The sequence below is a fragment of the Solimonas flava DSM 18980 genome (assembly GCF_000426685.1).
GTDB lineage: Bacteria > Pseudomonadota > Gammaproteobacteria > Nevskiales > Nevskiaceae > Solimonas > Solimonas flava.
In genome coordinates, this window is record NZ_AUFV01000011.1 from 1 (window position 1) to 167,762 (window position 167,762).

The 167,762-nt window shown below is 68.9% G+C and carries 160 protein-coding genes and 1 rRNA gene; 62 read left to right on the forward strand and 99 right to left on the reverse strand.

The genetic code is table 11. The features are described 5' to 3' along the window. Nucleotides 1-186: ribosomal RNA gene (locus tag K343_RS0112515) — 16S ribosomal RNA — on the reverse strand; the annotation flags it as partial. Between the two features lie 553 nt (nt 187-739). Then, nucleotides 740-1,945: a tyrosine--tRNA ligase gene (tyrS, locus tag K343_RS0112520; protein ID WP_028008374.1), complete on the reverse strand. Its 1,206-nt coding sequence runs from the start codon at nt 1,943-1,945 to the stop codon at nt 740-742. Between the two features lie 275 nt (nt 1,946-2,220). Between tyrS and K343_RS21965 the strand changes: the two genes are divergently transcribed. Next, complete coding sequence (locus K343_RS21965; protein WP_245585196.1) at nt 2,221-3,525, forward strand: OapA family protein; 1,305 nt, start codon at nt 2,221-2,223, stop codon at nt 3,523-3,525. A gap of 21 nt (nt 3,526-3,546) precedes the next feature. Further along, entirely contained in the window at nt 3,547-4,659 is a 1,113-nt protein-coding gene (locus K343_RS0112530; RefSeq protein WP_028008375.1) for an anhydro-N-acetylmuramic acid kinase, read from the forward strand. A 39-nt stretch (nt 4,660-4,698) separates the two neighbouring features. Here the strand turns inward: K343_RS0112530 and erpA are convergent, their stop codons facing one another. From erpA to argC, 4 genes are read right to left on the reverse strand one after another with little or no spacing between them, the layout of a single operon-like run. Then, entirely contained in the window at nt 4,699-5,058 is a 360-nt protein-coding gene (erpA, locus tag K343_RS0112535; RefSeq protein ID WP_028008376.1) for an iron-sulfur cluster insertion protein ErpA, read from the reverse strand. A 17-nt stretch (nt 5,059-5,075) separates the two neighbouring features. Then, a complete protein-coding gene (locus tag K343_RS21970; protein ID WP_028008377.1) occupies nt 5,076-5,546 on the reverse strand; it encodes a bactofilin family protein in 471 nt (156 codons plus the stop codon). Further along, nucleotides 5,530-6,300 (reverse strand): DUF6776 family protein, encoded by a 771-nt coding sequence (locus K343_RS0112545; protein WP_028008378.1) that lies wholly within the window; start codon nt 6,298-6,300, stop codon nt 5,530-5,532. Before K343_RS0112545 ends, K343_RS21970 begins: the two co-directional genes overlap by 17 nt. A gap of 16 nt (nt 6,301-6,316) precedes the next feature. Continuing rightward, complete coding sequence (argC, locus tag K343_RS0112550; protein ID WP_028008379.1) at nt 6,317-7,348, reverse strand: N-acetyl-gamma-glutamyl-phosphate reductase; 1,032 nt, start codon at nt 7,346-7,348, stop codon at nt 6,317-6,319. A 76-nt stretch (nt 7,349-7,424) separates the two neighbouring features. Between argC and hemJ the strand changes: the two genes are divergently transcribed. Then, nucleotides 7,425-7,847: a protoporphyrinogen oxidase HemJ gene (hemJ, locus tag K343_RS0112555; protein WP_028008380.1), complete on the forward strand. Its 423-nt coding sequence runs from the start codon at nt 7,425-7,427 to the stop codon at nt 7,845-7,847. Nucleotides 7,848-7,912: 65 nt separating this feature from the next. Here the strand turns inward: hemJ and bfr are convergent, their stop codons facing one another. The 3 genes from bfr to K343_RS0112570 form a co-directional block, all read right to left on the reverse strand. Further along, entirely contained in the window at nt 7,913-8,398 is a 486-nt protein-coding gene (gene bfr, locus K343_RS0112560; RefSeq protein ID WP_028008381.1) for a bacterioferritin, read from the reverse strand. 115 nt (nt 8,399-8,513) lie between these two features. Then, nucleotides 8,514-8,738, reverse strand: a complete 225-nt coding sequence (locus K343_RS0112565) for a (2Fe-2S)-binding protein (protein WP_028008382.1) — start codon at nt 8,736-8,738, stop codon at nt 8,514-8,516. Between the two features lie 82 nt (nt 8,739-8,820). Then, a complete protein-coding gene (locus tag K343_RS0112570) occupies nt 8,821-9,444 on the reverse strand; it encodes an RNA pyrophosphohydrolase (protein ID WP_436278818.1) in 624 nt (207 codons plus the stop codon). Between K343_RS0112570 and K343_RS0112575 the strand changes: the two genes are divergently transcribed. Continuing rightward, complete coding sequence (locus K343_RS0112575; protein WP_028008384.1) at nt 9,443-10,099, forward strand: histidinol-phosphatase; 657 nt, start codon at nt 9,443-9,445, stop codon at nt 10,097-10,099. The two genes, K343_RS0112570 and K343_RS0112575, sit on opposite strands and share 2 nt — an antisense overlap. Nucleotides 10,100-10,111: 12 nt before the next feature. Here K343_RS0112575 and K343_RS0112580 read toward each other — a convergent pair whose 3' ends face one another. After that, nucleotides 10,112-10,909, reverse strand: coding sequence for an inositol monophosphatase family protein (locus K343_RS0112580; RefSeq protein ID WP_028008385.1), 798 nt, complete (start codon nt 10,907-10,909; stop codon nt 10,112-10,114). A 123-nt stretch (nt 10,910-11,032) separates the two neighbouring features. Here K343_RS0112580 and K343_RS0112585 point away from each other — a divergent pair, with 123 nt between their 5' ends. Next, nucleotides 11,033-11,578, forward strand: a complete 546-nt coding sequence (locus tag K343_RS0112585; RefSeq protein WP_028008386.1) for a cob(I)yrinic acid a,c-diamide adenosyltransferase — start codon at nt 11,033-11,035, stop codon at nt 11,576-11,578. Here the strand turns inward: K343_RS0112585 and K343_RS0112590 are convergent. The 3 genes from K343_RS0112590 to ampD are packed head-to-tail and all read right to left on the reverse strand — an operon-like array spanning nt 11,559 to nt 13,860. Next, complete coding sequence (locus tag K343_RS0112590; RefSeq protein WP_028008387.1) at nt 11,559-12,389, reverse strand: helical backbone metal receptor; 831 nt, start codon at nt 12,387-12,389, stop codon at nt 11,559-11,561. The genes K343_RS0112585 and K343_RS0112590 overlap by 20 nt on opposite strands. Then, on the reverse strand, nt 12,389-13,252 hold the full coding sequence (ampE, locus tag K343_RS0112595; RefSeq protein WP_028008388.1) for a regulatory signaling modulator protein AmpE: 864 nt from the start codon (nt 13,250-13,252) through the stop codon (nt 12,389-12,391). The genes K343_RS0112590 and ampE overlap by 1 nt, the downstream gene beginning before the upstream one ends. Nucleotides 13,253-13,260: 8 nt before the next feature. Further along, nucleotides 13,261-13,860 (reverse strand): 1,6-anhydro-N-acetylmuramyl-L-alanine amidase AmpD, encoded by a 600-nt coding sequence (ampD, locus tag K343_RS0112600; protein WP_051278336.1) that lies wholly within the window; start codon nt 13,858-13,860, stop codon nt 13,261-13,263. Between the two features lie 29 nt (nt 13,861-13,889). Here ampD and K343_RS0112605 point away from each other — a divergent pair, with 29 nt between their 5' ends. Further along, nucleotides 13,890-16,658, forward strand: a complete 2,769-nt coding sequence (locus tag K343_RS0112605) for a M16 family metallopeptidase (protein WP_028008390.1) — start codon at nt 13,890-13,892, stop codon at nt 16,656-16,658. Nucleotides 16,659-16,739: 81 nt separating this feature from the next. Here K343_RS0112605 and K343_RS0112610 read toward each other — a convergent pair whose 3' ends face one another. Next, nucleotides 16,740-17,033 (reverse strand): hypothetical protein, encoded by a 294-nt coding sequence (locus tag K343_RS0112610; protein ID WP_028008391.1) that lies wholly within the window; start codon nt 17,031-17,033, stop codon nt 16,740-16,742. A gap of 113 nt (nt 17,034-17,146) precedes the next feature. Between K343_RS0112610 and K343_RS0112615 the strand changes: the two genes are divergently transcribed. From K343_RS0112615 to K343_RS0112625, 3 genes are all read left to right on the forward strand, one after another. Then, complete coding sequence (locus K343_RS0112615) at nt 17,147-17,455, forward strand: putative signal transducing protein (protein ID WP_028008392.1); 309 nt, start codon at nt 17,147-17,149, stop codon at nt 17,453-17,455. 15 nt (nt 17,456-17,470) lie between these two features. Continuing rightward, a complete protein-coding gene (locus K343_RS0112620; protein ID WP_028008393.1) occupies nt 17,471-17,926 on the forward strand; it encodes a tRNA (cytidine(34)-2'-O)-methyltransferase in 456 nt (151 codons plus the stop codon). A 107-nt stretch (nt 17,927-18,033) separates the two neighbouring features. After that, nucleotides 18,034-19,047 carry a hypothetical protein gene (locus K343_RS0112625; protein WP_028008394.1) on the forward strand — a complete coding sequence of 338 codons (1,014 nt, stop codon included), beginning with the start codon at nt 18,034-18,036 and terminating at the stop codon, nt 19,045-19,047. Nucleotides 19,048-19,151: 104 nt separating this feature from the next. Here K343_RS0112625 and K343_RS0112630 read toward each other — a convergent pair whose 3' ends face one another. The 4 genes from K343_RS0112630 to K343_RS0112645 all read right to left on the reverse strand — a co-directional run bounded on the left by K343_RS0112630 (nt 19,152) and on the right by K343_RS0112645 (nt 21,548). After that, a complete protein-coding gene (locus K343_RS0112630) occupies nt 19,152-20,180 on the reverse strand; it encodes an NAD(P)H-dependent glycerol-3-phosphate dehydrogenase (protein WP_028008395.1) in 1,029 nt (342 codons plus the stop codon). 128 nt (nt 20,181-20,308) lie between these two features. Next, a complete protein-coding gene (gene secB / locus K343_RS0112635; RefSeq protein ID WP_028008396.1) occupies nt 20,309-20,839 on the reverse strand; it encodes a protein-export chaperone SecB in 531 nt (176 codons plus the stop codon). An 18-nt stretch (nt 20,840-20,857) separates the two neighbouring features. After that, nucleotides 20,858-21,097, reverse strand: a complete 240-nt coding sequence (gene grxC, locus K343_RS0112640; protein ID WP_043112727.1) for a glutaredoxin 3 — start codon at nt 21,095-21,097, stop codon at nt 20,858-20,860. 25 nt (nt 21,098-21,122) lie between these two features. Next, nucleotides 21,123-21,548, reverse strand: coding sequence for a rhodanese-like domain-containing protein (locus K343_RS0112645; protein ID WP_028008398.1), 426 nt, complete (start codon nt 21,546-21,548; stop codon nt 21,123-21,125). A 59-nt stretch (nt 21,549-21,607) separates the two neighbouring features. Between K343_RS0112645 and K343_RS23460 the strand changes: the two genes are divergently transcribed. From K343_RS23460 to K343_RS21980, 3 genes are all read left to right on the forward strand, one after another. Further along, a complete protein-coding gene (locus tag K343_RS23460) occupies nt 21,608-22,765 on the forward strand; it encodes a murein hydrolase activator EnvC family protein (protein ID WP_028008399.1) in 1,158 nt (385 codons plus the stop codon). A 112-nt stretch (nt 22,766-22,877) separates the two neighbouring features. Further along, complete coding sequence (locus K343_RS0112655; RefSeq protein WP_028008400.1) at nt 22,878-24,221, forward strand: S41 family peptidase; 1,344 nt, start codon at nt 22,878-22,880, stop codon at nt 24,219-24,221. A gap of 9 nt (nt 24,222-24,230) precedes the next feature. After that, nucleotides 24,231-25,046: a divergent polysaccharide deacetylase family protein gene (locus K343_RS21980; RefSeq protein WP_051278338.1), complete on the forward strand. Its 816-nt coding sequence runs from the start codon at nt 24,231-24,233 to the stop codon at nt 25,044-25,046. Here the strand turns inward: K343_RS21980 and ubiB are convergent. The 3 genes from ubiB to ubiE are packed head-to-tail and all read right to left on the reverse strand — an operon-like array spanning nt 25,014 to nt 27,993. Next, nucleotides 25,014-26,606, reverse strand: coding sequence for a ubiquinone biosynthesis regulatory protein kinase UbiB (gene ubiB, locus K343_RS0112665; protein WP_028008401.1), 1,593 nt, complete (start codon nt 26,604-26,606; stop codon nt 25,014-25,016). The two genes, K343_RS21980 and ubiB, sit on opposite strands and share 33 nt — an antisense overlap. Continuing rightward, entirely contained in the window at nt 26,603-27,223 is a 621-nt protein-coding gene (locus K343_RS0112670; RefSeq protein WP_028008402.1) for a ubiquinone biosynthesis accessory factor UbiJ, read from the reverse strand. The genes ubiB and K343_RS0112670 overlap by 4 nt, the downstream gene beginning before the upstream one ends. Next, nucleotides 27,220-27,993 (reverse strand): bifunctional demethylmenaquinone methyltransferase/2-methoxy-6-polyprenyl-1,4-benzoquinol methylase UbiE, encoded by a 774-nt coding sequence (ubiE, locus tag K343_RS0112675; protein ID WP_028008403.1) that lies wholly within the window; start codon nt 27,991-27,993, stop codon nt 27,220-27,222. The genes K343_RS0112670 and ubiE overlap by 4 nt, the downstream gene beginning before the upstream one ends. Nucleotides 27,994-28,172: 179 nt before the next feature. On the opposite strand from ubiE, the gene K343_RS0112680 reads away from it, so the two are divergent. After that, on the forward strand, nt 28,173-30,641 hold the full coding sequence (locus K343_RS0112680) for a PAS domain-containing protein (RefSeq protein ID WP_028008404.1): 2,469 nt from the start codon (nt 28,173-28,175) through the stop codon (nt 30,639-30,641). Nucleotides 30,642-30,659: 18 nt separating this feature from the next. Here K343_RS0112680 and K343_RS0112685 read toward each other — a convergent pair whose 3' ends face one another. From K343_RS0112685 to dapF, 7 genes are all read right to left on the reverse strand, one after another. Beyond that, entirely contained in the window at nt 30,660-31,070 is a 411-nt protein-coding gene (locus K343_RS0112685; protein ID WP_028008405.1) for a gamma-butyrobetaine hydroxylase family protein, read from the reverse strand. A 5-nt stretch (nt 31,071-31,075) separates the two neighbouring features. Then, complete coding sequence (gene hslU, locus K343_RS0112690) at nt 31,076-32,404, reverse strand: ATP-dependent protease ATPase subunit HslU (protein ID WP_043112699.1); 1,329 nt, start codon at nt 32,402-32,404, stop codon at nt 31,076-31,078. Between the two features lie 64 nt (nt 32,405-32,468). Continuing rightward, nucleotides 32,469-33,011, reverse strand: a complete 543-nt coding sequence (gene hslV / locus K343_RS0112695) for an ATP-dependent protease subunit HslV (protein ID WP_028008407.1) — start codon at nt 33,009-33,011, stop codon at nt 32,469-32,471. A gap of 158 nt (nt 33,012-33,169) precedes the next feature. Further along, nucleotides 33,170-33,493 carry a hypothetical protein gene (locus K343_RS0112700; RefSeq protein ID WP_028008408.1) on the reverse strand — a complete coding sequence of 108 codons (324 nt, stop codon included), beginning with the start codon at nt 33,491-33,493 and terminating at the stop codon, nt 33,170-33,172. A gap of 270 nt (nt 33,494-33,763) precedes the next feature. Next, the gene (locus K343_RS0112705; protein WP_028008409.1) at nt 33,764-34,708 is read right to left on the reverse strand and encodes a tyrosine recombinase XerC; all 945 of its coding nucleotides are present in this window, start codon (nt 34,706-34,708) and stop codon (nt 33,764-33,766) included. Beyond that, nucleotides 34,705-35,406 (reverse strand): DUF484 family protein, encoded by a 702-nt coding sequence (locus K343_RS0112710; protein ID WP_028008410.1) that lies wholly within the window; start codon nt 35,404-35,406, stop codon nt 34,705-34,707. The genes K343_RS0112705 and K343_RS0112710 overlap by 4 nt, the downstream gene beginning before the upstream one ends. Then, a complete protein-coding gene (dapF, locus tag K343_RS0112715; RefSeq protein ID WP_028008411.1) occupies nt 35,394-36,233 on the reverse strand; it encodes a diaminopimelate epimerase in 840 nt (279 codons plus the stop codon). The genes K343_RS0112710 and dapF overlap by 13 nt, the downstream gene beginning before the upstream one ends. 145 nt (nt 36,234-36,378) lie before the next feature. Here dapF and K343_RS21985 point away from each other — a divergent pair, with 145 nt between their 5' ends. Further along, entirely contained in the window at nt 36,379-36,771 is a 393-nt protein-coding gene (locus tag K343_RS21985) for a VOC family protein (protein WP_043112701.1), read from the forward strand. Nucleotides 36,772-36,865: 94 nt separating this feature from the next. Next, nucleotides 36,866-37,879, forward strand: a complete 1,014-nt coding sequence (locus K343_RS0112725; RefSeq protein WP_028008412.1) for a ParM/StbA family protein — start codon at nt 36,866-36,868, stop codon at nt 37,877-37,879. A 33-nt stretch (nt 37,880-37,912) separates the two neighbouring features. On the opposite strand, the gene K343_RS21990 is transcribed toward K343_RS0112725, so the two are convergent. Further along, nucleotides 37,913-39,325 (reverse strand): WS/DGAT/MGAT family O-acyltransferase, encoded by a 1,413-nt coding sequence (locus K343_RS21990; protein ID WP_043112702.1) that lies wholly within the window; start codon nt 39,323-39,325, stop codon nt 37,913-37,915. 205 nt (nt 39,326-39,530) lie between these two features. On the opposite strand from K343_RS21990, the gene K343_RS0112735 reads away from it, so the two are divergent. Both K343_RS0112735 and K343_RS21995 read left to right on the forward strand, forming a co-directional pair. Continuing rightward, a complete protein-coding gene (locus tag K343_RS0112735; protein ID WP_028008413.1) occupies nt 39,531-40,985 on the forward strand; it encodes an aldehyde dehydrogenase family protein in 1,455 nt (484 codons plus the stop codon). Between the two features lie 172 nt (nt 40,986-41,157). Further along, entirely contained in the window at nt 41,158-42,204 is a 1,047-nt protein-coding gene (locus K343_RS21995; protein ID WP_051278340.1) for a helix-turn-helix domain-containing protein, read from the forward strand. A gap of 76 nt (nt 42,205-42,280) precedes the next feature. On the opposite strand, the gene K343_RS25205 is transcribed toward K343_RS21995, so the two are convergent. Further along, nucleotides 42,281-42,403: a hypothetical protein gene (locus K343_RS25205; RefSeq protein ID WP_281169398.1), complete on the reverse strand. Its 123-nt coding sequence runs from the start codon at nt 42,401-42,403 to the stop codon at nt 42,281-42,283. 146 nt (nt 42,404-42,549) lie between these two features. On the opposite strand from K343_RS25205, the gene K343_RS0112750 reads away from it, so the two are divergent. From K343_RS0112750 to K343_RS0112770, 5 genes are all read left to right on the forward strand, one after another. Next, complete coding sequence (locus tag K343_RS0112750; protein ID WP_043112704.1) at nt 42,550-44,991, forward strand: penicillin acylase family protein; 2,442 nt, start codon at nt 42,550-42,552, stop codon at nt 44,989-44,991. Between the two features lie 114 nt (nt 44,992-45,105). Further along, a complete protein-coding gene (locus K343_RS0112755) occupies nt 45,106-45,906 on the forward strand; it encodes an endonuclease/exonuclease/phosphatase family protein (protein WP_028008415.1) in 801 nt (266 codons plus the stop codon). Continuing rightward, nucleotides 45,903-47,372, forward strand: coding sequence for a phospholipase D-like domain-containing protein (locus tag K343_RS0112760; RefSeq protein ID WP_084615873.1), 1,470 nt, complete (start codon nt 45,903-45,905; stop codon nt 47,370-47,372). Before K343_RS0112755 ends, K343_RS0112760 begins: the two co-directional genes overlap by 4 nt. Before the next feature lie 86 nt (nt 47,373-47,458). Then, nucleotides 47,459-48,442 carry a bile acid:sodium symporter family protein gene (locus K343_RS0112765; protein WP_028008417.1) on the forward strand — a complete coding sequence of 328 codons (984 nt, stop codon included), beginning with the start codon at nt 47,459-47,461 and terminating at the stop codon, nt 48,440-48,442. Between the two features lie 73 nt (nt 48,443-48,515). Further along, the gene (locus tag K343_RS0112770) at nt 48,516-48,767 is read left to right on the forward strand and encodes a hypothetical protein (protein WP_028008418.1); all 252 of its coding nucleotides are present in this window, start codon (nt 48,516-48,518) and stop codon (nt 48,765-48,767) included. Nucleotides 48,768-48,791: 24 nt separating this feature from the next. Here K343_RS0112770 and K343_RS0112775 read toward each other — a convergent pair whose 3' ends face one another. Next, a complete protein-coding gene (locus K343_RS0112775) occupies nt 48,792-49,796 on the reverse strand; it encodes a YhdH/YhfP family quinone oxidoreductase (RefSeq protein WP_028008419.1) in 1,005 nt (334 codons plus the stop codon). Nucleotides 49,797-49,899: 103 nt separating this feature from the next. Between K343_RS0112775 and pdxH the strand changes: the two genes are divergently transcribed. Continuing rightward, nucleotides 49,900-50,520 (forward strand): pyridoxamine 5'-phosphate oxidase, encoded by a 621-nt coding sequence (pdxH, locus tag K343_RS0112780; protein ID WP_020650953.1) that lies wholly within the window; start codon nt 49,900-49,902, stop codon nt 50,518-50,520. A 166-nt stretch (nt 50,521-50,686) separates the two neighbouring features. Here the strand turns inward: pdxH and K343_RS22000 are convergent, their stop codons facing one another. The 3 genes from K343_RS22000 to K343_RS0112795 form a co-directional block, all read right to left on the reverse strand. Next, on the reverse strand, nt 50,687-51,130 hold the full coding sequence (locus K343_RS22000; RefSeq protein WP_051278342.1) for a copper chaperone PCu(A)C: 444 nt from the start codon (nt 51,128-51,130) through the stop codon (nt 50,687-50,689). An 88-nt stretch (nt 51,131-51,218) separates the two neighbouring features. Next, complete coding sequence (locus tag K343_RS0112790; RefSeq protein WP_154662558.1) at nt 51,219-51,629, reverse strand: DUF2946 family protein; 411 nt, start codon at nt 51,627-51,629, stop codon at nt 51,219-51,221. Between the two features lie 95 nt (nt 51,630-51,724). After that, complete coding sequence (locus K343_RS0112795) at nt 51,725-51,937, reverse strand: cold-shock protein (protein ID WP_020650956.1); 213 nt, start codon at nt 51,935-51,937, stop codon at nt 51,725-51,727. A 267-nt stretch (nt 51,938-52,204) separates the two neighbouring features. Between K343_RS0112795 and K343_RS0112800 the strand changes: the two genes are divergently transcribed. The 3 genes from K343_RS0112800 (at nt 52,205) to K343_RS0112810 (ending at nt 55,146) form a co-directional block, all read left to right on the forward strand. Then, nucleotides 52,205-52,969 (forward strand): M48 family metallopeptidase, encoded by a 765-nt coding sequence (locus K343_RS0112800; RefSeq protein ID WP_028008421.1) that lies wholly within the window; start codon nt 52,205-52,207, stop codon nt 52,967-52,969. A 116-nt stretch (nt 52,970-53,085) separates the two neighbouring features. Then, nucleotides 53,086-53,661, forward strand: coding sequence for a hypothetical protein (locus tag K343_RS0112805; protein ID WP_028008422.1), 576 nt, complete (start codon nt 53,086-53,088; stop codon nt 53,659-53,661). A gap of 60 nt (nt 53,662-53,721) precedes the next feature. Beyond that, on the forward strand, nt 53,722-55,146 hold the full coding sequence (locus tag K343_RS0112810; RefSeq protein ID WP_028008423.1) for a DNA recombination protein RmuC: 1,425 nt from the start codon (nt 53,722-53,724) through the stop codon (nt 55,144-55,146). Between the two features lie 136 nt (nt 55,147-55,282). Here the strand turns inward: K343_RS0112810 and K343_RS0112815 are convergent, their stop codons facing one another. Then, entirely contained in the window at nt 55,283-57,094 is a 1,812-nt protein-coding gene (locus tag K343_RS0112815; protein WP_028008424.1) for a PhoX family protein, read from the reverse strand. Between the two features lie 248 nt (nt 57,095-57,342). Between K343_RS0112815 and rimO the strand changes: the two genes are divergently transcribed. Continuing rightward, nucleotides 57,343-58,683, forward strand: a complete 1,341-nt coding sequence (gene rimO / locus K343_RS22005; protein WP_043112735.1) for a 30S ribosomal protein S12 methylthiotransferase RimO — start codon at nt 57,343-57,345, stop codon at nt 58,681-58,683. Between the two features lie 12 nt (nt 58,684-58,695). Here rimO and K343_RS0112825 read toward each other — a convergent pair whose 3' ends face one another. Both K343_RS0112825 and K343_RS0112830 read right to left on the reverse strand, forming a co-directional pair. Continuing rightward, nucleotides 58,696-59,100 carry a GFA family protein gene (locus K343_RS0112825; protein ID WP_028008425.1) on the reverse strand — a complete coding sequence of 135 codons (405 nt, stop codon included), beginning with the start codon at nt 59,098-59,100 and terminating at the stop codon, nt 58,696-58,698. A 101-nt stretch (nt 59,101-59,201) separates the two neighbouring features. Further along, nucleotides 59,202-60,101 (reverse strand): AEC family transporter, encoded by a 900-nt coding sequence (locus tag K343_RS0112830; protein ID WP_028008426.1) that lies wholly within the window; start codon nt 60,099-60,101, stop codon nt 59,202-59,204. A 381-nt stretch (nt 60,102-60,482) separates the two neighbouring features. Here K343_RS0112830 and K343_RS22010 point away from each other — a divergent pair, with 381 nt between their 5' ends. Then, the gene (locus tag K343_RS22010; protein ID WP_043112736.1) at nt 60,483-61,061 is read left to right on the forward strand and encodes a type 1 glutamine amidotransferase domain-containing protein; all 579 of its coding nucleotides are present in this window, start codon (nt 60,483-60,485) and stop codon (nt 61,059-61,061) included. A gap of 13 nt (nt 61,062-61,074) precedes the next feature. Here K343_RS22010 and K343_RS0112840 read toward each other — a convergent pair whose 3' ends face one another. The 7 genes from K343_RS0112840 to K343_RS0112870 all read right to left on the reverse strand — a co-directional run bounded on the left by K343_RS0112840 (nt 61,075) and on the right by K343_RS0112870 (nt 67,553). Next, nucleotides 61,075-62,268: a LuxR family transcriptional regulator gene (locus tag K343_RS0112840; RefSeq protein WP_028008427.1), complete on the reverse strand. Its 1,194-nt coding sequence runs from the start codon at nt 62,266-62,268 to the stop codon at nt 61,075-61,077. Nucleotides 62,269-62,609: 341 nt separating this feature from the next. Further along, nucleotides 62,610-62,915 (reverse strand): cyd operon YbgE family protein, encoded by a 306-nt coding sequence (locus tag K343_RS0112845; RefSeq protein ID WP_028008428.1) that lies wholly within the window; start codon nt 62,913-62,915, stop codon nt 62,610-62,612. Then, nucleotides 62,912-63,028, reverse strand: a complete 117-nt coding sequence (gene cydX, locus K343_RS24090; protein ID WP_020650968.1) for a cytochrome bd-I oxidase subunit CydX — start codon at nt 63,026-63,028, stop codon at nt 62,912-62,914. Before cydX ends, K343_RS0112845 begins: the two co-directional genes overlap by 4 nt. 13 nt (nt 63,029-63,041) lie before the next feature. After that, nucleotides 63,042-64,178, reverse strand: coding sequence for a cytochrome d ubiquinol oxidase subunit II (gene cydB / locus K343_RS0112855; RefSeq protein ID WP_028008429.1), 1,137 nt, complete (start codon nt 64,176-64,178; stop codon nt 63,042-63,044). Nucleotides 64,179-64,188: 10 nt separating this feature from the next. Continuing rightward, on the reverse strand, nt 64,189-65,745 hold the full coding sequence (locus K343_RS0112860) for a cytochrome ubiquinol oxidase subunit I (RefSeq protein ID WP_028008430.1): 1,557 nt from the start codon (nt 65,743-65,745) through the stop codon (nt 64,189-64,191). After that, nucleotides 65,742-65,945, reverse strand: coding sequence for a cytochrome oxidase putative small subunit CydP (gene cydP, locus K343_RS24865; RefSeq protein WP_028008431.1), 204 nt, complete (start codon nt 65,943-65,945; stop codon nt 65,742-65,744). Before cydP ends, K343_RS0112860 begins: the two co-directional genes overlap by 4 nt. Before the next feature lie 261 nt (nt 65,946-66,206). Next, on the reverse strand, nt 66,207-67,553 hold the full coding sequence (locus K343_RS0112870; RefSeq protein ID WP_051278346.1) for a sigma-54 interaction domain-containing protein: 1,347 nt from the start codon (nt 67,551-67,553) through the stop codon (nt 66,207-66,209). A gap of 189 nt (nt 67,554-67,742) precedes the next feature. Here K343_RS0112870 and K343_RS0112875 point away from each other — a divergent pair, with 189 nt between their 5' ends. From K343_RS0112875 to K343_RS0112885, 3 genes are read left to right on the forward strand one after another with little or no spacing between them, the layout of a single operon-like run. Further along, nucleotides 67,743-68,627: an MBL fold metallo-hydrolase gene (locus K343_RS0112875; RefSeq protein ID WP_028008433.1), complete on the forward strand. Its 885-nt coding sequence runs from the start codon at nt 67,743-67,745 to the stop codon at nt 68,625-68,627. A gap of 25 nt (nt 68,628-68,652) precedes the next feature. Continuing rightward, a complete protein-coding gene (locus K343_RS0112880; RefSeq protein WP_028008434.1) occupies nt 68,653-70,323 on the forward strand; it encodes a bifunctional protein tyrosine phosphatase family protein/NAD(P)/FAD-dependent oxidoreductase in 1,671 nt (556 codons plus the stop codon). Then, nucleotides 70,323-71,141: a sulfite exporter TauE/SafE family protein gene (locus tag K343_RS0112885; protein ID WP_028008435.1), complete on the forward strand. Its 819-nt coding sequence runs from the start codon at nt 70,323-70,325 to the stop codon at nt 71,139-71,141. Before K343_RS0112880 ends, K343_RS0112885 begins: the two co-directional genes overlap by 1 nt. 169 nt (nt 71,142-71,310) lie before the next feature. Here the strand turns inward: K343_RS0112885 and K343_RS24545 are convergent, their stop codons facing one another. The 4 genes from K343_RS24545 to glmS form a co-directional block, all read right to left on the reverse strand. Then, a complete protein-coding gene (locus K343_RS24545; RefSeq protein ID WP_154662559.1) occupies nt 71,311-72,030 on the reverse strand; it encodes a hypothetical protein in 720 nt (239 codons plus the stop codon). A gap of 113 nt (nt 72,031-72,143) precedes the next feature. Then, nucleotides 72,144-72,629, reverse strand: a complete 486-nt coding sequence (locus K343_RS0112895; RefSeq protein ID WP_028008437.1) for a hypothetical protein — start codon at nt 72,627-72,629, stop codon at nt 72,144-72,146. Between the two features lie 507 nt (nt 72,630-73,136). Then, nucleotides 73,137-73,715 (reverse strand): hypothetical protein, encoded by a 579-nt coding sequence (locus K343_RS24550; RefSeq protein WP_154662560.1) that lies wholly within the window; start codon nt 73,713-73,715, stop codon nt 73,137-73,139. 301 nt (nt 73,716-74,016) lie between these two features. Beyond that, nucleotides 74,017-75,861, reverse strand: coding sequence for a glutamine--fructose-6-phosphate transaminase (isomerizing) (glmS, locus tag K343_RS0112900; protein ID WP_028008438.1), 1,845 nt, complete (start codon nt 75,859-75,861; stop codon nt 74,017-74,019). A 202-nt stretch (nt 75,862-76,063) separates the two neighbouring features. Here glmS and K343_RS0112905 point away from each other — a divergent pair, with 202 nt between their 5' ends. Further along, on the forward strand, nt 76,064-77,383 hold the full coding sequence (locus K343_RS0112905) for a hypothetical protein (protein WP_154662561.1): 1,320 nt from the start codon (nt 76,064-76,066) through the stop codon (nt 77,381-77,383). A gap of 61 nt (nt 77,384-77,444) precedes the next feature. On the opposite strand, the gene glmU is transcribed toward K343_RS0112905, so the two are convergent. The 19 genes from glmU to K343_RS0113005 all read right to left on the reverse strand — a co-directional run bounded on the left by glmU (nt 77,445) and on the right by K343_RS0113005 (nt 97,082). Next, nucleotides 77,445-78,830 carry a bifunctional UDP-N-acetylglucosamine diphosphorylase/glucosamine-1-phosphate N-acetyltransferase GlmU gene (glmU, locus tag K343_RS0112910; protein ID WP_028008440.1) on the reverse strand — a complete coding sequence of 462 codons (1,386 nt, stop codon included), beginning with the start codon at nt 78,828-78,830 and terminating at the stop codon, nt 77,445-77,447. A 164-nt stretch (nt 78,831-78,994) separates the two neighbouring features. Next, on the reverse strand, nt 78,995-79,417 hold the full coding sequence (locus tag K343_RS0112915) for a F0F1 ATP synthase subunit epsilon (protein WP_028008441.1): 423 nt from the start codon (nt 79,415-79,417) through the stop codon (nt 78,995-78,997). 26 nt (nt 79,418-79,443) lie between these two features. Then, nucleotides 79,444-80,841, reverse strand: a complete 1,398-nt coding sequence (gene atpD, locus K343_RS0112920) for a F0F1 ATP synthase subunit beta (RefSeq protein ID WP_028008442.1) — start codon at nt 80,839-80,841, stop codon at nt 79,444-79,446. An 82-nt stretch (nt 80,842-80,923) separates the two neighbouring features. Next, on the reverse strand, nt 80,924-81,784 hold the full coding sequence (gene atpG / locus K343_RS0112925) for a F0F1 ATP synthase subunit gamma (RefSeq protein WP_028008443.1): 861 nt from the start codon (nt 81,782-81,784) through the stop codon (nt 80,924-80,926). A 15-nt stretch (nt 81,785-81,799) separates the two neighbouring features. Then, on the reverse strand, nt 81,800-83,338 hold the full coding sequence (gene atpA, locus K343_RS0112930) for a F0F1 ATP synthase subunit alpha (protein ID WP_028008444.1): 1,539 nt from the start codon (nt 83,336-83,338) through the stop codon (nt 81,800-81,802). A gap of 42 nt (nt 83,339-83,380) precedes the next feature. Continuing rightward, nucleotides 83,381-83,917 (reverse strand): F0F1 ATP synthase subunit delta, encoded by a 537-nt coding sequence (locus K343_RS0112935; RefSeq protein WP_028008445.1) that lies wholly within the window; start codon nt 83,915-83,917, stop codon nt 83,381-83,383. A 9-nt stretch (nt 83,918-83,926) separates the two neighbouring features. Then, entirely contained in the window at nt 83,927-84,400 is a 474-nt protein-coding gene (locus K343_RS0112940) for a F0F1 ATP synthase subunit B (protein WP_028008446.1), read from the reverse strand. A gap of 38 nt (nt 84,401-84,438) precedes the next feature. Continuing rightward, nucleotides 84,439-84,705 carry a F0F1 ATP synthase subunit C gene (gene atpE / locus K343_RS0112945; RefSeq protein ID WP_020648156.1) on the reverse strand — a complete coding sequence of 89 codons (267 nt, stop codon included), beginning with the start codon at nt 84,703-84,705 and terminating at the stop codon, nt 84,439-84,441. 79 nt (nt 84,706-84,784) lie between these two features. Then, a complete protein-coding gene (gene atpB / locus K343_RS0112950; RefSeq protein ID WP_028008447.1) occupies nt 84,785-85,591 on the reverse strand; it encodes a F0F1 ATP synthase subunit A in 807 nt (268 codons plus the stop codon). Further along, nucleotides 85,584-85,940, reverse strand: coding sequence for an ATP synthase subunit I (locus K343_RS23465; RefSeq protein ID WP_051278348.1), 357 nt, complete (start codon nt 85,938-85,940; stop codon nt 85,584-85,586). The genes atpB and K343_RS23465 overlap by 8 nt, the downstream gene beginning before the upstream one ends. Nucleotides 85,941-86,079: 139 nt before the next feature. Then, complete coding sequence (locus tag K343_RS0112960) at nt 86,080-86,871, reverse strand: SDR family NAD(P)-dependent oxidoreductase (RefSeq protein WP_028008448.1); 792 nt, start codon at nt 86,869-86,871, stop codon at nt 86,080-86,082. 74 nt (nt 86,872-86,945) lie between these two features. After that, complete coding sequence (locus K343_RS0112965) at nt 86,946-87,788, reverse strand: ParB/RepB/Spo0J family partition protein (RefSeq protein ID WP_028008449.1); 843 nt, start codon at nt 87,786-87,788, stop codon at nt 86,946-86,948. A 72-nt stretch (nt 87,789-87,860) separates the two neighbouring features. Then, nucleotides 87,861-88,649 carry a ParA family protein gene (locus K343_RS0112970; protein ID WP_028008450.1) on the reverse strand — a complete coding sequence of 263 codons (789 nt, stop codon included), beginning with the start codon at nt 88,647-88,649 and terminating at the stop codon, nt 87,861-87,863. Continuing rightward, nucleotides 88,646-89,314, reverse strand: coding sequence for a 16S rRNA (guanine(527)-N(7))-methyltransferase RsmG (rsmG, locus tag K343_RS0112975; protein ID WP_028008451.1), 669 nt, complete (start codon nt 89,312-89,314; stop codon nt 88,646-88,648). Before rsmG ends, K343_RS0112970 begins: the two co-directional genes overlap by 4 nt. Before the next feature lie 137 nt (nt 89,315-89,451). Next, nucleotides 89,452-90,972: a helicase HerA-like domain-containing protein gene (locus K343_RS0112980; protein ID WP_028008452.1), complete on the reverse strand. Its 1,521-nt coding sequence runs from the start codon at nt 90,970-90,972 to the stop codon at nt 89,452-89,454. A gap of 261 nt (nt 90,973-91,233) precedes the next feature. Further along, nucleotides 91,234-93,720 (reverse strand): acyl-CoA dehydrogenase, encoded by a 2,487-nt coding sequence (locus K343_RS0112990; protein WP_028008454.1) that lies wholly within the window; start codon nt 93,718-93,720, stop codon nt 91,234-91,236. 42 nt (nt 93,721-93,762) lie between these two features. Next, nucleotides 93,763-94,380 (reverse strand): TetR/AcrR family transcriptional regulator, encoded by a 618-nt coding sequence (locus tag K343_RS0112995; RefSeq protein WP_028008455.1) that lies wholly within the window; start codon nt 94,378-94,380, stop codon nt 93,763-93,765. Between the two features lie 75 nt (nt 94,381-94,455). Then, the gene (locus tag K343_RS0113000) at nt 94,456-94,845 is read right to left on the reverse strand and encodes an RT0821/Lpp0805 family surface protein (RefSeq protein WP_028008456.1); all 390 of its coding nucleotides are present in this window, start codon (nt 94,843-94,845) and stop codon (nt 94,456-94,458) included. A 68-nt stretch (nt 94,846-94,913) separates the two neighbouring features. Then, on the reverse strand, nt 94,914-97,082 hold the full coding sequence (locus K343_RS0113005) for a prolyl oligopeptidase family serine peptidase (protein WP_028008457.1): 2,169 nt from the start codon (nt 97,080-97,082) through the stop codon (nt 94,914-94,916). Nucleotides 97,083-97,365: 283 nt separating this feature from the next. On the opposite strand from K343_RS0113005, the gene K343_RS23470 reads away from it, so the two are divergent. After that, nucleotides 97,366-98,505 (forward strand): OmpA family protein, encoded by a 1,140-nt coding sequence (locus K343_RS23470; RefSeq protein ID WP_051278350.1) that lies wholly within the window; start codon nt 97,366-97,368, stop codon nt 98,503-98,505. A gap of 86 nt (nt 98,506-98,591) precedes the next feature. Here the strand turns inward: K343_RS23470 and K343_RS0113015 are convergent, their stop codons facing one another. Continuing rightward, nucleotides 98,592-100,367 (reverse strand): patatin-like phospholipase family protein, encoded by a 1,776-nt coding sequence (locus K343_RS0113015; RefSeq protein WP_028008458.1) that lies wholly within the window; start codon nt 100,365-100,367, stop codon nt 98,592-98,594. Nucleotides 100,368-100,721: 354 nt separating this feature from the next. Here K343_RS0113015 and K343_RS23475 point away from each other — a divergent pair, with 354 nt between their 5' ends. After that, nucleotides 100,722-102,536, forward strand: a complete 1,815-nt coding sequence (locus K343_RS23475; protein ID WP_051278352.1) for a translocation/assembly module TamB domain-containing protein — start codon at nt 100,722-100,724, stop codon at nt 102,534-102,536. Between the two features lie 65 nt (nt 102,537-102,601). Continuing rightward, nucleotides 102,602-103,225, forward strand: a complete 624-nt coding sequence (locus K343_RS0113025) for a YdbL family probable chaperone protein (RefSeq protein ID WP_028008459.1) — start codon at nt 102,602-102,604, stop codon at nt 103,223-103,225. A 63-nt stretch (nt 103,226-103,288) separates the two neighbouring features. Here K343_RS0113025 and K343_RS0113030 read toward each other — a convergent pair whose 3' ends face one another. From K343_RS0113030 to K343_RS0113040, 3 genes are all read right to left on the reverse strand, one after another. Further along, nucleotides 103,289-105,235 carry a M2 family metallopeptidase gene (locus tag K343_RS0113030; RefSeq protein ID WP_028008460.1) on the reverse strand — a complete coding sequence of 649 codons (1,947 nt, stop codon included), beginning with the start codon at nt 105,233-105,235 and terminating at the stop codon, nt 103,289-103,291. Between the two features lie 13 nt (nt 105,236-105,248). Next, nucleotides 105,249-106,757: a peptide MFS transporter gene (locus K343_RS0113035; protein WP_028008461.1), complete on the reverse strand. Its 1,509-nt coding sequence runs from the start codon at nt 106,755-106,757 to the stop codon at nt 105,249-105,251. A gap of 104 nt (nt 106,758-106,861) precedes the next feature. Then, nucleotides 106,862-107,374, reverse strand: coding sequence for a DUF4112 domain-containing protein (locus tag K343_RS0113040; RefSeq protein ID WP_084615876.1), 513 nt, complete (start codon nt 107,372-107,374; stop codon nt 106,862-106,864). A 110-nt stretch (nt 107,375-107,484) separates the two neighbouring features. Here K343_RS0113040 and plsB point away from each other — a divergent pair, with 110 nt between their 5' ends. Continuing rightward, nucleotides 107,485-110,082 carry a glycerol-3-phosphate 1-O-acyltransferase PlsB gene (gene plsB, locus K343_RS0113045; protein WP_028008463.1) on the forward strand — a complete coding sequence of 866 codons (2,598 nt, stop codon included), beginning with the start codon at nt 107,485-107,487 and terminating at the stop codon, nt 110,080-110,082. 49 nt (nt 110,083-110,131) lie between these two features. Continuing rightward, entirely contained in the window at nt 110,132-110,875 is a 744-nt protein-coding gene (gene bamJ, locus K343_RS0113050) for a BamJ family beta-barrel-assembly machinery protein (RefSeq protein WP_028008464.1), read from the forward strand. Between the two features lie 233 nt (nt 110,876-111,108). Here the strand turns inward: bamJ and K343_RS0113055 are convergent, their stop codons facing one another. Then, nucleotides 111,109-111,573 carry a GNAT family N-acetyltransferase gene (locus tag K343_RS0113055; protein ID WP_028008465.1) on the reverse strand — a complete coding sequence of 155 codons (465 nt, stop codon included), beginning with the start codon at nt 111,571-111,573 and terminating at the stop codon, nt 111,109-111,111. Then, nucleotides 111,570-113,039 (reverse strand): RimK family ATP-grasp domain-containing protein, encoded by a 1,470-nt coding sequence (locus K343_RS0113060; protein ID WP_028008466.1) that lies wholly within the window; start codon nt 113,037-113,039, stop codon nt 111,570-111,572. The genes K343_RS0113055 and K343_RS0113060 overlap by 4 nt, the downstream gene beginning before the upstream one ends. 170 nt (nt 113,040-113,209) lie before the next feature. Here K343_RS0113060 and K343_RS0113065 point away from each other — a divergent pair, with 170 nt between their 5' ends. Beyond that, on the forward strand, nt 113,210-114,238 hold the full coding sequence (locus K343_RS0113065) for an SPOR domain-containing protein (RefSeq protein WP_028008467.1): 1,029 nt from the start codon (nt 113,210-113,212) through the stop codon (nt 114,236-114,238). A gap of 7 nt (nt 114,239-114,245) precedes the next feature. Here the strand turns inward: K343_RS0113065 and K343_RS0113070 are convergent, their stop codons facing one another. Further along, complete coding sequence (locus tag K343_RS0113070) at nt 114,246-115,310, reverse strand: NADH:flavin oxidoreductase/NADH oxidase (RefSeq protein WP_028008468.1); 1,065 nt, start codon at nt 115,308-115,310, stop codon at nt 114,246-114,248. Nucleotides 115,311-115,505: 195 nt separating this feature from the next. Between K343_RS0113070 and gltP the strand changes: the two genes are divergently transcribed. Beyond that, a complete protein-coding gene (gene gltP / locus K343_RS0113075; RefSeq protein ID WP_028008469.1) occupies nt 115,506-116,795 on the forward strand; it encodes a glutamate/aspartate:proton symporter GltP in 1,290 nt (429 codons plus the stop codon). A 117-nt stretch (nt 116,796-116,912) separates the two neighbouring features. Here gltP and K343_RS0113080 read toward each other — a convergent pair whose 3' ends face one another. Further along, a complete protein-coding gene (locus tag K343_RS0113080) occupies nt 116,913-117,527 on the reverse strand; it encodes a LysE/ArgO family amino acid transporter (RefSeq protein WP_154662563.1) in 615 nt (204 codons plus the stop codon). Between the two features lie 73 nt (nt 117,528-117,600). Next, on the reverse strand, nt 117,601-119,436 hold the full coding sequence (gene typA / locus K343_RS0113085) for a translational GTPase TypA (protein WP_028008471.1): 1,836 nt from the start codon (nt 119,434-119,436) through the stop codon (nt 117,601-117,603). 205 nt (nt 119,437-119,641) lie between these two features. Between typA and K343_RS0113090 the strand changes: the two genes are divergently transcribed. The 5 genes from K343_RS0113090 (at nt 119,642) to K343_RS22030 (ending at nt 123,889) form a co-directional block, all read left to right on the forward strand. Then, nucleotides 119,642-121,645, forward strand: a complete 2,004-nt coding sequence (locus tag K343_RS0113090) for an APC family permease (protein ID WP_028008472.1) — start codon at nt 119,642-119,644, stop codon at nt 121,643-121,645. Between the two features lie 133 nt (nt 121,646-121,778). Continuing rightward, nucleotides 121,779-122,270: a hypothetical protein gene (locus K343_RS0113095; protein WP_028008473.1), complete on the forward strand. Its 492-nt coding sequence runs from the start codon at nt 121,779-121,781 to the stop codon at nt 122,268-122,270. An 82-nt stretch (nt 122,271-122,352) separates the two neighbouring features. Then, nucleotides 122,353-123,225 carry a pirin family protein gene (locus K343_RS0113100; RefSeq protein ID WP_028008474.1) on the forward strand — a complete coding sequence of 291 codons (873 nt, stop codon included), beginning with the start codon at nt 122,353-122,355 and terminating at the stop codon, nt 123,223-123,225. A gap of 42 nt (nt 123,226-123,267) precedes the next feature. Further along, a complete protein-coding gene (locus K343_RS0113105) occupies nt 123,268-123,594 on the forward strand; it encodes a heavy metal-binding domain-containing protein (RefSeq protein WP_028008475.1) in 327 nt (108 codons plus the stop codon). A 1-nt stretch (nt 123,595) separates the two neighbouring features. Then, the gene (locus K343_RS22030; protein WP_043112711.1) at nt 123,596-123,889 is read left to right on the forward strand and encodes a hypothetical protein; all 294 of its coding nucleotides are present in this window, start codon (nt 123,596-123,598) and stop codon (nt 123,887-123,889) included. Between the two features lie 19 nt (nt 123,890-123,908). Here the strand turns inward: K343_RS22030 and purT are convergent, their stop codons facing one another. Next, nucleotides 123,909-125,099 (reverse strand): formate-dependent phosphoribosylglycinamide formyltransferase, encoded by a 1,191-nt coding sequence (purT, locus tag K343_RS0113115; protein ID WP_028008477.1) that lies wholly within the window; start codon nt 125,097-125,099, stop codon nt 123,909-123,911. Between the two features lie 137 nt (nt 125,100-125,236). Here purT and pyk point away from each other — a divergent pair, with 137 nt between their 5' ends. The 3 genes from pyk (at nt 125,237) to K343_RS0113130 (ending at nt 128,865) form a co-directional block, all read left to right on the forward strand. Next, nucleotides 125,237-126,673, forward strand: a complete 1,437-nt coding sequence (gene pyk, locus K343_RS0113120) for a pyruvate kinase (protein ID WP_028008478.1) — start codon at nt 125,237-125,239, stop codon at nt 126,671-126,673. 58 nt (nt 126,674-126,731) lie between these two features. After that, entirely contained in the window at nt 126,732-127,424 is a 693-nt protein-coding gene (locus tag K343_RS0113125; RefSeq protein ID WP_028008479.1) for a glycerophosphodiester phosphodiesterase, read from the forward strand. Between the two features lie 139 nt (nt 127,425-127,563). Then, a complete protein-coding gene (locus tag K343_RS0113130; protein WP_084615879.1) occupies nt 127,564-128,865 on the forward strand; it encodes an OmpA family protein in 1,302 nt (433 codons plus the stop codon). 78 nt (nt 128,866-128,943) lie between these two features. On the opposite strand, the gene K343_RS22035 is transcribed toward K343_RS0113130, so the two are convergent. The 5 genes from K343_RS22035 to K343_RS0113155 are packed head-to-tail and all read right to left on the reverse strand — an operon-like array spanning nt 128,944 to nt 135,685. Beyond that, nucleotides 128,944-129,378, reverse strand: a complete 435-nt coding sequence (locus K343_RS22035) for a protein tyrosine phosphatase family protein (RefSeq protein WP_051278354.1) — start codon at nt 129,376-129,378, stop codon at nt 128,944-128,946. A 44-nt stretch (nt 129,379-129,422) separates the two neighbouring features. Beyond that, a complete protein-coding gene (locus K343_RS22040; RefSeq protein WP_051278360.1) occupies nt 129,423-129,863 on the reverse strand; it encodes a MarR family winged helix-turn-helix transcriptional regulator in 441 nt (146 codons plus the stop codon). A 59-nt stretch (nt 129,864-129,922) separates the two neighbouring features. Next, on the reverse strand, nt 129,923-131,371 hold the full coding sequence (locus K343_RS0113145; protein ID WP_028008481.1) for an efflux transporter outer membrane subunit: 1,449 nt from the start codon (nt 131,369-131,371) through the stop codon (nt 129,923-129,925). Between the two features lies 1 nt (nt 131,372). Then, nucleotides 131,373-134,528 (reverse strand): efflux RND transporter permease subunit, encoded by a 3,156-nt coding sequence (locus K343_RS0113150; RefSeq protein WP_028008482.1) that lies wholly within the window; start codon nt 134,526-134,528, stop codon nt 131,373-131,375. After that, entirely contained in the window at nt 134,528-135,685 is a 1,158-nt protein-coding gene (locus K343_RS0113155; RefSeq protein ID WP_028008483.1) for an efflux RND transporter periplasmic adaptor subunit, read from the reverse strand. The genes K343_RS0113150 and K343_RS0113155 overlap by 1 nt, the downstream gene beginning before the upstream one ends. A gap of 229 nt (nt 135,686-135,914) precedes the next feature. Here K343_RS0113155 and K343_RS22045 point away from each other — a divergent pair, with 229 nt between their 5' ends. Further along, on the forward strand, nt 135,915-136,541 hold the full coding sequence (locus K343_RS22045; RefSeq protein ID WP_043112714.1) for a TetR/AcrR family transcriptional regulator: 627 nt from the start codon (nt 135,915-135,917) through the stop codon (nt 136,539-136,541). Between the two features lie 2 nt (nt 136,542-136,543). Here K343_RS22045 and K343_RS0113165 read toward each other — a convergent pair whose 3' ends face one another. The 3 genes from K343_RS0113165 to K343_RS0113175 all read right to left on the reverse strand — a co-directional run bounded on the left by K343_RS0113165 (nt 136,544) and on the right by K343_RS0113175 (nt 138,395). After that, nucleotides 136,544-137,041 (reverse strand): hypothetical protein, encoded by a 498-nt coding sequence (locus K343_RS0113165; RefSeq protein ID WP_028008484.1) that lies wholly within the window; start codon nt 137,039-137,041, stop codon nt 136,544-136,546. Between the two features lie 13 nt (nt 137,042-137,054). Next, nucleotides 137,055-137,549 carry a nuclear transport factor 2 family protein gene (locus K343_RS0113170; protein WP_028008485.1) on the reverse strand — a complete coding sequence of 165 codons (495 nt, stop codon included), beginning with the start codon at nt 137,547-137,549 and terminating at the stop codon, nt 137,055-137,057. A gap of 84 nt (nt 137,550-137,633) precedes the next feature. Continuing rightward, nucleotides 137,634-138,395, reverse strand: coding sequence for an SDR family NAD(P)-dependent oxidoreductase (locus K343_RS0113175; protein WP_028008486.1), 762 nt, complete (start codon nt 138,393-138,395; stop codon nt 137,634-137,636). Nucleotides 138,396-138,499: 104 nt separating this feature from the next. Here K343_RS0113175 and K343_RS23480 point away from each other — a divergent pair, with 104 nt between their 5' ends. Beyond that, nucleotides 138,500-139,423: an energy transducer TonB gene (locus tag K343_RS23480; protein WP_084615881.1), complete on the forward strand. Its 924-nt coding sequence runs from the start codon at nt 138,500-138,502 to the stop codon at nt 139,421-139,423. Between the two features lie 81 nt (nt 139,424-139,504). Here K343_RS23480 and K343_RS0113185 read toward each other — a convergent pair whose 3' ends face one another. From K343_RS0113185 to K343_RS0113195, 3 genes are all read right to left on the reverse strand, one after another. Then, nucleotides 139,505-140,062 (reverse strand): GNAT family N-acetyltransferase, encoded by a 558-nt coding sequence (locus K343_RS0113185; protein ID WP_028008488.1) that lies wholly within the window; start codon nt 140,060-140,062, stop codon nt 139,505-139,507. After that, the gene (locus tag K343_RS0113190; protein ID WP_028008489.1) at nt 140,059-141,720 is read right to left on the reverse strand and encodes a SulP family inorganic anion transporter; all 1,662 of its coding nucleotides are present in this window, start codon (nt 141,718-141,720) and stop codon (nt 140,059-140,061) included. The genes K343_RS0113185 and K343_RS0113190 overlap by 4 nt, the downstream gene beginning before the upstream one ends. Nucleotides 141,721-141,793: 73 nt before the next feature. Further along, on the reverse strand, nt 141,794-143,023 hold the full coding sequence (locus K343_RS0113195; protein ID WP_043112715.1) for an oxygenase MpaB family protein: 1,230 nt from the start codon (nt 143,021-143,023) through the stop codon (nt 141,794-141,796). A 51-nt stretch (nt 143,024-143,074) separates the two neighbouring features. On the opposite strand from K343_RS0113195, the gene K343_RS23485 reads away from it, so the two are divergent. Continuing rightward, entirely contained in the window at nt 143,075-143,779 is a 705-nt protein-coding gene (locus tag K343_RS23485) for a TetR/AcrR family transcriptional regulator (protein ID WP_161628893.1), read from the forward strand. Between the two features lie 96 nt (nt 143,780-143,875). Here the strand turns inward: K343_RS23485 and K343_RS0113205 are convergent, their stop codons facing one another. The 4 genes from K343_RS0113205 to K343_RS0113220 all read right to left on the reverse strand — a co-directional run bounded on the left by K343_RS0113205 (nt 143,876) and on the right by K343_RS0113220 (nt 147,331). Continuing rightward, nucleotides 143,876-144,328: a nuclear transport factor 2 family protein gene (locus K343_RS0113205; protein ID WP_028008492.1), complete on the reverse strand. Its 453-nt coding sequence runs from the start codon at nt 144,326-144,328 to the stop codon at nt 143,876-143,878. Nucleotides 144,329-144,332: 4 nt separating this feature from the next. After that, nucleotides 144,333-145,262 carry an NAD-dependent epimerase/dehydratase family protein gene (locus K343_RS0113210; protein WP_028008493.1) on the reverse strand — a complete coding sequence of 310 codons (930 nt, stop codon included), beginning with the start codon at nt 145,260-145,262 and terminating at the stop codon, nt 144,333-144,335. Nucleotides 145,263-145,273: 11 nt separating this feature from the next. Next, complete coding sequence (locus K343_RS0113215; protein ID WP_028008494.1) at nt 145,274-146,764, reverse strand: FAD-dependent oxidoreductase; 1,491 nt, start codon at nt 146,762-146,764, stop codon at nt 145,274-145,276. Nucleotides 146,765-146,887: 123 nt separating this feature from the next. Beyond that, nucleotides 146,888-147,331: a nuclear transport factor 2 family protein gene (locus K343_RS0113220; protein WP_028008495.1), complete on the reverse strand. Its 444-nt coding sequence runs from the start codon at nt 147,329-147,331 to the stop codon at nt 146,888-146,890. A gap of 101 nt (nt 147,332-147,432) precedes the next feature. Here K343_RS0113220 and K343_RS0113225 point away from each other — a divergent pair, with 101 nt between their 5' ends. Next, entirely contained in the window at nt 147,433-148,077 is a 645-nt protein-coding gene (locus tag K343_RS0113225; protein ID WP_028008496.1) for a MarC family protein, read from the forward strand. 13 nt (nt 148,078-148,090) lie between these two features. On the opposite strand, the gene K343_RS0113230 is transcribed toward K343_RS0113225, so the two are convergent. The 5 genes from K343_RS0113230 to K343_RS0113250 form a co-directional block, all read right to left on the reverse strand. After that, the gene (locus K343_RS0113230) at nt 148,091-148,858 is read right to left on the reverse strand and encodes an SDR family NAD(P)-dependent oxidoreductase (RefSeq protein ID WP_043112718.1); all 768 of its coding nucleotides are present in this window, start codon (nt 148,856-148,858) and stop codon (nt 148,091-148,093) included. Nucleotides 148,859-148,944: 86 nt separating this feature from the next. Further along, on the reverse strand, nt 148,945-149,715 hold the full coding sequence (locus K343_RS0113235; protein ID WP_028008498.1) for an SDR family oxidoreductase: 771 nt from the start codon (nt 149,713-149,715) through the stop codon (nt 148,945-148,947). Between the two features lie 100 nt (nt 149,716-149,815). Further along, a complete protein-coding gene (locus tag K343_RS0113240; RefSeq protein ID WP_028008499.1) occupies nt 149,816-151,294 on the reverse strand; it encodes a cellulase family glycosylhydrolase in 1,479 nt (492 codons plus the stop codon). Continuing rightward, a complete protein-coding gene (locus K343_RS23490) occupies nt 151,294-152,943 on the reverse strand; it encodes a hypothetical protein (protein ID WP_154662565.1) in 1,650 nt (549 codons plus the stop codon). Before K343_RS23490 ends, K343_RS0113240 begins: the two co-directional genes overlap by 1 nt. Before the next feature lie 14 nt (nt 152,944-152,957). Next, nucleotides 152,958-153,596 carry a hypothetical protein gene (locus K343_RS0113250; protein ID WP_028008500.1) on the reverse strand — a complete coding sequence of 213 codons (639 nt, stop codon included), beginning with the start codon at nt 153,594-153,596 and terminating at the stop codon, nt 152,958-152,960. Nucleotides 153,597-153,658: 62 nt separating this feature from the next. Here K343_RS0113250 and K343_RS22065 point away from each other — a divergent pair, with 62 nt between their 5' ends. The 8 genes from K343_RS22065 to K343_RS22070 all read left to right on the forward strand — a co-directional run bounded on the left by K343_RS22065 (nt 153,659) and on the right by K343_RS22070 (nt 161,024). Further along, nucleotides 153,659-154,720 (forward strand): AraC family transcriptional regulator, encoded by a 1,062-nt coding sequence (locus tag K343_RS22065; protein ID WP_051278364.1) that lies wholly within the window; start codon nt 153,659-153,661, stop codon nt 154,718-154,720. Nucleotides 154,721-154,828: 108 nt separating this feature from the next. Continuing rightward, on the forward strand, nt 154,829-155,680 hold the full coding sequence (locus K343_RS0113260; RefSeq protein WP_028008501.1) for an alpha/beta fold hydrolase: 852 nt from the start codon (nt 154,829-154,831) through the stop codon (nt 155,678-155,680). A 4-nt stretch (nt 155,681-155,684) separates the two neighbouring features. After that, nucleotides 155,685-156,482 (forward strand): fumarylacetoacetate hydrolase family protein, encoded by a 798-nt coding sequence (locus tag K343_RS0113265; protein ID WP_043112719.1) that lies wholly within the window; start codon nt 155,685-155,687, stop codon nt 156,480-156,482. Between the two features lie 5 nt (nt 156,483-156,487). Then, nucleotides 156,488-157,399, forward strand: coding sequence for an acetaldehyde dehydrogenase (acetylating) (locus tag K343_RS0113270; RefSeq protein WP_028008503.1), 912 nt, complete (start codon nt 156,488-156,490; stop codon nt 157,397-157,399). A 10-nt stretch (nt 157,400-157,409) separates the two neighbouring features. Continuing rightward, nucleotides 157,410-157,745 carry a hypothetical protein gene (locus tag K343_RS0113275; protein ID WP_028008504.1) on the forward strand — a complete coding sequence of 112 codons (336 nt, stop codon included), beginning with the start codon at nt 157,410-157,412 and terminating at the stop codon, nt 157,743-157,745. Nucleotides 157,746-157,854: 109 nt separating this feature from the next. Continuing rightward, nucleotides 157,855-158,901, forward strand: coding sequence for a 4-hydroxy-2-oxovalerate aldolase (gene dmpG / locus K343_RS0113280; protein ID WP_028008505.1), 1,047 nt, complete (start codon nt 157,855-157,857; stop codon nt 158,899-158,901). Nucleotides 158,902-158,906: 5 nt separating this feature from the next. After that, nucleotides 158,907-159,842 carry an oxidoreductase gene (locus K343_RS0113285; RefSeq protein WP_028008506.1) on the forward strand — a complete coding sequence of 312 codons (936 nt, stop codon included), beginning with the start codon at nt 158,907-158,909 and terminating at the stop codon, nt 159,840-159,842. Nucleotides 159,843-159,959: 117 nt separating this feature from the next. Beyond that, a complete protein-coding gene (locus K343_RS22070) occupies nt 159,960-161,024 on the forward strand; it encodes a serine hydrolase domain-containing protein (RefSeq protein ID WP_028008507.1) in 1,065 nt (354 codons plus the stop codon). Nucleotides 161,025-161,064: 40 nt separating this feature from the next. On the opposite strand, the gene K343_RS0113295 is transcribed toward K343_RS22070, so the two are convergent. Together K343_RS0113295 and K343_RS0113300 are read right to left on the reverse strand one after the other, a co-directional pair. After that, nucleotides 161,065-163,644 carry a neutral/alkaline non-lysosomal ceramidase N-terminal domain-containing protein gene (locus K343_RS0113295; RefSeq protein WP_028008508.1) on the reverse strand — a complete coding sequence of 860 codons (2,580 nt, stop codon included), beginning with the start codon at nt 163,642-163,644 and terminating at the stop codon, nt 161,065-161,067. Nucleotides 163,645-164,044: 400 nt separating this feature from the next. Then, a complete protein-coding gene (locus tag K343_RS0113300) occupies nt 164,045-165,076 on the reverse strand; it encodes an aldo/keto reductase (protein WP_028008509.1) in 1,032 nt (343 codons plus the stop codon). Nucleotides 165,077-165,557: 481 nt separating this feature from the next. On the opposite strand from K343_RS0113300, the gene K343_RS0113315 reads away from it, so the two are divergent. The 3 genes from K343_RS0113315 to K343_RS24095 all read left to right on the forward strand — a co-directional run. Further along, entirely contained in the window at nt 165,558-166,214 is a 657-nt protein-coding gene (locus K343_RS0113315; RefSeq protein ID WP_028008510.1) for an alpha/beta hydrolase, read from the forward strand. Between the two features lie 100 nt (nt 166,215-166,314). Next, a complete protein-coding gene (locus K343_RS0113320) occupies nt 166,315-167,223 on the forward strand; it encodes a pseudouridine synthase (RefSeq protein ID WP_028008511.1) in 909 nt (302 codons plus the stop codon). A gap of 282 nt (nt 167,224-167,505) precedes the next feature. After that, on the forward strand, nt 167,506-167,762 hold a 257-nt coding region (locus tag K343_RS24095; protein ID WP_154662567.1), incomplete at its 3' end, for a transposase.

Here is a 167,762-nt window from a genome sequence, read left to right on the forward strand (position 1 = left end):
AGCTTTGGTCTTGCGACATCATGCGGTATTACTCCAAGTTTCCCTGGGCTATCCCCCGCTCTGAGGCAGATTCCTATGTGTTCCTCACCCGTCCGCCGCTAACAGTATTGCTACTGCCCGCGCGACTTGCATGTGTTAGGCATGCCGCCAGCGTTCAATCTGAGCCAGGATCAAACTCTCCACTTTAAAGTGTAAAGCTTAGATCCAAATTACGCCTCGACGTGGCTAAACGTCTTCAGCGTCGAAGAGTCATCTTCGTAACTCAATTAACTTGGCTACGTTGATACTCTCATGTCACGTGGCTTCGCCACGCTCATGGGAGCACCCACACAAATCACTTGCTTGTTCTTAAAGATCTGGCCAACCCGGCGTCTCGTTACTGCGTCGCCGGTCAGCGGGGAGGCGAATAATAGGGTTTTTGGGGCGGCGCGCAACGACTTTTTGCGAGAGTTCATTCAATTAGATGATTTAAAACGTTTTTTTGTTTGCAGCGAAATCCACGCCGGAGTGAAATGCGCTGGAATCGTGCATTTTTTACGCAAATCATGGCTATTCTGTGACCACCCTGGGCGCAGCCGCCTGCTCAAGCCTCATCTGCAGCCCCGCCTGCACTCCATCACTCGCGACGCGCCTTCATGCCGACGGCATAGCATCAAGGCCATGAATGCACAAAGGGCGGGCCACAGGCCCGCCCTTTGTCAATTGCGACTTCCGCGCCCAGCCGGCGCAGTTCCCACCCTTAGGTTTCCGCCACCAGCTCAGCGCGCGCATAGCGGCGCGATCCCACCTGCAGAAGATACTGCTGCCCGGGGGCCAGCATGATCCCGCGATCCTCGATGCGCTGCTGATCGACGCGTACGGCACGCTGATCGACCATGCGATTGCCCTCCGCATTGCTGGATACCAGGCCAGCCTCTTTGAGCACGCGCGCGATTGGCATGCCCGCCACGGGCACGGCGATCCGGATCTGCGGAATGTCTTCTGGCAACGCCCCCTGAGAGAACTGGGCAATGAACGCCGCCTTGGCGGCGGCGCCCGCTTCGCCGCCATGGAACCGGGAGACGAGCTCGACTCCCAGCTCCATCTTGACGTCACGCGGATTAGCGCCGTCGGCCACACTGATCCGCAGCCGCTGAATCTCAGCCAACGGGCGAAACGACAGCAGCTCGTAATAGCGCCACATCAGCGCGTCAGACACCGACATGAGCTTGCCGAACATTTCGCCGGGCGCGTCGTTGACCCCGATATAGTTGCCGAGGCTCTTCGACATCTTCTGAACGCCGTCCAGCCCCTCGAGGATCGGCACCGTCATGATGCACTGGGGGCGCTGGCCCGCCTGAGCCTGCAGGTGCCGCCCCATGAGCAGATTGAACTTCTGATCGGTGCCGCCGAGTTCCACATCGGCTTTCAGCGCGACCGAATCGTAGCCCTGCAGCAGCGGATACAGGAACTCGTGGACCGCGATGGGCTGATTGCCGGCATAGCGCTTGGCGAAATCGTCGCGCTCCAGCATGCGGGCGACCGTGTACTGGGCCGCCAAGCGAATCATGCCCTCGGCGCCAAGCTTGTCCAACCAGCGAGAGTTGAACTCGATCGTGGTCCTTGCCGGGTCAAGGATCTTGAAGACCTGCTCCTTATACGTCTGAGCGTTCTCCTCGACCTGCTCCCGAGTCAGCGGCTTGCGCGTTTCGTTCTTCCCGGTGGGGTCGCCGATCATGCCGGTGAAGTCGCCAATCAGGAACACCGCTTCGTGCCCCTCCTCCTGAAAGGCACGCAATTTGTTAAGCAAAAGCGTATGGCCGAGGTGCAGATCCTTTGCGGTTGGATCGAAGCCCGCCTTGATTCGCAGGCGCCGACCTTCCTGCCGCGCCTTTTCGAGTCGGGCGCGGAATTCCTCGGCCGGAATGATTTCGTCCGTGCCGCGTTCGAGTTCAGTAAAGTCCATGTCGTTTGAGCAGCGAGGGAACCAGGCGTGTTTGAGGTCATCCAACCCAGGCGTTTGGCTTGCAATGCCACGGAAACTGTGTTTCCTTACGGCCTCAAGCAGTAACCAGAACAAGCACGACGATATAGAAGCATTTCCAATGCCGGACCGTGCGGGACAGCGCGGCCTGATATCGTTTTCAGGTTGAGAAGATGAAGATCGATTATAGCCCAGCCGAGCTGGCACCCCGCCGTTCGGCCCGTCGCTCCGTATGGCTTGCGACGGCATGCATCGGCGTGCTGTCCGCTGTTGCGATGCGCGAGGGTATCGCCACGCGCCATAGCGCGCTGCAGGACGCTGCCGGCGACGAAGTCGCGGCCGCCTTCACGCCTACCGCCGAGAATGCCTTCGACGGCGCCATCCAGTCGGCCACCGCGGACGCGCTGCAGGCGCCGGCGGCGAGCGAGTGGACGACCATCGTCGTGCGCCGCGGCCAGACGTTGTCGGACATCTTCGCCAAGGAGGGGCTCGGCCTTTCCGAAGCGGTGGCGATCGTCGGCCTCGGCGGCGACGCGGCACGCCTGAAGAACTTGAAGACCGGCGACAAACTGAGCCTGCGCAAGACGGACGATGACCAGCTCGACGAGCTGAACTATGAGTTCGACGAAACACATACGCTGCAGGTCCGTCGCAGCGACAGTGGCTATGATGCGCTGACCATCGAAGCGGAGATCGAGCATCGCCCGGCGCAGCTCACCGGCGTCATCACCAGCTCGCTGTTCGCCGCCGCGCAAAAAGCGGGCCTCTCGAACCGTCTCGTGATGGAGATCGCCGACATTTTCGGCTACGACATCGACTTCGCTCTCGACCTGCGCGACGGCGATCGTTTCTCAGTGGTCTACGACCAGCTTTACAAGGACGGCAAGAAGCTGCGCGACGGCGACATCGTCGCGGCCGAATTCGTCAATCGTGGCCAGGCTTACCGCGCCATGCGATATGTCGACGCCGACGGCAACGCCACCTATTACACGCCGGAAGGCGAATCGTTTCGCAAGGCTTTCATCCGTACGCCGGTCGACTTCATTCGCATCAGTTCCGGTTTCACGACCGGCCGCCTGCATCCGATCCTGAACGTCATCCGCGCCCACAAGGGCGTCGACTACGCCGCCGCAATCGGGACCCCGGTCAAGGCCACCGGCGACGGCATCGTCGACTTCGTCGGCGTCAAGAGCGGCTACGGCAACGTCGTCACCATCCGCCACGGCGCCAAGTACACGACCCTGTATGGACATCTGTCGCGCTTCCGCGCCGGCCTCAAGGTCGGCCAGCGGGTCCGCCAGGGCCAGCTGATTGCGTACGTCGGCATGACGGGCCTGGCGACCGGTCCGCATCTGCACTACGAATTCCGCGTCAACGGCGTCCACCAGAACCCGCTCACGGTCGCTCTGCCGCGCGCCAATCCGCTGCCGAAGAGCGTCGTGGCGCACTGGCGGATGGAGAACGCCACCGCGCTCGCGCAACTGGAGGCGCTCTCGAGCACGCGCACGGCCCAGCTCGACACGCCAGCCGCCTTGGTCCCGCCGCCCGCACTGCACAATTGAAGCGCCGGAGCGCGTCCCGTCATGGGGATATGCATCGGGCTGATATCGGGCACGAGCCTCGATGCCGTTGATGCGGCTGCCTGCGAATTCGCCGATGACGCCACCTGGCGGCGCCTGATCGCAACCCGGGCGCACCCTTATCCGGGCGCCCTGCGTGCAGAGCTGCTCGCGCTGCAGCGGCACCCCGACACGCCGATCACGCTGCGCGACCTCGCCCGCCTCGACGCTGCGATCGGTGATTGCTTCGCTGAAGCCGCCGCGACACTGATGCGCGATCTGGGGCTCAACGGCGCAGAGGTCGTCGCGATCGGTTCGCACGGGCAAACCGTCTTCCACGATCCGCTGTCGCTGCACACGACGACGCAACTCGGCGATCCGAACCGCATCGCCGCCCGGACGGGCGTACGCACCGTCGCAGACCTGCGCCGCGCCGACATGGCACATGGCGGGCACGGCGCTCCGCTGATGCCCGCCTTCCACCACGCGCTGTTTGCGGACGAGCGCACTCAAGTCGTCGCCAACATCGGCGGCATCGCCAACATCACGGTGCTGCCGGGCGCCGGCAGCGGCCACGTTTTCGGCTTCGACACGGGCCCCGGGAATGCGCTGCTCGACGATTGGGCGCAGCACCATCTCGGCTCGCCTTACGATCGCGACGGCGCCTGGGCCGCGAGCGGCACGCTCGACCCCGCCTTACTGCAGCGCGGTCTCGCCGACCCGTACTTCGGCTGGCCGGCACCGAAAAGCACGGGTCGCGATTACTTCAACCTCGACTGGCTGAATGCCCGCGACGCCGATCTCGCCGCCCGCGCCACGGCCGACGTGCAGCGAACGCTGCTCGAACTGACGGTGGAAAGCCTGGCCAGCGCCATCGAAACGCACGCGCCTTCGGCCGCGGGCCTGCTGGTCTGCGGAGGCGGAGCCCGCAATCGCTTCCTGATGGAGCGCCTGACGGCGCGCCTGCCGCGGCTGCAGGTGAGCGACACCGGCGCCCACGGACTGGATCCGGACTGGGTCGAGGCTGCCGGCTTCGCCTGGCTGGCGCAGCGCACCGTGCTCGGGCTCAGCGGCAATCTGCCCGCCGTCACCGGCGCGGCACGGCCGGTCGTGCTGGGCGGAATCTATCCCGCCTGAAAGCAGGCGCCGGCGAGCGCGGCGCCCGGGGGGCGGAGTTCAAACGGAGAACGAATTCCCGCAACCACAGGTGGTAGACGCGTTCGGATTGCGAATCACAAACTGGGCGCCTTCCACGCTCTCCTTGTAGTCGATCTCGGCCCCGACGAGGTATTGCACGCTCATCGGATCAACGAGCAGGGTCACCCCGTTGCGGACCACGACAGTGTCGTCGTCCTCGCGGTTCTTCTCGAACTTGAACCCGTACTGAAAACCGGAGCAGCCACCGCCGGTGACGAACACCCGCAGCATCTGCGCCGGGTCATCTTCCTCATTCAGCAGCTCGCGGACCTTGTCCGCGGCGGCGGCCGTGAAAACGACCGACGCTTCGTCGGCGATTGCTTCTGCTGCTTCTGCCATGACCGATACCGCCCGCTTTACGCGTTGTTGACCAAGCCCTTGAATCGGCGCGCCTCGCTGAGCTCGTCGACCGTCGCGTCCTGCCCTTCGCCGGTGACGGCGATGTCCAGCTTCTGGGTCGTCTCGTGCACGAGCTGGCCGTTGACCTGGGCGCCGCCTTCCATCTCGATGATCTTGTAGTACACGTTGCCGGTCACGCGCGCCTTGGCGGCCAGCGTGATCTTCTCGGACGCGTAGACATCGCCGCTCACCGAGCCGTTCAGCATGATATTGGGGACACGAACGTCGCCTTCAATGGCACCGCTTTCACTGACGGACAAGGCCGATGCCTTGTCACCGCCGGACAGCACCTTGCCCTTGACCTTGCCATCGATGTGCAGACCGCCGCTGAAGCGGATGTCGCCGAGGATCTCGGTCTGACGGCCGATCAGGGTATCCACACCGGTGGCCGTCGTCGCGCCCTTGGCGCCGCTATTCCCGAACTTCATGAAGATCCTCCCCGTTGTCCATCACGCGCTGCCAGTCAAAGCCTTCCTCGGTTTGCGGCGCGCCGTCGCTGGACGGAACCAGGGTCACCAGCATCCGACTCGGCACGAAGCCGGCCGGCAACTGAAACTCGCCACTGAACTCTTCGAAGTACTTCAGTGAAAATAGCAGATTTTGCGCCAGCTCCGGCGCAAGATCGTTCAGCAGCAGCTTGCGCTCGACACCGCTGGCGCGGCCGGCGATCGACAGCTGGATTCGACCGCCGATCCGCTTTTCATGCCGGACCGACTGGATCAGCGTCAGAAAGAAGCGGTAGCGGCCCGGGCGCCCGGAGACTTCGCTCAGCTTCAGCTCCTGCACGCGCACACCGGCGCGCGCCTGATCGGGCGCCGCGATGCCGCGGTAGAACGCCACCTGCTCGCGCAGTTCGGAGGCTTCCGCCTGCAGATCGGTCAGCGACTTGCGCACAGCATCGCAGGCCTGCGAATCGATTTCCGTGGACCGCTGCGCGTACACCACCTGCTGCTGCAGCTGCGCGATCTCGGTGCGCGCCGCGCGCAGATCGCGCGTCAGCTGGCGACGCTCGGCACGCAACTGCTCCGCCTCGGTCTGCGTCCGCTCGAAATCGCTGACGGTGGTCGCACGCGCATAGCTATACAGGGCCCAGGCACATAGCGCGAGGGCGCCGGTACAGCCAGCGATCAAGGCCGGCCGCAGCCACGGCCGATGTCGGCGGATGATGATCTTGTGCTGCACGTCGGCGCGCCCGCGTTCAGGGCGTCAGCGGCGGCGCCTGCAAACCCAAGCGTTCGTCGAGCCCGAACATCAGATTGAAGTTCTGCACGGCCTGCCCGGATGCGCCCTTGACCAGATTGTCGATCACCGACAGCACGATCACCGTTCTACGGTCCGGCGCCAGATGCACGGCAACGCGGCAGGTATTCGCCCCGCGCACGCCGCGCGTTTCAGGGTGATCCCCGGCCGGCGCCACGTCGACGAAGGGCTCGCCTGCGTAGCGGTCCTCATAGAGCCGCTGCAGGTCGAGATCGTGCCGCTTGAGGCGCGCATACAGCGTGGCGTGAATGCCGCGCACCAGCGGCAGCAGATGCGGCACGAAATTCAGACCGACCGGATGCCGGGCGATGTCGGCCACGCCCTGCAGGATTTCCGGCAGGTGGCGGTGCCCCGGCACGCCATAGGCCTTGAACGAATCCGAGGCCTCGCAGAACAGCGAGCCGATCTTGGCTTCGCGACCGGCACCGCTGACGCCGGACTTGCAGTCGGCGATCACCCCGTCGAGTTCGATGGCGCCGGCCTCGAGCAGCGGCAGCAGACCGAGCTGCACGGACGTCGGATAGCAGCCGGGGTTGGCGACGACGCGTGCCTTGCGGATCGCTTCGCGATGCACTTCCGGCAAACCATAGACCGCCTCGGCCAACAGGTCCGGCGCCGTGTGCTCGAGCTTGTACCAGTCCTTGAACACGGCCGGATCACGCAGACGAAAGTCCGCCGACAGATCGATGACACGCACCCCGCGCGCGACCAGATCGGGCGCCATCTGCATCGCCGTGCCGTGCGGCGTGGCGAAGAAGACGGCGTCGCAGTTCGCCAGCGCGGCCGGATCGGGCGCGGTGAACACCAGATCGCAGTGGCCGCGCAGGTGCGGGAACAGGGCGTCGGCGCGCTGCCCGTCCTCCTTGCGCGAGGTCAGCATGACGACCTCGGCCTGCGGGTGCTGCGCGAACAGGCGCAACAGCTCGGCTCCGGTGTAACCCGTGCCGCCGACGATACCGACCTTGATCATGGACGTTTGCCCTGAAATCACTGGGGCCGGCGATAATAGACGATCAGACCCGCCCACATCGTTTCAGGATCGCGCCATGTACCTGTGGCTCAAAGCCTTTCATATCTTTTTCGTGGTGGCCTGGTTTGCCGGCCTGTTCTACCTGCCGCGGCTGTTCGTCTATCACGTCGACGCCCGCGAACCCGGCACCCATGAACGGTTCTGCGTCATGGAGCGCCGCCTCTACGTGATGACCACGATCGGCATGATCGGCACCTGGCTGCTCGGCATCGCCCTGCTGCTGAACGGCCCCGAGATCTACCTCAAGGCGGGTTGGCTGCACGCCAAGCTCACGCTCGTGCTGGCGTTGTCGGGCTACCACGGCTGGCTGAAGACGCAGCTGCGCGCGTTCGCCCAGCAGCGCAGCACGCGCTCCGCCAAGTTCTACCGGGCGATGAACGAGGTGCCGACGATCCTGCTGCTCGCGGTCCTCATCCTGGTCGTCGTCAAACCGTTCTGAATCTCCGGCTCGGAAATGCGAAAAGCCCCGCGTTTGCGGGGCTTTTCGGGTCCGGATCACGACGCTCAGGACGAAGAGCCGACTTCGCCAACACCGAGCTGCAAGTAATTCTGCAGGCCGATCTTGTCGATCAGCCCCAGCTGCTCCTCGATCCAGTCGATGTGCTCTTCCTCGCTGGTCTGGATCGCCACGAACAGCTCGCGCGTCACGTAGTCGCCGACCTTCTCGCAATAGGCGATCGCATCCTTGTAGAGCGGATGCGCCTCGCGCTCGCGCTTCAAGTCGCACTCCAGCAGTTCCTTGACGTCTTCGCCGATGTATAGCTTGCCGAGGTCCTGAAGGTTCGGCAGCCCCTCGAGAAACAGGATGCGCGCGACGAGCTTGTCGGCATGCTTCATCTCGTCGATCGATTCGTCGTACTCGTGCTTCTCGAGCCGCTTGAAGCCCCAGTTGCCCAGCATGCGCGCATGCAGGAAGTATTGATTGATCGCAGTCAGCTCGTTCTTGAGGCCGAGATTGAGATATTCGATGACCTTGGGGTCGCCGCGCATGGCCAAAGCTCCGTCCTGATGTTTTGGCGGCCAGTATAGGGACGCGCGATGCAGGCGTGCGAAACGCCGAAACGAGCAAGAAGGTTTTCGATTCGCGCTGGGCGCGAATCCCGTTTCAGGCGCCGAGCAGTGCCGGGCCCAGAGCGGACAGCGGAATAGCCGTCTGCTGCTGCTCACGCAGCGTCTCGCCGAGCAACTCGCGCGCCTGCGGCACGCACTTGCCGCAACAGGTACCGACACCATGCGCCCGCGCCAGCTCGCGCAGGCTGGTCACACCGTCCTGGCGGACGGCGCGCCGGATCGCGCGATCGGAGACGGCCTTGCAGACGCAGATGTACATGGCCGCATCGTGCTGCAAATGAGAATCCGTGTCAACTGCTTCGGAATCTCGTTTCGCAACAAGATCCTGACCCGCGCCGCACTCAGCCCAAGACTTCGTCGCCACTCGCCAATCGCGCAGGTCCGCGGAGCAGCGGAGCCAGCTCGCGCAGCGCGCAGTGGTAGACCTCTCTTTTGAATTCAACGACTTCGTCTAGCGGCAGCCAGTAATCGACCCAGCGCCAGCCGTCGAATTCAGGCTTGTGGCTGGTGTCGAGGCGTACGGCGGCATCGGTGGCCGTGAGGCGCAGCGCGAACCATTTCTGCTTCTGGCCGATGCAGACCCGCCCGCGCGAACGGCGCAGATACCGGCTCGGCAGCCGGTAGCGCAACCAGCCCGACGTGACACCGAGGATCTGGACGTCGGCGCGCGTCAGGCCCAGCTCTTCGCCGAGTTCGCGGAACAGGGCCTGTTCGGGACGCTCGCCACGCTGAATCCCGCCCTGCGGAAACTGCCAGGCGTCCTGACCGATGCGCTTGGCCCACAAAAGCTTGCCCTCGGCATTGCACAGGACAATGCCGACATTCGGCCTAAATCCATCTGCATCAATCACTTGAGGGTGCCAACGGCAATGTTTGAAGGGATTGTTCCACAAGCTGCGATCAGCCAGCAACGCATGGCTGCTATCCTGCGCGGCCCTTTTCACACCCTGCCCGGATCGCAGCATGCGCCGCCTCGCCGTCTTCGACCTCGACCACACCCTGCTCGCCAATGACAGCGACCACCTCTGGGGACGCTGGATGATCGAGCACGGCGTCGTCGACGCCGAGCAGTACGCGCGCGAGAACGAGCGCTTCTACGGGCTCTACAGCGCCGGCACGCTCGACATCCACGAATACGCCGCCTTCAGCCTGCGCCCGCTGGTCGAGCAACCGCTGGAGCGCATGCTGGCGCTGCGCGAGCGCTTCGTCGCCGAATGGATCGTGCCGGCGGTCGCGCCGGGCACGCCGGCGCTGCTCGAAAAGCACCGCGCGCAGGGCGACGAGCTGCTGATCACGACCGCGACCAGCCGCTTCATCACCGAACCGATCGCAGCGCTGCTCGGCGTGACGAACCTGATCGCGACCGACCCCGAGATCCACGACGGCCGCTACACCGGCCGGATCGCCGGCATTCCCAACTTCCAGGGCGGCAAGGTCCAGCGACTGCGCGACTGGCTCGCCGGGCAGGCCGAGCCGTACGCGCACCTGACCGCCTACAGCGATTCGCGCAACGACATCCCGCTGCTCGAGGAAGCGCAGGCGGCGGTCGCGGTCGATCCGGACGCGGTACTGCGCGCGACGGCGCAAAGCCGCGGCTGGGCGATCATCAGCCTGCGCTGAGGCCGGCGGCGCTTACAGCGCGAGGCCGGCGAAGGCCTCGTGCACATGCCCGTTGCTGGCCAGCACGGTGCGCGTCTCCAGGCTCAGCGGACGCCCGTTCAGATCAGTGAAGCGGCCGCCGGCTTCTTCGACGATCACCGACAGCGCGGCGATGTCGAGGATGTTGACGTCGGACTCGACCACCGCATCGAGCTTGCCGCCGGCCAGATAGTGGTAGTGCACGAAGTCGCCGTAGCCGCGGATGCGATGCAGCTGCGGAATCAGGCGTCCCAGCTCCGCCCATTGCGGCGCACGCGCCAGCGTCGCCAGATTGCCGGTCGACAGCGTTGCTTGGCTGAGCCGGTCGACGGACGAGACCTGCAGGCGCTCGAAATCGGCGAGCGGCGTTTCCAGCAGGCCGCGCCAGGCGCCGGCACCGCGCTCGGCCCAGACCAGCTCGCCGAGGCCCTCGTTCCAGCACGGCGCGCACGACAGGCCGAACTCGATGCTCGATCCGCGCATCAGCGCGATCTGCACCGAGAAGATCGGATAGCCGCGCACGAAGGCCTTGGTGCCGTCGATCGGATCGACCAGCCACAGCGACTCCGCGTCGGCCATCTCACGGCCGGTTTCCTCGCCGTAGAAGCCGTAATCCGGGAAATGCTCGCGCAGCACGGCCTTGATCGCACGCTCGGCGGCGACGTCGACCTCGGTGACCGGGCTGGCGTCGGCCTTGTACTCGACGCGAAAATTGCCGCGATAAGCCTTGCGGATGATCTCGGTGGCGGCACGCGCGGCTTGCAGCGCGGCGGCGAGGTGCGGACTGGCCATGGAGTTCTGACTCGTTGCGGGGGTGCGCATGATAGCGGCGCGCGGCGGCGCTGGCGCATTCGCAGCTTGCGCTCGGCACCGGTCTTGGGCTGTAGTCGGCGCCCCGTCAGAGGAAGCACGCGCATGGGCAACCGCCTCAGCAAGATCGTCACCCGCACCGGCGACGCCGGCACCACCGGACTGGCCAGCGGCGATCGCATCGCCAAGACGCATCACCGCATCGCGGCGATGGGCGAGCTCGACGAGCTCAACTCGCACTTCGGCGTGCTGCTCGCCCACGATGCGCTGCCGGACGTCTTCCGCGAACCGCTCGGTCTGGTTCAGCACCGCCTGTTCGACATCGGCGGCGAACTCGCGCTGCCCGGCCACATCGCGATCCGCGAGGAGCACGTCGCGCAGCTCGAAGAATGGACCGAGCGCTTCAACGCCGAACTGCCGCCGCTCAAGGATTTCGTGCTGCCGGGCGGCAACCCGGTCGCCGCCCAGGCGCACCTGACGCGCGCCGTTGCCCGTCGCGCCGAGCGCAGTCTGTGGATCGTGCACGCCGAGGCCGCGCTCAACGCCGCGTCGCTGCGCTACCTCAACCGCCTGTCCGATCTCATGTTCGTGATCGGTCGCCTGCTGGCCCGCGCCAACGGCGGCAGCGAGATCATCTGGCGTCACGCCTGACGCGATCGAGCCCCGTGCAGAGCTGGGCGATGCCGTCGAGCACGCGCGGCGACTGCCGCGTCAGCGCATGGGCGTCGACCACCACGCGGCGCGCCGGATCGGCGGCGCGCGCCGGCGCCAGGCGGCGCCAGTAGGCGTCGACGCCGCGCAGGTCCTCGTCGTCGGCGACGACCACGGCATCCGGATCAGCCGCCAGCACCGCCTCGTCGCTGACCACGGCCGAGATCGTCGGCAGCGCGGCGAACACATTGTCGCCGCCGCACAGCGACAGCGCCGCGCTGATCGGACTGCGGCCGTTGATCGTGTATACCGGCCCCGATTCGAGCTGGTAGAAGACGCGCAGCCGCGAGCGGCCGCGATAGCGCTCGCGCAGCGCCGCGAGCCGCCGCGCGTAATCGCCGGCTGCCGCGCGGCCGACATCGGCGTGGCCGAGGCGGCGCCCGAGCGCGGCCAGCTCGGTTCCGATCGCGTCGAGATCGCCGATCGACACGGTCTCGACGCGCAAGCCGACGCCGCGCAGGCGCTCAACGGTCGCCGCCGGCGTGCCGCTGCCCCAGGCCAGCACCAGGCTCGGACGCAGCGCGAGCACGGCTTCGACGTTGACGGCGAAAGCGCTGCCGACCTGCGGCAGGCGCGCGGCGGCCGGCGGCGCGTCGGTGTAGGCGACGACGCCGACCAGGTCATCGCAGGCGCCGACCGCGCAGACCAGTTCGGCCAGGTGCGGCGCCAGCGCGACGATGCGCTCGGACGCCGTCGCGCCGTTCGCGATCAGGCCGAGCAGCAGGCCGGCCAGCACCCGCGCCGCGCGCATCAGAACATGCTGCCGGTCGCGAAGATCGCGAAGAATGCCAGCAGGATCAGCAGCGCGCGCCACTGCATGCGCAGCACTTCGCGCAGCGCCGTGCCGAGGTTGAGCGGCTCGGCGCCGCCGTCGGCGGTTTCCGTGCGCAGCGAAGCCACCGCGATCTCGGCGAGCAGCGCCCAGGTATGCGAGCGCCAGCCGTGCAGCGGCTGGCGCATCAGGCGGCGCCAGGCCGCCAGTGCGTCGTCGAGGCTGCCGGCCAGACCGTAGAGCAGCGTGGTGATGCGCACCGGAATCCAGGCCAGCAGGTTGTGCAGCCAGTCGGCCGTGACTTCCGCCATCGAGCCCGGCGCGGTCTCGCGCAGCAGGCGCGGCAGGCGGCTGGCGACGCGATAGGCGACGGCGCCGGCCGGCCCGAACACGAAGAACCACAGCAGCACGCCGAACAGCTTCTCGTGCGACTGGATGAACAGCGTGCCCATCAGCGAGCGATGATTGTCGTCGGGCTGCGGACCGCGCTGCAGATTGCGCGCGATCTGCTGCACGCGCGCGCTGTCGCCGGCCGCGCGCGCCGCCAGCAGATCGTGTACGTCCTCGGCCAGATCGCGCGGACCGAGACACAGCAGCAGCACCGCAGCGGCGACGCACAGCGCCAGGATCGGACTCCAGATCTGCGCGTAGGCCCACCACACGAGCGCGACCGGCGCGGCGACGACGGCCAGCGGCAGCAGCGGCGATGCCCACAGCACCGCCGGCAGCACGCGATGCAGGCCGCGCATCAGCCACAGAAAGATCACCGGCCGCCCCCAGCCCGGGATGCGGCCGAGCACGCGTTCGAGGCCCAGCGCGATGAGGATGCCGATGAGGGTCATGGAGGCCGTCAGTGTGCCGGAGCGCCGAGCGCCGCGCGATAGCGTGCCCAGTCGAAATGAGGACCGGGGTCGGTTTTTCGTCCCGGGGCGATGTCGGAATGCCCGGCGATGCGCGCCGCGCTGAGCCGCGGATAGGCGCCGAGCAAGGCCTTCGTCACCGCAGCCAGCTTCGCGTACTGCCTGGCGGTGAACGGCCGCTCGTCGCTGCCTTCGAGCTCGATGCCGATCGAGAAATCATTGCAGCGCTCGCGTCCCTCGTAGCGCGACACCCCGGCATGCCAGGCGCGCGCGTCGAACGGCACGTACTGGGTGACACGGCCGTCGCGGGCGATCAGCAGATGCGAGGACACGCGCAGCGCGTGGATGCCGGCGAAGTACGGATGCGCGTCCGGATCGAGACGGTTGGTGAACAGCTGATCGATGTACGGGCCGCCGAAGCGGCCCGGCGGCAGCGAGATGTTGTGGATAACCAGCAGCGAGATGTCGTCCGCGTCCGGTCGCGCGTCGTGGTTCGGCGACGGACAGGCGCGCGCGCCTGCCAGCCAGCCGCCGGCAATCGCCGGCCGCCGCGCGGAACCTTTGCGCCTGATTTGCGTCTGTTCGATCATCCACCTTCACCTTCGATTCCGGGACGCTCATGAAACGTCTGGTCCTGGCCGCCGCCCTGACGGCCGCCTCGTTCACCGCTGCCGCCAAGCCCGCATCCGACGCGGCCGCCGCCTTCCCCGATGTCCGCATCGCCTACGAGCGGCATATTCTGCCGAACGGCCTGACGCTCATCATCCACGAGGATCACAAGGCGCCGGTGGTCGCGGTCAACGTCTGGTATCACGTCGGCAGCAAGGACGAGCGGCCCGGTCGCACCGGCTTCGCGCATCTGTTCGAGCACCTGATGTTCAACGGCTCGGAGCACTACAACGACGAGTTCTTCCGTGCGCTGGAGCCGGCCGGCGCGACCAAGATGAACGGCACGACCTGGCTCGACCGCACGAACTACTTCGAGAACGTGCCGGTCTCGGCGCTCGACCGCACGCTGTGGCTCGAATCCGACCGCATGGGCCATCTGCTCGGCGCGATCGATCAGGCCCGCCTCGACGAGCAGCGCGGCGTCGTGCTCAACGAGAAGCGCCAGGGCGAGAACGAGCCCTACGGCAAGGTCGACGATTTCATCGCCCAGGCCACCTATCCGGCCGGCCACCCGTACTCGTGGACGACGATCGGTTCGGAAGCGGATCTCAACGCCGCCTCGCTCGCCGACGTCAAGGCCTGGTTCCAGGAGCACTATGGCGCCGCCAACGCGACGCTGGTGATCGCCGGCGACGTGCAGCCGGCGGAGGTGCTGAAGAAGGTCCAGACCTACTTCGGCGATATTCCGTCGGGCCCGCCGCTGAAGCACCAGGGCCCGTGGATCGCCAAGATGCAGGGCGAGAAGCGCGCGACGCTGCAGGACCGCGTCCCGCAGGCGCGTCTCTACCAGGTCTGGAACATTCCCGGCTTCTGCGATCCGGACGCCAATCTGCTGTCGCTCGCCGCCTCGGTGCTGGGCGACGGCAAGAACAGCCGGCTCTACAAGCGACTCGTCTACCAGGATCAGATCGCGACCAAGGTCAGCGTCGGCATCGGCCCGTTCGAGATCGGCTCGCAGCTGACGATCGACGCGATGGTCAAGGCCGGCGGCGATCCGGCCGCCGTCGAGCGCGCGATCGACGAGGAAGTGCAGCGCTTCCTGCGCGAAGGCCCGAGCGCCGAGGAGCTCGCACGCGTCAAGACCGCGGTGTTCGCCTCGGCGCTGCGCGGCCTGGAGCGCATCGACGGCTTCGGCGGCAAATCCGCGCAGCTCGCGCAGTACCAGGTCTATTGCGGCACGCCCGAGCGCTACACCGAGGAACTGCAGGAAGTGCGCCGTGCCACGCCGCAGCAGGTCCGTACCGCGGCGCAGCGCTGGCTGTCCGACGGCGTCTTCAAGCTCGACGTCGAGCCGTTCCCCGAATACGCCACCGCGGCACAGGGTGCTGACCGCAGCCAGCTGCCGGCGCTCGGCGAGCCGCCGGCGCTCCAGTTGCCGCCGCTGCAGCGCGCGACGCTGTCGAACGGGCTCAGGATCGTGCTCGCCGAGCGCCACGCAGCGCCGGTCGTGCAGCTGAGCCTGCTCACCGACGCCGGCTATGCAGCCGACGCCGGCATCGCGCCGGGCACCGCCAAGCTGACGCTCGACATGCTCGACGAAGGTGCCGGCCGCTACGACGCGCTGCAGCTCGCCGCGGCCGCCGACGCGCTCGGCGCGCTGATCGGCACCGGCTCGACGCTCGACACCTCGTACGTCCGCCTCAATGCGCTCAAGGCCAAGCTGCAGCCGAGTCTGGCCCTGTACGCCGACGTCGTGCTGCGCCCGAACTTCCCCGACCGGGAACTCGCGCGGCTCAAGAAACTGCAGATCGCCGCGATCCAGCAGGAAAAGGCGCAGGCCTTCGGCATCGCGCGGCGCCTCTATACGCAGCTGCTGTACGGCGCCGACCACGCCTACGCCAACCCGAGCTCCGGGACCGGCAGCGAAGCCAGTGTCGCGGCGCTGCAGGTCGACGACCTGCGCGCGTTCTATCGGCGCTGGCTGCGCCCCGACAACGCCACGCTGCTGATCGTCGGCGACACCACGCTGGCGGAAATCCAGCCGCTGCTCGAGCAGCAGTTCGGCAGCTGGAAAGCGCCGGCCGCGCCGCTGCCGCAGAAGAATCTGGCGACGGTCGCCCTGCCGGAGCAGCCGCGCTTCGTGCTGGTCAACAAGACCGGCGCCGAGCAGACCCTGCTGATGGCGGCCGAACTGGCGCCGCCGAAGGCCGACCCGGACGATCTGGCGATGCAGCTGGCCAGCACCGCGCTCGGCGGCAACTTCGTCTCGCGCCTCAACATGAACCTGCGCGAGGACAAGCACTGGAGCTACGGTGCATTCAGCGTCATCGGCGGCGCCAAGGCGCAGCGGCCGTTCTTCGCGTACGCGCCGGTGCAGACCGACAAGACCGTCGAGTCGATCCAGGAAATGCAGCGCGAGCTCGCCGCCGCGATCGACCGCCGACCGCTGACGCAGCAGGAAGTCGATTTCGCGCGCAACAGCGTGGTGCTGGCGCTGCCAGGCGACAACGAAACCGCCGCCGAACTGGCCGGCTCGTACTCGACGATCCTCACCTACGGCCTGCCCGACGACTACTGGAACGCCATCGTCGGCAAGCTCGACGCGCTGACGCCCGATGCGGTCAACGCCGCCGCGCGCCGGCTGGTGCGGCCGCAGTCGCTGACCTGGATCGTGGTCGGCGACCTGTCGAAGATCGAGGCGCCGGTGCGCCAGCTCGCTGCCGGCATGGGCGTGCGCGACGTGCGCGTCCTGGACGCCGACGGGCGGGCCCTGCGCTGAGCGCTCGCGGATGCAAAAAGCCGGCGCATGCGCCGGCTTTTTCATGCATCGCCTCTTCGCCGCCTGCGCGGCGCGACGCGCCTATTCCATGTCGCCGAGCGGGCGGCTGAAGGTGAAGCGCGCGGGCTCGACGACCAGGCGACGGGCCGGCTCGGACGGCGGTTCGCCCTGCACCAGCGACAGCGGCAGCTGCACGACGAACAACCCGGCGCCGAGCACCGTGGCGACGAGTCCGAGCGGTCGCACCAGGATGAGATCGGCCGCCATCGCAGCGGCGGACGGCGTGGCGTCGACTTCGTCGCTGACCTGCGCCTGGGCGCTGCCGATGCCGAGCGCCAGCAGCGCGGCGAACGCGAGTGTGTGGATGCGCGACATGAAACCCCCCTGCGGATGAACGAGCGCGAGGCGGCAGCGTAGGCGTGCCCCTTGACCCTGTCAACGAAGCATGCGCGCCCCTTTCGCGCCACTGCGACGCATACAATCGACGCATGCATACGGTCTATGCCGCCGCCGATCCGCTCGAAGCCGAAATCCTGCGCGGCTATCTCGCCGAGCACGGCATTGCCGCCGAGGTCTTCGGCGCCGGCCTTTGGGGTGCGCGCGGCGAGCTGCCGGCCGACGCCTGGCCGCGCCTGGTGATCGCGGACGGCGCACAGGTCGAGGCAGCGCGCGAGCTGCTGCGGCGCTACGAACATCGCCGCCATGCCGCCGCCACCTGGGTCTGCGTCTGCGGCGAGCGTGCGCCGGTGCATTTCGAAATCTGCTGGGCCTGCGGCGCCGAACGGCCGGCGCACTGAGGAACTGAGATCGGCATGATCGAGGTCGCGCTGTACCAGCCGGAAATTCCGCCGAACACCGGCAACATCATCCGCCTGTGCGCCAACACCGGCGCGCGCCTGCACCTGATTCATCCGCTCGGCTTCCGGCTCGACGAGGCTTCGCTGCGCCGCGCCGGCCTCGACTATCACGCGCTGGCGCAGATCGACCAGCACGATTCGCTCGACGCCCTGCGCGCAGCGCGGCCGGACGCGCGCTGGCTGGCGTTCTCGACGCGCTCGGCACAGCGCTATGACCGCTGCATCTACCGCGACGGCGACATCCTGCTGTTCGGCCCGGAGACGCGCGGCCTCCCCGACGCGGTGCTCGCCGCGCTGCCCGAAGAACAGCGCCTGCGCTTGCCGATGCGGCCGGGCAACCGCAGCCTGAACCTGTCGAATGCCGTCGCGGTCGCCGTCTACGAGGCCTGGCGACAGGCCGACTTCCGCTGAGAGCGGCATCCGCCGAATACCGAAGCGTGAGCTGACGCACGGATGGCAACGGCACCACCCACGCACAGTGGCACGTGCAGAAATCCCGCAAGCCCGGAGGAAATATCATGAAAACCCATTCCCATCGTCCGCTGCGCAGTCTCGGTACCCCTGCCCTGTTCGCGGCCGCGAGCGTCGCGCTCGCCGCCTGCGGCGGCGGGGGCGATCACTCGGAGCGCAGCGTTTCGCTGTCAAGCAAAGATGACGTGCTGCGCGAGCTTGGCAACCTGTCGGCCTTCGTCGACTTCAGCGGCATCAGCACCGACTCCATGACGGCAGCCGCCAGCGCGGCGAGCACACCCAAGGCCCGCTTCGTCGGCTCCGCGCTCAAGACCCTCCGGCTCGCCTCTGCCAATCCGGGCCTGAGCGCCAAGGCCGTCACCGTGCACGACTGCGACAGCGGCAGCTACAGCGAGGAAACGCTGACCGGTACCTACACCTTCGCGTTGTTCGACAGCACGCCGCGCACGGTGTCGATCTACCGCGAAGACAACAACCATTGCGTCTATGACTACGAAGACGGCTATCGCAGGATCTACGACGGCCACTACGAAAGCGGCGGCTACACGCCGGACACCGGCGACCACTATTCGTACCTGCGCTTCGGCACCGGCAGCAGCGTCTATCGCTACCGCGAGGAGTGGAGCGGCGATTCCGACTACCCGAGCACCGAGGAACTGCAGGGTCTGCTCGAGCGGCGCGCCGGCGACAGCGATGCGGAGGTGCGCGCCGACGACTTCCGTGATCACTACACGGAGCCGGGCTACAGCGCCGACATCATCCTCGGCGACGGCGAACTGATGAAGTTCCTCACCGCCGACACCGGCTTGCGCGCCGACGGCAGCATCTACTACAGCACCAGCGCCTGCCGCGGCGGCACGCTGCGCTACACGACGACGACGCCGATCTCAGTACCGCAGGATGGAACCGCGCAGGGCGTGCTGAAGATGGAATCGGGCAACGAATCGGCGACGATCACGCTCAATGCCGACGGCAGCGCGACGGTGCAGTTCGCCGGCGGCAGCAGCCTGACGCTGAGCTCGGATGAAGTGCTGGCTGCGCTCGACGAGAGCCCCTGCTGAAGCGACGGCCCCGGGACCGGCGCGCGCCGGTCCCGGGGCCTGTCCTGCGTGCCGGCCGCATCGCCAACCGCTCGGGGCCGCGACGGGCGTCGGGGCGACAGGTCCTAGCCGGCGCCCGGCGCCTTGCGCTCCGGCGCCGCCTCGGCCTTGGCCGGCCGCGTCGCCAGCGCACGAACCGCCTCGACCACCGACAACCGGCCTTCGAGCACGCCGCAGACGGCGGCGGTGATCGGCATGTCGACACCGTAGCGCTGCGCCAGGCGCAGGACCTCGGGCGCCGCCTTGACGCCCTCGACCACCTGGCGGATGTCGGCGATCGCTTCCTTGACGCTCTTGCCCTGCGCCAGCAGCAGACCCATGCGGCGATTGCGCGACTGGTTGTCGGTGCAGGTCAGCACCAGATCGCCCATGCCGGCGAGGCCCATCAGCGTTTCCGCCTTGGCGCCCATCGCCGTGGCCAGGCGCATGATCTCGGCGAGACCGCGCGTGATCAGCGCCGCGCGCGTATTGGCGCCCAGCCCCATGCCGTCGGCGATGCCGACGCCGATCGCCATCACGTTCTTCACCGCGCCGCCGACCTCGACCCCGATCAGATCCTCGGTCCAGTAGGCGCGGAAGCCGTCGCCGTGCAGGCGCCGTGCGAAGGCCTCCGCGAACGATTGCTCGTGCGAGGCGATCGTCACCGCGGTCGGCAGGCCGATGCCGACTTCCTTGGCGAAAGTGGGACCGGACAGCACGGCAAACGGCCGGCTGCGGCCGTAGATCGATTCGATGACCTCGTGCACCAGCTGGCCGCTGTGCGGCTCCAGGCCCTTGCAGGCGGCAACCAGCCCCTGACCGTCGCGCAGCAGCGGTTCGATGCGCTCGAGCGTCGCGCGCAGCACGTGCGAGGGCGTCGCGATCAGCAGCTCGTCGGCCTCGGCGACCGCAGCATCGAGATCGGCGTGCGCGCGCAGCTTGGCGGGGAACGGGCAGCCCGGCAGGTACTGCACGTTCTCCCGCGCCTGCTGCATCGCCGCCAGGCGCTCGGGATCGCGGCCCCAGAGCACGGTCGGCGCGCCACGGCGCGCCAGCTGGATCGCCAGCGCGGTGCCGAACGAACCGGCCCCGAGCACCGCCGTGACCGGATTCATCGGCACGCCTCCGGCTGCGGCGCCGGGCGCGGCATCGCCGGTCGAAGCGCTCGCGCGGCGTCGATCATCGGGTGTGGAAAGCGCAAACGGACGGCGATGAAGTGGCCTTCATCGCCGTCCCGGCGGCTTCAGTTGACGCTGTTGGCCGGCGCCGGCGCCGGCGTGGCGGCCTGCGCGCGGGCGCGCTGCAGGTGCTCCAGGTAAAGCGCATCGAAGTTGATCGGCTGCAGCAGCAGCTGCGGGAAGCCGGCGCGCTGGACCAGATCGGCGATCGTCTCGCGGGCGAACGGGAACAGCAGGTTCGGGCAGTAGGCGGCGGCCACGGCGGCCTTCTCTTCCGGCTGCGTGAAGCCGCGCACCGTGAAAATGCCGGCCTGCTGCGCTTCGACCAGGAAGGCGACTTCCTCACCGAGCTTCGCCGTGACGGTCACGGCGAGCACCACCTGCAGCGCATCGCCTTCGAGCGGCTTGGCCTCGGTGTTCACCTGCACGTCGAGCTGCGGCTGCCACTGCTTGGTGAAGACCTGCGGCGCCATCGGCACTTCGAGCGAAGCGTCCTTGACGTAGATCTTCTGCAGGAGCACCTGGCGCTGCGCGCCGGCGGCGTTGGGATCAATGGCGCCTGGCGCCGGCACATCGGGAGTCGCGGTATCGGTCATGGTTCGGTAATCGGAATATCAGTCGTGCAACAGGGCGTCGAGCTTGCCGGCGCGTTCCAGCGCGTGCAAGTCGTCACTTCCCCCCACGTGCGTGTCGCCAATGAAGATCTGCGGCACGGTGCGGCGTCCGGTGATGCGCATCATCTCCTCGCGCCGGCTGGCGTCCTCGTCGACGCGCACTTCCTCGATGGTCGCGCCCTTGGCCTGCAGGAGGCGCTTGGCCATCACGCAGAACGGGCAGACCCTCGTGCTGTACATCACCACCTTCTTCACGGCGAACCCTCTATTTGGTCGTCAGCGGCAGATTCGCCATCGACCAGGCGTTGATGCCGCCACGCAAAGGATAGACCTCGGCGAAGCCGTTCTTGCGCAGCTTCTCGACGGCGGTGCTGCTGCTGACGCCGAGCGCGCAATAGACCAGCACAGGTCGTGCCTTGTCCTTGGCGAGCTGACCGAGATACTCGTCGAACTTGCCGAGCGGCGCATGGAAGGCGTTGAGCAGATGGCCGCGCTTGAACTCCGCCAGCGGGCGCACGTCAACGATCAGCGGGTCGCGATCGTTGATCAGGCGCACCGCTTCGGCCGGCGACATGCGCTTGCCGCCGGTCAGATTGCCATGCACTTCGTTGGCGATCAGCAAGGCCAGCACCACGCCGAGCGCGACGAACAGCCAGACGTGGGCTTGGAAGAACTCGAAGAACTGGGCCATCGGATGACAAACCTGCGCGGTATCAGCAAATCGTGGGGACAACCGGCTAGCATTATCGCATGTTCCGCCGTTCCGCCCTGTCCGCCCTGCTGCTGGCGGCCCTGCTCCTGCCTGCCGCCGGGCGGGCGGGTGACGACCGTCTGAGCCAGAACCAGAAGGCGCTCGACGCGGTCCGCGAGCGCATCGGCGCGCTGCAGAAAAAGGTCGAGGCCGACCAGACCGAGCGCGACGCGCTGGCGCGCGACATGCAGAAGATCGAGCGCAGGATCGCCGCGGCGGCCCAGCAGATGCGCGCGCTGCGCACGCGCATCGACGAGCAGCAGCGCAAGATCCGCCAGACGCAGGCCGACCAGCAGGAAGCGCAGCGCGCGCTCGACGCGCGCCGCGACGAGCTTGCCCGGCAGCTGCGCGCCGCCTACGTCCTGGGCCGCCAGGGCGAGACGCAGCTGCTGCTGAACCTCGACGACGTGCAGACGGTCGGCCGCATGCTGACCTACTACGACTACCTGCAGCGCGCGCAGCTGACGGCGATGGCGACGATCCGCGCCCGCGCCGACGAGCTCGAACAGCTCGCCGACCGGCTGCAGCAGGAACAGGCCCAGCTCGAGCAGCTGCGCACCGACCAGGAGACGGCGCTCGCCGAGCTCAAGGCGACGCGCGCCGAGCGCGCCGACATGCTGGCGCAGCTCAAGTCGCGGCTGTCGAACGAAGAGGACAACCTCGCCCAGCTCAAGGAAGACGAGCGCAGCATCCGCAACCTGATCGAGTCGCTGAAGAAGACGCTGGCCGACCTGCCGCCGGACATCTCGCCGAGCGACAAGCCGTTCACCGCACAGAAGGGCAAGCTGCCGTGGCCGGCGCGCGGCGCGCTGCTCGCCCGCTACGGCGAGAACAAGGCCGGCGGCCGGCTGAGCTGGAACGGCCACTGGATCGCGGCCGCCGAAGGCAGCCCGGTGCGCGCCGTGGCGCGCGGCCGCGCCGTCTACGTCGGCTGGATGCACCGCTATGGCCTGATCGTGCTGCTCGAGCACGAGGCCGGCTACTTCACCCTGTACGGACACTGTCAGAGCGCGAACGTGCAGGTCGGCGATATGGTGCGGGCCGGCCAGACCATCGCCGGCGCCGGCAGCACCGGCGGCTACGACCAGTCCGGCGTGTACTTCGAGATCCGCAAGGGCGCCGAGGCGATCAATCCGCAGGCCTGGCTGGCGCGATGAACGGCCGTACCGGCCGGCATGACCGGGAACTGTCGCTTTGATGCGTAGTCAGACAGTTGCTATCGTGCCCCCGATGTCTCCCATTTCCGATCCGCGTTCGAACCGTAAATCCATGCCCCGCTTCTACCGTGTTCCGCTGGCGCTGGCCGCCGGCGTCCTCATCGGCGCCTCCGTGACGCTCACCCAGGGCGTGCTCGCCGACAAGGCCGCCAAGCCGACCGCCGACGCACTCGGCTTCAAGGATCTGCAGACCTTCGTCGAGATCCTCAACCGCGTGAAGGCCGACTACGTCGAGCCGGTCGACGACAAGACGCTGATCGAGAACGCCGTGCGTGGCATGATGGCCGGCCTCGACCCGCACTCGGCCTATCTCGACAAGGACGAGTACCAGGACATGAACGTGGTCACCACCGGCAAGTTCGGTGGTCTGGGCATCGAAGTGCAGATGCAGAACGGCTTCGTGCGCGTGGTCTCGCCGATCGACGACACGCCCGCCGCCAAGGCCGGCATCCAGCCCGGCGACCTGATCGTCAAGATCGACGACACCCCGGTGAAGGGCCTGTCGCTGTCCGACGCCGTCAGCAAGATGCGCGGCGAACCGGGCACCAAGGTCCAGCTCACGGTCGTGCGCGAAGGCGAGTCGGCGCCGAAGATCTTCGATCTCAAGCGCGAGACGATCTCGGTCGCCAGCGTGCGCAGCCGCATGCTCGACGGCGACCTCGCCTACCTGCGCATTTCCAGCTTCACGACCGAGACCAGCGCCTCGCTGGAGAAGGAATTCGCCAAGCTGAAGAAGGACGCCAAGAGCCCGATCAAGGGGCTCGTGCTCGACCTGCGCAACAACCCGGGCGGCGTGCTCGACGCCGCGGTCAAGGTCAGCGACGCGTTCATGACGCAGGGCCCGATCGTCACAATCAAGGGCCGCGAACCCGGCGCGCAGCGCGAGTTCGACGCCACCGCGGGCGACCTGCTCGGCGGCGCGCCGATCGTGGTGATGATCAACGGCGGCTCGGCTTCGGCCTCGGAGATCGTCGCCGGCGCGCTGCAGGATTCGCACCGCGCCGTGATCGTCGGCAGCCGCTCGTTCGGCAAGGGCTCGGTGCAGACCATCCTGCCGCTGTCGAACGAAGGCGCGATCAAGCTGACGACGGCGCGCTATTACACGCCGTCGGGCCGCTCGATCCAGGCCGAGGGCATCGAGCCCGACGTCGCGATCCGGCCGCTGAAGATCGCCAAGAGCGACAAGGACGACGGCGCCGATTTCGATCCGATCACCGAGGCCAGCCTCAAGGGCAGCCTGGAGAACAAGGACGACAAGATCTCGCAGGACGAGCGCGCCAAGCTCGAAGCCGAACGCGCGCAGAAGGCCAAGGACGCGCAGGCGCTCGCCGAGAGCGATTACGGTCTGTACGAAGCGACCAACATCCTGCGCAGCCTCTCGCTCGTGCGGCGCTGACGCGCCGCCATGCGCAGTCGGGGAGGACTGCTCGCGGCGATCGGCCTGTTGCTGAGCCTGCCGGCGGCCGCCGCGCCGCCGGCGATCAGTATCGTCATCGACGATCTCGGCGACCGCCGCATCGAGAGCGAGCAGGCCGTCGAGTTGCCCGGCGCCATCGCCTGCGCGTTCCTGCCGGACGCGCCGTACACGCGGCGCCTCGCCGAGCAGGCGCACCGCGCCGGCAAGGAAGTGTTGCTGCATCTGCCGCTGCAGCCGCTGAACGGCAGCGCGCACCCGCTGGCGCTTGTGACGAATGCGCCGGCGCCGGAACGCGAAGCGGCGCTCGTGCACATGCTGGCGTCGGTGCCGCACCTGTCCGGGGTCAACAACCACCAGGGCAGCCTGGCCACCGCCAGCCGGCCGGCGATGCACTGGCTGATGCGCGAGCTGGCAGCGCGCGGCGTCGGCTACTTCATCGACAGCTACACCAGCGCCCGGAGCGTCGCCTACCCGATCGCGCGCGCCTACGGCCTGCCGGCCACTCGTCGACGGGTGTTCCTCGACAACGACATGGCGCCGGCCGCGGTCGCGGCCTCGTTCGACGAGTTGCTGCGTCAGGCCCGTCTTCACGGTTCGGCGCTGGCGATCGGCCATCCGCACGCCGCGACGCTGGCCCTGCTGCGCGAGCGTCTGGCGACGCTCGCCGCGCAAGGCGTCGTGCTGGTGCCGCCGTCGGAACTGATCGCCCGCTACGAACCGCGTCCGCGACTGCAGCCGACGCAGCTGCGGATCAGCCCCTGGGGCGGCGCCTTAGCGCCGCAGGGCGCGCCAGCCGAGTACTAGCGCCGCGGCGGCCGACAGCGCGCCGAGCCAGGGATGCGGCGTGGCGCCGGCCGCCGCGTACAGCGCCGCCGCCGCGAAGCCGAGCGCCGCGAGCATCTGCACGGTGCGCCGGTTGGCGGCGCGGATTTCCTCGCGCAGCGCCTCAAGCTCGCGCCGGCTGGTGCCGAAGCCCTCGCCGCGGCGCATCTGGCGCAGCGCGTGCTGGGCGATCTCCGGCAGCGACTCGGCCAGCGACGGCCCCTGTGCACGCATCTTCTCGAGCGTCGCGACCGGGCCGAGCCGCGCACGCATCCAGTCCTCCATGATCGGCTTGGCGGTCTTCCACAGATCCAGCTCGGGGTTGAGCTGGCGGCCGAGCCCCTCGATCTGCAGCAAGGTCTTCTGCAGCAGCACGAGCTGCGGCTGCACCTGGTAGTTGAAACGCCGCGCGACCTGGAACAGGCGCAGCAGGAAGAAGCCGAACGAGATGTCCTTCAGCGGCCGCTGGAAGATCGGCTCGCAGATCGTGCGGATCGCACCCTCGAAATCCTCGAGCCGCGTGCCTTTCGGAATCCATTCGGACTCCAGATGCAGCTCGGCGACGCGCCGGTAGTCGCGGTTGAAGAACGCGTAGAAGTTCTCGGCGAGATAGCGCTGGTCGGACGCCGTCAGCGTGCCGACGATGCCGAAGTCGACGGCGAGATAACTCGGCCGCTGCGGATCGGACACATCGACGAAGATGTTGCCCGGGTGCATGTCGGCGTGAAAGAAGTTGTAGACGAAGGTCTGCTTGAAGAAGATCTCGACGCCGCGCTCCGACAGCACCTTGAAGTCGACCCCCAGCTCGCGCAGCTTGTCGAGCTCGCGGATCGACACGCCGTAGATGCGCTCCATCACCAGCACGCGCGTGCGCGTGCAGTCCCAGAACACCAGCGGGTGGTAGATCAGGTTCGAGCCGAGCCAGTTGCGGCGCAGCTGCGCACAGTTGGCGCCTTCGCGCATCAGGTCGAGCTCGTCGAGCAGCACCTTCTCGTATTCGGCGACGACCTCGCGCGGCCGCAGGCGGCGCAGATCCGGCGAGAAACGCTCGGCCAGCCCGGCCAGCGTGTGCAGCAGCTCGATGTCGCTGCGCATCACCGCCTCGATGCCCGGACGCAGCACCTTGACGACGACATCGAAAGTCTCCGCCCCGCCGTCGAGTCTGAGCTTGGCGGCATGAACCTGCGCGATCGAAGCCGAGGCCATCGGCACTTCGTCGAACTCGGCGAATACCGCGTCGACCGGCTTGCCGAGCTCGGCCTCGATGATGGCGCGCGCCTCGGCGCCCGGAAACGGCGGGACGCGGTCCTGCAGCCTGGCGAGTTCGGCGGCGATATCGGCGGGCACGATGTCCGGCCGCGTCGACAGCGCCTGACCGAACTTGATGAAGACCGGACCGAGCTCCTCGAGCGCCAGGCGCAGGCGCTCGCCGCGCGGCCGCGGATCGCGGCCCGGCTTGCCGCCGGCGAATTCGCGCAGGCCGTAGCGGGACGCCACGCGCCGGATCTGCCAGACGCGCCGCAGGCGGCTGAACGAGATCATGCGTCGTGTTCCGCGGCGGTTTCGAGGCGACGCAAGCGCGCGTCGAGACGGTCGACGCCGTCGCGCAGCGACTCGACGGACTCCATCCAGTCGGCGACGTCGCTGGCGCGTGCCAGATCGCGGCTTTCCTCGCGCAGGTACTCGGCCGTATCGAGCGCCAGCGTGTCGACGCTGCGCCGCCCCCAGCCGAACAGGTTCTGCAGCCCCTGGTTCAGGCGGTGCGCGGCCGCGTCGCCGACGAAACGGGCCGCGAACTCTTCCGGATCGAAGCCGACGCGCGCCAGCATGCGGTTGAAGCGGCGCAGCAGTTCGACGTCGCCATCAACGGCGAGCCCCTGCGGAATGCCGCCGTCCTGGCGGCGCACGGTCCAGGCCAGGCGCAGCAGCGTCGGCAGGCTGCCGTGCACGCTGACGTCCGGCGTCAGCGTGCCGGCGTCGAGCACGCGCACGCCGCCGGCGTGGAACTCGATCAGGAACGTCCAGGCCGGCGCCTCGACGATGAGCGCGATGCTGCGCCCCTTGAGGGACTCGCATTCGGCGAGGACCTCGGGCTCCAGCGCGAGATAGCGGTTCAGTGCGACTTCGAGCGCCGCGGCGAGCAGGCCCGGCGCACTCATTCGAGGCGGAAGCCGCGATGCACGGCGACGATGCCGCCGGACAGGTTGTAGACCTGCACGCGCGCCAGGCCGGCGTTCTCCATCATGCCCTTGAGCGTCTGCTGGTCCGGGTGCATGCGGATCGACTCGGCGAGATAGCGATAGGAGGCCTCGTCGCGGGCGACGACGCGCCCCATCAGCGGCAGCAGCTTGAACGAATACTGGTCGTAGGCCTTGCCGAGCAGCGGGTTCAGCGGCTTGGAGAACTCCATCACCAGCAGGCGACCACCCGGTTTCAGGCAGCGCGTCATCGAGCGCAGCGCCGCGTCCTTGTCGGTGACGTTGCGCAGGCCGAAGCCGATCGTGATGCAGTCGAACGTACCCTCGGCGAACGGCAGCGCTTCGGCATTGGCCTGCACCGCGGGAACATTGACCAGCCCGTGGTCGACCAAGCGCTTGCGCCCCTCGCCGAGCATCGCGGCATTGATGTCGGACAGGATGACGAGTCCCCTGGGCCCGGCCGCGCGCGCGAACTCGCGCGCCAGATCGCCGGTGCCGCCCGCAACATCGAGCACCTTCTCGCCCGGCCGCACGCCGGCGAGGTCGATCGCAAAGCGCTTCCAGACCCGATGAATGCCCAGCGACATCAGGTCGTTCATCAGGTCATACTTGTGCGCCACCGAGGTGAACACGCCGGCCACGCGTCCGCGCTTCTCGGCAACGGGCACCTGTTCATAACCGAAGTGCGTCGTGTCGGACGCGGACTCGTTCTTTGAAGATTCGCTGGCCATGGCGGGAAGCGGAGTGGGGACGTCATTGTAGCGGCATGGTCGCGGCAAGCGAGGCATGCCCGGCGCGGCCGCTGGCCGGCGCCGGTGCCGACGCCGGTCAGCGGCAAGCCGCCGCCCATCGCCGCGGCCCGACGCCCGATGGCGGATCGCATTAACGTGCCGGCCTCGGGAGCCACCATTTGAAATCCAGTCCTACGATCCGTGTCGAATCGACGCCGGCGGCTTCGCCGTGGAGCGAGGCGCTGGACACGCACGGCCAGGGACTCTGGGACTGGGACATTCCCGGCAACCGCGTCTGGTCCTCGCCCGAATACCGCGCCACGCTCGGCGCCGAGCCCGACGCCAACGGCTTCACCGGCTTCGAAGACTGGGCGGCGCGCCTGCACCCCGACGACAGCAACGCGGTGCGCAACGCGCTCGACGCCCATTTGCGCGGCGAATCACCGGCCTTCTTCAGCGAGCACCGCCTGCGCTGCGCCGACGGCAGCTATCGCTGGGTCGCGGCGCGCGGCCGCATCATTGCCCGCGACGAGACGGGCCGCCCGCTGCGCATGCTCGGCACGCAGCTCGACATCCATCACCACAAGCTCGCCGAGCTGGCGCTGCAGGAAAGCGCGTCGCTGTTCCGGCGCATATTCGACGACGCGCCGATCGGCCTGGCACTGCTGTCGCTGCAGGGGCGCTGGCTCGATACCAACCGCGCGCTGTGCGATCTGCTCGGTTACGACGAGCAGGAGCTGCTGCAGCGCCGCTTCCTCGACCTCACGCACCCCGACGACGTCGACGCCGACCGCACGCTGATGCAGGCCCTGCTGACCGGGCAGCAGGCGCGCGTGCGCCGGCACAAGCGCTACCTGGCCAAGGACGGCTCGCCGATTCCGGTGCAGGTCGACGTCTCGATCGTGCGCGATGCCGACGACAATCCGCAGTACTTCATCTCGCAGGTGCAGGACGTCCGCGAGCGCTGCCGTTTCGAGGATGCGCTCTACGACGAGAAGGAGCTGGCGCAGGTCACGCTCGCCTCGATCGCCGATGGCGTGCTGCGCACCGGCTGCGACGGTCGCATCAGCTTCTGCAATGCCGCGGCGGCGCAGCTGCTGGGCGTCGAGCGGCCTTCCGATGTCCTCGGCCGGCTGTTCGCCGATGCGGTCGCCCTGTACGCGGACTGCGGCACGCGCCTCAACGGCCCGGACGACCCCGGCGCCGAATGGCCGCCACTGGCGCAGCTGCATAGCGCGCGCGGCGACGTCGTCCCGGTGGAAATCTCGCTGGCCCCGATCACCGGCCGCAGCGGCTCGCGGATCGGCAGTGTCTGCGTGCTGCACGACCTCTCGCACACGCGACGCCTGTCCGAGCAGCTGATCTACCAGGCCAGCCACGACGCCCTGACCGATCTGCCGAACCGCCGCGAGTTCGAAGCCGAGCTCGAACACTGGCTCAGCACCGCACGTCTCGGCGCCGATCGGCACACGCTGCTCTATCTCGACCTGGACCACTTCAAGCTGATCAACGAGAACGCCGGCCACAGCGTCGGCGACCGCCTGGTGCGCGATCTCGCGCGGCGCCTGCGCGAAGCGCTGCCGGCCCAGGCCGTGCTGGCGCGCACCGGCGGCGACGAGTTCGCGGTACTGCTGCCGCATTCGACGCCGGCGCAGGCCTGCTTGCTCGGCGAGTCGCTGCTGCTGTCGATCGACACCTTGCGCTTCGAGCACGAAGGACTCGCCTACCAGATCGCGGCCAGCATCGGCATCAGCGCGATCGACGCGAACTCGCGCGACGCCAACAGCGTGCTCGCCGCCGCCGACACCGCCTGCTACATCGCCAAGCGCAACGGCGGGCACCGCGTGCAGCTCTACCATCCGGGCGACGACGCCGTACGCCAGGCCTTTCTCGACATCGACTGGGCCTCGCGCATCCAGCAGGCGCTCGAAAGCGGCCAGGTCGAACTGCATGCGCAGCGCATCATCTCGCTGGACGGCAGCGCGCTGCCGAACTACGAGGTGCTGATCCGCGTCCGCGACGAGCACGGCCAGCTGCAGGCACCGAGCGCCTTCCTGACTGCCGCCGAACGCTACGGCCTGTCGGGCCGCGTCGACCGCTGGGTCGTCGAGCAGACCTTGCGCCGCCTCGCCGCGCACCTGCGCGAGGCCGGCAGCCTGCCGTTCGGCTCGCTGTCGCTGAACCTCACCGGACACAGCGTGTCCGACGTCGCCTTCGCGGATTTCCTGTTCGACGCCCTGGCCCGCCACGGCGTGCCGCCGCAGGCCCTGCGCTTCGAAATCACCGAAGGCACGGCGCTGCGCAGCTTCGCCGTCGCGCGCCGGCTGGTCTCGCGCCTGCGCGAAATGGGCTGCCGCGTGATGCTCGACGACTTCGGCAGCGGCTTCACCTCGTTCGATTACCTGCGGCAGATGATGGTCGACGGCCTCAAGATCGATCAGGCTTACACCCAGGGCCTCGGCAACGACCGCCTCAACCAGACCATCGTTTCGTCGATCTGCCGGATCAGCGAAGTCCTGCAACTGGAAGTGGTGGCCGAAGGCGTCGAGACCGAATCGACGCTGGCCGCGCTGCGTGAACTCGGCGTCGCAATCGTCCAGGGGCATCTGTTCCACATCGCCGAACCGCTCGACGGCCTGCTGCGCTGAGCCCTGCGGCCCCGCTTTCTAGCGCTTCGGCGGCGTGTAGCGCCCGACCAGGGCCGCCAGCTTGACGACGTCACGGTCGCGCGACATGCCGACTTCATCGAGCCGCTGCAGATAGCGCGCCCAGTTCTGCTCGTAATCGCGCGCCAGTTCGTCGAGCACGTCCCAGGAATACAGGCCGCTGTCGTGGCCATCGTCGAAGACCAGGCGCACCGCGTAGCTGCCGACCGGCTCGATGCGCGCAATGTTCACCTCGCGCTTGCCGCCGAGCAGCATCGGCTCGGGCAGGCCGTGGCCGCGCAGCTCGGCGCTCGGCGAGAACACGCGCAGGTACTCGCACGGCAGCTCGGCCCGGCGGCCGTCCGGCCAGCCGAGCTCGAGCGCGCGCGCCTTGCGATGCAGCCGGATCAGCGTCGGAGCGGCGACCCGCATGGCGATCAGAGGATGTAGCGGCTGAGGTCTTCGTCGGCGGCCAGCTTGCCGAGCTTGTCGTCGACGAACGCCGCGTCGATCGTCAGCTGCGTGCCGGCCTTGTCGGGCGCCTCGAACGCGATGTCTTCCATCAGCCGCTCCATCACCGTGTGCAGGCGGCGGGCACCGATGTTCTCGGTCGTCTCGTTCACCTGCCAGGCGATCTCGGCGATGCGCCGCAGGCCATCGGCGGTGAACTGCACGTCGACGCCCTCGGTCTGCAGCAGCGCCCTGTACTGCTCGGTCAGCGCGTAGTTCGGCTCGGTCAGGATACGCAGGAAATCCTCCGACTTCAGCGCATCGAGCTCGACGCGGATCGGCAGGCGGCCCTGCAGCTCCGGCACCAGATCCGAAGGCTTGGCGAGATGGAACGCGCCGGAGGCGATGAACAGCATATGGTCGGTCTTCACGGTGCCGTACTTGGTCGTGACCGTGCAGCCCTCGATCAGCGGCAGCAGGTCGCGCTGCACGCCCTCGCGCGAGACGTCGGCGCCGCCGGCGTACTCGCCGCGCTTGCAGATCTTGTCGATCTCGTCGATGAAGACGATGCCGTTCTCCTCGGCGTTGCGGATCGCCTCGGCCTTGGTCGCCTCTTCGTCGACCAGCTTGGCGGCTTCCTCGTCGATCAGCTGCCTGAAGGCGTCCTTGATCTTGAGCTTGCGCGGCTTGCCCGGCGCCTGGCCGAGATTGGCGAACATGCTCTGCAGCTGCTGCGTCATCTCCTCCATGCCGGGCGGGCCCATCAACTGCACGTTGGCGGTGGGCGCGGCGAGCTTGAGTTCGATCTCCTTGTCGTCGAGCTTGCCCTCGCGCAGCTGCTTGCGGAACACCTGGCGCGCCGCCGAGCTCTCGGTCTGCCGCTGCGTGCTGGCTTCGCCGAAGTCCTTCGGCGGCGGCAGCAGAACATCGAGGATGCGCTCTTCGGCGGCCGACTCGGCGCGATCGCGCATCTTCTTCATCGCCTGCTCGCGCGTCATCTTGACCGCCGAATCGACGAGGTCGCGGACGATGGTGTCGACGTCCTTGCCGACGTAGCCGACTTCGGTGAACTTGGTCGCCTCGACCTTGACGAACGGCGCATTGGCCAGCTTCGCGAGGCGGCGCGCGATCTCGGTCTTGCCGACGCCGGTCGGACCGATCATCAGGATGTTCTTCGGGTGGATCTCGGCGCGCATCGGCCCGCTGATCTGGGCCCGGCGCCAGCGATTGCGCAGCGCGATCGCGACCGAGCGCTTGGCCTTGGCCTGGCCGACGATGTGGCGATCGAGTTCCTGCACGATCTCGCGCGGCGTCATCAGGATCTGGCTGGGAGTGGAAGTGGCGTCATTCATGCTCGTTCTCGGGGCCTCTGCGCTGCGTTCAGGCGTCCAGCGTTTCGATCGTCAGGTTGTGGTTCGTGTAAATGCAGATGTCGGCGGCGATGTGCAGGCTCTTCTCGACGATGTCGCGTGCCGACAGTTCAGTGCTGTCGACCAGCGCGCGCGCCGCGGCGGTCGCGAAGCTGCCGCCCGAACCGATCGCCATCACGCCGTGCGCTTCCGGCTCCATGACGTCGCCGTTGCCGGAAATCATCAGCGTCGCCTCCCGGTCGGCGACGATCAGCAGCGCCTCGAGCCGGCGCAGATAACGGTCGGTCCGCCAGTCCTTGGCCATCTCGACCGCAGCGCGCACCAGCTGGCCGGCATGCTTCTCGAGCTTGCCTTCGAAGCGCTCGAACAAGGTGAAAGCGTCGGCCGTGCCGCCGGCGAAACCGGCCAGCACGCGGCCGTTGTAGAGGCGGCGAACCTTGCGGGCATTGCCCTTGACGCAGGTATTGCCCATCGACACCTGGCCGTCGCCGCCGAGCGCGATCTGGCCGTTGCGGCGCACGCTCAGGATCGTCGTGCCATCAAACTGTTGCATGGAGGAGTCCGGGGATTGGAGGTCCTGCGATGGTGGGGGCGCCGTCTTCCCCTTTCAAGGCGAAGGCCCCGCCAGCGCCGCCGTCCCCGGTCGGCGCAAATAAAGAAAGGGCGCCTTGCGGCGCCCTTTCCCGGCTCTTCAGATGAAGAGCGCGAAGCTTACTTGGCTTCGGTCGGCGCAGCTTCGGCCGGAGCGGCGGCCGGCTCGCACTTGGCCTTCGGCTCGGCGGCGCAGTCGCAGACGGCCGTTTCGCCGGCGGCGCACTGGATCGTCGCCGTCACGCCGTTGCCGCAATCCTGCGTGCACGACTGGGCGGCAGCGGCAGCGTCGGCGGCCTGCTGTTCGGCAGCCGGAGCGGCTTCCGGAGCCGGAGCGGCCTGCTCGGCGGCCGGCGCTTCAGCCGGAGCTTCTTCCTTCTTGCCACAGGCGGCGAGGGCAAGGGCGGCGGCGAGGCCCATCGCGATGAGAACGTTACGCGTCATGATTCAACTCCCGGGGTATACGTCAAAGATGGAATCGTCTTATCGGAGTCCTTCGACAAAGCTCCGATAAGGGCCGGCATGATACCGCCTTTTTGCAACTGCACAAGCGCGTTCAGAACGCGTTCAAAGCACATTCAGCCGCGATTCAGACACAGCGCAAGCGTGACGCGGGAACTCGCGACGGCATTTGAAATGTTGATTTCATTCGTCACGAAATCAAAGTCAAATAATTTCATGCCTCTAAAATGAAATTATCCGGCAATTTTCCGGTCACGGATCGCGCCGGCGCCGCGCGCGCGGGTGCGCGTCGTCGTAGACCTTCGCCAGATGTTTCCAGTCGAGATGGGTGTAGATCTGCGTCGTCGACAGGTGTGCGTGCCCCAGCATCTCCTGCACCGCCCGCAAGTCGCCGCTGTTTTCAAGCATGTGCGTCGCAAACGAATGACGCAGGCGATGCGGATGCAGGTGCACGCCCAAGCCGTTGCGGCGCGCCCAATCACGCAAAATGCGGGCGATCGCGGCACGCGACAGGCGGCTGCCGCGAGACGAGACGAACAGCGCCGGCTCGCCGATGCCCGCCTGGGCGGCCCGGCAAGCCAGCCAGGCGTCGAGCGCGGCCCGCGCCTTGCCGCCAAGCAGCACGATCCGCTGCTTGCGCCCCTTGCCGGTCACCGTCAGCTCCTGCTGACGGGCGTCGAGCGCGACGACGTCGAGCGCGTGCAGCTCGGCCAGACGCATGCCGGTCGAGTAGAACAGTTCGACCAGCGCGCGTGCCAGGATCGCCGCGGCGTCGCCCGTCGTGTCGCGATCGAGCGTCGCCGACAGGGTCTCGGCGTCGATCACGGCCGGCAGCTTGCGCTGCAGCTTCGGCGCGCGCACCTGCGTGGCCGGGTTCGCCGACAGGCGCTGCTCGCGCACCAGGAAGCGGAACCAGCCGCGCAGGCTCGACAGATAGCGGTGCAGGCTCGCCGGCTCGCGGCCGGCGCGGCGCTGCGCGCCGAGGAAGTCGCGGACCCGGTGCACGTCGATCTGTTCGGGCGCCGCGACGCGGGCCAGGCCGCAGTAACGGCCGAACTGGCGCAGATCGCGCTCGGCGGCGGCGACGGTATGCGCCGAGTAGCGCTTTTCGTCGCGCAGGTAGCGCAGGTAGTCGTCGACCAGCGGCGCGAAGAAGGCCGGCGCCTCGCTTTCCGCCGCCGCCGGCGCCGCCTTCACGTCCGCGCGCGCACCGCGGCGGCCACCAGATCGGCGGTCAGCTCGAGGAACAGCTTGCCCTGACGCGGCGCGAAACGTTCCGCCTCGCGCGAGCCGAGCGCGACGAAACCGAGGCTCTTTTCCTTTTCCAGCGGCACGATCGCCGCCGAGCGGATCGCGGTCGCCTTCGGGAACAGCAGCTGCGCCCGTTCGGCGTCGATCGGCCCGCATTCGATCAGGCGGGTCCGGAAGAAGTCGTCGAGCGCGCGCGCGAGGCGACCATCGGGCTCGATCGGCACGATGCCCTCGATGTCATGGCGCTTGTAATGCGCCGCGCCGATGCCGATCAGCGTGGCGTCGATATCGAAGTCCTCGCGCATGCACTTGGCGAGCCCGGCGGCGACGCCGGCCAGCGTCGGCGCCCGGATCAGCGTGCGCGCGAGGCGGTGCACATTGTCCTGGCGGCGCTCGTTGTCGCGGGCGGCTTCGAGCAGGCGTTCGAGGCGGTCCTCCAGGCGCTGATTCTTGGCGCGCAGCAACTCAACCTGCTTCTCGATCAACGACACCGCCGAACCGCTGCGATGCTTGAGCTCGATGCTTTCGAGCAGGTCCGGATGGCGCGCCAGGAAATCGGGGTGCGCCTTCAGATACGCGACGATCTCGCGCTCGTTGAGCTTCGGCGCCGCCGCTTCCTTGGCTTGCGTGTTCAATTCGGCCATTCGATGTCCCCCTCGAAGACGGTTTCCGCCGGCCCTGTCATCAGGACCGGCTCGCCTTCGCCTCCCCACTCGATCGTAAGCTGGCCGCCGCGCACCTGCACATCGACGCAGGCATCGAGCAGGCCCCACAGGCGCCCGACCGCCACCGCCGCGCAGGCGCCGCTGCCGCAGGCCAGCGTCTCGCCGGCACCGCGCTCGTAGACGCGCAGGCGCACGTAGCCACGGTCGACGATCTGCAAGAAGCCGACGTTGACGCTTTGCGGAAACGCCGGATGCCGCTGCAGGCGCGTGCCGAGATCGGCGACCGGTGCATGGTCGACGTCGGCAACCGTCAGCACCGCATGCGGATTGCCCATGCTCACCGCGCCGATCTCGACCACGTCGCCACCATCGAGCGCCAGCGTGTAGCGCTCGGCGCGGGCCGCAGCCGCGAACGGGATGTCGCGCGGCTCGAAGCGCGGCACGCCCATGTTGACGCGGTACTGGTTGCCGTCGACGTGGCGCAGTTCGAGGACGCTGGTCTGCGTCCGCACGCGGATCGCGTCCTTGCGCGACAGGCCGCGCTCGCGCACGAAACGTGCGAGCGCCCGCGAGCCGTTGCCGCACTGGCCGACCTCGCTGCCGTCGGCGTTGAAGATGCGGTAATTGAAATCGACGTCGGCCGTCGACGGCGGCTCGACGACCAGAACCTGATCGCAGCCGACGCCGAAGCGGCGATCGGTGAGTCGCTGCAGCAAGGCCGGCGTCGGCCGGAACGGCTCGCGGGTGGCATCGACGACGACGAAGTCGTTGCCCGCGCCTTCCATTTTGGTGAAGTGCAGCTTCATCCGTATATTGTATCGGCATCGGCCGCGTCCGAGGCGGACCAGGGAGATCGATGGACCACACCGCACCGAACGGCCTGCCGCCGGGTCGCCGCCGCGCGCCGCCGCCGGGCGGTCGCGTGTGGCGATGCGGCCGGGAATCCGCACCGTGAGGAACGTCTACGCGATCGTCACCACCCCGGAGATCCGCGCCTGCTGCGACTTCTACCGGCGCGCGCTCGACGCGCGCATCGTGTTCCGCGCCGACTGGTACGCCCACATCAGCTTCCGCGGCTGGGAACTGGGCTTTCTCAAGCCGCATCAGGACGCCCCGCTGCCGGTGTTCCAGCACACGACGACGACGCGCGGTCTGTGCATCGCGCTCGAGACCGAGAACGTGCAGGCCGACTACGAGCAGCTGCTCGCGCGTGGCCTGGCACCGCTCGGCCCGATGCGCGAGTTCGCAAACGGCGAGCGCTCGTTTGCGCTGATCGACCCGGCCGGCACCGTCCTCAACTTCGTCGAGCACCGTCCGCACGCCGCCGACGGCCCGTCCGCCTGAGGCTCCCGCCGCGGCGGGCCGGGCTTTGTCTTTTCAAAATCCGCGTGTTAGAAACGCCGCGGATCAGTTCGCCACAGGGCATGGGGAGTCGTTCGTGAAGGTTCTCGGCGCAGACATCGGCTTCGGCTATACCAAGGCAACGGACGGCCGCCAGTTCCAGGTCTTCAAGTCGGTGGTCGGCGAAGCCGCCGAAGTGCAGTTCGGCGAAAGCCTGCTGCCGGGCGTGCCGCAGTACCCGCGCCACGTCATCCTCGGCGGCCAGGGCTACTTCGTCGGCGAGCTGGCCGAAACCCAGTCGCGCGGCCGCGGCTTCACGCTCGACCAGAGCCAGTTCCTCGCGCAGTACGCCAAGATCCTGGCGCTGACCGCGCTCGCCCCGTTCGTCGACAGCGGCGATCCGGTGCGGCTCGTCACCGGCCTGCCGATCAGCTTCTTCCGCAAGCATCGCGACGCGCTAACCGCGCTGCTGCAGAGCCGCCATACGATCACCGTGGTCAAGCCGGGCGGCGCCGACCGCGAGGAGAAGATCGTCTACATCGAGCGCGTGCGCGTCGTGCCGCAGCCGTTCGGCTCGATGTTCGACCTGATGCTCAACGACATCGGCAAGCCGGCCAGCCAGCGTTTCGTCTCCGAGAAGATCGGCATCATCGACATCGGCTTTCGCACCGCGGACTACACGATCAGCGACAAGACCCGCTATTCCGAGCGCGGCTCGCAGAGCTCGGACGCCGGCATCTCCTCGGCCTACCAGGCGATCGCCAACGTGCTGCACGAGAAGAGCGGCGTCAGCGTCGAGCTGTACCGGCTCTACGACGGCATCAGCAAGGGCACGATCAAGATCAAGGGCAAGAGCTACGACCTCACCGCGATCGTCAAAGCCGCGTTCCAGCAGCTCGCCACGCGCATCGCCCAGGAAGTGAACCGCCTGTGGGCCGACGACTGGGACATCGACGCCATCGTCATCACCGGCGGCGGCGGCGCGACGCTGGCGCCGTACCTGCAGCCGCTGCTCGAAGGCGAGGTGCTGCCGATGCCGCCCGAACAGGACGCACGCCTCAACAACGTGCACGGCTACTGGAAGTACGGCATGCACCTCTGGGGCGGCTGATCGCGGCGGCGGATCGCGCCGATCCGCCCGCCGTTACGCCGTTTCCGCCGCGCGTGGCGCCTCGGCCGCGATGCCCACCGCTGCTTCGAGCTCGTCGAGCGCTTCGCCGGCGTAGACCGACAGGCGCTGCATGCTCGGCAGCGTATCGCGACAGCCGGTGAAGCCGACGTTGAACTGGCCGGCATAGCTGACCGCGGTGATGTTCAGCGCCTGCCCGTGCGCCAGCAGCGATACCGGGTACATCTGCTCCATGCGCGCGCCGTTGAAGTACAGCGGCCGGTCAGGCCCCGGCACGTTCGACACCGTCAGATTGAACATCGGACGCAGGTGGCCGCCGAGACCGGACAGCAGCTGCGCCATGAACGGCGCCATGAACAGCGCCGTGTAATTGTCGATGTCGGCCTTGTGCAGCTGCTGCAGATGCTCCTTGGCACGCTGCGCGGACTCGTGGATCGCGCGCACGCGCTCGAGCGGATCGGCGATGTGCGTGTTGAGGTTGGCGATGATGAAGCTGATCGCGTTGCCGGCGCCCTGGTCGTCGGCCGGCCGCACCGAGACCGGCACGCCGGCGGTCAGCGGCTTGTCCGGCAATGCGCCGATCTCGCCAAGGTAGCGCCGCATCGAAGCGGCGCAGACCTCGAGGAACACGTCGTTGACGGTGACCCCGGCGGCCTTGGCGATGCGGCGCACGCGCTCCAGCGAGTAGTGCTGCGTGGCGAAGCGGCGCTGGCCGGAGATCTTGCCGTTGAAGGCCGAGCGCGGTCCGCTGAACGGCAGCGCCCAGTCCTTGTCCTCGTGGCGGACCGCCTCGCGCAGCAGCTCGCCGAACGCGCGCGTCACGCCGGGCACGGTGCGCAGCTGCGTGCGCACCCCGTCGACCACGGCCTGCAGCGGCGTCTCGGCCGCCGGCCGCGCGGCGCCGCGGCTGCCGGCGCCGACCGACCACGGCGGACGCAGATCGCGCGCGTCCGGATCGGGCGAGAGCATGCGCGCCAGCATGCGCATGCCGCCGATGCCGTCGACCAGCGAGTGATGCATCTTCATGTACAACGCGAAGCGGCGGTTCTCGAGCCCCTCGATCAGATGGCACTCCCACAGCGGGCGGCCGAAATCCATCGGGTTGGAATGCAGGCGCGAGATCAGCACGCCGAGCTCACGCTCGCCGCCGGGCTGCGGCAGCGCCGAATGGCGGAAGTGATATTCGAGGTCGATCTGCCGGTCTTCTTCCCAGGCCGGCAGCAGAAAGCGCAGGCCCGGCGCGACCAGGCGCAGATTGAACGGGTAGGCGAACTCGCGCGCCGCGCGGAAGCGTTCGACCTGCTTCTTGAGGAATTGCGGACCGGCCTTGGCCGGCAGCGAGAAGATCGCCAGGCAGCCGACCTGCATCGGCGTCGCGCGCGTGTCGACATACAGCCACGCGGCGTCGAGCGGCTTCAAGGGCTTCATGGAACTCCTCCGTTTCTCGTTATGCGCGCAGTTTAGGCGGCCGGTGGCGGCGCGCCCAGCGTCACGGCGAGATCGCCGCTGGCGGCAAGGCCAATTGGCGCGCGCGGTCATGCCGCGGCAGGCACGAACGCCTATACTCCGGCGATAAACGGGCGTTCAATTCCGCCCGGCCAGCTTTTCACATCGGGACCTCTGGAGTGCAGTCATGAACACGGTCGTTTCCTACCTGCCCAACGCCGCCGGCGCCGCCGCCGATCCGGGCAGCGCCATCCGCCATGCCTTCGATGCCCAGTGGGCGACCGCGCTGCGCCTGCGCAGCTCGACGGCCAGGGAACGCATCGCCAAGATCCAGCGCCTGCTCGACGCCGTGCTGGCGCATCGCGAAGCGTTCTACGAGGCCGGCTACAAGGACTTCAAGAAGCCGCCCGCCGAGGTCGACCTCACGGAAGTGCTGCCGGTCGTCGCCGAGGCCAAGCACGCCATGCGCGCGCTCAAGGGCTGGATGAAGCCGATGCGGGTGTGGCCGTCGCGCATGACGCTCGGCACCAAGAGCTGGATCCAGTACGAACCGAAGGGCCGCTGCCTGATCGTCTCGCCGTGGAACTACCCGGTGAACCTGACGTTCGGTCCGCTGGTGTCGGCGATCGCCGCCGGCAACACGGCGATCCTCAAGCCTTCGGAAATGACGCCGAACCTGTCGGGCCTGATGGCGAAGATCGTCCGCGAAATCTTCCCGGCCGACGAAGTAGCCGTGTTCGAGGGCGACGTCGCCGTGTCGACGGCGCTGCTCGCGCTGCCGTTCGATCACATCTTCTTCACCGGCTCGCCGGCGATCGGCAAGGTGGTGATGGCCGCCGCCGCCCGGCACCTGACCTCGGTCACGCTCGAACTCGGCGGCAAATCGCCGACCATCGTCGACGAGTCGGCCGATCTCAAGTCGGCGGCTCGCACGAGCATGTGGGGCAAGTACACCAACAACGGCCAGACCTGCATCGCGCCCGACCACATCTACGTGCACGAAGCGGTCAAGGACAAGTTCGTCGCCGAATGCGTCGCCGTGCTCAAGGCCAGCTACGGCGACACCGCCAGCGCGCAGATGCAGAGCGGCAGCCTCGCGCGCGTCGTCAACCAGCGCCACACGCAGCGCATCGCCGGCCTGCTCAACGACGCCCGCGAGCGCGGCGCGCGCGTGCTGTTCGGCGGCGAGGTCAACGAAGGCGAGTGCTTCGTCCAGCCGACCCTGATCGACAGCATCCCGGCCGACGCCAAGATCCAGAGCGAGGAAATCTTCGGACCGCTGCTGCCGGTGATCGGCTACCGCGAGCTCGACGAAGTGATCGCCGAAATCAACGCCCAGCCCAAGCCGCTGGCGCTCTACATCTGGAGCAAGCGCGAGGCGAACATCGAGCGCGTGCTCAAGAACACCACGGCCGGCGGCACCTGCATCAACCACGTCGTCATGCAGTACGCGCAGGGCAACCTGCCGTTCGGCGGCGTCAACAACTCCGGCATCGGCTCGGCGCACGGCATCTTCGGCTTCAAGGCTTTCTCGCACGAGCGCGCCGTGGTGCGCACGCGCTTCAACCTGGCGACGATGCTGTATCCGCCGTACGGCGAGAAGACGCGCAAGCTGCTGAGCCTGATGATCAAGACGCAGTAGGCTCGGCCCGCAGGCCGACGCGCAGTCCCGAAAGGCCGGCAGGTTGCCGGCCTTTTTCGTGCCGTGCGTCCGCCGGTCGGGCCGCGTCCGCCGCCGGGAGCACGCCGTGCGGCGGCCGACGACGGAGGGTCTAGCATGGCCCGCGCACCTTCCGCCGCCGGAGCTTTGCCGCATGGGCGCCCCCGCACCCCTGCCCGTCCTGCGCTTCTCGACCGAGGGCCTGCGCGAACGCGAGGCCTTCGACGCCTGGCACGACGCGGCCGCCGTCATCTTCGACACCGATCGCGAAACACCCCGGCGCGGCTTCGCGGCCGCCATCACCGCCTACCACGCCGGCGAGTTCGTCATCAGCGATACCCGCTTCGGCGCGCAGCGTTTCGAGCGCCCGCTGCGCAAGCTGCGCGCCGACGGCCTCGATCACTTCCTGATCCAGCTCTACCGCCGCGGCGGCTATGCCGGCCGCAGCGGCGACGACACGCTGCAGGTCCGCCCCGGCGAGCTCAGCGTCCTCGACCTGTCGCGCCCGATCAGCACGCGGGCATCGAGCGCCGAAACGGTCTCGCTGGTCATCCCGCGCCGCCTGCTCGAGGGCTGCGTCGACGTCGATACGCTGCACGGCAGCGTGCTGTCCGGCGCACGCGCGGATCTGCTCGGCGACTATCTCACGGCGTTGCTGCGGCGGATGCCGGAACTGGCCTGCGAGGACGTGGCCAGCGTGGTCCGCGCCACCGGCGAACTGCTCGCGGCACTGCTGGCGCCTTCGGCCGACAACGTGGCGCGCGCCCGCGATCCGCTGCGCGCGCTCACGCTCGAACGGGCACGGCGCCACATCGAACAGCATTTGTGCTCGCCGCAGCTGGGAGCCGACACGCTCTGCGCGGCGCTCGGCATCTCGCGCGCCACCCTGTACCGGCTGTTCGATGCCAGCGGCGGCGTGCAGGCCTACATCCGCAAGCGGCGCCTGCAGCGCGTGCGCGACGCCCTGCTCGACCCGCGGGAACAGCGCCATATCGCGACGCTCGCCTACGCGCATGGCTTCGCCAGCGAGGCGCACTTCTGCCGTGCGTTCCGCCGGCTGTTCGGACTGGCACCGGGCGAGCTGCGTCAGGCGCGGCACAAGACCCCGGACCCGCGCCGGCATGACGCGCAGGCGCCGGACGACGGCGTCCGCCTGCAAGGCTGGGTCCACAGCCTCGCCGAGCCGGCGCCGCCCCGCTGAAGGCCGGCGCCGAGCGCCCGAAAAAAAGGGGCCGTCCCGACCCCCTTCCCTACGTCCCCACCGCCCCCCGGCGGCGTCACGCCAGCCGGTGCCAGACCCAGACGCTGAGCGCGAGCAGGCCGCAGCCCCAGCCGCACCAGGCGAGCACGCCGCCCCAGTGCACACCGCCGGCCGCAGAGTCGTTGTCGCGCAGGGTCATCGGATCACCGCACAGGAATGTCCCGACACTGTAGGCGCCGCCGACCGCGCCCGGTTGGCCACGCGTCTCAGCCGTCTTGACCGCTCGTCTCAGGCGGCCCGGCGCTATAGTCGGCCCATAAGACGGATAACGATGGAGGGGACATCATGACTGCGATCCCGACGCTGCGGCGTTCGTTCGCCTGCCTGCCGCTGTGCGCGGCGCTCCTGCTCGGCGCCTGCGGCGGTGGCGGCGGCGGCGGCGGCGGCGGCGGTGACGGTGACGGCACCGCAAAAGCCTACGACGCGACGATCACGCGCACCTCGATGGGCATTCCGCATATCCGCGCCAAGGATTTCGCCAGCCTCGGCTACGGCTACGGCTACGCGTTCGCCGAGGACAATCTCTGCGTGCTGCTCGACGATCTGGTGACGATCCGCGGCGAGCGCTCGCGCTACTTCGGCCCGGACGGCAGCTATACGATCCCGGCCGTGCCGGTCACCGCCAGCAACGTCGACAGCGACTTCTTCTGGAAGCTGATGGCGACCGACGCCGTCGTCGCCAATCTGCGCAACACGGCGCGCACCGAGATTCGCGACATGACGCGCGGCTACGTCGCCGGCTTCAACCGCTACATCGGCGAGCTGAAAGGCGGACAGCACCCGGGCCGGCACCAGGCCTGCGCCACCGCCGGCTATCTGGCGCCGATCAGCGAGGACGATCTCTACCGGCGCTACTTCCGCCTCTCGATCATCGCCTCCTCGTCGGTCTTCACCAACGAGATCGCGCAGGCCACGCCGCCGCTGCTGTCGACCGGCGCGAGCGCCGCGGCGGCCCCGGATCCGCAGCAGCTGAAGACCCTGCTCGAACGCGAGCCGAATGCGCTGAAGGCGTTCACGCACGACAAGGCCTTCGGCAGCAATATGTACGGCCTCGGCCCGCAGGCGACGCAGGACGGCCAGAGCCTGCTGTTCGGCAACCCGCACTTCCCGTGGAGCGGCACCGAGCGCCTGTACCTGGTGCATCTGACGATCCCCGGCCAGTTCGACATCATGGGCTCCTCGCTGTACGGCGTGCCGGCCGTGCTGATCGGTTTCAACGACCATCTCGCCTGGAGCCACACGGTCTCCACCGCCTACCGCTTCACGCTCTATCAGCTGCCGGTCAATCCGCTGAACCCCAAGCAGTACTTCTATGAGGGCCAGCTGGTCGACATGACCCCGGTGCCGCTGACGATCGACGTCAGGCAGGCCGACGGCAGCGTCGCGCCGCAGAGCCGCACGCTGTACCGCACGCAGTACGGCCCGGTGCTGGAGATGAAGGTCGCCGGCATTCCGGTGCTCGGCTGGGACAACACGCGCGTCTACACGCTGCGCGACGCCAACGCCGAGAACGATCGCCTGATGAACCAGTTCTTCGCCTGGGACACGGCCGCCAGCCTCGACGAGTTCAAGGCCAAACACGCCGAGGTGCTCGGCGTGCCGTGGGTCAACACGGTCGCCACCGGCCCCGGTCAGGCGGCGTATTACGGCGATCTCAGCGTCGTCCCGAACGTGCCGGACAGCCTCGTCGCCAGCTGCAAGGCGCCGCTGCTGTCGCCGGTCATCGACAGCGTCGCGCCGGGCCTGCCGCTGCTGCAGGGCAACCGCGCCGACTGCCAGTGGCTCAACGACGACGATGCACCGGCGCCGGGCATCTTCGGCGCCCAGCATCTGCCGAAGCTCGAGCGCCAGGACTGGGTCGCCAACATGAACGACAGCTACTGGCTCACCAACCCGGCCGCGCCGCTGACCGGCTACGCGCGCATCATCGGCGACGAGGACAGCGCGCGCACGCTGCGCACGCGGCTCGGCATCCGGCAGATCCAGCGCCGCCTCGACGGCAGCGACGGCCGCGGCGCGCCCAAATTCACGATGCAGAACCTGCAGGACGTCGTGCTGTCGGCGGATCTGTACAGCGCCGAACTGGCGCTCGAGGACGTCAAGCGCGATCTGTGCCCGCGCGCCGGCATCTACGACACCAGCGGCGCCTGCGCCGCACTGGCGCGCTGGAACGGCAAAGCAAGCGCCGACGCGATCGGCGCGCCGCTGTGGATCGAGTTCTGGGATCGCGTCGCCGGCAGCAGCGGCATCTGGAAGAACGCCTACTCGTCGGCCGATCCGGTCGGCACGCCGAACGGCCTGGACACCGCGAAGAGCGCCGTGCGCAAGGCCCTGCATGACGCGCAGAGCGCGGTGCAGGATGCCGGACTCGACTTCAACGGCCGCTTCGACACCCAGCAGTTTTCGGCGGTGCACGCCGCCCCGCTGCGCATCCCGGTGTTCGGCGCCAGCGGCAGCGTCGGGGCGTTCACCGTCGCCGACCACGATGCGCTGACCGCCGCGGGCTATCCGGTCAACTTCGGCAACAGCTACATCCAGACGGTGACCTGGACCGCGCAGGGCGTGCACGCCGAGGGCTTCGTCACCTATTCGGAATCGACCGATCCGGCCAACCCGCACTACGCCGATTTCACGCAGCGCTACGCGCAGAAGCAGTGGCTGCGCTTCCCGTTCAGCGACGCCGACATCGCCGCCGACCGGCAATCAGTGCAGCAGATCAGCGAATGATCGGTAATGGCGCCGGGCCGCACGGCCCGGCGCCATCGCCGCCGCGGGATCGGTGCGGCCGGCGCTTGGCTTGGCACGGCGCGGCCGCATAATGGCGGCGGAGACCTGTTACCCATGACGATTCCCGAACCGGCGGCCGACGACCCGAGCCAGCGTCCGGCGGCGACTGCCGCCGACCGCCTGCGTGTGCTGACGCTGAACATCCAGGTCGGCATGCAGACCGCGCATTACGGCCATTACGTGACCGGCGCCTGGCGTCACGTGCTGCCGTCGCGCGGCGTCCGCGACAACCTCGACCGCATCGCCGAGCTGGCCTCGCACTTCGACCTCGTCGCGCTGCAGGAAGCCGACGCCGGCAGCCTGCGCACCGCGCAGCTCAATCAGGTCGAATACCTCGCCGCCAAGGCCGGCCTGCAGCACTGGCAGCTCGCGGTCAACCGCAACCTGCGCCCGTTCGCGCAGCACTGTCTGGGCTTCCTGTCTCGTCATCCGCTGCTCGACATCGAGCATCACGCGCTGCCGGGCCGCGTGCCTGGCCGCGGCGCGCTCGCGGCGACGCTGGCGCAGCCCGGCTACGACCCGCTGCGCGTGGTCGTCGCGCATCTGGCGCTGAGCCGCGCGTCGCGTCAGGTCCAGCTCGACTATCTCGCCCAGCTCGTGCCGCAGAAGCGGGAGCTGCTGCTGCTCGGCGACCTCAACTGCGAAACCAACGAGCTGCTGCAGCACTCGCCGCTGCGCGACATCGGCCTGCAGCCGGTCAGCGGCGCCCCCACCTTCCCGAGCTGGAAACCGCAGCGCCGGCTCGATCACGTACTGGCGACGCCGGGTCTGCGCGTCGCCCACAGCCACGTCGTGCCGACGCCGCTGTCGGACCATCTCGCCGTCGCCGTCGAACTGCACCTGCCGCCGGCATGAAGGCGCAGCTCGCGACGCTGCAGGATTTCGTCGTGGGCGTCGACTGGGCGGCGGTGCTGCTGCCGCTGTGGCTCACGGTCGCGGTCGGCACCGCCGGGCACGCCCTGCTGAGCAAACGCGACGCGCGCGCCGCCTGGGGCTGGATCGCCGTCTGCTGGCTGTTTCCGTTCGCCGGGCCGCTGCTCTACTTCTTCTTCGGCATCAACCGCATCCGCACGCACGCGCGGCGCTTCAGCGTCGATCGCAGCGGCCGCATGATCGGCTCGGCGCACGCCAGCGACGCACGCCGCGCCGCCGAGGCGACCGGAGTCGTGCCCGGCTGGCTCGACGAAGTCGCGCGGACCGCCGACGTGCTGACGCGGCGACCGCTGCTCGGCGACAACCAGGTCGAGCCGCTGCACGACGGCGAGCAGGCGTTCCCGCGCATGCTCGCGGCGATCGAAGCGGCGCGCGAGACGGTCTGGCTGGCCAGCTACATCTTCGACAACGACGCCGTCGGCCGCTCGTTCGTCGCCGCGCTGGCGGCGGCCCGGCGCCGCGGCGTGCAGGTGCGCGTGCTGATCGACGACGTCGGCGAGCGCTACTCGCTGCGCCGCATCGGCACCGCGCTGCGCGCCGCCGGCCTCGACTTCGCGCGCTTCAATCCGCTGCGGCTGCTGCCGCCATCGCTGCACCTGAACCTGCGCAATCACCGCAAGCTGCTGCTCATCGACCACGAAACCGGCTTCACCGGCGGCATGAACCTCAGCGCCCGGCACCTGACTGCCGATCCCGGCAACCGCCGTCGCGTCGCCGACCTGCATTTCGCGCTGCGCGGGCCGATCGTGCAGCAGATGAGCGAGGTGTTCGCCGAGGACTGGGCGTTCGCCACGCGCGAGCGCCTGACGCTGCCGCCGGCACCGCCGTGCGAGGCCGGCGGTGCCATCGCCCGCGTCATCACCGACGGCCCCAACGAAGACCTCGACCAGCTCAATCTGGTGCTGCAGGCCACGCTCGCCGCGGCGCGGCGCGAGGTCCTGATCATGACGCCGTACTTCCTGCCGTCGCCCGAGCTGATCGCGGCCCTGCAGGGCGCCGCGCTGCGCGGCGTGCGCACCGTCGTGCTGCTGCCGGCGCACAACAACCTGCCGTACGTCGACTGGGCGATGCGCCACCAGCTCGGCCAGCTGCTCGAACGCGGCGTGCGCGTGCGCTTCCAGCCCGGGCCGTTCTGTCACAGCAAGCTGGTGGTGGTCGACCACGCCTACACGCTGATCGGCAGCGCCAACTGGGATCCGCGCAGCCTGCTGCTGAATTTCGAGCTCAACGTCGAGCTCTACGATCCGGCGCTGGCACGGCAGATGGCGGCGCACTTCCTCGAACGCTGGCAGCTCAGCGAAGAACTGCTGCTGCGCGACGCGCAGCATCCGCCGTTCGCGCAGCGTGTGCGCAACGCGCTGTGCTGGCTGTTTTCGCCCTATCTATAGAAGCGCCGGTGCGGACGGCGGCACGCGGACGCCGACTACAATACGCGCCGCCTTCTGCCCGCATTCCCGTCCGCCGCCGACTCCGCATGCGCATCCCCTTCCTCGACGGTTTTCTTGCCTCGATGCTCGGCGCGATCGCGATCGCGCTGCTCGCGCCGCAGCTCGGCGTCAGCGGCGGCGTGCTGCATCTGGAACGGCTGACGATGGTCGGCGTGGCGATCGTCTTCCTGCTCAGCGGTGCCGGCCTGTCGCCGGCCAAGCTCAAGGCCGGCGCCGCCAACTGGCGCCTGCACCTGTTCGTGCAGCTGTTCACCTTCGCCGTGTTTCCGCTGCTCGGGCTCGCCGTCGTCGGCCTCGCCGGCCGCTGGCTGCCGCAGGAGCTGGCGCTCGGCTTCTTCTACCTCTGCGCGTTGCCGTCGACGGTGTCCTCGTCGATCGCGATGACGGCGCTGGCGCGCGGCAACATCGCCGCCGCGGTCTTCAACGCCACGCTGTCGAGCCTGATCGGCATGGTGCTGACACCGCTCTACATCAGCCTGTGGCTGCAGGCCGCGAGCCACGGCGTGCCGCTCGCCGACCAGCTGATCAAGATCGGCGAACAGCTGCTGCTGCCATTCGTCGTCGGCCAGATCCTGCGGCCGCTGATCGGCGACTGGGTCGCCGCGCACAAGCACGTGACCGGCAAGATCGACCGCGGCGTGATCGTGCTGATCGTCTTCAACTCGTTCTGCGACGCCACCGCGGCCGGCGTGTGGACGCGCTACGGCGTCGCGCCGCTGCTGGCGACCGCGCTGCTGACCGGCGGGCTGCTGGGCTTCGTGCTGTGGCTGACGCATCTGGTCGCCACACGCTTCCGCTTCACGGTCGAGGACGAGATCGCGGCGGTGTTCTGCGGCTCCAAGAAAAGCCTCGCCGCCGGCGCGCCGATGGCGGCGCTGATCTTCGGCGCCTCGTCCGGCGGCGCGCTGGGCCTGATCATGCTGCCGATCATGGTCTACCACCAGCTGCAGCTGATCGTCTGCTCGGTGATCGCGCGCCGTTACGCGCAGCGGCCGGAAACGGCACCCTGAGGCGCGGATCGCCTTGAATCGCGCGCGCAGCGGCGGGACCATGCTGCCGTGAGGGTCCGGCAGGGAGCAACGCATGAACGGCCACGTCCGCGCGATCAGCGCGGATCGCGAGATCCTCGCCATCGAAACCGAGCTGCACGGATACACCGTCGTGCGCCTGCAGACGGCGGCCGACGTGCAGGTCGGCGACGAACTCGCCTGGCACAGCGAGCTGGCCACCGGCGAACAGGTTTACGACAACCTGAGCACGCGCAGCCCGCTGACGGTCAGCGTCGTCGGCCATCTGCTGCACCGCGCCAGCGCGCAGCAGCTCCTACGCCCGTGAACGCCGCCGTCGACGCGAGGCCCGCTATTCGGCGCCGGAGACGCGCACCAGCGTGCGGCCGGTGACGGTACCGGCGATCAGGTCCTCGCAGGCCGCCGGCAGCTCCTGCAGCGTGATCTCGCGCGTCACCAGACGCTCGAGCACGCGCGGCTTCCATGCGCCCGAGAGCTTGGCCCAGATGTCCTCGCGCCAGGCGCGCGGGCATTCGACGGAATGGATGCCGAGCAGCGAGACGCCGCGCAGGATGAACGGCATCACCGTGGTGTGCAGCTCGTGCGACTGCGCGAGACCGATGCTGGCGATGTTGCCCCAGGGCTTCACGGTGCGCGTCAGCATCGCCAGCGTCTCGCCGCCGAGGTTGTCGACGGCGCCGCCCCAGCGCGCCGATTCGAGCGGCTTGTTGCCGACGTCCAGCGACTGGCGCGCGATCACCTCGTCGGCGCCGAGCGCGCGGAGATAGTCGTCGGCCTTGCCGGCCTTGCCGGTGATCGCGTGCACGGTGAAGCCGGCGCGCTTGAACAGGTCGACGGCGATCGAGCCGACGCCGCCGGTCGGACCGGTGATGGCGATCGGGCCCATCGCCGGCGCCTGATGGTTCTCCAACATGCGGCGCAACGCGAACGCGGCGGTGAAGCCGGCAGTGCCGATCGCCATCGTCTCGCGCAGCGTCAGGCCGTCCGGCTTGCGGATGATCGAATCGGCGGCGACGCGCGCAAACTCGGCGTAGCCGCCGTCGTACACCTCGCCGATGTTGCAGCCGGTGACCAGCACCGCGTCGCCCGGCCGGTAGCGCGCGTCCGTGCTCGTTTCGACGTGGCCGGCCAGGTCGATGCCCGGCACCTTCGGATACGACTTGAGGATGCGGCCCTTGCCGGTGACGGCGAGCGCGTCCTTGTAGTTGATGCCGGTCCAGGCGACGCGCACCACGACCTCGCCGGCCGACAGCGCGTCGACGCCGATCCGCTCGAAGCGGGCCTCGGTACGGTTCTTCTCGGGGGCATGCACGCGCAGCGCGGTGAACTCGCTCATCGTCGTCTCCTCGGACGTTTCATTGATCTGCGCCATTTTCCGCGGGCGCCGAAAGCGGGACAATGCCGGGCATTCTGCCAGAGCGCCCGCCACGGTCATCGCCATGCCGCAATACACGCAAAACCCGCCGCTCGACATCGCCCATCTCGACGTCGATCCGCTCACGCAGCTGCAGCGCTGGCTCGACGACGCCGCCGCCGCGCCGATGATCGAACCGACGGCGATGACGCTGGCGACGGTCGACGCGCACGGCCGGCCGTCGGCGCGCGTGGTGCTGTTCAAGGGCTTCCACGACGACGGCCTGACCTTCTACAGCAACTACGAAAGCCGCAAGGGCCGCGAGCTCGCCGCCAATCCGAACGTCGCGCTGGTGTTCTGGTGGGACCGGCTCGAACGCTCGGTGCGCGTCGAAGGCCGCGTCAGCAGGCTGTCGCGCGCGATGTCCGAGCGCTACTTCCACCTGCGGCCGCGCGCCTCGCAGATCGGCGCCGTGACCTCGCGGCAGAGCGCCGTGGTGCGCTCGCGCGAGGAGCTCGACCGCCGCTTCGACGCCAAGGCCGCCGAACTCGGCGAGCAGGAAGTACCGCTGCCGGACTTCTGGGGCGGCTACCACGTGGCGCCGGAAGCGATCGAGTTCTGGCAGGGCCGCCATGGCCGTCTGCACGATCGCCTGCGCTACCGCCGCGAAGGCGACGGCTGGATCGTCGAACGCCTGGAACCCTGAACGCGCAGCCCTGCGCACGGCCGGCGGCGTGCGGCCGGGAACCGCGGCGAGTCATCTCCGGCTGCCCGCACCCCGTCGCGACACGAGGCATCGCAGCCGGCTCCCGCCGCCGGAACCCGGCACGCGGCCGCGTCGGCGAGTCGTCCGCCGCCGCAGCCGCAGACTCTCAGGGCGCGCTGTCGCGGACCGGGAAATCGACTGACAGGCGCGTGCCGTCATCGAGCACGAACTGCAGGCGCTGCGACTGCCCGGCCGCGAGCGGCTGCTTGAGCCCCATCAGCATCAGGTGCAGGCCGCCGGGCGCCAGCGACACGCTGCCGTGCGCCGGCAGATCGAGGCCGTCGACCTCGCGCATGCGCATCATGCCGCCCTCGTGGCTCATCGAATGGATCGCCGCGCTGGCGGCGAGCGCCGGCTCGACGCTGACGCTGACCACGCGCCGCGGCACATCGCCGTCGTTGCGGAAAGTCGCGTAGCCGCCGGCGACGCTGGCGCCCGGCGGCGTCGCGCGCAGCCACGGCGAGATCACGGACACGGGGCCGGCGGCGAGCGCCGGAACGGAACCGCAGAGCGCGGCCAGCACAGCCGCGAAACGAATGAAAGTGCGCATCGGAAAACTCCTGGAGTCGCCGCACGGGCGGCATGAGAGCGGCCCTCGCTCGAGGGCGGATTGCGCGCGCAACGCGCGCGCTCGGACTTCAGGCGCGGCGCGGCGGTCCGCGCGGCGGCGGCCGGCGCAGCCGCACGGCCCGCGACGCCGCCACGGCGGTCACGCGCGCGACCGGCGACGCCGCGCGCGCCGCCGGCACGTGCTGCCGATCCGGCGACGGCAAGGCCGCGGCGTGCAGGGCGGCGCAGAGCGGGCAGGCCGACAGCAGATGCGCGGTCGCGGTGCCGGTCTCGCCATGCTGCCGCGGGTTCGCCGCGAGCTGCTGCCGCAGCGCCGCGCGCCGCGCCGGCGCGACCTCGCCGCAGAACGCGGCCAGCAGCGGATCGGCGCCGCGGCGCAGCTGCGCCTGCAGGTGCACGCTCGGCAGCAGCAGCTGGCCGAGCAGCGCGGCGAGGCTGAGCATCAGGAACAGCGAGCGATGGCACGCGGCACGGATCACGGCGGCATTCTGCCAGCGCCCCGGCGGCGACGCGAAGGCGGATGCGAAAAACCCCGCGCGCGGCGGGGTTTCGTTCGTCATCGGGAGGCAACGGGTCAGGGCAGGATCGTCACCTTCTCGGCTTGCAGGCCCTTCTGGCCTTGCGCGACCTCGAACTCGACCTTCTGGCCTTCCGCGAGCGTGCGGAAGCCCTGGGCCTGGATCTGCCGGAAATGCACGAAGACATCTTCCTTGCCGGGGCGCTGGATGAAGCCGAACCCCTTGGCGCTATCGAACCACTTCACCGTCCCTGTTTCGCGAGTAGCCATCTGTTCAACCTTTCCTTATCTCTTCGGCTGCCAGGCAGCCGCGCTGATGAACGACGAAGGGTGAGCTTCGCCTGCCGCGGGCAGGATGATGGCCTCTGCAAAAAGCTCGGCGTTCGCACGGCGTCTCCACAAAGGTAACGACCTGCGCCCGGCCCTACTCTAGCGCAACCGCCTGCCGCGACAAGCGAGCCCGCGCACACTGCGGCTGTACCCGGGGCGCGACGCATCGCTATGATTCCCGGCCCAGCCGCTGCAGGGAGCGCTGCAATGAAATCCTGGCACTACGCCACCGTCCTCGTCGCCATCCTCGTCGTCGCCTGCGCGACCTCGCCGACCGGCCGCCGCCAGCTGCGCCTGGTCTCCGACTCGGAGATGGCGCAGATGGGCGCGACCGCGTTCCAGGAAATGAAGACCAAGACGCCGACCACCAAGAACGCGCGCGAGTCCTCGTACGTGCAGTGCGTGGCGCGCGCGATCACCACCGAAGTCGGCGGCACCTGGGAAATCCAGGTCTTCGACTCCAAGGAGGTCAACGCCTTCGCGCTGCCCGGCGGCAAGATCGGCGTCTACACCGGCCTGCTCAAAGTGGCGACCACGCAGGACCAGCTCGCCGCGGTGATCGGCCACGAAATCAGCCACGTGCTCGCCGGCCATTCGGCGGCGCGCGTTTCCAACCAGATGGCGGCGCAGTTCGGCACCGTGCTGCTGTCGGCCGGCACCGGCCTGTCGCCCGACCTGATCGGCACCGGCGCGCAGTACCTCGTGCTGCTGCCGTTCTCGCGCGGCGACGAATCGGAGGCCGACATCCTCGGCATGCAGCTGATGGCGCGCGCCGGCTTCGATCCGGCGCAGGCGATCACGCTGTGGCAGAACATGTCGAAGGCCGGCGGCCAGGCGCCGCCGGAATTCATGTCGACGCATCCGTCCAACGAAACGCGCATCGCCGATCTGCAGCGCAATCTGCCGAAGGACCTGCCGCTCTACCAGCAGGCCCGCGCCGCCGGCAAGAAGCCGAACTGCGGCAGCCCCTGAACGGCGCCGCCGGCCGCGCCGCAGAAACATCTGCAAACAAATCGGATACAAGCGCTTCGGCTGCCGCTGGAACAATGCGGGTCGCCGGCACCGCGCCGGCCCTTTCAGGAGCCCGCATGAAACGCCCGATCCGTCTTCGTCCGCTGCGCACCGCGCTCGCCGTCCTGGCGCTGGCCCCGCTGGCCGCGCTCGCGCAGGGCGGCCCGTCGCGCGACGACGAACATCGCCCGCAGCAGCGGCAGGAGCAGCCGCACGGCCAGGGCCAGAAGCAGGGCCAGGCCGGACACGGCGGCCCGGCAGCGACCCGTCCGGAAGCGGCGGGTCCGCAAGCGGCGCCGCAGCGTGCGGATATGCCGTCCCGCGGCGCGAGCGGGCACGACAGCCCGCGCGCCGCGCAGACCGGCCGTCATGCCGCGGGCTACGACTTCCGCGACCAGGACCGCTCGCACCTGCAGCAGCATTACCGTCGCAGCCTGCAGAGCGTCGATCGCGCGCACCGCCCGCGGTTCGAGGCCGGACACGAGATTCCGCGCGCCTATCGCGGCTATGTGACGCCGGCGCCGGCCGCGCTGCGCGCGCAGCTGCCGCCGCCGCCCGAGGGCTACGCGCTCGGCTACTGCCAGGGCTACACCGTCGTCTACGACCCGACGACCTTCGTCATCCTCTCGGTCATCGACCTGCTCAGCCGCTGATCCGGCCGGACCGGAGATCGCGACGGCGACACCGCATGGGCCGGCATAGAATGCCGGCCCATGGATATCGCCCTGTTTCTGATCGCCGCGCTGCTCGGCGCCTTCGTCGGCGGTCTGGTCGCCGCCCTGCTGCGGCGGACGCCCGATGCCGCCGCCGCGCTCAAACCCGAACTCGAACGCTTCGAACGCGCGCTGCGTGACGAAGCGGCCGCGACGCGGCGCGACGCGGCCGAGCTGACGCGCGGCCAGCGCGCCGAGCTCGGCGAGACGCTGACGCGCTTCGGTACGCTGCTGACCCAGCAGCACGAGCAGCTGCGCGGCACGCTCGCCGAGAAGCTCGACGGCTTCGCCGCCGAACTGCGCGCGCAGAACCAGCGGCTCGCCGATACCCAGCGCCAGCTCGCCGAGGACGCGCTCAAGGCGCGCGGCGAGCAGGCTCAGCAGCTCGCCCGCTTCGGCGAGCAGCAGAGCCTGGCGCTGCGCCAGCTGGTCGAGACGCAGACACAGCAGGCCGCCGCGCTGCGCGCCAGCGTCGACGACAACCTCAAGACCCTGCGCAAGGACAACGAAGAAAAGCTCGAACAGATGCGGCGCACCGTCGACGAAAAGCTGCACGAGACCCTGGAGAAGCGCCTCGGCGATTCGTTCAAGCTGGTCAGCGAGCGGCTCGAACTGGTGCACAAGGGGCTCGGCGAGATGCAGACGCTGGCCAATGGCGTCGGCGATCTCAAGCGCGTGCTGACCAACGTCAAGACGCGCGGCGGCTGGGGCGAGGTGCAGCTCGAAAGCATTCTCGAGCAGATGTTCACGATCGAGCAGTACGCCAAGAGCGTGATGACCAAGCCCGGCAGCCGCGAGGCGGTCGACTTCGCGATCCGCCTGCCCGGCCGCGGCGAGGACGAGACGCCGGTCTGGCTGCCGATCGACGCCAAGTTTCCGCGCGAGGACTACGAACGCCTGCTCGACGCGCAGGAACGCGCCGACGTCGAAGCCGCGCGGCTCGCCGGCGCGCAGCTCGAGCGCGCCGTGCGCCTGCAGGCGAAGTCGATCAGCGACAAGTACATCGGCCCGCCGCAGACCACCGACTTCGCGGTGATGTTCCTGCCGACCGAAGGGCTCTACGCCGAGGTGATCCGCCGCCCCGGCATCGTCGACGCGCTGCAGCGCGAGCACCGCGTCGTCGTCGCCGGTCCGACCACGCTGACCGCACTGCTCAACAGCCTGCAGATGGGCTTCCGCACGCTGGCGATCGAGCAGCGATCAAGCGAAGTCTGGCGCGTGCTCGGCGCGGTCAAGACCGAATTCGCCAAGTTCGGCGACGTGCTCGACAAGGTGCAGAAGAAGCTCGACGAAGCGAGCAAGCAGATCGAGCAGACCGGCGTGCGCTCGCGCGCGATCACGCGCCAGCTGCGCGAGGTCGAGGCGCTGCCGGCCGGCGAAAGCGAAAGCCTGCTGTCGCCGCCCTCCGACGAAACGGATGCCTGATCGGCCAGCTCCGGCCGCGTAGCCGTCAGGCTGAAATGCGGGCGCCGCAGCGCCCTTGCTGTGATTCTTGCGCGATGCCGTGCGCCGGACACGAAAGAGGGCGCCGCAGCGTCCTTTTTCGCGACCGCGGTCCGGCTCAGGCGCCGACCGGCTTGCCGTCCTCGCGCCGCACGACGATCGTCGACGAGCGCGCCGGCAGCTCGGCGCTCGGCCAGCTGCCGTTCGGGTGCTGGATGTTGATGAAGAAGGTCTTCAGGTCCGGCGTGTAGGCGATGCCGGTGATCTCGCAGCCCTGCGGACCGACCAGGAAGCGCTTCGACTCGCGCGTGCTCTGGTCGATCGCGTACATGGCGTTGTGGCCGAACACGTCGACATTGGTCTTGCCGGAGATGCCGGAGCTGCCCGGCACCGACATGTCGGTCTGCACCCACAGGCGGTTTTCCGGATCGACGCGGATGCCGTCCGGGCTCGAGAACGTGTCGCCGTTGATGTCGCCGACGAGGTTGCCGGTGTCGTTGGCCAGCGACGGGTCGCCGGCGAGCAGGAAGATCTCCCACGCGAAGCTCGTCGCGTCCGGTGCGTTGCCGGCTTCGTTCCACTTGATGATCGAACCGTGGCGGTTCGACACGCGCGGATTGGCGGCGTCGGTGACCTTGCGGCCGGAGTTGTTGGTCAGCGTCGCGTAGACGGTCTTGTCCGGACCGACGGCGATCCACTCCGGACGGTCCATCAGCGTCGCGCCGGCGACGCGCGCCGCGGCCTTGGTGTTGATCAGCACGTCGGCCTGCGTGGCGAAGTCGATCGTGACCGGCGTCTGCGGGCCCTGCGTGGTGTTGCCCGGATCGGTGGCGCCGACGACCAGGCCGTTCTGACCCTGCACCAGCGCGATCCAGTCGCCGCTGCCGTCGGCATTGAAGCGCGCCGCGTACAGCGTGCCCTCGTCGAGCAGGTTGGTGTTGGCGGCGCGGTCGTTCGGATTGACCTTGGCGCTCGGCACGAACTTGTAGATGCAGCCCGGGGTGCTATCGTCGCCGAGGTAGACGGCCAGCGTGTTGTCGCTGCCGAGCAGGTAGGCGGTGTTCTCGTGGTCGAAGCGGCCCAGCGCGGTGCGCTTGACCGGCAGACCGGCGAGCTCGCCGCGCGGGTCGATCTCGACGACCCAGCCGTAGCCGAGTTCCGGCTGCGCGGGATCGAAGTAGTTCTCGGTGGTTTCCTCGCAGGTCAGATACGTGCCCCACGGCGTCGCGCCGCTCGCGCAATTGTTGAGCGTGCCGACCACGGTGCCGCCGACCGCGTCCGCGGCCGGGCCGCTGACGCGGTACAGGGTATTGCCGGTATAACGCTTGTTGTACGGCGAGTTCTTCTTGACCTGCCACTTGCCGTTCGAGCCGAGCTCGACCTCGATCACCGAGACGCCGACCGCGGACAGCGCGAGGCGCTTCTGCTCGCTGGTTTCCAGCGAATCGACGCCGCTCAGCATGATGGTGTCGTCGAAGTTCTCGTGGTTGATCGCCAGCAGGCCGCCCTTGTTCGGGCTGACGCCCGGCAGCTCGAAGAAGTGCATGCCGTCGTGGTTGCCGCCGGCCTGCAGCTCGGTCTCGGCCGAGGACTGCGGCGTGCCGGCATAGGCGACGGCGCCGGCGGCGACCGCGTCGCCGGCCGAGAACAGCACGTCGACGGTGTAGCCTTCGGGCACCGTCACCGTATCGAGCGTGTTGGCGTCGACGGCCTTGAAGCCGACGTTGTAGTCGGCCGACGACGAGCCGTTGTCGTCGTCGCTGCAGCCGCTCAGGCCGGCGACGCCGAACACGGCGAGCAGCGAGGCGCCGAGGCCGCCCTTGAGCACTGTGCGGCGGCTGAGCGAGGCGCGGACGATGTCGTCGAGCATCTGCCCTTCGACGTGGATGGGGGCTTGCGGCTTGCGGTACTGATCGGTGAGGTGCGACATGGCGGGCCTGGCTCCGTCGTGCTGGGTTGGCGTGAAAAAAGCGATGCCCGCACGCTAGTCGCCGACGATGAAAAGGCCGGGACGTTTTGAAGAAAGCCGGGACGGTCGCACGACAGCCGGCCGACAGACGAGCCGCCGGACGGCGCAGCGGCAGCGCCCCGGAACCCCTAAACTACGCGCCCTTCGCCGTCCACCCGCCGCTGTCCATGGCCCGCACCGCCCCCGCCCGCCGCCGCGCCGGCGCCGCCCTGAAGCCCGCCGCTCCGAAAGTCGGCTTCGTCTCGCTCGGCTGCCCGAAGGCGCTGGTCGATTCCGAACGCATCCTCACGCAGCTGCGCGCCGAAGGCTACGAAACCACGCCGACCTACGACGCCGCCGACGTCGTCGTCGTCAACACCTGCGGCTTCATCGACGACGCCGTCGCCGAATCGCTCGACGCAATCGGCGAGGCGATGGCCGAGAACGGCAAGGTCGTCGTCACCGGCTGCCTCGGCGCCGGCCCCAAGAGCCAGATCGTCCGCGACAAGTTCCCGGACCTCTTGTCGATCAGCGGCCCGCAGGACTACGCCTCGGTGATGCACGCGGTGCACGCCGCGGTGCCGCCGGCGCACGATCCGTTCTTCGACCTGCTGCCCCCGCAGGGCATCAAGCTGACGCCGAAGCACTACGCGTACCTGAAGATCTCGGAAGGCTGCAATCACAAGTGCAGCTTCTGCATCATCCCGTCGATGCGCGGCCGCCTCGCCTCGCGGCCGGTCACCGAGGTGCTGAACGAGGCCGAGAAGCTGGTCAGGTCCGGCGTGCAGGAACTGCTCGTCATCTCGCAGGACACCTCGGCCTATGGCGCCGATCTGAAGTACGCGAGCGGCAAGTGGCGCGACAAGGAATACGAAACGCGCATGCTGGGTCTTTGCGAAGGCCTCTCGCAGCTCGGCGCCTGGGTGCGCCTGCACTACGTCTATCCGTATCCGCACGTCGACCACATCATGCCGCTGATGGCCGAGCGCAAGGTGCTGCCCTACCTCGACGTGCCGTTCCAGCACGCCTCGCCGAAAGTGCTCAAGGCGATGAAGCGCCCGGCCGCCGCCGAGGACACGCTCGAACGCATCCGCGCCTGGCGCACGATCTGCCCGGACCTGAGCATCCGCAGCACCTTCATCGTCGGCTTCCCCGGCGAGACTGAAAAGGATTTCGAGCTCTTGCTCGACTGGCTCGACGAAGCGCAGCTCGACCGCGTCGGCTGCTTCCGCTACTCGCCGGTCGACGGCGCAACGGCGAACGCCCTGCCCGGCCAGGTGCCGGACGAGGTCAAGGAAGAGCGCTACCACCGCTTCATGGAAAAGCAGCAGGCGATCAGCGCCGCGAAACTCCAGAACAAGATCGGCCAGACCATCGAAGTGCTGGTCGACGAAATCCACGACGACGCCGCGAGCGTCGGCCGCTCCTGGGCCGACGCGCCGGAAATCGACGGCAAGGTTTACATCAAGGGCCTCGGCGCGAACGGCAAACTCAAGGCGATGCCGGGCCAGCGCATCAAGGTGAAGGTCGTCGACGCCGACGATTACGATCTGTTCGCGACGCTGGCCTGAGGACGTCGCGCCTCAGAGAGGCCGCGTCTCGGCCGGCGTCTCCGACCAGCGGTTGTGGCGGCCGTCGGCGTACCGGATCGGCGCGGCGATCAGTTCCTCGGCCGTGACATCGTCGAGCGCGCCGAGCTGCACCGAGACGTAATCGCCGCCGATCTGCTCGATGTGGCCGCGCCCGAACGAGCGCACGCCGCAATGCCGGCAGAACAGGTGATGCGCGCTGTTCGTGCCGAACTGGTAGTCGCTCAGCGCGTCTTCGCCGGCCAGCAGGCGAAAGGCGTCCGGCTTGATGATCGCGCTCCAGTTGCGCGTCTTCGTGCAGATCGAGCAATTGCAGCGGCCGGTGCCGGCGCCGAGATCGATGTCGGCCTCGAAGCGGACGGCGCCGCAGTGACAGCTGCCGTGATAGGTCTTCTTCATCGCGCGCTCCTGAAGTGGGGTGCCGTCGCAGCGGCACGCACATGCTGGCGCAGCGCTGCTGCCAGCATGCCGTCAGGAGTGTCGAGGCACCAGGCGCGCGCTCAGCCGAGCGCCCAGTTCCACAAGGGCACGGTGACGAAACCGAGCAAGGTGCCGACGCCGAGCAGCGTGTTGGCGACCGGCGGATCGAGGTTGTGCTGGTCGGCGAGGATCGCGGCCGAGACCATCGGTGCCATCGCCGCCTCGAGCACGGCGATCGTCAGCGGCAGGCCGCGCATGCCGGACAGCAGACCGAGGCCGAGCACGATCGCCGGGATCAGCAGCAGCTTGTAGGCGACGCCGAGGCCGACCGCGGTGACGCGATCGCGGCCCAGATGCAGATGGAAACGCAGGCCGACGACGAACAGCGCGATCGGCGTCAGCGTCTGCGCGACGCGCGACAGCACCTCATCGATCATCTCCGGCCACTGGCCGAGGACACTGACCATCGTCGCCACGACCAGCGCGATGAACGGCGGAAAGAACGCCACGCGCCTGACGATCTGCGCGGCCTGCGGCCGCTGGCCGGCGTACAGCGAGGCGACGACGATGCCGCCGGCGGCGAGCGCGATGAAGCAGCCGCCCTGATCGGCGACGACGGCAAGCGCGAGACCCTCGCGGCCGCGCAGCGCCTCGACCAGCGGATAGCCGATGAACGAGGTATTGCCGAGGCCGGCGACCAGGATCAGCGCACCGATGCGCTCACGCGACCAGTTCAGGCGGCGACCGAGCCGGTCGAACAGCACCCAGGCGAGCCCGAACACCAGCCACTGCGACAGCACCAGATAGATCAGGTGCAGGTCGAAATGCACGCGCGGGATCAGCTCCAGGATCATCGCCGGCAGCGCCACGTTGATCAGCCACCAGTTGAGCCCGGCGGCGAGCCCGATCGGCGGGCGCGCGTAGCGCGCGACGAGGACGCCCAGCGTCAGGCAGACGATGAGCAGGACGAAGGAGGTCATGGCGCGCGATTTTACGCCATGCGCCGCGCCTTCAAGACCGGCGCGGCGCGACGAACCGCGAACTTTCGGCGCCGGATGCTGCCCAACAGGGAGACGCCCCGGCAAGGCCCTCCGGTCGAAGCCGGCGGCGTCGCCCGCGCGAGGCACCGGCGCGCCGGCCGGCCTCGCATCGGTTCCACTGATCTGCACGGAGGAACGCCGATGAACACCCGCAAGCGCAAAGCCGACGCCGACGCTGAGCTCGACCGCGAGCTCGAGAACACCTTTCCCGCCAGCGACGCGCCGGCATGGGGCGGCAGCGCCGAGGAAAGCCGCCGCCGGGCCGCGGCCGGACCGCCGCGGCGCAAGTCTTCCGGTGCGCGGGCGCTCGAAAAGGGCGGCCTGCACGGCAAGACGTTCGCGATTCTCGCCGCCGACGGCTTCGAGCAGTCGGAGCTGATGGAGCCGAAACGCGCGCTGCTGGCGGCCGGCGCGGCGGTCGAGATCGTCGCGCCGCATCTGGGCGCGCTGCGCGGCTGGCGCCGTCACGAGTGGGGCGACGAGGTGCAGGTCGATCTCGACCTGCAGGCCGCCAGCCCGTCGCGCTACGACGGCCTGGTGCTGCCGGGCGGCGTGCTGAACGCCGACACGCTGCGTACCGAGCCGCGCGCGGTCAGCTTCGTAAAGGACTTCTTCGCCAACGGCAAGCCGGTCGCGGCGATCTGCCACGCACCGTGGCTGCTGATCGAGGCCGATGCCGTCGACGGCCGCCGGCTGACGTCCTGGCCGTCGCTGAAGACCGACCTGCGCAATGCCGGCGGCGAATGGGTCGACGAGGCGGTGGTGGTCGACGGCACGCTCGTCACCAGCCGCAAGCCGGCCGACCTGCCGGCGTTCAACGAGGCGATGACCGGCCTGTTCGCGCAGCACCAGCGCCGCGCCCAGGCACGCACCGTGATCGCCGCCGGCGACGTGCCGTAGCGGGAGACCGCGCTCAGGCCAGGCCGAGCACGCTCTGGTGCAGCAGGCGCACGAGCGCCGCCTGCCGCGTGACGCCGGTCTTGCCGAACACAGCCTGCAGGTGCGTGCGCGCGGTGTTGCGGCCGATGCCGAGCTGCGCGGCGCTGTCGTCGAGCGTGTGGCCGGCGGTCAGCAGCAGGGCCAGCGTCGCCTCGGCCTGCGTGAAGCCGAACAGGCGGCGTGCGAGTTCCAGCGCCGACGCCGCGGCGCCGGCCTCCGGATCGCGCAGGAACACGGCGACCGCCGGACGCTGCCGGCTTTCGGAGAACGGCCCGGGCGGCATCGGCCGCACCAGCAGGCTCAGGCGGCCGCGGCCCGAGGGCCGCGTCACCGACATCGCCTCGGCGGGCACGCCGCCGCCGCCCGCTGTCGCGCTGTGCAGCGCGCTGCGCAGCAATTGCTGGAACTGGCGCCGCTCGGCGCCGTGCTCGAGCAGCAGCTCGCGCGCGCCGGCAGCGATGCCGTCGCGCTCATCGAGGATGCGGCGCGCTTCCGGATTGAGATCGAGCAGCGCGCCGTCCTGGTCGAGACTGACGACGCCGAGCGCCATGCGATTGACCGAGCCGGCGAACAGCGCACGCTCGCACTCCAGGGCGTCGAGCCGCGCGTGCAGGCGGATCGAGCGCTTCACGTGCGGCGCGATCATGCGCAGCAGCGCCTTGTCGGCGGCGCCGAACGGCGGCGCGTCCGGCGCGCGCGTCGCGCGCAGACGGCATTCGAGGCCGTCGCGTGAATAGAGGTCGGTGCCCATCAGGTGGCGGATGCCGAGCGGCCGCAGGTAATCCTGGAAGACGGCGCTGTTGCGCCACGGGCGGCCGACGAAATCCTCGGGCGTGACGACTTCGCCTTCCGGCAGTCCGACGAAGGGGTCGACGGCGAAGAAGTGCGTCTGATACGAGCGCTGGCTCTCCAGCGTGATCTGTCCGGTATGAACCATCACGCCGGCGTTCGCAGGCGACGGCGGCCGCATGATCAGTGTCACGTGCAGCGCACCGAGATGCTCGCGCAACATTTCCATCGCCGTCTGCAGCGGCGGCGTCTCCAGCGGCCCGTCGTAGACCGCGCTGAGCAGCCGGTCGAGGAACGCCTGCTGGGCGCTGTCGGCGACGACCGCCGACAGCGGCATCGCCGGCGCGCGCACCGGTCTGTGGGCAAGAGCTGCCGGCATTGACGTTCCTCCTCCGCGAACACCGAGCGGGCCGGTCGTCGCGGCCGTGTCGCCTCGATGGCGACAGGCCCGCGATACGCCGGCGCGTGTATCGGTCGAGGTTTATCAGCGGCGGCCGGCGGCCAGATCATCCAAAAGGATGAGAGGCGGTCGCGGCCCGGCGATCCGGCGGCGATCTTGCTGCGGGGACGATCCAGGCCCGCGAGCCGGGCCGCCCCGCATCAGGAGAAGAGAGAAGAAGAGAAGAAGAGAAGAAGAGAAGAAGAGAAGAGAACGTACGGGAAGCAGTACGCACCGCGCCGCACGCAAGGCAGATCGGCGCCGTCACGGCGCCGATGCCTTCAGCCCAGCAGACCGCGCAATGCACCGCCACCGCTGCGCAGCACCACCGCGGCGAGCGCGCCGGCGCAGGCCCAGCCGGACAGCAGCCAGCGCGGCAGCGGATGGCGCGGAATGAAGCCGACGCCGCGCGTCAGACCCGCGGCCATCGACCAGCAGGCCAGCGTCGCCGCCCAGTGATCGGCCTTGCCCTGCGCGTCGATGAGCAGGCGCGGATAGGCCGTGATGGCGAGCATCAATCCGACCCCGACCGCCAGCGCCAGCCAGGACTGGCGCGGCGGCTGATCGGGCTCGCCGGTGGCGCTCACGAATGCTCCTCGGAGCCTTCGCGGCGCGCCTCCTCGTTCTCACCCCACATGGCGTTGAGGATCGCCAGCAGGACCGCGAAACCTACACCCAGCACCCACGCGAAATACCACATCGTGCTTTTCTCCTTAGTAAGCGCTGTGTTCGTCGCGCTTGATCCGCTCGACGGTGACCTTGCCGCGCATCACGCGATAGGCCCAGCCCGTGTAGAAGATGATCAGCGGCATGAAGATCAGCGTGGCCCACAGCATGATGCCCAGCGTCAGGTGGCTGGAGACGCTGTCCCAGACCGTGAGGCTGTGATTCGGATCGGACGACGACGGCATCAGGAACGGGAACATCGACACGCCGGCGGTTCCGATGACGCCGACGATGGCGATCGACGAGGCGATGAAGGCCAGGCCGGTGCGCCCCGCACGCGTCAGCAGCATCGCCAGCACGCCACCGGCGAAAGCCAGCGCCGGCACCAGCATGGTCAGCGGCGCCTTCTGGTAGTTGGACAGCCACGCGCCGGCGTGGCGCACCACTTCCTTGGCGGCCGGATTCGGCAGCGCGTTCGGATCGATCGTCGAGGTGATCGCATAGCCGTCGAGGTGCGCGACCCAGAAGCCGGCGGCCGCGAAGCCGAGCAGCATCACCGTGCCGGCGCCGTAGACCGCGGCGCGCGCGCGTGCCGCCAGCGGCTCCTCGGTGCGGTGCGCCAGATAGATGCCGCCGTGAAAGACCAGCATCGCGCTCGACACCACGCCGCACAGCAGCGCGAACGGATTCAGCAGCTGCCAGAAGCTGCCGGTGTAGTACGGCACGAGCAGCGAGTTGAAGTGGAACGGCACACCCTGCAGCAGGTTGCCGAAGGCCACGCCGAAGATGATCGGCGGCACCGTGCCACCGACGAACAGGCCCCAGTCCCAGGTGCGGCGCCAGGTCGGATTCTGCAGCTTGCTGCGGTAGTCGAAACCGACCGGGCGGAAGAATAGCGCCCACAGCACGGCGAGCATCGCCCAGTAGAAGCCCGAGAACGCAGTGGCGTAGATCAGCGGCCAGGCGGCGAAGATCGCGCCACCGCCGGTGATGAACCACACCTGGTTGCCGTCCCAGTGCGGGCCGACCGTGTTGATGACGACGCGGCGCTCGATATCGCTGCGGCCGACGAAGGGCAGCAGCGTGCCGACACCCATGTCATGGCCGTCCATGATGGCGAAGCCGACGAGCAGGACGCCGACCAGCAGCCACCAGATCAGTTTCAGTGTTTCGTAGTCGAACATGGCAATTCCCTTAGTGCGCGATGGCGTCCGAGTCGTAACGGCCGGTGCCCAGGCTGCCCGGGCCGAGCCGCGCGAAGCGCACCATCAGGTAGACCTCGACGATGAGCAGCACCGTATAGAAGCCGATGAAGCCGGCCAGCGAGCCGTACAGGCTCCCCACCGACAGCGTCGACACCGACAGATGGGTCGGCAGCACGCCGTAGATCGTCCACGGCTGGCGGCCGTATTCGGCGACGAACCAGCCGAGTTCGCAGGCAATCCACGGCAGCGGCAGCGACCACAGCGCCCACTTCAGCAGCCAGGCCTTGTGCGCGCACTTGCCCTTGACCGTGTACCAGGCGGCGATCGCGAACAGCGCCAGCATCAGAAAGCCGATGCCGACCATCAGGCGAAAGCCCCAGAACATCGGCGTGACGCGCGGAATGGTGCTGTCGACCGCCTTGGCGATCATTTCCGGCGTGGCGCTGTCGACGTTCTCCGTGTAGCGGCGCAGCAGCAGGCCAAAGCCGAGATCGGCCTTGTGCGCGTCGAACGTGGCACGCGCATCGGCGTCGCCCCGATCGGCGCGCAGGCGCTCGAGCGCCTTGACGGCCTCGATGCCGGAGACGATGCGATGGTGATTCTTTTCCTTGATCTCGGCGATGCCCGGGATCTCCTTGCTGACCGAGCGCGTGCCGATCAGGCCCATGACCCACGGAATCTGCACCGCCCAGTCATTCTTCTGCTCGGCCTCGTTCGGCCAGGCGACGAGGTTGAATGGCGCCGGCGCCGGCTCGGTCTCCCACATCGCTTCGAGCGCCGCCATCTTGGTCTGCTGCGCCTCGCCGACCGTGTAACCGGACTCGTCGCCGAGCACGATCACCGAGCACACCGACGCCAGGCCGAACGCGGCGGCGATGCGGAAGCTGCGCTTGGCGAACTCGACGTCGCGGCCCTTGAGCAGATACCAGGCCGACACCGACAGCACGAACATCGCACCGGTGACGTAGCCGGCCGAGACCGTGTGCACGAACTTGGCCTGCGCGTCCGGGTTGAAGACCACCGCCCAGAAGTCGGTCAGCTCCATGCGCATGGTTTCGAAGTTGAACTCGGCGCCGACCGGGTTCTGCATCCAGCCGTTGGCGATCAGGATCCACAGCGCCGACAGGTTGGTGCCGACCGCCATCAGGATCGTAACGAGCAGATGCTGCGGCTTGGACAGGCGGTCCCAGCCGAAGAAGAACAGACCGATGAAGGTCGATTCGAGGAAGAAGGCCATCAGACCTTCGATCGCCAGCGGCGCGCCGAAGATGTCGCCGACGTAGTGCGAGTAGTACGCCCAGTTGGTGCCGAACTGGAACTCCAGCGTGATGCCGGTCGTCACGCCGAGCGCGAAGTTGATGCCGAACAGCTTGCCCCAGAAGCGCGTCATGTCTTTGTAGACGACCTTGCCGGTCATCACGTAGACGCTTTCCATGATGACGAGCAGCCAGACCATGCCGAGCGTGAGCGGCACGAAGAGGAAGTGGTACATCGCCGTCGCAGCGAACTGCAGGCGGGACAGATCGACGAGATGCTCACTGATCATGGGCGGATGCTCGATGGAGAAGAGGGGGCCACGACCGGCTCGCTGCCCAGCAGCGTTTCGCCGGCACGATCGCTGTCGACCGTCACACGCTGATGGTTCACGAAAAGGCTCCACAGCGCGACGATCGCGACGAGCTTGAGCACGACGATGACGATGATGTGGCGCAGCAGGCGCTTGTCATCGAGGCGTCGGTCAGGCATCGCGGCAGCCGGTGGATGGAGTGACTTCACTTGAGCTCAGCAGTTCGCGGAACGAAAACCCGTGCAAGCATGCAGCCTCGGACGGGATACCACCATGATCGAAATCAAGTCCGCGCGTCCTTGCCGGACATACGCATCGAGAACTCCGATCTTTTTTAGAACAGCGCTTTCGGCACGTCATTGCAAGTGGACAGATTGTCGCGCATCCGTCATATCCGGTCGCCGACGCGTGTCCGCACCGCCTGACGCAGGCGCTGCCGATCAGTCCGATTGCAGGCCGCGCAGCCGTCGATAGAGCGTGCGCTCGCTGATGCCCAGATGCGCAGCAAGCTCGCTGCGCGAACCCTCGAACGTCGCCAGCGCGCGCATCAGCGCGGCCCGCGAGGCTTGCCGCCCGCCGCCCGGCCGGGCCGAGGCCAGCGCGGCCGGCGCCTGCACCACGTCCGGCGGCAGGTCACGGACGCGGATCGTGCCGTCATCGGCGAACAGGCGCGCGCGCTCGAGGATGTTGCGCAGCTCGCGCACGTTGCCGGGGAACGCGTAGTCGTGCAGCACCTGCAGCGCCGCATCGTCGATGCGCAGCCGCTGGCCGCCGCCGATGCGGCGCAGCAGGCTGTCGACCAGCAGCGGGATGTCGTCGCGCCGCTCGCGCAGCGACGGCAGATGCACCGGGAACGCGCTGATGCGGTAGTACAGGTCCTGACGGAAGGTCTGCGCCTCGACCATCTCGCGCAGCGGCTTGTGCGTGGCGGCGACAAGACGGAAATCGGCGCGCAGCGTGTCGACGCCACCGACGCGGCGGAACGTGCCGGATTCGATCAGGCGCAGCAGCTTGACCTGCATCGGCAGCGGCACGTCGCCGATCTCGTCGAGGAACAGGGTGCCGCCGTGCGCGGTCTCGGCGAGGCCGATCTTGCGCTGGTTGGCGCCGGTGAACGCGCCGCGCTCGTGACCGAACAGCTCGCTCTCGAATAGCGCCTCGCTCAGGCCCGTGCAGTCGACGATCACCAGCGGTCCGCGCGCGCGCGGACTCGCCTCGTGCAGCGCGCGCGCGAACATTTCCTTGCCGGTGCCGGACTCGCCCTGCAGCAGCACCGGGATCGACGCAGGCGCCGCGCGCTGGATCGCCGCCAGCGCCGCGTTGAAGGCTTCGGAGCGGCCGACCAGGCCGCCGCCGTTCGGCTGCGCCGAGGCCGTCGTCAGGCTGGTCATGCGCTCGACATAGGCGACCACTTCGCCGCGCGAATCGAGGATCGGCCGCAGCTCGACGTCGACATGCTCGGGACCGCGCGGCGTGTGATGCACGTGCAGCACGCGATCCGGCGCACGGGTTTCGCGCGCGCGCTTCATCGGACAATGCTCGCCGGCCAGGTCGCAGGGCACGCTGTAGAGATGCGAGACGCGGAAGCATTTCTGGCCGAGCACACCCTGCGGCTCGGAGACGCCGAACTGCCGCTGATAGGCGGTATTGGCGGCGAGAATGCGGTACTCGGTGTCGAGTACGATCGACGGCGCGGCCTCGTGCTCCAGGAACGAGACGAGCGCCTGCACCGCCGGCGCATCGGGCGACGGCAGGGGGGCGGACGCGCGGCGGGGCGGCGTGCTCATGGTGACGGCAAGCCTGCCATAGACTGCCAGCTGCTGCCACAGCAGCTGCCATCTGGCGGCCGCCCGGACCGCCTCCAGCCCGACCCCATCATGAAAAAATCAATTTAAACAAGGAAAAAGGCGCTTCTTTCGACTGGCATGCGACTTGATTGTGGCAGTCATTCCCCTGATCGCGCCGGAGAACCCGCGATGGCCACCGAATCCCGCCTGCTGGTCGAGGGTCATTTCGATCCCGCGACCTCGACCGTCAGCTACATCGTCTTCGACCGCTCGACGCAGCAATGCGCGATCGTCGACAGCGTGCTCGACTACGACCCGAAATCCGGTCGCACCTCGACGCGCTCCGCCGATGCGCTGATCGCCCGCGTGCGCGAACTCGGCGGCACGGTGCAGTGGCTGCTCGAAACGCACGTGCACGCCGATCACCTCTCCGCCGCCGCCTACCTTCAGCAGCAGCTCGGCGGCCAGATCGCGATCGGCGACCAGATCCGCACCGTGCAGCAAGTGTTCGGCAAGCTGTTCAATGCCGACAGCCGCTTCGCGCGCGACGGCAGCCAGTTCGATCACCTGTTCCACGACGGCGACGCCTTCCAGATCGGCTCGCTCAGCGCCAAGACCCTGCACACGCCGGGACACACGCCGGCCTGCATGACTTACGTGGTCAGCGACGGCGACGAGACCGTGGCCTTCGTCGGCGACACGCTGTTCATGCCCGACTACGGCACCGCGCGCTGCGACTTCCCGGGTGGCGACGCGCGCACGCTGTACCGTTCGATCAACAAGGTGCTGAGCCTGCCGGCCGACACCCGGCTCTACATGTGCCACGATTACCAGCCGAACGGCCGCGAGGTGCGCTTCGTGACCACCGTCGCCGAGGAGCGCGCGCACAACATCCATGTACGCGACGGCATCAGCGAGGACGCCTTCGTGACGATGCGCACGACGCGCGACGCGACGCTGCAGATGCCGGTGCTGATCCTGCCGTCGGTACAGGTCAACATGCGCGCCGGCCATCTGCCGGAGCCGGAGGACAATGGCGTGCGCTACCTGAAGATTCCGCTCGACGCGATCTAGACCACGACAGCCGGGACTCCGACACATGCAGCTTCGCGCCCTCAGCGACACGCTCTTCGTCTCCGCCCAGATCCAGGTTGCCGACCTGCCGGCCGTCGCCGCGCAGGGCGTGCGTACGCTGATCTGCAACCGGCCGGACGGCGAAGGCGCCGATCAGCCGACGCACCAGGAACTCGCCGAGGCGGCGGCCGCCGCCGGTCTGCGCCTGCATTACCTGCCGGTGGTCTCCGGCCGCGTCGACGACGACACCGCCGTGCTCTTCGGCAAGCTGCTCGAAACGGCGGACCGGCCGATCCTCGCGTTCTGCCGCACCGGCATGCGCTCGACGACGCTGTGGGCACTGTCGCAGGCCGCGCGACAGCAACCGGTCGAGGCGCTGGTGCAGCGCGCGCACGAGGCCGGCTACGACCTCGGCGCGATCGGCGATCGTCTCAACCGCTGCGGCGCCGGCGCGGCGACGCGCACCGACGCGCGGCACACGGTCGTGATCGTCGGCGGCGGCGCCGCCGGCATCGCCACCGCTTCGAGCCTGCTCGCGCGCGACCCGAAGCTCGACATCGCCATCATCGACCCCGCCGACACGCACTACTACCAGCCCGGCTGGACCCTGGTCGGCGCCGGCGTGTTCCGGCCGGAGACGACGGCGCGCAGCATGGCGCGGCTGATCCCGCGCGGCGTGCACTGGATCAAGGCCGCGGTCGCCGGCTTCGAGCCCGAGAACAAGGTGGTGATCCTCGAAGGCTGCCGCGTCGTGCGCTACGAGATGCTGGTCGTCTGCCCGGGTCTCAAGCTCGACTGGACGGCGATTCCCGGCCTCGCCGAGAGCCTCGGCCACCACGGCGTCACCTCCAACTATCGCTACGATCTCGCGCCCTACACTTGGAAGCTGGTGCAGGAGCTGCAGCGCGGCCGCGCGCTGTTCACGCAGCCGCCGATGCCGATCAAATGCGCCGGCGCGCCGCAGAAGGCGCTGTACCTGTCCTGCGACCACTGGCGCCGGAACGGCCGCCAGGGCGCGATCAAGACCGAGTTCCTCAGCGCCGGTGCGGTGCTGTTCGGCGTCGCCGACTACGTGCCGGCGCTGATGGAATACATCCGCCGCTACGAGGTCGAACTCAGCTTCGGCCACACGCTGACGGCGGTCGACGGTCCGCGCCAGGTCGCGCGCTTCGCGCGCACGCGGCCCGACGGCAGCCAGGAAACCGTCGAGCGCGAGTTCGACATGCTGCACGCCGTGCCGCCGCAGACGGCGCCCGACTTCATCCGCAGCAGCCCGCTCGCCGATGCCGCCGGCTGGATCGACGTCGATCCGGCGACGCTGCAGCACCGTCGCTACGCCGACATCTTCGGCCTCGGCGACGCCGGCAACATGCCGAACGCCAAGACCGCCGCCGCCGCCCGCAAGCAGGCGCCGACCGTCGCGCACAACGTCATCGCCGCGCTCAAGGGCCGGCCGCTCAACGGCCGCTACGACGGCTACGGCTCCTGCCCGCTGACCGTCGAGCGCGGCAAGATCGTGCTCGCCGAGTTCGGCTACGGCGGCAAGCTCAAGCCGAGCTTCCCGGCCTGGCTGCTCGACGGCCGCAAGCCGACGCGCGCCGCCTGGCTGCTGAAGGAACGCCTCCTGCCGCCGCTGTATTGGGAGGCGATGCTCAAGGGCCGCGAGTGGCTGGCCAAGCCGGAGTTGGTCGGCTGATGCCGCAGCACCTGCTGCTGCCGCCGGCGCTCGGCGCCGTGGTCGGGCTGATCCTGGCGCTGACCGGCGCCGGTGGCGGCATTCTCGCCGTGCCGCTGTTGGTGTTCGGGCTCGGCCTGTCGATGACCACGGCGGCGCCGATCGGCCTGCTCGCCGTCGGCCTGTCGGCCGCCGTCGGTGCGGTCATGGGCCTGCGCCAGGGCATCGTCCGCTACCGCGCCGCGGCGCTGATCGCGACGATCGGCGTCGTCGTCGCGCCGCTCGGCCAGTGGCTCGCGCATCGTCTGCCGAACGCCCCGCTGGCGATCGCCTTCGCCGCCGTGCTCGCCTACGTCGCCGTGCGCATGCTGCGCCAGGCGCACATGCATCTGCGCACCGGCGTCGCGCCGGAGCCGCGCAACATGCGCCCCTGCGTCGTCGACCCGCGCGACTCGCGGCTGCACTGGACGCGCCCCTGTGCGCGCGCGCTGGCCGGCACCGGAGTGGTATCCGGCCTGCTGACCGGCCTGCTCGGCGTCGGCGGCGGCTTCGTCATCGTGCCGGCGCTGAACCGCAACACCGATCTCGACACCAAGAGCATCATCGCGACCTCGCTCGCGGTGATCGCACTGGTGTCGATCGGCAGCGTCGCCAGCGCCACCTGGTCCGGACAGATGCAATGGACGCTCGGTGCACCGTTCGCCGGCGGCGCCGTGCTCGGCCTCGTCGCCGGCCGCCTCGTCGCGCATCGCATCGCCGGCCCGCGCCTGCAACAGGCCTTCGCCGTCGTCGCGCTGATCGCTGCGGCGCTGCTCGTCTGGCGCGCCGTGCGCGGCTGATCCGAGCAATTAAAGTCGTAGACTTGCGAAGTCGATAAATCAACAAGTTAGCTTTGTCGAAGCCAGCCACAAAGTCGAGGACTCGCCCACGACGTGTAAGAGACCGATGCAATTAAAGTCGTGGACTGACAGCATTACCACCCAGCGCTTGATGTGGTGGCGGGTCACATCATTGCGAGATTGGCCTGTGGTCGATACACAGAGTGCGGGTATAGCCGCGTTCCGGATCTGCAAAATCTTCCGAATGCATGCGCACGTGCCGTCCGTCAATCACGGTATCGGCCTGCCCCCTCTCGCAAACCAACTCTTGTGACGCGGAGGGTTGGACGGCAGCAACGAGCAGCGCTTCGCAGGCTTGCACGAAACGTGCATCGGCGGCCTCGCCACGCGCACGATCATTGACATGGAGGCGCAGTGTGAGCCGCTTGACTGCTTTCTCATCACCCTCGACGTAGGACGCGAGATTGTCGGCAAGGATGCCGTCATCAAGCTTCAGCATCGTGGATCCCGCCCTCCATTCGCCGCCGACGATGGGATGGTAGTCACCGGCGCCTAAACCCAGACCAGAGAGAAATGCCGTTGCTTGGTACGGACTCCAGCCGAGTTCAGCAGGGACCGTCGGCGGGTACTTCTTCTTCCTCTGTCGCACCTTGACGTCCGTGATGATTTTGCGGATGTCCGCGCGGCTCTCTGGGCGGAACAGCCCCACATCGCGCTTCCAGCGCCGTAGGCCTTCGAGGTCGAGACGGAAGCTCAAAACCGTCTGCCACAGTGCATATCGACGCAGCGACTTGTCTCTTAGGACCCAGGCAGTGCCAGCGAGCGTTTTTTCGTAAAGCATGAGCACACTAACGACGTACAGATACGGAAGAAAAGCCAGCGACAGCACGACGGGAATGCAAAATTCGCGGAGATTCGCGAGGTTTGCGAATCCCTCGAGATCGCCCGCTGCTTCGTAGACGCTGTGGCCGACTAGCAGAAGGCCGACGATGATCGAGAGGCTCAGCGCGACCTTATGGCTGGTGCGTATTCCGGCTTTCCCTCACTGAAAATCGCGACGCCGCCGATCAAGGTTAAGAGCGGAGTGAGCAGCAATTCGACGGGAAGCGAAAAGCTGTATAGCTCGGCGACGAAGGTAATAAGCACCGTGACGTTCACCGTGTCGCGAATGGTGTTTCTGAAGTAGGTCTTTTCCTCGGTGACGCGATTGGCATCAAGTAGAGTCACGAACGCAAAGGGGACTGCCCACATCACTGTGGTTTTCAGATTGTCGAGGTGCCAGAAACCAAGCCAGATCAGCAGGCGTACGCACAGGACGATCCAGAGCGCTGCCCACAACATGACGAGCATGATATGCCTGACAAAAAAGGCCCTGACGAGATGAGCCAGGCTGCGCCGGATCTCGCCACTCTTGTCGCGGGCCAGAGTCCAGACAAAGAAGATCGTCAGCCAAATCATGGCCGCAATCTCACGATTGCTCAGTTCCATCGCAGCACAATCCGATGTAAGGTCGCGAGCCCCCTATTTCTGACTGACTCGAGCCGACAAGGATTTTTCACTGCGCAAGAGATACGCAGATCCGGCTTTAGTGGAGATGTTTCTGGTCATACCTACTCACACGCGACCTCACCGGTAATCGGCCCGTATGGAGTAAAGCAAGTGCAGGCACTCCCATTACCCTGGCCAGGCGGCGCGCGGCCTAAGCTGCAACTGCCACGCTCCGTTTCGCAAGTCGCGTTGTCGCAAAGCCCACATTCATCGTCGATCTCGTAGCGAAGCTTCTTCGCCATTACCAACGTAACAACGCGCGTGAAAGAGCAACGCGGCGCGTCGCTAACTTCGTAGTCACACTGATCCTTAATCGCATCCTTGCCAGTTCCACCTCTGGCCATTCGCTGCATTTCTTCGACGGTGCAGTCCGCCGATGCTACAAGTGGAAGGAACAGCAGTCCTATGAGCATATTGAGCGTCCCGATCTTCATCGTCGCTCCTCGTTCAGTTTATGCGACACAACGCCGCGAGCGTCGCTGAATAGGTCCTGGGGCTGCCCAATTTCTGAGGGCAGGACTCACCAGTTACAGAGATCGTGCCGTTGGGGCACATGGCGGCTAAGGCGCGGAAGGCATCGTCGCGTGCCTCGCTGCACCCTTCACGCCAAATGTCGTCCTCCGAGATATATGCAGATCGCAGCAGCGCTCCACTTCTCCCATTCGAACTTACGGGGTGTGGCTCGCGGCTCTCTCGATCGAGGAACTGCTGGAGAGTATCTCTAACGCAGCCGGTGTAGACCTGCATCACCGGTGCGAGATCTTGATTGTTCGTCACACGACTCAGGTATCCAGCCAAATTACTCTTCGCTACCTCGACCGAAGCGTTAGCTGAAGCCTCTTTCCAGCTCTTGATAGCGGCGTCCAGGTTCGCCTTGAGCGACGCCGATTGAATGCTCCCGGACCCGCAAAGAGCTTGTATCCCTTTGATCTCTTCTTCCGTAGGTAGTGCAGTAGACGCGTACGAAGAAGTAGCGACGACAAGAAGAACCCACGCGAGGCTTAACTTGCGAGTGACAATGCTCATGACAATCCCCAATCCCCGAGGAATCAATCATAGCCCGGCAAGAAAAGCCGGCAATCTAATTGCATTGTCCGCGCTCGAATCTTCCACGGTGATATGTGAATTGGAGCACATGCGCATGGGGAAATGGGAAATCGCTAAAAAGTCGGGAAAGCTCCTGACAGGGCAGAGTTGCGGCCCGCCTGCGCAAATCACGAGTGGGCTGCAGTGCGCTAACAGTCCACGAATATATTTGCGAGTCTCCAAATATATTTGCCTGTCTACGAAATTAATTGTCGGAAACAGCGGCTGAGCGCGCCCCGCGTCACTCCACGGTGACGCTCTTGGCGAGGTTGCGGGGCTGGTCGACGTCGGTGCCGCGCAGTACGGCGACGTGATACGCGAGCAGCTGCAGCGGCACGGTATAGACCAGCGGCGCCTGCAGCGCCTCGATGTGATCCGGCATGGTGATGACGTCGACGCCGTCGGCCGGCTCGATGCCGGTGTCCGGATCGGCGAACACGAACAGGCGGCCGCCGCGCGCGCGCACTTCCTGCAGGTTCGACTTCAGCTTTTCGAGCAGGGCGTTGTTCGGCGCCACGGCGACCACCGGCATGTCGTCGTCGACCAGCGCCAGCGGGCCGTGCTTGAGCTCGCCGGCAGCGTAGGCCTCGGCGTGGATGTACGAGATTTCCTTGAGCTTGAGCGCACCTTCGAGCGCGACCGGGAAGGTCGGGCCGCGGCCGAGGAACAGCGCGTGGTGCTTGTCGGCGAAGCGCTTGGCCCACTCGCGGATCTGCGGGTCGAGCTTGAGCGTGTGCTCGACCAGTTCCGGCACCTGCGCCATCTGCCGCGCGTAGACGGCGATCGTGCGACGGTCGAAACCTTTGCACTGCGCGATCGCCAGACCGAGCATGCCGAGCGCGGCAAGCTGGGTGGTGAAGGCCTTGGTCGAGGCGACGCCGATCTCGGGGCCGGCCCGCGTCATCAGCACGAGGTCGGCCTCACGCACCAGCGAGGATTCCGGCACGTTGCAGATCGCACCGGTGGCGATGTAGCCGAGCTTCTTGGCCTCGCGCAGCGCGGCCAGCGTGTCGGCGGTCTCGCCGGACTGCGAGATCGCGAGGAACAGCGTGCCGGGCAGCACGACCGGATCGCGATAGCGATATTCGCTGGCGACCTCGACGGTGCACGGAATGCGCGTGCCCTGCTCCAGGTAGTAACGCGCGACCAGCCCGGCGTGATAGCTGGTGCCGCAGGCGACGATGTGCACGCTCTGCACCTGCGGCAGGATCTGCGCGGCGCGCGGGCCGAGCGCGGCTTCGAGCACGTGGTCGCCGAGCAGGCGCTCGGACAGCGTGTCGGCGAGCGCGCGCGGCTGCTCGTGGATTTCCTTGAGCATGTAGTGCGCGAACTCGCCGCGCTCGACCGCATCGGCCGACAGCGAGGACTCGTGCACGCGCCGCTGCACGACGGCGCCGCTGCCGTCGTAGATGACGACGCGGTCGCGACGGATGTCGGCGACGTCGCCTTCTTCGAGGAACTGGAAGCGGCGCGTGACCGGCAGCAGCGCCTGCACGTCGGAGGCGACGAAGTTCTCGCCCGCGCCCGCTTCACCGAGCCCGATCACCAGCGGGCTGGCGATGCGCGCGACGCAGATGCGGTCCGGATGTAGGGCGTCGAACACGACGATCGCGTAGGCGCCTTTCAGGCGGCGCACGGCCTGCTGCACGGCCTCGGTCAGGTCAAGGCCGCCGCGCACGAACTCGTGGATCAGATGGGCGATGACCTCGGTGTCGGTCTCCGACGAGAACACATAGCCCTTCGCGCGCAGTTCGGCCTTGAGCTCGACGTAGTTCTCGATGATGCCGTTGTGAATCAGCGCGATGCGGTCGCCGGAGACGTGCGGGTGCGCGTTGGCCTCGGTCACGCCGCCGTGCGTCGCCCAGCGCGAATGGGCGACGCCGAGCGGGCCCGCGGCCGGCTGCAGGCGCAGCTTGTCTTCGAGACGGGCGACCTTGCCGACGGCGCGGCGCAGGTGCAGCCCGCCGTGGGCGTCGACGAGAGCGACGCCGGTGGAGTCGTAGCCGCGATATTCGAGGCGGCGCAGGCCCTCGATCAGGATCGCACTGACATCACGCGCCGCGATGGCGCCGACAATTCCGCACATGCGCAGGATTCCGGGAAATGGGAGGCCGGTCGGCCGGCCGAAGCGCGCATTCTACCGGCTGCGCGCCCGGCGCCGCGGACCGCCGCCCGGCCCGGGCGGGGCGGCCGGCCGCGGATTCGTCCGAACGGTGTATGGGGGCCGCGAGGCCGACGGCATACGATGTCGACGGGGAGACAGGGGCCATCGGCCCGGGAGCACGGACATGAGCGCGACGTCATCGCAAGCCGGGCATGCGTCGACTGGAGCAGGGCCGCGCGCCGCCGACACGGCGTTCCGCGCACTCGGCGTGGTCCTGCAGATCGCCGCGACGCTGGCGATCGCGCGGACGCTGTCGCTGTTCGACACCGGCCTGTTCTTCGAGGGCTTCGTCGTCACCCTGGCCGGCGCCGCTTTCATGCGCGCCAAGTTCGACGTCTACCTCGGCCGGCATATCGTCGCCGGGCTGGCGCACAGTACCGGCATCGGCGACGCCGAAGTACTGCGCGAGCTGAGCGCGCGCTTCATGAAGCGCTGCTGCCTGATCTGCGCGGTGCTGCTCGTCATCGCCGCCGACCTCGACGTGATGGCGCAGTACCTGCGCCCTTACCTGCAGACCTTCGTGCCGTTCGTGCTGGCGCTGCCGTTCGCCGGTTACGCGACGATGATCGGCGCCGCGCTGCGCGCCGCCAACCGCTATCTGATGGGCCTGATGTGCACGGCCTACGTGATGAACGGCGCGATCCTGCTGGCGGTGGCCGTCGCGCCGCCGCATCCGCCGCTCGAACTGTTCTCGTGGATCTTCCTCGCCGGCAGTCTGCTGGCGGCCGGCGTCGCGCGCGGCTTCGCGCGGCGCGTGTTCGGTGTGGCGCCGGTCGCCGCCACGCGCGACGCGGCGCGGCGTGCCGCGTGGGCGCAGATCGACCGTCAGATCGAGTCGGAAGCCGGCATCGGCTTCGCCAATGTCGCCCTGTTGTGGGCGCCGCTGGGCCTGCTCGTCGCGCTCGCGCCGCCGGACGAGATGGCGCTGTTCGCCGTCAGCACGCGCAGCGCACAGCTGATCCTGTACCTGATGCCGGTGCTCGCGCTGCTGGTCGCGCCGCGGCTCGGCCGCCTCGGCAGCCATCTCGGCGGCGCCTACGGACGCGGCGCGCTGTGGCTGGCACTGAGCGGCGTCGCGCTCGCCAGCGCCGCGATGGCGACGCTGCTGATCGTCGCCGCGCAGTGGAGCCTCGCGCAGTACGGCGCGCCGTACGCCGCCGCGCTCGGCGTGTATCTGGCGCTGATCGTCGCCGAAGCCCTGTCGGTCACGGCGCGCCCGCTGTATCGCTATCACGCCGCGCACTGGGACGCCGGCGGCGCCCGGCACGTCCTCTACGCCGCAGCGGCGGTCGCCACGCTCGTCAGCCTCGCGCTGACGCCGTGGCAGGGCGCGTTTGGTGCGGCGCTGGGCCTTGCCGCCGGACACGCCTCCGCGGTCGCGCTTGGCCTATGGTCGGCGCTGCGCCATCCGCCGCTACTGGTACGGCCGGCGCATCCCGGCTGAGTCGGCTGAGTCGGCCGCGGCCGGACCCGGCCCCAGCGGCGCTGTTGGCGTCCAGCCGCCCCTAGCCGGCGCCGCCCTTGCGCGGCCGTTTCCAGACCGCCAGCGTTTTCTGCTCGCGCGCCCGGGCGATGGTCAGGCCGCCACCAGGCACGTCGCGCGTGATCGTCGAGCCGGCGCCGATCGTCGCGCCGTCGCCGACCGCGACCGGCGCGACCAGCTGCGTGTCGGAGCCGACAAAGACGTCGTCGCCGATCGTCGTGCGGTGCTTGTTGGCGCCGTCGTAGTTGCAGGTGATGACGCCGGCGCCGATGTTGGTGCGGCTGCCGATCGTGGCATCGCCGACGTAGGCGAGATGATTGGCCTTGGTGCCGGCGCCGAGCTGCGCGTTCTTGATCTCGACGAAGTTGCCGACGTGGCTGCCGTCGGCGAGCTGCGTCGTCGGCCGCACGCGCGCGAACGGGCCGATCACGCAGTCCGCGCCGGCCGTGCACCCTTCGAGCACCGAATGCGCATGAACGCGCGTGCCGGCGCCCAGCGTCACGTCGCGCAGTACGCAGTACGGACCGATGTGCACACCCTCGCCGAGGACGACCGTGCCTTCCAGCACGCAGCCGACGTCGACATGCACATCGCGGCCGTGCGTCAGGCGGCCGCGCAGATCGAAGCGCGCCGGATCGGCAAGCGCCAGTCCGTCGGCCAGCAAAGCGCCGGCCTGCCGCGCCTGGTACAGGCGTTCGAGATGCGCCAGCTGCGCGCGGTCGTTGGCGCCCTCGACCTCGTCCGGGACCGCACTGGCGGCGGCGACTTTCAGGCCGGCCTTGACCGCCATGCCGACGATGTCGGTCAGGTAGTACTCGCCCTTGGCATTGCGGTTCTTGACGCGCGCCAGCCAGCCGCGCAGGCGCTTGGCGGGCACGCTCATCAGACCGGTGTTGACCTCGCGGATCGCGCGCTGGCGCGGCGTGGCGTCCTTGTCCTCGACGATCGCCGTGATCGCACGGCCGCGGTTGCGCAGGATGCGGCCGTAGCCGGCGGGATCGGCGAGCTCGACGGTCAGCAGCGCCAGCGTGCGGCGCCCGGCCTCGATCAAAGCGGCCAGCGTGGCGGTGCGTACCAGCGGCACATCGCCGTAGAGGATCAGAACCTGCGCGGCGTCGGGAATCTGCGGCATCGCCTGCTGCACCGCATGCGCGGTGCCGAGCTGCTCGGCCTGCGCCGCCCAGTACAGCGGCACGCCGCCGGCGTGGACCGCGGCCCAGGCGCGCACGGCCTCGCCGCCATGGCCGACGACGACATGAATGGCGGCCGGCGCCAGTTGCTGCGCGGCGTCGATGACGTGCCCGAGCATCGCGCGACCGGCGATCTCATGCAGGACTTTCGGCCGCGCGCTCTTCATGCGCGTGCCCTGGCCGGCGGCGAGGATGATGACGTGTAGCGGTGCAGGCATGGCGGCGGCGCGCGCTGGACGCGCGTAATGAATGATCGGCGGACTTTAACCGGTTCGCCTGCGACGCGGTGATCGGGCGAATCGCCCGGCGGGCGGGCTGCTGCGGGGTAATGAAAAAGGGCGCCTTGCGGCGCCCCGTTTTCAGATGCAGCGACGCCGCCGTTTCAGTGATGGCTCGGCGCGTTGAGCTTGCGCACGAACTCGAGGCGCGCCGCAGCTTCGACGATGGCGGCCTGGGCCTTGGCAATGTCGACCTGCGTCTTGGCGCCGGCCAGCTTCTCCTCGGCTTCCTGCTTGGCCTTCAGGGCGGCAGCCTCGTCGGCATCCTTGCCGTGCAGCGCCGCGTCGGCGAGCACGGTGACGAGGTAGGGCTGCACCTCGAGGATGCCGCCGCTGACGAAGAACGGCAGTTCCTGGCCATCCGGCGTCTTGACGCGCAGCGTGCCCGGCTTGAGCCGGGTCAGCAGCGGCGCATGGCGCGGCGCGATGCCGACTTCGCCCATTTCCGCGGGGGCGAACACCATCTCGGCGGCTCCCGAGTGGATGTGGCCTTCGGCGGAAACGATATCGACGTGGAGTTGTGGCATGTGCGTTCTCCCGGCCTGTCAGCCGATCAGAGCTTGCTCGCCTTCTCGACGGCTTCGTCGATCGTGCCGACCATGTAGAACGCCTGCTCCGGCAGGTGATCGAACTGGCCATCGACGATGCCGCGGAAGCCGCGGATCGTTTCCTTCAGCGACACGTACTTGCCCGGCGAGCCGGTGAAGATTTCGGCGACGTGGAACGGCTGCGAGAGGAAGCGCTGGATCTTGCGCGCGCGCGACACGACCTGCTTGTCTTCCTCGCTGAGCTCGTCCATGCCGAGGATCGCGATGATGTCCTTCAGTTCCTTGTAGCGCTGCAGCACGCCCTGCACGTCGCGGGCGGTGTTGTAGTGCTCGGCGCCGATGACGTTCGGATCGAGCTGGCGCGAGGTCGAGTCGAGCGGGTCGACCGCCGGGTAGATGCCCAGCGAGGCGATGTCACGCGACAGCACGACGGTCGAGTCGAGGTGCGCGAAGGTCGTCGCCGGCGACGGGTCGGTGAGGTCGTCGGCCGGAACATAGACGGCCTGGATCGACGTGATCGAGCCCTTCTTGGTCGAGGTGATGCGCTCCTGCAGCGCGCCCATTTCCTCGGCCAGCGTCGGCTGGTAACCGACCGCCGACGGCATACGGCCGAGCAGCGCCGACACTTCGGTACCGGCCAGCGTGTAGCGATAGATGTTATCGACGAAGAACAGGATGTCGCGGCCTTCGTCGCGGAAGTACTCGGCCATCGTCAGGCCGGTCAGCGCGACGCGCAGACGGTTGCCCGGCGGCTCGTTCATCTGGCCGTAGACCATCGCCACCTTGGACTCGCTGAGGTTCTTCTCGTTGACGACGCCCGATTCCATCATCTCGTGATAGAAGTCGTTGCCTTCACGCGTACGCTCACCGACGCCGGCGAACACCGACAGACCCGAGTGCGCCTTGGCGATGTTGTTGATGAGCTCCATCATGTTGACGGTCTTGCCGACGCCGGCGCCGCCGAACAGGCCGACCTTGCCGCCCTTGGCGAACGGGCACAGCAGGTCGATGACCTTGATGCCCGTTTCGAGCAGCTCGGTGGAGCCGGCCTGGTCTTCGTAGCTCGGCGCCGCGCGGTGGATCGACCAGTGCTGCTCGGTGTTGACCGGGCCCACTTCGTCGATCGGCTCGCCGAGCACGTTCATGATGCGGCCGAGCGTGGCCGGACCGACCGGCACCGAGATCGGCTTGCCGGTGTTGCGCACTTCGAGGCCGCGCTTCAGACCTTCCGACGAGCCGAGCGCGATCGTGCGCACGACGCCGTCGCCGAGCTGCTGCTGGACTTCCAGCGTCAGATCGGTGCCGTCGATCTTGAGGGCATCGTAAATGGCCGGGATCGCGTCGCGCGGAAATTCCACGTCGATGACCGCGCCGATGACCTGAACGATCTTGCCAGTGCTCATGCCAGTGCTCATATGTTTGACCTTCTTCCGATCCGCTTCTCGCGCGCGCCGCTAGGCCGCTGCGCCACAATTTTCCAAAACTTCAGACAGCCGCCGCGCCGCCGACGATTTCCGCCAGTTCCTTGGTGATGTTCGCCTGGCGAGCCTTGTTGTACTGCAGCTGCAGCTGGTTGATGATCTTGCCGGCATTGTCCGACGCCGCCTTCATCGCCACCATGCGCGCGGACTGTTCGGATGCCGCGTTCTCGATCACCGCCTGGTAGATCTGCGATTCCGTGTAGCGCGCCAGCACCGTATCGAGCAGTTCGACCGCATCCGGCTCGTACAGGTAGTCCCAGTGTTCGAGCAGGCCTTCGCTGTCCGACGGCTGCACCGGCAGCAACTGCACGACATCGGCGCGCTGCGTCATGGTGTTGACGAACTGGTTGGCGACCACGAACACGCGGTCGACCTGGCCGTCGCGGTAGGCGTCCGACAGCACCTTGACGATGCCCATCAGCTGTTCGAGCTGCGGACGGTCACCCAGCTGCGTGGCGCTCGCCAGCACCTTGCCGCCGACGCGACGGAAGAACGAGATCGCCTTGTTGCCGACCAGCACCAGCTCGGCCTCGATGCCCTTGGCCTGCCACTCGCGGATCGCGCGGATCGTCGCGCGGAACACGTTCATGTTCAGACCGCCGCAGAGGCCACGGTCGGTCGACACGATCAGGAACGCGACGCGCTTGACCTCGCGCTCGACCATGAACGGATGCTTGTACTCGAGGTTCGCTTGCGCCAGATGACCGAGCGTGCGCCGCAGACGCTCCGCGTACGGACGGGCGGCCGCCATGCGATCCTGCGCCTTGCGCATTTTCGACATGGCGACTTTTTCCATCGCACGCGTGATCTTCTGCGTGTTCTTGACGCTCTTGATCTTGGTGCGGATTTCCTTGGCGCCGGCCACGGCTTCGCTCCCGTCTTAGATGGCGGACTGCTTGACGTAGGTTTCCATCGCCGACTTCAGACCCGCTTCGAGCGTGTCGTTCCAGTCGCCGGTGTCGAGCTTGTCGAGCAGGTCCTTGTGGTTGCCGGCGATGAACTGGTGCAGGCCTTCTTCCCAGGCCAGGACCTTGTTCACCGGCACCTTGTCGATGTAACCCTTCTCGACCGCGTACAGCGTCGCGCCCATCCGCCCGACCGACAGCGGCTGGTACTGCTTCTGCTTCATCAGCTCGGTGACGCGCTGGCCGCGCTCGAGCTGCGCACGCGTCGCCGCGTCGAGGTCCGAAGCGAACTGCGCGAAGGCCGCCAGCTCGCGGTACTGCGCGAGCGCCAGACGCACGCCGCCGCCGAGCTTCTTGATGATCTTGGTCTGCGCCGCACCACCGACGCGCGACACCGAGATGCCGGCGTTCATGGCCGGACGGATGCCGGCGTTGAACAGGTCGGTCTCGAGGAAGATCTGGCCGTCGGTGATCGAAATGACGTTGGTCGGCACGAACGCCGACACGTCGCCGGCCTGGGTCTCGATGATCGGCAGCGCCGTCAGCGAACCCGTCTTGCCCTTGACGGCACCGTTCGTCATCTTCTCGACGTAGTCCTCGTTGACGCGCGCGGCGCGCTCCAGCAGACGCGAGTGCAGATAGAACACGTCGCCCGGGAACGCTTCGCGGCCCGGCGGGCGGCGCAGCAGCAGCGAGACCTGGCGATAGGCGACGGCCTGCTTCGACAGGTCGTCATAGATGATCAGCGCATCCTCGCCCTTGTCGCGGAAGTACTCGCCCATCGAGCAGCCGGCGTACGGCGCGATGAACTGCAGCGCGGCGGCTTCCGACGCCGAGGCGGCGACGACGATCGTGTTCGCCATCGCGCCGTACTCTTCGAGCTTGCGCACGACGTTGGCGATCGAGCTGGCCTTCTGGCCGATCGCGACGTAGACGCACTTAATGCCCGAGTCTTTCTGGTTGATGATCGTGTCGATCGCCAGCGCGGTCTTGCCGGTCTGACGGTCGCCGATGATCAGCTCGCGCTGGCCGCGGCCGACCGGCACCATCGCGTCGATCGCCTTGTAGCCGGTCTGCACCGGCTGGGTGACCGACTTGCGGGCGATGACGCCCGGGGCGATCTTTTCGATCGGGCTCATCGCGGCGGCGGCGATCGGCCCCTTGCCGTCGATCGGGCGGCCCAGCGCGTCCACCACGCGACCGAGCAGCGCCTCACCGACCGGCACTTCGAGAATGCGGCCGGTAGTTTTGACGGTATCGCCTTCCTTCAGGTGCTTGTAGTCACCGAGGATCACCGCGCCGACGGAATCGCGCTCGAGGTTGAGCGCCATGCCGAAGGTGTTGCCCGGAAATTCGAGCATTTCACCCTGCAGCGCGTCGGACAGGCCGTGCACGCGGACGATACCGTCCTGCAGGGAGACGATCTGACCCACGTTGCGGGCCTCGGAGGCCGCATCGAAGTTCTTGATGCGCGCCTTGATGAGGTCGCTGATTTCGGAAGGATTGAGTTGCATAGGAACCGATTCCTGAAAATTTTCCGCGTTAGAGCGCCAGTCTCACTGCGTCACGACGGTTTTGAGCCGCGCGAGTTCGCCTGCGTACGAGCCGTCGAGGACCATGTCGCCCGTCCGGATCACCGCGCCACCGATCAGCGCCGGATCGACCTGCCAGCTGACGGCGACGTCGCGCGCCAGCCGCTGCCTGACCGCCGCCACCAGCTTTTCCTGCTGCGCCGCGTCGATCGTCGCCGCCGAGGTGATTTCGACCTCGACGCGCTTCTCGGCCTCGTCGCGCAAGCGCTCGTACTCGGCCGCGAGCGCCGGCAGCACCGCCAGCCGGTGGTTCTCGACCAGCAGGCGGACCAGCGTCAGCGCTTGCGCCGGCAGCTTGCCGCTGAGCGCCTGCACCAGCGCCGCCGACAGATCGGCGCGCGTCAGCGACGGGTTTGCCGTCAGAGCCGCGATCTCCGGGTTGCCGAACAGCGCCGCGAGCGCCTGCAGGGATTCGCCCCAGGCCTTGTAGTCACCGCTCTCGCGCGCAAGCTCGAAAACCGCCTTCGCGTACGGATGAGCCACCGTGCTGAAGTCCGCCATCATCGTGCCTTAGATCTTCGCCGCCAGCTCGTTCAACACGTCGGCATGCGCCTTCGCGTCGATTTCGCGCTTGAGGATCTTGGCCGCGCCGGCGACCGCCAGCTCGCCGACCTGCTTGCGCAGTTCGTCACGGGCATGGGCGACTTCGCGCTGCACGTCCTCGTGCGCCTTGGCGACGATACGCTCGGCCTCGACCTGCGCCGTGCCCTTGGCCTGCTCCACGATCTGCGAAGCCTGCTTGTTGGCGTTGGCGAGAATCTCCTGCGCCTGCACGCGAGCCGCCTTCAGCGCCTCTTCGCTTTTCAGCGAGGCATCCTGCAGCGCGCGCGAGCCCTTCTCCGCCGCGGCCAGACCGTCGGCGATGCGGGAGCGACGCTCCTCGAGCGCCTTCGTGATCGGCGGCCACACGAACTTCATCGTGAACCACACGAACAGGCCGAACACGATCATCTGGCCGACGATCGACGGGATGCTTGCCTGCATGGGCTAAGCTCCGGTTGAGTGAGACGGAAAAACGACGCTTACTGCTGAACCGCGGCGAGCAGCGGGTTCGCGAACATCAGCAGCAGACCCATGGCGACGCCGATGATCGCGACGGCGTCGAGCAGGCCGGCGATGATGAACATCTTGGTCTGCAGCATGTTCGCCATTTCCGGCTGGCGGGCGGCGCCTTCGAGGAACTTGCCGCCGAGCAGGCCGAAGCCGATGGCCGTGCCGAGCGCAGCGAGGCCGAAGATGATGCCGATGGTCAGCGCCGTGTTGGCCTGGATCTGAGCGATGAGCTCCATGGTTTACTCCTAACTCCGTGATGTTGCGTGGTGGAAAACGGTAAAACTAGTGCCGCGATTCAGCCGAAAACCAGAACGTCTAGTGATGCTCGTTGGCCATGCTCAGGTACACGATGGTCAGCGTCATGAAGATGAACGCCTGCAGCGTGATGACGAGGATGTGGAAGATGGCCCAGCCCAGCCCCGGAACGACCTGCGCCCACCAGGGCAGCAGCGCGATCAGGATGAAGATCAGTTCGCCGGCGTAGAGGTTGCCGAACAGTCGCAGCGCCAGCGACAGCGGACGGGCCAGCGTCTCGACGATGTTCAGGATGAGGTTGAACGGCATCAGCCACGGCCCGAACGGGTGCGTCAGGAACTCCTTGGCGTAGCCGCCGAAGCCCTTGCTCTTGAAGCTGTAGAAGAAGATCAGGAAGAACACCGACAGCGACAGCGCGAAGGTCGCGCTCATGTCGGCCGACGGCACGACGCGAATGTAGGCGTGGGCCGGATCTTCACCGGCCGCGGCATGGCCGGCGGCCCAGAGCTTCGGCACCAGATCGACCGGCAGCAGGTCCATCGCGTTCCACAGGAACACCCAGACAAAGATCGTCAGCGCCAGCGGCGCGACGAAGGCGCGCGAACCGTGGAACGAATCCCTGACAGAATTGTCAACAAACTCGATGAGCACTTCGACGAAATTCTGCAGCTTGCCCGGCACACCGGCCGTCGCGCGCACGGCGGCGATGCGGAACAGCGTCAGGAAGACCAGCCCGAGCAGGGTCGAGATGAGGAGGGTGTCGAGGTGCCAGTCCGTCAAGCTAATGAAAGCGGAATCATGCCCACTCGACCAGTGCCGCAGGTGGTGAGTAACGTATTCGGCAGGAGAGTGACCCGCTTCAGCCATCGCTCGAATCCCAAAGAAGCGCGAACCAGTAAACCGGCAAGGTCAATGCAAACGTGACCAGGACCGGAGCAAACACATCTGCAAACAGCCGGACCGCTACCGCGAACAACACCACGGCGAGGATCAGTTTCCTCACCTCGGCCCGATAAAAATTCATCACCGCGTATTGGGCATCCGTGGAGGAAGCCGAAAACGTCTTCAGCCCGGCGTAGAAGGTCAGCACGGCACCGATCCCACCTCCGGCCAGAGCCGCCAACCCTTCCCGACCTCCTCCAAACGCACCCCAGAGGACGGCACACGAGACTGCGATTATCAACTGATAGCACGCAATGCGCGTCGCAATCTTCATAAGTCGCTGCGAGCCAGCTTGGTGCAATGCACCAATCAATCGCAGAGAGTATAGCGGCTTATTATTTCGCTCGGCAAGACGAAGATCATTGCAAAAACCTTGCGATGTCACGGTTTCGACGCAGTATCAGCACGCTGCCCTAGCGACGCATGATGCGCGCGGTGGCAGCCGCGAGCCAGCGCCGCGGCAACAGACGCGGCAGCACCGCCACCATCCGGCTCGCCAGTCCGGGCACCAAGGTCGTGCATCCGCGATCGAGCGCGCGCAGGCTGCGCGCGACGACCTCGGCCGGCTGGGCCATCAGCGCCGACGGCACGGCCTGGCGCAGATGCGAACCGCCGGCCGCTTCGAAGAACGGCGTGTCGACCGGCCCGGGGCAGACCGCGAGGCAGCGCAGGCCGCGCTCGCGCGTCTCGGCCCACAGCGCTTCGGTATACGACAGCACGAAGGCCTTGGTCGCGCCGTAAACCGCCATGTACGGCATCGGCTGGAAGCCGGCCAGCGAAGCGACGTTGATGATCGCGCCGGCGCGGCGTGCCTGCATCGCCGGCAGGAAGGCCTGCGTCAGTTCGACCAGCGTCGTGCAATTGAGCGTGATCATCTGCTGCAGGCGCACCGCATCGAGCGCCGCGGAGTGGCCGGCGACGCCGAAGCCGGCATTGTTGACCAGCATCGCGACCGGCCAGCCGAGCGCCTCGACCCGCGCCGCCAGCGCGAGACCGGCACCGGGCACGGCGAGATCCGCACGCATCACCTCGACGCGCACGCCGGGCACGGCGCGCAGTTCCGTCGCCAGCGCTTCGAGCCGGTCCTGCGAACGGGCGACCAGGATCAGGTCGTAGCCGCGCGCCGCCAGCTGGCGGGCGTACTCGGCGCCCAGTCCCGACGAAGCGCCGGTGACCAGCGCCGCTCCCACGACTGCCTCGTGCATCGCTCCCCCTCGGCCTCCCCAGGCCGTCCTGTCCGTTCGCCGGCGGCGCCGGCGAACAACCCCCGCTGCCAACTTCAGCCGAGCCGCGCGAGCAGACGCTGCAGCTCGTCGGCGTTCTTGAAGCTGACAGTCAGCCGGCCGCGGCCGGCGTCGTTCTGCTGCAGGCGCACCGGCAGGCCGATCTTCTGCGCCAGCTCCTGCTCGACCGCCGGCACGCGCGCCTTGGCAGGGCGCGGCTTGGCGGCATCGTCGGCATGGACCAGCGCCTCGACCTGCCGCACCGACATCTGTTTCTCGACCGCCAGCTTGGCCAGCGAAGATTGCCGCGCCCCGTCGACGCCGAGCAGCACCTTGGCGTGGCCGAAGCTCAGGTGGCCGTTGCGCACCAGTTGCTGGACATCCTCGTTGAGCTCGATCAGCCGCAGCAGATTGGTGATGTGCGTGCGCGAGCGGCCGACCGCGGTCGCCGCCGCCTCGTGCGTGAGCCCGCAATCGCGGATCAGCTTGTGCAGCGCCTCGGCCTCTTCGAGGGGGTTCAGGTCGGCGCGCTGGATGTTCTCGACCAGCGCCACCGCCATTGCGCCCTGCTCGTCGAGCGTCTTGACGACCGCCGGCACGGTCTTGAGTCCGGCCTGCTTGGCGGCGCGCCAGCGACGCTCGCCGGCGACGATCTCGTAGCGGTCGCCGCCGACGGCGCGGACCACGATCGGCTGGACGATGCCCTGCGCCCGCACCGACTCGGTCAGCGCCTCCAGCGCGGCGGCGTCGAACTGGCGGCGCGGCTGGTGCCGGCCCGGCTGCAGCGCTTCGACCGGCAGTTCGCGCAGCTGGTCGCCGGCCTCCTCGTCGACCGTGTTGGCGACGCTGCTGAGCAGCACATCGAGCCCGCGCCCGAGTCCCCGCTTCTTCGTACTCACCGCTTCCTCTCCCGCAGGACAAAATGCCGGCCGCGGCCGGCCGCGCGCATCGTGGATTCCGTCTTCATGAGCCTACGCCGGCAGCCGCAGCTGGCCGCCGTCGTGGCGGCGCAGCACCTCGCCGGCCAGCGCGAGATAAGCCTTGGCGCCGGAGGAATTGGCGTCATAGAGCATCACCGGCAGGCCGTGGCTCGGCGCCTCGGCGAGGCGCACGTTGCGCGGCACCAGGGTGCGGTAGACCTTGTCGCCGAAATGCTGGGTCAGCTGGCCGGAGACGTCGTTGGCGAGGTTGTTGCGCGGATCGAACATGGTGCGCAGCAGGCCCTCGATCTCCAGCTTGGGATTGATGACGCGCTTGATCTTCTGCACGGTGTCCATCAGCGCCGACAGGCCTTCGAGCGCGTAATACTCGCACTGCATCGGGATCAGCACGCCGTCGGCAGCGACCAGGGCGTTGACGGTCAGCTTCGACAACGCCGGCGGACAGTCGAGAATGACGTAGTCGTAATCCTCGGCGACCTCGGCGAGCGCGGTGCGCAGCGCGAAATCGCCGAGCGCGACCTCGCGCAGCTTGATCTCGGCCTCGGTCATATCGGCATTGGCCGGCAGCAGCGACAGATTGAGGTCCGGCAGATACTGGATCGCGTCGCGGATCTTGACCTGCTCCAGCAGCACGTCGCGCGTGCTGTAGCGCAGCTGGCTCTTGTCGACGCCGACGCCCATCGTCGCATTGCCCTGCGCGTCGAGATCGACGAGCAGCACGCGCCGCTTGGTCGCCCCCAGCGAGGCAGCGAGATTGATCGAGGTCGTCGTCTTGCCGACGCCGCCCTTCTGGTTGGCAACCGCGATGATGTGACTCATGGCTTCAGGCTTGCGATGACGGCATGGCGCTCTTCGGACAGCCCCGGAATCCGCAGGCGCCGCGTTTCCAGGATGGCGGCTGCGGACGGCACGGCCGCCAGCTCGGCGGGATCTAGTTTGCCCTTCATGGCGATCCAGACACCACTTTCGGGGCCGCCGGGCGCCAGCAGCGGCGCCGTGGCGGTCACGAAATCGGCGAGCGACGCGAAGGCGCGGCTGACGATGCCGGCGTACGGGCGGTCCGGCCGCCAGTCCTCGACGCGCGCCTCGGCGACCTCGACGTTGGCGAGGCCCAGCGTGCGCACCGCGTGGCGCATGAAGCGCGCTTTCTTGCCGTTGCTGTCGAGCACCGTGACCTGCAGCTGCGGCTCGGCGATCGCCAGCGGAATCCCCGGCAGGCCGGCGCCGCTGCCGACGTCGAGCAGGCGCACATCCGGAAAGCCCGGCACGAACTCGCGCAACACCGGCAGGACCGCCAGCGAATCGAGCACGTGCTTGGTCACCATCTCGCTCGGCGTGCGGATCGCCGTCAGGTTGTAGGCCGTGTTCCAGCGCGCCATCTCGTCGAGATAGCGCAGCAGCGCGGCGCGCACCGGCGACGGCAGCTCCAGGCGCAGCGCGGCCAGGCCGTTATCGAGGTGCGCGGCGAGCGGATGCGCGCTCACGGCCGCCCACCCTTCGGGCCGGGGCACCGGAACAGCGACAGCAGGAGCAAACGAACGGGCATCGCGGGAATCAGGCGCGGCGGGCGAGCGGACGGGAAGGCCGCGCAGTATACCCGCGCCCCGCCGCAGCCCCCGCCTCAGCGCCGCGACAGCGATCCGAGCAGCCCGCGCAGCAGCTGCCGGCCGACCTCGCGGCCGATCGACGAGGCGGCGCTGCGCGTGGCGCTCTTGATCGCCACCTCGACCACCGTATCGCCGCGGCGTGCGGCGGCGCCGGCAGGCTTCGTCGCCCGCCCCGCAGTCGTTGGCGCCGGCGCACTGCCGCGGTCCCACCAGCCGGTATCGCCGCCCGCCGCCGCCGGCGCGGCCGGCTGAGCCGGTGCGGCCCGGACGCTGAGCTTCTCGTACGCCGATTCGCGATCGACGGCCTGCTCGTAGCGGCCGGCGACCGGGCTGCGCGAACGCACCTGCTGGCGCTCGTCCGCCGTCAGCGGCCCGATGCGCGAGCGCGGCGGCGCGATCAGGGTCTTCTCGACCACGGTCGGCACGCCCTTCTCGTCAAGCGTCGAGACCAGCGCCTCGCCGACGCCGAGCGCCTGGATCACGTCGGCCACCTTGAGCTTGGGATTCGGGCGGAACGTCTCGGCGGCCGCCTTGACCGCCTTCTGGTCGCGCGGCGTGAACGCGCGCAGCGCGTGCTGCACGCGATTGCCGAGCTGGCCGAGCACGGCGTCCGGCAGATCGAGCGGATTCTGCGTGACGAAGTAGACGCCGACGCCCTTGGAGCGGATCAGGCGCACGACCTGCTCGACCTTCTCGACCAGCGCCTTCGGCGCGTCCTTGAACAGCAGGTGCGCCTCGTCGAAGAAGAACACCAGCTTCGGCTTGTCGGCGTCTCCGGCTTCCGGCAGGCGCTCGAACAGCTCTGACAGCAGCCACAGCAGAAAGGTCGAGTACAGCCGCGGCTTCTGATACAGCACATCGGCGGCGAGCACGTTGACGATGCCGCGGCCGGTCATGTCACAGCGCATGAAGTCGGCAAGATCGAGGGCCGGCTCGCCGAAGAAATGCTCGGCGCCGTCGCTCTCCAGCTGCAGCAGCGCGCGCTGGATCGCACCGACCGAACCCGACGTTACCAGGCCGTAGTCGGTGCCGAGCGACTTGGCGTTGCTGCCGACGTACTGCAGCACGGCGCGCAGGTCCTTGAGATCGAGCAGCAACAGGCCCTGGTCGTCGGCGTAGCGGAAGACCAGCGACAGCACCGCTTCCTGCACATCGGACAGATCGAGCAGGCGCGCCAGCAGCACCGGCCCCATGTCTGACACCGTCGCGCGCACCGGATGGCCGCTCGTGCCGAACACGTCCCAGAACACCGTCGGGTTCGGCGCCGGCGCCCAGCTCTCGACGCCGATCGTCGCCGCACGCTCGACGAGCTTGGGCTTGGCCTCGCCGGCGGCGGCGATGCCGGACAGGTCGCCCTTGATGTCGGCGGCGAACACCGGCACGCCAAGCTGCGCAAACCCCTCGGCGAGGATCTGCAGCGTCACCGTCTTGCCGGTACCGGTCGCTCCGGCGACCAGGCCGTGGCGGTTCGCGTACTGCGCGAGCAGCCGTTGCGGCGTGTCGTCGCCCTTGCCGATCAGGATTGCGGCGCTCATCGAGGTCCCCGGTGCGTGTATGGAATGGCGCGTATCTTCGCCAAAGGCGTCGGGCACAACAATGATGCCGCGGCCGATCCCGGACGGCGGCGCATGCGAGGACCATCACGAGCCGGCGCCACCGCCCCAGGCAAGCGGCGCCAGCACGGAGGCGCAGCGCATGCGGCGGACGTCCCGTCCGCGCTTGCGGACGCCGCGAAGCGGCGGCTACGACCCGCCGGTCAGCCGCATTCCGCTGAACGCCGTGTCGAACCTCAACCGCTAGGCGACGCGCGCCAGCAGGCCGGCCGCCTCGATCGCGGCAGCGGCCTCGGCGGCGAAGTCGCCGGCGAGGTACTCCTTGCTGAAGTCGTCGGTCAGGATGACGTCGTAGCGGGCGGCGTCGTAGGCGCGTGCCTGCGCGACCTCCTCGGCGCTGAGCAGGCCGCGGCGGAGCGCGTCGTCGAGCCGCGCGGCGACCGTGTCGCCGACGATCGCACCCTTGTTGGCGAGCCGGAAATACTTCACGTAGGCCGCCTCGCTGCTCAGACCGACGCGCCAGGCGTGCTCCATGCGGCCGATCGGATCACGCTCGCCGCCGTTCTTGAAGACCAGCCACGACAGGCGCTCGCGCACGTCGCTGGGCTCAAGCAGCAGATCCGCGACGCGCGCGTTGACCCGGTCGCTGACCGGATGGAAGCGATTGCCGAGCGGAAACACCACGACACGCAGCAGACCGCGCGCCCAGGCGACCGGAAAGTTGCGAATGAAGCCGTCGAAGGCGTGCCCGATCTCCGACAGGCAATGGTCCAGCGCCCAGCGCGCGTGCGCGCGCTCGGCCTCGCTCTTACTGCCTTCGTAGTAGAACTTCAGCACGCAGGACGCGATGTAGAGCTGCGACAGCACGTCGCCGAGCCGCGCCGACAGGCGTTCCTTGAACTTCAGCTTGCCGCCGAGCGTGCCCATCGTCAGATCGGATGCAAAGGCCAGCGCCGCCGACATCCGCTCCAGCTGCCGGAAGTGCGGCGCGAACTCGCCCAGCACCGGTGCGCGCGCCAGCCGCGCGCCGCTCAGCGCCAGCGTGAAGGCGCGCACGGCGCGATTGATCGCGAAGCCGAGGTGTCCGAACAGCAGCTTGTCGAACTTGACGAGGTCGTTCTCGCGCGCGGCCTCCATCTCGGGGAACACGTACGGATGGCAGCGGATCGCGCCCTGGCCGTAGATCATCAGATTGCGCGTCAGGATGTTCGCGCCTTCGACCGTGATCGCCACCGGCGTCGCCTTGTAGCCGGTCGCCATGAAGTTGCGCGGTCCCTGCTGGATGCCCTTGCCGCCGAGCACGTCCATGCCATCGTTGATGATCTTCCGCATCAGCTCGGTCATGTGGTACTTGGCGATCGCCGTGGTCACGCCGGGCGCGCAGTGATCGACGGCCGACGCGGTCAGCACACGCATCGCTTCGAGCGTATAGGCGTAGCCGGCGATGCGGCCGCTCGCCTCCTGCACGCCTTCGAACTTGCCGACCGGGACCTTGAACTGGCGGCGGAAACGCGCGTAGACGCCGGTCATGCGGTAACCGACCTGGCCGGCGGCGGTCGCCAGCGCCGGCAGCGAGATGCCGCGGCCCGCCGACAGACACTCGGTCAGCATGCGCCAGCCCTTGCCGGCCATCGCCGGGCCACCGATGACCGCATCGATCGGCACGAACACATCGCGGCCGTGGATCGTGCCGTTCATGAACGCGGCGCCCGGATAGTGGCGGCGGCCGATGTGCACACCCGGCGTCGTCGCCGGCAGCAGCGCGCAGGTGATGCCGAGATCGCCGTCCTTGGCGAGCTTGCTCATGTCGCCGAGCAGGCCGTCCGGATCGCGCAGCTTGAACGCCAGGCCGATCACCGTCGCGACCGGCGCCAGCGTGATGTAGCGCTTCGAGAAGGTTAGGCGGATGCCGAGCGTCTTCTTGCCGTCGATTTCACCATAGCCGACGTAACCGACGTCCGGCATCGCCGTCGCATCGGAGCCGACTTCCGGGCCGGTCAGGCCGAAGCACGGAATCTCGCTGCCGTCGACGAGACCGGGCAGCCATTTCTTCTTCTGCTCGTCGGTGCCGTAATGCATCAGCAGCTCGCCCGGACCGAGCGAGTTCGGCACCATCACCGTCACCGCCAGCGTGATCGACTTGGTGGCGAGCTTGGTGACGACCGCCGACTGCGCGTTGGCCGAGAAGCCGAGGCCGCCGTACTCCTTCTTGATCAGCATCGAGAAGAACTTCTTCTCGCGAATGTAGTCCCAGGCCGCCTTCGGCAGATCCTTGGCCTCGTATTCGATCTGCCAGTCGTCGCACAGCTTGCACAGCACCTCGCACTCGTGGTCGAGGAAGGCCTGCTCCTCGGCCGTCAGCCGCGTGTACTGGAAGCTCAGCAGCTTTTCCCAGTCCGGGCGGCCGCGGAACATTTCCGCCTCCCACCAGATGTCGCCGGACTCCAGCACCTCGCGCTCCGTCGAGGACATCTCCGGCTGCACCTTCTTGAAGATCGCGAAGATCCAACCGCTCAGCACGGCACGGCGCAGCGGCAGCACGTTGAGCAGCAGCGCCAGCACTCCGAACGCGGCGCTGCACACGAGCAAGGCCGTCGCCCCGAGCGCGGACGCGAAGCCGAGCGCTGCGAGCAGCAGCGCCACGGCCACGGTCCAGACGAACAGCGGCGCGCCGATGAAAGCCAGGCACCAGGCCGCGACCAGGAACAGCACCACGATGAGCGTCGTCATCTTCAGCCTCCTGCGACAAAGCCCCGCGGCGCGGAGCGGCGTCTAGGCGGGCGGGTCGCCGTCGTCGTCGGGCGGCGCCTCGCGCGGGATCAGCACCTTGATCATGAGCTTCACGTACTCGCTGAACTCAGCGCCGGTCGGCATCAGCTCCGGCGTGTCGCGGCCGATCTGCAGATTGCCCATGAACGTGGCATAGGCGAATCGTGCCCAATGCGCCGCTGAAGCTTCGCTGAAGCCCAGGGCACGATAGCACTCGAACAGATACTGCATGCGCCGCTCGGACACCCGGCGCACGAAGCTCTGCACCATCGGCTTGTCCTCGGCGGCGGCGATCGCCAGGTACAGGCGCCCGGCGCGATAGCTGGCGTTGGCCGCCTTGAACAGCTTGACGATGCGCTGGTACGGATCGGGCTCGGGGCCGATGCGCGCGACGATGTCGTCGGTCTCGGCGCGCTCCCAGCGTTCGAGCGCGGCACACAGCAGCGCGTCGCGATTCTCGAAATGCCAGTAGAACGAACCCTTGGTCACACCGAGGCGGCGTGCGAGCGGTTCGACTGCGACCGCGTCGAAGCCGCTTTGCGCGATCACCTCGAGCGCCGCCTCGGCCCAGGCATCGGCGGTGAGGCTCTGCTTCGGTTCGACGGGAGCGGCAGGCGACATGGACGGGCGGACGAGATCAGAGGCCGGCCAGTCTATCCATACGCTTGCGTATGGGGCAAGCGCGACGCGCTCGCTTCAGCGCGTGAAGCCCGGCGGACGCGTGAACTTCCAGCGGCCGTCGCTCGCCTTGCAGAGGTAATAGCGCCCCTGCTCCTCGCGACCGCCGGCCTTCAGCGTCATGCGCGCCTCGCGGCAGTCGAGATCGACGAGCGCGTCGTGATAGGAGCGAATCGGTTCGAACACGCCGCTGGCGCCACTCTGCGCGCTCGCCCACTCGCGTGCTTCGCCGTCGGCGGCCTGATCGAGCGCGGCGCGAAATGCCGCCGCCGCCTCGCGCTTGTCGTCCGTGCTCATCGACGCCAGCACCGAGCTGCGCAGGAAGTTGAGGTTCTGCGCCGCCGCCGGCAGCGCGGCGGCCAGTATCAAGAGCGCGGCGGCGCGCGCCAGCTTGCGTGTTCCGATCATCCCCTGCTCCGAGTGCGGGACCGTCCCGCGTCGCGGCGATGATATCGCAGGGCCCCGCCGCGACTTCGCTACCGCGTGAAGCGCAGCAGGAACGCAAGCTTGTCGGCCTCTTCCTCGATCAGCTTGCCGATCGGCTTGCCGGCGCCGTGGCCGGCGTTGACGTCGATGCGGATCAGCGCCGGACGCGCACCGAGCACGCCATCCGGCGCGACCGCCGCCTGCAGCGCCGCCGTGTACTTGAACGAATGCCCGGGCACGACGCGATCGTCGTGGTCGGCGGTGGTCACCAGCACCGCCGGGTAGCGCACACCGGACCTGATGTTGTGATACGGCGAGTAGGCGTAGAGCGTGCGAAAGCCCGCTTCGGTCTCGGCCGTGCCGTAGTCGCCGGCCCAGGCCCAGCCGATCGTGAACCTGTGATAGCGCAGCATGTCCATCACGCCGACCGCCGGGAACGCGGCGGCGAACAGCTCCGGATGCTGGTTCACGGTCGCGCCGACCAGCAGGCCACCGTTCGAGCGCCCGCCGATCGCCAGATGCGCCGGCGCGGTCCACTGCTGCTCGATGAGGTACTGCGCGGCCGCGGCGAAGTCATCGAAGACATTCTGCTTGCGGTCGAGCGTGCCGGCCTCGTGCCAGGCCTTGCCGTACTCGCCGCCGCCGCGCAGGTTGGCGAGCGCGTAGACGCCGCCGCGCTCCATGAACACAAGGTTGGGGACCGAGAACTCCGGCGTCTTGGAAATCTCGAAGCCGCCGTAACCGAACAGCAGCGTCGGGTTCCTGCCGTTGCGCTTGAGGCCCTTCTTGTAACTGATGAACAGCGGAATGCGCGTGCCGTCCCTGGACTTGTAGAACACCTGCTCGGTGACGTAGTCGGCCGGATCGAAGTTCAGGCGGATCGGCTGGAAGACCTTGCCGCTGCGCCCGGCCAGGTCGTAGACATAATTGGTCGCCGGCTGGTTGAACGACGTGTAGGCGTAGAACAGCAGCGGATCGCCGGCCTGCCCCGACAGCTGGATGCCGCCGAGCGGTAGGTCCGGCACGCTGCCGAGGCCCGGCAGCGCGATCTCGCCCTGCGCCTTGCCGTCGAGGCCGTAGCGCAGCAGGCGCGAGGTCGCGTCATGCATGTACAGCGCGACGAGCCCGTCGCCCGCCATCAGCGCCGACTGCAGCGTGTCGGCGCTCTCCGGCACCACGCTCTTCCACTCCGCGGCCGCCGGCTTGCCGAGTTCGATGGCGACGATGCGGCCGCGCGCCGCGTCGCGGCTGGTCCGTACGTACAGCGTGCTGCCGCGATTGCCGAGCACCGTGTACTCGGCCTCGAAGTCGTCGACCAGCTTCACGAACGGCGCCGCCAGCGACGGCGCCTCGGCCGTGCCGAGATCCTTGACCCACAGCGCGTTTTCGTTGCCGGAACCGCGGCTGACGTAGACGACGAGATAGCGGCCGTCGTCGCTGACCTCGGCGCCCCAGCCCCATTGCGGTTCGGCCGGGTTCTCGGCGACCAGCAGGTCCTCGGCCTGCGCCGTGCCGAGACGATGGTAATAGAGCTTCTGGTGGGCCAGCTCGTCGAACGTGCCGGGCGTGCCGCCGGCCGGCGGCAGCGGATAGCGCGAATAGAAGAATCCCTTGCCGTCGCGCGTCCAGGCGATGCCGGAAAACTTGATGCGGGTCAGCCGGTCGTCGGTGTCGACGCCGTCGGCGACACGGCGCACGCGGAACTCGTTCCAGTCCGAGCCGGCCGCCGCCGTCGCGTACGCCAGGTACGCCCCGTCCGGGGACGGCTCGTACTGCGTCAGCGCCACGGTGCCGTCGGCCGACAGCGTGTTGGGATCGAGCAGCACGCGCGGCTTGCCGTCACCGCCGTCGACATACAGCACCGACTGGTTCTGCAGCCCGTCGTTGCGGCCGTAGAACAGCTTGCCGGCCTTGCGCCGCGGCAGGTCGTAGCGCTCGTAGTTCCACAGCGCGCCGAGCCGCTGGCGCAGCGCTTCACGCTCCGGCAGCGCGGCGAGATACGGCAGGCTCAGGGCGTTCTCGGCCGCGACCCAGGCGCGCGTCTGCGGCGAGTCGACGTCTTCGAGCCAGCGGTACGGATCGGCGACCTTGGTGCCGAAGTAGTCGTCGACCACCGTGCCACGCGGTGCGACCGGATATTTCTGCGTCTGCGCCACGGCGCCCGTATTCATCATCAATCCGCAACCCAGCGCCACCAGCGCCCGCATCCAATTGTTCACGCCCGTCTCCACCCGCCGGCCATCGTGTCGCGCCAGATGGTACGAAAGGCGCGGCCACGGCCGATACGGGAAACACCCGCGGTGTCGTGAAGATTTGCGATCCGCCGGCAATCTTCACGGACTCGCCCGCCGGCTTGCCAATCGTCAAGATTCAGCCTAGGTTCATGGCCCCGAACCAAGATGCACCCGGCCACGCAAGGGAGCACTCGCGCCACTGGCGGTTGATCACGCGTAGTGGGTCCGCGGTCGCTTTCTTCGTCCCACCGACCTGAGGAAAGCAAGAATGAAAATGACGCACAAGGTTCTCGCCGCGGCACTGATCGCCGGCACGGCGCAGGCCGCCCACGCCGACAACACCCCGTACATGGGCATCCAGGGCACCTACCTGTTCCCCGATGCCGTCTACAACGACGACGACGGGCTCGGCGCCACGCTGCTGTTCGGTTTCCCGACCGGCGAATACTTCGCCCCGGAAATCAATCTTTTCGGCCTGCGCGCCGGTCATGACTACGATGGCGGCACCGATCGCAAGTGGGGCGGCGGCCTGGACTTCGCGGTCTATCCGTTCGCGCGCTCGTCGTGGTTCTCGCCGTTCCTGCTGCTCGGCGGCGGCGCCCAGTACGAGGACCGCAGCGTCAACGAACACACCTACGGCTACGCCAACGCCGGCGGCGGCTTCCTGATCAGCCTCAACGAAAGCAAGACCGCGGCGATCCGCGTCGACGCCAAGCGCTACTGGGTGTTCGACGGCGACACCGACCCGTCGCGCGATCATCTGATGGACACGCGCATCAGCGCCGGCGTGCAGTTCGCGCTCGGCAAGAAGGACGAAGTGCCTGCCGCCCCGGCACCGGCCGCACCGACGCCGCCGTCCGATACCGACGGCGACGGCGTGCCGGATACCCTCGACCTGTGCCCGGGCACGCCGGCCGGCACCAAGGTCGACGCGCGCGGTTGCCCGCTGCCGCCGCCTCCGCCGCCGAAGGACACGGACGGCGACGGCGTCTACGACAACGTCGACGCCTGCCCGAACACGCCGTACGGCATGAAGGTCGACGCGCGCGGCTGCGCGATCCGCGAAGCCAAGGTCGTGCTGCACGACATCAACTTCGAGTTCGACTCGGCGCGCCTGACCGCGGCGTCGAAGACGCAGCTCGACAAGATCGCGCAGGGCCTCAAGGGCCAGCCGACGATGGGCCTGGTCATCGAAGGCCACACCGACGCGACCGGCTCGGACGCCTACAACCTGAAGCTGTCGAAGCAGCGCGCCGCCGCCGCCAAGACCTATCTCGTCGAGCAGGGCATCGACGCTTCGCGACTGACCTCCGAGGGCTACGGCGAATCCAAGCCGATCGCCAGCAACAAGACCAAGGAAGGCCGCGCCGAGAACCGCCGCGTCGAGTTCAAGGTGACCAAGGAGTAAGCAGCCTCGCGCTGCATACAAAAAGCCCCGGCGTCCGCGCCGGGGCTTTTTCTTTGCCCGATGCCTTTGGCGCCGGCCTTGCCGGCTCAGCGCAGCAACTGCTCACGCAGCGGCGTCAGCTGCTGCAGGGCGTGCTGGTAGCCGCGCTCGACGATCTCGTCCATGCGCTTCCAGTCGAACATGCCGACGCGCGTCACCGGCATGCGCAGATAGGCGTCGGCGCGTGCCGCGCGCTGCGCGACGCCGCTCTCCGAGGTCAGCGTCGCGGTGCGGAACAGGATCGAGAGCAGACGCGGCGCATCGGGATCGCGCAGCCGGAACAGCGCTTCCGGATCAGGCCCGACGACGCCGGGCGCGGCGATGCCGCCCTCGGTGCTGACATCGGAGGCGATGATCGGCCCGCGCTGCAGGTCCTGCATGACGTCGGTCGGCAGGCTGTTGACGACCGCGCCGTCGGCGTACAGCTCGCCGTTGTAGGCGACCGGCGGCGCCACGCCGGGCACCGCCATGCTGGTCGCCGCCCACAGGTACAGCGGCCCGCGGTCCTGCACCGCGGCGCGGCCGCGCGTGAGGTTGGTCGTCACGCAGAAGTACGGCAGCCGCAGCGCCTCGATGCGCTGTTCGCCGAACAGCTCGTGCAGATGGCGGACGAACTTGCGGCCGCGGATCAGCGAGATCGTCGGCAGCACGTAGTCGTTGAGCAGATTGCGCGTGACGAAGGTGTCACGCGCAATCGCCTCGATCTCGTCGAGGCCGCGGCCGCAGGCCAGCAGTGCCGCGAAGAACGCGCCCATGCTCGACCCGCCGGCGACATCGACCGGAATGCCGAGCTCCTGCAGCGCGCGCAGCAGGCCGATGTGCGCGAAGCCGCGCGCGCCGCCGCCGCCGAGCACGACGCCGATGCCGCGCCCGCCGAGCTGACGCGCCAGGCTGGCGAAATCGGCTTCGCGATCGGGACGCAGGTAGTAGTGCGCGCCGGCGCCGCACAGCGCGCGCCAGTCGAGCACCGTCGGCGCCGGGGCCGCGGTGGGACGCATGACGACCAGATCGACCGGCGCGTGCGAGCGGCTCGCGCGCAGCATGTCGATCGTCGCCCCGGCCGCCGCCGGCCGCGCCGCGTCGACGACCACCAGCACGCGATCGGCCTGCGCGATGCAGCGCCGCGTCCAGGCGTCGGCGCGCGGATTGGCGAGATAGACCGTCGGCGTGTCGTGGCGCTCGAAGGCGTTGAGATGCTCGACGAGCTGGCGCTGCGCGGCGCTGCCGGCATCGGCCGCCAGCACGCTGGCGCCCGGGCCGAGTGCCGCGTCGATCGCCGCCGCGTCGGCCAGCCGCGCGCGCCCGCCGCCGAGATGGGCGCACAGGCGCGTCGCCACGGCGCGGGCCGGATCGTCCGGCGTCGCCGCCAGCACCGCCAGCGTGCTGCGCCGCTGCGCGGCGGCCAGCGCATGCGTGCTGTCCATGGCGTTCTGGCGCAGGCGCCGGGTGATGATGCGGGTCAGCTGCAGCATCGCTTCCGGAAACGCCTGCAGCGTCTGCAGCAGCGCAGCGCTCGGCAGGCGCACCAGCACGCTGTCGCGCACCGCGTGCACGTCGGCGCTGCGCGGCTCGCCGAGCACGGCGCTGATCTCGCCGGTCGGATCGAAACGCGGGATGGCGCTGGTCAGGCGCCCGTCGGCGAGCCGTGCCCGCAGGCGGCCGCTGGCGACGATGTAGATGTGGTCGGGCGCCGAGCCGCGCGCGAAGACCTGTTCGCCGCTGGCGACGTCGATCAGCGTCGCATGCGCGGCCAGCGCGTCGATGGCGGCGTCGCTGATGCCGCCGAACAGCGGCGACTGGCGAAGGATGTCGCGGGCGTCCATGGCCGCGCAGTCTAGGGCCTGTCAACGCCAATGGCATCGCGGCGGCGTCGCCCGGCACGCCGCCGGGCGCGGCGCGGGCCGCGCACGTCGGGGATTCCCGAGCAGCGCTCCGCAACGCCGCGTGGCGGCGGTCAGGCGGCCTCCCGAAGAGACCGCCGCCACGCATGATGGCGGCCGCAGCGCGGGCAGTGCGCTTCGCGAACGGCCTCGTCGCTCAGGGACGTTCGTACCTGTCGCGCCTCGCTCCTTTGCGCTGCAGCCGCGGCGATGCCATGCGCGCGAACAGGCGCAGCGCCTGGCGCTGCCGCAGGCCGCGCCGCGTGCGAAGATCGGCAGATGGGCAGGCACCCCGTCATGGCGATCGCATGCGCGCTGCTGCTGGCCGGTGGTCCGGCCGCCGCCGTCGAGCGCATCGAGCTGTCGGTCGGCCGGATCGACGGTCCGGGCCTGCAGCTGCGCGAGCTGCGCGCCGACTGGCAGCCCGGCACCGGCGCCGGCGTGCAGGCCCGTGTCGTGCTGCCGGCGCCGCTCGCCGCGCCGGCGACCGTCCGCCTGCGCTGCGCGCGGCTCGAGATCGGCGACGAAACCTCCTGCCTGCACGGCGAAGCGCGGCTCGACGCCGGCGCCGCGCTGCAGCTGCGCGCCAGCGGCGACCTGCGCTGGCAAGGCCCGGAGCGCTGGCGGCTGCAACTCGCCGCGCTGCAGGCCACGCTCGGCTACAGCAGCGCCGACGGCCGCATCGCCAGCGAGGCCCTGCGCCTCGACGCCAACGGCAGCGCCCTTCAGGACCGCGCCGGGCGGCGCGCGCAGATCGAGCTGCGCGCGAGCAGTGGCCAGGCCTATGTCGAGCCGCTGTTCCTCGATCTCGGCCAGCACCCGCTGCACCTCAGCGCGAGCCTGCGCCAGGCGCCGGGCGGCGTGCGCGTCACGCTCGCGACGCTGTCGCTGACGCTCGGCGGCATCGGCAGCGCGACGCTGGCCGGCGCGCTCGATCCCGCGGCGCCGGCGCAGCATCATCGCCTCGATGTGCGCGCCGAGCTGACGTCGCTGGCGACGGCCGCGGAGCTGTTCGCGCGGCCCTGGCTCGCCGGCACGCGCATCGACGATCTGCAGGCCGGCGGCGGCGCGACGCTGGCGGCGACGGTCGTCGACGCACAGCCGCAGCGCGCCGAACTGCAGCTGCGCGCTGCCGCTTTCGGCAGCGACAAGCTCGGCGGCCGCGTCGACGGCGTCGAGGCCGATCTGCACTGGCGTGCGGACGGCACGCCGCCGCCGTCGCAGCTCGCCTGGACGTCCGGTGCGATCGGCGCGCTGCCGCTCGGCGCCGCCCGGGCCGCGCTGCAACTGCGGCCGCGCGGCCTGGCGCTGCTCGACACGCTGCAGATCCCGATCCTCGACGGCGGCCTGCGCGTCTTCACGCTCGGCCTCGACGGGCTGGGCGGCAGTGCACTGTCGGCCGACTTCGACGCGACGCTCGATCCGATCGATCTCGCCGCACTGTGCCGCGCGTTCGGCTGGCCGGAGTTCGGCGGCCAGATCGGCGGCCGCCTGCCGGGCCTCAGACTGCGTGACCGCGAGCTGCGCTTCGACGGCCAGCTGCGCGCGCAGGCCTTCGACGGCGAACTCACGGTCGACGCGCTGCGCGTGCTCGACCCGCTCGGCGTGCTGCCGCGCGTCAGCGCCGACCTGGCGATCCGCCGTCTCGATCTCGCACAGCTGACCGGCGCGTTCTCGTTCGGGCGCATCGAGGGCCGCCTCGACGGCGACGTGCGCGGCCTGCGCCTGCTCGGCTGGCAGCCGGTGGCGATGGATGCGCATCTCTACACGACACCCGGCGACCGCTCGCGGCATCGCATCTCGCAGCGCGCGATCGACAACATCTCGTCGATCGGCGGCGGCCCGAGCGGCGTGCTGTCGCGCGGCGCGCTGCGCTTCTTCGAGGACTTCGCCTACGACCGCATCGGCTGGCGCTGCCGCCTCGACGACGGCGTCTGCCGCATGGACGGCATCGGCCCCGCCAAGGACGGCCGCGGTTACGTGCTGGTCAAGGGCCGCCTGCTGCCGCGCATCGACGTGGTCGGCTACAACCGCGACGTCGCCTGGGCCACCTTCCTCGCCCAGCTCAAGAGCGTCGCGCAGGCCAACGCCGCGCAGGTGCAGGTGAAGTGAACTTCATTGCCGGCTCAGGTCCGGCGCCTATACTGCGCGGGCCGCCTACGCCAGGGAGATTGCGCATGAAGCCCGTCCGAACCCATTCCGGCCTGATCGCCGCGCTCGCCGGCGCTGCCGTCGCCGCCGCCTGCGTGACGATCAACGTCTACTTCCCCGCCGCCGCCGCCGAGAAGGCCGCCGACCGCATCATCGACGACGTCTGGAGCGCCGCGCCGAAGGCGCCGGCGACGACGCCCGAAGCCGCGCCCTCGCCGCAGAGCGCACTGCCGGCCGCGCAGCACGTGGCGCTCGCCGTGCTCGATTGGCTCGTGCCGCCGGCGCAGGCCCAGCAGCAGCCGAACCTCGATCTGTCGTCGCCGGAGATCAGCCGGCTCAAGACGCAGATGGAGAACCGCTACGCCGACCTCAAGCCGCTGTTCGACGCCGGCACCGTCGGCCTGACGCAGGACGGCTACGTCGCCGTGCGCGATCCGAACGCGGTGCCGCTCGCCAGCCGCAACACGGTGCGCACGCTGGTCGCCAACGAGAACGCCGACCGCGCGGCGCTGTATCGCGAGATCGCCACCGCCAACGGCCAGCCGCAATGGGAAAGCCAGATTCGCGGCGTGTTCGCGCAGCGCTGGATCGCCAAGGCGCAGCCCGGCTGGTGGTACCAGGCCGCCGGCGGCCAGTGGCAGCGCAAGTAAACGCAGCGCACCACGAAAAAGGCGGCCGTCGGGCCGCCTTTTTCGTGTGCCGCTTCCGCGCGTTCAGGTCTTGCCCGCCTCGCCCTGCCAGCCGCAGGCCAGGCCCTCGTTTTGCTGCTTGAGGTAGTTCATCAGCGGCTGGAAGTACTCGATCAGCGCCGAGGCGTCCATCTCGCGCTGGCCGGTCAGCTTCTCGAGCGTGTCCTGCCAGGGCTGCGAGGCGCCGGCCTTGAGCATCTCCATGTACTTCGCGCCGGCCGCCTTGTTGCCGTAGATGTCGCATTCGTACAGCGGGCCGTCGAAGACGGCGGCGTCGCACAGCGCCTTCTGGAACTGGAACTGCAGCACGAAGGCGAGGAAGTAGCGCGTGTACGGCGTGTTGCCCGGAATGTGGTACTTGGCGCCCGGATCGAAGTCGTCGGCCGCGCGCGCGACCGGCGCGCTGACGCCCTGATAGGCCTCGCGCAGCTGCCACCAGCCCTCGTTGTACTGCGCCGGCTTGATGTCGCCGGCGAACACCTTCCAGCGCCACTGATCGACCAGCTTGCCCCACGGCAGGAAGGTGATCTTGTCGAGCGCCAGCTTCATCTGCGCATTGATCAGCGCCCGCTCATCGGTCTTCTGTTCCGGCACCAGACCGATCTTGGCGAGATGCGCCGGCGTCAGCGACAGCGTGATGGTGTCGCCGATCGCCTCGTGGAAACCGTCATGCGCCGCGTTCTGGAAGATCGGCGGCAGCGCGTTGTACATCAGGTCGTAGTAGATGTGACCCATCTCGTGGTGGATCGTGAACAGATCCTCCTCGCGCGGCTCGATGCACATCTTGATGCGCACGTCGCCCTGCATGTTCATGTCCCAGGCGCTGGCGTGGCAGACCACGTCGCGGTCGCGCGGCCGCAGCAGCATCGACTTCTCGTAGAACGAGGCCGGCAGCGGCGGGAAGCCGATCGAGGTATAGAAATCCTCGGCGATCCTGGTCGTCTCGAGCGCGAACTGCGCGTCGGCCTGATGCGCAAGCTCGGCGAGTTCGAGTGCGGTCGGCGCGCCCTTGGCGGCGGCGATCAGCTTCCGGTAGTCGGCGTCGCGACGCTGGCGCAGCGCGGCGCTGACGTCGAGCGAGCCGGCGCCGCCCTTGTCGGCGAGCGGATACGGCTCGACCAGCGGATAGATATTGCTCCACTGCTGCGCCCACATATTGCCGAGCAGGTGGGCCGGAATCAGGCCGTCCTTCGGCACCACGGCGTCGCCGTACCTGCCGTTGAGCTTGGCCCGCACATCGCAGTGCAGCGCTTCGTACAGCGGCTGCAGCTGCGTCCACAGCTTTTCGACGGTCTGCTCGAACTCGGCCGGGCTCATGTCGTAGCCGGCGCGCCACATCTCGCCGAGATTGGCGAAGCCGAGTTCGCGGGCGCCCTCGTTCGACAGCTCGACGAACTTCTCGTAGTCCGGCTTGATCGACTTGGCGGTCTCGTGCCAGCCGGCCCAGGCGGCCGCGCGCTCCTGCGGCGTGCGCGCCGGATCGTCGATGATCTTCTCGATATCGCTCAGATTCAGGCACGGCGCGCCCGGCTGCGGGCACCACTTGCCGGCGCCGTAGTTCGCTTCCATGTGCGCGAGCACGCGCGTCAGCTCGCCGCGCTTGGCGGCGTCGTTCGGTGCCGGATTGGCGGTCGACAGCTTCAGCAGCAGCATGCCGCGCGCCGTGTCCTTGCCCATCTCCACGCCGTTGAAGCGCTTGGACTCGTCGAGCTTTCTGCCGAGGTAGCCCAGCCACTCGTCGTTGGCGCGCGACGACAGCATCTGCGTGTCGTCGTTGATGAAGGTCGCCTGCGTCCACTGCGCGGCGCTCAGGTACGGAATGAACTGGCGGTAGTCGTCATTGACGCCGGCCATGAAAGCGTCGGCTTCGGCCGGCGTCGCCTTGGCGGCGGACGGCGCGGTGTCCTTGTGTCCGCAGGCGGCGACGAGCGCGGCGGCGGCAAGCGGAATCAGCAGGGTGCGCATCGACATTCTCCCGAAAACTTCACTTTGCGTCCGGCGCTGAGGGCAGCGCCATCAGTTTCTTGACAGGTTTGCTGATCAGCAGCATCAGCCCGCCGACGCCGAGGCCGAGCAGCGCGACGCTGAGGAACTGGTCCGGCATATCCTTGATGTCGCTGCCGCCGACGTGGCCGCCGATCAGGCCGGCGGCGAGATTGCCGACCGCCAGGCCGAGGAACCAGGTGCCCATCAGCTGGCCGACGTAGCGCGGCGGCGCCAGGCGCGTGACGTTCGACATGCCGACCGGCGCCAGGCACAGCTCGCCGGTCGTGTGCAGCAGATAGGTCAGCAGCAGCCAGGTCGGCGCGACCTTGGCGCCGCTCGTCACGCACAGCTGCGCCGCGAACATGATGACGATGAAGCCGAGGCCCATCTGGATCAGGGCGAGGCCGAACTTGGCCGGCGCCGAAGGATCGAGGTTGCGGCGCCCGAGCCGCACCCACAGCGCCGCGAAGAACGGCGCGAACAGGATGATGTAGACCGGGTTCGCCGCCTGGTACCACGACGCCGGATGCTCGCCGCTCGGAAACCACGAACCGAGCAGCGCGCGGTCCGTGTAGTCCTGCGCGAACAGGTTCAGCGAGGTCGCCGCCTGCTCGAAGCCGGCCCAGAAGGTCGCCGAGCTGAGAAACAGGATCGCGATCACGGCGACGCGGCCGCGTTCGACGCGCGTCAGGTCGGCAAACAGCAGCATGTAACCGAAAAAGCCGATGGCGACCGCCGCCATCGCCACGCCGGCCATCTTGGCGAGATCGCTGGGGCCCACCGGCACGAGGCCGCTGGCGAGCACCGCGACCACCGCGAGCAGCGCCGCCGCCGCGATCGCCAGCAGGCGCCAGCCGGCGCGTCGCTGCTCCGGCGTGCCGGCTGGCGCGAGCCCGCCCGAACCGAGGTAGTGCTCGGTCAGCCGGTACTGGATGACGCCGCCGAGCATGAACACGCCGGCGGCACCAAAGCCGAGCCGCCACGACCAGTTCTCGCCGATCGTGCCGACCACGAACGGCGCGATCGCCGCGCCGAGGTTGATGCCCATGTAGAAGATCGAGAAGCCGGCATCGCGGCGCGCGTCGGCATTGCCCTCGTAGAGCGTGCCGACCAGCGCCGACACATTGGGCTTGAGCAGGCCGACGCCGACGACGATGATCGCGAGGCCGACGAAGAACAGCGCCGCCGGACCGGGAATCGCCAGCGCGAAGTTGCCGGCGGCGATGAACAGGCCGCCCCAGAACACCGCGCGGCGGCTGCCGATCAGGCGGTCGGCGATCCAGCCGCCGGGCAGCGAGAACAGATAGACGGCGCCGGTATAGAGACCGTAGATGGCACCGGCTTCCTCGCGCGTCAGGCCGAGGCCCGGATTGACCTCGGTCGCGGCGGCAGCGAGGAAGAAGACGAGGATTGCGCGCATCCCGTAGTAGGTGAAGCGCTCCCACATCTCGGTGAAAAACAGCGTCGCCAGGCCACGCGGGTGGCCCAGCCAGGTTTTCTCGCTCATCAACGACCTCGTCAGAGAAGCGGCGCGTGCGGCGCGCGGATCGCGCGCGATGCGGCTTCAGGTTTTCGCAAACCGCCGCACTATGCCCGCGCCCCGCCGGGTGGTCATCCGGTAAATCCCCCAAGGCGCCAGATCACGGCGCCGGCGAGGACTGCGAGCAGGCCGAGCAATATCCACGCCAGACGCCGCCGCGGGCGCGGCGCGCGCACGCCGAGTTCGGCGTCGAGATGCGCGTGCAGCAGGCGCAGGTTGCGCTGGTTCGACTTGAACGCGAAGTCGGCGAGATCGCCGACCACCGGCACGAAGCCGAGCACGGCATCGAACACGACGTTGCCGGTCATGCGCGCGAGCAGGCCGCGCGGCGCGCGCACGCGCCAGGCCTCGACCACGAAATAGCCGCCGATCAGCGCGCCGGCCAGATCGCCGACCACCGGGATCAGGCCGATCAGCGCTTCAATGCCGATGCGCCAGCGCGTGCCCGGCACGCCGATGCCGCTGTCGAGCCACCACGCGAGGCGATCGAGGCGTGCCCGCGTCGCGTGCAGCGCCGCGTGCCGCGCGGGCGGCGCGATCTCGGCTTCGCGGGCGGGATCGGTCGGGGCGCCAGGGCCTGTCATGTTCGCTTCCGGTAAACTTTTTGCATGATGGCGGAAACGGCGGGCGCGCGAGGCGCGCCTTCCGACGCGCAGCGTCGCGCGACCGCGAACCATTTTATGGAAGGAGTCGCATGCGCGCTCTGCTCAACCGTGTCCTCTACAGCCTGGTGTGGTGGATGTTCCGCCCGTTCTCGGGCCTGGTCCGCTACAAGACCGCGCCGCAGCCGCTGCGCGACGGGCTGAAGATCGATCCGACCAAGCCGGTCGTCTACATCCTCGCCCAGCGCTCCTGGGTCGACATGTTCGTGCTCGAGCGCATCTGCAAGGAGCTGGTGCTGCCGCGGCCGAACCGCACCGGCTCGAACTTCCCGACCGTCGAGCGCGCCGGCGTGGTCTACATGGATGCGCTGCTCGAAACGCGCGTGCGGCCAACCGACCTGACGCGCCTGATCGAGACCGGCATCGCGACCAAGACCTTCGAGGCGCAGCTGGTGCCGGTGTCGATCTTCTGGGGCCGTGACCCCGGCAAGGAAACCAGCCTGTGGAAGCTGCTGTTCGCCGACAGCGTGCAGGCCGGCCGCGTGCGCAAGTTCTTCATCATGCTGTTCAACGGCCGCAACGTGCTGGCGCACTTCGGCCTGCCGTTCTCATTCCGCGAGTACGTCGACCGCGGCCCCGACGCGACGACCTCGATCCGCAAGCTGACGCGCGTCCTGCACTTCCACTTCCTGCGCGCGCGCACCGCGGCGCTCGGCCCGACGCTGCTGCGCCGCGGCGTCGTCATCGACGGCCTGCTGCACAGCACCGAGGTGCAGCGCGCGATCGAGCGCGCCGCCGGCAAGAACGGCATGACGCTGGACAAGGCGCGCGCCCACGCGCGCAAGTGCGCGGAGGAGATCGCCGCCGACTACTCGACGACCAGCATCAACTTCCTTGAGCGCTTCCTGACCTACGTCGTCTTCAAGCGCGTATTCGCCGGCATCGACGTGCAGGGCCTGGAGCGCATGCGCGAGCTGGCGCAGCAGTACGAGCTGGTCTACATGCCCTCGCACCGCTCGCACGCCGACTATCTGCTGGTGTCGTACTCGCTATACCACGCCGGCGTCGTGCCGCCGCACATCGCCGCCGGCGTCAACCTGAATTTCTGGCCGGTCGGCGGCCTGCTGCGCCGCTGCGGCGCGTTCTATCTGCGCCGCAGCTTCTCGGGCGACGCGATCTACACCGCCGTGTTCCGCGCCTACGTCGACGCGCTGATCAAGCGCGGCTATGCGATCGAGTTCTTCCCGGAAGGCGGACGCAGCCGCACCGGCCGCCTGCTGCAGCCGAAAACCGGCCTGCTGTCGATGGTCGTCGAAGCCGGCCTGCGCCAGAACACGCGGCGCCTGGCGATGGTGCCGGTCTACATCGGCTACGACCGCGTCTGGGAAGTCGGCAGCTACACCAAGGAGCTGCGCGGCGGGGCGAAGAGCAAGGAATCCGCCGAAGGCCTGCTCAAGGCCGGCAAGATCCTCGGCAAGTCCTACGGCAAGGCCTACATCAACTTCGGCGAGCCGATCATCCTGCAGGACTACGCCAGCCAGCACCTGCCGGGCTGGCGCGAGGCGATGACGGCCGACGACGAGGCGCTGCCGGAGAACTTCAAGGCCTTCGTCGCGCAACTCGCGCTCGAGAACAGCCGCCGCATCAACGCCGCGGCGGTCGCCAATCCTTCGAGTCTGGCGGCGATCGCGCTGCTCGCCTCGCCGCAGCGCGTGGTCGCGCACGAGGAGTTCATCGAGCAGATCGGCTACCTGATCTGGCTGCTGAAGGGCGAGCCCTACGGGGAGCACCTCTACATTCCGGAAGTCTCGCCGAAGGCGGTCGTCGACTGGAGCGGGCCGATCGCGCAGATCGCGCGCGTGCCGCATCCCTGGGGCGAGCTGCACGGCGTCACCGCGCGCGACGCCGTCGCGCTCACCTACAACCGCAACAACATCCAGCATCTGTTCGCGATCCCGTCCTTGATTGCCAACCTGTTCCGCACCCGGCAGATGCTGTCCGACGAAGCCGTCATCATGGGCGTGCGCGCGCTGTATCCGTTCCTGCGCAACGAATTCTTCCTGCGCTGGCAGCCGGCCGAGATCGAAGGCGTGGCCAAGGCCTGGATCAACGTCATGCTCGGCCTCGGTCTGCTCAGCCGCGAGAACGACCGCCTGCGCCGCCCGGACGCCAACCAGCCGGCGTACTCGACGCTGGCGATGCTCGGCCGCGTGCTCGGCGAGACGCATGAGCGCTACTGCATGACAGCGCTGCTGCTCGCCGACGAGCGCCGCTCGCAGCAGCCGCTCAAGCGCGAACGCTTCGAGGAGGACTGCCGCCTGCTCGCCGAGCGCATGGCGATCCTCACCGGCCGCGACGCGCCCGAATTCTTCGACAAGGCGCTGTTCAAGGGCTACCTCAACACCCTGATCGATGTCGGCCTGGTGACCGTCAGCGCCGACAAGACGCTCGCCGTCGATGCGCGCATCGACCGCATCGCCGAGCGCTCGCTGGAACTGCTGTCCGACGAGGCGCGGCAGATGCTGCTGCAACTGCTGTCGCGGCGGCGCGCCGCCGAGCAGGCGGCGACCGCTCCGGAGGCGGGTGCCGATGCCGCCACGACGGACGAGACGGCGGCTGCCGCGGCCGCCGCGACGGCGCCGGACAGAGGGGAAAACCACCCCGGGACAGGCCCGGAAAAGCCGCTATAATCGAGCGCTACCGGCGCAAATCGCGCCTTTTTCGCATCTGGACGACCCCATGAAGAATTCGTTACGCATGCTGGCCCTCAGCGTCGCCGCCGTCGCGCTCATCGCCGGCTGCGCCAAGAAGGATGACAAGGCCGCCGCCGGCAATGCCGCGCTCGAAACCGACGCGCAGAAGTTCGGCTATGCGATCGGCGTCGATCTCGGCAAGTCGCTGCAGCCGGTCAAGGAAGACGTCGATCTCGCCGCGCTGAAGGCCGGCCTCGACGACGCCTTCGCCGGCACCGCGCCGAAGATGGACGACGCCGCGCGCGAAGAAATCAAGAACACGGTCGCCAAGAAGATGCAGGAGCGCCAGCTCAAGCAGCGCGAGGAGCAGGCGACGAAGAACAAGGAAGAAGGCCAGAAGTTCCTCGAGGAGAACGGCAAGCGTGATGGCGTGAAGACCACCGCCTCGGGCCTGCAGTACGAAGTCATCACCGAAGGCAAGGGCGCCCATCCGAAGGCCACCGACACCGTCACCGTGCACTACAAGGGCACGCTGATCAACGGCGAGGAGTTCGACAGCTCCTACTCGCGCGGCCAGCCGGTCAGCTTCCCGCTCGGCAACGTGATCCCGGGCTGGACCGAAGGCGTGCAGCTGATGACGCCGGGCAGCAAGTACAAGTTCTACATCCCGTCCGACCTCGCCTACGGCGAGCGCGGCGCCGGCGTGAAGATCGGCCCGAATCAGGTCCTGATCTTCGAAGTCGAGCTGCTGTCGGTCGGCGAGCCGAAGGAAGACAAGTCCGCGAAGTAAGCCGGACCGGTCGTGAGAAAACGCCGCCTTCGGGCGGCGTTTTCGTTTGTGGCCCGGCACCGGGAACGCCTGCTGCGCTCGCGTCCTGATCCGTCTTCCCGATTCCGCCTTGCGGCGAGTTCCTTTTCTTCGCCTACAGGCGCCTGCGGTCGGCGCCCAGGCCAAGAAAAGCCGGCGCGCGACGGTGCGCCATCAAAAGTCAGATCAAGCCGCGCACGCCGCGCACCTCGGACTCAGCGCGCGCGTGGCCCCGCCAGAAGCTTGCGCAGCCGCAGCCCGTCTCCGCCGTCGTCGTAATAGCCCGGCAGGCGTTGCCGCTCGGCGTAGCCGAGGCGCGCGTACAGCGCGCGCGCCGCGGCGTTGTCCTCGCGCACCTCCAGCGACACCGCATCGCATCCGCCTTCACGCGCGCCGCGCTCGGCCGCCTGCACCAGGCGACGGCCGAGACCGAGGCCGCGGGCGAGCGGATCGACGACCACCGAATAGATGCGGGCGACCGCACTGCCGCGTCGCGTCAGCAGGATCAGGGCGCCGACGATCCCGTGCGGCGGCGCATCGACGACCCAGACCCGTGCGCTCGGCACGCGCAGGAAACGCCGCACCGAGGCGCGCGACATGCGATCGCCCGGGAAATGGCGCTCGAGATCGAGCAGGCCGTCGACGTCGCCGACCCGCGCACGGCGCAGTCTCGGCTTCACCGCGCCTGCTCACGCGTGCGCTGTTCGAGGCGCTTGATGAAGTATTCCATCACCTTGCGGTACAGCGCTTCCTTGAGAACCAGATCCTCGACGCCGTGGTCGATGTTCGGGTTGTCGTTGACCTCGATGACCTTGACCACCTTGCCGAACTGCTTGAGGTCGACGCCGTAGAGTCCGTTGCCGATCGCGCGCGCCGCCTGCAGCGCGACGTTGAGCACGGCCGCCGGCACGTCCTTGACGTCGAGCGTCTCGTGCCCGCCCTCGACGATGGCGCCGTTGCCGGCGCGCTTGACGACCTGCCAGTGGCCCTTGGCCATGAAGTAGCGGCAGGCGTACAGCGGCTGGCCGTCGAGCACGCCGATGCGCCAGTCGTATTCGGTCGGCTCGTAGGACTGCGCGATGATCAGATCCGAGCGTTCCAGCATTTCCGACGCCGCGCGGCGGAACTCGGATTCGGACTCGACCTTGATCACGCCTTTGGAGAACTGCGAGTCCGGCTGCTTGAGCACGCACGGGAAACCCAGCTCGCGCGCCACCTGCTTGAGGTTGCGCGAATGCAGCAGCACGGTATTCGGCTGCGGAATGCGCAGGCGCTCCATCAGCTGCGCGAGAAAGACCTTGTTGGCGGCACGCAGGATCGACAGCGGGTCGTCGACCACCACCAGCCCTTCGCGCGCGGCACGGCGCGCGAAGCGGTAGGTGTGGTGGTTGACCGCGGTCGTCTCGCGGATGAACAGCGCGTCGAACTCGGCGACGTGGCCGTAGTCGGACTTGTCGATGAACTCAACGTCGAAGCCCAGATCCTCGGCGGCGCGCTCGAAGGACTTCAGCGCACGCGCATTCGACGGCGGCTCCTTCTCGTCCTCGTTGACGAGGATCGCGAGGTCATAGCGCGAGGACTCGCGGCGCACGCGCAGCGGGCGGCGGCGGACGAAGTAATCCTGCGCGGCCTCGTAGAGGAAGGCGTGGTGCGAGCCCGGCACCTCGCCGAGCGCGATCGGCCCGAGCGTGTCGACCCGCCATTCGTCGCCGCGGTAGCTGAACTTGGCCTGCAGCAGCGGCGCCGGAAACTGGTTGAACAGCGCGCGCGCGAGACGCTCGTGACGCTTGGCCATCGAACGGCCGAAGTACACGTTCATCACGTATTCGGCCGAGCCGATGCGCGCCAGCGAATGCTGGATCAGCTCTTCGATCTCGTCATTGAGGATGCGCGGCGATTCGGCGAGCTTGAGATCCTGGATCGTCGTGATTTCCGGCAGCGGCTTGTGGCCGCGCGCGCCGGCGAGCAGGGAGACGTAGTAGCCGGTCGTCTGGTAACCGAACGAGCGGCACAGGTTGTAGACGCGCACCTTGCGCGCGCGCGTCAGGTCCTCATGCGTCAGGTAGTCCCAGGCGGTGACGACCTCGATGCCCGGAATGTTCAGCGGCCAGTCGCCGCGATGGTCGACAACGACGACGCCACTCATGGCGCGTGGCGACGGGGCGCGCCGTCAGGCGGAGGTTCGGAAGGCACGTCGGGCATGGAAAAATGCAACGAAAAGGCGGCCTGAAGGCCGCGGCGCATGCTAGCACCGCGGCCCGCCGGAATCGACGCCGCATTTGCTACCCTCGCCGCCGTTTCGGGAGACGTCACGTGATGCACCGCGCACCGCTGTGGGCCTGGATGCTGGGACTGGTCGCCGCGCCGGCGCTGGCCGACGAGCTGCTGCTCGCGCGCCGGCTCGAGGCGCCGGCCTTCCTCGACGGCGGCGCCGCGCTGCAGCCGCGCCAGGCGCTGGCGGCCGGCAGCCTCGTCGAGACCGGCAGCAGCGGCCGCGTCAGCCTGCAGGCCGCCGGCGGCGGCACGCTGCTGCTCGGCGGCGACGGCCGGCTGCGCTTTACCGGCGGCGAGCCGCCGGACCCGCCGGGCCGCGCCGCGCTGCTGCGCCTGCAGCTCGAAGCCGGCGCCGTGCACGTCGATGCCCGCAAGCCCGACGGCGGCGCGCCCGGCGACATGCGCCTCGCGCAGCGCCATCTGCAGTCGCGCCTGTACGGCGCCGAAGCCTGGGCCGAAACCTCGGCGGCCGGCGACGAGCTGTGCCTGCTGGCCGGCGCCGCCGAGGTGCAGACGCCGGCCGGCCACGAGCGCCTCGACGAGCCCGGGGAATGCCTGCGCTGGACGGCGCGCGGCGGGCAGCGCCTCGGCGTCGCCGAGGTCGGCTCGCTGGCGCCGCGTCTGGCGCGCACCCGCTTCGCCGACGACTACGCGGCGCGCTACGCCGCCGAACAGGCGCAGCGCGACGGCAGTGCGCGGCCGTCGCTGGCGGAGCAGGCCGGCGCGACGCTGGTGGTGTCGGAAGTCGAAGCGACGGCAGTGCCCGCGGCACGCCCCGCGCCGCCGCCGGCCACAGCCCCCGCCGTGCGCGGCCCGACGCGCGGCGGCGAATGGCGGATCGTGCTGGCCTCGCTGCCGGATGCCGCGAGCGCGCAGCGCGCGACGCGGCAGTGGCGCGCGCGCGGCTACGCCGCCGACATGGTGCTGATGCGGGCCGACGGCAAGCCGGTCTATCGCGTGCTCGCCGGCCACCATGCGACGCGCGACGCGGCGCAGCGCTCGCTGGCCAAGGTCCGTCGCGATCCGCCGGCGCAGCAGGCCTGGATCGTGCGCGTGCCCGCCGGCGGCTGAGCCCGGCCTACCAGGCGCGCTGGTACTGGACCGGCGCCTCGATCTTCTGGCGCAGCTCGCCGGCGGCACGGCGCGGCCAGTACGGATCGCGCAGCAGCTCGCGCGCGAGCAGCACGACGTCGGCCTGGCCGGTTCGCACGATGTGGTCGGCCTGCGCCGGTGCCGTGATCAGGCCGACCGCGCCGGTGGCGACGCCGCAGCGGCGGCGGATCTCGGCAGCGAACGGCGTCTGGAAGCCCGGCCCGACCGGAATCTCGGCCTTCGGCAGCGTGCCGCCGCTGGACACGTCGATCAGATCGACGCCTTCGCCGCGGATCGCCTCGACCAGCGCGCAGGACTGCTCCAGATCCCAGCCGCCGTCGGCGGCCCAGTCGGTCGCCGAGATGCGCAGCCACAGCGGCAGGCGCTCCGGCCACACGCCGCGCACGGCGGCGATCACGCGGCGCAGCAGGCGGATGCGGTTGGCGAAGCTGCCGCCGTAGTCGTCGTCGCGGCGGTTCGACAGCGGCGACAGGAACTCGTGCAGCAGGTAGCCGTGCGCGCCGTGGATCTCGGCGAGTTCGAAGCCGGCATCGAGGGCGCGCCGCGCCGCCGCCGCGAACGCCTCGACCAGCGCATCGATGTCGGCGAGCGACATCGCCTGCGGCTCGATGCTGGCGGCGTCGAACGCGAGCGCCGACGGCGCGACCACCGGGCGCCAGCCCCCGTCCGCGGGCGCGACCGGCGCGCCGCCGTGCCACGGCGCGGCGACGCTGGCCTTGCGCCCGGCATGGGCGAGCTGCACGCCGGCGACGGCGCCGGCTTCGCGAATGAAGTGCGTGATCGGCGCCCAGGCCTGCGCCTGCGCCTCGTTCCACAGCCCGGTGTCGGCCGGCGAGATGCGGCCGCGCGCCTCGACCGCGGTCGCTTCGCTGATCACCAGCGCCGCACCGCCGACCGCGCGCGAACCCAGATGCACGAAATGCCACTGGTTCGGCACGCCCTCGTCGGCCGAGTACTGGCACATCGGCGACACGACGATGCGGTTGCGCAGCGTGAGGGACCGCTGCGACAGCGGCGAGAACAGGTTCATGGGGGCTCCGGACCAAGGACGATGAAAGCGGCGATACCGCGCGCGGCACCGTCCGGCATCCTAGCGTCGCGGCGGCGACGGCACCACCGGACGCGCGATTCACAGCGCGCGGACGCAGCGCAGACGGGACGAAATTTGCGTCCGGACCCGCAAGCTTTCTATGGTCCGTCCTTCACGCAAGGAAAACCGCCGCCCATGCACCTGCCCCGTCTCAGCCTCGCCTGGCAAATTCTCATCGCGCTCGCGCTCGGCATCGTCGCCGGCAGCGTGCTGCACGAAATGGGCGGCCCGCGCGACTGGCTGATCACCAACATCCTGACGCCGGCCGGCCAGATCTTCATCCGGCTGATCAAGATGATCGTCGTGCCGATCGTCATCTCCTCGCTGATCGTCGGCATCGCCGGCGTCGGCGACGCCAAGAAGCTCGGCCGCATCGGCTTCAAGACCATCGTCTACTTCGAGGTGATCACCACCATCGCGATCCTCGTCGGCATGCTGTTCGCCGACCTGCTGCAGCCGGGCGTCGGGATCGACATGCAGCAGCTGACGACCGCCGACATCTCGCAGTACCAGAAGACGACCGAGGCCGTTCAGCACGGGCCGCACAGCCTGGTGACGACGATCCTCGGCCTGATCCCGGCCAACGTCTTCGAGGCGATCGCCAAGGGCGAGATCCTGCCGATCATCTTCTTTTCGGTGATGTTCGGCCTCGGCCTCGCGGCGCTTCCGGCCGAGCACCGCGATCCGCTGGTGCAGACCTTCCGCAGCGTCGCCGAAACCATGTTCAAGGTCACCCACATGGTGATGCGCTACGCGCCGGTCGGCGTGTTCGCGCTGATCGCGGTGACGGTGGCGACGTTCGGCTTCGCCTCGCTGCTGCCGCTGGCCAAGCTCGTCGTGCTGGTCTACGCCGCGGTGCTGTTCTTCGCGCTGGTCGTGCTCGGCGCGGTCGCGCGCCTGTTCGGCTTTCGCATCACGCGCCTGATCCGCCTGATCAAGGACGAACTGATCCTGGCGTACTCGACGGCGAGTTCGGAAACCGTGCTGCCGCGGATCATGGAGAAAATGCAGGCCTACGGCGCGCCGCAGCCGATCGCCAGCTTCGTGATCCCGACCGGCTATTCGTTCAACCTCGACGGCTCGACGCTCTACCAGAGCATCGCCGCGATCTTCCTCGCCCAGCTGTACGGCATCGACCTGACGCTGACGCAGCAGATCGTGCTGATCCTGACGCTGATGGTGACGTCGAAGGGCATCGCCGGCGTGCCCGGCGTTTCGTTCGTCGTGCTGCTGGCGACGCTCGGCAGCGTCGGCATCCCGCTCGAAGGCCTCGCCTTCATCGCCGGCGTCGACCGCATCCTCGACATGGCGCGCACGGCACTGAACGTGGTCGGCAACTCGCTCGCGGCGCTGGTCATCGCCAAATGGGAAGGCCAGTACGACGCCGAACGCGGCGCGCGCTACGCGGCGGCACAACTGGGCTGAGCCCGGCCACAGAGCGCTCGTCCGCCGTATCGCGGCTCGGCGTCACGACGGATCCACCGCAGCGCGCCGGGCGGGCCGGTCTCCGCGCGTCCCTCCGGGATGGCGACAGCGCGCGAATCAGCTGCCGCGCAGCAAGCTTGCCGCGATCGCCCACATCGTCAACGCGATGACGGCGTCGAGCACGCGCCAGGTCCGCGGCCGGCGGAACAGCGGCGCCAGCCGCGCCGCACCGTAGGCGAGGCCGTAGAACCACAGTGCCGAAACCGACGCGGCGCCGGCCGCGAATGCCGCGCGGGGCGTCGCCGCGTAGCGGCCGGCGAGTCCGCCAACCAGCAGCACAGTGTCGAGGTAGACGTGCGGATTCAGCCAGGTCAGCGCCAGCACGCCGGCGATGGCCTGCCGGCGCGTCAGCGGCGCCGCGCCACCGGCTTCGAGCGCCTGCGGCCGCAACGCGGCCCAGGCGCTGCGGCCGCCATAGACGACGAGGAACGCCGCGCCGATCCAGCGCACCGCCGTGACCAGCGCCGGATGCGCCTGCACCAACGTGCCGAAGCCGACGCAGCCGAGGCCGATCAGCAGCGCGTCGGAAACGAAGCAGATCGTCGCGATCACGAGTACATGCTCGCGAAGCAAACCCTGGCGCAGCACGAAGGCGTTCTGCGCGCCGATCGCGACGATCAGGCCGGCGCTCAGGCCGAACCCCTGCAGATAAGCCGACAGCAGGCTGTCCACGTTCGCCCCCTGGTTCGCACAACGAAAAAGGGGCGCATCGTCGATGCGCCCCTGCTGCAACGGTGACCGCGGATCAGTCGTCGCGACCCGAGCGCTTGCGCTCGTGTTCCTTCAGGAACTTCTTGCGAATGCGGATCGAGGTCGGCGTCAGCTCGACGAGTTCGTCGTCGTTGATGAATTCCAGCGCCGGTTCGAGCGCGAACTTCACGGCCGGCACCAGGATGACGTTCTCGTCCGAACCCGAGGCGCGCATGTTCGTCAGCTTCTTGCCCTTCAGCGGATTGACGACGAGGTCGTTGTCGCGCGAGTGGATGCCGACGATCTGGCCTTCGTACACCTCGTCACCCGGCTCGGCCATCATGCGGCCGCGATCCTGCAGGTTGAACAGCGAGTACGCGAGGCACTTGCCCATGTCCATCGAGATCATCACGCCGTTGCGACGCTGGCCGATGTCGGTCGCCTGCGTTTTCGGGCCGAAATGGTCGAAGTTGTGGAACAACAGGCCGGTGCCCGAGGTCATGGTCATGAACTGGGTCTGGAAGCCGATCAGGCCACGCGACGGCACGATGTACTCGAGACGCACGCGTCCCTTGCCGTCCGGCACCATGTTCTGCATCTTGCCGCCACGCTCGGCGAGGCCCTGAATGACGCCGCCCTGGCTGGATTCCTCGACGTCGGCGACCAGGGTTTCGTACGGCTCGCAGATCTCGCCGTCGATTTCCTTGAGGATGACCTGCGGACGCGAGACGGCGATCTCGTAACCTTCGCGGCGCATGTTCTCGAGCAGGATGCCGAGGTGCAGCAGGCCGCGGCCGGAAACGCGGAACTGGTCGCCCGTGCTCATCGGCTCGACGCGCAGCGCCACATTCGTCTTCAGCTCGCGCTGCAGACGCTCGCCGATCTGGCGCGAGGTGACGAACTTGCCTTCCTTGCCCGCGAACGGCGACTTGTTGACCTCGAAGATCATGCTCATGGTCGGCTCGTCGACCTGCAGCGTCGGCAGCTGCTCCGGCACCTTGACGTCGCAGATCGTCTCGGAAATGCCGAGCTCTTCGATGCCGGTCACGGCGATGATGTCGCCGGCCTGCGCTTCCGGAACCTCGACCTTGTCGAGACCCATGAAGCCGAGCACCTGCAGCACGCGGCCCTGACGGACCGAGCCGTCGCGGTTGACGACCGCCACCGGCGTGTTGGTCTTGATGCGGCCGCGCTTGACGCGGCCGGTGCCGATCACGCCGACATAGCTCGAATAGGCGAGCGAGGTGACCTGCATCTGGAACGGACCTTCCGGATCGACTTCCGGCACCGGCACCTTGTCGACGATGGTCTCGAACAGCGGCGTCATGTCGCCTTCGCGAATGTCGGCCGAGTGGCCCGCGTAGCCGTTGAGGCCGGAAGCGTAGATGAACGGAAAGTCGAGCTGCTTGTCGGTCGCGCCGAGGCGGTCGAACAGCTCGAAGACCTGGTCGACGACCCAGTCCGGACGCGCGCCCGGACGATCGATCTTGTTCAGCACGACGATCGGGTTGAGGCCCATGTTGAAGGCCTTCTGCGTGACGAAGCGGGTCTGCGGCATCGGGCCGTCGACCGAATCGACCAGCAGCAGCACCGAATCGACCATCGACAGCACGCGCTCGACTTCGCCGCCGAAGTCGGCGTGTCCCGGCGTGTCGACGATGTTGATGCGGTATTCGGTGCCGTTGCGCTTGTCGAGCCAGCGGATCGCCGTGTTCTTCGACAGGATGGTGATGCCGCGCTCGCGCTCGAGGTCGTTGGAGTCCATGACGCGCTCGCCGAGCTGTTCGCGGGCGTCGAGGGTTTGCGACTGCCGCAGCAGCTTGTCGACCAGCGTGGTCTTGCCATGGTCGACGTGGGCGATGATGGCGATATTGCGAAGATTCTGAATCACGGATGCACCGAAAGCCGGAAAGTTTTCCGAAAAATGGGTCTTTAATTGCCGGGTTTCCAGCCCGGCTGCGCCAGCGGCCGGAACGGCCGAAACCGCCTGCGGCCAGCAAAAGGGGGTGAATTGTACGCGCCGGCCCATTGCAGCGATAGGGCAACAATTGCTCACGGTGCTAGAATCGGCCGCTTCGTCCGACCGCAAGACCTGAATGAGCGTGCTGCAAGGCCTACGGCGCCTGATCCTCGGCAGGAAGCTGGACCCCTTCGATCCGAAGACCCGCCAGCACATCGTCCTGATCGCCTTCCTGGCCTGGATCGGCCTCGGCGCGGACGGCCTGTCGTCGTCGTGCTACGGCCCGGAAGAAGCGTTCCTGGCGCTCGGCGAGCACCGCCACATCGCGCTCTACCTGGCCGGCGCCACGGCGCTGACGGTGTTCATCATCTCGCTGGCCTACAACCAGGTCATCGAGCTGTTCCCGTCCGGCGGCGGCGGCTACAAGGCGGCGACGCAGCTGATCGGCAAGCACGCCGGTCTGGTGTCCGGCTCGGCGCTGATCGTCGACTACGTGCTGACCATCGCCATCTCGGTCGCCAGCGGCGCCGACGCGCTGTTCAGCCTGCTGTCGCCGCAGGCCCAGGCCTACAAGCTCGGCGCCGAAATCGGCCTGATCGTCATGCTGATCGTGCTCAACCTGCGCGGCATGAAGGAATCGATCGCCGTGCTCGCGCCGATCTTCCTCGGCTTCTTCATCACGCACGTCTTCCTGATCGTCTACGGCATCAACTTCCACGCCGAGGCGCTCGACGACATGGTGGCGGCGACCTGGAGCGAGACCGTACAGCTGACCCGGGAGTCCGGCTGGATGTTCGCCGTCGCGCTGTTCCTGCGCGCCTACTCGGTCGGCGCCGGCACCTACACCGGCATCGAGGCCGTCTCCAACAACATCAACATGCTGGCCGAACCGCGCGTGCGCACCGGCCACTGGACGATGTTCTACATGGCGCTGTCGCTGGCCTTCACCGCCGGCGGCATCATCCTGCTCTACCTGTTGTGGAACGCCGAGCCGGTCGCCGGCCAGACGCTCAACGCAGTGACCTTCCGCGCCATCCTCGAGAGCCTGCCGTGGGACGCCGAAACCGCGCGCGTGGTGCTGATCGTCGTGCTCGCGCTCGAAGCCGGCCTGTTGCTGGTCGCCGCCAACACCGGCTTCCTCGGCGGCCCCTCGGTGCTCGCCAGCATGGCCGCCGACCACTGGGTGCCGCGCCAGTTCCGCCAGCTGTCGAGCCGCATGGTCACGCAGAACGGCGTGCTGGTGATGGGCATCGCCGCGCTGGCGATCCTGCTGCTGACGCGCGGCAAGGTCGGCCTGCTCGTGGTGCTCTACAGCATCAACGTGTTCCTGACCTTCTCGCTGTCGCTGTTCGGCCTCTGCCGGCACTGGTGGGAGCAGCGCCTGTACCGGCTCGACTGGAAAGCCAAGTTCGCGATGGCGTCGCTCGGCTTCGTGGTCTGCGTGGCGATCCTGCTGGTGATCCTCGCCGAGAAGCTGATGCTCGGCGGCTGGGTCACGGTCCTGATCACCAGCGGCGTGGTCGGCTTCTGCCTGCTGATCCACCGCCACTACGAGCATATCCGCCAGCTGATGCTGCGCGTCGACCAGGTCTACGCCGTCAAGCCGGACTGGGACGAGGACACGCCGCCGCTGCCCGCCGATCCGGCCGCCGAGACTGCCGTGATCCTGGTCGGCAACAGCCGCGGTGCCGGCATGCACGCGCTACGCTGGGTGCTCGACACCTTCCCCGGCCGCTTCCACAACTTCGTGTTCGTCTCGGTCGGCGAGGTCGACAAGGAAGCCTTCAACAGCGAGCGCACGCTCAAGAGCCTGCGCGCGCGCATCGAGAACTCGCTGAACTACTTCACCAGCTACTGCGCCAGCCGCGGCCTGGCGACCAAGACCTACCAGGCCTACGGCGGCGACCCGCTCGGCGAACTGCTCGGCATCCTGCCGCGCGTGTTCGCCGACTTCCCGAACGCGACCGTGTTCGCCAGCAAGCTGGTGTTCGGCGACGAGACCCTGCTGACGCGCTGGCTGCACAACCAGATGCCGCTGGCCGTCCAGCAGCGCCTCGAAGCCGACGGCCACCGCATGCATATCGTGCCGCTGGCGGTGCCGGACCCGGTCGCGCCGCCGCCGCGCGTCAGCATCCGCTAGAGCCGGTTCGCGCAACAGTCCGCCGGCGCGCGGCTCCGGGATTTCCCCCACGCCGGGCCGCGCTGATCCCCTGTTTGCGGCCGTTCGGCGCAACGGCGGCGCAACGGCGGCGGCAGGCGCTAGTCTGCACGCCATGAAGACGTTTCCCCTCGAACGCTACCGGCGGCTGCGCCCTCTGCTGCCGTTCGACCTGCTCGCCGACCAGCTCTACGGCGTGCTGGTATTTGCCGGCGGCATGCCGCTGGTGGTGCTGATCGGCTTCCTGCTGCTGGCGCCGGACGACTGGCAGCCGCAGACGCTGATCGCCTGGGCGGCCGGCGCGACGTTGCTGTCGCTGGCACTGGCGATCTGGCTGACCCACGCGCTGCTGGCGCCGGTTTCGCTGGCGCGCTACGCCCTGCACGCATACCGCCGCGAGCAGCGCCTGCTGCCGCTGCCGCCCGACCTGCACGGCGAGGCCGGCGGCCTGCTCAACGACCTGCGCGCGACGATCGAGACCTGCGAACGCCAGCGCCAGATCTTCGCCGAGCAGGCCGACTGGGCGTTCCGCGGCAAGCGCTCGCCGCTGCTCGGCGCCGGCGGCGCGCCGCGCTGCGCGGCGAACGACACCCCGCATGCCCGCTAGCGCCGGATAACGGCGCACGTCCGTCCACGGCGCGGACCAGGCGCCTGACTTATGCTTGGCGGCCCTACCCGCGAGAGCCGACATGAGCGACGCCGTCATCGACATCCTGCAGGGCCGGACCCGCGACCTCGGCGGCGGCGAGATCGTGCGCCGCGTGCTGCCGGTCGCCCACCGCCTGATGGTCGGCCCGTTCATCTTCTTCGACCACATGGGCCCGTGGAATCTGGCGCCGGGCCGCGGCGTCGACGTGCGCCCGCATCCGCACATCGGCCTGTCGACCGTCACCTATCTGTTCGAGGGCCGCATCGACCACCGCGACTCGCTGGGCTCGGTGCAGACCATCGTGCCGGGCGACGTCAACTGGATGACCGCCGGCCGCGGCATCGCGCACTCCGAGCGCAGCCCCGCCGACGAGCGCGCGGCCGGACCGCAGGTGCACGGCATCCAGTCCTGGGTCGCGCTGCCGGAGGCCGACGAGGAATGCGAACCGGCCTTCATCCACTACCCCGGCGCGACGCTGCCGCGCAGCGCCGGCGACGGCGTGCGCCTGTGCGTGATCGCCGGCGAGGCCTACGGCCTGCGCTCGCCGGTCGCGACGCATTCGCCGACCTTCTACGTCGAGGCGCACCTTGCGGCCGGCGCGCGACTGACGCTGCCGACGCAGTACAGCGAGCGCGCGCTCTACGTCGTCGACGGCAGCGTCAGCGCCGCCGGACAGTCCTTCACCGAGGGCATGCTGCCGGTATTCGCGGCCGGCGCCGAGGTCGAGATCGTCGCCGACCGTGACACGCACCTGATGCTGCTCGGCGGCGAACCGCTCGGCGCGCGCACGGTGTGGTGGAACTTCGTGTCGAGCCGGCCCGAGCGCATCGAGCAGGCCAAGGCCGACTGGCTGGCGCAGCGCTTCGCGGCGGTGCCCGGCGAGACCGAATTCATTCCGCTGCCGGAACGCTGAAGGCAGATCGTGCCCGGTCCGGCTTCGACAGGAGAGCTGCCGATGATCGTCGTCACCACCGAAAACATCGCCGGCCACCGCGTCGTGCAGACGCTGGGCCAGGCATTCGGCGTGGTCGTGCGCAGCCGCGGCATCGGCGGCAACGTGATGGCCGGCCTGCGCTCGCTGGTCGGCGGCGAGATCCACGAGTACACGCAAATGCTCGAGGAGGCGCGCCGGCATGCGATCGACCGCCTGGTCGCCAATGCCGCGGCGATGGGCGCGAACGCGATCGTCATGATGCGTTTCGACTCCTCGGAGATCGCGCAGACCATGAGCGAGATCGTCGCCTACGGCACCGCCGTCGTGGTCGAAAAAACCCCGGCCTGACGTGCTGCGCCAGAGCCTGATCGCGATCGGCATCCTGATGCTGGCCGGCGCCGGCCTCGCCGCCGCGCGCGGCGCCTATGCGATCGTCCCGCATCTGCTGATCGGCGCCGCCGTCTTCGGCGCCGGCGTCGCCTGGGAGCGCTGGCGCTACGGCGTGCCGCGCGCGCAGCGTCCGGACCCGCAGTGGCAGGCGACCGGCGAGCGCTTCATCGATCCGGAAAGCGGCGCGCTGGTCGAGGTCTGGTACGACCCGCGCGACGGCGCGCGCCACTATCTGCGCGTGCCGTCGCGCTGAAGCCCCTGCAAAAGCCGATTCAGTCGATCAGCCGCAGCTGCGCCGCCGCGCGGCGCGCCTTGTCGCGCGCCATGTCGATCGATTCGGCGAGCGCCAGCGTCACCGCCATGCGCCGCTTGCCGACGATCTCCGGCTTGCCGAACAGGCGCAGCTGGGTGTCCGGCTCGGCCAGCGCCTCGGCGGCACCGGCGTAGCGCGGCGCACGGCGATCGCCCTCGAACAGCACCGCGCACGACGCGGCGGCGCCGCGCGTGCGGATGTTGGGAATCGGCAGGCCGAGAATCGCGCGCGCGTGCAGCGCGAATTCGGACAGATCCTGCGAGATCAGCGTGACCAGGCCGGTGTCGTGCGGGCGCGGCGAGACTTCGGAGAAGATCGCCTCGCCGCCGCGGACGAACAGCTCGACGCCGAACAGGCCGCGGCCGTTCGGCGCGCACAGCGCCTCGACGACCTTGGCGGCGATGTCCTGCGACTGCCGCAGCACCGCCTCGCTCATCGGCTGCGGCTGCCAGGACTCGCGGTAGTCGCCGTCGATCTGCAGGTGGCCGATCGGCGGACAGAAGCTGATGCCGCCGGCGTGCTTCACCGTCAGCAGCGTGATCTCGTAATCGAAGGGCACGAAGCCCTCGACGATGACGCGGCCCTGGCCGGCGCGGCCGCCGGCCTGCGCGTAATCCCAGGCGTGCTGCACGTCGGCCGCCGAGCGGACGACCGACTGGCCCTTGCCCGATGAGGACATCACCGGCTTGACCACGCAGGGCAGGCCGAGCGCGTCGACCGCGGCGCGGTATTCCTCGATGCTGCCGGCAAAGCGGTACGGCGAGGTCGGCAGGCCCAGCTCTTCGGCGGCGAGACGGCGGATGCCCTCGCGATCCATGGTCAGGCGCGCGGCACGCGCGGTCGGGATCACCGTGTAGCCTTCCTGCTCCAGCGCGAGCAGCGTCGGCGTGTGGATCGCCTCGATCTCGGGGACGATCAGGTCCGGCCGCTCCAGCTCGATGACGCGCCGCACCTCGGCGCCGTCGAGCATGTTGATGACGTGGCTGCGGTGCGCGACCTGCATCGCCGGCGCGTTGGCGTAGCGATCGACGGCGATGGTCTCGACGCCGTAGCGCTGCAGCTCGATGACGACTTCCTTGCCGAGCTCGCCCGAGCCCAGCATCAGCACCTTGGTCGCATTGCCGCTCAGGGGCGTCCCGAAAACCGTCATGCCAATCTCCGCCGAAACCACGATGATGAAAACGCGATGCCTCGCCGCGGCCGGCGCCGGCATACACTGGAGGCCCGCCAACGCGCGGGAGCGTTGCGTGTACAGCCCCGCATTGTATTCGGAGTAGCGCTGAAGCCATGGCCCGCCGCACCAAAATCGTCGCCACCCTCGGTCCCGCCACCGATGCCCCGGACGTCCTGCGCAAGGTGCTCGCCGCCGGCGTCGACGTGGTGCGCCTGAACTTCTCGCACGGCTCGGCCGACGACCATCGGCGCCGCGCCGCGCAGGTCCGCGCCGCCGCGCAGGAACTCGGCCGCGACGTCGGCATCCTCGCCGACCTGCAGGGCCCGAAGATCCGCATCGAATCGTTCGCCGCCGGGCCGGTCGAGTTGCACGAGGGCCAGCGCTTTACGCTCGACACCGCGCTCGGCGCGCAGGCCGGCGACGCCAGCGTGGTCGGCTGCGCTTACCAGGAGCTGCCGCGCGACGTCGCCGCCGGCGACGTGCTGCTGCTCAACGACGGCGCCATCACCATGCGCGTCGACGAAGTCGCCGGCACGCGCGTGATCTGCACGGTGCTGGTCGGCGGCCCGCTGTCGAACCGCAAGGGCATCAACAAGCAGGGCGGCGGCCTGTCGGCGGCGGCGCTGACCGAGAAGGACAAGGACGACCTGCGCACCGCGGTGGCGCTCGACGCCGACTTCATCGCCGTATCGTTCCCGCGCTCGGCGGCCGACATGGCCGAGGCGCGCGCGCTGATGCAGGCCTGCGGCGGCAGCGCCTGGCTGGTCGCCAAGATCGAGCGCGCCGAAGCGCTGCCGGTGCTGCGCGAACTGGTCGCCGCCAGCGACGCGGTGATGGTCGCGCGCGGCGACCTCGGCGTGGAGATCGGCGACGCCGAACTGCCGGGCTGGCAGAAGCGCATCATCGCCGAGGCGCTCGAACAGAACCGAATGGTGATCACGGCGACGCAGATGATGGAGTCGATGATCACCAGCCCGATCCCGACGCGCGCCGAAGTGCTCGACGTCGCCAACGCCGTGATGGACGGCACCGACGCGGTGATGCTGTCGGCCGAGACCGCGACCGGCCGCTATCCGGTCAAGGTGGTCGAAGCGATGGCGCGCGTCTGCATCGGCGCCGAAGCGACGCTGCCGGTGACGATCCGCCGCAGCCTGCGCTTCGACACGCATTTCGAGCGCACCGACGAGGCGATCGCGATGGCGACGAGCTGGACCGCGCGGCACATGCACGCGCGCGCGATCATCGCCATGACCGAATCCGGCGCCACCGCGCTGATGATGTCGCGCAGCGAAGGCCAGATCCCGATCTACGCGCTGACGCCGCACGAGCGCACGCGCCGGCGCATGGCGCTGTGCCGCGGCGTCTATCCGTATGCGTTCCAGCCGAGCGACGAATCGGCGCCGGGCCTGGCCAAGACCTTCGAGGCGATCGACCTGCTCAAGGCGCGCGGCATGGTCGCCGACGGCGACCGCGTGCTCATCACCAAGGGCGACGGCGTCGGCCCCGGCGGCACCAACACGATGAAGATCATGACGGTCGGCCAGACCTGAAAGCCCGCACCGGCCCGCCGGCGCGTGCCAAGATAGGCGCAGAGAACGGAGGCGCGACATGTCCGATACCCCGGCCTTCACCATCATCGGCCACCGCGGCGCGCGCGGCCATGCGCCGGAGAACACCCTGCTCGCGCTCGATACCGGCATCCGCCTCGGCGCGCACTGGCTGGAGTTCGACGTGCAGCTGGTCGACGGCGAATGCTGGCTGATGCACGACCTCACCGTCGACCGCACCACCAACGGCCACGGCCGCCTCGACGCGCTGCGCGCCGCGCAGATCCGCGCGCTCGACGCCGGCGGCGGCCAGGCGGTGCCGACGCTCAACGAAGCGCTCGACCTCGTCGCCAACCGTGCCGGCGTCAACATCGAGCTGAAGACCTGGAACGGCTGCGCGGCGGCCGTCGCCCGCGTCCTGCGCGACTACCTCGCCGACGGCTGGCCGGCCGAGCGCCTGCTGGTGTCCTCGTTCCACCATCCGGAACTGTGGGAGTTCCACGAGCTGCTGCCGGAAGTGCCGATCGGCGCGCTGGTCTGCGGCGTGCCGCTGGACTGGGCCGGGCCGGCCGCCGAACTCGGCGCCGCCGTGCTGTCGGTGTCCAGCGAGTTCGTCGACGACAAACTGATCCGCGATGCCCACGCCCGCGGCCTCCGGCTCTACGTCTACACCGTCAACGAGCCCGAAGAAATGCTGCGCCTGCGCCGCATGGGCGTCGACGGCCTGTTCACCGACTACCCCGACCGCGCCTGAGCGGTCGCGCCGGCCGCCGCCGCGGCGGGCGCCGGCGGCCGAAGTTCTTTATGCTTGCCTCGGCTGATGCACCCACTCTCCGGCGGCCGAACGGACGAGGTGCCGGAGTCGCGTTCAACGAAGAACAAGGGGAACACGCATGACTCGCAAACATTTGCACGTCTGGGCCCGGCTGTTGCCGCTGGCGCTCGCCGGCGCGGCGCCGCTCGCCGCTCAGGCCGGCGACGGCTGGTATCTCGGGCTCGAGGGCGGCGCCAACTGGGTCCGGGAGCAGGATCTGCGGATCTACGGCTACGATCCGCTGATCGGCTCGCTCCCTGACGGCACCAAGGTCGCGGACGCCGAATTCGGCACCGGCTGGCTCGGCGGCCTGAGTCTCGGCTACGCCTACGCCAACGGCTGGCGGCCGGAACTCGAACTCGCCTACCGCGAGAACGATCTCGACCGCCTGTATCTGCCGTCGCTCGGCCCGTTCGGCGGCTCCGGCAGCACGACCAGCGACGTCGACGGCGACGAGAATGTCGCCACCGCGATGCTCAACGTCTGGTACGACCTGTTCCGCGGCCGCCGCTTCCATCCCTATCTCGGCGCCGGCGTCGGCGCCGCGCGCTTCGCGATCGACGACATCAGCTTCAACGGCAACCAGCTGGAGAGCCGCTTCGACACGGTGCTCGCCTGGCAGTTCGGCGCCGGCTTCGCCTACGACCTCAGCCCGCGCTGGACGGTATCGCTCGACTACCGTTATCTGAAGTCCGATACCGGCAAGTTCAGCCTCGTCAAGGACGAGCCGGGCGCGCATGTCGAGACCAACTACGAGGCGCAGTCGGCGATGCTGACGCTGCGCTACTTCTTCAGCGCGCCGCCCGCCCCGGTGCCGGTCGCCGAGCCGGAGACGCCGGTCGAAGTGGTCGAGCCGGTCGAACCGCCGCCGCCCCCGCCGCCTCCGCCGCCGCCGGTCTGCCACCAGCCGCAGCCCGGCGAACCGCTGAACCTCGACGGCTGCACGGTCGGCGACACGCTGGTGCTGCACGGCGTCAACTTCGACTTCGACAAGGCGACGCTGACGCTCAACGCCAAGGCGCTGCTCGATCAGGTCGCCAGCGAGCTGACGCGGCACGCCGACATCAAGATCGAAGTCGACGGCCACACCGACTCGAAGGGCTCGGACGCCTACAACCAGAAACTCTCGCAGCGTCGCGCCGACGCGGTGAAGGCCTATCTGGTCGAAAAGGGCATCGCCGCCGAGCGCATGACCAGCGCCGGCTTCGGCGAATCCAAGCCGATCGCCGACAACGGCACCGACGAGGGCCGCGAGCACAACCGCCGCGTCGAGCTGAAGATCACCGAAGGCGGCGGCGCGGCACCGCCGCCACCGGATGTCGGCGCCGAGCCGAGCGCCCCGGTGCCGGAAGCGGCCCCGGACACGGCCCCGACGTCCTGACCGCCAGCGCTGCAACGCAGAACCCCGCCGATATGGCGGGGTTCTGCGTTGGCACGGGCGGAAAAAGCCGGGTGCGCCTCAGGCGCCGATCAGCTGGCGGACCGCCGGCTCCATCGCACGCAGGCCGGCGGCACGGCCGATCGCCAGCGCCTCGTCGATGCTCTTCTTGTCGAGCCAGTAGGCCTTCAGCGCGAACAGCGCGCCGACGCGGTTGCTGCTCGCGCAGTGCACCAGCACCGCACCCTGCGCGTGTTCGAGCGCCTCGGCGAGCTTGCGCGCGTTGGCCTCGTTGAGATCGCCGGCGCCGGCGACCGGAATGTTGACGTACTGCAGGCCGAGCTCGCGGACCAGCGACGCTTCGTCGTACGCGGCCGGCTCGCCCGGCGGGCAGAGATTGACGACGGTGCCGACGCCGCGCTGCTTGGCCAGCGCGAACTGATCGGCGCTCGGGCGACCGGCGGTGGCGACTTGCGGGAAGGGCTGGCCGGCGTTCGGCAGTTCGGGCAGCAGCATGAAAGGCTCCGTTTTTTTTGCGGGCCTACAGCTTAAGCCAGAAGTCAGGCCGCACGCGGACCGCGGCGCCCGCCCGAGGCCTGCAGGCCCGCGATATTGCGCTCGATGCGGCTGAGAAAATCGTCGAGCTGGCGGCGCTCGGACGCGGTGAAGCCGTCGAGCGCGGAGTCGCCCAGGCTCGCCGCCGTCTGCCACAGCTCCGCCAGGACGGCATCCGCCTTGTCCGTCACGAAGACCTGAAACTGCCGTCGGTCGTCCTCGTTGACCTGGCGCTTGATCCAGCCGTTGCGCTGCAGACGATCGACGATATAGGTGACCGTCACCGGATGCGCTTCGATTTCCTCGGCGAGATCCGTCTGCGCCAGACCGGGCTGCATGGACAGACAGGCCAGGGCCGCAATTTGCGAGCGCGTCATGCCGAGATGGCGGACCCGGCGCTGGCATTCCTGGCGGAAGCGAAGGCCGACGTTGAGCAGTGCGCGCAACGAGGACGCCGAGCTGGATTGCATGGACATTTTCATTCGTGGTCCGGGCAGCGAGAGACCTAAGGCGCGGCGGCCGCAGCCGCGCCGCCGCCCTGCGCCAGCGTCCGCTCGTTCCAGCCGCCGCCGAGCGCCTTGTACAGCGTCACCAGATTCTGCAGCCGCGCGAGCTTGGTCGAGATGTACGACTGCTGCGCCGCGTACAGCGAGCGCTGCGCGTCGAGCACGGCGAGGTAGTCGTCGACGCCGGCGCGGAAACGCAGGTCGGCGAGCTGGTAGCTGGCCTGCGTCGCCTCGACCAGCGTCTGCTGCGCCGCCAGCTGCTCGTCGAGCGTGCCGCGCGCGACCAGGCCGTCGGCGACTTCGCGAAATGCGGTCTGGATCGCCTGCTCGTACCGAGCGACGTAGATGTTCTTCTGCGTCTTGGCGAGATCGAGGTTGGCGAGGTTGGCGCCGCCGCTGAAGATCGGCAGCGTGATCGTCGGCGTGAAGCTCCACGCCCGCGTGCCGCTGTCGAACAGGCCGTCGAACTGCGTGCTCATCGTGCCGTAGCTGCCGGTCAGCGTGATGCGCGGGAAGAAGGCCGCGCGCGCCGCGCCGATGTTGGCGTTGGCGGCGATCAGGCTGTGCTCGGCGGCGAGCACGTCCGGACGCCGCGTCAGCACTTCGGACGGCACGCCGGCCGGCAGCTCGGCGAGCAGCTGCTGGGTGTCGAGATCGCGCGCCGGCGGCAGTTCGGCCGGCAGCGCCGGCACGCCGAGCAGCAGCAGCAGCGCGTTCTGGTCGAGCGCGACGAAGCGCCGGTACTGGGCGAGATTGGCACGCGCCGTCTCCAGCGCGGTCTGCGCCTGGCGCAGGTCGAGCGCGCTCGCCGCGCCGGCCTCGAAGCTGCGTCGCGTCAGGTCATACGAGGACTGCCGGCTGGCGAAGGTTTCCTCGGTCATCCGCAGCAGCGCCTGGTCGGCAAGCTGACTGAGGTAGGCGTTGGCGACCTCGGCGACCAGCGCGATCTGCGTGCTGCGCCGTGTCTCCTCGGTGCCGAGGTACTGCTGCAGCGCGCCGCGGCTCAGGCTGCGCACCCGCCCGAACAGGTCGAACTCGTAGGCGGTGATGCCGAGCCCGGCGCTGTAAGTGTGCGTGGTGTTCGGCTGCCCGGCGGAAGTGAAGTCGTCGGCGGTGCGCTGCGCGGTCTCGTAGCCGCTGGCGTCGACCGACGGCAGCAGGTCGGCGCGCTGGATGCGGTACTGCGCGCGCGCCGCCTCGATGTTGAGCACGGCGACGCGCAGGTCGCGGTTGTTGGCGAGCGCGATCTCGATCAGCTTCTGCAGGCGCGCGTCGGCGAAGAAATCGCGCCAGCCGAGGTCGGCCGCCACGGTCTGCGCGGCGGCGGCCGGCGCGTCGGGATAGGCGGCGGCAACCGGCGCGTCCGGCCGCTGATAGCGCGGTTCCAGCGTGCAGGCCGAGAGCGCGGCCGCGGCGGCGATGGCGGCGAGGGTCAGGATCGGTTTCATGTCAGTGCTCCGCCGTCTGCGGGGCCACGGGGGCCGGTCCGTTCTGCAGGCGCACGCGGTCGCGTTCGACGAGCTTGCGCATCCAGACGAAGAACACCGGCACGAAGAAGATCGCCAGCACGGTTGCGGCGATCATGCCGCCGATCACACCGGTGCCGATCGCGTTCTGGCCGCCGGAGCCGGCGCCGGTCGAGATCGCCAGCGGCAGCACGCCGAGGACGAACGCGAGCGAGGTCATCAGGATCGGCCGCAGGCGCTGCTGCGCGGCGTGCACGGTCGCTTCGACCAGGCCCATGCCGTGATCGTAGTTGGCCTTGGCAAACTCGACGATGAGGATCGCATTCTTCGCCGACAGGCCGATCGTGGTCAGCAGGCCGACCTGAAAGTAGACGTCGTTGCCGAGCCCGCGCAGCAGCGTCGCCAGCACTGCGCCGAGCACGCCGAGCGGCACGACCAGCATCACCGACAGCGGGATCGACCAGCTTTCGTACAGCGCCGCCAGGCACAGGAACACGACCAGCATCGAGATCGCATACAGCGCCGGGGCCTGGCCGCCGGACTGGCGCTCCTCATAGGACAGACCGGTCCATTCGTAGCCGATGCCGGCCGGCAGCTTGGCGATCATCGCCTCGATCGCCTGCATCGCCTCACCGCTGCTGTGGCCCGGCGCCGGCTGGCCGAGGATCTCGGCCGAGGCGATGCCGTTGTAGCGTTCGAGCTTCGGCGAACCGTAGGTCCAGTGGCCGCTCGAGAACGCCGAGAACGGCACCATCTGCCCGGCGGCGTTGCGCACGTACCATTGCCCGAAGTCCTCGGGCTTCATGCGCGACGGCGCGTCGCCCTGGATGTAGACGCGCTTGACGCGGCCGCGGTCGATGAACTGGTTGACGTACGACGAACCCCAGGCCGAGGACAGCGTGTCGTTGATGTTGCTGATCGTCAGGCCGTAGGCGCTGGCCTTCTCCCAGTCGATGTCGACCTTGTACTGCGGCTCGTCGGACAGGCCGTTCGGACGCGTCGCGACCAGCAGCGGATTCTGCGCCGCCATGCCGAGCAACTGGTTGCGCGCTTCCATCAGCCGGGCATGGCCGAGGCCGGCGCGATCCTGCAGCGCGAAGTCGAAGCCGGTCGCGTTGCCGAGCTCGACGACGGCGGGCGGCGCGATCGCGAAGATCATCGCGTCCTTGTAGCCGGCGAAGCGGCCCATGACGCGCCCGGCGATCGCCTGCACGCGGTTCTGCGCGCCGGGGCGCTCGGCCCAGTCCTTGAGCATGACGAAGGCCATGCCCGAGTTCTGACCGCGGCCGCTGAAGTTGAAGCCGCTGACCGTGAACACCGAGTTGACGACCGCCTTCTCCTCGTTGAGCAGGTAGTCGCGGACCTGCGCCAGCGCTGCGTCGGTGCGCGTGTTGGTCGCGCCTGGCGGCGCCGTGACCTGGATGAACATCAGGCCCTGGTCCTCGTCCGGCAGGAACGCCGTCGGGATGCGCGTGAACAGCCAGCCCATCGCCACGACGATCACCGCGTAGATCACCATGTAGCGGCCGGTACCGCGCAGCACGCGGTGCACGCCGGATTCATAGCGGCGGTTGCTGGCGTCGAAGAAGCGGTTGAACCAGCCGAAGAAGCCGCGCCGCTGCGCGTGCTCGCCGTGCGCGGCCGGCTTGAGGATCGTCGCGCACAACGCCGGCGTGAAGATCAGCGCAACCAGCACCGACAGCGCCATCGCCGAAACGATGGTGATCGAGAACTGGCGATAGATGACGCCGGTCGAGCCGCCGAAGAAGGCCATCGGCAGGAACACCGCCGACAGCACCAGTGCGATGCCGATCAGCGCGCCGGTGATCTGCTGCATCGACTTGCGCGTCGCGTCCTTCGGCGACAGCCCTTCCTCGGCCATCACGCGCTCGACGTTCTCGACCACGACGATGGCGTCGTCGACCAGCAGGCCGATCGCCAGCACCATGCCGAACATCGTCAGCGTGTTGATCGTGAAGCCGGCCGCGGCGAGCACGGCGAAGGTGCCGAGCAGCACCACCGGCACCGCGATCGTCGGGATGAAGGTCGCGCGCAGGTTCTGCAGGAACAGGTACATGACGAGGAAGACGAGCACCACCGCCTCGAACAGCGTCTTCACCACTTCCTCGATCGACAGCTTCACGAACGGCGTGGTGTCGTACGGATAGACCACATCGACGCCCTGCGGGAAGCTCGGCCGCAACTGCTCGATCGTCGCGCGCACGGCGGCCGCGGTATCGAGCGCGTTGGCGCCGCTGGCGAGCTTGACGGCGATACCGGATGCCGGCTGGCCGTTGAACAGCGCGTGAATGGCTTCCGACTCGCCACCGAAGCTGATGCGCGCGACGTCGCCGAGACGCACCTGCGAGCCATCGGCGTTGACGCGCAGCAGCACGTTCTCGAAGTCCTGGATCGTCTGCAGACGCGTCGGGCCGATGACCGTGGCGTTGAGCTGCTGGCCCTGCACCGCCGGCAGGCCGCCGAGCTCGCCGGACGAGATCTGCACGTTCTGCGCCTGGATCGCGCTCTTCACGTCGACCGGCGTCAGGCTGTAGCTGTTGAGCTTGGCCGGATCGAGCCAGATGCGCATCGCGTACTGCGAACCGAACACCTGGTAGTCGCCGACGCCCTTGGTACGGCTGATCGCGTCCTGCACGTGGGAGACGATGAAGTCGGCGAGGTCGTTGCGGTCCATGCTGCCGTCGCGCGACACGAAGCCGACCACGAGCAGGAAGTTGCGCGTCGCCTTGGCGACGCGGATGCCCTGCTGCTGGACTTCGGTCGGCAGCTGCGGCTGCGCCAGCGAGAGCTTGTTCTGCACCTGCACCTGCGCGGTGTCCGGATCGGTGCCCTGCTCGAACGTCAGCGTGATCGTCATGCTGCCGTCCTTGTTGCTCTCGGACGAGAAGTACATCAGGTGATCGATGCCGGACAGCTGCTGTTCGATGACCTGCGTGACCGTGTTCTGCACGGTCTCGGCCGAAGCGCCGGGATAGCTGACGCTGATCGAGATCGACGGCGGCGCGATCGCCGGATACTGCGCGACCGGCAGCGAGCGGATCGACAGCGCGCCGGCCAGCATGATGACGATCGCGACCACCCACGCGAAGATCGGGCGGTCGATGAAGAAGTTGATCATCAGCGCGCTCCGGTCTGCGGAGCGGCGGCGGGGACAGCGCCCTGTTCGACGGCCTTGACCACGGCACCGGGCCGCACCTTCAGCACGCCTTCGACGATCACGCGCTCACCGGCCTTGACGCCGCCGGTCACCAGCCACTGGTCGCCGACCGTGCGGCGGGTCTGCAGCACGCGCGGCTCGACCTTGCTTTCGGCGTTGACGACCAGCGCCGTCGCATCGCCGCGCTGATCGCGCGTCACCGCCTGCTGCGGTACCAGCAGCGCGGACTCGTCGACGCCTTCCTGGATCTGCTCGTGCACGAACATGCCCGGCAGCAGCAGGTTCTCGCGATTCGGGAACACCGCGCGCAGCGTCACCGAACCGCTGCTCGGGTCGACCGTGACCTCCGAGAACTGCAGCTTGCCGGCGTGCTCGTAGGCGCTGCCGTCCTCGAGCGTGAGCTTCACCTCGGCCTGCTGCTCGCCGACTTTCTTGAGCTGGCCGCTCGCGAATTCGCGCTGCAGGCGCAGCAGCATCGTCGCCGGCTGGGTGACGTCGACGTAGATCGGATCGAGCTGCTGGATCGTCGCCAGCGCCGTCGTCTGGCCGGCGGTGACCAGCGCGCCCTCGGTCACCGACGAGCGGCCGATGCGGCCCGAGATCGGCGCCAGCACCTTGGTGTAGACGAGGTTGATGCGCGCGGTCTCGAGCGCTGCCTTGGCCGAGGCGACGTCGGCCTGCGCGGCCAGATTGGCCGCGACCGCGTCGTCGTAGCTCTGCTTGCTGACCGCATTGGCGGCAACCAGCCCTTCGTAGCGCTCGGCCAGCGTCCGCGCCGACTGGGCCTGCGCCTCGGCGCGCGCCAGCGCGGCCTTGGCGCTCTCGTAGCTGGCCTGATAGGTCGCCGGATCGATCTGGTACAGAGGCTGGCCGGCCTTGACCTCGCCGCCCTCCGTGAACAGGCGCTTGAGCACCACGCCACCGACCTGCGGCCGCACCTCGGCGACGCGATACGCCGTGGTGCGGCCGGGCAGTTCGGTCGTCAGCGGCACGGCCTGCGTCTTCAGCGTTACGACGCTGACCTCGGGCGGCGGCGGCGCGGCCTGCTCGGCCTTGCCGCCGCAGGCGGCGAGCACGGCGAGCGCCACGAAGGCTGCGGGGCGAAGGCTGTGCTTCACAGCTTCGGACGGGGCGGAAATCGGGGACATGGCCATAAAGTGCGGGGGCACGACGGGCTGAAGGGGCGTCGAAGCGCTGCGCAACGCATGAAACGCTTTGCGCTTCACCGGCTCATGAACCGCAGCCAGTGTGCGAGCGCGACGAAATCGACGCAAGGGTTTAGAATGAGCGTTCATTCTAGACCGGAGCGTCGAGCGCCACAAGCCCGACGATTCCCAGAGGACCCCGATGATCGATGCAACGTCCCGCAAGCCTGAGCGCAACGAGCAGCGTCGCCGCCAGATCCTGGCCGCCGCCGCCGAATGCTTTCAGCGCCGGGGCTTCCACAGCGCCAGCATGGCCGAGATCTCGAAAGCGGCCGGCATGAGCGTCGGCCACATCTATCACTACTTCGAGAACAAGGAAGCGATCATCCGCGCGATGGTCGAGGCCAAGGCCCAGGAAGTCGTCGACAAGATGAATGAGCTGCGCCGTCGCCCAGACGTACTCGCCGCCATCGTCGAGAAAGTCGACGAAGGCATGGCCAAGCAGACCGAACGCGCCAGCGCGGCGATGACCATCGAGGTGCTGGCCGAGGCCGCACGCAGCCCCGGCATCCTCAACACCCTGTGCGAGTCGGACCGCGTGGCGATGGCGAAGATGAAGGAAACACTGATCGCCGCCAGCCCGGCGCTGGGCGCCGATCCACGCCTGCTCGATGGCCGCACCAACCTGATCGCAGCCCTGTTCGACGGTCTGGCGATCCGCGCCCTGGTCAATCCTGATTTCGACCGCGACGGCCTGCTCGCGGCGCTGCGGCTGACGATGCAGACCCTGCTGCGCGAGCCGCCCGCCGGCAACGGCGGCGCGCGCTGAATTCAATCCCGGCCGGACACGAACGCCGCGCCGGTCGGCAAGGCCGCACCGCGCCAGACACGCCAGGCGACCGGCACTTCGAGGACGAGTGTGGCGAGCACGCCGAGCGCCGCGAAGCCGAGCGCGATTACGTCGCCCGGATAACGCATCGACAGACGCGAGCCCAGTAGCGCGAGCAGCAGCAGGCTGGCGGCGAAGCCGCCGTTCGACATCGCCAGGAACTGCCGACGATCGTTGCGCGCGACGTCGAAGCGGAACAGGAACACGCTGCAGATCCGCTCGGCGTAGGCGACGCGCGCACCGCTGGCCCGGGCGCCGGCGAGATGCCCCCACTCGTGCACCAGGAAGCCGGCGAGCGGAATCAGCAGTCCGGCGGCGAGCGCCGCCGGCCATGCGTACGCCGAACCGGCGTCGTGCAGGACATGGCTGCCGCGCCAGGCGCCGAGCGCCAGCGCGATCACGCCCAGATCGCGGACGATCAGGCGGCGCGGCAGGCGCATCGGCAGCGGGGCTTCAGGCGGCCAGCGGCGGCAGCTTGCGGCCGTGGCGGGCGAGGTAGTGCGCGGTGATGTTCGGCACGTCGGTGAACGGCGTGACGATCTCGTAGACGCGCTCGTAGCTGGCGTGCTTGATCTTCCACCGGCCGTCCAGCTTGACGTAAGTGTCGCGGTAGAACGAGGTGCCGTCGGTGATGATCTTGTTGCGCAGGTCGAGGAACCAGTCCTTCAGATACCACTGCCCGGTCGCCTCGGTCGGCGAGACGAAGTCGATCTCGGGATGGTTGACGTGATGCACGGCGATCGCTTCCGAGTGGAAGGCATTGGCCAGTGCTTCGAGCACCACGTCGCGGCCGGCGGCTTCGAACACGTAGCTGCCGCCGACGTAGCGCACGCTGACGTCCTCGGTGAACAGGTCCTTGAGTTCCGCGAAATTGGCGGTATCGATGCAGCGGCAATAGGCGTACTTCAGGCGCCGGATCAGTTCCAGGTCTTCGAGCGGCAGGGACATCGCTTCTCCTCGGTCGGCTGCGGATTCGCGACGACTCTGGCGCGAAGCCGGCGGCGCGGCCTCATGCGTCCGGATGACACACGCTCAGACGCCGAAGCCGCCCGACACGTTGATCTGCTGGCCGGTGACGTAGTTGGCGGTGGCGAGGTAGACCGCGGCGTTGCCGATGTCCTCGGGCTGACCCCAGCGCTTCAGGCATAACAGCTTCTGCGTCTCGTCGATCCACTTCTGATCGAACACGCCTCGCTTGGTCAGCTCGAGGAACATGCCGGCCTCGATCACGCCGACCAGCACCGAGTTGGCGCGGATGTTGTGCGCGCCTTCTTCCTTGGCGATGCCCTTGATGAACGCCTCGTTCGCCGCCTTCGGCACGACGGACAGACCGTCGCGCTGCGGGAACCACAGGTGGCCGGCCGAGCCGAGATGCACGTACGAGCCACCGCCGGCCTCGCGCATCGCCGGCAGCGTCGCCTGCACCGCGTGATAGAAGCCGTGCACCTCGATGTCGATCGAACGCTTCCACAGCGCTTCGTCGGCCTGGCTGAGGAACACCTGCTCGACGACCGGGCCGGCCGCCCAGACCACGGTATGGATGCGGCCGTGCGCCTGGAGCACCTCGGCGACCGTCGCCTTCACCTGCGCAGCCACGGTGACGTCGGTGCGATGCGCCGTCACCGCGCGGCCGAGCGCCTTGATCTCGCCGGCGACGCGCTCGGCGACGTCCTGCTTCGAACGATAGACGATCGCCACGTCGCTGCCCGCCGCCGCAAACGTCCTGGCGACGCCCTGGCCGATGCCGCCGCTGCCGCCGAACACCAGCACCGCGCCCTTCGGAAACGTCGCCATGCCGCTCTCCTCGTCTGTCATCGTGTGATCGAACCACGCCGATCATGCGGAGCTGGCGGCATCCGGGGCATCCTCCATAGGGACGATCGCGAAGCACGCCTGCGATGAGCACGCCGTGCCAGCAAGCGGTATGGTCGACATGGACGCTTCACTCGATCCCGTCATGCCCGCCAACCGCCGCTGCTTGCCGCACCCTATGGGACTCGCCCGACCGATCCGCGCCGCGCCGCGCCGCGCTGCTGACCCTGCCGCTGCTGCTGCCGCTCGCCGGCGCCATAGCCGGCGCAGACCATGACGACCTGCCAGCCGTGAAAGGCCTGCCCGGTACCTGCGCTACGCCAGCCTATCCGCGAGAGTCACTGATCGCCGGCGAAAGCGGCTCGGTACTGCTGTCGCTGCTCGTGGCCGCAGACGGTCATGTGGAGAAGATCGAAGTGGCGCAATCCAGCGGCTTCGAGCGTCTCGATCGCGTCGCGGTCGATGCCATGCGCCCCTGCCGATTCACGCCGCCCATCGTCGACGGCCAGCCTGCCCGCGCCTGGGGCAAAATGAAGGTGACGTTCGCGCCGCAACAGGGGCTGGTCCCTCCGGCGCTCGCCGGCGTGTCGCAGGCGCTGCACCTGCGCAAGTTCGTCGCGGTCATGGGCCATGGTTGCAGTTCGCGCGCTCCGGAGCAGGCGGACGCCGTGCAGGCGGCGCTGCTGGCCTGGCATCAACGCAACGACAGCGTCGCCGCGCAGATCAACGCCTACAAAGAACGCTACTACGAGCAGGTGCGCCGCCAGTCCGGCGATCCGACGATCCGCGATCCACAGCAGCGCCTCGAATGGGAGCTGCAGTCGACGACCGACCAGCCGGTCGCGTCGGCGGCGGCCTGGCTGCGGGCACTGCCACCCGACGAACGGGGACGCTACTGCGAGCGCTTCAGCCAGCAGCTGATTGCGGGCCAGCTCGATCTGCAGTCGGTCATCATCCGCTTTCCGGAACTGGAAGCGGGACTCGCCAGCACATCCGCCGCCTCGCCCTGACGCCTGGGATCGCCTGGCGGCAGAACGGCCGCAGACCCAAATGGCCGGCTGCTTCCGCCGCGGCGCAGGCCCCGCCTCCACTCAGCTCGCGGCCGCTGCCATCCGGACTGCGGTTTCGCGATCGGCCGCCCCGTACAGCGCGCCCTCCCCGCCGTGGCCCGGCAGCTCGACGGGACCTTCGTAGCGCAGACCGAGCCTTTCGAGCAGACGGATCGACCGGGCGTTGCCGGTCTGCACGATGGCGACGATGCGCGCCAGGCCGAGCGCGTCGCGGCCGTACTGCAGCACCGCCGTCGCCGCCTCGTGCGCGTAGCCGCCGCCTTCGTAGGCCGGCAGGAAGGCGAAGCCGATGTCGGGCGCATCCAGCGTCTCACGGCGCAGCAGGCCGCAGAGGCCGATCGGCGTCGCCGTCGCGCGCAGCTCGACGAGATAAAGCCCGAAGCCGTGCCGCGCATAGCTCGCGCGCGGGCCGTCGGCGATGTAGCGCAAGGCGCCGGCGTGGTCGCGCACGCCGCGATCGCCGATGTAGCGCAGGAAGCCGGGCGTGTTCAGCAGCTCGACGATGAAGTCGGCGTCGCCGTCGTCGACCTCGCGCAGCTGCAGGCGCGGGCTGGCGACGACGAACGCCGCCGCGCTCATGCCGGCGCGGCGGCCGGCGTCGCCGCGGCGCTGTCGATGGCGTGCGCGAACTCGCGGTAGTAGCGGATCGGCCGCTCGTCGCGGCGCACGAGGCCGGCGCGCACCAGCTTGCGCAGCACGCGGTGATTGGCCTCGCAGAGAATCGCGCGCACACCGCGGCGCTGCAGGTTCTGGATCGCCTCTTCGAGCGTCTGGATGCCGGTGATGTCCATGAACGGCACGCGGTTCAGGCGGATGACGATGCAGCGCGGATCGGTGTGCGTCTGCTGCAACGCGCGCTCCAGGTTCTCGACCGCACCGAAGAAGAACGGCCCGTCGATCGAATAGACGATGACGTCGTGCGGCAGCGCGGCGTGGCCGGCGGCGGCGAGTTCGGCCTGCAGCTTGGTTTCGTCGAGTTTCTGCACCTCGACCGACGAGGACATGCGGCGCAGGAACTGCAGCATCGCCAGGATCACGCCGATGTTGACCGCAACGACGAGGTCGGTGAACACGGTCAGGCCGAAGGTGATCAGCAGAATGCCGACGTCGGCGCGCGGCGCGGTGCGGGCCATGCGCACGAAGTGCTTGGCCTCGCTCATGTTCCAGGCGACGACGAAGAGGATCGCGGCGAGCGCGGCGAGCGGGATGCGGCCGGCCAGCGGCGCGACCAGCAGCAGGATCAGCACCAGCGTGGCCGAGTGCACGACGCCGGCCAGCGGCCCGGTGCCGCCGTTGCGGAAGTTGGTCGCGGTGCGCGCGATCGCGCCGGTCGCGGCGAAGCCGCCGAACAGCGGCGTCAGCACGTTGGCGATGCCCTGGCCGATCAGCTCCTGGTTGGAGTCGTGGCGGGTGCCGGCCATGCCGTCGGCGACGACCGCCGACAGCAGCGACTCGATCGCGCCGAGCATGGCGATCGTGAACGCCGCCGGCACCAGTGTGATCAGGCGGTCGAAGCTGACGTCCGGCAGCGTGAAGTGCGGCAGGCCGCGCGGGATGCCGCCGAAGGTGCTGTCGATCGTCGCCACGCCGTCGAAGTGGAAGACCGACTGCAGCACGGTGGCGACGACCATCGCGATCATCGGCCCCGGCACGCGGCCCAGACCCGGCAGGCGCGGTCCGTAGAGCACCAGCAGCAGGCTCAGCGCCGCCAGTGCGGTGGTCGCCGGATGCAGCTGCGGCAGCGCCTGCAGCAGGTGCAGCAGCTTTTCGTGGAAATGCGCGCCGCTGACCGCCGGCAGGCCGAAGAAGTCCTTCCACTGGCCGACCCAGATGATGACGCCGATGCCGGCGGTGAAGCCGGTGATGACCGGATCGGGAATGAAGCGGATGACGGCACCGAAGCGGGCGACGCCGAGCAGGATCAGGATGATGCCGGCCATCAGCGTCGCCAGCATCAGGCCGTCGATGCCGTAATGCGCGGTGACGCCGGCGAGGATGACGATGAAGGCGCCGGTCGGGCCGGCGATCTGGATGCGGCAGCCGCCGAACAGCGACACGGCGATGCCGGCGATGATCGAGGTGTAGATGCCCTGCTCGGGCTTGGCGCCGCTGGCGATGGCGAACGCCATGGCGAGCGGCAGGGCGACGATGCCGACGATCAGGCCGGCGACCAGGTTGGGCACCCAGTGCCGGCGCTCGAACAGACCGGCCCGCGCTGCCTCGACGACCGCGATCATGTGCGGATCCCTTGCATGACTGGAAGGGGCGCAATGATACAACTCCGGACCGGCACCCCTGCGATGATTTTCGTCAAACGCCGTCCGGCGCCGCCGCCAGCGCCGGACGTTCGCGCCCGAACAGCACGCGCAGATAGTCCTGCTGCGCGGCGAGTCCGCGGCGGATCAGCCGTTCGCGGCCGCCCGGCCAGGCGCGCCAGCCCAGATGCGCGAGCAGGCGCGGCGGCGCGCTCAGCAGCGGATACCAGGGCCAGACGCCTTCGGGCAGGCCCAGCGCGCGCATGCCGCGCGCGCCGATGAAGCTGCGCGCGATGCTGAGATGCTTGGCGCGGTTCCAGCGGCCGCGCAGCGCGGCGAAGTTCGCGTAGTGCCGCTGCAACGGCTCGTCGCGCAGCGCGCGGCCGAGCAGGCGGCTGCTCTCGTCCGGCGGCGCCTGCGCCAGCAGATTCTGATAGAGGGCGACGCGACCTTGCTGCTCGGTATCGCAGAGCCAGCGCGTCTCGACGCCCATCAGCCAGCCGATGTAGCGCCACAGATGCATCACCGCCGCGCCCTCGCGGCGGCGCAGCGGCACGCCGAGCAGGCGCTGACCGAACAGGTAGATCACCGAGAACGCGAGGTACGTCGCCTGCAGATCGCCCTGGTTGATCGGCAGTCCGTATTGGTCGGCATCCCAGTCCGGGCGCGCGGCGACGCGGCGCCGCACCAGCGCATGGATCAGTCGCACCTGCAGCGTCGCCACGTAGCCCGGCGCGCCGCGCGCCATGCCGCCGGGCCGCGTGCAGGCGATCCACCACTGCGTGGTCTCGGCGACGCGACGCTGGGCACCCTTCTCCAAGGCCCCGGTGAGCAGCAGCGTGCGGTTGATCGCCGACGCCTGATAGCCGGCGAGCAGGCCGAGATCGCGCAGCACGTCGAGCCCCGTCAGGCCGGCGATGCCGGACACGCGCGCGCCCTCGTCGCGCTGCGCCGCATCGACCCAGTCCGGCGTCGCCTCGACCTGCCGGAAGAATTCGCGCAGCGGCACCGGCGCATCGGGCAGCGCGTCGATGCCGCGCGCGGCGGCGGCGTCGAACAGCGGCCGGCTGCGCGCCAGCCCCTCGCTCACCATCCACGCCAGCAGCCGGTCCATCGGCGCGTCGCCCTGCGTCCACGAAGCGCCGAGCGCCTGCCACTGCGCCGGTGTCGGCTCCGGATCGCCGTCGATCAGGCGGCGCAGCGGCCGCGCGATGCGGCGTGCGACCTGCGGATCGGCGCCGTGACGGCGCGGAATGCGCGATGCAGAAGCGGCGGCCTTGTCCATGCCGGCACGCTAATGCGAGCATCTGCTCGCATTCAACTCGCGTCCGCGCCGATGAGAAAACAGCCCGCGCAGCAACGGTCCCGGCAGATGGTCGATGCGCTGCTCGACGCCGCCGAGCGCGAGATCGGCACGCGCGGCCTCGATGCGACGACGACCAACCACGTCGCCGCGCGCGCCGGCGTCAGCATCGGCTCGCTGTACCAGTACTTCGACGGCAAGGACGCGATCGTCGAGGCGCTGCTGCAGCGACACGCGCAGCGCCTGCTCGCCGCCGTCGACGCCCGCCTGCGCACGCTGCTCGACGCCGACCCGCGCACGGTGACGCGGCGCGTGCTGGAGGCCGTGTTCGAGCAGGTCGAGCGCGATCCGGCGCAGCGCGAACTGGTCCGCCACTGGCACCGCCTGCGCACCGGGGCGACCTTCCAGGCGCTCGAACAGCGCATGTTCGAGCACTGCCGCCTTTACCTGCTGCGCCATCACGACGAATACCGCGTCCCGAACCTGCCGGCGGCGCTGTTCGTCGCGATCAATTCGCTGCATTACACGGTCGCGCACTACCTGAGTCTGGACGCGCCGCTGCTGTCGCGCGACGAAGTGATCGACGCGCTCGCCGATCTGCTCGGCGCCTACCTGCGCGGCGCGCCGCCGCCGAAGCCCGCGTCGCAGCGGCGCGCGCCGGCAGCGCGCGCGAGGACCGCCGGCAGTCCCGGAAAACCGGCGAAGACGCTCGCACCTCGTCATCGCGAAGCACGGTAGGCGACGCCGCAGGCCGGCCGCGCACGACGCCGGCGGCATCTCGGGATCGCCACGGCCGCGGCGCGGCCTCGCGACGACGGCGCGATCCAGCCTTCGCTAGTCGACAAGCACCTTGAGCCGTTCGAGCCGCGTCTCGGCGATCCGCCAGCCTTGCGCGCCGCGCCGGTAGCGGTCGTGGTAATAGCCCCAGCCCTGCAGCGAGCGGAACGGCAAGGGGCAGCGCGCCGCGTCGATCACCCAGATGCGGTCGTGCAGGGTCCAGCGGCCGCGCGCCTCGTCGGCCGACAGCAGCTCGATCTCCGGCATGCTGGCGCTGTGCACGGTGACCGTGCCGTCGAGCACGGCGAGCGTGTTGCGGACGAAGGCGTCCGGGTCGCGCTGCAGCAGCGACGCATCGCCGTCCGGCGATTCGCTGCGGAAGTCGGTGACGGCGTCGTCGGTGAAGACGCTGCGCAGCAGCGCGGCGTCCTTGCCGTCGACGCCGCGGAAATAACGCGCCTTCAGGCAGCGGATCGCTTCGAGCGCGTCTGCCACTTCGTTCGGGAGCATGGCCTCAGCCCGCCTCGATCATCGCCTTGGCCTGGCGCACGGCCTCGACGATCGCCGGCCGCGCGTCGCCGCGCCGGTAGCCGAGCAGCGCCACCTCGGCGGCATCCGGCTCGTAGTACAGCAGCGTGCCGCGGCCGGCGTAGATCATCGCGTCCGGCAGCAGCGGATGATTCTCGTCGCGCGCCGGCACGACGATGTCCTGTCCGGCGGCGCGGAAGACCGTCGTCATGTAGTCGGCGAAGCTGAGGTTCTCATCGCCGACCAGATAGGCCTTGCCCGATTCGCCGCGCGCGAGCGCCCCGGCGATCGCCTCGCTCAGCGAGCGCGTCGAGATGAAGTTGACGCCGCCGGCCGGCGCGAACACCGGCATCGGCGCCATCTGCCCGAGCGCGTAGCGCGTGTACAGATCGAACATCGGCACTTTCAGGCCCGACACGCGGCCGACCACGAACGGCGCGTTGATCGAGAGCACCTGGAAGTCCGGCGTCGCCAGCGCGCGCACGCCGGCGCAGGCGAGATGGCGCGAGCGCACGTACGACACGCGCTCGACCAGTTCCGGCCGCACCTGCGGATAGAAACTGCCGACGTGCACGGCGCGGCGCACACCGGCGGCGCGGGCGCGTGCGAAGAAGCGCGGCACGCCCTCGACGTTGGCGCGCAGCCAGTGCGCGTCGGCGTCGGCATCGCGCGAGAGATGGCGGATGTCGTTGCCGGCGGCGAACACCAGCGTGTCGAAGCCGGCGAGCCGCGACGGCGGGAAGCCCTCGCCGCTGATGTAATCGCCTTCGATGAACGGCAGCGCGGCCAGCGCGCTGCCGGGCTGCGGCGGACGGCGCGCGGCGATCGTCACGCGATGGCCGAGCGACTGCAGGTGCAGCGCGACGTGGCCGCCGATCAGGCCGGTCCCGCCGACCACGAGAACATCGTCTGTCATGGCGCCTCCTTTCAAACCCCGTTGCGCAGCGCGGCGCTGCGTCCGGCCTGACGCCCGAAGAACGTCGCGTCGGCGAGCGACAGCCCGGAGCTGTAGCCGGCGCCCCAGCGCGGCAGGCCGCTGGTCGTGCGGCCCGCGGCGTAGAGCCCCGGCACCGGCGCGCGGCCGGCATCGAGCACCTCGCCGCCCGGCCGCGTGTCGATGCCGCCGAGCGTGAACGTGAAGTAGGTGCAGTAGTCGATGCGGCAGTCGAGCGCGACGAACGGCGGCTGCGTCAGCGGCTTGAGCCACTTCGGCTGCTTGTGGAACAACGGGTCGGCGCCGCGCGCCGCATGCGCGTTGTAGAGCTCGACGGTGCCGGTCAGCGCGCCGGCCGGCAGTTCGAGATCGCGCTCGACTTCCGCCCAGCTGTCGCCGGCAGTGGCGATGCGGATGCGCGCGAAGTCGCTGAACTCCGGCTCCTTGAAGATCTCGCCGTCGGCGAGCAGATAGAAGCGCGTGCCCGGCTGCTGCAGGATCGCCTGCGCGGTGCGGCCGTGATAGCCGTCCTCGTTGATGAAGCGCTGGCCCTGCTCGTTGACGAAGATGCCGCGGATCAGCGATTCCGGCGGATACCAGGGCAGTGTCACGAAGCCCTCGTTCATGTGGATCGCATGGCCACCGACGCTCTGCGCCAGATGAATGCCGGCGCCGTCGTCGACGGTGCCGATCGGCGTGTTGGCGCGCAGCAGCTGCGGCGCGTGCTGCTGCAGCATGGCCCGGTTCATGATGAAACCGCCGGCGCAGAGGATCACGCCGCGGCGCGCGCGCACGAAGCGGTCGCGGCCGTCGCGGCGCACGACCAGGCCCATCACGCGGTTGGCGTCGTCGGCGATCAGCGCGACCGCGCGCGCATCGCAGCGGACATCGACGCCGAGCGCTTGCACGCGCGCGGCGAGCACGTCCATCAGATACTTGCCGCCGCCCATGCCCATCCACTGCGGCGTGTGGCCGCGCGGACAGGGCCGCGCCCGCTCGCGGAACGGCCGGGCTTCCTCGCTGCCGCTCCAGATCAGGCAATCGTCGCTGACCGGCTCGACGATGCGCTGCGGGATGAAGGAGTTCTTGTAGACCACGCCCTGCGCGACCAGCCACTCGTAGTGCGCGAGGCTCTGCCCGGCGTAGAGCCGGCACTTGTCGGCGTCGGCGTCCGGGCCGCCGGCCATCAGCAGGTACTGGTACAGATCCTCGGTGTCGTCGGTGAAGCCGGCGCTGCGCTGGATCGGCGTGCCGCCGCTGCCGCCGAGGTAGATCTCGCCGCCGGACAGCGCCGAAGTACCGCCGTGGCCGGAGCCGGCTTCGAACAGCGTCACCTTCACGCCGAGTCCGGCCGCTTCGATCGCGCTGCTGGCGCCGGCGGCGCCGAAGCCGACGATCGCGACCTCGGTCTCCAGATCCCAGCGCGGCACCTCGTGCGGACGGCACGGACGATGACGCGAATACGGGGCGGGCGCCTCGCTCATGCGGTTTCTCCTCTCGGGCCTGCCAGTGCGGCGTCGGCGCGCCGTCTCGAATAGGCGCAGCCTAGTGGCTGGCTGGCGCGCAAAAATCGCTCAAGCGGATGAGGTGAGCGCCGCGCGCGGTCTTCAGCGCGGCAGCTCGTAGAGCAGATGGTGGCCGAGCTCGCCGAGCAGGTCGGTGCGCAGGACGCGCTCGACGAAGTGCCAGCCAGCCGCGTCGCGCGCGAAGCGGTCCTCGTAGCGGCCGGCGATGATGGCCTGCAGCGGCAGGCGCTCGACGGCCTGGAACACGGTATAGCGCGACCGGGCCCGCGCGCCGGCAGCGCCGGCGTCGATCTCGACGCGCACATTGCTGACCAGGTGCTGCGTGCGCGGCGTGCCGTCCGCGTAGCGCCGCGCGCTGGCCTCGTACAGGGCCCGCACCGCCTCGGCGCCTTCGTAGGCCAGCCCGAGCGCCGGCGCGACAATGCGGCCGCGCGCGAACAGGGCGCCGATCGCGGCGAAGTCGCCGTCATCCATGTGCTCGGCATAGCGATACAGCAGATGCTCGATCGCACGCGTGTCGTCCATGCCCGTCTCCCCGTCTTCCACGGCGTCCGCTACGCAGCCCGACGCCGATTCGCTACAGTCCGGCCATTGCCGCCGATCCCGCGCCCGACCCCGGAATTCCCATGAGCCTGCTGCTGAGCGGCCTGCACACGCTGATCGGCCTGATCGTCATCGTCAACCCGCTGCTCGGCGTCTCGGCGATCGCCACGCTCACGGCCGGCGACAGCCGCGCGCACCGGGCGCTGACCGCGCGCTACGCGGCGATGACGATCGCCGTGGTCCTGATCGTCTCGGCGCTGGCCGGCGAATTCCTGCTCGCGCTGTTCGGCATCAGCATCCCCGAGTTCAAGGTCGGCGGCGGCATCCTGATCCTGCTGATGGCGATCGCCATGCTCAACGCCAGCCCCGGCAACACGCGCCAGACGCCCGAGGAACAGAGCGAGGCGCAGGACAAGCGCCAGGTCGGCGTCGTGCCGCTCGGCATCCCGCTGCTCGCCGGCCCCGGCGCGATCAGCGCCGCGATCATCTATGCGCAGAAATCCGGCGGCCCGCTCGGCATGGCGGTGCTGCTCGTCGACATCCTCATCGTCGCGCTGCTGACCTGGCTGGCGATGCGCTCCAGCGACGTCCTGACGAACCTCATCGGCCAGACCGGCCTCAACATCGCGACCCGCATCATGGGCCTGATCCTGTCGGCGATCGCGATCGGCTTCATCGCCTCGGGACTGCTGGTGCTGTTCCCGGTGCTCGGCAGCCCGGCGCACTGAGCGGTCCGCGCGCTCAGCGCAGCCGCGCCCCGCCGTCGACGCCCAGCACCTGGCCGTTGATCCAGGCGCCGTCGTCCGACATCAGCATCGCCACCATCGCCGCGATGTCCTCGGAACGACCGAGGCGCGGGCTGCGCGTGATCGCCAGCGTCGCCAGCCGCAGATCCTCGGGAAAGTGGTCGCGCAACTGCTCGGTGAGCACCAGGCCGGGCGCGATCGCGTTGGCGCGCACGCCGGCCTTGCCCCAGCGCGTCGCGACGTGCCGCATCAGCGCCTGCAGGCCGCTCTTGCTGACGGCGTACGACACGCGCGTCGGCTCGCCCATGTCGGCGGCGCCGGAGCTGGTATAGACGATCGCGCCGCCGCCGCGCGCGAGCAGCGCCGGCAGCGCGGCGCGCGTGCACAGCAGATGGCCGCGCAGATTGACGCGCAGCGTGCGGTCGAAGATGTCCAGCGGCACGTCCAGCGCGTCGGTGTCGTCGAGCAGCGCGCGCATGTCGGCGGCGTTGACGTGAATGCCGTCGAGACCGCCCCATTCGCGCACCGCGGCCTGCACCAGCGCAGCGACGCTGGCCTCGTCGGCGATGTCGCAGTGCTGGCCGCGCGCCGTGCCGCCGTCGGCGACGATGCGCGCCGCGACGCGCTCGGCGGCGCCGCCGTCGAGATCGCCGACCAGCACGGCCGCGCCCTCATCGGCCAGACGCCGCGCCGTTTCCGCGCCGATGCCGGAGCCGCCACCGGCGACGATCATCACCTTGCCTGCCAGCCTGCGCATCGCCATGTCTCCCGCTGCCTTGCGGCGATCCGCCGCGCGTTCACGTCCGGGCCTGCGCGCCGGCGTCGATCCGGCCGCTGCCCGGCCGGCGTTCAGCCGTCCCGGTTCGCGGTCGCCGCGTCGAGGAAGGCCGGCCGCTCGCCGCCGCCGTGCAGCACGAGGTTGGTGCCGGACAGATAGGCGGCAGCGTCCGAGGCCAGCCAGGCGCAGGCCTCGCCGATGTCGGCCGGCGTCGCCAGGCGCCCGAGCGGAATCGTCCGCGCGACCGCCGCGACGCCGGCTTCGTCGCCGAAATGCAGATCGGCGTGCTCGGTCAGCACCGGCCCGGGGCTGACGGCGACGACGCGCGTCTTCGGTGCCCACTCGACGGCCAGCGTCTGCACGAGATTCAGCACGCCGGCCTTGGCGGCACCGTAAGCGGCGGTGCCCGGCGAGGCGCGCAGGCCGCTGACGCTGCCGATGAAGACGATGACGCCGCCGCGCGGCTGCGCCTGCATCATCGCGTTGGCCTTCTGCGCCAGGTGCAGCGGCGCCAGCAGGTTCAGCTGGATGATCTTCTCGTGCAGGCGCGGCGAGGCCTTGTCGGCCATCGCGAACGGCGCGCCGCCGGCGTTGTTGACGAGCACGTCGAGGCGGCCGTGGCGCTGCGCGATCTGCGCGAACAGCGCCTCGACTGCCGCCGCATCGCGCACGTCGGCGGCGACGAACTCGGCGCGGCGGCCGTCGACCTCCGGCAGCGCGTCCGGCGCCTCACGGCCGCAGACGACGACCGCATCGCCCTGCGCCAGGAAACGCTCGCTGATGCCGCGGCCGACGCCCTTGGCGCCGCCGGTGACGAGCACGGTTCTCGGTGATTGCGCCATCCTCTTTCTGCAGCCTCGGCGAGTGTTCCCGCGCACTGTACGCAGCCGCGGCGGTGCCGGCCTCATCTCTCTGAACGAGCCGGCCGCGCAGGGCCGGCGCTCAGGCGTCGGGCGGCCGCAGCCTGAGGATCACGGCGCCGGCGCCGGGCAGGGCCTGCACGCCGAGCACGGCCGCGCCTTCGGCGGAGACGACGCGCCCGCCGCTGAGTTCGAGCCGATAGCCAGCGGGGTACTGGCGCGGCGCCGTGAACACGAGCGTCGGGGCGGACAGCGCGGGATCCGGCGTGTAGCGCAGCTCGAACGTGCGGCGGTCCGGATCGTAGCCGTAGTGCTCGGGCGTGCCGGCGACAGCCATCGGATAGGGCTCGGACAGCACGTCGAGCTTGGCGCCGCGCAGCGTGCGGTTGTCGTCGTCGTCGTCGAACAGGCCGCCGTCGCCGGCGCCGCCGGGCACGTCGACCCAGTCCTTGTAACCCCAGTACATCCAGCCGATGCGGCGGCTGTCGGCGAGCGCGATCAGGCGCCGGATCTGATGCAGATCCTGGGTGTCGCCGAATTCGTTGAACAGCGGCGGCGCCGCCATGCGCGCCGCGGTGGCCTCGGCGTTATCGAAAACCCGGCCGTCGAGCGCCGGGCAAAGGCCGTAAGCCGGCGCCTGCGATTCCTGATCCGGCTGGCCGGTGAGGATCGCCGGCAGGCAGTACGCATGAAAGGCAAAGCCGACCGCGCCGATCCCCGCCGGCGGCGCGGCCAGCCAGGACGACACGCTGAAGTCGAAGAAGATGTGCGGCTCGTACCAGACGATGCCGTCGGCATCTTCCGCTCGCACCGCCGCCGCGAGCTTGTCCTGCAAAGGTTGCAGCGACAGCCGATCGAACTGCGGGCAACCGGCCGGCTGCGAGCAGAGCAGGTTCTGCGTGCCGGCCGCCGGCTCGTTGAACAGGTCGTAGCCGGCCAGCTGGGCGCGATAGGGCCGAAGGGCAACGACGATCTGCCGCCAGGCGTCGGCAAAGGCGTCCTGGATTCCGTCGCGGTTGGCGTACAGGTTGTCGAACGCGCGGGCGGCGGCGAGGTTGTAGAGGTTCAGCGCGCCCGCGTCGGGCACAGCCGGCAGCCCGTCGGTCAAGGTCGCCCAGTCGGGAAAGCCGGCGCCGAGGGTCTGCTCGTTGTAGAGATCCTGATGAAACTCCGGCATCACGAACAAGCCCTGCTCGGCGATCAGCCGCGCCTGTCGCAGGTACTGGGCCAGATAGGCGGCGTCGTACTGTCCGCGCTCCGGTTCGAGCCCCTTCCAGAACCAGGCCAGACGGACCGCGTTGAAGCCGGCGTCGCGTATCAGCCGCACATCGTCCGCAGTGAAACTCTCCGGCGGCGGATAGTACGGCGCGGTTTTGTGCGCGAGCTGCAGGCCGTGCAGGATCACGACCCGGCCCTGCTGGTCGCGCAGCCAGCGGCCGTCCGCGCGCAGCGGCCCGGTCGAGCGCGACAGCATGTCGGCCGCCGCCGGCGCGTCGGACGACCCGCAGCCGGCCGCGCCGAGGATCAGGGCCGCGGCCGCCGCGGCGCGGCACCACCGCATCACGGGCTTTCGAACTGCCATCCGAACTCCGTGATCGTGATCCGGGTGCTGGTGCCGCGCAGCGTGACGCCGGTGTGGCGCTGGTCTTTCAGATAGCGCTGGATGAACTGCCGCGATTTCGCCGGCAGCGTGTCGAGCGCGGCCAGAGTCTCGGCCGGCACTTCGATGTCGCCGCTGAAACGGCGCGACATCGCGCCGAGACCGCGGCCGGCCGGCAGCTGGCGGATGGTGTCGACGGTGTGCAGGATCAGATCGAGATGCTGATCCGGCGCGAACCAGATGCGCAGCGCCTGCGGCGGGCAGTAGAAGTTGAAATCGGGCAGCTCGCCGGCCCAGTCGTCATCGCCGCTGACCGTCGCGTGCGCGGCCAGCGCGGCGAGCTGGTCCATGTTGCGGGAGAAGTACGCGTCTTCGCTCGGCGCGGCGTCGTCCAGCGAGCTGTCGTACGGCCGGTTGTCGAGCAGCACGCCGCGCAGCGGCCGGTCGGTGCGAGTGAAGGCCCAATGCGAGGCGTCCAGGTCCTGGTAGTCCTTCTCCCAGTAGCCGGTATGGCCCGCGGCGTCCTCGCCTTCGACGCGCAGGATGCGGTGCGCCATGTCGACGCCGACCTTGTGCACGCTGATGTTCTGCGTGATCGCGCCGCGGATCTTCGGCTGCCGCTGCCAGTCGAAGGTCGGCAGCTGGATCGCCGGATTGCTGACGCCGCGCTGGTCTTCGTAGGAATAGTCGAAGAACAGGCCGTCGTCGCCGCATAGATCGAAATCGTAGTTGCGCGTGTAGAGATCGCCGTAGCGATTGACGGTGAAGATCGTCGAACCGCTGGCCGACAGATTCACGCCGCGGAACTGGCCGCGTCGCGGGCCGCACATTTCGTAGCTGCCGTCGGGCGGCAGCCAGGGATCGTTGAGGGTGTAGCGCTGGCCGTCTGCGCGCAGCGACCAGATGTGCGACACCTTGCCGTTGCCGACCGCGTGCAGGTTGTCGGCGGGATCGGTCCAGTGCACGTCCTCGGCGGGCGAAATCACGGTCCAGCTCCAGGCCCGGTAGTCCGGCGGCAGCTGGTAGCCGAGACCCAGCCACAGCGGCGCGCCCCAGCGCGACGACCAGTTGAAACGCGCGTAGTCCTTGAGCGCGTTGTCCATGCCGTAGATGCCGCCGTCGGCACGGATGGCGATCAGCTCGTCGTCGTCCGCGGCGATGCCGATCACGGTGCCGGCGAGGCATGACGGCATCGTCACCGCGACCCACGGCTGGTGGATGCCGGTGACGGCGGTGTTCGACTTGAACCAGACCTTGCCGTCGCGCAGCGCGAACTGGTAGCGACGGTTGAAGGTCTCGGTGTCCGTGCGCAGGAAGACCTGTTCCGGCAGGTCCGCGGGGCCGCTGCCGACGGCATCGGCGGCCAGACCGTTGCCGAGGTCCGGGCCGGTCGCCTCGGGCCGGGTATCGTCTTCCCGGCCCAGCGCGCCTTCGAGTCCGATCGTGCCGACCGGGATGCACGGCAGCAGCACGGCGGACGGGTCCGGCTGCGGCATGAACGGCGTATCCGGCCACGGCATGGCCGGGGGATCGCTCGCCGACGTTTCGCTGCGCCCGCAGGCACCGAGCGTCAGCAGCACGGGAAGCAGGACCGCCAGCGCTTTTTTCATCGACAGGCTCCGCATCACAGCCAGCCCAGCAGGCCGCCGAACAGCAACAGGCTCGCCGCGACCACGCCGCCGAGCGCGGCGACGGCCTTGAGCTGCTGGCGCGTGTCCGGCAGGTCGTGGACCCAGTAGGCCACCAGGAAGAACGGCAGGTAGCCGATGACGAACACGAGATAGGGAAAGCCGCGATTCCAGTAACGGTATTCCCAGGTGAGCGCCCCGATGGCGTTGAGCCAGCACTCGACCGCCACCGCCAGCGCCGAATTCAGCGCGGCGAAGAACAGCCGGTTGTTGATGCCGAGAATCCTGAGCCGCGGGTCGGCCGGCAGCAGCAGCAGCGAGCTCACGCCCATGACCGCGAACATCAGGCAGATCTCGACGTTGAGGCCGATCAGGATCAGGTAGGCCGTGTCGCCGGGCGCGCCCCAGACCGGCGCGTACTGCGTGAAATGGAAGACCAGGCCGTTCCAGATTTCGTTGATCCAGTCCATGAACCAGAACGCCAGACCGCCCAGCACGACCGGCCACCGGCGCGCGCGAACCTGCTCCGCGTAGACATACACGACGATCAGCAGCAGGGGGATGACGTACCACTTGAAGTGCGTCGGATCGCGCAGGAGACCCAGCGCGCGCGCAGCGGATTCGGCGGATATCATGAGGACCGGGGAGAACAAAATAGATGCGCGGTATTTTTCCGTCGCCACGCCAAGCTGCGGTAATGACGGCCGGCCAGATCCTTAGGCACAACGGCCAGTCGGTGCTCGGCTCGGTATCGGCGGCTTATGTCCAGGCGCTGCTCGATACGGCCGCGGCGCGCGGCGTCGAGCGCGGCCGGCTTGCGGCCGAAGCCGGCATCGAAATGCGGCATCTCGACGATCCCGCCTGGCGTCTCGACCTCAACGGTCTGCTGCGTTTGTTCGACCTCGCGCGCCACGCCGGCGGCGACGACCTGATCGGCCTGCACATGGGCATGCAGGTGCGGCCGCGTACCTTCAGCGCGCTCGGCTACGCTGCCATGAGCTGCAACACGCTCGGCGAAGCGGTGGCATTGATCCCGCGCTACGAAAGCCTGGTCTACGACGGCGGCAGCACGGTGGTGAGCACCAGCGGCGGACGGGTGCGGCTGGCCTGGCGCTCCGGCATGCCGGACGGCGAGCGCATGCGCCCGGTCAACGAAGCGATCGTCGCCGGCTGGCTCAGCTTCGGGCGCTGGATCACCGGCATCCGCGGCGAGATCCGCGAAGCCTGCTTCCAGCACCGGCGGCCGGCCGGCGGGAACGAGTACGAGCGCCTGTTCGGCTGCCCGGTGCGCTTCAATGCCGAAGACAACGCCCTGAGCTTCGACATCGCGCTGCTGGCGACGCCGCTGGTCCAGCACGACGCGCAATTGCGCCTGCTGATGGAGCAAAGGGCGCGCGAACAGCTGCAGCAGATTCACGGCGCGCAACTGACGCCGCGCGTGGTCGTGGCCATCCGCCAGCGCCTGCCGCAGCGGGCGCCGACGGCTTCGGAGATCGCGCAGGCGCTGGACCTGAGCGAGCGCAGCCTGCGCCGCCGACTGCAGGCCGAGCGCGTGTCGTTCGGCGATCTGCTCGTGCAGGTGCGTCGCGAACTGGCGCTGCACTACCTCGCCCAGCCGGATCTGGGCCTGTCCGAAATCACGCTGCTGCTGGGTTACGGCGAGCAGAGCTCCTTCACCGCCGCATTCAAGAGCTGGCTCGGCCTGCCACCGGGCGAATACCGGCAACGGCATTTCGCGAGCCCAGCGCACGGCGGATAGCCATCGCGCCCGCAGCGCGGGCGCCAGAGCGCTCACCCGAAAGGACGAAGAGTACGGAGCCTCGCTTGCGGGACCATGCCGGCCACACGTGCCGCCAAGGCCAGGACGATGAACGCCCCCGCGCAAAACACCCCCAGCAAGCCGGTGCCCGAAGGCCGGTACGCGCAGCTGCCGAACGGCTATCGCATCCACTACCTCGACGAAGGCCAGGGTCCGGTCGTCGTGTTCCTGCACGGCTCCGGTTCCGGCGCCTGCGGCTACTCGAACTTCAAGGGCAACTACCGCGAGCTGGTCGCCGCCGGTTACCGCGTGATCCTGCCGGACCTGATCGGCTACGGCTATTCGGACAAGCCGGACGACGTCGAGTACCCGCTGTCGTTCTTCATCGAATGCGTGAAGCAGACGCTCGATCAGATCGGCGTCTCTAAGGTCACGCTGATCGGCAACTCGCTGGGCGGCGCGATCGCGCTCGGCTACGCGCTCGACTATCCGCAGCAGGTCGAGAAGCTGGTACTGATGGCGCCGGGCGGCGTCGAGGACCAGCCGGACTACTTCAAGATGCCGGCGATGGCGTTCATGAAGGAAGTGTTCATGTCGGCGGCGCCGGTGACGCCGGAACGCCTGCGCTACTTCATGGAAAACGCGCTGGTCCACGACAAGTCGCTGATCGACGATGCGCTGGTCGCCGAGCGCCACGCGCTGATGCGCCTGCAGAACCCGCAGGTCGTCAAGACGATGAAGGTGCCGAACATGACGTCGCGCCTCGGCGAAATCCGCTGCCCGGCACTCGGCTTCTGGGGCATCAACGAGAAGATGATGCCGGAGACCGGCATCCTCAAGCTCGCCAAGGGCATTCCCAATCTGCGCATGATCACGGTGCCGAACTGCGGGCACTGGGTGATGGTCGAGCATCGCGATTTCTTCAATCGCATGGTCGCCGACTTCCTGCGGAACGGCTGACGCGATGGCCCTGCCGCAGACGTCCATCGTCGCGCTCGGCGACGAGCTGTATACCGCGCTGCGCGCGCGCCGCACGATCGCGCCGCTGTCGGGCCGCGTCGATGGCATCGACATCGACGACGCCTACAACATCTCGCTGCACTTCCTGCACCGCCGCCTCGCCGACGGCGAGAAGCTGATCGGCAAGAAGATCGGCGTCACCAGCAAGCCGGTGCAGGACATGCTCGGCGTGCACCAGCCGGACTTCGGCTTCCTGACCGACCGCATGCAGGTGAAGAACGGCGCCGTCGTCAGCCTCAAAGGCAGCGGCCTGATCCAGCCGCGCGCAGAAGGCGAGATCGCCTTCGTGCTGAAGAAGGATCTCAAGGGGCCGGGCGTCACCGAGGATCAGGTGCTCGACGCCACCGACTACGTGCTGCCTTGCTTCGAGATCGTCGATTCGCGCATCGACGACTGGAAGATCCGGATCCAGGACACCGTCGCCGACAACGCCTCGTGCGGCGTGTTCGTGGTCGGCGATGATCGCGTCAAGCCGCACGCGCTCGATCTCGCCGCGGTGAAGATGGACATCACCAAGAACGGCGCGCACGCCGCGTCCGGCATCGGCGCCGCCGTGCAGGGCCATCCGGCCACCGCGGTCGCCTGGCTCGCCAACACGCTCGGCCGCTACGGCATTCCGTTCCTGAAGGGCGAAATCATCCTGTCCGGTTCGCTGGCGCCGCTGCTGCCGGCGGTGCCGGGCGACCGCTTCCACCTGACGCTCGCCGGCATCGGCGAAGCGGCTATCGGCTTCGAGGCTTAAACCAGATGTCCAAGATCAAGTGCGCCATCATCGGCCCGGGCAACATCGGCACCGACCTGCTCTACAAGCTGCGCCGCTCGAAGGTGCTCGAACCGGTGTGGATGGTCGGCGTCGACCCGAGCTCGGAAGGTCTGGCGCGGGCGCGTGAGTACGGCCTGAAGACGACCGACCAGGGCGTCGACGGCCTGGTGCCGCACGTCAAGGCCGATGGCGTGCAGATCGCCTTCGACGCGACCAGCGCCTACGTGCACAAGGACAATTCCGACAAGCTCAATGCGCTCGGCGTGATGATGATCGATCTCACGCCGGCGGCGATCGGCCCGTACTGCGTGCCGCCGATCAATCTGAAAGAGCACGCCGGCAAGCGCGAGATGAACGTCAACATGGTCACCTGCGGCGGCCAGGCGACGATCCCGATGGTCTACGCCGTGTCGCGCGTGCAGAAGGTGAAGTACGCCGAGATCATCGCCACGGTGTCATCGAAGTCGGTCGGCCCCGGCACGCGCAAGAACATCGACGAGTTCACGCGCACCACGGCCGGCGCGGTCGCCAGGGTCGGCGGCGCCGATCAGGGCAAGGCCATCATCGTCATCAACCCGGCCGAACCGCCGATGATCATGCGCGACACCATCCACTGCCTGACGGTCGACGAACCGAAGCAGAAGGAGATCGAACAGTCGGTGCGCGACATGGTCGCCGAAGTGCAGAAGTACGTGCCGGGCTACCGGCTCGTCAACGGCCCGGTGTTCGACGGCCATCGCGTGACCAGCTTCATGCAGGTCGAAGGGCTGGGCGACTTCCTGCCGAAGTACGCCGGCAATCTCGACATCATGACCGCGAGCGCGACGCGCACCGCCGAGATGTTCGCCGAGGAAATCCTCGCCGGGCGCCTCTCGCTCGACGCCGTCGCGGCCTGAGCGCGCGGCGATGCGTATTCCGATCGAGCAGCGCATGCTCCAGGCCGATGCTCTGTGGCGGCGCGGCGACACGCTGCGGGCAGCCGGCGATGGCGCCGGTGCCTACCGCCTCTACACCGAGGCGCACGATCTGATCATGGACTGCCCTTCGCTGCACGAGCGCGCGCACCGCAAGCTGGGCCTGGTATCGGCACGGCACGGCCATCGCGGCGAGCGACTGACCGACCGTCTGCTCGTGTGGCTGGCGCCGCTTGGCGTGTTCGAGCTAATCGCGATGGCGCAGCGTTCGAGCGTGACGTTCGCTGCCGCCTGCAGACGACGGCTCGCCGCAGCGCAGCACACATAAAGATTTTTCCGGCCGCGGATGACACGAATTCCACGCAGCGGCAGCGATCGGCAACCACGCCGCCGTCTGCCGTGAACGCCGCGGCCCAGCGCACTCAATGGAGTCAGCCATGAATCTCAAGGGCATCAAGATCAAAGTGCATGACATGTCGCTGCGCGACGGCATGCACCCGAAGCGTCACCAGATCACGATCGAGCAGATGAAGACCATCGCCAAGGGTCTCGACGAGGCCGGCGTGCCGCTGATCGAGGTCACTCACGGCGACGGCCTCGGCGGCGCGTCGGTCAACTACGGCTTTCCGGCGGCCAGCGACGAGGAATACCTGCGCGCGGTGATTCCGCTGCTCCATCAGGCCAAGGTCTCGGCGCTGCTGCTGCCGGGCATCGGCACCGTCGATCACCTGAAGATGGCGGCGGACTGCGGCGTGACGACGATCCGCGTCGCCACGCACTGCACGGAAGCCGATGTTTCCGAGCAGCACATCAGCCTCGGCCGCAAGATGGGCCTCGACACCGTCGGCTTCCTGATGATGGCGCACATGATCGAGCCGGCACAGCTGGTCGAGCAGGCCAAGCTAATGGAAAGCTACGGCGCCAACTGTATCTACGCGACCGATTCGGCCGGCTACATGCTGCCGGACGATGTTACGGCGCGCACCGGCGCGCTGCGCGACGCGCTCAAGCCGGAAACCGAGATCGGCTTCCACGGCCACCACAACCTGTCGATGGGTGTCGCCAACTCGATCGCCGCGGTCGCCGCCGGCGCGCGGCGCATCGACTGCGCCTGCGGCGGCATGGGCGCCGGTGCCGGCAACACGCCGATGGAAGTGTTCGTGGCCGTGTGCAACCGTATGGGCATTGAGACCGGCGTCGACGTGTTCAAGGTCAGCGACGTCGCCGAGGATCTGGTCACGCCGATCATGGACTTCCCGGTGCGCATCGACCGCAACTCGCTGACGCTCGGCTACGCCGGCGTCTATTCGAGCTTCCTGCTGTTCGCCAAACGCGCCGAAGCCAAGTACGGCGTGCCGGCGCGCGAGATCCTGCTCGAACTCGGCCGCCAGAAGATGGTCGGCGGCCAGGAAGACATGATCGAGGACACCGCGATCACCATGGCCCGCGAGCGCGGCTTGCTGAAGACGGCCAGCGCGGCCTGAAGCACATGGCCGGCTGGTCGACCGCGGACATCCCGCCGCTGCATGGACGCCGCGCGCTCGTCACCGGCGGCGCCGCGGGGCTCGGCTTCGAGGTCGCGCGCACGCTGGCGGCGGCCGGCGCCGAGGTGCTGATCGCCGACCGCAACGTCGCCGGCGGCGAAGCCGCCGCGCGGCAGCTCGCGACCGGCGGCGGCCGCGCCCGCTTCGCGGCACTCGATCTCGGCGATCTGGAATCGGTGCGCCGTTTCGCCGCCGACGTCAGCGCCGACGAGCGGCCGCTCGACATCCTCGTCAACAACGCCGGGCTGCTGCCGCGCCTCGACCGCGCCACCACGCGCGACGGCTTCGAGCTGAAGTTCGGCGTCAGCCATCTCGGCCACCACGCCCTGACCGGCCTGCTGCTGCCGGCACTGCTGCGCAGCGGGCAGGCGCGCGTGGTCAGCGTGTCGAGCATCGTCCATCGCCACGCGGCGATCGACTTCGGCGATCTGCAGGCCGAGCACCGCTACGAAGGCCAGCGCGCCTACGGCCAGACCAAGCTCGCCTGTTTGATGTACGCGCTGGCGCTGCAGCGGCGCGCGCAGGCCGCAGGCTGGCCGCTGGCCAGCCTCGCCGCGCATCCCGGCGTCGCCCGCACGGCGATCGGCGAAGCGCGCATGACCGAACCGAGCCGGCGCTGGCGCGACCGCGTCGAAGTGCTGCTGTATCGCGCGACGATGCGCTGGGGCGGCCAGTCCGCGGCCGAGGGTGCGCTGCCGCTGCTGTACGCGGCGACCGACCCGCGCGCGCGCGGCGGCGGCTTTTACGGTCCGCGCGGCCTCGGCGAACTGCGCGGCGCACCGGTCCAGGTGCAGCCGGCTCGGCATGCGCAGGACAACGCTGTCCAGGATCGCCTCTGGCAGATTTCCGAGGCGCTGACCGGGGTCCGCTACCCGGCGTAAGCGCGGTCTTTCCAGGTCCTGGCACGTTTGTCGCTGTCCGAGCGGCAGCGCGCGTCGGTTTGCGTTCAGCCAGCCTCCGCTAGAGTCGCGCGCCCGCCTTTCGGAAGGATCCGCCCCATGCGCGCCAAGACGCTGCTGTCCGCCGTTGCCATCGCCACCATGCTGCTGCTCGGTGCCTGCGGCGGCGGCAACGGCGATGCCGAACCACCCTACGACTGGTCGGCGCTGTCGACGACGCTCGACGGCTTCGTCGGCGACGGCGACAGCCAGGTCAAGGGCTACAACTTCGCGCTCGCCGTCGGCGGCCACCTGCGCTACAGCCGCGCCGGCGGCGACATGGCGGCCGATGCGGTGATCCCGATCGCCTCGGCGAGCAAGGCGCCGTCGGCGACCGTGATCCTGTCGCTGGTCAAGGATGGGGTCCTCGACCTCGATACGCCGGTCGCCGACTACATCGGCGACGTCATCGACTGGCCGCTCGCCAAGAGCGACATCACCCTGCGCATGCTGCTGAACCACACCTCGGGTCTGCCGTTCAGCACGCCGTGCATGGACAACGACAACACCACGCTGCAGGACTGCACGCAGGAGATCGCCAACGCGACGCTGAACTCGCTGCCCGGCCGGCGCTTCGGCTACAGCGGCGCCGGCTATCAGGTCGCCGGCTTCGTGGCCGCGCACGTCAGCGGCAAATCCTGGCAGACGCTGGTCCAGGAGCGCCTCGCCGGCCCGCTCGGCATGAGCACCCTCAGTTACGGCGACACGCAGAACCCGCGCATCGGCGGCGGCGCCGTCGCCAGTGCCACGGATTACCTGAAGTTCGCGCAGCTGTATCTGAACGGCGGCAAGGTCGGCAACACGCAGATCATCAGCAGCGCGCAGGTCGAGACCGCCAAGACCAGCCAGGTCCAGGGCCTGCCCGTCTATTACACGCCGGTGCCGGACGGCAGCGGCCTGAACGGCTACAGCTTCGGCTGGTGGATCTCGGATGCAGCGGAACATCCGGGCAGCGCCGGGCCGGAACTCAGCGATCCGGGCCTGCTCGGCACGACGCCGTGGCTCGACTTCGATCAGCGCTACGCCGCTGTCGTGCTGATCACGAGCACCACCGACAACGGCGTGGCGATCTGGCACGCCGTGCGTCCGGACATCCTCGCGCAGCTCAATCCGGCACAGCCCTGAGGCGTGCGGCCGGATCTCGCCGGGCCCGCGCCGCGCCGCCTCAGGGACAGCGCGCCGGCGTGCCCTCGATCGCGAAACTGCGGCTGACGCCCTCGTACGGCACCGGTGCCGCATCGGCCGACGCGCGCGACACGCCGACATGGCGGATGCGATACGTGCCGGCCGCGGTGTTCGCCGGCACGCGCCAGATCGCTTCGGCGGTCGAGCCGGCCGAGACGTGCAGCAGGCGCGACACCGGATCGGGTTTGCCGTGCCACACGAACGACAGCTCCGGGTCCTTGTCGGTGGCGACCACGGTCCAGCCGCCGGCCGCGTCCTGGCGCTCGACGTAGAGATACGAGGCCATCGTCCGCAGGTCGTTGCCGGGGTAGCCGGCGACGAAGCTGACGTCGACGGTATCGCCCTGCGCATAGCTCGCCTGCGCGTCGCTGGCGATCTTGCCGAACTCGGCGTTCGTGTCGATGGTGACCGGTGAGGCGTCGCCGGGTGCAAGCGCATCCGGCGCGATGCCCTCCGGCGCCGGTTCGCCGGCCGCCATCGTCAGCGCCAGCCGACGCGCCTCCTGCTGCACGGCGGCGAGCTGCCAGGGCCCGAAGTAGGTCGAGGCGCCCTCGTAGAGCTGCGCGGTGTATTCCTCGCGCGTCGCCATGTAGTCGAAGTAGGCGTTGGCGAGGCCGGCGATGACGACGGTGTCGACGCCGGCCGGCGCCAGCGCGTCGAGCACGGTCTGGCGCAGGCGGCGCCCGGCCATCGTCGTCGTTTCCCACGGAATGCCGAGGATCGCGAGATTGCCGATGCGCAGGATCTGGATCGGCGCCGGCGTCGTGGTCGCCGGCGCGAGCGGTGGCTTCTCGGCCTGGCAGTCGTTCTGCGGCAGCTGCGCCTCGGTCGCGCACAGCAGCGGCGTGAGGATGTCGTAGGCGAGCACGCCGGGGAACGGAATCGTCAACGGCCGCACGACGTCGAGATCGGCGATCACCGACTGCGTGCCGTTGAAGATGCCGTTGTAGTGATGGCGCACCGCGTCCCAGTACGGCACCGGCGCGACGTTGGCGCAGGCGTAGCCGGCCGCGCCGAGGTCCGGCGCGTTGGCGCCGCCGGCGAGCTTGCTGACGCCGACCGCGCCGGCGCAGGTGCGTTTGGGCTCGTCGGCATAGAGCGAGGCCGGCAGGTCCGGATAGTTCAGCGACGTGGCGAGCGCCGGATCGTCGACCGTGATCGCGGTCATGTCGACGTAGAAGAATCGGTAGTCGACCGGACCGCTCAAAGCGCTGCCCTGCGCGTACTGCTTCAGGGCCTGCGCGAGCTGCTTGGTGCCGCTCAGAACCGTCGCCTTCTGCATGCCGAGCGCGTAGCCCGGCTGGTCGAGGTCGTAGGGATCGTCGGTGCCATGGCGGAAGCGGTACGGCACGCCCTGTCCGGGCCCGTCCTTGCCGTCCATATCCTTGTCGAACACGAACAGGTCCGGGATCGAGTTGCCCTCGTCGGACTGCGCGAACGCGGCGACGAAGTTGTCGCTGCCATCGGGCCCGCTTTCGGTGTCCGGCACGTAGCGCGTGCCCATCATCCGCTCGAAGCTCAGGCCGGCCCAGCCCTTGCTGTCGCTGGAGATCAGCAGCTCGTGATTGCCCATCGTCGTCGGGTGCACGCCGAACCAGTTGATGACGCCGGCGGCGCTACCGTTGCCACGCACCAGGCTCAGCTGCAGGAAGCGCTTGTCGACGTCGACTTCATGGCCGTCGGCGTCGACATACTGCGCACGCTCGGCCGGCGAGTTCTGCATGTAGGCCGGCGGATCGCGGCTGCGGTTGGCATTCAGCAGCTCGCCGATCGACATGCGGATCGGCGCGCTGGCCGGATGCGCCTCGAGGTTGGCGTGCGCGCGGCGGATCGCCTGCACGATGCCGTCGACCATCACCTTGAAGTTGTCGGCGTCGTACGGACTGGTGCTCAGCACCAGCGATTGCACGTAGTTGTAGACGTCGTTGATGAACTGCGGCGTGCCGGCCGGCAGATTCGGCAGCACCGTCTCGTCACCGTAGCCGCCGGGCGCCGAATGCGTGTGCGTCGCCGAAATCATCACGTTGTCCGGACCGTAGTACTGGCTCAGCAACGGATCGGCGGCGATCGCCTTCATTACCTCCTGGTGCTCCAGCGCGGTCACGAACGCGTGGTCGTCGGAGACGAACACCACGCGCTTGCCGTTGCACGGCGAGGCGATCGCGAAGGCCCGCGCGTACAGGCGGGTGTGGATGCCGTTCTGCGCCTGCGGCGGCAGCACCATGCCGGCGAGGTCGGCGTGCCCGGTCGCGTCGCCGCCGATCGGACCGGTGACGTCGTAGAGGCCGCTGCCGAAGCGGAAGCCCTCGTTGCCGCGACAGCCGTCGTCCGGCTGCGCACCGACGTTCTGGCGCGGCGTCTCCAGCGGGCCGGGCGCATCGGGCTGATGGCTGTCGGTGTAGGCGACGCCGTTGACGACGAGGTCCGGCGTACTGCCGACGGCGAGCGCCGGACTGTCCAGCACGCATTGCGCGGCGGCCGGCAGCATCGTGGCCGACGCTTCGCCCTGCGCGTCGTGCGACGCGCGCCCGCAGGCGGCGACGAGCGCGAGCAGCGACAAGCCGGCCAGCGTGCATCCCCGACGACGCCAATCCCCAGGGAACCGCTGAGAAAGTTCCGTCGTCGTGGCGAGGCGCCGCAGGCGACCAAGCCATCCAGCGGCGCACGACGCAAGTGGCATCTCCGGATCGCCACGGTCGCTGCGCGACCTCGCGATGACGGAGTGATTCAGACCTTCCCCAGCGATCATGCAAGCACCCGCCCCCAACGGATGTTCGCGCAACGTGCGACGACGGTTCGACTTTATGACGCGGGGATGACGGCCGTGAAGGCGATGCGGCGCGCAGGGCTATGTTTACTACTGCGCATCGCGCGAGACGCGATGCGGCGACGCAAAGAAACAGTGCGCCGCCCGCGGCGATGCCCGCGGACGGCGCACGATGCGCAAGGCGCGTGCGTGCTTACCAGTGCGTCGGCTTCGGATTGCGCTCGTCGAAGCCCATCTGGTGCCAGTACGGATAGACCGGCGTGCGGCGGCTGACGGCGTCGAGGCGGCCGACCTGCTCGCTCGTGAGCTGCCAGCCGACCGCGCCGAGGTTCTGCTTGAGCTGCTCCTCGTTGCGCGCACCGATCACCAGATTGGCGACGCTCGGCCGCTGCAGCAGCCAGTTCAGCGCGACCTGCGCGACCGTCTTGCCGGTCTCGGCGGCGAGCTCGTCGAGCACGTCGACGACGCGATACAGGTCTTCGTCGGCGACCGGCGGACCGCCGGCCTCGCCACCCTGCGCGATGCGACCCGCCTGCGGCGGCTGGCCACGGCGCAGCTTGCCGGTCAGGCGGCCCCAGCCGAGCGGGCTCCAGACCATCGTGCCGAGACCCTGGTCGAGCGCGAGCGGCATCAGCTCCCACTCGTAGTCGCGGCCGAGCAGCGAGTAGTAGCCCTGATAGGCGACGTGACGCGACCAGCCGTGGCGATCCGACGCGGCCAGCGACTTCATCACCTGCCAGCCGGAGAAGTTCGAGCAGCCGAAGTAGCGGATCTTGCCGGCGCGCACCAGGCCCTCCAGCGTCGACAGCGTTTCCTCGACCGGCGTCAGCGCGTCGAAGCCGTGCATGAAGTAGAGGTCGATGTAATCGGTGCCGAGGCGCTTGAGGCTGGCCTCGCAGGCGCGGATCAGGTGATGGCGCGACGAGCCCTTGTCGTTCGGACCATCGCCCATCGTGAACGTGGCCTTGGTCGAGATCAGCACGCGCTCGCGGCGCCCTTTGAGCGCCTGGCCGAGAATCTCCTCGGACGCGCCGCGCGAATAGACGTCGGCGGTGTCGAAGAAGTTGAGCCCGGACTCCAGGCAGACGTCGACCAGACGGCTCGCTTCCTTGACGTCGGTCGCGCCCCACTTGCTGAACATCTCGCCGACGCCGCCGAACGTGCCGGTGCCGAGGCTGAGCACCGGCACCTTCAGTCCGGAGCGGCCGAGTTGTCTGTATTCCATGATCCTTTCCTTCTTTGCGCTTGGGGGATTTCGGGGTGTGCCGGCCCGGCTTGTACCGAGCGGTAACACGGGCGAGTTTACACGAGCCGACGCCGCGTTCCGGGCGTACCGGACACTCGCGCCAGGTCTGCACCGCAGCCGACCGAACATCAGGTCCGCCGCTATCGCATCGAAACCATCGGCGCGGCGATCAAGCCGAGGATCGATGCCGCCGACGCACCGCTTGCCCAGGTCGCCGCCACGATCTGCGCCTTCGTCCTGCTGACGCAGGGGCCGTACACGATCCGCTCGCACGCCCAGAAAACTCCGAGCTCAGGATCGACGCCAGGGCCGGCGCGATCCGACGCGTGCGGCAGAAGATCAGGATGGGCATCATGTCGGCGCGCAGCCAACTGCAGATCGTCGATCCGGCGAACGCGCAGCAAGGCGTCAGACAGACCCAGCTGGCCCGGAACCAGCGCCCGTCGTTTCGGAAGATCGCATGAAAGCCTGGTTCGCCCTCTTGCTCAGTCTCGTCGCCGCTCCGGCTTTCGCGCAGAAAGTCGTCACCGCGTTCCCGTCGACGACCGATCCGGCCGCGACGTATCTCATCTATCTGCATGGCCGGGTCGTCGAGAATCTCGGGCCGCGCCCGACAGATTCGAGCTTTGGCCTGTACGACTACCCGGCCATCCTCGAGACCCTTGCCGGCAAGGGTGCTACGGTCATTTCCGCTCAGCGAAGACCCAATACCGACGTCAATGAGTACGCCGGTCTCGTCATTGCTCAGATCGAGGCGGCGATTCGCAGCGGCGTTCCCCCCGAGCACATCGTCGTCGTCGGCTTCTCCAAGGGCGGAGATATCGCCATTCATGTTTCCAGCTTCCTGCGTCGACCGCAGGTGCGTTTCGTACTGCTTGCCGCATGCTGGCCGCGACCGGGCGAACCTCAACTTCGCTTGACCGGCCGGGTTCTATCCATCTACGAGACCAGCGACACGCTTGCCGGCAACAGCTGCGCGCCGCTTGCTCAGCACCCGGAGAAACCGCAGTCCTTTGAAGAAATATCCATCTCCACGGGCCGGTCGCATGGCGCGTTCTACACGCCGATGAAAGAATGGACAGAGCCTGTGCTGGCTTGGATTCATAAGGGCGGCTGATGCAGGCCTTGGGGCCGACGGACATGGCCCGCCACGGCTCCGTGCCGGGGTCTCCCCGGCCACGCAATTTCTCGTCGGTGCGTGCGATCATCAGCGCGTGATGACATCCCCGCCTGCGCCGCTGCCGGTCCGCGACGGCGTCGGCCCGAGCTACGTGCTCCTGCCGGCCGGCGCCTGGCCGAACATGCTCGCCTTTCTGATCGAACGCTTCCCGGCGATCGATGCGCTTGCCTGGCGCTCGCGCATGGCGCGCGGCCTGGTGCTCGACGACGCCGGCCTGCGCGTCGCGCCCGACACGCCGTACCGCGCCGGCGCCACGCTCTGGTACTACCGCGAGCTCGAATCCGAACCCGAGATCCCGTTCGAGGCCGAGCTGCTGTACCGCGACGAGCACCTGCTGATCGCCGACAAGCCGCACTTCCTGCCGGTCCTGCCGTCGGGACGCTTCGTGCAGCAGACGCTGCTCGTGCGCCTGAAGAAGCAGCTCGGCCTCGCCGAGCTGTCGCCGCTGCATCGCATCGACCGCGGCACCGCCGGACTCGTCGCGTTCTCGGTGCAGGCGGCGACGCGCGGCGCCTACCAGCGCCTGTTCGCGACGCGCAGCGTCGACAAGCGCTACGAGGCGCTCGCGCCGCTCGTCGCCGGCCTCGCCTTTCCGTTCACGCGCCGCTCGCGACTGGTCGCCGGCGAGCCGTTCTTCCGCATGCGCGAAGCCGCCGGCGAGGCGAACAGCGAAACCGTCTTCGAGAGTGCGACGCCGCGCGGCGGGCACGCGCTTTACCGCCTGCGTCCGGTCACCGGCAAGAAGCACCAGCTGCGCGTGCACCTCGCCGCGCTCGGCGCACCGATCGTCAACGACAGCTTCTATCCGCAGCTGACCGACGATCCGGCGGGCAGCGATTTTTCGCAGCCGCTGCAGCTGCTGGCGAAGGAGCTGGCGTTCACCGATCCGCTCAGCGGCCGGCGGCACGTGTTCACAAGCGGACGACGCCTTTCGTTCGGCGACTAGCCTGCGCCGGGCAGGCGGAGTCCGCCGGGGGAGGTGGGCCGTTTTGACGTGCAGCACAGCTCCCCTCGCGCCGGCGCAGCGCTGCCGGATCGCTTCGTCGCCGCGCTCCGCGCCATGACGCGGGTTTCTCTGCCTGCGCACACCCGTCACGCCGCAACGAAGAAAGGCCCGCAGACGCGGGCCTTTCTTCTGCAGCAGACGAAACGATCGGGACGCGCTAGGGCCTGTCATCAATTGATTAAATCAGCGAAGCTTGTTGCTTCTTGGCACCGCTGACCATCGATGACTCGCCGCTACGGACTACGAGACGATCAATGGGCTCGCATCGAGCCTCTGCTTCCGGGCCGTGTGGGCCATGTCGGGGTGACCGCCAAGGACAACCGGCGGTTTGTTGAAGCGGTGCTGTATCGGTATCGCGCCGGGATTCCTTGGCGCGATCTTCCCGAACGCTTTGGTGACTTCCGCGTGATCCACCTGCGGCACACGCGCTGGAGTCGATCCGGTGTCTGGCAGCGGGTGTTCGAAGCCTTGTCCGCCGA

Coding starts and splice junctions, on each gene's coding strand:
- K343_RS0113220 (WP_028008495.1), bottom strand. CDS start 147,331: ATGGACGACACGCGTGCGATCGAGCATCTGCTGTATCGCTATGCCGAG.
- K343_RS0112860 (WP_028008430.1), bottom strand. CDS start 65,745: ATGATCAGTGAGCATCTCGTCGATCTGTCCCGCCTGCAGTTCGCTGCG.
- K343_RS0112830 (WP_028008426.1), bottom strand. CDS start 60,101: ATGACCTCCTTCGTCCTGCTCATCGTCTGCCTGACGCTGGGCGTCCTC.
- K343_RS0112565 (WP_028008382.1), bottom strand. CDS start 8,738: ATGTACATCTGCGTCTGCAAGGCCGTCTCCGATCGCGCGATCCGGCGC.
- K343_RS0112940 (WP_028008446.1), bottom strand. CDS start 84,400: ATGCAGGCAAGCATCCCGTCGATCGTCGGCCAGATGATCGTGTTCGGC.
- K343_RS0112915 (WP_028008441.1), bottom strand. CDS start 79,417: ATGCCACAACTCCACGTCGATATCGTTTCCGCCGAAGGCCACATCCAC.
- K343_RS0113215 (WP_028008494.1), bottom strand. CDS start 146,764: ATGAGCGAGGCGCCCGCCCCGTATTCGCGTCATCGTCCGTGCCGTCCG.
- K343_RS0112885 (WP_028008435.1), top strand. CDS start 70,323: ATGCCGCAGCACCTGCTGCTGCCGCCGGCGCTCGGCGCCGTGGTCGGG.
- K343_RS0112655 (WP_028008400.1), top strand. CDS start 22,878: ATGCCCCGCTTCTACCGTGTTCCGCTGGCGCTGGCCGCCGGCGTCCTC.
- glmU (WP_028008440.1), bottom strand. CDS start 78,830: ATGCCTGCACCGCTACACGTCATCATCCTCGCCGCCGGCCAGGGCACG.
- K343_RS0112575 (WP_028008384.1), top strand. CDS start 9,443: ATGCGCCGCCTCGCCGTCTTCGACCTCGACCACACCCTGCTCGCCAAT.
- K343_RS0113235 (WP_028008498.1), bottom strand. CDS start 149,715: ATGGCGCAATCACCGAGAACCGTGCTCGTCACCGGCGGCGCCAAGGGC.
- K343_RS0112750 (WP_043112704.1), top strand. CDS start 42,550: ATGACTGCGATCCCGACGCTGCGGCGTTCGTTCGCCTGCCTGCCGCTG.
- K343_RS0112810 (WP_028008423.1), top strand. CDS start 53,722: ATGGATATCGCCCTGTTTCTGATCGCCGCGCTGCTCGGCGCCTTCGTC.
- grxC (WP_043112727.1), bottom strand. CDS start 21,097: ATGTACAGCACGAGGGTCTGCCCGTTCTGCGTGATGGCCAAGCGCCTC.
- K343_RS0113170 (WP_028008485.1), bottom strand. CDS start 137,549: ATGTCCCTGCCGCTCGAAGACCTGGAACTGATCCGGCGCCTGAAGTAC.
- K343_RS0112625 (WP_028008394.1), top strand. CDS start 18,034: ATGAAAACCCATTCCCATCGTCCGCTGCGCAGTCTCGGTACCCCTGCC.
- tyrS (WP_028008374.1), bottom strand. CDS start 1,945: ATGGACTTTACTGAACTCGAACGCGGCACGGACGAAATCATTCCGGCC.
- K343_RS0113145 (WP_028008481.1), bottom strand. CDS start 131,371: ATGAAACCGATCCTGACCCTCGCCGCCATCGCCGCCGCGGCCGCGCTC.
- K343_RS0112815 (WP_028008424.1), bottom strand. CDS start 57,094: ATGTCGCACCTCACCGATCAGTACCGCAAGCCGCAAGCCCCCATCCAC.
- K343_RS0112645 (WP_028008398.1), bottom strand. CDS start 21,548: ATGGCCCAGTTCTTCGAGTTCTTCCAAGCCCACGTCTGGCTGTTCGTC.
- K343_RS21995 (WP_051278340.1), top strand. CDS start 41,158: ATGGGCGCCCCCGCACCCCTGCCCGTCCTGCGCTTCTCGACCGAGGGC.
- K343_RS23480 (WP_084615881.1), top strand. CDS start 138,500: ATGAGCACGCCGTGCCAGCAAGCGGTATGGTCGACATGGACGCTTCAC.
- ampE (WP_028008388.1), bottom strand. CDS start 13,252: ATGACCCTCATCGGCATCCTCATCGCGCTGGGCCTCGAACGCGTGCTC.
- K343_RS0113275 (WP_028008504.1), top strand. CDS start 157,410: ATGCGTATTCCGATCGAGCAGCGCATGCTCCAGGCCGATGCTCTGTGG.
- K343_RS0112590 (WP_028008387.1), bottom strand. CDS start 12,389: ATGCGCGCGGCGCGGGTGCTGGCCGGCCTGCTGCTCGGCCTGATCGCG.
- K343_RS0112570 (WP_436278818.1), bottom strand. CDS start 9,444: ATGCTGCGATCCGGGCAGGGTGTGAAAAGGGCCGCGCAGGATAGCAGC.
- K343_RS0112895 (WP_028008437.1), bottom strand. CDS start 72,629: ATGGAACTGAGCAATCGTGAGATTGCGGCCATGATTTGGCTGACGATC.
- K343_RS0113250 (WP_028008500.1), bottom strand. CDS start 153,596: ATGATATCCGCCGAATCCGCTGCGCGCGCGCTGGGTCTCCTGCGCGAT.
- plsB (WP_028008463.1), top strand. CDS start 107,485: ATGCGCGCTCTGCTCAACCGTGTCCTCTACAGCCTGGTGTGGTGGATG.
- K343_RS0112775 (WP_028008419.1), bottom strand. CDS start 49,796: ATGAGCGAGTTCACCGCGCTGCGCGTGCATGCCCCCGAGAAGAACCGT.
- K343_RS0113015 (WP_028008458.1), bottom strand. CDS start 100,367: ATGGACGCCCGCGACATCCTTCGCCAGTCGCCGCTGTTCGGCGGCATC.
- atpE (WP_020648156.1), bottom strand. CDS start 84,705: ATGGAGCTCATCGCTCAGATCCAGGCCAACACGGCGCTGACCATCGGC.
- K343_RS0113130 (WP_084615879.1), top strand. CDS start 127,564: ATGACTCGCAAACATTTGCACGTCTGGGCCCGGCTGTTGCCGCTGGCG.
- K343_RS0113270 (WP_028008503.1), top strand. CDS start 156,488: ATGTCCAAGATCAAGTGCGCCATCATCGGCCCGGGCAACATCGGCACC.
- K343_RS0112905 (WP_154662561.1), top strand. CDS start 76,064: ATGAGCGCGACGTCATCGCAAGCCGGGCATGCGTCGACTGGAGCAGGG.
- K343_RS0113105 (WP_028008475.1), top strand. CDS start 123,268: ATGATCGTCGTCACCACCGAAAACATCGCCGGCCACCGCGTCGTGCAG.
- K343_RS0112760 (WP_084615873.1), top strand. CDS start 45,903: ATGAAGGCGCAGCTCGCGACGCTGCAGGATTTCGTCGTGGGCGTCGAC.
- ampD (WP_051278336.1), bottom strand. CDS start 13,860: ATGATCGAACAGACGCAAATCAGGCGCAAAGGTTCCGCGCGGCGGCCG.
- bamJ (WP_028008464.1), top strand. CDS start 110,132: ATGAAGAATTCGTTACGCATGCTGGCCCTCAGCGTCGCCGCCGTCGCG.
- gltP (WP_028008469.1), top strand. CDS start 115,506: ATGCACCTGCCCCGTCTCAGCCTCGCCTGGCAAATTCTCATCGCGCTC.
- K343_RS0112880 (WP_028008434.1), top strand. CDS start 68,653: ATGCAGCTTCGCGCCCTCAGCGACACGCTCTTCGTCTCCGCCCAGATC.
- K343_RS0113100 (WP_028008474.1), top strand. CDS start 122,353: ATGAGCGACGCCGTCATCGACATCCTGCAGGGCCGGACCCGCGACCTC.
- K343_RS0112805 (WP_028008422.1), top strand. CDS start 53,086: ATGAAACGCCCGATCCGTCTTCGTCCGCTGCGCACCGCGCTCGCCGTC.
- K343_RS22045 (WP_043112714.1), top strand. CDS start 135,915: ATGATCGATGCAACGTCCCGCAAGCCTGAGCGCAACGAGCAGCGTCGC.
- K343_RS0112765 (WP_028008417.1), top strand. CDS start 47,459: ATGCGCATCCCCTTCCTCGACGGTTTTCTTGCCTCGATGCTCGGCGCG.
- K343_RS23475 (WP_051278352.1), top strand. CDS start 100,722: ATGGCGATCGCATGCGCGCTGCTGCTGGCCGGTGGTCCGGCCGCCGCC.
- K343_RS23490 (WP_154662565.1), bottom strand. CDS start 152,943: ATGAAAAAAGCGCTGGCGGTCCTGCTTCCCGTGCTGCTGACGCTCGGT.
- atpA (WP_028008444.1), bottom strand. CDS start 83,338: ATGCAACTCAATCCTTCCGAAATCAGCGACCTCATCAAGGCGCGCATC.
- K343_RS24550 (WP_154662560.1), bottom strand. CDS start 73,715: ATGAGCATTGTCACTCGCAAGTTAAGCCTCGCGTGGGTTCTTCTTGTC.
- cydP (WP_028008431.1), bottom strand. CDS start 65,945: ATGCCTGACCGACGCCTCGATGACAAGCGCCTGCTGCGCCACATCATC.
- K343_RS0113040 (WP_084615876.1), bottom strand. CDS start 107,374: ATGACAGGCCCTGGCGCCCCGACCGATCCCGCCCGCGAAGCCGAGATC.
- K343_RS23485 (WP_161628893.1), top strand. CDS start 143,075: ATGAGAAAACAGCCCGCGCAGCAACGGTCCCGGCAGATGGTCGATGCG.
- K343_RS0113065 (WP_028008467.1), top strand. CDS start 113,210: ATGCACCGCGCACCGCTGTGGGCCTGGATGCTGGGACTGGTCGCCGCG.
- K343_RS0113285 (WP_028008506.1), top strand. CDS start 158,907: ATGGCCGGCTGGTCGACCGCGGACATCCCGCCGCTGCATGGACGCCGC.
- K343_RS0113240 (WP_028008499.1), bottom strand. CDS start 151,294: ATGCGGTGGTGCCGCGCCGCGGCGGCCGCGGCCCTGATCCTCGGCGCG.
- secB (WP_028008396.1), bottom strand. CDS start 20,839: ATGACCGATACCGCGACTCCCGATGTGCCGGCGCCAGGCGCCATTGAT.
- K343_RS0112580 (WP_028008385.1), bottom strand. CDS start 10,909: ATGGCCAGTCCGCACCTCGCCGCCGCGCTGCAAGCCGCGCGTGCCGCC.
- K343_RS0113035 (WP_028008461.1), bottom strand. CDS start 106,757: ATGAGCGAGAAAACCTGGCTGGGCCACCCGCGTGGCCTGGCGACGCTG.
- K343_RS0112935 (WP_028008445.1), bottom strand. CDS start 83,917: ATGGCGGACTTCAGCACGGTGGCTCATCCGTACGCGAAGGCGGTTTTC.
- K343_RS0112605 (WP_028008390.1), top strand. CDS start 13,890: ATGAAACGTCTGGTCCTGGCCGCCGCCCTGACGGCCGCCTCGTTCACC.
- cydX (WP_020650968.1), bottom strand. CDS start 63,028: ATGTGGTATTTCGCGTGGGTGCTGGGTGTAGGTTTCGCGGTCCTGCTG.
- K343_RS0112610 (WP_028008391.1), bottom strand. CDS start 17,033: ATGTCGCGCATCCACACACTCGCGTTCGCCGCGCTGCTGGCGCTCGGC.
- K343_RS0113185 (WP_028008488.1), bottom strand. CDS start 140,062: ATGAGCGCGGCGGCGTTCGTCGTCGCCAGCCCGCGCCTGCAGCTGCGC.
- atpB (WP_028008447.1), bottom strand. CDS start 85,591: ATGGCTGAAGCGGGTCACTCTCCTGCCGAATACGTTACTCACCACCTG.
- K343_RS0113090 (WP_028008472.1), top strand. CDS start 119,642: ATGAGCGTGCTGCAAGGCCTACGGCGCCTGATCCTCGGCAGGAAGCTG.
- K343_RS0113225 (WP_028008496.1), top strand. CDS start 147,433: ATGAGCCTGCTGCTGAGCGGCCTGCACACGCTGATCGGCCTGATCGTC.
- K343_RS0113320 (WP_028008511.1), top strand. CDS start 166,315: ATGACATCCCCGCCTGCGCCGCTGCCGGTCCGCGACGGCGTCGGCCCG.
- K343_RS0112795 (WP_020650956.1), bottom strand. CDS start 51,937: ATGGCTACTCGCGAAACAGGGACGGTGAAGTGGTTCGATAGCGCCAAG.
- K343_RS22070 (WP_028008507.1), top strand. CDS start 159,960: ATGCGCGCCAAGACGCTGCTGTCCGCCGTTGCCATCGCCACCATGCTG.
- K343_RS23470 (WP_051278350.1), top strand. CDS start 97,366: ATGAAAATGACGCACAAGGTTCTCGCCGCGGCACTGATCGCCGGCACG.
- K343_RS0113265 (WP_043112719.1), top strand. CDS start 155,685: ATGGCCCTGCCGCAGACGTCCATCGTCGCGCTCGGCGACGAGCTGTAT.
- K343_RS23460 (WP_028008399.1), top strand. CDS start 21,608: ATGTTCCGCCGTTCCGCCCTGTCCGCCCTGCTGCTGGCGGCCCTGCTC.
- dmpG (WP_028008505.1), top strand. CDS start 157,855: ATGAATCTCAAGGGCATCAAGATCAAAGTGCATGACATGTCGCTGCGC.
- atpD (WP_028008442.1), bottom strand. CDS start 80,841: ATGAGCACTGGCAAGATCGTTCAGGTCATCGGCGCGGTCATCGACGTG.
- K343_RS0113125 (WP_028008479.1), top strand. CDS start 126,732: ATGTCCGATACCCCGGCCTTCACCATCATCGGCCACCGCGGCGCGCGC.
- K343_RS23465 (WP_051278348.1), bottom strand. CDS start 85,940: ATGAAGATTGCGACGCGCATTGCGTGCTATCAGTTGATAATCGCAGTC.
- ubiE (WP_028008403.1), bottom strand. CDS start 27,993: ATGGCCAGCGAATCTTCAAAGAACGAGTCCGCGTCCGACACGACGCAC.
- K343_RS0112875 (WP_028008433.1), top strand. CDS start 67,743: ATGGCCACCGAATCCCGCCTGCTGGTCGAGGGTCATTTCGATCCCGCG.
- bfr (WP_028008381.1), bottom strand. CDS start 8,398: ATGCGCGGCGACCCCAAGGTCATCGAATATCTCAATCTCGGCCTCAAG.
- K343_RS25205 (WP_281169398.1), bottom strand. CDS start 42,403: ATGACCCTGCGCGACAACGACTCTGCGGCCGGCGGTGTGCACTGGGGC.
- K343_RS0112735 (WP_028008413.1), top strand. CDS start 39,531: ATGAACACGGTCGTTTCCTACCTGCCCAACGCCGCCGGCGCCGCCGCC.
- purT (WP_028008477.1), bottom strand. CDS start 125,099: ATGACGGTTTTCGGGACGCCCCTGAGCGGCAATGCGACCAAGGTGCTG.
- K343_RS0112710 (WP_028008410.1), bottom strand. CDS start 35,406: ATGGCCGAATTGAACACGCAAGCCAAGGAAGCGGCGGCGCCGAAGCTC.
- glmS (WP_028008438.1), bottom strand. CDS start 75,861: ATGTGCGGAATTGTCGGCGCCATCGCGGCGCGTGATGTCAGTGCGATC.
- K343_RS21990 (WP_043112702.1), bottom strand. CDS start 39,325: ATGAAGCCCTTGAAGCCGCTCGACGCCGCGTGGCTGTATGTCGACACG.
- K343_RS0113175 (WP_028008486.1), bottom strand. CDS start 138,395: ATGGCGACGTTTCCGAAGGGCGCGGTGCTGGTGTTCGGCGGCAGCGGC.
- erpA (WP_028008376.1), bottom strand. CDS start 5,058: ATGGCAGAAGCAGCAGAAGCAATCGCCGACGAAGCGTCGGTCGTTTTC.
- K343_RS0113210 (WP_028008493.1), bottom strand. CDS start 145,262: ATGACAGACGATGTTCTCGTGGTCGGCGGGACCGGCCTGATCGGCGGC.
- dapF (WP_028008411.1), bottom strand. CDS start 36,233: ATGAAGCTGCACTTCACCAAAATGGAAGGCGCGGGCAACGACTTCGTC.
- K343_RS0113230 (WP_043112718.1), bottom strand. CDS start 148,858: ATGGCGATGCGCAGGCTGGCAGGCAAGGTGATGATCGTCGCCGGTGGC.
- K343_RS0112995 (WP_028008455.1), bottom strand. CDS start 94,380: ATGTCGCCTGCCGCTCCCGTCGAACCGAAGCAGAGCCTCACCGCCGAT.
- K343_RS0112800 (WP_028008421.1), top strand. CDS start 52,205: ATGAAATCCTGGCACTACGCCACCGTCCTCGTCGCCATCCTCGTCGTC.
- K343_RS0113030 (WP_028008460.1), bottom strand. CDS start 105,235: ATGTCGATGCGCACCCTGCTGATTCCGCTTGCCGCCGCCGCGCTCGTC.
- K343_RS0113060 (WP_028008466.1), bottom strand. CDS start 113,039: ATGAGTGGCGTCGTCGTTGTCGACCATCGCGGCGACTGGCCGCTGAAC.
- ubiB (WP_028008401.1), bottom strand. CDS start 26,606: ATGATCTCGTTCAGCCGCCTGCGGCGCGTCTGGCAGATCCGGCGCGTG.
- K343_RS0113000 (WP_028008456.1), bottom strand. CDS start 94,845: ATGATCGGAACACGCAAGCTGGCGCGCGCCGCCGCGCTCTTGATACTG.
- K343_RS0112630 (WP_028008395.1), bottom strand. CDS start 20,180: ATGAATCCGGTCACGGCGGTGCTCGGGGCCGGTTCGTTCGGCACCGCG.
- K343_RS0112825 (WP_028008425.1), bottom strand. CDS start 59,100: ATGAAGAAGACCTATCACGGCAGCTGTCACTGCGGCGCCGTCCGCTTC.
- hemJ (WP_028008380.1), top strand. CDS start 7,425: ATGTACCTGTGGCTCAAAGCCTTTCATATCTTTTTCGTGGTGGCCTGG.
- hslV (WP_028008407.1), bottom strand. CDS start 33,011: ATGCAACAGTTTGATGGCACGACGATCCTGAGCGTGCGCCGCAACGGC.
- K343_RS0112620 (WP_028008393.1), top strand. CDS start 17,471: ATGATCGAGGTCGCGCTGTACCAGCCGGAAATTCCGCCGAACACCGGC.
- pdxH (WP_020650953.1), top strand. CDS start 49,900: ATGCCGCAATACACGCAAAACCCGCCGCTCGACATCGCCCATCTCGAC.
- K343_RS0112755 (WP_028008415.1), top strand. CDS start 45,106: ATGACGATTCCCGAACCGGCGGCCGACGACCCGAGCCAGCGTCCGGCG.
- K343_RS0113205 (WP_028008492.1), bottom strand. CDS start 144,328: ATGCTCCCGAACGAAGTGGCAGACGCGCTCGAAGCGATCCGCTGCCTG.
- K343_RS0113025 (WP_028008459.1), top strand. CDS start 102,602: ATGAAGCCCGTCCGAACCCATTCCGGCCTGATCGCCGCGCTCGCCGGC.
- K343_RS0113300 (WP_028008509.1), bottom strand. CDS start 165,076: ATGGAATACAGACAACTCGGCCGCTCCGGACTGAAGGTGCCGGTGCTC.
- K343_RS0112530 (WP_028008375.1), top strand. CDS start 3,547: ATGGGGATATGCATCGGGCTGATATCGGGCACGAGCCTCGATGCCGTT.
- argC (WP_028008379.1), bottom strand. CDS start 7,348: ATGATCAAGGTCGGTATCGTCGGCGGCACGGGTTACACCGGAGCCGAG.
- K343_RS0112670 (WP_028008402.1), bottom strand. CDS start 27,223: ATGAGTGCGCCGGGCCTGCTCGCCGCGGCGCTCGAAGTCGCACTGAAC.
- K343_RS0112970 (WP_028008450.1), bottom strand. CDS start 88,649: ATGAGTCACATCATCGCGGTTGCCAACCAGAAGGGCGGCGTCGGCAAG.
- K343_RS0112840 (WP_028008427.1), bottom strand. CDS start 62,268: ATGCCGGCAGCTCTTGCCCACAGACCGGTGCGCGCGCCGGCGATGCCG.
- cydB (WP_028008429.1), bottom strand. CDS start 64,178: ATGTTCGACTACGAAACACTGAAACTGATCTGGTGGCTGCTGGTCGGC.
- K343_RS21980 (WP_051278338.1), top strand. CDS start 24,231: ATGCGCAGTCGGGGAGGACTGCTCGCGGCGATCGGCCTGTTGCTGAGC.
- K343_RS0113315 (WP_028008510.1), top strand. CDS start 165,558: ATGAAAGCCTGGTTCGCCCTCTTGCTCAGTCTCGTCGCCGCTCCGGCT.
- K343_RS0113150 (WP_028008482.1), bottom strand. CDS start 134,528: ATGATCAACTTCTTCATCGACCGCCCGATCTTCGCGTGGGTGGTCGCG.
- K343_RS22000 (WP_051278342.1), bottom strand. CDS start 51,130: ATGCGCACTTTCATTCGTTTCGCGGCTGTGCTGGCCGCGCTCTGCGGT.
- K343_RS0112870 (WP_051278346.1), bottom strand. CDS start 67,553: ATGAGCACGCCGCCCCGCCGCGCGTCCGCCCCCCTGCCGTCGCCCGAT.
- K343_RS0113195 (WP_043112715.1), bottom strand. CDS start 143,023: ATGGACAAGGCCGCCGCTTCTGCATCGCGCATTCCGCGCCGTCACGGC.
- hslU (WP_043112699.1), bottom strand. CDS start 32,404: ATGACGCCGCGCGAGATCGTGCAGGAACTCGATCGCCACATCGTCGGC.
- K343_RS0112960 (WP_028008448.1), bottom strand. CDS start 86,871: ATGCACGAGGCAGTCGTGGGAGCGGCGCTGGTCACCGGCGCTTCGTCG.
- K343_RS22035 (WP_051278354.1), bottom strand. CDS start 129,378: ATGCTGCTGCCCGAACTGCCGAACGCCGGCCAGCCCTTCCCGCAAGTC.
- K343_RS22065 (WP_051278364.1), top strand. CDS start 153,659: ATGACGGCCGGCCAGATCCTTAGGCACAACGGCCAGTCGGTGCTCGGC.
- K343_RS0113190 (WP_028008489.1), bottom strand. CDS start 141,720: ATGATCGCGGTCGTCGAGGCAGCGCGGGCCGGTCTGTTCGAGCGCCGG.
- pyk (WP_028008478.1), top strand. CDS start 125,237: ATGGCCCGCCGCACCAAAATCGTCGCCACCCTCGGTCCCGCCACCGAT.
- K343_RS0113095 (WP_028008473.1), top strand. CDS start 121,779: ATGAAGACGTTTCCCCTCGAACGCTACCGGCGGCTGCGCCCTCTGCTG.
- K343_RS21970 (WP_028008377.1), bottom strand. CDS start 5,546: ATGAAGTTCGGGAATAGCGGCGCCAAGGGCGCGACGACGGCCACCGGT.
- K343_RS0112980 (WP_028008452.1), bottom strand. CDS start 90,972: ATGAGCGCCGCAATCCTGATCGGCAAGGGCGACGACACGCCGCAACGG.
- K343_RS0113070 (WP_028008468.1), bottom strand. CDS start 115,310: ATGAACCTGTTCTCGCCGCTGTCGCAGCGGTCCCTCACGCTGCGCAAC.
- K343_RS0113165 (WP_028008484.1), bottom strand. CDS start 137,041: ATGCGCCTGCCGCGCCGCCTGATCGTCCGCGATCTGGGCGTGATCGCG.
- K343_RS0112585 (WP_028008386.1), top strand. CDS start 11,033: ATGGGCAACCGCCTCAGCAAGATCGTCACCCGCACCGGCGACGCCGGC.
- K343_RS0113260 (WP_028008501.1), top strand. CDS start 154,829: ATGAACGCCCCCGCGCAAAACACCCCCAGCAAGCCGGTGCCCGAAGGC.
- K343_RS0112700 (WP_028008408.1), bottom strand. CDS start 33,493: ATGACGCGTAACGTTCTCATCGCGATGGGCCTCGCCGCCGCCCTTGCC.
- K343_RS0112770 (WP_028008418.1), top strand. CDS start 48,516: ATGAACGGCCACGTCCGCGCGATCAGCGCGGATCGCGAGATCCTCGCC.
- K343_RS0112990 (WP_028008454.1), bottom strand. CDS start 93,720: ATGACGACGCTCATCGTGGTGCTGTTCCTGGTCGCGGCCTGGTGCCTG.
- K343_RS0112685 (WP_028008405.1), bottom strand. CDS start 31,070: ATGCGGGTCGCCGCTCCGACGCTGATCCGGCTGCATCGCAAGGCGCGC.
- K343_RS0112615 (WP_028008392.1), top strand. CDS start 17,147: ATGCATACGGTCTATGCCGCCGCCGATCCGCTCGAAGCCGAAATCCTG.